We start from the raw sequence: 230686 nt of genomic DNA, 5'->3' as shown, positions 1-230686 counted from the left end.
AGTTAATTGGTTTGGGGAAGTAACTCCTTCTCCTTTATGGATTACCAGGTCCTTTGAAACGGGATGTCCTCTTATCGTTTCTAATCGTTGGAGAAAAGAAAGAAACACTAATTTTGCCGGCGGCAGTACAGTTATAGATGAGGAAGGCAATGTATTGGTTTCAAAGGACATAGGCGATGGATTTGTATTGGCTGATTTGGATATAGATGCAATCAGAGGCAAAAAAGCAAATATGCCAAAGAGAGAGAAGTACAACTTTTATAATGAGCTTAGTCTTAGCACTTATAGATGGAATCCTCTGAATTTCTTTTCTCAAACCTGCAGCAGCTTTCCCCAGGGAGATAAATTTTATGCTTCTGCTATTCAAGTAGATAGAGAGGAAAAGGTTGATATAGATAAAAGGCTTGATAGTGTTGCTAGGATAATCGAACAAGAATCCGGCAGAGGGAGCAGGTTTATTGTATTACCTGAATTATATTTAAGCGGCATAGTAAACTCTTATGATGAAGCAAAGGCCAAATCCATTCCGCTGGAAGAGCTTGATTCAAAGTTTAAGACAATAATTGATAAATCCAAGTCTTACAATGCCTATATTGTCATTGGAGGAATAGAAGAAAAAAACGGGACAATGTATAATACTGCTTGGCTTGTTGGTCCGGAAGGCGTTTTGGGTTCCTACCATAAAATAAATATAAATCCTGAGGATAGAAGCTGGGCAAAACCGGGAAGTGATTTGTTTGTATATGATTTATCCATAGGAAGGATAGGCATCATCATTGGAGATGAATTATCAATTCCTGAATTTTCTCGCATAAATGCAATAAGGGGAGTTGAGGTATTAGCAGTGCCTTCAGCTATTAATAAGGATTATGTGAAAGATTTTGATTTGATTGACAGCAATAGACAAGTACAATGGCATTTGGCCCGAATAAGAGCTATTGAAAATAATTTTTATACAGTTTTTTCAAACTATACCGGTGCAGGATATATAGGCAAAAGTGGAATTTTTGGACCTGATGCTGCTTGGATTGAAGATGACGAAGCAATTATTGACAGCAGTAATGAAAGGGGAAGTGTTGACTTTAATATTGATACAAAAAATCATGGATCAGAGTTCCCAACTAACAGGGTAAAGGCAAAGCAGTTGATAAATCTTAGAGAACCCCATTGGTATAAGGAGCTATGGATTTAATAAGTAAGGATTTCTTAATGTCAGACGGAGTCTTAAGCTCCATCTGATATTAAGAGTTCTCATAATACACAATAAATACAAGGAGGAACAAATATGAGCGAGACTAAAGAAAAGAAAAAGATGGACGTGGTGACAGAAGACTATGCTTTAAAACCTGTTCCGGAAGATAAAAGAAAAGGATGGTTGTCAACTTTTATAGTTTGGGTTTGCTACAATGTGGTAATTGGCGACATGGCTACAGGAATAGCGTTGGGTGCCAATATGGATTTTAAATCCGCTCTTTTAGCTTTGACCATCGGTGACCTTATACTTTTAGTTGTAATGAGTTTGACAGCTTATGTAGGAGCCAAAACCGGATTAGCTTCAATGCCATTATTTAGATTTACTACAGGCAAGGTTGGCACTTATATAGCATCATTGATTATCGCTTTTACATCCGTAGGATGGTTTTCAGTACAACTAGGATTTTTTGGACAGATATGGTCTCAATTTATACCTCTTAGCGTATCGGTAATAGCCGGAATTGGCGGACTTATCATGATGACTTCAGCAGTTATGGGATATAAGGGATTGGAGACTATTAGTAAAATATCTGTAATACCTTTGTTTATTTTCATATTCGGAGGTTTCTTTGTAGCATTAAGGCAAGTAGGTGTTGACACCCTTGTTACTTATGCACCTCAAGGTAGTCAAATAAGCAGCTTGGCAGTAGGAATAAGCACCGTTTTCGGTAGCTGGGCAGTTGGTTCCGCATTAATGCCTGATGTTAGCCGATATTCTAAGGCAGATTTCAAAAAAATACTTCTGGTATGGGGCGGAGCACTCTTCATCGGTCATTATATATTGCCTATATCGGGTATAGCATTTGCTCTAATAAAAGGAACATGGGATTTTGGAGAAATATCTTTATTTGTTGGTAAAGCAGCTTTGGGTTCAGGCTTGATAGGCGCATTGATAATCAGCTTGGCTCAATGGACAACCAATGATAATAACTTATACTCTGCAGCTTTGGCACTAAACAATATATTGGAGAAAGAAAAATGGAAGGTTGCATTAGCCTTAGGAATAGTAGGTACAATTTTGGGATATAGCGGTACTGTTAATTATTTTGTCAATTTTATGATTCTGTTGGGAACTGTAGTTCCGCCTATGGCCGCTTTGCTCATATCCGACTACTTGGTTCTGCCAAGACTTGGCTTTGAGAGGAATTATGATTACAATGATATTTCATACAAAAACATTCCTTTTATTAGATGGGCTGCAATTATTGCCTGGGGTATTGGTATTTTGGTGGCAGTTGTTACACCCGGTGTTGCAGCGGTAAATGGTATCATCGCAACATTGATTGCTCACGTTGCATTGACATATTTTATGGAGAGTAAAAAGTAAAGAGGGTGCGATGATGGAAAAGAAAATGATTGGCTTGATAAGGGTTTTGACTACCAATGATGAGAACCTGTTGAAATCTCACGAGATTATTTTAAAAGAAAAATTCCAAGGCTTTGAACTTGAAACAAAATGCATAGAAGACCAGCCTAAGGGTGTTTATAACGATGATACTCTACGGATTGCTATACCAAAGATTTTGAATTTGGCTCATGAGTTTGAGGATAGGGGATTTGATGTAGTTTATGTAAGCTGTGCCGGTGATCCCGGGGTTGAGGAGTGCCGCAGGGAGCTTAGAATACCTGTAATTGGTGCTGGTTCATCCTGTGCATCTTTGGCTTTGAGCTTTGGCAGCAAAATAGGTGTGTTAGGAATTACGGAAAAAACACCGGATTCTATGTATAGAATTCTAAAAGACAATCTTGCATGTGATTTAAAGCCTGATGGTGTGAATACAGCTTTGGATTTATATGCTGATAAGGGAATGGAAAGGGTAATGGATTCTGTAAAACAGCTTAAAGAAAAAGGCTGTGATGTCATTGCTTTGGCTTGTACAGGCATGTCTACAATAAAGGTATATAAGAAAATAATAAAAGAAACAAATATTATGGCGATTGACCCTGTTATAGCAGCAGGTGCTATTATTTCGTATTTGTAAGGTTATGGAGGATTATTTATGAGCAGATTAGTATTGACACATGATATGATAGAAGCAGCCATAGTCGGTGGGTCTCTGTTAGGCGGCGGCGGAGGAGGCTCAATGGAAGAGGGGCGAAAAATGGCTGCTCTGGCTTTGGATTTAGCTCCGGTAGAGCTTGTGGATATTGAAGATCTGGATGAAGAATCAATATTGGTAAATGTTGCTGCAGTAGGGGCACCTTCTGCAAAGACCAGTTATGCCCAGCCTGTCCATTATATAAAGGCAGTGGAATTGCTGCAAAAAGTTGGAAATATAAAAATATCCGGCATTATTTCAAATGAATTAGGTGGCTTGGCTGCAGTAAATGGCTGGCTCCAGGCAGCCATGCTGGGAATACCCGTTGTAGATGCACCCTGTAATGGAAGAGCCCATCCTACAGGTGTAATGGGAGCAATAGGTTTGCACAAGGAAGAGAATTTTAAGTCAATTCAAGCTGCAGTTGGGGGCTCCGATGAAAGAGGAACCTTTATTGAAGTTGTAGCAATGGGCAAGATGGAAAAAGCGGCTGCATTAATAAGGAATGCATCTGTACAAGCCGGTGGTCTTGTATCTGTTGCCAGGAATCCGGTATCCTTGAGTTATGTCAAGGAAAATGCGGCCAAAGGTGCAATAAAGCAAGCGATAAGTTTAGGACAGTGCATTATTTCTGCAGAGCCTGAAGGAGCGATTGCAATGATAAAAGCAGCATGCAAATTTCTTGATGGTGAAATAATTTATGTAGGAAAAATTGATGAGATATTTTTGGAGTGCAAAGAAGGCTTTGATGTAGGAAAAGTAGTGATGGGTGGTTATGAAACAACCTTCTGGAATGAGTATATGACTTTGGAAAAGTCAGGAGAAAGGCTAGCTACTTTCCCAGATTTGATTATGACTATTGATGCAAAGACTGGTCTTCCCGTTACTTCTGCAGAGATTAAAGAGGGTCAAGAAGTTGCTCTAATAGTAGCAGATAGAAAAAACCTTAAGCTTGGTGCAGGAATGAGAGCGCCTGAGCTATTTAAAGCTTGTGAAAAAGCGGTAGGAAAAAGCATTATAGAATATGTTTTTTAAAGGGTTGAAAGAATGAAAAAACTTGGTTTATTAACAATTGGCCAGACTCCCAGAATCGACTTTGTTTCTGAAATAAAAGCGATAATTGGAGAAGATTACAATATTGTTGAAAAAGGTGCTTTGGATGAGTTGACTTTAGTTGACGTGGAAAGGTTTTATCCCAAGGAAGGGGATGAAACCTTGGTAACGAAAATGGCGGATGGAACAAGTGTAAAGGTTGCAGATAAATATATAATACCTAGACTGCAGAGCAAAATACTTGAATTCGAAAATGAAGGCATAAATGTTATTTATCTGGCTTGCACCGGTGAATTCCCTTCGATTTTGTCAAAAGCATTGATAGTTAAACCTCAAAAAGTTTTACATCATGTTGTAAAGTCTATTGCCGAAAATCTTACTCTAGGAGTATTAATCCCCGATGAGAACCAAGCAATAGCTGCTAAAAAAAGATGGTCTGAGGCGGCAAAAAATGCGATAGTTGAATCTGCATCTCCATACGAGGATATTTCAAAAATTGAAAGTGCATCGTATAGACTGAAACAAAAAGGAGTAGACATGGTAATCATGGACTGCATGGGATACAGTATTGATATGAAAAACACTGTTGCTTCAATCGTCGGCAAACCGGTTATTAATGCAAAATCAATGACTGCAAAAATAATCGGGGATATTGTATAATTTACTCAAGAAGGCATTCCTGAATAGACAAAATTAACAGTTTTGGGCAGGCATGCCTTCTTTTTGTTAACAAGCATAAAAGCCATAGTTTTTGACCTTGGGATGTTAGGTAATTTTGCTATATACTATAAATAGAATTTAAAAAGGGAGAGTTGCAAATGAGTGAAGAATTAAATTTTGCAAAGGAGCTTTTAGATTTTATATATGAAAGCCCCTCATCATTTCATACTGTTGATAGCGTCAAAAAGATACTTGATAGTCATGGCTTTACCGAATTAGAGGAAGAAATCAGATGGGAGCTGAAAAAAGGCGGAAGATACTATGTGATAAAAAATCATTCTGCCTTGACTGCTTTTGTGGTAGGTGATAGTAAGGTTGAAGAGGAAGGTTTCAGGATAATTGGAGCTCATACTGATTCACCTACATTTAGGATAAAGCCTGCAGCGGAGATGATAGCTGAGAATCATTATGTTAAGTTAAATACTGAAACCTATGGTGGGCCAATACTTAGCACATGGATGGACAGGCCCTTGTCAGTTGCAGGAAGAGTGGCAATAAAAGGTGATGATGTATTTTCCCCCATTATCAAGCTGATAAATATTAGAAAACCTATTATGATAATTCCAAATCTTGCAATACACATGAATAGGGATATGAATTTGGGAGTGGAGCTGAATAAGCAAAAGGATATGCTGCCTCTTATGGCGCTTATCAATGAAAAGATGGAAAAAGGTAATTATTTATTAAATACCATTGCCAAGGAAGCTGGGGTTGATCCTTCAGATATAATTGATTTTGATTTGTTTCTATATGAATTTGAAAAGGGAACAATAATGGGTCTAAATGATGAATTCATATCATCTCCAAGGCTTGATGATCTTGCTATGGTGCATGCAGGAATAACAGCTATTGCAAAGTGCTCTGAGTCTAAATCTACCAATATAATGGTGTGCTTTGATAATGAAGAGGTTGGAAGTACTACCAAACAGGGTGCGGATTCTCAACTGCTTTCTAACATTTTGGAGAGAATAGTATTATCAACCGGCGGGGATAGAGAAGACTTTTTTAGAGCTATTTCCAGGTCCTTTATGATATCCGCAGATTTAGCCCATGCTGTTCATCCAAACGTAGGCGAGAAGCATGATCCACAAAACAGGCCCCTTATTAACAAAGGCCCTGTCATTAAAGTAAGTGCCAATATGAGATATACTACAGACAGCAATTCTTCATCAATATATGCTCAGATATGCTCCAATGCAAATGTTCCTTATCAGTGGTTCGTCAATCGATCCGATGAAAGGGGAGGGAGCACCATAGGTCCCATATCATCTTCACATCTGGATATCAAATGTGTAGACATGGGGACCCCTGTATTGGCCATGCATTCTGCCAGAGAGCTGGGAGGTGTGTCTGACCACACCTATGTAACCAAAAGCTTTGAAGAGTTTTATAAGTAACCCTGCGGTCGGGGGGCGCTGCCCCCAGGCCCCTTACACAGTTCGTAAGATACTCCAAATTATTTCAGTTATCTTTTCTTTCGAGTGCTAAGATAGAGTTTAAATGGGCCTGCTATTTCTCTACTATCTTATTTACTATCTTTTCTGCCATTGGGATAAATATATTAGCCAATGGCACAGAAATGGCAGTGCCTGCCAATGAAGACTTTAAAAACGCTATGAAAAAACCTGCTCTAAATCCATAATTTATTATCACCATAAAAAAAGCGATTGGTACAGATATAAATACAGCTGCAAGACATGAAAATACAATTCCCCTATATTTCTTATTTATCTTCACAAAATCATCTCCCTTTGCTAATCTCTATTCAATGCCTTTAGCGACATAGTCCTTATAATATGGGATACCATTTTTAATTCTTCATCGCTTACATCCAATGAGATCAAATCATCCCAAGATTTTAATGCATCATATATTCTGTGTTTAGTCTTTAATGCCTTTTCTGTGACTTGTATTCGATAGGATCTTTTGTCCCTTTCATTTTTTATTCTCATTATATAGCCTTTATCTTCAAGGCTCTTTATACTTCTTGTTATGGCTGCCTTATCAATATAATATATTTCGGCTAAATTCTCTTGGGTCAATTCCTTGTTTTCATAGAGCTTTATCAAATATATATATTCAGCCGATGTTATACCTAAGTCCTTCAATTCATTATTTATATATATCTGAAACTGCCTATACAATATAGATATCCATCTTCCAAATTCTTCGTACATGTTATTCATTTTTATCACCATGTTTATTTTACAATGAGTTAGTTGACTTGTCAACTAACTCATTGTAATTGCAAAGCAGGACATAATCTGGCGGATAGTAGATAGGTGAACTAATCACCTACCTACTACTCGATTCGATTAAATTTATGGCCTCTTCTGTAGAATTGAGCTCAAATATATTTTCTGCCAGCAAATCCAAAACAGGAAGAGCAGCATTTCCATAGCAATACTCAGTTCTTCCTTTCGTTTGCTAATTATAATATATCAATAATTCCAAAAGGTGTAAATGAAGTTTAGGAGCAGTTATCAATAAATTTGAAGTAATATAAAAAAGTATTAGAGGATACTGGATGTCACCTTATGCAGAACCACCTGGTTGAATTGAAATAAATAAGGCAGATTTAAAAAAATCCTTTATAATGATTTTGTAAGAAAATGTATTCATGCTTTTACCGTAATATGGCTCATTCTATTTATAGTATAATAATATGTTTTATATTATAATAACATTTAAAATACCGCAGCAAACAAGGCCGCATCGAAGAATCAATCGAATTCAGCGACATTAGAATAAACCGTATATTGCTTTTTAAAGACTATAATAAGGGGAAGGGATGATAGTTTTATGATTATTAAAGATGTTATGAATTTTGGAGGTCTAAAAGATGCTAAAATTGTTGCGGGTATGAAGGGCAGCGATAATGAAGTATCAAGCATAAGCGTCCTAGAAGTAGCTGAGACAAAAATTAAAACCTGGGTGCTTGAAAACCAGTTGTATATTACTTCGTTCTATGCAATAATGCAGGATATTGAAAAACAGAAATCGGTTATTCTTGCTTTACATGAAAAAAAATCTGCGGGACTTGTGATATGTCATGTTGATCTGTTCATTAAAGAAGTTCACCAGGCTATTATAGAATTATGTGACGAGTTGGAATTTCCGCTTATTGTTGCTAATAGTGAAAGATCCTATGTTGAAATACTTAACCCCATTATCCTAAGGCTTATGGGTAATCCGGATTCTGAGTATAATAGCGTAATCAATATGCAAAATAAATTAATAGAATATATAGCTACAAAAAGAGATGTGAATTATATTTATAAAACTATGTCGGAAGAGTATGGCAGTAAGATTTTTTTCTTGGATATAAATAATAAAATTCTGTATCCAAAGTATGATAAAAAATTGAATGAGATAGTTGGTTTAATTACAGAGTACTATAATTCAATAAGGGAAGAATGCAGGGAAAAGGGATATTGCATCATTGATGCAAATTCAGTTAAAAAAATAATACTTCCCATTCAATCCAATGGGTTGCATTATGGACTTATTGCAGCAGAAATTTCGGGAAACGATTTAGACAAAAATATAAGAGTTCTGCAGATTATGGCAAGCTTGTGTACATTAATATTCACGAAAAATTCAAGAATAAGCGAATTGGAAACTGTCAGAAAACAGGAATATATCAGCGATCTAATAACTTGGAATTTTAGATCTGATGATGTTGCTGTTAAAATGGGGCATGATGTCGGGTGGAATATTTTAGATAAGTGCAGGATGCTAATAGTTAATCTCAATGATATACAGGAAAGTGTCGGAATAAAAACCAAAGACTATGAGAAATTCATCAATGAAGTCCTATATAATAAGGTTAAAGTCATAGTAAAAGCGGATAATGATTTAAATCTTATAGGGCTTAGAAGCGATACTTTTATAATTCTGCTTCAGCAGGATAACAGGAAAACATATGAAAGGTCTAAAAATTTAGGCCGCAATATACTGAAGTGCTGCAATGAGAGCTTTACAGGGTCTGTGTCAGTTGGAATAAGCACAGATATAGATAACTATAAAAGCATTCCAAATGCTTATATCGAAGCTATGGATGCTGTTAGAATAGGAAGACACTTTCTGGGAGTTAATAATGTGGTCAATTTCGAGGACCTTGGTTTTTATGGAATTTTTAAAGAAATTCGGGATATCAAAAGGTTTAGTTCAATAAAAAATGATTTTTTTATTGAACTAAAGAAATATGATGAAGAGACAAATATGGACTTATACGTGACGTTAAGGTCGTTAATCTATAATAATATGAGTACTGAAAAAGTAGCTGATGAGCTATATCTGCATAGAAATACGATAAATTATAGAAAGAAAAAGATAGTTGAGATTTTGGGATATGAACCATGGAGTATGCCCTACTTATTGAATACATTGATATTTATTGTATCCGAATACTTTGAATAAACTAATAAATTGTGCAAGTGCACAATTTATTAGTTTATTTTTGATATTTCAAATAATGAGCATGAAATCATTATGCTGTATAGTGTAGTTGAAAGGAGGGTTTTTATGATGAAAACACAAATAGAAGCAAAAACGGCAAATAATGATTATGCTATTGAAAGAATACCTCAAAGTGAACGAAAAAGCATCTTTAGTGTAGCGATGGTTGCAGCGGGATTTTGCATTGCGATGTCAGGATTGTTCACCGGTGCGGCGATGGCTGCAGGGTTGAACTTTAAAGATGCTTTAATGGCGGCAATCGTAGGGAACACAATTCTATCCTTTTTCGGCGGAGCTATTGGAGCAGCAGGTGCAAAAGAAGGATTATCATCTTCAAGACTTGCTATCTATAGCTTTGGACATGAAGGCTTCAAAATTGTCAGTCTGGTTTTAGCACTCACAATGGCAGGATGGTTTTCAGTTCAATCAGGTTTATTCGGTAATACTATTAATGCTATGTTTCCAAACGCAGGTTTTATAACCCATCCTGGTTTCGCAGGCTTTTGGGGTGGAATGCTGATGCTTATAACGGCATATTTCGGTTATAAGGGATTAGATGCACTTAGCAAAATTGCCGTTCCCTTGATTGTTATTACTGCTACTATTGGTACAGTTGCCGCTATAAAGTCTATAGGTGGATGGGGTAATACCGTATCGATTGTACCTCAAGGCAATGTAACATTAAGTGCTGGCATTGTAATGGTTGTAGGGTCATTTGCTGCGGGCGCTTCAGCACAAGCTGATATAACTAGATATTCAAAAGATGCAAAAGCAGCTTGGATAGCTACTATATTTGGGTATTTGGCAGCTAATACTTTTATCATTATCGCAGGATATTTGACAACACTAACTACCGGCATAGGCGATTTGCCTAAAGCAATGCTGAAATTAGGCTTGGGGTTTCCTGCTCTAATAGTTTTGATACTTGCACAATGGACTACTAATGATAATAACTTATATACTTCATCTTTAGGCTTATCTAATATGATTCATGTCAAAAAAAAGAAGATCACTTTAACAGTCGGCACTATCGGGGCAGCATTAGGAGGCTTGGGAGTCGCAAAATATTTTGCCAGTTGGTTAAGCATACTTGGTATAGGAGTACCTCCTATGGCTGGAGTAATTATGGCAGATTATTATATAATCAGAAAGCAAAACTATCGATTCAAAGATGAAAGTCAAATTCCGGCATGGAATATGAATGCGCTAATTGCTTGGGCAGCAGGTTGTATTGTTGGATTTGCAGTGAAAGCAGGGATAGCATCCATTAACTCATTAGCGACATCTATAATAATATATATAATTTTGATGAAATTAAGACCATTAAAAATAGAGCAAGAAGAAAATAAGGAGGAGGAAATGTAATGGCACAATTTTTAGACATGGAATTAACGAAGTCAGCGTATAAACTAATGCATGATATGGTTAAGGTTAAAAAAGGTGAAAGTGTGTTGGTTACAATTGACTCTATCGGTGATTTCAGAGTAGCCGAAGAAATTACAAAAATAGCTGATGCATTAGGGGCAAAAGCTATGCTGGCATGGCATTCGACACCGAAAGGATATGGTTCCTTGACTATGGATTATTTGCCTGACCCGCTTAAAGCATGCGCTGACCAGACAGATGTATGGATTGAATTAAACGATCAATGGTTGCTTTATTCACCTATTTGGGACAAGGCTGTCACAAATGGAAGAACTCGTCAAGTTATGCTGGGTGGATTAGGAATTGAGAGAATAGTAAGAAATATTGGGCTTGTAGATATGCAAATTCAAAAGGAATTTCAGACTAAGCTGACAGATATCACAAAGGCAGCGAAAAAAGTTAGGATTACAAATAAAGCCGGCACTGATGTTGCCTTTGAAAATGATCCTAAACGTCCTATAAATAATGAGATTGACTATAGCACACCTGGCGCTCACTTTCTGATTGGACAGATTGGATGGGCACCGAAGGAAGAAACCATAAATGGAAGGATTACCTTCGATGGAGCATATAGCGGCGGAGGAGACTTGGAGCTTGGTGTTCTTAGTGAAACGATAACTTATATTGTTGAAAAAGGGCGGATCGTTAAATTCGAGGGCGGTAAGTTAGCCAAGCAGGCAGAGGAGTATTTCAAGTCGCTGGAGGATGCGAACATGTATTTAGCAGCTCATGTATGTTACGGATGCAGCCCCAATGCAAAGCTTGAAGGTTGCACAACAGAAGATGAAAGGATATGGGGAAGTACAGAATGGGGATTTGGGCATCAAGGGCCAAATTATTCCGGAAGTGAGCCAAGAGTAGCCAAAAGCCATGTGGATGGAATTAGCCTGGAGTGCTCAGTATGGCTGGATGATGAGCAAATCATGGAATACGGTAAATTCATACATCCTGAATTGAAGGCTCTGGCAAATAAGTTGGGGAAAGAGTAATATGAGGCATTTAATCATTGGAGCCGATCCATTTCCACCATATCAATATATTGATAAAAACAAAAATATCTGTGGCTCAGATTATGATACTGTAAGCTTAATAATTGACAGAATGGGCTATAAAGCTGACTATATAATACAAGAGTGGTCATTGATTGAAAAAAAGTTCAATAATAAAGAAATCGATATAGTATTTCAGGTTCAAAAAACACCTGAAAGAGAAAAGCTTTTTTACTTTTCTGAGAAGCTGAGGGATGCAGTAACTTCAATAGTTACATCAACTAATAAGGTTTATTATGGCAATATCGAAGGTTTATTTGAGGAAAATTCAAAGCTTGGGGTTATAGAAAACTATAAGTATGGAGAAATTATTGATTCCATTGGGTTGGAGAATAAAAGGCTCTTTAAATCGATAGATGAGCTGCTGAAATCCGTTAATGATAAAAAAGTAGCATTTGGAGTAGTCGACTTGGGAGTTTTCAACCACTTAAACAGACAAAATATCTATAATAACATTAGAGTGCTTGATGATATGAACTTTAATCGTCCGCTATATGTAGCTTTCAATGATAAAACTCTAAGAGATGAGTTTAACATTTATCTGTGTGAATGCAAATAATGTATGGGACAAGCGGGACTGGACACCAGAATAGGCAGATCTGTCTGATCAGACCAGCCCTCCTAGCCGCCATTCTAAAAAAACAAGTAAGTGGGAACTGCATAGCTCCCACTTACTTGTTTTCATCGATTAATCTTATGACTTCATCTATAGAATTGAGCTCAAATATATTTTCTGCCAGCAAATCCAAAACAGGAAGAGCAGCATTTTGTATCCTTTCTTCTAAAGGAGTGGGCAATACGCCAAATTTTTTGCTGAGAAGTCTTATCAATAATTCAGCTCTGCCTTCAGCTTTCCCTTCAGCTCTACCTTCGGCTCTACCTTCAGCCTTGCCTTTTTCTATGCCCTTCATTTCAGCAAACTTAAGGCTTGATATGGCGTCAAGTCTGGCTTTCTCACGAGCTGCATATTTTTCTCTCAATTCTTCATCTGCACTTATTTTTTTCAGCATTTCCATAGCTATACTCAGCTCCTCCCCCCTTTCGTTTGTTAATTATATTATATCAATAATTCCAAAAGGTGTAAATCCTAATAGCTAAACCGCTTCCCAATAAGAAATACCTTCTGTTATAGGATAAGAAGCCATAGCAGAAGGTATTTTTATTCTATTGCTTCAAATTTAATATTTCTATAGCTGCATCTATACCATATTTGATTATTTTGTTCTTTTATCCTAGTATGATAGAATGTATTAAGAAGTCTGATAATTCGGTAATATAGTATAGTTTTATAGTTGATATTTTGGAGTTGTCGCTGCAATTCGTACAAGCTGCCTCAATAATGTATGGACAATATAACTGTTAATTTGTTGCTAATAACTGCGCAGGGGGTGCTATAAGCTATGGCTAATAGGAAGGAGCGAATATATTCAATCATTGAAAGGGAAACAGAAAAGCTGCTAAGCAATATGGATGATCAATCCATCACCAGAATAGGCTTTGATACGGACTATATCAGCTTGCAAGCCGGCATAAACCGTACTAATACAAGTAAAGAGTTAAATCAACTGTTCAAAGAAGGCAATATTATAAAAATAAAAGGCAAGCCGGTACTATATTTAGACAAAAACACTTTAGAGAATAAGCGAAGCTTAAAGATCAATAATATACTATTTGATAATTACGATGCTTTTAGGGATATTTTATTGGATAAGCCTGTCCCAGACAAAGGCGATAGTGATATTAACAGCATGGCACTTAATGCTAATCCAAATCATGAGAAGAAAAGCTGCCGCAAAAAAAGCGCTATAGATTTTATTATTGGAGCAGATTCAAGCTTAAAGTATCAAGTAGAGCAGGCGAAAGCTGCTATGCTATATCCGCCCAATGGATTGCATACGCTTATTATAGGGTCCACGGGAGTTGGAAAAACAACCTTTGCAGAGGCTATGTACCGTTATGGAGTTGATATGGGCAGGTATCCCAAAGACGACAAGTATATTGTTTTTAACTGCGCCGATTATGCAGAAAATCCACAGCTTTTAATGTCTCATCTTTTCGGCTATGTTAAAGGCGCCTTTACAGGTGCCAATGAAGAGCGGGAGGGGCTTATTGATCATGCCAATGGAGGCATACTTTTTTTAGATGAGATTCATCGTCTTCCCTATGAAGGGCAGGAGATGCTGTTTTTATTGATTGACAGAGGCTGTTTCAGGAGGCTTGGAGAGACTTCTAATATGAGAAAGGCCAATGTTATGATTATTTCGGCTACGACAGAAAACCCTGACTCTGCTATTCTTAGAACTTTGTTGAGAAGAATACCTATAGTTATAAAACTCCCGGACTTGAGCGACAGGACCATTAGGGAAAGGGTTGAGCTGACATGCAGTCTTTTCAAAAGCGAGTCTAAAAGACTGAAGCTGCCTATAAAGGTTAATAAGGAAGTATTCAAAGGATTCCTTTATTACGAATGTGACGGAAATATAGGGCAATTGAGAAGCGATATTCAATTTGTATGTGCCAGAGCATTTTTGGATTGTATGGAGTATGGCAGAAGCATCGTTGAGATAAAACTATCTCATTTATCAAAGCAGGTTAAGGAAGGGCTGTTTAAGATAAATGAGAATAAGCATATATGTATTCCTGATGCAGGCGCATATGAAAATAAGGATTTGGTTTTTTCCCCCGACAGCCCCGATATTAATGACGAAGCTATAGATATTTATTATAATAATAATTCTGATAGTGCGGAATCTATTTATTCTTTTCTCTCGGATACCTGGAGGGAACTCTCAAAAGAAGGGCTCACCGGCAAAACAATGAGAGACAGAATATATGAGCAAATCGACGATTATTTCAAAAGTTTCGTTTTGAAATCAAATGCTCTCCATTCAGGGGAAGGAGGCTATGATTATAATATTGTAAAGACTGAGATAATTAAGGTTGTAGAGGAAGGCTTGAATGAAATAAAAGATATTATCGACCTGACACAAGACAAAACAGCCATATATTATATAGCATTACATGTATCACGCCTTGTTGAGTATAATAAACTGCTTGCCGATTATAAGAGCGAAATGGATATTACTGCTGTTAAGGAATATAAAGAGGAGCATAGTGCAGCAGAAATATTTATGAATTATATAGTTGAAAAGATGAACATAGAAATACCAAAGGATGAGATCATATTTATTACTATGCTCTTTTATGTGCTGAAGAATAGGGAACGCAACCAATCTATCGCAATAATTGTTACATGCCATGGTCTGAACACTGCGACAGCTATTGCTGGTTCGGTTAATGATTTATTGAATGTAGAATGCGTATACGGAATAGATATACCTTTTAATGAAAAGGTAGCAGACACATATGAACTAATAGTACAAAAGATTTTATCATTGAAAAATATTGAGAGTGTTATTATTTTTGCGGATTTGAGAGGGCTCTCTATTTTTGCTGATCTTATTGAGGAAAAAGTCAAAATGCCCATCAAATACTTTGAAGTGTTCACCACCAGTATGGTAGTAGAGGCTGCCAGATTATCTCTGCTCAATGATATAACTGTTGATCAGATTTCTGAAACCATCAGCAATAATAGGGCGGAGCAATTCGGTTTGGTAAATTATCTGTATCAATTTGATGATAATAAAGAAAATGAATTATGCAAAAATAAAAGAGAAATATTTATAGAGCTTCTGATAAATATATTGGATACAACACTTACCTTTTTAAATCCCAAAAAGAGCTGTGCAGTGCTTATAGAGGTTTTGAGCGGCATTGCTAATGAGCTTAATGTTGAATTGGATGAGGATATTATCATAAAATTCCTTTTCCATTGCTCCTGTATGATTGAAAGGGTAATAATGAACAAAACCTTTCACTACAAGGAAGTAGAGCAGTTTAAAATTAGCAGGAATGAAATGTTTAATATGATTGATAAAAATTTCGTGACGGTTGAAGAAATCTTCGGCATAAAAATCGGAGACGAAGAGAAGGCATATATAGTAGAAATGATCGATACACATTATGATACAGTTATAGATACACATAACTAAATATATATTAAGTGTATAAAGTCGGTACAAACCGGCTTTATTTTTTGAAAATTTAATATATAAAGAATATTGCGCAAGCGGCATGACGATTGGGGTTTCTCTATTTATACACTTTTGGCAGAGAATAATATGTTCGATTGATACACATATGAAAAATAATTGGCATAGGAATTGCTCATTGTAATAGTAGATAGTTATAGAGTATCACGGAAAGGAGATGTGAGTAGCTATGAATGGGCTGACATTTAGATGCGGGGGTGAAATTATTGATAGGTTTTCTTGTTGTATCTCACGGCAGCTTTGGATATGAGTTGGTAAGGAGCGCAGAATTAATTCTGGGCAAACAGGATAATGTTTATACTCTGGGCTTTTTTCATGGAGACAGTATAGAAAAGTTAAAAGAAGATGTCAGAGAGATGCTAAAAAAGCTGGATAATTGCGAGGGAGTTCTGGCCTTTGTTGACCTCCTTGGAGGCAGCCCTTCCAATGTCATCGCTATGGAGTTCAACAATAATGAAGAAATTGATACTTCCAAGCTCCAATGTATATCCGGGGTGAATCTGCCAATGCTGATAGAGGCCTTTAATTCAAGGAATGATTATACTTTAGAGAAGCTAAAGGATCAATGCATCAATTCCGCTTCGGAAGGCATCGTGGATCTTAGAAAAAGATTAGAGGACAGTTTATAAGAATAGGTGGTGGTTAAAATAGTCAATTTAGTATTAGCAAGAATAGATGACAGGCTTATTCACGGACAGGTAGCCACAGCTTGGGTGAGAGTAACGGGAGCCAATAAAATTATTATTGTTGATGATATGGTGGCACAGGATATGTTTATCAGCAAGGTTCTAAGGATGGCGGCCCCTCCAAGGATCAAGGTGGAGATACTGGACATAAAGGGCGCAATTGCTGCATTAACAAATTATGCGGAATCCCAGGATAAGGTTTTGCTGCTGGCCAAGACCCCCATGACAATGCTGGAGTTGATTCAGGGTGGAGTAGAAATAAAAGAACTGAATATAGGAGGCATGGGTGCCGGACCAGGAAGAAAGCAAGTTTACAAAAACATTTCTGCATCACAGGATGAGAAGGAAGTTCTCAGAAAGATTATAGAACTGGGCACAGACGTACATATAAAGATTGTACCGGATGATGATAAGATCAACATTAAGAATTATTTATAAATAGTCAAGGAGGTTGGAAAAATGAAAATAAGCTTGCTGCAGGCTGCTCTTATTGGTATCTTTTACTATATTTCATGGAGTCCGATTCTAACCTATGTGAGCTTTTTTACATGGAACAGGCCCCTTGTTGCTGGCTTTGTAACAGGAATAATACTAGGACAGCCTGTTCAGGGGGCAATTATCGGGGCCACAATAAATCTCATTTATATAGGGTTTATATCTGCCGGCGGTGCGCAGGTCGGCGACCCTTCCTTTGCAGGCTATGTGGGCACTGCTATAGCAATAGCCTCCAATATGGATGCCAAATCTGCAATGGCAATAGCCGTACCTTTAGGAGCCATTGCTTCAATATTATGGATTGCAAAGATGACCGTAGATACCTTCTTTGTACATATGGCGGACAAGAAAGCCGAGGAAGGAGATCTAAAAGCCGTTGCTTTCATCAATATGGTCCCATGTCAGGTTTTTCTTTCCTTATTAAGCTTTATTCCCACTACTTTGGTGGTATATTACGGCCCAAATGCTGTGGACGGTTTGCTCCAATTAATGGGACCCAATGTTCTGCATGTGTTTGAAGTAATAGGAGGTATTTTGCCTGCCCTTGGAATTGCTATGAACCTAAAGCTTATAGGCAACTCCTTTACTATGCCCTTCTTTGTTTTAGGACTTCTTCTGACAGTGTATTTTAACCTGGATATAATAACCGTTGCAATCTTGGGATGTATAGCAGCTTTTGTGATTATTCAGCTTAAGCATCCTGAAGATGATGCGTACAAGGCTTAGTTTGGAAGGAGGTTATAAAATGGCTGAAGATAAGATTTTAAAAGATAGTAAAGATGATAACAAGCTTACAAAAAAGGATATTATTAAATCCTTTGCAAATTGGTTTTTCTTTGCGGAATCCAATTACAACTATGAAAGGCTTCAAGCAACGGGCTTTGCCCATGCAATGGTTCCAATCATTCAGAGGTTATACAAGTCAAAAGATGATCAGATAGATGCAATAAAAAGACACTTGGCCTTTTTTAATACCGAGCCCATATGCGGTTCAGTAATTCATGGTATTACAATAGCTATGGAAGAGCAAAAGGCAAACAATGAGCCCATCACTTCAGAGGGCATAAATGCTATAAAAACAGGGCTGATGGGTCCGCTGGCGGGAATAGGAGATACTCTTACCCAGGGTATTATCACACCTATATTGCTTGCAATGTGTATCGGCATAACAACCAGCGGAAATGGAAATATTGCCGGGCCTATAATATATCTGATCGCCCAATACGGCATTATGTTTGCTTTATCCTTCAGTCTTTGGATGAATGGGTACAAATATGGGAAAAAAGTAGTAGAAGAAATACTGGATGGAGGCATCATCAATAAAGTTATTGAGGGAGCGTCAATACTGGGTACCTTGGTAATGGGAGGGCTTGTGGGTACATTTGTGTCCCTTCAAACAACTCTAAGCTTGTCCATAGGTGAAACGGCCTTCTCATTGCAGGAAAACCTTTTTGACAAAATTATGCCTGGCTTATTGCCGTTATTGCTTACGATAGCAGTGTACAAGATGGTGAAAAAGGGAAAGTCTCCTCTCAAAATCATGGGATTGCTTATCCTCTTTGGTGCTATTGGAGCAATAATAGGTATTTTTTAATTATTTCGGAGGTGCGTTAATTGCAAGAAAAGATGTTAGCAGCTGTAGTATATGGGAAAAAGGATGTCAGAGTTGAACAGGTGGATATTCCTGAGATTGCAGACAACGAAGCTTTGGTCAAGATTGAATATGCAGCTATATGTCCGTCGGACATGAGATATTACAATGGCAGCAAAGAGGTGTCAGCTCCTAAGGTTCTGGGACACGAAGCTGCAGGCGAAATCATCAAAGTTGGAAGAGGAGTCAAGAAATTAAGGATTGGGGATAGAGTAGTTGTAAATAGTGACTATAAATGCGGTACTTGCTGCTTTTGCAAGCGATCAATGCATAACTTTTGCACTGATCAGAGGGTAAGTGACGGCTGCTTTGCCCAATACAAGGCAGTACCCGAGAGCAGCCTGTATTTGATCCCGGAAAAGGGGGACATGCTATCCTCCTCCTGTACAGAGCCTCTGGCCTGCGTCTTGAATGGTTCGGACAGAGCCAATATAAAAATGGGAAGCACTGTTGTCATCATAGGTGCAGGACCTATAGGGCTGATGCATATTCAAGCGGCAAAGATTAAAGGAGCTTCCAGGATAATTGTGTTTGAGCCGTTGGAGCTTAGAAGAAATAAGGCATTAGAGCTGGGAGCCACCCATGCATTTAATCCGGAGCACGCAAATGCTGTAGATGAGCTTAAAAGGGTCAATGAAGGCGCGCTGGCGGACAGTGTTATCGTAACAGTAGGTATACCTGCCGTAATGGAACAATCAGTTGAATTGGCAGGCTACAATGGCACATTGCTTTATTTTGCAGGTGTCCACCCACCGCAGAACATCGGGATAGACCCTAATGCGATACACTACAGGCAAATTACAATAACAGGATCATCGGATTACCCCTTGGAGTTTTTTGACTTGGCACTAAAGCTCATATCAGAAAAAAAGGTTTTGATTGAGCCTATAATAAGCGATATTTTTACCATACATCAAGCCAAGGAAGCTTTTGAAAACGCTGTAAATAGAAAATCATTAAAAACTGTTATTAAAATGTTATAAATGACGGAATTAAGGAGGAGTTACAAATGGGAGTAGGAAAAGAAATTAGATTAAGAAGGTTTATAAATGAAAAGGGCAAGACGCTTATTATGCCGTTAGATCATGGTGTAGAAGGGACATTTGATAAGCTGGAACAAATGGATTCCTTTGTGAAGGAGCTGTCTTGCAAATCCGATGCATTTATTTTACGAAGAGGATCAATTAAAAGGGCTTACAAAAGCTTGATAAATAAAGCCAGCATTATCATGAGGGTCACATGTACAACTACTGTTCCCAAGAAAGATGATTCCACTTATGAAGCCTTCATCACGGGAGTGGAAGAGGGAATGAGGCTGGGAGCCGACGCTTTGGTAGCAACGGTATGGTTCGGTTCCAAAGAAGAGAACAGATCAATCGAACAATTCGGACATCTGGCGGATTTATGCGATAGATATGAGATGCCCTTGATAGGGGAATGCCTTATAGCTCCTGAGTCAGGCTTGGATTCTAAGGATGAAAAGGCTAACATAATTGCAGCAAGGACACTGGCAGAAGAAGGAGCAGATATAGTAAAGGTTCTATATACAGGATCCCTGAAGAGCTTTGAGAATGTAGTGAATTATTGCCTTGTGCCTGTAGTGACGGCAGGCGGAGATACCAGCGGTGCAAATATGGATTTCTTAAAGGATGTAGAGGACATGATGAAAGGCGGAGCCATAGGTACCAGCATAGGAAGAAATATTTGGAACAGAGAAGATAATATGAAAATACTTAACTGTGTAGATGCAATAATAAAAGAAGGCATCAGCGCAGAAAAGGCATTTTCGAATTTCATGAAATAGAATTATTATTGTACAAGAAGGGAGATTTTCCTGTTATTATATTTTTAAAGTATTATTTCGGGAAAATCTCAATTGCTTAAGAGGAGATAGTAAAATGACTGAAAAGCTTGTGAAGATAACTAATAAAACCGGACTGCATGCGAGGCCGGCAACGGATTTTGTAAAGGAAGCAAAAAAGTACAAGAGCAATATATTAGTTGAATTCAATGGCAAAAAAACTGACGGCAAGAGTGTACTTGGGATATTGACCTTAGGGGTCTCCCAAGGCTCAACGATAAAGATTCATGCTGACGGAGAAGATGAAAGGGAAGCCGTTAGGGCATTGATAGATCTTATTAACTCTTTTGAGAACTAAAGGAGGTACCGGGATGAAGGGAATAGGAGTATCTCCGGGAATTGCAGAAGGAAACGCACTAATACTAAACAAGGAAAAAATCCATGTCAAGGACGAATATATAGATGAATATGAAGTAGATTCTGAAATTCAACGTTTCATCAAGGCAAAAGAACAATCACAGGAGCAGATAGAGGCAATTTATGAAGACACCCTAAAAAAGATGGGCAAGAGTGAGGCAGAAATATTTGAAGCGCATATAGAATTGATAAACGACCCCAGCATAGCAGAAAAGGTAGAACACAATATTAAGACAAAGCTCTTGAAGGCAGAGCCGGCTTTAGTTAAGGCCATTGATGAAATCTCCGGAATTTTCGGAACCATTGATGACGAATATATCAAGGAAAGAGCAGCAGATGTTAAGGATATCGGCAAAAGAATGCTCTATAACTTGCTGGGGCTGAATGCATCATTGGATATGGATGATGGACAGGAAGTCATCATTATAGCTGATGACTTGACACCTTCGGATACAGCCCAGCTGGATTTTTCCAAAGTAAAGGGCTTTGCAATCAATAAGGGCGGGAAGACATCCCATGTGGCAATTATGGCCAAATCAATAGGCATACCGGCTATAGTTGGGGCAAAGGATATAACAGCCAGAGTGAGTCAGGGAGATACTATAATTATAGATGGTGCCGCAGGAGATATATTGATTAACCCTTCTCCTGAGGAAAAGGAGAAATACGTTGATAAAAAGCTGAAGACTGATAAAGAGCTCAAAGAGCTCAGAAGCATAAAGGATATGGCGGCAGTGACCTTGGATGGCAGGAGAGTGGAGATATCTGCTAATATCGGTTTCCCCGCAGATGTCAAAGCAGCTTTGGAAAACGGAGCGGAAGGCATAGGTCTCTTCAGGACGGAGCTATTGTTTATGGATAGAGAGGATCTGCCTGATGAAGAAGAGCAGTTCTTGAAATATAAAGAAACGGCAGAGAGAATGCAGGGCAAGCCTGTAATCATCAGAACCCTTGATATAGGAGGGGATAAGGATCTGCCATACCTGGGACTGGTAAAAGAAGATAATCCGTTCTTGGGTTGGAGGGCCATAAGATTTTGCCTTGAGAGATTAGATGTATTCAAGCCTCAGCTGCGGGCTATTTTAAGGGCAAGTCATTATGGAAAAATCCTTATCATGTTTCCTATGATTGCGACGGTTGATGAGGTTAGAAGATCAAAAGCAGTGGTTGAAGAAGTAAAAATGGAGCTGACAAATGAAGGTATACCCTTTGATAAAGATATAAAAATAGGCATAATGATTGAAACTCCCGCATCTGCCATCATCGCAGACAAGCTTATCAAGGAAGTGGATTTTTTCAGCATAGGTACTAATGATCTTACCCAATATACTTTGGCTGTGGATAGAGGAAATGACAAGATTTCAAAGCTCTATCAGCCGACGCATCCTGCGGTTTTGCGCCTGATAAAAAATGTTATAGATACCTCTCACAAAGAAGGCAAATGGACAGGGATGTGCGGGGAATTTGCAGGAGACCATAAGGCTGCAATGCTTTTGCTGGGCTTGGGATTGGATGAGTTCAGCATGAGTGCCGGTTCTATACCCAGGATAAAGAAGCTTATAAGGACCATGGAATATGAAGCCGCTAAAAAGATTGCCGCTGAGGTTATGGAGATGGAATCCTCAGAAGAAGTATGCAGCTATTTAGATAGTTTGCACGATAATTTTAGGAGGAGCAGAGATGAGTAATTTTCCTAATGCTAATATTTTGGAAATAGATTTGTCCAGCAAGATAATTGAAGCCAAGGTGTTGGATGGCGAAACATATAGACTATATCCGGGAGGCTCCAGCTTGGGCATGTATCTTTTGCTTAAAGGAATGGGAGCAGGCGTAGATCCCCTATCGCCGGACAATTTGCTTGTTTTCTCCGTTTCGGCCTTGACAGGGCTGCCCATAAGCGGAATCAGCAGAATGGTTGTTACAACTAAAAGCCCTCTGACGGGGACCGCTGGCGACAGCCAAGCCGGTGGATTTTTCCCTATACATCTGAAAGCAAACGGCTGGGATGCCGTTGTGGTAAAGGGCAAAGCAGAAGAACCCATATATGTCTATATAGATGGAAATGATATAAAGCTTTTGGATGCATCTGAAATTTGGGGAAAGGTGACGGGAGAAGCAGAAGATATCATAAAGAAGGAGCTTGGCAGCAAGGACCTTGAGATAGCCCAGATAGGCCCGGCGGGGGAAAACCTGGTAAAGTATGCCTGTATCATAAATATGTGCAATCGGGCTAATGGAAGGAATGGTACAGGTGCCGTGATGGGCTCCAAGAATCTAAAGGCTATAGTAGTAAAGAAGAAAAAGGCTATGAGCCCATATGACAAAAATAAGTTTATGGAGCTTTCAAGGAGCGTTAAAGACAGACTAAAGGAAAATGCTGCTCTTGCAGGTCTGGGAGAGCACGGAACGGACGGAGATCTGGAGGGCTTCAGCGAGATAGGCTTCCTGCCTACGAAGAATTGGACCACAGGTTACTTCCCTGAGGGAGCCGGCAAAATTACGGGCACCACAATGACAGAGACAATATTGAAGGAAAGAGATACCTGCTATAGCTGTGCAGTGAGATGCAAAAGAGTTGTTGAGGTCCCCGGAAAGGTCGACCCTTTATATGGAGGACCCGAATATGAAACCTGCGCCACCTTTGGCTCCTATTGCGGGATAAGCAGCCTGGAGGATGTTTCACTGGCCAATCAATTGTGCAATATGTACGGAATTGATACTATTTCCTGTGGGGCTACTATAGCTTTTGCTATGGAATGCTATGAGAAGGGCTTGCTCAGTGATGCTGATACGGAGGGGCTAAAGCTCAACTTCGGAAACAGCGATGTGCTGAAGCCTCTTATAGAGAAAATTGCATATAGGGCTGGCATTGGCGATCTATTGGCAGAAGGAAGCATGAGAGCTGCCAATAGAATAGGCAAGGGGGCAGAGGCTTTGAGCATATCTGTGAAAGGACAGGAGCTTCCCGCTCATATGCCTCAGTTCAAGCCCTCTGTAGGTCTTATCTATGCAGTAAATCCTTTTGGGGCAGATCATCAATCCAGCGAGCATGATCAATTTTTGACGATGCCCCCCGATAGCCGTGAAAGGATTCGCCTGGGACATATAGGTGTCTGGAAAGGCTACGACGACTCCTTTGAGCTGGACGATGAGAAGGTAAGGTTTGCTTTTGACACCCAATGCTTCTTTTCAATGCTCGATACCCTTTGCTTATGTCAATTTGTTTGGGGACCTTGCTGGGAGCTTTTCGGACCCGAGGATATAGTCGATCTTTGCAAGCATGGCATAGGATGGGATACCTCTATATTTGAACTGATGAGAATTGGCGAGAGAAGAATAAATATGATGAGGTATTTCAACAGCAGGGAAGGCTTTACCATAGAAGATGATATACTTCCTGAGAGAATCTTTGAGCCGATGCCCGACGGAGCATCTGAGGGCATCACTTTAGACCGGGATAATTTCTACAAAGCCAGAGACTTATATTATGGACTTGCAGCATGGGATAAGTGCACGGGCAATCCTACGGAAAGCACACTGCGGAAGCTTTCGCTAGGTTGGGTGCTGGAAGAATAATAATCAATTAGGGTGGCAGAGCTACAGTCTCAACCACCCTAATTTTATTAGTACCTTGAGTTTCCAATGCAATGGGCACAATTTTATAATGAATATGTAAATTATATATTCTGAAAGGCAGTAGTAAACAACAAGAGGTGGCTTAGATTATTTTTAGGAAACAAAAGCGGATAAGCAATTAAAGTTTTACTTTATGGTTTAGATCGTGAAAAAGCAATACCAATTATGCTTGACCATAGTGCGAACCAAGTATAATAAGCAATATTATTTGTCAATAGCCAAGCGGTATTTGTTGGTTTATGAGGTAAAGAGGATACTGCTTATATTGATGCTGTTGTAGCCTGCAGACAAGACTATTGCTGGCTGCTGTAAAACCAGGTGAGACTGTTCGTGGTTACTGAAAAAAGGCTAAATAGAGCTGTATGCAAAGACTTTTTGTTATAGTTGTTTATAGGCAGAGAAAAAGAGCTAAGAGCATTAGAAAAATTATATTTCAAAAGTAATTTTCAACTATCTGCGGGCTATTTCAAATCAGCCTCATGGTTGATTGACAATCCGTATATACGCGTATATACTATATATAAGAGTACTAAGAAAATTTTAAGGAGATGGTTTATATGAATACTAATTTATCTAAGTGGGGTAATAGTGCAGCTATTCGTATACCAAAGGCAATATTAGACGAATTAAAAATTGATAGTAATAATTTTGAAAATATAAGTTTTGATATTGATGTAGAAGAAGGCAAATTGATCTTAAAAAAGAAACAAGAAAAAACAAAATTTGAACTTTTGGCTGAAAAATCAAAGGGAGAAAAAATAAATCCAAAAGAGGAGATTGACTGGGGCAATCCTATTGGGAAAGAAGTGTGGTAATTATTATGGCTAAATCAGATAAAAATAACTATTGTGGCTTAGAATTTGGAGACATAATAAGAATCAACTTCTCGCCATCGAAAGGACATGAACAGAAAGGCTATAGACCAGGGCTTGTAATATCAGATCCTATTACCCAAAAAGAGTTAAATGGAATAGTAACAGTGGTACCAATAACAAATTCAACCAGCACTTTTTTTACCAGGGTAAATTTAGATAAATGTAATATTACAACTAAAGGCGATATATTGATGGACCAAGTTAAAGTTTTGGATTTAAGTGAAAGAGAATTTGAATTTATAGAAAAGGCGCCCAAAGAGATATTAAATAAGTGCAACATTATATTTAATGCCATATATGAAAAGCTGCTTGAATCATGATCAAAACAGCCTTCCTACATTAGCAGGGTTAATGCTGCTTGGTGAATACCCTCAAGAATTTTTTCCGCAGCTTAGTGTTACTGCAATGGTGGTGCAAGGCAGGGAAATAGGGGAGCTTGGTGATGATGGCGAGCGCTTTGTAGATAATAAGCGTATTGAAGGCACCATACCCCAGATGCTGGAAGGAGCATTGGCTTTCGTACGCAGGAATATGAAAGTTAAAACCATAATAACCGAAGATGGGATTCGGGCTGACAAACCGGAGTATCCCATAAAGGCTGTGAGAGAAATTATATTAAATGCCCTTATTCACAGAGATTACAGTGTGCATACAGATCGTTCCCCAGTGCGTTTAATAATGTATGAGGATAGACTAGAGCTGGAAAATCTGGGTGGCTTATATGGCGGGATAACTGTGGATGATCTAGGTAAGGCGGCTGCAGATACCAGAAATCCATATATAGCAGGGGCTCTGGAAATCATGATCGATACTGAGAATCGCTTCTCAGGTATTCCTACTGTAAGAGCAGAGCTTAAGAAGGCAGGCATGCCGGAGCCGGTGTTTATGGATAGACGAGGAGTATTTAAGGTCATATTTTTAAAAAAAATATGTTCAGCCATTGATTGAAGAAGGAAAAATAAAAATGACTATGCCTGATAAGCCAAGAAGCAAGTTCCAAAAATACTATTCATAGCAGCAGAGAGATGACGTTCTGCTTGCCGCAGATTGAATCATCCTTGCAAATTAAGGAACAAAAATGCTATAATAAGGAACGAATAGGGAACAAATAAGGAAATTAGAGAACAAGGGAGGGTGAGACAAATGTTTAGTCCTAAATTTCAATACACAGACAACATTGTAGCTGATTTAGGGAAGATTGAAAAATACAGAACAGTATTAGATATGAGCATAGTCCCTCCCTATGTAGAAAGCGAGCTTAAGGAGCAGGCAAAGCTTAAAATGTCTCATTTCTCTACAAGGATAGAGGGAAATCCATTAAATTTTGAACAGGTAAAAGATATAATAAAAAAGAAAGACTACAAGGCTAAGCATAGATCTGAGATAGAGATCAGAAATTATTGGGATGCCTTAACTTTTCTGGATGAGCATAAAGCTTTAAAAACTCCTATAGATGAAAAATTCATAAAAAAACTTCATGCAATAATAGATAACGATAAACCGGGCAGAATGCCAAAGGAGAGCAAATACCGGGAGCCTACGCCGCCGGGAGTGCTATTTGCTGTTTATGGCAACATTACGAGAGAGCCAAGCTATATACCTCCTGAAGCTAAAGATGTTTCTATACTCATGAAAGAGCTGGTACAATGGCTTGCTAAAGAGAATAAATTAGCTGTTCCAATTAAAGCAGCTATATTATCCTATCAATTCCTAACTATTCATCCCTTTAATGATGGAAACGGAAGGACAGCAAGAGCTTTAGCCACATACTTGTTATCCATAGAAGGCTATGATGTGAGAGGATTTTACTCTATGGAGGAGTTTTATGTCAGCGACTTAAAGGGGTATTATGAAAGCATCCAGATGAATCTGCCGGTTTTATATTATGACGGCAGAAATGCACCTTCTGATTTAGCCCCTTGGATCGAATATTTTGTAAGAGTCATGGTCTTGGCATTTGAAAAAGCAGTTACCTCAATAAAGAATACTGCCATGGAGTTGGATAAATATTTAGATACGGATGATCTAAACAAGAAGGATAAAACTCTTCTCACATATATGTTAAGACGGCCAAATCAATCATTTAAGCCAAAGGAGATTGCAGAATTATTTAGTGTTACACCCAGAGCAATATCAAAATGGGCTAAAGATTGGGTCACAAAAGGCCTTATCGAACCGGCAAGCGGAGAAAAAAGAGTGACTTCATATTTTCTGGGACAGAAATATCGGAGTTAGCGGCAGACAAACAGCGATTATCGAATATGATATAGCCTTCATGCAATTCAAAAACTTCTGTAGAGCAAATTTCTATGGGAGTTTTTTTATTTTTGGAGTTATCAAAATAGTTTGACAATAATATAAATTAGTAGTATTGTTTAGGTATAGAGCGAGCACTCATTCTATGAAATAAAATACAAGCTTACAAAGTCTTAGCCTTGAAACTTTATACTTGTTATCAGCTACCACAACAAAATAAATTAAAAAAGGGGGAAATCATATGCCTGACGAGTTGACCAAGGCGTGCATAAACCTCCATTCTGTGTTAAGAAACCTTGAGGATTTATGCCAGCTGGATCAGGAAGCGAAGTCACTCATCTCAGCCAAGGACATCTCCATTTTGTTCTCTGCAAAGGATGTGCCGGAAGCACTGCTTTCCTTTAAAAACGGAAAGTGCACCATGTCAAAAGGAGCTGGACCCCATGATATCAAGCTATATTTCAAATCTCCCCAGCATTTCAATCAAATGATGGAAGGGAAAGCGAATCCCATCCCGGTAAAAGGAATCACAAAAATCGGTTTTCTGAAAAATGAATTTACCAAGCTCACAGACAAACTTGCCTACTATTTGAAACCCACAGAATTGCTCCTAAAGGACCCAAATTATGCAAATATCAATACCATACTCACTGCCTACACCGCTTTTTTTGCCCTTGCTGAAATAGGCAACAATGACAGGATAGGCAAGCTCAATGCCCACAGGATACCTGACGGCATAATAGCTGTGTCCGTATTGAACGGAGGCCCTTCCATAAGCATCAATGTGAAAGGCGGCAGGCTTGAGGTCATAAAAGGGGCGGCCGAAAAGCCCAGAGCGATCATGTCCTTTGACTCTTTGAGTACGGCCAACGGAGTCCTAAACGGCAAGCTGGACAGCTATACCTGCATAGGGGACGGCAGGCTGGAGATAAAAGGCTATATACCTATGATTGACAACATGAACAAGCTCCTGGCTCAAGTCCCGGCCTATTTGTCTGAATAAAAAGGAGGGAAGTGTATTATGGAAACCTACAGCTATAACAAAAGGGATGAATATTTCAAAAGAGCCGTAAAGGTAATACCCGGGGGAATATACGGTCATCTGGGCCCTGCATCGGGCTGCTATATACCTGCCAATGCATATCCTTTCTTTTCCGAAAGGGCCAAGGGAGCATACTTTTGGGATGTGGACGGCAACCGGTTTATAGACTATATGTGCGCATACGGCCCCAATGTGCTGGGCTATAATGACGAGGAAGTGGATGCAGCGGTAGAAAAGCAAATGAAAGAAGGCAACTGTGTGACAGCACCCTCAACCAGGATGATCGACCTGGCAGAGCTCATGGTGGACACTGTAGAGATGGCGGACTGGGCCTTCTTTGCCAAAAACGGAGGAGATGTCACCAGCTTTGCAGTCATGATAGCCAAGGCAGCCACAGGCAGGAAAAAGACGATAATGGTAAAGGGCGGCTATCACGGCGTTGCCCCCTGGACCCAGAAGCTGGGCTATCCGGGTATCATAGATGAAGATGTATCCAACAACATATATGTGGAATGGAACAAATTTGAACAGATAGAAAGAGCAGTAGCTGAAAATCCGGGCCGGGTCGCCTGCTTCATAGCTACACCTTACCACCATCCCATCTTTACGGACAATGCTATGCCGGAGAAGGATTATTGGCAAAAGGTAAGAAAGCTTTGCACAGATAAGGGCATAGTCCTTGCCATAGATGATGTGCGCTGCGGCTTCCGTCTGGATATGGCAGGCTCGGATCACTATTTCGGATTTAAGGCGGATTTGATGTGCTTTTGCAAAGCACTGGCCAACGGCTGGAACGTTTCAGCACTGTGCGGCATAGATGCATTGAAGGATGCGGCCTCCTCAGTCATGTATACAGGCAGCTACTGGCTGTCGGCGGTACCCTTTGCAGCAGCCATAGCATGCCTCACCAAGCTGAAGAGGATCAACGGGCCTGAATACATGCTGAATCTGGGGAAAAAGCTGACCGACGGTCTCAGGGATATAGGCAGAAGCCATGGCTTTGACCTGGCCATCAGCGGTGCTCCCTCACTTTGGTATATGAGGATAGCCAATGATGATTCTCTTATGCTGCATCAGGAGTGGGTGGCGGAGTGCGTGAGAAGAGGAGCCTTCTTCGCCAATCATCATAACCTTTTCATCAATTGTGCCATGACGGAGGAGGACATAAAATATACCCATGAAATTGCAGATGATGCCTTCAAGGCAGTGAAAAAGAGACATCCTGAATTAGGATAGGGGGAGGATAATATGCCATTAAACCAACAACAGCTAAGGGCTCTGGAGGAAAAGGCCAACGAACTCCGAAATCTGTGCGTCGACACTGTGGTATGGGCGGGAAGCGGCCATATAGGCGGCAGCCTGAGCTCCATAGACATACTGACCATACTGTACTATAAATATATGAATATAGATCCGAAAAAACCGGATTGGGAGGATAGGGACAGATTGATCCTCAGCAAAGGGCATATAGGTGTGGGCTATGCACCGGTATTGGCGGACAAAGGATATTTTGACAAGGAGCTGCTGAAGGAATACAACCACACGGGCTCAAGCCTGGGCATGCATCTGGACTCAAGGAAGGTCCCCGGCGTGGATGCATCAACAGGCTCACTGGGCCACGGGCTGCCTATAGCAATAGGCACTGCATTGGCAGCAAGATTGCTGGGCAAATCCTATATAACCTTCTGCCTGCTGGGGGACGGCGAATGCGACGAAGGCTCCGTATGGGAAGCTGCCATGGCCGCTGCCCACTACAATGTGACCAATATGATAACTATAGTTGACAGGAACCGCTGTATGATAGACGGCCCTACAGAAGAAGTCATGAAGCTGGAGCCCTTCGCAAAGAAATGGGAGGCCTTTGGATTCATAGTGAAGGAGGTAAACGGCCACAGCTTCCCGGAGCTTTCCCGGGCCATAGAGTATGCTCTTGGAGAGAAGAAGGCTCCCTTTGTGATAATAGCCAACACGGTAAAGGGCTGCGGAGTGGATTTCATGGAAAATGACTACCGCTGGCACTATGGCGGGCTGGACTCGGAGAAAATAAAGCAAAGCAAGGACAGCCTTGCAAGATACTATGAAAAAAGGATGAAAGGGGTGTAAAATATGGCGGGATTGACATATACAATGCTGGATACTGCTAATCTTTCTACGGCTGAGCTATACGGAAAGGTATTATGCGATATGGGAGAAATCCATCCTGAGATAGTAGGATTGTCTGCAGACTTGGCAAAGTCAACAAAGATCGGGCTCTTCGGCAGCAAATTTCCCCACCGCTTTTTCAATGCGGGCATAGCCGAGCAGAACATGTTCGGCATGGCTGCGGGAATGGCAAAGGCAGGGCTGGTGCCCTTCGTTTCCACCTTCGCCATATTTACCTCTATGCGCGGACTCGATCAGGTCCATACTGATATATGCTATCAGAACCTGAATGTAAAGATGATCGCCACTCATGCAGGGCTTTCCTTTGGGCAGGCCGGTTCTACCCATCATTGCACCGAGGATCTGTCCATAATGCGCGCCATGGCCAACTGCAAGGTGATAGTGCCGGCAGACGGCATAGAAACTGCAAATGCCGTGCAGGCAGCCTATGAGACCCCGGGCCCGGTATACATAAGGATAAACAGGGGCTTTGACCAAAAGCTCTATGAAAACACTGAGTACGGCTATGAAATAGGCAAGGCAGCAGAGCTTGCGGAAGGAACGGATCTGACCGTGATAGCCTGCGGCTCCTGCGTATATCAGGCGGTGGAAGCTGCAAAGATACTCAATAGCACAGATGGGATCAAAGCAAGGGTCATAAATATGCATACCATAAAGCCCATAGACAGTGGGGCCATACTTAAGGCAATCCGTGAGACCAGAAGGATAATAACCGTAGAAGACCATAATGTCATAGGAGGACTCGGCAGCGCCGTAGCAGAGGTGGTGGCCGGCAGCGGCATGACCTGCGCCTTTAAGATGCTGGGCATTCCCGATACCTTTTCAATAATAGGGCTCCATGAGGACCTCATGGCTTATTACAAAATCGATACCAACGGAATACTGGAGAATGTGAGGGAGCTCATGGGCAAGGACTTCGAGGAAGACGAAAACTGGGATGACGAGGTGTAGCTTATGACTGGGTTAGATGATATATATTCAAGCAGGATTTTTTTAAATGCTGTGCTCCCTCTTGTAAAGGTTATCGTTGAGAATGATGAAAGCCTGGGCAAAGGCTTTCAAGGTAAGAATGCCAAGATACAAATAAGCGCCAAAACAGACGAAGGAAAGGTCGGAACTCATTTCATAATAGAGGATGGGGTATGGACCGTAAAAAAAGGAATAACGGACTCACCGGACATTGAGCTGGAGTTTAAGAGCATCACTGCCTTCAATGACTTTTTCAAGGGCAAGAGCAAAAAGCTCCCCAGGATCATCGGCTTGAGAAAGCTGGGACTCCTTATATCCACCTTCAAGGCTCTCCTCAAGATGGCGGCCATGCTGGGCGCCAAGGAGCCGCCCAAGGAGGAGGAGGACAAGGAGCTCCTGGTCAAGCTATATTTTTACCTGCTGTCTGCCGGCATCAGCCAGCTGAACAAAGCAGAGCATCCCGAGATTTCCAAATGGGCAAAGAAAAGCCCGGATAGAGTATATGCCTGGGCAGTGAACGGCAAGCCGCAGCTATGTGCATATATAAGGGTAAAGGCAGGCAATACCAAATCCGCCAGGGGACAATACACGCGCTCCAAGCCCTTTTTCACCATGCGCTTTGACTCTGTGGACAGCGCTTTGGGCATATTGCTCCAAACAGATAACCTTATAGAAGCCACTATAAAGGGCCGGCTCATAATGGAGGGCGCCCCCGAGTTCGGCGCCCAGATAGGCGAATTCATGACCATGGTCGGAGACTATGCGAAATAAAGGAGTTGTTTTCATGAAAGTGCGTTCTTTAAGCCATGCAGGGCTTACAGTATCAAGCTTTGAAAAAGCAGTGAAATGGTATCATGAAAGCTTTGGGTGCTGGCTCATATCGGAGCAAACCCTCCCCAGGGAGCAGGTCAAGGAGTTGCAGGAGCTTTACGGGGTAGAGGATGCATCGGTGAGATTGGGCTTCTTGAGATTCCCCAAAGGCGGGGTCGTTGAAATATTCGAATTCGCCCCTTCGCTTCCGGTGGAAAAGATGCGGTGGAACAAACCGGGGCCTACCCATATAACATTGGATGTAAAGAATGTGCAAAGGTGGTATGAGCATTTAAAGAATAAAGGAGTATATTTCTTCTCTCCGCCTCAGGATACTGACGGCAACAAATGGGTCTTTATGAAGGACCCGGACGGCAACCTCATAGAGCTCATAGACCTGAAGCTCAATTATCCGGCCATAAGGGTAATGGGAAGCTTGATAGGCAAGATTATGGCCGGGGGAAAATTTAAAAAATACTATACGGAGTAGTGTTGATATGGAAGAAAGACAAAATCACAAGGTAAAAGAAATAATTGACGGCCTGGGAAACTGGTTTCTGGATGAAGAAAGGCTGAAACAGGGAAGGATGACAGATGAGCTCTATCCCTATGAGAAGCTTTTTGAGCCCATACAGATAAACAGGCTGAAAATAAAAAACCGCATAGTGATGGCTCCCATGGGCAATGTATCCATGGCAGACGAGACGGGAAAGCCGGGTCAAAAGATGATAAAGTATTTCATAGAGAGGGCAAAGGGGGGAGCAGGGCTCATAACCAGCGGCATGACTCCCGTATCATGGAAGGCCGATCCATCTTACGGAGATCTGGACTCTACGGGGATCTTTCCGAGGATAGACAGCCACAGGACTGCCTATTCCGGCTGGAGGGACATAGCTGAGGGCTGTCATTCCTATGGAGCCAGGTTCTTCATCCAGCTTGCACCGGGCATGGGAAGGGTAGGCAATCCGGAATGCCTGACGAAGAAATACAGGCTTCCCATATCATCTTCCTGGAACAGCAACTGGTATATACCCCAGATACTATGCAGGCCTCTCACCGACAGAGAGTGCAGAAGGATAATAAGGAATACGGGACAAATATCCGTTGATGCAAAGGAACTGGGGATAGACGGCGTATACCTTCATGGTCACTCCGGCTATCTTATAGAGCAGATGACGGACCCTGCCTATAACAGGAGAAAAATGGGAAGGTATAAGGGCTGGCAAAGCTTCGGACTGGATATGGTAAGAGAAATAAGGAGGAGATGCGGAGCCTATTACCCGATACATTACAGGATAGACCTTTCGCTGGCCCTCAGGGAGACCTACGGAGAAAAGATGGATGAGGATAAGATACTGAGAAAGTTCAGAAACGGCCGTACCGCAGATATGACGCTGGACTATATGGAGAACCTTGTCAAGGCGGGAGTGGATGCCTTTGATGCAGACCTGGGCGGCTATGATAGCTGGTGGCTCCCCCATCCGCCTAACGGAATGCCTCCCGGGGTATATATAGAGATAGCCCGTCTGGTAAAGGAGCATTTTGATAAAAGGGGAATAGTATCCAATGCAGGCTTTCCCATACCGGTAATGGCTGTGGGAAAGCTTGGCTATCCCGATCTGGCAGAGAGGGCATTGAGAGAGGGCAAATGCGATATGATAATGCTGGGCCGTCCTCTGCTGGCGGATCCCTACTGGCCTCAGAAGGTTTATTCGGGCAGGGTGAAGGAAATAATACCATGTATAGGAGACCATGAGGGCTGCCTGGGGCAGTTTGCCGTCGGAGGCCATCCCCATTGTGCGGTAAATCCCAGGACCGGTTTTGAAGACATTTATCAGGATGATATGAAGCCTGCGGAGAGGAAAAAGAAGATAGCGGTGGTGGGGGCAGGGCCGGCAGGAGCCGTATTGGCCTGCACTGCCGCCGGGAGAGGTCATGAGGTGGTGCTCTACGACAAGAATGACAAGGCAGGAGGCATGCTCATCCCGGGCTCCCGTCCCAAGATTAAGTTTGAAATAGCAAACTATATGGAGTATATTAATAATGAAATAAGGCGGATCTCGAAGAATTATGAACTGAAGGCCTTTTTCGGTACTGATGTAAACCGGGATATGCTCAAGGCCGGAAGCTTCGATGCCATAGTGACTTGCACCGGAACAAAGCCTTCAAAGCCACCACTGCCGGGGATAAATCTCCCCTATGTCATAACGGGAGCAGATTTTCTCAAAAATCCTGAGACGGCTGATAAGGCAGAGAAGGTGGTGGTCATAGGCGGCTCCGACGTAGGCTGCGAAGCTGCTTATATGCTGGCTTATGAAATGGGCAAGAAGGTAAAGGTTGTGGAGATGACCCCTTACTTCATGAAAAAGACCTGCACCTCCAACAGATTCTTTATGATACATCACCTGGAGGCTGCGGGAGTAGAGCTGATAAACTGCGCCAGGCTCATCGGCATAGACGAAGGCTTAGTGGAGGTCATGAGGAACACATCGGACACCGTGCCTGACCCGTATATAACATGGACCCCTGCCCTCGCAGACAATATAGAAAACCCCTTTGCGAAGAAGTTGGAGGAGGCGGAGCGGCCAATGAAGCTGGAAGCGGACCTGGTACTGATATGCACCGGCGCAATACCCGATGATAAGCTTTACTACGAATGCATCAAAGAGCATACCGCTCCCGAAATATACAACATAGGCGATTCCTTTACCGGCGGCAGGGTACTGGAAGCGGTAAAGGCAGGTTATGCCCTGGGTACCACAATATGAACGGAGGCTAAAAATGATACAAAGTGAGAAACAGGTATTTTATAAAAGCACTTTTGAAAAAATATCCGAAGACAAGAGGGAAAAGATTTTTGAAGTAGCCATATCCGAGTTTGCATCAAACGGATACAGCTCCACAAACATAAATACCATAGCCAAAAAAGCAGGAATAAGCATCGGCTCTATGTACAGCTACTTTGCATCCAAGGAGGATTTGTTTCTCACTATTGTTGATGAGGGCTTTCACCTTCTGGAAAAAGCATTAGAAGAGATCCATCCGGATGAGGGCAATATCTTTGAAATAATAGAGAGGCTTTTCAGGGTCACCAGAGAATATGCGGAGAATTATCCCGAGATGAACCAGATATATCTCGATCTCAGCACCCAGGGCCTCTCCGGATTATCCAGCAGGCTGTCATGGCAGATGGAGTCCATCACTGCAAAGCTCTATGCTCAAATCCTGAGAAAAGCCAAGGAGCAAGGAACAATATCTCCTGATATCGATGATCAGCTGGTATCCTTCTGCCTGGACAATCTTTTGGTGATGTTCCAATTCTCCTTCACTTCCGATTACTACAAGGATAGAATGAAAATCTTCCTTGGCGATGACGGGGTGAAAGATGAGGAGAGGATAATAGAAGGCATAATGGAATTCGTAAGAAAAGCTTTGGAGAAATAACAATATTTATAATATGCAGCTATAGTTGTTCTTTATTAAAGAACAACTATTTTGTCATTTTAAGGCAAAAATATATACTCATAATATAAGCAGTTCTGGAAACCTTTTCACATCTTTGGGCGTCTATATATATTGAAAGCGCGTTTTACATCATAACCAACAATTTTATAGACAAACGCATTTTACGGTTTGTTTTACATAGCACGCTAAGCTTGATAAAAACTAAAAATTATTATGAAGGAGGTTTTTTAATGAAAAAACTGCTGGCATTTGTGTTGGCCTTTACAATAGCTTTTTCTGTCATGGGATATGCGCCTGGCTATGCGGCTTGGGGTGTAAGCCCTGAAGCGAGCACCCTCGCCGATATCGGCATGCTGGAAGGCGATGGCCACGGGGTTACATGGGAATATACCCAAAAACAGATGAACAGATTTACTGCAGCCATATCCATCCTCAAGCTGCGAGGGCTGTATGAAGAGGCATTGAACTACAGCGGCACTGCAAATTTTGCAGACAAGAATGAGGTATTGTGGGCAGACGGCCGCGCCATATTGGCTTACCTCAAGGCAAACCCCGATCTGGGCTTCATAGGAGACGAGAGGGGGCGTTTCGGACCCTATAACAATATAAACGAGCAGGCCTATTACAAGGTTCTGCTGGAAACCCTGGGCTACAAGCAGGCGGTAACAGGGGTCAAGGGAGACTTTACCTGGGACGGCACTTTGAAATTTGCAGAGTCTATAGGCTTGAAGCCCTCCAAGGAAGCAAAGTTTACCATAGATCTGCTGTCCAAGGCTACTGTATCGGCTTTGAAGGCAAAGACCAAAGACGGAAAGGTTTATATCAATGTTCTTGTGGACACAGGCAAGATCAGAAAATCTACAGCCATAGCTGCCGGGCTTATGAAGGATATCATAGATGTAGAGGCAAAGAGTGCAAAGGCTGTGGGAAATACAGTGATAGAAGTGGTTTTCACCAAGAACATAGACAGGTATGATGGGGAAAATCTGGATAACTACTCTGTCCAGGGCTTGTCGATCAAGTCTGCAGACCTGGCTGGGGCAGATACGGTAAGGCTGACGACATCGAGCATGAGCTCAGGAAAGCTATACACGCTGAACGTAGGCAATACAAAGCTTAAATTCACCGGCGTAGCAAAAGCATCAGGATCTCCGAGGATAAAAAATGTTAAGAGTGAAGATGTTGAGACAGTCGTTATTGAGTTTGACAAGGAATTGGATTTTGCTTCTGCCACCAATGCTTCAAATTACAGCATATCAGGCATTGATGTAGTAAAGGCAGAACTGGAAGGCAAAAAAGTTACTTTATCCACTTACGGCCTGGTAGGAAGAAAGCAATATACAGTGAAGGCGACAAATATAAAATCCATCGACGGTGTAGCTTTAAGATCCGACAGCAGATCCTTTTACACCAGATTGGATACCACCGCTCCTTCACTCAGGGATGTTAAGGCCGAGACAAATCAGCGAGTGGTAATAAAGTTTTCCGAAGCTGTTACCAGAGCCTCGGCAGAGGATGTGGGGAACTATCTGATAAAAACGGTTGGCACAGAGCTGGGCATCTTGGAGGCTCAGCTGGTTGGAGATGATGAGGATACGGTGGAGCTGATCACAGAGCCTCAAAAAGCCGGAGCCAGATATGAACTGACCGTAGAGAATATAAGCGACAAGACAAAGGCTGCCAATGTGATGAAAAAAGCGGCTAAGAAAACCTTCTACGGCATGAGGGTGGACACTTCGGCACCTCAGCTTTCCAAAGGCGATCTCAAGGCCCTGTCCAGAAACTATATCCAGGTGGTATTCAGCGACAGCAGCAGATTTAATGAAGCTACTGTATTGGATGCGAATAATTACGAGATTACCAGAAATGACAGGTACAAGGAAAGCATATATGTAGAGAGCGTGGAAAAGGTATCCCATGCCGATGGCAAATACAAAGTCATGCTTCGTGTGGAGGACCTTGACGTAAACAGTTCTTATACTGTGACGATTTTTAATATAGAAGATGAATTCGGCAACGTAATGGAAAAAAACAACAGCGGAACCCTGAGGGTATCCCGGGATGATTTTGCGGCAGCTACTGTCAAGAATTATAAAGTAGTGGGCGGCAATAAAATTGAGATATACTTCACAAAACCCTTGGATGAGAAAAGTGCAGAGGATATTGCAAATTATGAGATAAATAACGATATAGGCTCTCCTATAGGTGCAAAATATGAGGATGAGAAGGTTACGCTGGAGACCGCATCCATGACGGAAGGAAAGATATACAAGATAAATATAAACGGAGTTGTGGATGCTACAGGCAATAGATTGAAGCTGAGCTTTGAATTCAGAGCCATAGCAGGGGAGAATGACCTGCGAGGCCCTGAGCTCCAATATGTCTATACAGTAAATAAGTATGTAGTGGCTGCAGTATTTGATGAGCCCGTGAGCTACACAACAGGCGGCAGCGATGCAACGGCTATGGTATTAAAGGCAGGCAACAAAACCATCAAGCTTTATGCCAAAGCCACAACAGATGATGGCAGGACCATAGAGTTTTCCAATGTGGAAGAGGGCAAAACTCTATCAGGTTATGGAGTTTATACCATAGTCAAAGAAGATTCCTTAAAGGGCATAAGAGACAAATCGGTGAACAGGAATGCTTTTGACAGGAGCTATTCATGGGATTATGGCATGGATATATATGGCAACGATGAGGAGCCCGAGGTTCCCGAGATATTATATATCACCCAGAGGGACGGCAAAACCTTTGAATTGGAAATGTCAAAGAAAGTAGTGGTCAAAAATAGCAAAGCAAGCACAATAGGTACTCCTTCCGCCACCTTTGATGTAAAAGTGGAAAGAGAAGACGATAAGCTGGTGACCTTTACTATCAGTTCCACTAAGTATATTGACAACAACAAAGACTACAAGGTAGATTTGAGCAAGATATTGACGGATAAGCACGGCATTAAAGCTAAGAATACCGATAGCGGCTACACCATGCTCTACGGCGAATACAAAGATGAGGATAAGCCGTATATACTCACTGTTACCGCTATAGACAGATTGACAGTGGAGATCGAGTATAACGAAGCTATAGGATATGAAGGCAGATATACCATAAAGAATGCGGATGATTATAGCAAATACAAGACTATAACCAATTCCCTGAAGAAAATCGATAAGAACAAGGTCATATTGACTCTGGGCCAGCCTCTTGAGGGAAGATACGAATACATTCTGATCATAGATTCCCAGGCCAAAGACTTGGTAGGCAACATCAGCGAGAATATAAGGGGAGAAGAATTCTACTTCACAGGCACAGACCTGGCCCCCGTCAAGGTGCCTGAGATGGATGATCAGATTGCGGCAGATGCGGTTATCAATAAAATAGCCGCACTGCCCACGGATATAAAGCTGACAGACAAAGAAGCGGTAGAGGATGCGGCAGCTAAATATAATGCGCTGACATCAAAGCAAAAGCAGCTGGTCACCAATTACAGCAAGCTGTCTGAGTCCCAAACGGAGATATCCAGATTAGCAGAAGAGCAAAGGAAGGCGGAAGAAGCAAAACGCCTTGAAGAGGAGCAAAAAAGGATCAAGGAAGATAGGGCAAAGGCAGCAGCAGTGGAAAAGAAGATCAATGATCTTCCGGTGACTGAGATGCTAAAGCTGGGAAATAAGAAAGCTGTGGAAGAAGCGAGAGAAGCATATAAAGCTTTGACAGCCGGACAGCAAGTATATGTAACTAACTATACAAAGCTTGAAAATGCTGAGAAAAGAATAGCAGCATTAGAAGAGGAACAAAAGAAAACTGAGGAAGAGCAAGGCAGAATCAAGGCTGATAAAGAGAAAGCAGCTGTAGTAGAAAAGAAGATCAATGATCTTCCTGCAATAGAGATATTAAAGCTGGAGAACAAGAAGGCCGCAGAAGAAGCAAGAGGGGCATATAATGCCTTAACAGCCGAGCAGAAAGCATATGTTACTAACTATGAAAAACTTCTAAGGGCTGAGGCAAAAATAGCGGTCCTGGAGGAAGAAGCTAAACACCTGAAGGAAGAAGAAAACAGAATTAAGGAAGATAAAGCAAAAGCAGCAGCAGTGGATGAGAAGATAAATGCTCTTCCGGTGCTGGAGATGCTAAGACTGGAAAATAAGGATGCTGTAAAAGAAGCAAGAGAAGCATATAAAGCCTTGACAGCCGAGCAGAAAGCATATGTAACAAATTATCAGAAGCTTGTAAATGCTGAAGCAAGAATAGCAGAATTGGAAGAGGAAGCAAAGCGGCTTGAAGAGGAGCAAAACAGGATCAAGGAAGATAAAGCAAAAGCAGCGGCAGTGGAGGAGAAGATCAATGCCCTTCCTGGATCGTTGGTACTGGAAAACAAGAAGGCCGTAGAAGAAGCAAGGGAAGCATACAAAACTTTGACAGCTGAACAGCAAGCCTATGTAACTAATTATCCTAAGCTTGTAGATGCAGAGGCAAGAATATTAGAATTGGAAGAAGAAGCTAAGCGGCTTGAGGAAGAAAGGATAAAGAAAGAAGAAGAGGAAAGACGTCTTGAAGAAGAGCGAAGAAAAGCTGAAGAAGAAGCTAACAAGGCAGCAGAGTCTGCAGTGAATAAACTGGAAGCTGAAGCCGGAGAAGAAGGAATAGGTGTTCAGTCAGCAGCGCTGGCAATACGTGTTCAAGAGCTGAAGAACTCTCTTTCCATCTATCTCGGACCCCCTATAGCTCCTGAAAAAAGATCTATTGTGGATATGGCGATGAATGCAGCAAAGAGGGCTTCAGATCAGGTTGAGGCAAAGATCCAGTCTGCCAGAGCCTTAGAAGCTCCTGCAAGGGAGGTTGTTGGCAATCTTGAGGAAGGCAGCTTAAAGTCCGCTTTGAATGGAAGGATCTCAGCAGCAATAGCAAAGATTGAGAAAGCAGCGGAGACATCAGAACTTCTCAACGGAGAAATATCGACAGTGAAGGACGCCCTTGACGTTGAAGATGCAAAGGCGGCGCTTATAGTTGGAAGCTTCAAATTTGATCTTCTGCATCCTGCATTATCAGTGGAGCCAAGAATTTTAGCTCTCAAGCCCCACGCAAACGGAGCAGTTTACAAATATGCAGAAGTAGGCAATATGGTTGACGGAAAGTATGTAAAATACAATATCATTAAAGAGGGCAAAAGCCCGCTTTTGGAAATCGTAAAAGAAACCGGAGATATAATAGTCACAAGAGATATAGCTGATGCTGACATGATACTGAAGGTTGAAGCAGCAAAAGGAAGCAGCGTTGGAATGAAGCTGTTCAAGGTAAACATACCCACAGATCCGGCAAAGCCTGTGACGATAGAGGCAGTGCAAGAAGCTCCGGTTAAATAAAAAACATAAAAAAGCAATCGGCAGATAGTGCGTTTTCACTGTCTGCCGATTGCTTTTTTATGCGACTTCCGGAGATGTTGATTCATGCTGTACGGGTTCAGTTTCTACGAGTTATCCAGCAGACCAATGTACAGAATCCTTGAGCTTTTCCATTCTTTCTTCATTTATAAATAGCGGAAAATAAGGTTAATTAAGAGATTATGTAGTTGCTTGAAATATAAACCAGCCATCCTTGACCGAAAACTGGTATACACCGCCATGCTTTTCCACGATATGCGCCATGCTTTTTGTGCCAAAGCCATGTCCCTTTTCTTTTGATGCAGGAAAGCCCTGATGGAATATCGGTTCTGTATGATAGCTGTTGCGGATGTCAATGCACAGCTTATTATTCTTGGAATACACACGCAGCTTTATATATCGTTCATTACTGTCTGTTATATTTTCACAGGCATGTATGGCGTTTTCCAAAGCGTTTGACAAGAGAGAACAAAGTTCGGTGTCGCTGAAAGGAAGCGAGTCAGGCAGCTTCGCTTCTACCGTCAATAGGATTCCCGATTGTTTTGCTTTGGAGGCGAAAGCGGACAAGATCAGATTGACGGTTTCGTTTTCGCAAAAACGTATGGGCGTGATTGCGTCCATGTCGGACTGAGCAGTCCGTAGATATTCTTTGATCTCCTCTATGTGTTCCTCGGATGCCAGCCCCTGCAAAAGAGCCAAATGGTGGCGCATATCGTGCCGATAGGACGCGGCATTCTGCTGCAGCTGCCGCAGAGAAGCAAACTCAGTCTGCGCCAGTCTAAACTGCGTATCCAGCATATCCCGCTCTCTTTGAATGCTTGCCTGTTTTTGCGTCTCAGCGTAGTAAAGGATGACAAACACAAAATAGAAAATAGATATTGTTGAGGGCATGAACTGTACCGCCCATTTAGCGCCTCGGTAAAGCACATCGGTGTAGATGGTGGTAGCGTAGTCGAACAGATAGTAAAAAAGCGGTACTCCTCCTAAAAACAAGCAAGATTTAGTGGACACCTCCATAAGCTGTCGGACGGACCCGGCCACATACCTTTTCAGGAAATAGTAGAACAGAAACACAGCCGCAATATAAAAAGCGTGGTCTGCAAGTCTGCTGCCAAAGGCGGCTCCCGCAAGGAAACCGATCCAGCGCGGCGCTTGACAGCAAAGATAGCCGGAAAGCACGCTAACGGTAGATATAAGCCACGGACGTTTATAGTATAGGGAGAATATCACTATCAGCGGCAGGTGGATAATCAGTGGATACAGCTTTGATGTCAAATCCAAGCCCAAGAGCCACCAACTGGCGGTCTGAACGAAAAGAAAAATTACACAAAGCAAGCCGGCAATAAGCTTGTTTTTCCTTGTGGGTTCTATTCCCGCAAATAGAACCGACACCGCTATGCCGAAGACCAGAGAAAATCCAAATCGTAGGAGTCCTATCACTGTTACTATCATTCTAAAGCACCTCCCTCCATTTGATAATTCAGATACTGGTCCTTAATCTCCTTCGCTTTACCTTGGGCAGCAGGAACAGAAGCAAGAGTCTGTAAGGTCACTTGATGATTTTCTATGGTATCTATATACTTCATATTCACAATATAGGAGCGGTTTTGTCAAAAACACGGATTTCCTTTGCCACATCAATGCCCATAAAGCCCGGCATAATAATATCCAGGCAGTATATATCAAACCGCTTTCCTTTTTCCAAGGCCGAAACCAGCTCAAATCCGTTTCTCCACCCTCATTTTAACATAATAATTGGTTATTCGACACTATATTTCATGTCGAAAAAAGCATGTTTCATGCAGCGGACGGTTTTGAGAACGAGATTTTTGATAGATTGAATGCAAGAGAATGTTCCCTGCAAACTACCCGACAGAAAATAGAGGATTTGAAATAAAAACATTCCGCTGACATTATTGTAATTCCTCAACCATACGGTACCCTACACCAACCTCTGTAACAATATATTTTGGTTCAGCAGGATTTATTTCCAGTTTTCTTCTTATGTTTGCCATGTTAACCCGAAGTGCTTGTATTTCACTTGAATAGGTTTCATTTATATAGGGCCCCCATACTTCCTTTATAATAAAATCATGGGTAAGCACTTTACCTATATATTTAGAAAGCAGCACGATGATTTTATATTCAATAGGAGTAAGATGTATTTCTTTCCCGGCAACTGATACAATTCTTTTGCTATAATTAATTTCCAGATCTCCTAAGGTAATTTTATCGGCTTCAGACGGGCTTCCAATGGAAATCTTTTGATGATGCCGAAGCCCGGTTCTTATTCTCGCCAACAGCTCAGAAGTCCCAAAGGGCTTTGTAATATAGTCATCTGCTCCTAAATCAAGGGCTTCCACCTTTTCACGCTCATGACCCCGGGCCGATACAACAACGACAGGTATATTCGTCCACTGCCTGATCGTTTTTAATACTTCTATGCCATCCATATCGGGCAAGCCTAAATCTAGCAGAATCAAATCAGGGCAATAAGAAGCTGTCATTGAAACCGCGTCCTTTCCCTTTGAGGTTTTAATTACATTAAAATCGTTTGAAGATAGTATTGCGGAAATAAAGTTGCATATGCCTTCTTCATCTTCCACTATTAGAATTAAGGTTTTATTATCCATAGCTTTCGCTTCCTCCCAGCGGCAGTATAAATTTAAAAACTGCACCGCCTTCCTTTTTATTGGTTGCTTCCATTTTACCATTATGCGCCTTTATAATGGACATGCATATGGATAGGCCTATTCCCAAGCCTCTTGATGAGTCCGAGCTTCGCTTCCTGCTTGGGCTATAACTCTCAAACAAATGAGGAAAATCCTGTTCTGAAATTCCTTCTCCATGGTCAACTACTTGGAATACAGCGTCATTACCGTCCTTTTTTACTTCCACTTCAATAACGGAATCCTCAGGTGAATGTTTGACAGCATTTTCAATTAGGTTTATAAGGACCTGTTCAATAAGCGTCCCATCCATGGGAATCATCAAAAGCTCATCGGGAGCTTTGGCCGTAATCTTACGGTTTTGAAATCTTTTACGAGTGCGGTTGATGGCTTCGGCTACGATTTCTTCAGCAGCCTCCGGAGTTCTTGTAACATTCATAGTCCCTTCATTGATACGTGTAACGGAAAGGATATTCTCCACCATGCGAATAAGCCACTGGGAATCCTCTTTAATATTGGAAACCAGCTTGTCATGAGTCTGTTTATCAAGGCAATCGCCGCTTTCAAGTATGGCGGAGCTTGCACCTGAGATGCAGGTGAGCGGGGTGCGCAGATCATGGGAAATTCCTCTAAGCAAATTACTTCGCATTTTTTCCTTTTCCGATTCGATTACTATCCGCCGCTGCTCATCGGATAAGTATTGGCGCTCCAAAGCCATTGCTACTTGTGAAGTAAGCATATGCAAAAATGCACGGTTGCTTTGGCTGAGCTGTCCCGTAGCGCAGGATAAACCAATTACTCCCAGCACATTTCCTTGTGAGATAACAGGTATATAAAAAGCACCTGCTCCCATGAGGGTATCCGTACCCGCACCTGCGTATTTTTGATTGATGAATACCCAGTGGGCAACAGCACGCTCATCTTCCGATAATAGGAAGGAAGCATCCGAGTCTGCGGATGACTGCATAAAAGCATATTTTGAGCTGTTCTCCGGGTCTTGCGTGTAAAAAATTGCGGAGCGGTCAAAGAGTTTTGTAATATAGTCATTTGTCAGGTTCATTATATTTTCAAGTCCTCTGGTTCCTAAGAGTTTTTTATTAATTTCATATAACACCTCCGTACGGTGTTCTCTTTCTACGGCAAGACGTGCATGTATTTTTACACGGATGGTAAGGGCACTTGTTATCAAAGCCACAAGGAGCATGATGAAAAAGGTAATAGGATATCCGGGCTGTATCGCATTAAAGGTATAATACGGAATCGTAAAAAAGAAATTAAATGCAAGCACACTTAATACGGAAGCAACAGCACCATAAATATATCCCGTTGTGATTCTTGAAATCATAAGTACGGACAGAATATATACCATTATAATATTTTGATCGCCGATATCAAAAGCTTGAAGAACCATGCAAAATAGGGTGGCTGCAGTTAAAAGCCCAAAGGTTTTCAATGCATCAGTCCATGAAAAAAGCAGATTCTGCTTTATTGTCCTTTTCTTTGGATTTCGATAGTTTTTTTGTGTCGTATTACCGGGAATAATATGAATTTCTATGCTGGGCAGAAGAGAAATAAGCTTATCCTCAAGATCTGTTTCAAACAGGCTTTTCAGTGTTTTCTTATTCCTGCTTTTCCCTATGACAATATTGGTAATTCCTGAAAGCTTGGCATATTCTGCGATAATGGCTGCAATATCATCTCCGTTTAGTGTTATTATCTCAGCACCCAATCTCTCAGCCAGATCAAGATTGATACGAATGCTTTTCTTTTCTTCTTCCGTAAAATATCGGCTCTCCATGTTTTCTACATAGGCTGCTATCCATGGCGCATGAAAGGCTTCAGCTGTTCTTGCCGCCCAACGGATGCATTTGGATGAAGATGGTGAAGAACCGACACAAACCAGCAGCTTGATGCTGGCCATTTTTTCTGCCATACGCCGTTCGTTCTGATTTTCATGGCTGATTCTATCCGCAGCCTTGCGCATAGCAATCTCACGCAGAAGACAAAGGTTTTCTCTGGTAAAAAAATTTTTCATAGCTGTTTTGGCTCTTTCAAGCCGATAAATTTTTCCTTCCTCAAATCGTCTTAGGAGTTCATCAGGTTCGATATCTATGAGCTTAACATTATCCGCATTGTCAAAGATATAGTCAGGGACTGTTTCGCGAACAGTAACTTTTGTGATATCCTGAACCACATCATTCAAACTCTCAATATGCTGAACATTTATTGTTGTGCAGACATCAATTCCGGCATTGAGAAGCTCTTCTATGTCCTGATATCGTTTTTTGTTGCGGACTCCCCAAGCATTGGAGTGGGCAAGCTCATCAACCAGAATAAGTTCGGGCTTCCTGCTGAGTGCTGCATCTAAATCAAATTCTTTCAGTTGAATATTTTTGTGATTTATGATCTTTGGAGGTAAAACAGGCAATCCGCTTAGCAGCTGCATTGTTTCAGGCCGGGTATGAGGTTCTATATACCCGGCCACAACATCAATACCGCTTTTTAACTGATTCTGGGCATAATCAAGCATAGCATAAGTCTTGCCTACACCGGCTGCATAGCCAAAGAAAATTTTAAGCTTACCTGTTTTTACGGATCTGTCGGCGCCGATGCTTTCCAGAATAATGTCCGGATTGGGACGCTGTTCATAATTATTTACCATAAAATCCCTCCTTTTTTAAGTATGTCATTAAACTTGCTCTAAAGCAAGCCATCAAGTGATAAATTCACTTTTAATACATTTACCGACGGTTCACCCCAAAATCCCAGGAATCTTCCCGTGGTATATTTGCTTATAATTTCTCTGACTGCATATTCACTGAGACCTCTTTCCCTTGCAATACGCGAAACCTGATACTCAGCTGCTGCCGGTGTAATATTAGGATCAACACCGCTGCCTGAAGCAGTAATCAGGTCCATAGGAATTTCCGCATCATTATCAGGGTCAAAGGAATGCCACCAATCGATTCGTTCCTTTACAAGCTTTTCCTGCTCTTTGCTTACAGGTGACAGATTCGTTGTACCCATAGGCCTGCCTATTAGATACTCCGGTTTCGTAAATTTTTGAGCAATCAAAGCAGAACCATAATCTTTGCGTGTTCCGTCTCTTAGTGTGATGGTAATGATGCTGCCATTAGCCTGAATAGGGAATACTGTCTGAGCAATAACGGTAACGATGCCCGGATAAATGATCCCGCATAGTATTGTCATAATGATGTAGCACAAAAATACCTGCTTGAGAGCTTTAAGATTTTTTCTCACATTATTTCACCTCACACAAGACCGCATGCGGTCAGTACTATATCAATAAGCTTAATTGCTCCAAAGGGTGCAAGAATGCCACCTAAGCCATAAATCTTCATATTCCTTTTTAAAAGCTTTCCGGCCGGCATTTCATCATATTTTATTCCCTTCAAAGCCAAAGGAATCAGTGCGACGATGATCAATGCATTATATATAATGGCTGACAGGATGGCACTGGTTGCATTTGTCAGTCTCATGAAATTGAGGGAGTCAAGTTGAGGATAAATGCCAAAAAACAGTACAGGTATGATAGCAAAGTATTTTGCTACATCGTTGGCAACACTAAAAGTGGTCAGTGCTCCCCTTGTCATTAGCAGCTGCTTCCCTATCCTTACGATATCAATCAGCTTCGTTGGGCTTGAGTCTAAATCCACCATGTTTCCGGCTTCCTTGGCAGCTTGTGTGCCTGTATTCATGGCCACTGCCACATCTGCTTGTGCAAGGGCCGGCGCATCGTTAGTACCATCGCCTGTCATAGCTACAAGATGTCCCTTGGCTTGATAATTACGAATAAGATTAAGCTTTGCTTCCGGCGTTGCTTCTGCAAGGAAGTCATCCACACCTGCCTCTGCAGCGATGGCTGCAGCGGTCATAGGATTGTCGCCGGTTATCATGATGGTTTTTATGCCCATTTTTCGCAAATCTTCAAATCGATCTTTGACGCCGTTTTTTATGATATCTTTAAGGTAAATAACGCCTAATACCTTATTGTTCTTAGCAACTACAAGAGGTGTTCCCCCTTCTCCCGCAACTCGTTTGACGATTTCATCGCATTCATCCGGATAAATTCCGCCTTTATCCAGCACAAATTTTTTTATGGCTTCGGCAGCACCTTTTCGGATTTCATTGCCCTGATAGTCAACCCCGCTCATTCTTGTTTTTGCAGAGAATTCCACGAATGCAGCGCCTAGCTTGGACAGATCTCTGCCTCTTAGGTTGAAGCGGTCTTTTGCCAGTATTGCTATGCTTCTTCCTTCGGGAGTCTCATCCGCAATTGAGGAAAGCTGTGCAGCATCGGCAAGTTCACGTTCTGTCACTCCGCCTAAGGGGATAAATTCGCTTGCCTGTCTGTTTCCCAGTGTGATAGTACCTGTTTTATCCAATAAGAGTATATCCACATCTCCTGCAGCTTCGATAGCGCGTCCGCTCAGAGCCAGCACATTGGCCTGATTCAAACGGCTCATGCCGGCAATGCCGATGGATGAGAGAAGGGCTCCAATGGTTGTGGGTGCCAAACATACAAGCAGTGCAATTATATTAGTTATGGAGACGGCGGAACCTGCTTCAGCCTGTTTGCTTGCAAAATCTGAAAAGGGCAGCAGTGTTGCGGTTACAGCAAGAAAAATAATGGTAAGAGTTACTAGCAATATCTGGAGCGCAATCTCATTGGGAGTTTTCTTTCTGGAGGCACCCTCTACCATGGAAATCATTTTATCAAGGAAGCTTTCCCCCGGCTGGGCTGTTACCCGAATAACCAGCCAGTCGGATACCAGAGTAGTGCCTCCCGTTACAGCACTTTTGTCACCGCCGGATTCACGTATGACGGGAGCGGATTCGCCTGTGATTGCACTTTCATCTACCGATGCGGCTCCTTCGATTACCTCTCCATCCATAGGTATCTGTTCACCGGCTTTTACATATACAATATCTCCTTTTTTTAAGGTGTTGGACAATACTTCCTCATAATCTTCTATATCAGCCGCTGATTTCAGTTTTTTAGCTTTTACATCTTTTCTGGACTTTCTCAGGGTGTCGGCCTGAGCTCGGCCTCTGCCTTCAGCCATGGCTTCCGCAAAGTTGGCAAAAAGCACGGTAAACCACAGTATCAAAGCAATGGCAAGTGTGTAGACCGGGCTTTCATCTTTAATACCGGCAAAAGATAGCAAATATAGCATCGAAGTTAATACAGCTCCTATATAGACTACAAACATTACAGGGTTTTTAATCTGAGTTTTTGGCAAAAGCTTAACGAAAGACTGCTTGATTGCATCGATAAATATATTTCTTTCTAAATTTTTACTATTCATATAGCTCACCTCATTTAACAGTGGTAAAATAATCGGCAATGGGTCCTAACGCTAAAGCAGGGAAAAAGGTAAGTGCACCTATTATCAGGATTATTGATATTAACAGTCCCACGAACATAGCATTGCTTGTGGAAAGTGTCCCTTCACCCGGGGCTACCGTCTTCTTACGTGCAAGGTTCTCTGCAAGATATATAGCTGCTGCCATAGGCACAAAGCGTACTATCAGCATAATGACTCCTCCTGTAGTATTTGTAAAAACCGTATTAGCTGCATAGCCTCCAAAGGCGCTGCCGTTGTTATTTCCCATAGAAGTAAAGGCATAAAGAATTTCAGAGAAGCCATGGGCTCCCGAATTTGTCAGCCAAGAAGGTGCCTCAGGCATTAAGACGGCGGCAGCTGTTCCGAATAATGTAAAAAGCGGCGGAACGAGCACTATAATACACACCATTTTCATATCAAAGGGTTCAATTTTTTTCCCCAAGTATTCAGGAGTACGGCCAACCATTAATCCTGCGATAAATACAGTAAGGAGGACAAATGCCAACATCCCATAAAGGCCGCTGCCTACACCTCCGAAAACTATTTCGCCAAGCTGCATCAGGAACATGGGAATCATGCCGCCAAGGGGTGTAAAGCTGTCGTGCATGGAGTTAACAGAACCATTAGACACAGCAGTAGTTGCGGCAGCCCACAGGGATGAAAGTCCCACACCATGAATAATTTCCTTGCCCTCCAAGCTGCCGGATGCTGCAGCATCATCAAAAACAGGTGCTGAATATTGTTCGCTGAAGGTAACAGCAGCAAGGCATATAACAAACAAGATGAGCATCGCCGCGTAGATTGCTTTGCCTTGCTTGCTGTCCTTCACCGCCTTTCCAAATGTCACACATAGCCCGGCAGGTATCAGCAAGAGTGACAAGCATTGGACCAAGTTGGAGAATGGTGTGGGATTCTCCAAGGGAAAGGCTGAATTTGCTCCGAAAAAGCCGCCGCCGTTTGTACCAAGCTGCTTGATGGCAATCTGGCCTGCAGCCGGGCCTAAAGGTATGGTCTGAACTCCACCGCTTTCCAGCAGAACAACATCTTTATAAGGACTCAGAGTCTGGACCACGCCTTGAGAGGCAATAAGGAGCGCTGTAATTAAAGAAAGAGGAATCAAAATATAGAGTGTGGTCCTCGTCAAGTCCGCCCAAAAGTTTCCGATGGTTGTTTTCTCTTTTAAAATCAATCCTCTCATCAAGGAAAACAATACGGCAATTCCCGTTGCTGCCGATACAAAATTCTGAAGGGTCAGTCCCAATGACTGGGATAGATAAGACAGAGCAGATTCGCCTGAATAAGCCTGCCAGTTGGTGTTGGAAACAAAGCTTGCTGCCGTATTAAAAGCAAGATGCCAGCTGGTTCCCTTAATTCCCTCGGGATTGAGAGGCAAAATACCCTGCAGCATTTGCAGCACCCAAAGAAAAACAAGACCGATGCTGCTGAAGCCAATGACTGAAAAAGCATATTCTTTTGCTCTCATTTCCTCGTCAGCTTGAATTCCCATCAGCTTATAGATTCTGCTTTCCATGGGAAAAAACAAAGGAGTCAAGAAAACCTTCTGCCCTGCCATAACCTTATACATATAAATTCCCAAGGGAATAGACAGTCCTATCAATAGGACTATATAAAATATATCCTGCAGTATAAAATAGGTCATAATTCTTCACCTCTGAATAAAATATAGAATAGGTAAACAAGCAATCCCAGTCCGATAAATGCGGAAATTGTTAAAACCCTTTCCATATAAAAATCACTCCTTTTCTTTCTTACACAAACACATTACAGGGTTATCATCATATGCAGGGTACGTATCTTCAGCTTTCTCCTCCGGCTGGTCACCAAAATCAATGGGGATTCTTTTCAGGTAGTATTCAAAGGTAGATATACGCTCCAGATTCCGAATTGCAGGCTTATATGTTGGATCAAGGGCATAGGCTGCCCTATAATGCTTGCGGGCTAGATTATCTTTCATTAAGAGCTCCTCAAATATACCATACAAATTGTGAACAACAGAAGAATGAGGATTTATAAGCATAGCTTGCTTGATATTTTCTTCTGCCTGTGGATAGCTCCTCTGTTTTAAGGCATTTATAGCCGATTGGATGTAACTATCGTATGGCTTAAAATTATCTGTCATGGGTTTCACCTCACTTAATTTTCTTTAAAGACTATAAGCATTGATCTCCAACCATTGAATGTCTCCCATCAATTTAATTATAATTATTTCTTCATAAAGATGGCATAAAGGCGAAATATGGTGAGATAAAGAATGTATAAAGAAGAGCTTGAGAAGTACACCCAAATATTATATCTTTAGTGTATAGCAGGCAAAATGCCGTTAATATAAATGCAGGCCGGATAATTATCATATCAGCAGCATTATACTTTCTATCAACATATTTAAACGTACAAAATATTCATAGGCTAGCAAAGGGGAAAAAGAATTGTATTAAGGACTTGATAGATAGGATTGAATAATATAAAAAAATCAGATATATGAATTTTTACAGCTATGAAATGCGATATATTTCATCTGTATCTACATCAAATTCAAATAAAATACTAAGGAGACTTCAAAATGAATAGCAAGCAAGCTCTTCCCAGAATAATCAAGCCCAAATTCATAAGGGGAATCGAAGACACATGCACGAGCGTCATTGAAATCGAAGACGAAAGCAGCATCAGGGATATCTATATATCGGATTGCAAAGTCGATAGGCAGGCAGCTGATCAAATAAGCTTTGAAGGTGTGATTTTCAATAAAGTGGACTTCAAAGGTGTTAGATTCAATTCTCTGGAGCTTACAGATGTAAGGTTTGAAAACTGTGATTTGTCAAACGCAAACTTCAGCGGTGCAATTATTCATAGGACAGAGTTTATAGATTGCAAGCTTGTGGGCATGAACCTCAGCGAGGCAACGCTCCAGAACATTTATATGAAAAACTGCAATGGCAAATTTGCTTTGATGAGTTTTGTTAAAGTAAAAAGTGCCGTATTTTTAGATTGCATACTTGAAAGCAGCAACTTCCAGGACAGCAGCTTTAATAAGGTGGATATCCGAAAGTGCAATTTCAGACTGAGCCAGATGTCAGGGACCAGTCTATCGGGAATGGATTTGACCGATTCCAATATTGAAGGTTTAGGCATACGGCCCGAAGACATTAGAGGAGCAATAGTTTCTCCTGTGCAAGCTGTAGATCTCTCAAAATTGCTGGGTCTTGTTATAAAAGTATAAATGTGGTAGACCCCGGCTTGCAAATGGAGTAATATAAAATTATTATACTGAATAAAAAATAATTTTAGGAGGATGCTATGTCGGATTCAAATATTGAAAAAAGCTTTGACCTAAACACTGCTGTGCAACATTTGGCCGATTCAATCAAAATAAAGACGGTATCATATCCTGACTATGAGAAGATGGATTTCAAGCTGTTTGACGAATTTTTACTGTTTCTCGAAAACACATACCCAAATATAAACAAAGTCTGCAAAAAAGAGCTGGTAAACGGATATTGTCCCATATATATATGGGAGAGCCAGAGCAATAACAATAAACCGATTCTGTTGCTGGGCCATTATGATGTAGTGCCTATAGAAAGGGATTCAGAGGCCGATTGGGAGGAGGCTCCCTTTTCCGGAACCATAAAAGATGATCATATCTGGGGGCGAGGGGCGCTGGATGACAAGAATCAAGTCATAGCGGTAATGGAAGCGGTAGAGCATCTTATAAGCAATGGCTTTAAGCCTGAGAGAGATATTTATATGGTATTTGGATTTGATGAGGAAATAGGAGGAATGAGGGGAGCCGAAGAAGCAGCCAGGATCTTCAGAGAAAGAAATATTGAGTTTGAATGCGTAATCGATGAAGGCGGCTGCGTCATAACCGATATGCTGGAAGGTCTTGCCGTGCCTGCAGCCATAATAGGCATTGCCGAGAAGGGCTCCACCAATATCAAGATAACCGTTGAAGGCAAGGGCGGCCATTCATCCATGCCTCCCGGGAGCACTGGGATCGGCACCATAGCCAGGATCATATCCAATGTGGAGAATAACCCTATGCCTGCCAGGCTTACCATGCCTGTGAGCGAAATGCTTAAAGCGATGGCGCCTTATATGAAAGAGAAAAAATTTGTCTTAAAAAACATAGACCATCTCTTTCCGATCATTAGTCCCATGCTCGCCAAGAGCCCTCTTACCAATGCTTTGATAAGGACCACCATAGCCTTTACGATGAACGGCGGCGGAGATGCTCCCAACGTATTGCCGCAAAAAGCATGGACTGTAGCTAACCTGAGAGTCCTTCAGGGCGATAGCGTAGATTCTACCTTGGAGCATATAAAAAAGGTCAATCCGGGTATCGATTTTCAGATAGAAAAGATGCTGGTTGAAGAACCCTCAGAGATATCTTCCATTGATTCGGAGTCATACAAAATACTGGGCAGTATTATTAATGAAATATATCCGGAAGCCGTGATTGTACCCTATCTCATGGTAGGAGGAACTGATTCGAGGAAGTATCTGGGGTCATGCAAAAATATATATAGATTTTCAGCGGTAATACTGACCAAAAAGGATAATGCTTCTATACATTCCAGCAATGAAAGAATATCCATAATAAACTTTCATAACATGATCCGCTTTTATATCAGGTTTTTACTGAGATATCAAAGCGAATAATTGTAAAATTCCGGCTTGCTGTTGATTATTGTTTGGAGGGATCAAAGTATGAACGAGGGAAATATAAGCAAAAAGACATTTGCCTCCGCTATATTGATTTTAGCAGTGCTTATACTTTTGTCAGGCTTGCTGACATGGATCATACCCACCGGGTCTTATGAGAGAGCTATAGTAGATGGAGAGCAAGTCATTGTTTCCGGCAGCTTTAAATTCACTGAGCAGGAAAGGCTGCCCGTATATAAGTGGGCGGCAGCCCCGATTTCGGTTTTATGGACTTCAGACGGTGTATTGATTATTGCAATCATCATATTCTTGCTTGTGATCGGTGGGGCAATCCATGTGCTGAATGAGGCCCGGATATTGAGCACCATAATTACAAATGTAGTAAAAAGATTTAAGGATAAAAAATATGTGCTGATGGGGCTCATCGTTTTTATTTTCATGTGCCTTGGAGCTTTCATAGGTATTTTTGAAGAGATCGTTCCGCTGGTACCGCTTATGATAGCACTGGCTATAGAGCTTAAATGGGATGTGCTAACCGGGCTCGGCATGTCTTTGGTGGCCTGCGGCTTTGGCTTTTCTGCAGCCGTGACCAATCCCTTTACAATTGGGATCGCCCAGGAGATTTCCGGTGTGCCCATGTTTTCCGGGGCAGGGTACAGGCTATTAATTTTTTTCATAACCTACATTGTCCTGATGGCTTTTTTAATGCTTTATACAAAAAGAATAAGGCCTGAAGCTCAAAGCGCAGTTGATTCTTCAGCCAGGGCGGAAGGCGTTCCCATAGATAACAGGAAAGGCGTCATTTGGTTTGCAGCAGTGACTTGCTTCATGGTATGTCTGGTGCTGCTGTCACCTGTAGTTCCTGCAATAAGTGCATACAACCTGCCTATAATCGCCTTGCTGTTTATTATTTCAGGAGTGGGAGGAGGCCTTCTTTCCGGCTTATCCCTTAGGGGAGTAGGGCAGAAATTCTTCAGAGGCGCATTGTTTATGTCTCCCGGCATCATGCTGATACTCTTGGCATCTGGCGTCAAGCATATCATAGCCACAGGCGGTATAATGGACTCTATCTTGTACTATGCATCTGGCTGGATTGCATCCTCCACCAGGATAAACGCTGTATTGGGGATATACTTTCTGGTCCTCGTACTGAACTTCTTTATAGGCTCCGGCAGTGCCAAGGCCTTTATAGTAATGCCTATAATAGCTCCTCTTCTCGATATGATAGGCATCAGCCGTCAGATGGGCATATTGGCTTTCCAGTTTGGGGATGGGTTCAGCAACATAATGTACCCGACAAATGCCGTACTGTTAATTTCCTTAGGACTGGCCTCAGTAAGCTATACCAAATGGTTCAAATGGATTTTTAAGATTCAGCTGGTCATGGTGATTCTATCAATAGGCCTGCTATGGCTGGGGCTTAAGCTGAATTATTAGGTGACAATGGGATGTTTCTTTAGCTGCTATACTTGCTTTTTCTCAAAAACTTTGATATCTTATGAACAGGAGGCGATTGTATTGGCGGATGAATCCTTATTAGTCAAAATACTTGAAGAAATAAAACTGATGAGAAATGATATATCAGAGCTGAAGACTGATGTGTCAGAGCTTAAAATGGATGTGTCTGAGTTGAAAAGCAGACAGCAAGAGGATCACCAAATATTGAAAGCCTTAGAGCACAAGGCAGATGTTAATAAAGCAGAGCATGATAAAATGGCTATGGATATATCACAAATACAAGGCTATCAAAAAAATGTAAGTGAAAGTATTGATGCTATAAAGGAGATTATTGGCAGACACGAAGTTGATATTACTGTTTTAAAGCGCAGACCTGTATAGATTAGATAGAACCCTTGATTTATTCAAGGGTTTTCTTATTTTAAAGATTTAAATCGATATTTCGTATAGTATCTACTTGACGTAGGAAATTAAAAGATATATAGTTAAAGCAAGTGGTCGACCGGTCGTCCACAAAGAGGAGGAAAAGAAAAATGGTAAAGGGGTTCCATGATGCTCCCAACATCAGAGGAAATTTAAAAGAATTTGTTGTTAATTATATCCGGGAGCAGATTTTTGAAAGCAGGGGGCTTCGCCCCGGCGATCGGATAAACGAAAGAGAATTGTCCCGGACATTGGGCATCAGCAGGGCGCCAATACGGGAGGCCTTAAAAGAATTGGAAGAGCAGGGCTTGATCAGTTCTATCCAATATAAAGGCTGGTTTGTAACAGATTACCACGAGGAAGGATTTTGGGAAATCACTAAGCTTCGAACCCTTCTGGAGTATAGCGTCCTTGAAAAGGTTATAGCTCTGGGAGGACCAAGCGTCGAAGAGTTAAATCATCTTGAATCGCTAAACAGGGATTTGCAGGAGATAGTGGATAATCCTGATCTGGGAGATAAGAAGCTGTTCAAGTTTTGCGAGAAGGAAATGGAGTTTCATATGTATTTATGCTCTCTGGCGAAGGATCACTGTTTCTGGACGCAGAAAATCCATAGGAATCTTTCCTATCAGATAAGATGTTCCTTTGAAGTATGCTTGCATCATGACGGGCAGCTGAAGGATAGCGTCGTATCTCACGATGTGGTTATCCAATGCCTGAGAAGGAAAGATCTGAGGAAATTGCGCGAAGAGATGTTCCGAAAACTTCAAAAAGAGAACTTCACTTATTCGGAAAGCTAGCACTAAAAAGCCAAAGGGCTAATAAAATGCGGATATTATTTAACAATATTAAAAACAGTCAATCAGGTTAATAAAAGAGGCCCGGACCGCCTGGACAGCACTACCGAGCCTCTAAGGACAACACCTGATGGTATTGTATATTTTTGATTATAGCATATTTTAAAAATGTATACAATTACCAAATTCAACTTTTCCTGCCCTTTATACCATCCACTAGAGAAAGTTGAAAAAAGAAAGACATGTCTTACCTTCTCAAAAAAATACATAGTTATCGTCCGTATATAGAATAACAACAAGGAGGCATAAAAATGGAAGGGAATAAATTAAACTCAATAAAAAATGAGCCAAAAGAAAAAAAGAGCAGGATTGAAAAGATCACTCATGCTATTGAAAAAGTTGGAAACAAGCTTCCTCACCCTTTCTGGTTATTCACCATATTAATTTTTGTAGTTATCATATTATCCAAAATATTTTCGTCTATGGGGGTATCTGTTATGGCCACGGTGCTGGGACCGGACGGTGCACTGGTCCAGCAGCAAGTTGCCGTAAAAAACCTTATGACTGCGGAAACCTTTAATAAATATATGGGGTCGTTGACAACGACCTATGTAAATTTTGCACCTCTTGGCCAGCTCATATTGATGGTTATGTCTGTGGGCTTTGCTGAAAAGGTTGGATTTTTCTCTGCATTGATGAGAAAAATGGTTGTAGGCGCACCAATATCTACTTTGGTTTTTATTCTTGCATTAGTAGGAGTTAATTCAAGCATAGGCTTTGGCGCCGGAGTTGTTTTTTCTATGATGATTGGGGCAGCAATGTTCAAGGCCATTGGAATGCACCCATGGATTGGAATTATAATAGGCTATGCTTCTGCTAACGGCGGTTTCACGGCCAACTTCAGTGTTACCAGTGTGGATACGATGTTGTCCGCTATCACTACTCAAGTTGTTCAAACTAATGGGATTAATGCTCCAAGCCATCCTCTGATAAATTATTACTTCATTTTTGCATCGACAATAGTAATTACTCTGGCCACTGTTTTCGTAGCCAAAAAGTTTTTGATTCCCTATCTCTCAGATGATAGTACACAATTGAAATCAGATAGAACCGAGCTGGACAAGCATAAAATCACTCCTGAAGAGGTCAGGGGGCTTAAATTTGCAGGAGTGGTCACGCTCATATTCTTTGCAATCCTCCTTATTATGACCTTGCCTAAGGGTGGAATCCTCCGCAACGCCGAAGGTGGTTTTATTCCTAATTCGCCCTTGTTGCAACAGATTGTAACAATATTATTTTTCCTGTTTTTCGCCATTGGTATTGCTTATGGGAAGGGTACCGGTGCGATAAAAAGATTATCTGATATACCTGATATCATGCAAGGGTCTTTAGATGCAGCGATTACTTTCATGGTAGTGGCTTTGCCCGCATCTGTGTTTGTACAGCTCTTCAGCGATAGCAAGATGGCTACCATTATGGCTGTAAACGGTGCAGAGATGTTAAAATCAATGAATATTTCCGGTATGCCGCTTTTCTTCCTGGTTACCTTATTCACTTTGTTTATGAATATGTTTATCACAAGCAATAGTGGTAAATGGGTCATGTTTGCACCTTTTCTGGTGCCTATGCTGGCAATGCTAAACATCAGCCCGGCCATGGCTCAAATTTTGTACCGCATAGGGGATTCCAGCGGCAACATTATTTCCCCTGTAGAGCTTAATGTTCCTATTGCATTAGGATTGTTGGAATCTTATAAAGTGCGAAAAACAGATAAAGCAGGTATAGGTTCATTGATATCTTTGTGCCTGCCTTTTACCGTAGCATTTATAATTGCCTTCTTTATCTTGGTTGCTATTTTCTACTACTTTAATTTACCGCTAGGCCCTGGCGCTAACATTTTCATAAACTAACAAATATGATTCTAATGCATAAACTATAGTTCACCTTAGTTTTGCTGACTGATAAAAGAGTGCAGCATGGACTCGACAACATTCAGTGGAATTGAAACCCCACTGAATGAAGTCTCGTTCAATGTGAAGGAGCTTAGAGCTTGTTAGTTTTGACGCAACCTTATGCAATATTACAAAATCTTAGCTCCGGAGCTCTGCAATCGTTATCAGTCAATAAAACAGATTAAAAATGCCATGCAATAAGATAGGAGGAAAAAAGTTATGATCAAGATAGATCTCACAAATAAAGTCGCTTTAGTGACCGGTGCCGCAGGAGGGCTTGGGAAGCAAATATGCACTGATCTGGCCCAATGTGGCGCTGATGTGGTTGTTGCGGTTAATAATTCGATTGCTGAAGCCGGGAAGATCGCTGAGGATATAAAGCAAATGGGGCGAAAAGCTGTTGTAGTCCATGGAAACATTGCATGCTCCAAAGCGGTAAAAAGGATGGTCAAGGAAGCTCTGGACTACTTTGGTCGTCCTGTGGATATTTTAGTCAACAACGCCGGCTACTATAAGGAGTATGGTAATATCACAGAGGTGACTGACGAAATAATTGATAGAACCATAGATACAAATCTTAAGGGAGCATTTTATATGTGCAGGGAGGTGGGCAAGGCTATGGCATCTTCCGGTATAAAAGGCCGCATAATAAATATTAGCTCAGGTGCAGGTCATAGCGGAAGGACAAATCATGCCCATTACTGCGCTTCTAAGGGAGGACTACTTATGCTGACCAAAGCTGCCGCTCTTGATCTGGCGCCTATGGGAATAAACGTAAACTCAGTATCCGTAGGTTTTGTAGATGTAGGGCGCTTTGATGAGGGGGATTTGCTAGCTGTAAAAAGGGATATACTGCCTCGCATATTGCTGAGAAAGCCCGGTAAGCCCAGCGATATTTCCAACATGGTCTGCTACTTGGCATCAGATTGCGCCGAATGGATCACAGGCAGCGATTTCCGTATAGACGGCGGTGAAGCTGCCGGACGCGTCCCCTATGAATATTGATCACTATTTTTAGAAGTTACTAAAAAGGAGGTTTTCAAATGAAAGTTAAAGGGATGGAATCCAAGCTGCTCGCCGACGTTAATCCCAATCTCTTGATGAAGCATACTGAATATATTTCATCGTTCGATAGAGAGTCCGGCAGCGATGGGGAATGGCAGGCAGCAAAATATTTTGAAGAAGTGATGACCGGCTATGGACTGGATGTGCAGATCAAATCCATTGAGAACCTTATCAGTCTTCCTATATCTGCGGAAATCACATTGGATGATGGGCGTAAGGTTTCATGCATTACTCAAAGCTATGCAGCTTCTGCTAAACCTGGGGGATTGAAAGAAAAAGCAGTCTTTTATCCCCAATGCACAGAGGTCAAAGGCAAGATTGCAGTGCTCAAAGGCTTGGCCTCTCCTTCGGCTTGTTATGACCTGGAGCGCATGGGCGCTGTAGGGCTCATATTTATAAACGGCGGATATTACCCGCATAACATGGCAATCAGCCCGATCTGGGGCATGCCTGTTCCCGAGACCATAGATTTATTGGGTAAGATACCCGTTGTATCTGTAACCAAAAAGAACGGTGAGTTATTATTAAATTATCTTGAAAAGGGTTCCAAGGAGGTTACGATCGAATCTGAGGTCCATACAGACTTTCGTAAAGTGCCTCTTTGCATTGCTGATTTAAAAGCCGCAGTCCCTACAAATAGATATGTTTTATTTAACGGACATGTGGACTCTTGGCATAAAGGAGCGACTGACAATGCGACGGCGAACGCTGCTATACTGGAGATAGCAAGAGTCTTAAAAGATTATAAAGACCTGCTTAATATCAATGTACGCTTTGTCTGGTGGTCAGGGCACAGCAATGGGCGTTACAGCGGAAGCAACTGGTATGCTGATCATAACTGGGAGGATATCCACGAAAATGCTGTTCTAAACGTTAATATAGATGCAATTGGAGCTGCAGGATCAACCAGCTATCGTTCTGTCGATTCATCAGCTCAATGCTTCCGATTTGGATTTGAAGTAATTAAAGATATGACGGGGCAAGAACCGCACTACTCTCGAATCCAGAGAAACGGTGACCAGTCGTTTTGGGGCCATGGCGTTCCTTCTCTTTTTCAGATCCTCTCACTTCAGCCGGAATCTGCTCAAGGTAAAGATACCTTTGTTCCGGGACTTCCATGGTATTGGCATACAACCGAGGATAAATTCGAATATGTGGGGAAAGAAGAGTTAACTCTGGATACCAAGATATATCTGGCTGCGATTTGGCGTTTTATCAGTCAGCCTATTCTCCCATTTTGCTTTAATGAACTGGGCGAAGAAATATTGTCTAATCTGAATGATTGGCAGAAGGTTGCCGGCGAAGCTTTTGATTTATCCCCTCTGAAGGAAAAAGCTCTGGTATTAAACCGGATGTTCCTCGACCTTGATGATGAAATCTCTCGATTAAACGAAATGGAGAGTCTGTCTGAAGCTGATAAAGTGAATGCTTCAAAACTAAATGACTGCGTTATGTCTTTGAATAGGACTCTAATTCCAATCCATTATTGCCGCAAAAGTCCCTTTGAAGCTGATCTTGCGTTGCCCATGAAGCCTTTTCCAGGGTTAACGGATTTGGAAAAGCTTTCTGCTATGGACCATAGCAGCATAGAGTTCAAAGCCTTGGAGCGTCAGCTTATACGGGAAAGAAACCGAATTTTCCATTCTCTCAAAGAAGCTATAACCTTAATTAATAATTGGCAGGATAATAGGAGCAATCTATCATGAAACACAATGTTATTTTCGGAGCCGGAGCCATAGGAGGCTCTATGGGCGCTTACCTTGCCCGCTCAGGTTTTGATGTCCTTTTTGTTGACCAAGCAGTGGAACATGTCGATGCCATAAATCGCAATGGGCTGACCATTGAGGGCATTGATGGAGAATTTACCGTCTCTGCTCCAGCGGTGCTTCCATCGGAATTAAAGGGTCCCCTGGATGTGGTTTTTTTGGCGGTAAAATCCCAGCATACTGCTGCAGCTATGGAAGTAATAGCACCGCTTTTAGCTGATGACGGATTTGTAGTAAGCCTCCAAAACGGTATTAATGAATATACCATTTCAGAATACATAGGCGCTGATCGAACAATTGGTGCTTTTGTAAATTGGGCAGCAGACTATATCAGCCCCGGAAGAATCAAGTTCGGCGGGAAGAGCAACTTCATCATAGGTGAATTGAATGGGGTTTTGAGTCCGAGGCTGCTGACACTTCAGAAGGATCTTCAGGCCTTTCTTTCTGCTCAAGTTACAAATAATATTATGGGATATCTCTGGAGCAAGCAAGTCAACATCAGTGTTATGTTCGCCACCGGCATGACCCCTTTAAGCATCGCTGAGGGTCTTGAGTATCCTGATACTCAAGATGTATACACAGCTCTCGCTCTTGAGGCAATGCAAGTTCCGGAGGCTCTTGGAGTGGTGCTGGAGGCCTTCGATGATTTTGACCCCGGGCTTTACAGGCAAAAACGCTATGGGGATGCTCTTAAAAAAACAGCCGATCATTACCGGCATATGCTTAAAAATCGCACCGGCCTATATAGAGACCTTGCAATACGTAAAAGGCCATCGGAAATCGACGGTACCGTGGGGCATACTGTAATAAAGGGTGAAGAGCTTGGACTCGCCCTGCCATGCAATAAAAGAATGGTGGAGCTCGTTCATGAGATAGAAAAAGGGCATAGAAGCATGGGTATCGAAAATGTATTTGAGTTGAAAAAAAATTTAGGTTTGAAAAATCTGACTTAGAGGAGGTGTCCTGCTTGGCTTCAGAAGTTCTTCAAAAGTCGCTGGACTTGAAAGAGTATATTGTTCAGGCAAAGCGCAGGATTCACAGAGAACCTGAGTTAGAAATGCAAGAGTTTGCCACGACAGCATTTGTAAAGTCTGAATTAAATGATATGGGTGTGGAAATTGCACCCCTCAATCTAGAGGTAGGTGTAGTGGGAATTATCAAGGGGCAAAAAAAGGGGAAGGGCGTTGTGACAGCTCTTCGTGCAGATATGGATGCTCTGCCGATCCAGGAGATGTCGGATGTGGTAGATATATCTAATGTTCCCGGAGTTATGCATGCCTGTGGACATGATTGTCACACTGCTATGCTGCTGGGGGCAGCAAAATTGCTGATGTCCCTGAGAGAGCGTTTTTCCGGAACTGTGAAGCTTATATTTCAGCCGGCGGAAGAAAGCTTCACCGGTTCGAAGTATATGATAAGCAATGGAGCCCTGGAAGATCCCGCAGTAGATTATATTTTAGGACTTCACGGAGATTCCTCTCATGAGGTTGGAGAAATAGCACTGCGAGAGGGGCCCTACATGGCTTCCTCCGATTTGTTCACGGTTAAAATTACAGGGGTGAGCGGCCATGGAGCATATCCCCACAGCATCGGCTGTGATCCTATTTTGGCGGCTTCAAATTGTGTAATGGCTATTCAAAGCATTATCACCAGACAGATCGATGCTTTAGACAGCGTGGTGATTTCAATTTGCCAAATGCATGGAGGCACAGCGAAAAATATTATTCCGGAAACGGTTGAGTTTTCGGGGACTGTCAGATGTCAGAACAAGCATACAAGAAACACTATGGAAAAGCGAATTTATGATGTTATCCAGGGGGTTGCTTCAGCATACAATTGCAAAGCCGAATTGGATTATTATTATGGAGTTCCCCCTCTGGTAAATTCACCGAAAGTTACACAGATTGTCCGCAAAAGCGCAGAAAAGATTGTCGGACCGATGAAGGTCAAAGACATAGAAGTTCCGGCAATGGGGTCCGAGGATTTTGCCAAATACCTTGAGGTCGTACCGACAGGAGTTTTTGCACGATTGGGAATAAGCTATCCGGACAGGAGCATTCCAATTTTTCATAATGATTTTTTTGTTTTTCCCGAAGAAGTGCTTCCTTATGGAACTGCTTTATTTGTTCAGTTTATTCTTGATGTGAACCAGTGAGTATTAATTTTTTGCAGCTCATATATTTAAAGAAGCAAATAGTCTGAATTCCAGGCTATTTGCTTCTTTTTCAAATTAATGTTCTATTTGCCGCTGATATATTGATATGCTAATATAAAATGAAATAATAAAGCTGCACTTATGCAACTCAAATTATTGATATAAGGAGGTATTGAAATGACGAGCAGGATTTATTTAGAAAAATTCACATCGGATGAAGACTTTGAGCATTATTTCAGCCTGGTTTCCAATGAAAAAGTAATGGCAATGGTCACTGAAAGAGCAATTCCTTTGGATGAAGCAAGAAACAATTTCAAACTGCTGCTGGAAAAGAATAAAAGACACAAAGATTTTGGGTTCTTCAAGGTTTTTGAAACAGATAGCAACAGCTTTATAGGCCTGGGAAAGATGGCAGTTGATAAGGATAAACCGGATGAAGCAGAGCTTGGATACCTGCTGCTTCCTGAATTTTGGAGAAAAGGCTATGGAAGTGAGATTGCAAGGCTGTTATTGGAAAGGGCAAAAGAATCAAAAGTATTGCACCGTATTATAGCTATAATAGATCCTAAGAACACGGCATCAAAAAAGATACTTTTAAATAACGGTTTTATATCAGAAAAAATATGCGAAATTGATGGTCTGCCGGGCGAAATATTTGGTAAAAATTTATAAAAGCGTAAAAACCCTTGGAAGCGGATCTTCAAGGGTTTTTTTGCGTCTTCTTAAAATATGAAAATAAATTATCAAATCATATAGAAAAATAAAAATATTTTACAAATTCTATTGACAACTCCAATTTAGAAGTCTATTCTTATTATTAAAGGCAGGGGATAAATATGAAAAATAATATTTTTTCTATAATTGATGACAAATATGATAATTTATCCAAGACCCATAAAAAGATAGCTGATTTCGTTAAAGAGAACATACATATCATACCTTTTTTATCTATCAAGGAGCTGGGCGGAAAATCTGATGCCAGCATAGCTAGCATAACAAGATTTACAAGAGAGCTTGATTTTAACGGATATGCCGAGTTTCAGAAAAAGGTGAGCGAGCTGGTCCAAAAAGATGTAGTGCCGATGAAGGAAATAAAGAGCTCCATTCTATCAGAGGAAGACAACAGCACTTTGAAAAGGATCATTGACTTGAATATCGGCTGTCTTACTTCTCTCTATAATGATGAGCTGGAAAAAAACTTCAACGAATCTATTCCGATGATAAGCAGCAGCAGAAAGCTGTATATAGCAGCTTCAAGGTCTTCCTATAGCGTGGGCTACTATTTATACTTTATGCTGAAGGGCTTTATTGAGGATGTCGAGCTTTTAACAAATGGTACAAGCGATATTTCAAACAAGCTTTCTTATGTTCAGGACAAAGATTGCTTAATATCCATAAGCTATGCCAGATATACAAAATCAACCTTCGATATTACCTCTTACTTTCATGATAAAGGATGCAATATAATCGCGATAACCGACAGCTACACTTCTCCTATTGCATTAAAAGCCTCAAAAGTTCTTTTAGCCAAAAACACTATCGGCACATATTCCTTTGTAAGTGCCATGACCATAGCAAATTCACTGGTTACCGTATTAGGAAAGGTAAATAAGGAAGATACACTGAAAAGATTGGAAAAACAAGATGCCATAGCTTTGGAAAGCGGAATATATCTGTGATATAACCCACTCTGGTATATGAATAAGCAAAGGAACTAAAAAATATAAGTTGAACCCCACGTCCAAACAAATATTAAAAAGTTCCTTGATTTATTATACCCAAAAATAGGATATATTTCAATAAATTTTTGGGCGTAATATTTGTTTAGGTGATTTGCCGGAGAGGTTGCTTTCCTCATGGTGAGCACATTCATAGGTGTATTTGGCATTTCCGGTGCCGGTGTTGCACAGGCAAAAATGACTCATGATCTGTTTCTGCCGTTAGTGCAAAGCATGAATATAGATATGAGCATCTGGGCTTTGGTAGTTTTGGTTTCCTGCCAGGTTACTTTCTTTGTGACTCCCACAGTCGATATGGTCGGACAGATGGGTCTTGCAAGATCAAAGGATATAAAAGCCATGCTGAAGAACGGGTGGGTGCTCACTGTCATCACCTTTGCATATGTGCTGATCAGGTCAATATTATACACTATGTCTTAAAACGGCTTGAATTTTATATAAACTATATAAAATTGGTATTTTGAGAGGAGGATAAACTTTGATTAATGTTGCATTACTGCAGACTAATATAAAATTTTGTGATGCTGAATACAACCACTCACATGTCAGGGAACTGATCGATGAGGCCATGGCTGCCGATAAGCGCCCGGATATGATTGTTCTCCCTGAGGATTGGAGTTCAGGTTTTTCGGACGAGATGTTTCACCATATGGAGGATTTCATTGAGCCTGTTGATGGTCCGTCAGTCACGGTTCTTAAGGAATGCGCTAAAAAACATAAAGTATGGATTGTCGGCGGTTCTATAGGCACCCAATTTGAAGACGGCATGCGCAATACAACTTTCTTGATCAACCGCGAAGGTGAAATTGTCGGTGATTACAGCAAGATGCATCTTTATAGTGATATGGATGAGGATGTTCCTTACCTGCACGGGACTGAAATGAACGTATATGAAACTGAGCTCGGCAAGCTGGGCTTTATGATATGCTATGATATACGCTTCTGCGAGCTGTCAAGGACTTATGCGCTCCGCGGTGCTGACGCTATTGTTGTAACATCCAATTTCCCAAACCCCAGAGTAAGCCACTGGCGTACACTGCTGATGGCCAGGGCCATTGAGAACCAGATGTTTGTTATTGCCTGCAATAGAGTAGGCCCGAGTCCCATGGGCACCTATTGCGGACATTCGATAATAATTGACCCTTGGGGTAATGTAATAGCTGAAGGCGGCGACGAAGAAGAAATAGTAACCGGTACTGTTGATTTTAATGAGATCCAAAATATCAGAAGCATGATCCATATGTTCCGCGACAGGAGGCCCGAAAGCTATCCAAATGATATGCTATTGCCTAATAAATAAGATGAAAAAGTAAATAAAATAAGACTTACACATTTAAAATTTAAATGTGTAAGTCTTCATACTAAATTATTAGGAGGCAGATTATGTGGTATGGAAAGATAGATGAATTAATAAATAGATTAGACGGAGAAGCAAGTGTATTAGTAAAAAACTTAAGCACAAATGAAGTATATAAATATGATGAAAATAAAATTTTTCCTTCTGCAAGCATGATAAAGGTTCCAATTTTATTGGAGCTTATAGATAGAAGCTGTGAGAGAAAAATCAACTTGGATGATGTAGTGGAGTTTAAAAAAGAGGATATTGTTCAAGGCTATGGCATTATCAAAAGCTTAAGCCCGGGAATCAATATGACATATCGGGATTGTGCCTTGTTAATGATAATCCTTAGTGACAATATTGCAACAAACAAACTAATAGAAACTTTGGGCATGGATAGTATTAACGAGAAAATTAGAGAAATCGGCATGGAGAATACTATTCTGCAGAGAAAGATGATGGATGCGGAAGCCAAAAAGAAAGGTTTGGATAACTTTATCTCGGGGGCTGATTTGCTGACTATTTTTGAATATCTATATTCCCATGAAAAATACAATATAGCCGTTGATATATTGAAAAAGCAATTGTGCAACGACCTCTTACCTGTTCTTATTGGCGGCAATATTGAGTTTGCACATAAAACGGGGGACTTGCCCGGTGTAAGGCATGACTCGGGAATAATGTATCTAAAAAGCCCTATATTTATTGCAGTATTGACTAATAACCTAAAAAATGATTGTGACGGAATAACATTTAGCAACGAAATAGGTAAGATCGTATACGATCATTACAAATAATCTGGAGGACAAGATGAATAAAAGTATTATTAAGGATGTTCAAGTAAAAGCTATCGAACTGCCGTTAAAGAAACAATGGAAAATATCCTTATATGCTCAAAGTACGAGGACACATGCAGTTTTAAGAATAATCACTGAGGACGGAATAGTGGGTTATGGGGAAGCTGCACCGTCTCCCGCATTTATGGGGGAGACGGGTTATACCATAGAGCTGGTAGTTGATAAGTATTTAAAGTCTGTGTTGATAGGTCAGAACATTTTTGATGTTGATACAATACATGAAAAGATGAACTTCGCTATTTATGGAAACTATGCAGCTAAGTCAACTATAGATATAGCCTTGTATGATGCCATGGGAAAAGCACTGGATATGCCTGTGTACAAGCTGTTAGGAGGAAAGTACAGGGAAAAGGCAGAGTTAAGCTGGGTTATAGGGATGCAGGATCTGGACTCATCAATTGAAGAGGCTAGAGAGAAGTTGTCTGAAGGCTATAAAGTTTTAAAAATAAAGGTAGGCAACTCACCTGAAACCGATTATAAATTGATTGAAAAAATAAGAAGGGAATTAGGCGGGAATGTAGCTTTAAGATTGGACGCAAACCAAGGATATGATTATAAAACTGCCTTGCTCACATTCAGAGAGATAGAAAAATTTGGCCTTGAAAGCATAGAACAGCCTGTACGCAGATGGGACATAGAAGGTATGAGAATGCTAAGGCAAAAACTTCAGACGCCTATAATGGCGGATGAATCTGTTTCTGATTATCACTCTGTAAACAATATAATCAGAGAGAAGGCCTGTGATATTGTCAATGTTAAGGTAGGTAAAGTGGGCGGGCTTACAATTGCTAAAAAAATAGCTCAGTGCTTGGAAGCAGCAGGGTTGACAGCTACTGCAGGGAGCAACCTGGAAGTGGGCATAGGATCGGCTGCCAGCGTACACTTTGTTGCAAGCACGAATATCGTTTCTGTACCTAATGATCTGCTGCTTGGCGGACCCTTACATCAATATGATATAATAAGAAATAAATTCCAGATAATTGACGGATGCGTATTGGTGCCTGAAGAGCCCGGGCTAGGTATTGAAGTCGATGATGATATTTTTAAATAGATTGAAGGAGCTGCAATGAATAATATAACAGATTTAATTCAGCATAGCTTAAACGGAATATCAGGAGAGTTAAAGGGATTGAGGCAAAGCATACATGCAAACCCTGAATTAGGATATGCGGAATATAACACAACCAGTTTGATCAAAAACTTTCTTGTCAGCAACGGCGTTGAGTTTATAAATTTTGATAATCTTACAGGCGGATTTGCACATATAGATTGCAAAAAAGAAAAAACCATATGCTTCAGGGCGGACATCGATGCTTTACCTATAACAGAGAAAACATGTGTACCTTTTCAGTCTGTGAACGAAGGCGTGATGCATGCCTGCGGGCATGATATGCATGCAGCTATAGCTGCCGGCACAGCCGTGGTGCTTAATTCTTTGAAAGAATATTTGAAGCATAATATAGTGGTCATTTTTCAGCCGGCAGAAGAATGCAATCCTGAGGGAGGAGCGAAGCTCGTTGCTGAGCAAGGCATATTGGAGGAATATAACGTCTCTCAAATGTATGGATTACATGTCTGGCCCAAATACAAAGTCGGTGAAATTGCAGTAAAACCAGGGGTTATAATGGGTTCGTCCGATAAACTCTCTATAGAAGTCATAGGTAAGAAATCGCATGCGGCCGAGCCCCATGGCGGGGTTGATGCTATTTCAATATCTGTTGATATTATAAATGCTATTGAGCACAAACTAAGGAGGGAAATTGATCCTTTTGATACTTCTCTTATCTCAATAGGTTCGATTAAATCTACCGGCAGGTACAATGTCATATGCGATAAAGTAGAAATTGAAGGTACTATAAGAACCATTTCAGAGGATGCCCGATCATTTATACATCGCAGGATCAACGAGCTTGCAGCAGGGATAGCCGGCTCATATTGCGGGAAGTCTATTGTAAATATTAACAATGGCTACGCAGTTGTGAGAAATGACAGGAGCTTAAGTGAGGTCTTCATAAGATTTGCTGAAGGTTTTCTGGGTAAAGAAAACGTGCATACGGATATTAGACCCAGTTTGATCGGTGAAGACTTTTCCTTCTATTGTTCAATAGTTCCTTCTTTATATTTTTTCCTGGGCTGTGACTGTGAGCATCCGCTTCATAGTGACAGATTCCTGCCGAAAGAAGAAACATTGTATACTGCTGTAAACTTCTTATGCAACTTTTTTTTAAGCGAATAAGGAAAGCTATGATATGATAATCATGGAAGTTGACCATACAGAGGGGGAAGCGGAACGGCTTCCTCTTTTTTATATTATTACTGTCTATAGAAGTTCTTCATATATTTGCCTTTTTCCTAAAAATTTGATATATTATGAATTGTAAAACAAATACTGCTTGCTGCATCTTGTGGAAAAAGGAGATACTTTGATGAAAATAGGCATCCGGGACAAAATTATTTTGATAATGCTCGTTGTCATAGTAATATCCATCACATCCATTGGAATATTAGCTTTCAATAACGCAAAAGCTATAGTCCAAAACGAAGTAAAACAAGTCAGTTTTAAGTCTCTGGAAAATGCAAACGATTATTTTTTAAGAAAGTTTATGGCGGATATGGAGCATGTGGTAAATTTCTGGGCATATGATGAAGCAATAAAAAACTACGAGAGCAAGCCCGGCCAGCCTAAAATGGTAAGATCCATACCAAGCCACTTTCAGAATGTTTCAGATCAATGGATGGGTTATATTAAAGGAAGTCCCTACATTGCATGGATTTATTTGGGCTCAGAGGAAGATGGCTCACTTTTTATAACACCCCTTGATACCACTATGCCCGAAGATTATGATTGCCACACAAGGGATTGGTATAAAGAAGCCGTAAAAAACAGAGGAAAGGCTGTGTGGTCTGATCCCTACCTGGATGCGGGAGAAGTAGGCGGAATCGTAGTCACGGTAGCGAGAGCAGTAGAAAAGGAAGGGCATTTAGTAGGCGTAGTCGGAATGGATATAAAGCTCTCCAGATTTTCCAATATTATCAATGATGTCAAATATGGTGATGAAGGGTATCTCATGCTCATCAACAGCAAAGGGGAGATATTTTCTCACCCGGATAAGCAGATGCTAATGACCAATATCAGTCAGGACGAAAGCCTGGCAGCACAGCTTACTTCCAGCGAAGGTATAAGAATCATGAATTATGAAGGGAAACAAAGAATAGTTAGCTATTTGACGGTGCCTGAGACAGGGTGGAAGCTGATAGGCATTATGTCCCTGGATATGGCTAAGCTATTGGCACCTATTAAAGACAGGGTGATACAAGTAGCTGTAGTAAGTGTTTTGGTTACCTTTATGATCGGCATGCTTCTTTCGCGGGTCATCACCAGGCCGCTGGATAACATAATGAATGTAATACATAATATTTCACAGGGAAAATTAAGCGAGCATGCCGATATAAAGTCAAATGACGAATTCAAAGTCTTGGGCAATCAATTTAACAATATGGTAGACGCACTTAGGGAGCTCATCAATGAGCGGAACTTGAATGTAGAAGAGCTGATCAAGATGAACGAAGAGATAAGGAAAAACTATCTGTCTACCGTACAGGCTCTGGCCAATGCTATTGAAGCCAGTGATAAATATACCAGGGGCCATTGCGATAGAGTATCAAGCATATCTATGACCATTGCCAGGAGTATGGGGGTAAGCTCCGAAGAGTTGAGCAAGCTGGAATTTGCCAGCATTCTGCATGATATCGGAAAGATAGGAATTTCTTCGGATTTGCTGAATAAAGAAGGCAGGCTTACTCAGGATGAATATGAGATGGTTAAGCAGCATCCTCAAATAGGACATGATATATTGTCGGATGTAGCCTTTCTCAACGAAAGCAGAAAGATACTGCTGCAGCATCACGAAAGGATTGATGGGAAGGGTTACCCTCAAGGATTGAAAGGCGACAGCATCGCACTTTTGTCAAAAATTATTTCCGTCGCAGATGCCTATGACGCAATGACCAGCTCCAGGCCTTATAGAAAGACGCCTCTTACAAAGGAGCAGGCCATTGAGGAGATGCTCCGGGCTAAAGGCACCCAGTTTGATGAAAAAGTAATAGACTGCTTTGTGATCTTATTGGGGGCATCAAATACAATATTTTAATACAGCCTTGAATGTATAGAAAAAACCAGCATCAGGATTTTGATGCTGGTTTATATATTTTAACAATTATCTCCATAAACGGCTCTTTTTCGACTATTTTAGGAATATTCAATATATTAATACATTGATTAAAATAATATTTATATATATACTGTAAATTGGTAAGCTAAATATTACTATATTTTACATTATAACTGAATATAGGAGGTATGCATGCATGAATATTCTCATAGCTGGGCCCAGAGGCAAAATGGGAAGCCTTATTACCAAAATAGCAAGCAAGAGAGCCGATATGAAAATAGTAGCGGGGGTAGCGCCTAAAGGGAGGAATTATATTGGACAAGATGTAGGCATGGCCATTGGCATGGGGGAAACATTAAATGCTTTTGTATCAGATGATATAGATTCGGTTATAGACCAATGCGATGTGATCATTGACTATACTACAACAGAGTTTTCCATGGAGGTAATGGAAGCTGCATTAAAAGCTAAGAAAGCTGTGGTTTGCGGAACCACCGGTTTTTCGGAAGGACAGTTTAATAGAATAAAAGAGATATCAAAGCACATACCGGTTGTATATGCTGCAAATACGTCCAGAGTGGTTAATCTTATGTATAAGCTGCTGGAATTAACTGCAAAGACAATAGGAAATGTATCCGATATCGAGATAATTGAAATGCATGATAAGCATAAAAAGGATGCTCCAAGCGGCACATCTTTGGAAATGGGAGAAGTAATTGCAGAAGCCCTTGGAAGAAAGCTCAAAGATATTGCTGTTTTCGGGAGAGAAGGAAGGGAAGAGAGGGCACAAGGGAGCATAGGATATCATTCTGTAAGAGCCGGAGATATATCCAGCAGCCATACGGTTATGTTCGGACTTATGGGAGAAAGGCTTGAAATAACACATCATGCTTATAACTGGGAATGCTTTGCCCAGGGAGCCTGTGAGGCAGCAGCATTTTTGTATTGCAAGGAGCCGGGGTTGTATACGGTAAAAGACGTTTTAGGAATAAAATAATAAATATGAGATAGGAGATGTTTAGCGTGAAGGCAAAGATATTGATAGTTGTTTGTCTTATACTTATTTTGCTTTTTAGCGGAGTATATTTTGCTGTGCAAAATACCGTCGATTCTGTATTACATAAGGTCTCACCGCAATACATTACATCATCTCAGGAATTGGACAGCTTTATAACCCAATTCAATTCGGCAAATCAGAGGCCCTTAATATTAGTGACAGCAGGCTTAATGGCTGTGACATTGCTTTTGGCCTTTGTGTTCTTTGCTTATTTTTTTAAGGCTATAGACAGGTTCAGAAGCAGCATCATGGATATTGCAGACGGGCAGCTTACAAACAGGGCAAAAGATATCTGGATTATAGAGGGTATAGGAGATAATATAAATAAGATCACAAACAACACGAAAAAAGTTGTATGCGAGATTGCTGCCATCACACAAAAGATCAAGGATATGTCTGTCAATCTGAGCAAAAGCCTTGAACAAAACGAAGTCGCATCTCAATCAATAGCCCAAACCATAACACATATTGCGGAAGGCAGCTGCGAGCAATCGGAGAAGACAGCATCAGCAAAAATAAGCACAAAAAATATGGCTGATAACTCTGATAAAATAGTGCAATATGCAAAGAAAACGCAAAATATTGCAGGCGGAATGATGGGTTGTGTAGAAGAAAACAATAAGTCAATCAATTTATTGGTGGAAATAATGAAGAGCACTGCCACCGGAAGTATCAAAACAGCAGATGATATTCAAGAGCTGGGAGAAGAAGCCGTAAAGATAAACAGCATAACTGCTGCAGTGACAGAAATAAGTGAAAGAACAAATATGCTCGCATTAAATGCTGCAATCGAGGCGGCAAGAGCCGGCGAAAGCGGTAAAGGATTTGCTGTGGTAGCCGATGAGGTAAGAAAGCTGGCAGAACAATCGGCAAACTCTGCGGATGAGATAAGGAAGCTTATTGAAACCATAATCGGCAAGATAAATGTGATAACAAAAGAAACAAGAAGTGGGGCTGAACAGATTTCACAGGATATTTTGCATGCTGATAAGACTAAGGAGTCATTAGGGCAGATCATTGAAGCGGCAAAGGCTACATATGATGCCGTTGTTCAGATAATCGGCTTGGCTGATGAATCCAATAAGATGGCTGAAGATGTCGATACCATGATGGAGAAGATAAATATGAATATTCAGGAAACTGCTGCAGGAGCCGAGGAAGTATCAGCATCAGCAGAGGAGCAGTCGGCTTCAGTGCAGGAAATGTTCGAGATGGCCAATAATTTGAACAATATGACTATTGAAGCAGACAGCTATTTAAAATCATTTATCAATAAAGTAAAAATAGGAGATAAAGAGAAGAAACTAATAAATGAAGGCTTTGGAATTTTAAAGGATATAAATACATATATAAATTCAAAAGGGATTTCCATTGACAAAGCTTCGCAAGTCCTTAAAGATATGAGCTTAAAATATAAACAGCTTGAGTACATAGGGATAATCAATTCAGGCGGAGACATGGTATCAGCCAGCGTCCCTATAACCGGCAATAATAATTACTCACATCGTCCCTATTTTAAAGAGTCTATTTCAGGAAAAGAATATTATTCAGAACCATATATATCAAATGTTTCATTTAACTACTGTATAGCAATTTCAATACCTTACAAGGATGCATCCAAAAATACAAAAGGTGTATTGATGGCAGATATCTGCATCGAAAAATAAAGGATTTGGCTTGCATAATTACAATAAAAATACATTTAAATTTACTTGTTAATATATTCTGGTGGTGATTTGTATGTTTTATAATCAATCAATATTTATGCGCGTATCTGAAATAATGGATAGAGATGTGATAAAAACAAACTCTGATATATCCATAAACCATGCTGTTGAAATGATGCTTTCAAATGCAAGAGATGAAGTTATTGTGGTAAAAAAAGACGCAGACAAGGAATATATTGAAGGTATGCTCACTAAGACTGATATATGTAGGCTCAAAAAAGGGAAAATTGATTTCACACAGCCGGTTAAAGACTATATGAGCACAGAAGTTTGCACCATTTTACAATCAGAGAAGGTAAAATGTGCAAGGGATGTCATGGTCAGCAAAGGAATAGGCAGATTGCCTGTGACAGACGGAGATGAGGTAATAGGTATTGTAACATCAAAGGATCTTCTTGACACTTTTTATGTTGCAGTAGAAGATATAGTGCTGCAGCTCAGTACTATCCTGGAGAATCTCCACGAAGCAGTATGTGTTGTAAACAATGAAGGGGTAGTCAGCTTATGGAATCAAAGCTCAGAAAAGCTCTACGGCATAAACAGCAGCGAAATTATCGGCAAAAATATAAAGGAAGTTTTCCCTAATGCCTTGATAGCCAAAGTGATAGAAGAGAAGAAACCTTTTAAAAATCATACCCACAGGCCCAAGGAAGGCTCCTATGTGGCAATAAGCGCGGTGCCTTTGGTGTATGAGGGCAAGATGGTAGGAGCGGTTTCCACCGACAGAGACATTACAGAGATAAATAATTTATCGATGCAGCTTGAAAGTGAAAGATCAAAGGTTAAATTCCTGGAAGAGCAGATGAAAAACATTACAGAAGCAAAATATACTTTTGGGAATATCATCGGAAAAAGCAAGGCCATAGTCAATTCCATCACACTGGCAAAGCAGGTGGCAAAATCCAATGCCAGTGTACTTATCACGGGAGAGAGCGGTACCGGTAAAGAGGTATTTGCAAGGGCTATACATCAGGAAAGCGGAAGACAGGGGCATTTTGTACCTATAAACTGCAGTGCTATACCATATAATTTGTTTGAAAGTGAACTCTTCGGCTATGAAGGAGGAGCTTTTACAGGAGCACTAAAAAAGGGCAAGATGGGGAAGTTTGAGCTGGCCAATGAAGGCACCCTTTTTTTAGATGAAATAGGGGATATGCCCATTGAGATGCAAGCCAAGCTCTTGCGTGTTTTGCAAGATGGTGTGATCACCAGGGTAGGCGGTGACAAATCCATAAATGTTGATGTAAGAATACTCGCAGCTACCAATAAGGATTTAAAGAAGATGATGCTGGAGGAGACTTTTAGAGAAGACCTCTATTACAGATTATGCGTGGTTTCTATACCGCTTCCGCCGCTGAGGGAGAGAAAAGAGGACTTGCCGGAGCTTATAAGAAGCTTTTTTTCGGAGTTCGGAGAATATAATGAAATACATGAAATAGAGATTGACCCTGAAGTGATGAAAATACTCACCGATTATGAATGGAAGGGCAATATAAGAGAGCTCAGGAACATGGTGGAAAGGCTTATAATCCTATCTCCGGACGGGAAGATAAAAAAGGATATGCTTCCTGATGAAGTTTTTAACAAAACTTTTATAAAAGATAGCAGGGATTCCAGGCAGGGCATAGGCATGAATTATGATTTGAAAAAGGTCATAGCCGATGTAGAAAAGAGGAGTATAAAAGAAGTGATGGAGATGACCGGCGGCAATAAAGCAAAAGCAGCAGTAATGCTGAATATAGAAAGGGGAAGCCTTTACTATAAGCTCAAGCAGTATGATTTAAAGGAATACTTATAAATCCATATGTGAAAAATTTGACACCATGTAAAATAAATGACACTCGCTTTTCCAGGTAGGTCCTTAGTAGGATGTATTGATAAAACATATGATAAGATAATTCTGTATAGAAAAAATTAATAAGCAAATGTAAAATATTTGACGATTTTCCTCGTTTGCTTTCCTTTTTCAAAGAACAATTCAGTTGATAAATTTATTTTTTTAATAGGAAATGAAAAAGATAGAAGCTATTGAAAGCCTTTGTTTTCAATAGCTTCTATCTTTTGATTAAGCAGTATTTTCAGATAAAAAAGAATGTATCAGAAATTTGCAATTTTTTTAACAATGTTGGCACTGAAATTGCAAGATATATAGGGCGGAATAGTTTGATTTACTTTTAACAAAGGAGGTGAGAATGATGGAACAGGTTACACTGTTGCTCAGACAACATGTAGGAGCCCCATGTTCACCAATTGTAAAAGTTGGAGATGAGGTTAAAAGAGGACAGCTTATAGCAGCCCCAACCGGCCTTGGTGCCAATATCCATTCCAGCGTTTCAGGTGTAGTAAAGGAAATAAACGATACAGCAATAGTTATAGAAGCCTTTGATGAGCAATCCAAAGATTTTATTCCGATAAAAGAGACCAAGGATCATTTGGAAGCTATAAAAGAAGCGGGCATAGTTGGTTCAGGAGGAGCTGGTTTTCCAGCCCATGTAAAGTTTAAGACGGATCTTTCGGGAGGATGTATTATCGCAAATGCTGCTGAGTGCGAACCGATTTTGCTGCATAATATTGCATATTTGGAACAAAATCCGGATGTGATCATCAGGGGAATAAAATACCTTATGGAAATTACAAAGGCCAAGACAGGATATATCGCAATAAAGGTTAAAAATCTTAAGGCAATAAAAGCCATAAACAAGGCCTTAAAGCCTGAGGACAACATATCAATAAAAATATTGCCCGATATGTACCCTGCAGGAGATGAAAGGGTAATAGTAAGGGAAATTTTAGGAGTGGAATTAAAACCGGGAGAACTGCCCAGTGTTGCTAATGCTGTTATATCCAATGTTGAAACTGTAAAGAACGTCACCTTAGCGATAGAACAAAGGAAGCCGGTTATTGATAAAGATTTGACGGTAGTAGGAAGAGTAAAAAATGCTCTGAAAGGCAAAGTATTTTTGGATGTACCTATAGGATATCCCGTTAAAAAATATATAGAAGCAGCCGGAGGCTATGTAGAGCCACATGGTGAAATAGTTCTTGGAGGGCCTTTTACAGGGAAGCATGGAGAAGAAGCGTCACCGATAATAAAAACTTTAGGCGGAATCATAGTAGCAATGCCATTTCCAAAAGAAAACAGAAAAGTAGGAATACTTGCATGTGAATGCGGTGCTCAGGAAGAAAGGTTGAGGGAGATTGCAAAGGCTATGGGAGCTCAAGTTGTTGCAGAGAGAAAATGCAAGAGAATGGTTGAGGTAAATGGAAGATGGAGATGTGAAAAGCCTGGAGTATGTCCGGGTCAAGCATCCACCGTTTTGGATCTGAAAAAGGAAGGTGCAGAGGTTATTCTGACAGGAACCTGTGGCGACTGAACGAACACGGTAATGACTGTAACTCCTAGGCTAGGAGTTCCAACATATCATAGTACAGATCATGCGCTCAGAGCTGCGGGTCATAAGCTGGTTAGAAAGACTAAAGCATAACCTTCTGTAGAATTTTAATATAAAATCAATTTTCATACTTAAAGGAGGTAAAATTTATGTCAATGTCGGCAGAAAACGCTCTACACCACAAGAATGATCCCGCAGTTGTATGCTGCAGAACCGAAGCAGGCACTGTAATTTCTGCAGATAATCTGGAGGACCCGTCAATATTTCCGGATTTGGTAGACTCAGGATTGTTAAATATTGATGAAAGCGCTTTAAAAATCGGACAGGTATTGGGAGCAAAATTGATTAAAACCATTGATTCGTTGACACCTATTACAGCAGATGCAGTAGAAGGTGCTAAGGAAGTCGAGGAAGAAGACTCCGAAAAAGAATCGGCAGCAGAGCCGGTACCGGCTGTGGCAGCGGCAAAGCAACCGGTTTTTGCACCTTCATCAAGTGGCGGAGTGCTGAAAATTCATATTGGGGAAGGCAAGGATATAAATCTTGAAATACCAATGGTAGGATATCCGGCATTAGCAATTCCCGCAGGGGAGTCAGCACCTTTGGCAGCACCGGCAATAGAGAAGCAAACAGAAGCTGCCGGAGAAGTCAAGGCTGTCAGGAAACTGATAAAGAAGCATTTCAAGATAACTGAAGTAAAGCGAGGCCCCGAAACCAAGATCGAGGGAACTACCCTTTATATCAGAGAAGGCATTGAAGAAGATGCAATAAAAGCAGATAAACTGGTAAAGAAGTTCAAGATAGATATAATAACTCCCGATAAGTACAACACTTATTCCGAGACTATAATGGACGTTCAGCCTATAGCTGCAAAAGAAGGCGAGAGCAAGCTGGGAAGCGGAGTAACAAGGGTTATTGACGGAGCTATTATGATGGTGACAGGTACTGATGAGAATGGGGTTCAAATCGGTGAATTCGGTTCATCAGAAGGCATATTGGAAGAAAACATAATGTGGGGAAGACCCGGTGCTCCGGAAAAGGGAGAAATTTTCATAAAGTCAGAAGTTGTAATAAAAGAACATACAAATATGGAAAGACCGGGACCACTTGCTGCTCATAAAGCAACTGATGTTGTAACTCAAGAAATAAGAGAAGCCCTTAAAAATCTTGACGAAAGCCTTGTTGTTGATACTGAGGAATTCGTTCAGAACAGAAGGCCGGGCAAGAAGAAAGTTGTTATAGTGAAGGAAATAATGGGTCAAGGCGCAATGCACGATAACCTGATATTGCCTGTTGAGCCTGTAGGCGTGCTCGGGGGAAAACCCAATGTAGACTTAGGAAATGTTCCGATAGTATTTTCACCCCTTGAGGTACTGGATGGAGGTATTCATGCACTTACATGCATAGGGCCTGCATCAAAAGAGTGCTCAAGGCACTATTGGAGAGAACCTCTGGTTCTTGAGACATTAAATGATGAAGAGGTTGATTTGGCTGCGGTTGTATTTGTGGGAAGCCCGCAGATCAACTCGGAAAAGTTCTATGTATCCGAAAGAGTCGGTATGACGGTAGAAGCAATGGATGCAGAAGGCGCTTTTGTAACCACTGAAGGCTTCGGAAACAATCATATAGACTTTGCCAGCCATGTTGAGCAAATCGGCATGAGAGGAATACCCGTTGTAGGCATGTCCTTCTGTGCAGTGCAGGGCGCACTTGTCGTCGGCAACAAATATATGACCCACATGGTAGACATGAATAAATCTGAGGCAGGCATAGAAAATGAAGTTTTATCCTGCAATACATTGACTAGAGAAGATGCTTTAAGAGCACTTGCCATGTTAAAAGCGGCTATGGCCGGTGAACCTGTTAAAGAATCAGAAAGAAAATGGAACGCCAATGTTAAGGAAAATAACTTAGAATTGATGGAAAAGGTAACAGGCAAAAAGATTGAAAGATCAGAAAATGAAACCGCCATACCCATGAGCCAAAAAAGAAAAGAAAAATATTCTACAAAGTGATTAAAGGTAAATTATGAAATACGGAGATAAGATAATATACATGGAAGGCATCATTGTAGAGGTTCATGACGGTTGTGTGGCCTTAGACTTAAAAGGAAGGCTAGGCTTTATGAAGGTCCCGATGAGAATGCTCATTACCGATTATCCTCTTAAAGTAGGACAGGAAGTAGGATTTAATATGAGCTATTTGGAAGTTCTGAGCCCTGATGCCAATGAAAAGTATGTAAGCAATATTGAAAAAAGAAATAAATCCGATAAGGAGGTAGAACTATGAGTTTAACAGTAGTAAAAGGGATGCAGTCTGAAATATATGTTCCTATTACACCGCCGCCAGTTTGGACTCCTGTAAAAAAAGAGCTTAAGGATATGACGATCGCTCTTGCAACTGCAGCTGGTGTACATGATAAATCAGATAAGAGATTTAACCTCGCAGGGGATTTTACGTACAGATTGGTTAAAGATACAACCCCCTCAAGCCAATTGATGGTATCTCATGGCGGATACGATAACGGGGATGTTAACAAGGATATCAACTGTATGTTCCCTATAGACAGAATTCATGAGCTTGCAAAAGAAGGCTTTATAAAAGCTATAGCTCCTGTTCATGTAGGTTTTATGGGAGGCGGCGGAAATCAGGAAAAGTTCAAAAATGAAACCGGCCCTGCCATAGCAAAGATATTGAAGGAAGAAGGAGTAGACGGAGTCTTAATGACAGCAGGCTGAGGTACTTGCCACCGCTCTGCCGTGATTGTGCAGAGAGCGATCGAGGAAGCAGGAATTCCGACTATTATCATTGCTGCTCTTCCTCCTGTAGTAAGACAAAACGGCACTCCGAGAGCAGTTGCTCCGCTAGTGCCTATGGGAGCTAACGCAGGCGCTCCAAATGACAGAGAAATGCAATACAACATTGTAAAAGAAACTTTGATTCAACTGACCAAGATAGACCAGCCCGGTAAGATAGTTCCATTGCCATATCAATATGTAGCTAAAGTATAAAAAGACTATATAGCCATATTGCAAAGGGATGATGACATGGTTGACAACGATAAAATTGAAATGAGAAGATTGGTGATCAAAAGTTATCATATTACAGAAGTTTCATTTGCAGATAAAACTGAGATCATTGATAAAAGCCTCTGCTTAAGAAAAAATATTATCAATGATATTATCCGGGACGAACCATTGATTGATAATTTGAGCATTGAAATAATTATGCCTGGTGAACACGACAGATGGGTAAACAGCATTATGGATATAATGCCTATATCTGCCAAGGTGCTGGGCCGCTTAGGCGAGGGAATAACCCATACTCTTACGGGGGTATACGTCATGCTTACAGGTGTGGACACAGAGGGAATCCAAGTGGCCGAATTCGGATCTTCTGAAGGGAATCTTCAAGAACAAATGATCTTAAATAGGTCCGGCACTCCGGGCGATAAAGACATAATAATTCTTGTGGACGTTACCTTAAAAGCCGGAGAAGGTCACTACAGAACCGGGCCTACCGCAGCCCACAGGGCGTGCGATAAGCTTGTGCAAGAAATAAGAGAGAAGCTTAAAAAACTAAATGGAAAAGATTGTACGGAAAGACATGAATTCTATGATGTTATAAAGCCGGGCAGAAAGAAAATTGCAATAATTAAGCAGGTAGCAGGCCAAGGAACCATGTATGATACTCAATTATTTGCTAAAGAACCGTCGGGTTTTGCAGGGGGACGCTCCATAATAGACATGGGAAATGTTCCTGTAATAGTAAGTCCTAATGAATACCGTGACGGTGCCATTAGAGCTATGCATTAAAGGGTGGTGTTATAAATGGGAGTAGGACCTTCAACTAAAGAAACTACTTTGCATCATTTCAGAGATCCATTGCTCCGCATTGTATCCCAGGATGATGATGTAGATCTTGTAGGAATAGTCATAGTAGGCACTCCACAGGATAATGAAGACAAAATGTTTGTCGGTCAAAGAGCAGCAGCATGGTTGGAGGCAATGCGTGTGGATGGAGCGATAATTTCAGTTGATGGTTGGGGTAACAGCCATGTGGACTTTGCAAACACCATCGAAGAAGTTGGTAAAAGGGGAATACCGGTTGTAGGTATGAGCTTTATAGGTACTCAAGCACAGTTTGTTGTCAAGAATCAATACATGGATACTATAGTAGATTTCAATAAATCTGTTGAAGGTATTGAAACGGAAGTCGTAGGCGAGAACACCGTTGCAGAGATTGATGCGAAAAAAGCTCTTGCAATGCTGAAGCTGAAGATGAGAAAGAAGACCGGGATATAAAAAAATGCGAAGGATATCATACAAAAAGGAAATCGACCAATGATATGATATTCTTCGCCTACACAAAGTTAGTAAACTGTGATATTGAATCTGGTACATTCAATATCTGCCGTGAACAAAGCCGTATTGGCTTTACTTAATAAATGAGGATATTTTATGTCTCTATAGTTTAAAATACCCCCGAATGATGTACAAAGAAATTTTAATTTATTGTAAAAATAACACATAAATTAAAATTATTGTACACAAGAAGTATTATAGCATGAAAATATCGCATAAGCAAATGGGGGAAAAGCAAATAATATCAACCATTAGAGCCATATCAAAACATAATATTCTCATTTTTAAGTTCTCTATAATTTAGATCAATCTAATTTAACGAATTGTATGTTGAGTATGTAACTAAATACTATCTAAATATTATTTCAGGAGGAATAAAAATGAGATTTGTAAAAAGCTTACATGCAGTGGATTCTCACACCATGGGAGAACCAACCAGGATAATAATCGGCGGAATACCTCAAATTCCGGGCAATACGATGAGTGAGAAAAAAGAGTATTTAGAAAAAAATATGGATCATATAAGGACTGCAGTTATGCATGAGCCCAGGGGACATAACGATATGTTCGGCTCGATCATAACTCAGCCGACAATGCCGGAAGCCGATCTTGGGATAATATTTATGGACGGCGGCGGATACCTTAATATGTGCGGACATGGTTCGATAGGAGCTGCCACTGCTGCAGTGGAAACAGGCATGGTTGAAGTTAAGGAACCCTATACTCAAATCAAGTTTGAGGCTCCGGCAGGCCTTGTAACGGCCAATGTGAAAGTAGAAGACGGTAAGGCAAAAGAAGTATCTGTGATCAATGTACCTGCATTTCTATATAAGAGAGACGTTCAAGTTGACTTGCCAGGCGTGGGAACAGTTACATTTGATATTTCTTTCGGAGGAAGCTTTTTCGCTATTATAAAGGCTTCTGAGCTTGATGTTGAGATTGAGCCTAAAAATATCAACATCATAACAGAGAAAGCAATGGCGCTTTTAAAGATAATAAATGAAACAATAAAGGTTCAGCATCCAATAAATTCCCATATAAAAACCGTTGATCTGGTGGAGATATACGGGCCTGCCAAAAGTCCTGAAGCAACAATGCAGAATGTAGTTGTATTCGGTGAAGGTCAAGTTGACAGATCACCATGCGGAACGGGCACAAGTGCAAAAATGGCAACCTTGTATGCAAAAGGCCAGCTAAAAATAAATGAACCTTTTATATATGAAAGCATAATAGGAACAATGTTCAAAGGAAGAATCCTTGAAGAAACAAAAGTGGGAGATTATACTGCAGTAATACCTGAAATTACCGGAAGCGCTTATACCACAGGCTTCAATCATTTTGTCATTGATGAAGACGACCCAGTCAAATACGGTTTTGTACTAAGGTAAAAAAGAAATAATCCAAAATAGTGTGTTAAAAAAGAAGGAGGATTAATTTATGGTAAAAATTATATTGGGTGCACTGGGACTATTAACACTGACTTTCTTAGTTTTTTTCGTGAAGGACTATTTCGAAAACAAGAATAACCTATCAAAGACTAGCTGGGCAGGCTTATTAGGTGTTGGATTCATTACTAATTTCCTCGATACCTTAGGTATAGGAAGCTTTGCTCCTACTACAGCATTATTTAAGTTCTTCAATATGGTACCGGACAGAATAATACCCGGAACGCTGAACGTTGGTGATACTGTACCGGTTGTATTTGAAGCTTTCTTGTTCATCGCAGCTATAACCGTTGAACCAATAACACTTGTCACTATGTTAGCGGCATCAGCTATAGGCGCTGTTGTCGGTGCAGGATTTGTTTCCAAGCTTCCGGAAAAGAAGATACAGATAGGCATGGGATTTGCCCTTTTAGTCGTTGCATTCTTTATGTTGGCCGGCCTCATGGACTGGATGCCTATTGGCGGCGAGGCAATAGGCTTGACAGGCGGAAAGCTTATATTCGGTATAATAGCTAACTTTATTCTTGGCGCATTGATGACCATCGGTGTAGGATTGTATGCACCATGCATGGCTCTTGTATATGCTTTGGGTATGAGCCCGAGAGTTGCTTTCCCGATAATGATGGGTTCATGCGCATTTTTAATGCCTGCAGCTGGAATGAGATTTGTAAAAGAAGGCGCTCACGATAGAAAGGCTTCAATGGGTCTTACAATTGGTGGTGCAGCAGGTGTCTTTGTAGCGTATTACATTGTAAAATCACTGCCTTTGACACTCCTGTCCTGGTTAGTTACAGCTGTAGTCATATATACTGGCGTTGTAATGCTAAGATCTGCGCTTGTATCTTCTAAAGCTAAGGTGGATAAAGTTCCTAGTGCAGAATAACAGTAAGTTCCTTATGAGCCATCGGGACGGTTGCCGGTGGCTCATTTTTTTCGCAGAAGCTTATTGAAAGCGGGATCAAAGTGGCTCTGGCACGCGGCGGAACTGCAATGAAAATAAGGGAAGCCCTTGATATACCTGTTGTTGAGATTCCCATTCCCTTTGAGGATATGATCCAGGCATTGCTTAAAGCCAGCAAAATGGGAAAAAATATCGGAGTGATAGGATACAATAATTTACTGAAGGGTTTGGATTTGTTGAATCCGATATTAAATGTCAATATTAAACAAGAATTTGCAAACAGTGAAAGTGAAACGAGAGACATGATATTAAAGCTGAAGAATGACGGCATGGATGTGATCGTCGGCGGGGTAGCCCAAACTAATATAGCAAGAGAATTTAATATGAATCATGTCAGAATTGATTTTAGCGAGAAAGCAGAGGAATTGGAAGAGGTATTGAGGCTTTCCAAGGGAAATAAGAGCCGGGCTGCAGATATGCTGGGAGTTCATAGAAGCACCCTATGGAGGCTCATGAAAAAATACGATATATAATATTTGAAAATGTTGCAATAAGTGTCGCATATGTCTTATATAAGACGTATGCAACACTTATTTTTTATTTTTGAATCAATCCCCTTTATGAACTTTTCAATGACAAACAGTTGGTATAAGCGGGATTCGGGGAAATTCATCTTTTTTTATCTGCTGGCCGTGGCTTTGGTATGGTTGTTGCTTTATATAAGTGTACACATACAAAAATTTGACGAGGTGTAATTATATGATTGACTTAAGAAGCGATACCTTAACTTTACCAAGCGAAGAAATGCTGAAAACAATTTTTTCTGCCAAACTTGGAGATGACGGAAGAACAGACCAGAGAGGAAGGGGGGAAGATCCTACTGTAAACGAGCTTGAGGATTTAGCAGCTATGCTGACAGGCAAAGAAGAGGCCGTGCTTTTTTCATCAGGAACTTTAGCCAATACAACTGCTGTTTTGACTTATTGCAATCCGGGTGATAAAGTCCTTGTGGATGAAATGCAGCACATCTATGTAAGCGAAAAAGTGGTTTTTGAAAAAAGTGTGGGGCAGTTGATTCCCGTGACTTACAAGCTGAATGAAAGAAAAACGCCTGATTTGAAAAGCCTTAGAAATCTTATGCAGCAAAATGATATAAAACTGCTATGCATCGAGAATACCCATAATTTTTCCGGAGGCACATGTACTGATTTGGAAGAGCTTAAAAGCATACACGATCTGGCACAAGAATTTAATATACCGATCCATATGGACGGTGCAAGATTGTTCAATGCAGCGGTAAGTCTTGGCGTAGAAGCGAAGGATATATGCCAATATGTGGATTCCGTCATGTTTTGCCTGTCAAAAGGCTTGGGTGCTCCTGTTGGTTCGCTTTTATGCGGCAGCGAAGACTTCGTGAAAAAAGCAAGAGGAAAAAGAAAGCTGTTAGGGGGAAATATGAGGCAAGCCGGCATAATAGCCGCACCGGGGATATATGCATTGAAACATAATATTGAATCACTGAAGGAGGACAATGGCAATGCCAAATATGCGGCAGACAGCCTTAGAGGTTTGAAAAAGACAAGGGTTCAGGAAAATGTTCAATCCAATATAGTTATGCTGGATGTAAGCCAAACCGGCTTGACTGTTGAAGAATATTGTGCAAGAGCAAAGGAAAATGGTTTATGGATTCGCCCTGTGCTCAATAATAAAGTCCGATTGGTTTTTTATAAAGGAATCAGCAGGGATGATGCGGTTCAAGCTGTAAATATCATAAAAGAAATCGATGCTCAGCTATGATTAACAGTTATTAAAAAGTATAATTAATAATATGCGAAAGGTTGTGTTTACATGAAAATTGCCGGAAAGAAGATCAGTTTAACCACACAGATTTTTCTAGCAATGATTTTAGGTGCAATTCTGGGACTCATTATCGGGGAGCCTATGACCAAATTGGGGTTCATAGGTAATATATGGCTTAATTGTATAAAGATGATAGTTGTTCCTATGGTAATCGTTACTATAATCACTGGAATTACCTCGCAAAAGGATGTTAAGTCACTGGGGCGCATAAGCGCTAGGATCATGAGCTATTATATCATTACTACTTTGGTTGCCTGTGCTATCGGCTTAGCAGTGGCCCTGCTCATTAAGCCCGGTACAATGGCTAACTTTACCGGATTGGCTTCAAAAGAAATAACCGGCTCTGCCGATATAACAATTGCGGATTTCTTTACGGGCATGTTCTCTTCAAACATGTTTAAGACCTTCTCTGACGGTAATATTTTACAGACATTGATAATATCGGTTTTGGTAGGCATTGCAATACTGAGGATGAAGAATGAAGGCTTTAAACAAACTGTGATCAATGGGTTTAACGCACTGAGTGAAATGGTATTTTCACTTATTCGGATGGTCATGATCGTATCACCTATAGGGGTATTCTTCTTGATGGCGGAATCCTTCGGCAAATACGGCGCCGGTATTTTCACCAGTATGGCTACATTAGCAGGCACCTATTATTTGGCATGTTTAGTTCACATTGTTTTGATCTATGGCGGGGTGCTTTGGTTAACTTCAGGAATCAATCCTATCAGGTTTCTTAAAGATAGCGCGGAATTATGGATTTATACCATTTCTACATGCAGCAGCGTAGCTTCTATTCCTGTAAATATGAAGGTAGCTAAAGAAAAATTTGATGTTCCAGAAAGTATATCCAGCTTTACCGTTCCTTTAGGTTCACAAATGAATTATGACGGCAGTGTTATACTTTATGGATGTGTTATTGTATTCATCAGCCAGGTTGTAGGAGCGCCGATCAATATAGGGGTCATGCTCAAGGTCATCTTCTTGTCTGCCATATTATCCACCGGAGGGGGAGGAATTCCCGGAAGCGGCATTGTCAAGCTGCTTGTTATGGTGGAAGCCTTTGGCCTCCCGACTGAAATCGTCGGTATCATTGCTGCATTCTATCGCCTGTTCGACATGGGAACAACAACTCTTAATTGCTTAGGAGATCTGGCAGGTACGGTTTTTGTATCAAAGATGGAAGAAAAGTTTGCAGGCAAGAACAAGGTTAAAGTCACGGGAGCATAGATTAAATATATATCATCTATATAAAGAAAACCAGCATCAAGAACTGATGCTGGTTTATATAGTTTATTACTCGGCAGCGTCTGCCAGTTCAGCCGAAATAAGCTTTCCGTCCTCGTCATATTCTGCCTTCTGCATATATTTGCCGGTGTAGCCCCATAGAATCGTAAAGAATATGGCTCCCCAGCATCCAAATACATAGGGCAAGTATGACCAGGGTCCTACGCCTAATGATGAAATAACCAAAAGGCCACCGCCGCTCCACGGGCACATGCCGCCAAAATATGCGCTTCCTTCCGTTATTGTTCTGGAAAGGGTTATTATATCCAGATTTTTCTTCCTATATGCCTTGTCATACATTCTGCCGTTTAATATTATGGAAACATAAACACTGGAGCTTAAATATACTGTAATTATTGATGTGACAAGGGTGCACAATACCAGAGAGCCTGTGCTTTTAATAATTTTCAGGAGCTTCTCCATGATGGCATCAAGCACGCTTTCCTTGATATCAACTATATGGCACTCCTCAAGCGAAGGAAGAACGTGTTTGATTGCAAGCAAATGCATTCTCCCTTGCACGCCTGCACCTATAATAGCGATTTTTTTGGAGTTCTTTTTTGCACAATATTTTGCTGTAATGGCTGTGGCGGCAGAAGTCCTAACGGCTGTTATCCAACGGCAATCCATTACGGCTGTGGGCACACCTGTTTCCGGGCAGTTCATCACTTGAACTCCCAATATTTGCGGTAAATCATGCTTGTAATTTTCCGGATAACCGCTTACCCATTTGATGCCGCAAGCATCCATTTTTTTAAGAAAAACAGGCATTTCATGGATAAAGGTATCCGGACGGGTATGGATACCACGCTTAGGAGGATTCTCGATGGTATCGTTAGCTTGCTCGCTGACGGCCATCTCAACTCTTTTAATGATTTCCTCCCAGCCGATGTCTAAAGATAGGATGTCCTCTTGTGACAAATAGAGAAGTTCGACTTTTTTCATAGTACTACCTCCATAACATTAATATTTTTGCATAACAAAAAATATTGATATATGTGAAGGTATAATATATAATAAAAAGATAAGAGAAGGAGGATGGTCTTTTCCTGTATATATGCCGCCAAGCTGGATACAGGTCAAGAACACCTTCTTTTTATTATTGTATTATACCGTTCAGACTCAATTGATCCAATGTTACCTGATTGTGCCTTTCGATTGCTTCAACACAACCATTGACGTCTCCGGTTTTTAACAAGGCAAGGATACGAGCATGTCCTTTAAGAGCTTCAGAATCGTCCGCTGATGTAAACATAAAATTGTCATAAAAGAAAAGATAAACATTGCTCCTCTGAATAAGCTCATTGACGTACTTTTCATAACAGCTGTTTTTTGAAGCTCTTACAATCGTCATATGAAACTCATCATTTAGTTTTGTAAACATATAGAAGTCTTTGCTTGCATGTGCCTTAGCTCCTTGAAGATAAAGGTCCTCCAGCACATCCAGCTCCTTATCGGTTATATTGGTGCAAGCAATTTTTATGGCAGCTGCTTCCAAGACTTTTTTGCACTCGAACACTGACTTTATCTTATCGGGGGTTGGATTTGATACAAATGCTCCCCGATTTGGAATTATAGTAATAATTCCTTCATAGCTTAGCTGCTTTAGAGCTTCTCTGATGGGAGTCCTGCTTATACCGGTTTCTTCCGACAATTGTGATTCTACAATCTGAGTGTTGGGAAACAGTTCCTTTCTGATTATCTTGTCTTTTATCAGATTGTAAATATGATCTTTAGATTGCATCTTATCCTCCTGCATCTTATCACCTCCTGCTTAAAATATTACCCTTGCTATTTTAAGCACTTAAGCATAGCATGGGGGACATAATTGAATATTCTATAAATTTGTATATCATTATAGCACATGTATACAACAATGTATACTATTTTAGATTGTTAATTTTTAAACTTTTAGAATATAAATTTTACGTTGCCTTTCATTTCATATCTCAGCATTGAAGGCTGCAAGGTTACTGTTTGAAAATATTTGGGCGGTTCTGAGGATGTCACATATATGATGAGTGAAGTGGAGAGAAACTAGAGGAAATCAGTTATATGCAGAGCATAGGAGAATTGGTTAGGTGAGGAAGGGAGTATATTAGAATCTTTTAAATCATGTTCAGCATGCATCAATACATAATTATTTAATAAGATATGGTAGAACAAGCTCTATAAATAGAGTAATATTAAATTAGTATAACAAAAAAATTAAGCTTAGGAGGGGGTAATAAAAAACAAAACTTCCCTATATCAGGAGGTAAGCTTATGAGTATTTTAACCCATGTTCATTCCGAAATATCTAAATATATTGAGACTATTGCTGAAATGATTGATTTTGATATTTATATTGTAGATGACCATTTATTGCGCATTATGGGAACAGGTGTGTATAGCAAGATGCTGGGGATTGTTTTGCCTGAGCACACCTCCAATGGCTGGGTCCTAAGGAATAAAGAGCCACTTGTCATGTTTAATCCTTGCGAAAATCAGATTTGTGCAGAGTGCCCGATGAATAAATCTGACAACTGTGCAAAGGAGTACTCTGTACATATGCCGATAATTTCAAATAGCAATTGTTTAGGTGTAGTGACTATATCTTCCGCTTACAACGATGCCTCAAAAAAACGTATGGTGGCAGAAAAAGAAAAATTGCAGAGGTTTATTGTTACAATCAGCAAAGCAATTACAGCTTTTCTAGAAAATAAAGTTAAAATGACCGCTTTAGAAAAGTGTTTTAGCTCTTCGGAAGAAGCCGTTATTATAACAGATAAAGAAGGTAATATTATTCAAACAACCAATGCTGTACAAAGGAGCTTTGAGGGCCTTTCTAATATATATGAACTGATACCAAAGAGAAGAGAATCATATGGAGATGATTTTCAAAATTCTACCATGAAGTTAAATGATAACTTACAGGTATATCGTTTAAAAGTGGCAATAAGTAATAGCGAATACAATCAAATATTTTTTTTAAAAATGGGGTCGAAAAATAAAATAGAAGGCAGCAATTCTTTTATTGATAAAGAAATATTTTTAAGTCAAATTGTAGGTAAAAGTGAGGGCGTAGAAGAGCTTAAAAAAGTAGTTTTGCATGTTGCAAAATATAATTCCAATTGCTTGATTTTAGGTGAAAGCGGTACGGGTAAAGAGATGTTTGCAAAGCTCATCCATAATATAAGCGATAGAAGAGACGAAGCTTTTATGACAGTTAATTGTGCGGCTATACCCGATCATCTATTGGAAAGTGAAATGTTTGGATATGAACCAGGTGCTTTTACAGATGCAAGTAAAAAAGGGAAGAAGGGGTTGTTTGAAATTGCTGATAAGGGAACCCTTTTTTTAGATGAAATTGGAGATATGCCGATCTATTTGCAGCCGAAACTTCTAAGAGCTATTGAAACAGGTAAGATAAAGAGAATAGGGGGCACAAAAGAAATTCAACTGGATGTAAGATTTATTGCTGCCACTAATAAAAATCTATCGGAAATGATTAAAAATGGCGAATTTAGAGATGATTTATATTATAGGCTATGTGTTATTCCAATAAAGGTTCCGGCTCTTAGAGAAAGGACAGAGGATATTATTGAGTTGACAAAGTATTTTATTGATAAATACAATAATAAATTTAACAAACATATTAATAAAATATCTGAAAAGGTTAAAAAGCATTTATTGATTTATGACTGGCCCGGCAATGTCAGAGAATTGGAAAATATAATTGAGTATGCGGTTACAATGGAAAAAACTGATACTTTAACTATTGGCAGTTTACCCTTAAGCATTAATTACGGCAGCGAAATAGGATTTAATAGAATACAAGAAATATCGATCAATGATTTTAAAAAACAAAATATTTTAGAGCATTTGGAGAAATACGGAGATACAGTTGAATCAAAAACAAAGATAGCAGAGGAGCTGGGCATAAGCCTAACTACACTTTATAGATATATAAAAAAATACGGAATCTGATTTATCAAAATGATAAGCTTTTATCACTTTTATAAATCCTGAGCTTTCAACGCAAAGATGTTATATTGATACGAATTTATCAAAATGACTTATCAAAATGATAAAACATGTCTGCAAATTAATTGAATTTACAGACATGTTTTATTTATTTTATATTTTTTTAAAATAGATAGTGATGCAAGCGCCCTGGATAATATCTTAAGAAGTATTGATAAATCAGTGAAATGAGTAAGTAAAGCAAAAGCATTTGCTAGTAGAAAGGATGATTTTTAAAAACTAAGCCGGATTTTCATCGGCCTGTTAAGATTTTGGCAGCAAAGTTGCATATTTAATACAAGCAACCATGGTAATATGTAAAAAGGAGGGGGTTTATGAGACCACTAATAGGTATAACGGCCAAATTATCATCGGATGATTGCATTGGAATACATACAAATTTAGGTTGCAAGAACCAGTCTTGGCTGTTATTAGCTGATGATTATATTAAGTCTGTTGAGGAAATGGGAGGCACACCTGTGGTCATCCCGGTTTTGGAAGATTACAAAAATATACTTGGATTTGTAGATAATTTGGATGGGGTCATTTTTTCCGGAGGAAATGATTTGAATCCAAAGTATTACAATGAAGAAGCGGAATTTGAATACAAAAATCTGCTGGAAAGCTTGGACAAGCTTGAAATTTATTTGTACAAGAAAATATTAATGGAGACAGATATGCCCATTTTGGGGATTTGCAGAGGACTTCAGTTGATTAACACAGTTCATGGAGGCAAATTATATCAAGAAATGAGAATGGGTGAATATCCAAAGCATACCTATTCTGCCGAGCCGGTATCCAAAAGTTTTATTGCTCATATGGTTTCAATAGAAGAAAATAGCTTATTGCATAAAATTGTAAAGGGAAAAAGCATCAAGACAAATTCATTTCACCATCAAAGCATTAAAGTATTGGGAAAAGGTTTAAAGGTGAATGCAATAAGCGAGGATGGCATTATAGAGGGAATTGAAGGTATTGATGATAGATTTTTGCTGGCTGTTCAGTGGCATCCTGAAATGCTGGCTCCAAAAGAAAGCATAAACGATATTTATAGCAGACGTATTTTTGAGTATTTTATAAAGGAATCCGAAAACTTTAGCAATAAAAAGAAAAAATAAATATTTAGGAGGATGATTTAATGAAGAAAGTATTATCACTGGTTATCATACTTGCCTTGTCGATGAGTATGATTGGCTGTGGAGGGTCACAGCAAGCCTCCGGTGAAGATGTAAAAAAGGAAAAGATACTTACTTTGATTAAAGAGGCAGACCTTAATTCCATGGATCCACAGTTGGCAACGGATGGACTTTCTTTTGAAGCCATTGCAGCTACCATAGACGGTTTATATTATACAGCTGAGGATGGTAGTGCTCAACCGGCACTTGCAGAAAAGACAGAGGTTTCTGAAGATGGATTGCAATACACTTTTACTATTAGGGATGCAAAGTGGAGCAATGGTGATCCTGTAACGGCTCATAATTTTGTTTATGGGTGGAGAAGACTTGCAGATCCACAGTTAGCAAGCGAGTATGCATATATGCTGGATGTTGCAGGCGTGAAAAATGGATGGCTTTGTTCAACCGGGGAAAAACCTTTGGAAGAATTGGGAGTAAAGGCTCTGGACGATAAAACCTTCGTTGTTGAGCTTGACAGGGTTGTACCGTTTTTTGTGAAGCTAACGACTTTCCCATCTTTTTATCCAAGCAATCAAGCTTTTGTGGAAGCTCAAGGAGATCAATATGCTTTAACTCCTGAGGCAGCCCTTGCTTGTGGGCCATTCAAGTTGTCGGAATGGTATCCCGGAAGCAGCTTCAAGGTTGTAAAAAATAAGGCATACTGGGATGCAGATGCAGTTAAATTAGATGCTATTAATTTCAAAATTGTATTAGATTCTCAAAGTGCTGTTTTGGAATATGATTCCGGTGCTTCAGATTATGTGAGATTATCCGGTGAGCTGGTTGAAAAGTATAAAGATAATCCGAACTTCACTACTACTTTGGGAAGCTATTTATGGTATTTGAGCGTAAATCTCAAAAAAGAAGATTTAAGCAATATCAATTTGAATAAAGCACTTGCATATTCATTTAACAGAGAGCAAATTGCTGATTCCGTGCTAAAGGATAGCTCTGTGGGAGCTAATTACTTTGTACCTATAAAGCTTGCAACAGGCCCTGACGGGAAGGACTTCAGAGAAACTTCACCAAAGTATTTTACTGAGGGTAAAGATGCGGCAAAAGAATATTGGGATAAAGCAAAAGCTGAAATAGGCAAAGATAAATTAACGATAGAATTGCTTTTTGAAGATTCGGAAGCTTCTAAGAAGGTAGCGGAGTTTTTGAAGGCTGAAATTGAAACCACTCTTGCAGGAATCACGATAGAACTCAAATCTCAACCTAAGAAAACCAGGCTTACGCTAATGAAGGCCGGTGAATATGAAGTATGCTTGACAAGATGGGGCCCTGACTACCAGGATCCTATGACTTATCTGGAACTTTTCGTTTCAGACGGGTCTATGAACTATGGCGGATATAAAGATCCGGAATACGATGCTCTCATTGCAAAATGCAAATCCGGGGAGATTTCTCTTGAGGAACGTTGGGAAGTTATGAAAGAAGCAGAAAAGATATTGCTGCAAGGCGGCGGACCAATCCCGGTATATCAAACAGGTGCTTCAAATTTATGGAATCCTAAGGTAATAGGAGCTATAAACAATTCAGTAGGTGTGCCTTATACTTATAAGTATGCAGATATTATTGAATAAGCTTTGAACAGGTAAAACGATTAACAAATTATAGGATGTATAATTATCATCCTATAATTTGTTTGTTAAGGAGGGACTGTGAAATGGGGAAATATATTATAAAACGGCTTATTATATCTATATTTACTATATTGGCCATATTGCTGCTCTTATTTTTGCTGCTGGAGTTATTGCCGGGCACGCCTTTTAACGATGAGAAGCTGACTGAAGAACAGAAAGCTGTTGTCATGGAGAAGTACGGCCTTGACAAACCGGTATTGGTCCGCTTTGCTAATTACATTCATTTGATGCTTAAAGGTGATTTTGGTGTTTCATATACTATGCAAAAGAACATGCCAATTTCAAAAATGCTTAAGCCAAGAATCCAAGTATCCATATCCATAGGGCTTCAAGCAGTTTTGCTGGGTACTATTATTGGATTGGTATTAGGTATTATTGCATCACTTAAACATAATACATGGTTGGATAGTGTGGCAAGTATTATTTCGGTATGCGGAGTTAGTATCCCATCTTATGTTTTTGCATTGGCTTTGGCTTACCTGCTTGGCTACAAGCTGAAACTATTTCCTATTCTATTCAACCCCTCCAATGCAGCAAAGTCTAGTGTAATGCCTACCATAGCACTATCAATGTTTACTGTTGCTACTGTTTCCAGATTTTTAAGAAGTGAAATGCTGGAGGTTTTTGGGAGTGATTATATTTTGCTTGCAAAATCTAAGGGTATTAGTGACAGCAGGCTAATTGTGCGTCATGGCCTAAGAAATGCCATGATTCCTGTTATTACGGTTTTAGGCCCTTTAGTTGTAAGTTTGATGACAGGGAGTCTGGTAGTTGAAAAAATCTTTGCAATTCCAGGGCTGGGCAGTTTGTTTGTAACGGCGATACAGGTCAATGATTACAATGTGGTGATTGCAGCTGCTTTTATATATAGTGTTATGTTCATTGCAGTTATGCTGGTAGTGGATATACTCTATGGTATTATCGATCCCAGAATTAGATTAGCAAAGGAGGAGAAATAATAATGTCGCTTATTTTTAAAGAAGATGATTTTGCTTTTGCTAATAAACGTAAAGGTACTAATGATACCTATGATATTTCAAAGGAATCTTTTGCAAAAGATGTATTTACAAGATTTATGAAAAATAAAGGTGCGGTTATCAGCCTTGTCTGCATTGCTATCATTATATTCATGGCGATATTTGCACCTTATGTTAATGAACATACTTATAAATCTATGATTATCGAGCATGCTTCCTTGCCGCCCAAAATACCTATTTTAGAAAAGCTTGGAATTTGCGATGGCATCATAGAAGGCGTAGATGTGTATGAAAAAGCAGGTGCAGATGGAAGCTATTATTTGTTTGGCACCGATACTCTCGGGAGAGATTTATGGACAAGAACTTGGGTAGGCACGCGGGTATCTCTTTATATTGCCGGGCTTGCAATGCTTATTGATATGATAATTGGAATGAGCTTTGGACTTATTTCCGGTTTTTTTGGAGGCAAAGTTGATTTGGTCATGCAGCGGTTTATTGAAATTTTAAGTGGTATACCAAACATGATTATTGTGACTTTATTGGTTTTAGTTCTCAAGCCAGGTATTTTGTCAATTACTGTGGCGCTATTAATTAAGGGTTGGATTGGTATGAGCCGGGTGGTAAGGGCACAAGTGCTCAAATTAAAGGAGCAAGAATTTATTTTAGCATCTGAAACCTTAGGAACCAGTAGTGCCAATATAATCTTAAATGAAATTTTACCTAATATATTAGGACAAGTTATTATCATGTCTATGTTTTCCATACCGGATGCCATATTTACAGAGTCTTTTTTAGCATTTATAGGCCTTGGGCTGCAAGCACCCATGGCTTCTCTTGGAGTGCTTATTAACGACGGCTTTAAATCTTTTTTGGTGTTTCCATATATGGTTGCGATTCCGACCACTGTTTTGGCAATTTTAATGTTAAGCTTTAACATAATGGCCGATGGTTTAAGGGATGCATTTGATCCAAAAATGAAAGAAATGTAGGTGATGGAAAATGATTGAAGAAAAAAGAAGGAGTATATTATCCATAAGAGACTTAGAAATATCATTTACAACTTCTTCGGGTATATTAAAAGCAATAAGGGGCATAAAGTTGGATCTGTTTAAGGGTGAAACCGTTGCAATAGTAGGAGAAAGCGGAAGCGGCAAAAGTGTTACCGTTAAAGCCGTAATGGGGATACTCAGCAATAATGGAACCATCAACAATGGTAGTATTATTTATACATATAAAGATGCCCATGGTAATGAAAAGGAATATGATATTGTAAAAATGACGCCTAAAGAAATAAGAAAAGAAATAAGCGGTAAAAGAGTTGCCATGGTTTTTCAAGATCCTATGACATCCTTGAATCCTACAATGACAATTGGAAATCAGATTATGGAGGGTATGCAGCATCATTACAAGACTTCGAAGGCTGAGGCTAAGGCAAAAGCAGAAGAATTTCTTCGTTTGGTTGGCATTGATAATCCGGCAAAGCGTATGAAGCAGTATCCAAATCAACTGTCAGGGGGAATGCGTCAGCGTGTTGTTATAGCTATTGCTCTTTCTTGCGAACCTGATATTCTTATATGCGATGAGCCTACAACTGCACTTGATGTAACAGTACAAGCCAAAATATTGGAATTAATTAAAGATATTCAGAGGCAAAAAGGTGTCTCGGTAATATATATTACTCATGATTTAGGCGTTGTAGCCAAGGTTGCTGATTATGTAGCAGTTATGTATGCAGGAAGGATTGTTGAAAAAGGAGCGGTAGAAGAAATTTTTTATGATCCGCGGCATCCTTACACCTGGGGACTCTTATCTTCTATTCCTGATATCAGTACCCTGGATGGCAAGCTTTATTCTATACCCGGCAGTCCGATTAATTTGATAAATGGTTTTGAGGGGGATGCTTTTGCACTTAGAAATGAATATGCTCTAAATATTGATTTTAGGTTAAATCCGCCTATGTTTAATGTGGGTGGTAAACACAGGGTTGCCACATGGCTGGCCCATGAAAATGCACCAAAAATTGAAATGCCAAAAGATTTGCGTAGAAGAATAGATAAAATGTTGCAGGGGGTTGGAAAAGATGAACGAAAAGCCTATATTGGATGTTAGAAACTTAAAGCAGCATTTTAAAATAAATAAAAAATTTACCGTAAAGGCGGTAGATGAGGTCAGCTTCAAAATATATCCCGGAGAAACCTATGGATTAGTCGGCGAAAGCGGAAGCGGAAAATCAACAATAGGAAGATCTATTATTAGGCTTTATAAGCCAACATCCGGAGAGGTTGTATTTGATGATGTATTAATCAGCGGAAATCTTAGCAAAGAAACTACTAATCATTTGAGAACAAAAATGCAGATGATTTTTCAGGATCCTATGGCTTCTTTGAATCCAAGAAAAAAGGTAATGGATATTATTGCACAAGGATTAGATAATTATAAGCTTTATACTAATGAAAGAGATAGAGAAGAAAAGGTGTATAAAATTTTAGAAAAAGTTGGACTTTCGGGAGAGCATGCCAAACGCTATCCGCATCAATTTTCCGGTGGCCAAAGGCAAAGAATAGGCATTGCTCGCGCGCTTATCATGAATCCAAGTCTCATTATTGCAGATGAAGCAATAAGTGCATTGGATGTGTCCATACAAGCCCAAGTTGTGAATCTTATGAAAGAAATTCAAGAGGAGACTAAAATAACATATTTGTTTATTGCCCATGACCTTTCTATGGTTAAGTATATTTCCGATAGAATAGGAGTGTTGCATTTAGGGCATTTGGTTGAGACCGGAACTAAAAATGAGATTTTTAATAACCCTATTCATCCATATACAAAGTCGTTGCTGTCTGCGATACCGGAACCTAATCCAATAGCGGTGAGAAATAGTGTTTCTATGCACTATGATTATGCCGCAAGCGGCATAGATTATGCAAAGGGGACATTGCACTGTGTCTCAGGAGAGCACTATGTGCTGTCTACGGAAGAAGAATTTAAAAAATGGAAATAACGGGGCACCGGTGACGATTATTTGGCAGGGAGACGTTTAGTTGGTTATTTGCCAAAACGTCCCCCTGCATCTTGGCAAGGAGGCGGTTTAGTTAAATCTTAAGCCCTGAGACTATATTGGCCAGTCTATCTGAGCTGTTTTTTGCCTTAAGGGCACCTTTCATTACATCTTGTGACTTTTCAGCAATGGCTGCGGATTTTTCCGCTATATTTTCTATTCCAACAGCTCCCTGGTTGGTAGCAGAGGTTACTTCGCCTATGGCCTGCGCCATATTATGTATTGAAGCCATGAGCTCTTCTGCTGTAGAGCTGAAATCCGTTATCATATCATCTATATTTTTTACATCAATATTATAATCCTCTGTAGCCTTCAGCATAGCTTTATAATCTTTTTCTACGTCGTGGGCCATAAAGCTCAAGAGCTCGTTGGAGCTTGAAGCCAGATTATCAACGGAGGATACTACCGCATGGGTTATGTTTTGTATTTCCGTTGCAGTGCTTTTCGAGTCCTCGGCGAGCTTTCTTATCTCGTCTGCTACAACTGCAAAGCCCTTCCCCGCTTCTCCTGCTCTTGCGGCTTCTATTGCTGCGTTTAGAGCAAGCAGGTTCGTTTGGGATGTAATTTGAAGTATGGCATCAGTCAAAGAATTTATTTTTTCTACGGCTTTAGATTCGGTTAAAGCTGCTTCAAGCTTGTTTTTCGCCTCATTGAATTTTTTAATAGCATTTTCGTGGGATGCTAAAAAGCTGTTTCTCATTTGGCCTGTACGATTGCTTATATCATTAGCTGTAAGGGCTCCCTCCTGAGATTTAGAAGCAATATTGTCAACAGCCCTTTCTATTTCTACTGAGGAAGCACTCATCTCTTCTGAAGAAGCAGAGGTTTCTTCCATACTTGCTGATAACTCCTCCGTGGTGGCGGATATATCTTCAATATCTGCATTAAGCTGTTGAATGTATATGCCTGCTTCGTCAACAGCCATATTTGCATTGGCTGATTCTAGTTTTACATTTTCTACGATGCTTCGCAGATTATGTTGCATTATTTTTAGGGATCTTATGAGTATCCCTGTTTCATCTTTAGATTTAGCATACTTTTCAGCTATGACAGGTGTTAAATCGCCGGTAGAAAGTATTTCAAGATGCTGGGCTGCTGCTTTTATTGGTTTGCTTATGCTTCCTGCAACTATATATCCTGTGGCAATTGCTACTATTAGAAAGAGTAAAGAAGTTGCAAGTGTATTTCTTTTCAGGTCGTCCAGGCCGGCCAGCACTTCTGGTTTAGGGGCGGCTACTGCAAGAGACCATCCGGTTCCTTCAACGGGTGCGAAGCCCAGATACTTTATCTCCCCTCTGAATTCATATTCTCCTGCGCCGGTCTCACCTGCTATCATGCGCTTGTGCAGCTCTGCCAGGGGTCCCAAAGCAGGGTCGGATTTGAGATTTTCGAAGGTATTATTGCGGTTTAAAACCAAGGATTCGTCCTGATGAGCAATATTATAATCCAGCTCATCAATCATGAAGGCTGCACCGGACTTCCCAAAGGTTATCGATTTAGTTATTCCACTCAAACTGTTCCCGTCTGCTACGGCCACCATAACGCCTAAAATAGTAGAAGCTTTCTTTATAGGCACAGCATAGAAGAGCTCAACAGATTTTCCATCGGCGCTTACAATAGGTGAAGTTACCACTCTGCTGCCGCCGATTGCCTTTTTAAAGTAATCTGTATTGCTGATCCCCAAGGTAGAACCGTCATTATAGTATATTTTGCCGTCTATACCTGCGATGCCTATTCTAAGATACTCATTCCTTGTGGCTTCTCTGTCCAGGACTGCTTTTTTTTCTTCCCAAGAAATGCTTTGATCCATAATTATATCATTGGATGCTATTATTTCCAGAGAGGTCAAGAGCCCGTCAATTTTGTTTTCCACTATTCCGGCAGCCTGAGTAGCCAGCTGCGGCAGAGTCTCGTTCACCTTTTCAATTAGGGCTTTTGATGAAGAAGAATATGATGCCAATCCAAGACCTAAACATACCACTAAGAGAAGTAAACCGAGAATAACCACAATTTTTGCTTTTAAGCTTTTCATTTAATACACCTCCATTCATTATGTGACAAAAATAGACAAATTTTGCACACATCTTATTTTATCATTACGATTTTAAACTTTGAAGGTAAAAAATGCAAATTTCCAAATAATTTAGCGAAAATTGTTGAAATATATTTCATTGTGTCGAATAACCTGCCAGGTACGGTTCCCGATGGCTCATTTTCTCGCACATAAACGCCTTTCGCATATATTTGCTTTTTTGTTTTTATATGATAGAATCTGGGTAGGAGTGGAAATATTATGCGGTATGATAAGGGGGTTATTTAAAATTGAGGCCAATGATCGGATTGACCACATTTATTGAATCAAAGGGGACATCCAGGTACAGTTCTTTGTGCTGTACGTATATCGATGCAATAATCCGGGCGGGGGGAATTCCTGTATTGATTCCCATAACGGAGGATAAAGAATGCCTGCTCAAGTATATAGATGCCATAGACGGCATAATATTTACAGGCGGAGAGGATGTGTCGCCTTTATATTTCGGTGAAAATCCCATAAAAGAAATCGGCTCCATATCCTGTGAGAGAGATGCCTGTGAGATGTTCCTGTTTAAAGAGGCCTATGATCTGGACATGCCTATTCTGGGCATATGCAGAGGATCTCAGATGATCAATGTCGCTTTAGGCGGCAGCCTCTATCAGGATATCAATGCACAGGTCAAGGACTCTTTGGGGCATAGTCCTGAATGCGGTCCCAGCGATCAGGTTTATCATATGGTAAAGATAGAAAAGGATAGCAAGCTTTATAACATATTTGAAAATGATACAATTGCCATAAATTCCTTTCATCATCAATCGGTAAAGGAGCTCGGCAAAGGCTTGAAAGCTGCGGCCTTTTCCTATGACGGCATAATCGAGGCCACGGAATCCGCGGAGAAAGCCTTTGTCGTAGGAGTTCAATGGCATCCGGAAGCCCTGGCACCAAAACATCCCATATTCATGAAGCTTTTTGAAGAATTTATAAGTCAATGCAGATAGAAACAGGCCGTCGGAGACGCGTAAAGCTGGCCCGACGGCTTTATTCCTGTCAATTTTACATTATTATTACAAATATCCTTCTTAGCGTTTTTTATGCTTTGCTCCACATAGTATAAATTAGGTGGAAAATCATAGAAGAAGATAAGGAGGATTTTTATGAGAAAGTTGCTTGCTTTCTTATTAGCCTTTACCATAGCCTTTTCTGCAGCGGGTTATATGGACAGCTATGCTGCAGCATCAGTGAGTGCTGAAGTAAACGCCCTTGTGGATATTGGCATGTTGGTAGGGGACGGAAATGGGGTAACCAGGGAGTACACACAAAAAGAGATGACAAGGCTTACGGCGGCAATATCCATATTAAAGCTGAGAGGGCTGTATGATGATGCTGTTGATTACGAAGGCTACGCTAATTTTGCGGATAGTGATGAAGTAAAATGGGCGGAAGGAAAGAATATAATGGCTTATTTGAAGGCCAATCCGAACTTGGGGTTCATCGGAGATGAGAGGGGGCGGTTCGGTCCCTACAGTAATATAAGCGAACAGTCCTACTACAAGGTTTTGTTGGAAACTTTAGGATATAAACAGGATGGGGCAGGGGCGTCAGGTGATTTCCCCTGGAGCGATACCTTCAAATTTGCCGCATCCATAGGCTTGAAGCCGGCTAAGGCAGGTATATTCACCGTTGATCTTCTGGCTAAGGCTACTGTAGCAGCATTGAAGACCGGCACCAAGGGAGGCAGGATATATATCAATGTGCTCATAGACGCAGGGAAGATAAGGAGAGCAAGAGCTTCGGCCGCGGGCCTCATCAACGATATGACGGATGCGGAGGTAAAGAGCGTAAGGGCTGTGGGAAATACTGTGGTAGAAGTGGTATTCAAAGAGGAAATAGAGCGATATGAGGGAGAAAACCTTGATAATTACTCTATAGAAGGATTGACAGTCAAGTCTGCCGCTTTAGCAGGGGAGGATAGAGTAAGGCTTGTGACCTCGGCCCAATCATCGGGAAAGCTTTACACATTGAAAATAGGCGATGAGAAAATAAAATTTACCGGAGTCGCAAAGGTATCCGGCTCTCCCAGGATAAAGAGCGTCAAAAGCGAAGATGTTGAGACGGTGATAGTTGAATTTGACAAGGAGCTGGATCTTGCAACAGCGGCGGATATTTCAAATTATTCGATATCAGGCGTAGAGATAGATAGAGCAGAGCTGGAGGGTAAAAAGGCCACCTTGACCACTTATGGCTTGGCAGGGAGAAAACAGTATACAGTCAAGGTCAGAGATATAAAATCAATAGACGGTGTGGCGCTGAAATCCGATAGCAAGTCTTTTTACACCAGATTGGATACCACTCCGCCATCCTTGAAGGATGCAAAGGCAGAGACAAACCAGCGGGTTGTAGTAAAGTTTTCTGAGGCAGTAACGAGAGCTTCAGCAGAGGATCTAATGAATTACCTGATAAAAAGCAGCAGCGGAGAGCTTGAAATCCTGGAAGCAAGGCTGACCGGCGATGATGAGGATACTGTGGAGCTGACTGCGGAATCTCAGAAGTCCGGCTCCAAATATGAACTCACCGTAGAAAATATAGTGGATAAGACAAAAGCGGCAAATATTATGAAGAGGCCTGCCAAGAAAACCTTCTATGGCATGAGGATAGATACAACACCTCCTCAGCTTTCCAAAGCCGATTTGAAGGTGCTGTCCAGAAGCCATATACAAGCAGCATTCACCGACAGCAGCAGGATCGATGAGGCTGCGGTCCTGGATCCGGGCAGCTATGAGGTGACCAAAAATGACAGGTACAAGGAAAGCATCTATGTGGAAGATGTGGAGAAGGTTTCCTATGCTGACGGCAAATTCAAGGTCATGCTGAGGGTAGAAGACCTTACCATCAGCAGCTCATATACCGTGACGGCTTATAATATAGCCGATGAATTCGGCAACACATTGGAGAGGAACAACAGCGGGACTGTAAATGTTGCCAGGGATGACTTTGCAGCGGCTACGGTCAAGGATTACAAGGTTGTTGGGGGAAGCAAGCTGGAGATATACTTTACAAAGCCCCTGGATGAAGAAAGTGCAGAGGATATATCCAATTATGAAATAAATAATTCCATAGGCGCTCCTATAGAAGCAGTCTATAAGGATGAAAAGGTCACATTGGAAACAGCGTCTATGACAGAAGGCAAGATATATAAGATCGCTATTGACGGTGTGAAGGATCTGACGGGGAACAGGCTGAAGCTCAGCTTTGAATTCAGGGCTATGGCAGGAGAAAACGACTTTCAGGGACCCAGGCTCGAGTATGTATATTCGGTGAATAAATATGTGGTGGCTGCATCCTTCGATAAGCCGGTGAGATACACGGCAAGCGGCAATAATAGAATAGCTTTGGTTCTGAAGTCGGGCAGCAAAACCATAACCCTTTATGCCAAGGCTATGGGAGATGATGATAGGACCATTGAATTTTCTAATATAGAAGGGGGCAAGACCATATCCGGGTATGATGTCTATAAGATAGAGTATAAAGACTCTTTCCGGGGAATAGAGGACAGGACGGTCAATAAAAACAAATTTGACAGGGAAAGCCTGCCCTATTTCGACACTGAAATATACGGAAGCGATGAAGAGCCGGAAGCTCCCGAGATACTATATATCACCCAGAGGGACGGCAAGGCCTTCGAGATGGAAATGTCAAAGGAGGTGACGGTAATCAATAAAGACGTAAATACCATAGGCAGCCCATCAGCTTCCTTTGAAGTAAAGGCGGATGGAGAAGACGGCAAGCTTGTTGCCTTTACCATAACCTCGCCCAGATCTATAGATGACAGCAAGGATTATAAGGTTGACATAAGCAAGATATTGACTGATAAACACGGCATCAAAGCAGAGAACACCCACAGCGGCTATACCATGCTCTACGGCGAATACAAGGACGAAGATAAGCCTTATATATTAACTGTTTCTGCCGCAGACAGGATGACGGTAGAGATCGAGTACAGCGAAGCCATAGGCTATGAAGGCAGATATACGATCAAGAATACGGATGATTATGCCAGATACAGGACTATAAGCAATTCACTGAAAAAGATCGACCGGAACAGGGTTATATTATCTTTGGGCCAGCCTTTGGAAAGCAGTTATGAATACATCCTCATCATAGATTCCCAGGCCAAGGACCTGGTGGGCAATACAAGCGAAGACATCAGAGGGGACGAATTCTATTTCATGGGCACTGATCTGGCTCCTGTGAAGGTGCCGGACCTGGATGAGGAAGAGGACCGGCTGGCGGCAGGGGCCGTTAAGGCGGCGCTGGAGGCGAGAGCTGGGGCTGTAAGAAATAAAATCGAGAAGGCAGTTGAGGCTATTAGAGAAGTCAGAGATGAAATATCAAATGTAAAAGATATGCCTGATGTGGAAGATGCCAGGGCTTGGCTGACAGGGGATAAGCTGTCATTCAGCCCCATATATGCAGCCCATCATAAAGAGCCGAGGATCTTAGCACTTAAGTCCCATGCAAACGGAGCAAGTTATAGATTTGCAGAGGCAGACACCGTGGTTTATGGAAGATTTGCCAGGCCTGGAGGAAAGAAAGAAGAAAAGGCGGCATCTCTGGAAATAATGAAGGGCACCGGAGATATAAAAATTACAAGGGGTAAATATGACGCAGTCATTACCTTCAAGGTTAAAATTTCAAAAGGGAAAGCCGTGGCTGAAAAGCTGTTTAAGGTGAATATACCTGCAACCGGCAATGTGACGGTAGAAGCACTCTAGAAGGTTCAGGCTGAAGCTCTGAGAGCCTCCTCCTATTTACAACGCTGTTAACAAAATGCAGGATATTACTTCTATGGAGAGCGATATTTCTTTTAGCATTACTATGACGGGAGAAGGCTTCTCTGAAGAAGAACAGAAGAGTCTACAACAAGTAACCAGTATGATGAATCCTCTGGAAATTAATATGCACCAAAAAATGGTACAAAATGAAGAAAAGACTTCCGCCAGAGGTGCAGTAGATACCAATTTAAGCTTTTCAGGTATGACCATGGACATGAAAGTATGGGTTGATACAGATATGTCCGGCGATAAACCTAAATTAATAGAAATCATCAAGATGCCGCCGCTTATTATGAATTCTATGTATCCGGAAGATAATACTAAAGAATATTTAGTATATGATTTTTATAAGATAATGGGTGAAACTCAAGAACAGATCAATGTTAATGAGGTTTTTAAATTCTCTAAGGAAATGCAGTCTCAAATTGCCAAGTTCATCAAAGATTCTCAGGAAAAATTCAATCCTGGATTTGAGGTAGCAAAATATAAGGAAAAAAGAACTGTTGATGGAAAAGAATTATCTATTTACGAAGTGAAATTAGATGACGCAGCTTTCAAAAATCTTGTAAGATATACAGTAAATTATGCAATTGATAGCAAAGATACTATAGAGTTTATAGAACAGTATATGGATTTAGTATCAAAAATTGTAGATACAAATGCAAAGCAAGAGCCGCAGTTAAATCAAGAAAAAGTCAACCTGGAATCGGATGAATTAAAAAAAGAGCTGCCGAGTTTAAAGGAAAAGTTTAACAGCTTTATGGATACTTTCAAAGACGTAAAGATTATAGGAGATAAGGGTATCGTACTGGAATACGGCATCAATAGCGATGGATATATTGCTCATGAAGCCGGAAGCATTCCCTTGGAAGTTAATATTAAAGCCATAGGGAAAGCCATGGGAGAAGAGGAGCCGGCGAGCAAAGGCATACTGAAGCTGGATATGAGCTTCAGCACAAAGGTTTATAATATAAATGCTCCTATGCAGATAGATATGCCAGTGGTAAATGAGAGCAATTCCATAGACATAACGGATATTATGAATAAGAGCATGAATACGAATACAGAAGTGAATATGAACACAGATATGAATTAATTAAAAAACCCGGAAATTCCGGGTTTTTTATTTTTATCACTAAACTAACATTCAGTGGGGGTTGAATCCCCCTCTGAATGAAGTCTCGTTCAAGCTTCTTCCAGCATTTTTATAACATAATTTGGCAGAGCGAAGGAGGCTTTGTGGAGCTCCGTGTTATAATACTCAGTCTCCAGCCCCAAGCTGTTCCATGCCTTGTCATCCAGATCCTTCACAGGATCATATTTCTTTGATGCAAATCCAAAGAGCCAATGCCCTGATGCATAGGTGGGTATATGAATCTGGTATACCTTGGCTATGGGGAAAAACTGCTTTATTCTTTTATGAGTTCTCTTCATCAAGCTTGCGGTGTTTTCATAATAAGGGCTTTCATGCTGATTCACCAGTATGCCGTCATCCTTCAAGGCTTCAAAGCAGTTTTTGTAGAATGCTTCTGTGAAGAGGCCTTCTCCCGGTCCTATGGGGTCTGTAGAATCAACGATTATCAGATCATATTCCTTATGCTTGGTGCTGATAAACTTTATGCCGTCTTCATAAAAAAGCTTCACTCTTGGATCATCCAGCTTTGATGACGTCTGCGGCAGGAAATCCCTGCAGCACTCAACGACTCTTTGGTCTATTTCAACCATTTCAATGCTTTCAACAGCGCTGTATCTGGTCAGCTCCCTTACAGAGCCCCCATCACCGCCGCCGATGACCAGAACCTTTTTGATATCGGGATTGGCAGCCATAGGCACATGTACTATCATATCGTGATAGATAAATTCGTCCCTCTGGGTAAGCATGATTATGCCGTCTAAAGCAAAAACTCGTCCGAATTCATAGGTGTCCAGGAAATCTATTCTTTGAAAAGGGCTTTGTTCGCTGAATATATGCTTATCTACTTTCATTGTAAAACGCACATTATCCGTGTGCTCTTCTGTAAACCAGAGTTCCATTTCAAACCTCCTCAACTGATTATTCTTCCATACGGTCATAGATGTTAAGGCCGTGATATATTTCTATCATTTCTTTGGAGAGCTTATTTCTTATGCTGCGTCTTTCCTCAGGGTTCAAATCATAAGGGTCTGTATTAAACAGATAGTTGTTTAAATCGATTTCCTTTATCATCATCTTGGTGTGAAATATATTGGAATTATACACGTTTACATCTATTGCGTCGTATTTTTTCAGAGTCTCATTGTTTATATAATTTTGTATTGAACTCATCCCATGATCCATGAAGTATTTATGCCCATTTACATCCCTGGTAAAACCCCTGACCCTGTAATCAATGGTTATTATATCTGAGTCAAAGCTGCTTATGAGAAAATTTAAGGCATTTAATGGCGATATTTCACCGCAGGTTGAAACATCAATATCTACTCTGAATGTAGAAACATCATTGTCCGGATGGCTTTCCGGGTAGGAATGAACCGTAACATGACTTTTATCTAAATGCGCCACAACACAATCTCTCAAGTGCGACAGATCACCTTTGTTGCAGGAAGGATCGATGGAATTACAGGGCATTCCGTCTTCTGTAATGAGGATTGCAACACTTGCCCCCTGAGGATCATAATCCTGCTTGGAAATATTGAGTATATTGGCCCCTATTATTTTGGTCACTTCGCAAAGGATATTTGTCAAGCGCTCCGAGTTGTATTGCTCGTCGATATAGGTAATATAGTCATTTTTGTCCCTTTCAGTTTTAGCATAACAGATATCATAAATGTTAAAGCTCAAAGTTTTTGTCAGATTATTAAATCCGTACAGACTTATTTTTTGGTTCAACCCTAACATCACGACCCTTTCCTTCTGATTTGTATATAATGTTAACATAAGGTAGGCCCCTAGTTCAAGTCATTGCTTGACCACTTTCTCCAAATGAGCCACTGAGACGGTTCTCGATGGCTCAAAATAAAACTATTCTTTTGCAACTTTCTTCAAATCGCTGCAGGAAAGCAGCTTGGCATATTTTTGATTGAGCTCAAGCAGGGAGGATTTTTGTTTGTTACGGAGGACAGATAGATTACTAAGCTTACTATCATATTCATTTTTAGAAATCATCCTGGCTTCATATTTTATTCTATACAATTCTATGCTTCGCTGTTCTTCCAATATTTCTTTCTCAATGCTGCTGATCTCTTCAAGATTATCCTTTATGCTCTCTATCATCTTGTCGAAGTCCTTGCCGAAGGAAGCAAGAGCCTTTTCATAATCTGATTCGGCAGCTTCAAAGTCTTCCTTAGCCTCTTCATACATTTCGGTCATATCATATCTCATGGAGTCTGTGAATTTGTCCAGGTCATATTTCAGATATCTTTCTTCTACCAGGTCAAAATATACTTTTTCCGAATATCTCTGATTACTTTTCTGATTTAAGCCGGTATCCTTCTTTATCATATCCTTCTTTATCTGCTCCAGATCCAGCTTTTCCAGCAGGACTACAGTATCATTGAGGGTTATGGCTATGTCCTTCTCATTCTCACGGCCGAGGAGAGAATTTAGATTATAATAGGCTTCGTCCAGGGTTTTCTGAGCATTGTCCAGTCCTTTTATCTTGTTTTCCAGATCTGCTTTCTTATTTTTGTGTTCCGTTTTGGATATGAGGTTTTTATCCAGCCTGAGGTCCAGGAGCTTCAGCTCTTCTTCCCAGACTTTTTTATTGGCATTTGCCTCTTCCATAGCCATTTCGGCATTTTCTACAGCTATTACGGCTGATCTCAGGTTCAGCGCAAGGTTGAGCTTTGCGTTTTCCCTGTCCAGTATGGTCTGCTGATAGCTTGAATAGGCATCTTCTACCTTGACATAAGGATCGACCTGATCCGTTATGAATTTTTTAAAATTTCCTACATTGAATTTTACTTCTGCAGGAGCAGCTTTCTCCTGTTTCTCATAATTGTCATAGGCCTTGCTTATGGCATTGTCCTTGGATTTATATTCTGCGGAGTTTTTGAGAGCCATATCAAAGGCTTCATCAAAGCTGTAGCGGAATTTAGGCTCTGCATTGGCTGCCGTGCCCAGCAGCAAAGTAGATATAAGTATAAGCGGAAGTATTCTATATTTCATTCTATCACTCCTTTAGTCAGTTTCTAGCTTCTAGCTTCTGGCCACTGGCCACTAGCCTCTGGCCACTAGCTTCTGGCCTCTGGCTTTGGGTATTCCTTACGGGTCATGGTGGACGGAAACCACTGAAAGACACTGAAGGTTTTACTTTTATAAAAGCACTGTTAATGTCATCCTGAGGTAGGCACGACAGAAGGATCTTAAACCCCAGAGGAATACATGCACCCTGAGCTCTGAGCTCTGAGCTCTGAATCCTGAGTTCTGAGTTCTGAGGCATAAGGAATCCTCGCTACTCTGAGCGTAGTGCCTCTATGGGGTTGAGGCTGGCTGCTTTATAAGCCGGGAACAGGCCGAAAATTATCCCCACCAGCAGAGATATTCCAAAGGCTATAAGTGCCCAGGGGATGGAGTATACGGCCGGAACTATGTTTAGGCCTCCTATGACGAATCTGATGATGGAAAAGCCCAGGAGGAGCCCCAATATGCCGCCTATGCCCGTTACAACAGCGGACTCTATCATGAATTGGGTGAGTATGTTTTTTCTCTTGGCTCCTATAGCCTTCCTGATGCCTATTTCCTTTGTCCTCTCTGTGACGGATACCAGCATTATATTCATGATGCCGATGCCTCCCACGATGAGAGATATGGCGGCTATGCCGCCCAGGACAACCATCATGGACCCTGTTACCTGGTTTAAGGTATCCAGCATCTGGGATTGGTCGAATACCCTGTAGGTATTTTGGTTTTTATAGATCTTCAATAGGAAAGCCTCCAGGCTTTCCATGGCTGTTTTGACCTTATCGGCGTTTGCTGCCTCCACAGAGAAATTTCTGATGGCGGAGGTGCCGGCCACCAGCCTGGATGAGGTTACAGGAATTATTATCTGATCGTCGTCGGAGCGGGTTGCACCGCTTGCCCTTTCCTCCAATACTCCGACAACCTTGAATATCTGGCCTTTTATTTTTATCTTCTCTCCTATGGGGTTCTTGCCCTCGAATATTTCATTTATTATTGCAGTTCCGATTAAAGCAACATTTTGCCTGTAGTCCACATCAAAATCCAGGATAAATCTGCCCTGGGTCACATGGACATTTCTTATGCTTTCATATTCAGGCGAGGTGCCTATGACGGTGGTGTCCATGTTCTTGGTGTCGTATTTGACCTTTGCACTGCTGCTGGTTTGGGGAGCCACAGCCCCAATAATATCTGAGTTTTCTTCTGCAAATTGCTTCAGATCTTCATAGGACATATTCCTGTTGCTGTTTCTCCCTGTAATATTTATTTGAATGAGGTTGGTGCCCAATTTCTGTATGGAGTCGGTGATATTTTTAGTGCTGCCCTGAGCAAAGGCAACTGCGGAGATAACGGATGCAACTCCGATGATGACTCCAAGCATGGTGAGGAAAGATCTGCCCTTGTTGGATTTAATGCTCTTGATGGCCATTTTGTATGCCTGAATAAATCCCATTTAAACCACCTGCCTGTCTTCTACTATTTCGCCGTCATGGATTCTGATGATCCTGTCGGCCTGGAGGGCAATATCATTATCATGGGTGATGAGTATTATAGTATTGCCCTTTTTGTGCAGTTCTTTCAGCAAATTCATTATTTCTACACCGGATTTTGTATCCAGATTTCCGGTAGGTTCATCGGCAAAGATGATGGGAGGATCATTAATAAGGGCCCGGGCTACAGCCACTCTTTGCTGCTGTCCGCCGGAAAGCTCATAGGGCTTGTGGTCCAGCCTGTCTCCTAAGCCTACATTTTCCAAAGCAGTCCTGGCTTTCCTGAGCCTTTCTTTGCCGCCTATGCCCAGATATATAAGGGGGAGCTCAACATTTTCCAGAGCGGTGAGCTTTTGTATCAGGTTGAAGCTCTGAAAAATAAAGCCTATTTTTTTATTCCTTATATCAGCCAGTTCATCATCATTGAGATTGCTGACTTCCTCGTTATCCAGGATATAAGTGCCGGAGGTAGGGACATCCAGGCAGCCCATCATGTTCATGAGGGTGGATTTGCCTGAGCCTGAAGGACCCACTATAGCCACAAATTCATTTTGCTTTATGCACAGGTTTATATTTTTAAGCGCTTGTATACTTATTTGATTTATCTGATAGGCCTTGCACATATCATATATCTGTATCATACCTAAATTACCTCCAATTACCTTCCTTGCTCCCTGGTTATAGTTACAGGCATTCCTCCGGTCATTCCTCCCGGCATACCGCCGCCGGTTCTGTTGTACCTGTTTTGAGAGTTTGCAGAGCCCGAACCGGAGCTTACCCGCGGAAGTATCACTATATCTCCTTCCTTCAAGCCGCTTATGATTTCTATGTATTCATCATTGTTTATGCCCACCTCTACAGTTTTTGGGACTGCTCCTGCATAGTAGCCGCCAGATTGGAGCCTGTTTCCGGTTCTTGTTTGTGAGCTGTTATCAGAAGCTTGTTGTCCAGCAGAAGCTTGCTGGTTTGTCCGGTTCTGTCTATTGCTTTGAGCGCCCGGCTGAGCCTCTTCCTTAGTCCCTGCTTCATCGCTCTTCACAAAGACTACATTGGTGTTCCCTCTTTTCTGCACAGCTTCAATAGGTACATACAGCGCATTTGTTTTTTCATTGACTATTATTTCTCCATTGGCATTCATGCCTACCTTCAGGCTGCTGTTGCTTTCTGTCAGCTGAACAGTCACCGGATAGGTGGTCACGCCATTGCTGGGGGTTCCTTCCTGAGCGATTTTGGCCACTATTCCCTTTAAAGGCTTGGCAGAGGTTTCAGGCAGTGCATCTACGGTGACATTTACGGCTTGATTTGTCTGTATCTTTGCAATATCCAGCTCATCGACGGGTATCTGGAACTCCATCAGATCATAATTTGATACCTTGAAAACTGTCTGGCCTGATTTAACTCCATCTCCCTTTTTAACATCGCTTATTGACAGTATGCCGCTTATTGTGGAGTAAATTTTGTATTGGTACAGCTTGGCGGTTGCGTATTCAAGCTGGCTTTCCATGTCTTCTATATTAAGATTCTTTGTTTCCAATTCTATGAAGAGATCATCATTTGTGATATTTGCCAGTATATCTCCTTTTTTTACATATTGGCCCAAGGCTGCATCGAGGCTTTCGATGAGGCCTCCTGTTTCAGTTTTTACTGCGATGCTGTCCATATATGAGAGCTTGGCGCTTCCTATGCTTTTTAACGTTTGACCGGAAGCAGTGGTTTCTGCGCTGGCTATCATGGTATCATCCAGATATCCCGGGTTCTCTATGGTGAACTCCACATTATATGGCTGGGCTTCTTCCGTGTCTTCTGCGGTGGAGCTTATGAAGGATATGGTTCCTTCAAGCTTGTTCATCTCGCTTAAGGAGCTGTCAAAGGCATATATGGCAGCCTTCTGGCCAGGCTGGAGCGTGCTTTTATAGGCGTTGTTAAAGGGAAGCAGCAGCTTCAGCCTGCTTTTGTCGGTTATTGTGAGCAAAGAGCTGTCTTTGCCTGTATTGTCGCCTTCTTTGAACTTTATATCTGTTATCTGACCCGATATGGGAGCGATCACCTGGCTGCTGTCCAGGGATTTCAATATCTGGTCTCTGGAAAGACGGGCCTGGGCTATGCTGTTTTCCAGCTTCTTTACATTGAGCCGGGCCTCTCCGCTGTCCAGCTCCATGATGAGGCTGCCGGCTTCTACAGTGTCCCCATCCTTGAAGTATATCTGGCTTATGGTGCCCTCCACATTTGACAGAGCGGTGAGGGTGCTGGAGGATGCCAGCGTGCCGGAGCCGCTTATGGATACCTTAAGATCGCCGCGCCTTGCGACAGCGGTCTGCTGTACGATTTCAGCCTTGGTTGAAGCTTTTGATTTGACGTAGTAAAAGCTTATCAATGCCCCTATAGCTAATAAAAGGAATATAAATATGGCTTTTGAATTCAATATTCTTTTCCTTCTGGTTTTTATAATAGTTGCAGTATTTGGTGTGCTCAATTGTTTTACCTCCCTAACGATAGATTCTGTTGTTTACATTCTAACGGCACAACCTTAAAATTTCCTTAAAATCCATATCTTTTAGTTGATTTAAAAAGGTTTATTTTTTAATGTATTATTAAGCTTCTTGATTTAAAATAAAGAAAGAGGTGATTTCATGAGATTGTTATTGATAGAGGATGAAATTGCGTTGTCTGACGCCTTAGTTTTCATGCTGAAGAAGAAGGGATACATGGTGGATGCGGCTTATGACGGCATAAGCGGCCAGGAAATGGCGGATACCGATTCCTATGATCTGCTCATAGTTGACAGAATGCTGCCCTATAAAGAAGGGGTAAGCATTATCAAAGACTTGCGGATGAAGGGGATAAAAACTCCCGTTCTCATATTGACGGCTAAGGATTCTATAAAGGATAGAGTGGAAGGATTGGATGCAGGAGCAGATGATTATTTGCTCAAGCCCTTTTCCACTGAGGAGTTGCTGGCCAGGATAAGAGCCTTGTCCAGGAGGCAGAGTGATATTATTGAAGGGGAGAGCATCAGGGCGGGAAAGGCAGTTTTAAGGCCTTTGCACAAGGAGGTAAAGGCAGGAAAAGAGACCATAAGGCTGACTCTTAAGGAAACCCAGCTGTTGGAGCTTTTGCTCAGGAACAGAAAGCAGGTCATAACAAGAGAGCAGATAATAAATAGAGTATGGGGCTTCGATTCTGAAGTGGAGATAAACATTGTCGAGATATATATCCATAATCTCCGCAAGAAGCTTCCGCCTGAGCATTGCGGCTTCACTATAGAGACCGTAAGGGGCATAGGCTATTGCATTAAGGAGGGGGAGCATGTTTAGGAGTCTCAGGATCAAGCTGACCCTGATAAATATAATTGTGCTGGGCTTAATACTCACATTTGTGTTTTCAGGCATATATATCCTCATGGCAAGAGGCACGGTGGCGGAGACGGAGAGGACCATGAGGCTGATTGCGATGCAGAGCAGAATAGCGGAGAGGGCCCCCGAAGGTCCTCCCAGAAAGCATATTCAAGGCAGCTTTTACGTAAGGAAGGATCGGGCAGGGAATATCACAGTAAAGTCTCAAAACATTCCTGTGGATGACGGCGAATTGGAGATATTGCTGGGAAAAACAGAAAAGCAGGGCAAGGATGAGGGAGATATAAAGATAAACAATGAAGCTTATAGATTTCTGAAGTCTTTTTCTCCGGATAAGAAAAGCCTGACCATAGTATATCTCAATATTCAAAGAGAGAGAGAATTTTTGACCCGGCTCGCAACAATTTTTATAATAATAGGACTGGGGAGCATGGGACTTGCCTTTTTCGGCAGCTTGTTTCTGGCGGATAAAGCATTGATACCGATAAAGGAAGCCTGGGAGAAGCAGAAGAGCTTTGTGGCCGATGCTTCTCATGAGCTCAGGACGCCTCTTTCCTCAATACAGACAAATCTGGAGGTAGTACTGGATAACTCTGAAGAAAGCGTAGAAAGCCAGAGGAAATGGCTGAATAATATATTGTTTGAAAACAAGAGGATGTCAAAGCTGGTCGATGATCTGCTGCTTCTTGCAAGGGCCGATTCCAAGCAGGAGGACATGATCATGGTGCCTTTCAACCTGGGCAGGGCTATAGCAGAAGCGGTATCGCCTCTGGAGCCTATTGCAGCCAAGAAGGATATCGAGATCGATATGCAGCTTCATGAGCATAAAAGCATAGTAGGTGATGAAAGCCATATAAAGCAGTTGATTGTGATACTTGTCGATAATGCGATCAAGTATTCTGCCGCTAACGGACTGGTGGAGATAGAGCTCAATAACCACAGCAGCTATGCAGAAATATTGGTGAGCGATACAGGAGAAGGTGTCAAAGAAGAAGAGAAGGCCAAGATATTCGAAAGGTTTTATAGGGTGGACAAGGCGAGATCGAGGGAGAGCGGAGGTTCCGGCTTGGGACTGTCCATAGCTCAATGGATAGCAAGAGAGCATGGAGGGAGCATCAGCGTTTCCAATGGAAAGATAAAGGGGAGTGTATTTAAAGTAACGCTTCCCAAAAATCAGAGTAAAAAGCGCAAAAAATAGATAGAGCCATCGGGGACGGTTAATTCCCGATGGCTCAAAAATAAACTATTCTTTTACAACTTTCTTCAAATCGCTGTATATGAGAAGCTCCGCATATTTCATGTTCAGGTCCAGCTCCAGCTTTTTAAGCTCATGTGCCAAAAGAGTGATCTTATCTCCCAGAGCGTCGTATTCAAGCTTGGACATTCTTCCTGATTCATATTTGAGATCATATAATGAGCGGTTTTCTTTTTCTTCCGCTATCTTTTCTTTCGCATCTTCTATGTCCTCATAGAGATCCTCGATATCCTCAATCATATCATTGAAGCTTTTTTCGAAGCGGTCTATAGTGTTTTGATACAGCTTATCCGTGTTCTCATAGTCATTCTTTGCCTTATCGTAGAGCTCCTCCATGTCACTTCTCATCGTATCGGTGAATTTGTCCAGATCATACTTGTCATAGCGCTCTTTCATCAAGCCATATTTGTAATCGGCCAGCCTTTTTTGTTCTGACAGGCTGTTTAAGGTCTGGTCCTTTTTTATCATGTCCTTTTTTATCTGCGCAAGGTCCAGCTTATTCAGAGGTATTACAGTATCATCCAGCTTGACTTCGATATCCTTTTCATCCTCTCTGCCCAGGAGGGTATTGAGCTGACGGTACGCCAGATCCACTGCTTTTTCTCCATCATCAAAGGCTTTAAGCTCATCCTTGATTTTGCGCTTGCTGTCATTGTAGTCATTTTTGCTTATGAGGCCGTTCTCATATCTGATTTCAAGAAGCTCCAGCTCATTTTGCTTGTTTCTCTTTCCTATATCTGTTTCGGAATAGGCCATCTCTGCTTTTTGTACGCCGATGACGGTGCGTCTGAGATTCAATATTATATCTCTTTTTATGTTTTCTTTTTTCAAGAAAGCTGATTGATAATTAGAATATGTGTCCTCAAGCTTAATCTGAGGATCCACCTGTCTACTCACAAAGGTTTTGAAGTTGCCTGTATATCTGATTTCACTCGGAGTGACTTTTTCCAGCGCATCATAAGCATCGCTGTATCCGTCTATAGCATTATCCTGAAGTCTATATTCCGGTGCATTTTCTATTGCCATTTTTGCCGCTTCCTCAAAGCTGTAGCGGAATTTTGGTATGCCTGCATAAACGGTTGTATTGGCAAATATAAGGGCTGCACATAATATGCCGCATATAATTTTTTTCATAAATTTCCCTCCCTTATTCGTATCTCAATGCTTCTATGGGGTCAAGCTTAGCGGCTTTGTTTGCCGGGTACAATCCAAAGAATATACCTACCGCTGAGGAGAAGGCGACGGCTGTTACAAGTATCATAGGTGATACGGAAGCCTTAACCTTTATCAGGGGACCTACTAAAGTTCCCAATCCTACACCCAGCCCCAATCCTATTGTACCGCCAATGAGGCAAAGTATCAAGGACTCTGTAAGAAATTGGAGAAGTATATCCTTTCTCTTTGCCCCCAAGGCTTTTCTTATGCCTATCTCCCTGGTCCTCTCGGTGACGGAAACCAGCATTATATTCATGACTCCTATTCCGCCGACCAGAAGGGATATGCCTGCGATGGCTCCTATTACGGCAGTGAAGGTTCCTAATACATTGTTTATCATATCAAGCTCCTTGAAGCCTTCCTCTGCGTAGTATACATCCTTGCTTCTATGGGAATTCTCCAGAAGCTTTACTATTTTTTTGGCTGTTTCGCTTAAGTCTGCAGAGTTGTCGACTTTTGCAGTCATATATGACAAATTGTAGTCGAATATCCTATCAAGTACGGTTATGGGCATTACGCCTATAGAGGGCGTATAGCCTCCGAACATGCCCGCCACTTCACCTTCATCCGATTTCAACACTCCTATTACGGTTAAGCTTAAGCTTGTATCTTTAAATTTTGTCGATACTTTTTCTCCTACTGCATCAGTCCTTCCAAAAAGCTCTAGAGCCGCTTTTTCATCGATGAGTATGACCTGTCTGCCGCTCTGTATATCTCCGGTAGTCAGAGGGCGTCCGTGCAGGATCTTTGTCCTGGCTATTTTGAAGTAATCTTCTGTAGTGGTCTCAATGCTAATGTCTTTGCTTTTTTTGCCTGCCTTTACTTTATCATAAAACCCGTAGGAGGGGATTATGCCTGTAATTTCCGGCAGTTTGGATTTCAGCATTTCTATATCATCCATGGTGAAATAGTCGCTGTCCCTGACTTCTTCTGCTCTGCTGTTGACCCTTACATTTATGGTGCTTTTGCCTATGTCCTCAAATTGCCCTATTATGGCATTCTTGCCGCCCTGCCCTATGGATACTATGGTGATCACCGAGGATATGCCGATGATTATTCCCAGCATGGTGAGAAAGGTGCGCATTTTATTGGATTTCACGCTGTAGAGGGCAGATTTGAAGCTTTCTATAATATTCATATCCTCGTCTCCCTCGTTATGCGGTTTTCCACCGGCTTATCCGATATTATTTCTCCATCTCTGAAGACAACATTCCTTTTAGTGTGAGCTGCTATATCGGCTTCGTGAGTTACCATTACTATGGTCACGCCTTCTTCATTGAGGCTCTCAAATATATCCATGATTTCTATGCTGGATTTGGTATCCAGATTTCCTGTAGGCTCATCGGCCAAAAGGATGGCTGGGCTGTTTACAAGTGCCCTCGCTATTGCTACTCTCTGCTTTTGACCGCCGGAGAGCTCATTAGGCTTATGGTGGACTCTTTCGCCCAGGCCGACTCTTTCCAATGCTTCCTTGGCTTTTTGCAGCCTCTGGGAACCAGGCATCCCCGCATAGACCATGGGCAGCTCCACATTTCCCAGGGCGGTAAGGCGCGGCAGCAGGTTAAAGGCCTGAAAGACAAAGCCTATTTTCTTATTTCTTATTTCTGCCAGTTGGGTATCGTTCAGCGTGGATACATCTTCTCCGTCCAATATGTATTTGCCGCTTGTCATCCTGTCGAGGCATCCTATGATGTTCATCAGAGTGGATTTGCCTGAACCCGAGGCACCCATAATGGCTACATACTCATTTTTATTTACATTCAGATTTACGGATTTCAGGGCTTCTACCTGGATAGAGCCCGTATCATATACTTTCTTAAGGTTTTCTATTTGAATTATCAAGCTACATCCCTCCGATTGTCTTCACTGTCTCTCCATCCTGGAGTCCTGCAGGCGGATTGGTAATGTACTTTTCACCTTCTTTGAGACCGGTAGTTATTTCTATTTCAAAGTCTGTTTCAAGGCCTGTTTCTATGACTCGTTTTTTGGCTATATTGTTTTCCAGAACAAATATATACTTCTTGCCTTCAGCATCGGTTTGCACTGCTTCAAAGTTGACTGCAATACTATTTTGCTTATCCTGCAGCACTATTTCTGCATCGGCTTCATATCCGGCTTTGATCTGCTCATCCGCATCGCTCAGGGTTATTTCAGCCAAAACCTTCGTTTCCTTGTTGGTTCCTGACATTTCTACAATAGCGGACTTACCGATTTTAGTCACCTGGCCTTCGTATATTTTGTCCAGGCCTTTTATTTTTATGGTTGCTCTCTGGCCTTCCTTTAGGCTTACAGCATCATATTGACTTACCTTTAGCTCTACTTTGTACTGGGATTGGTCATATATGAGAATGCTGCTTCCTGCCGTAGGATATTGATTATTTTTAGCATCCATTTTTACTATGGTACCGCTTATATTTGATTTGACATTGCTGTCTGTTATCTTATTTTGGAGGCTTTCCAGATCTGCATTGGACATTTCTATTTGCTTTTCCTGCTGATATATTTTATCGTCAAAATCCTTCAGGGAATTTTGAGCGTTATCCAATGCCAATTCCATATTCATCATAGTGGTCTGAAGATCATCCAAAGCGGATTTTGAGCTTTCAAATTCATTTTTGGAGATGAAGCCTGCCTCATAAAGCTTTATGTTTTGCTCATGCTTCCTTTTGGCATCTTCATATTTTGATTCTGTGCTTTGCAGATTAAGCTCAGCTTGCTTTACCGAATTTTCCATGGTTTTCTTTACAGTGCTGTTATCATCGTCTCTAAGCTTTTCGAGCTCCCTTTTTGCCAGATCCAGTGTTATCCTGCCTTTTTTTAACTGGCTGTTCAGGTCGCTGGCGTCAAGCTTCACCAGAAGCTGGTCCTTTTTCACTTCCTGTCCTTCCTTTACCAATACTTCCTGCACCTTTTGCGTTGATGGCAGCATAATTTCCTCCGATTCATTGGCTTTTATGTTTCCGGCTATAGATATGGATTGCACCAGGCTCTTTTTAGCTGCATCAGCGGTATTTACGATTTTGACGTTATTTTTTGCGGATAAAGCTGCTCTGGATGCAAAAAAGACAGCTATTATCAGAATAACAGCTATGATTATTACCAGTTTCTTTCTTTTTTTCATTGCACGATTCTCCTTTGGCTGTGTGATTCAGCATTTTTAGTCTCATATTTATATACGATTGGTTCAGGGAAATGTTTCAATATTTTTATGAATATTTTATCTGCGGCGAATTTGTAATATAAACTTAAAACAGGGCTGCTGCTCAGCAATTGAATGTTTGTTTCCGGTGATATAGAATATAATTGGGAGAATAGTATGGAGGTGAGTTTTTGTTAAAATGGAGCTTTGAGAAGGCTGTAATATTTACATTGATATTGATCTTTCTCATATCTACCACCAATATTTACACTAAGTTTACCGGTATGAATTCAGATCGTAAGAATAATGAAGCCTCTGATATTAATCCGTGGGAAGAGAGCCGCTCCATAGTTGCTTTAGTAAATGCAGACAAGCTGTACGGCCAGAAGAAGTACCGGGAGGCTATAGATGAATATAGTCTCAGGATTCAGGAGACTTACTCATTGAATCAGAATCAGAAGGCCTATGCGTTTTTCATGAGAGGCATGTGCCAATATCTGCTGGATGATTACAGTTTAGCTCAGGACAGCTTCTCATCTTCGATAAACTATGAACCTAACAGCGCGGTGGCATACAACAATGCGGCAGTGAGCGCCTTCTATGCAAAGGATTACATTTCCGCACTGCAATATCAGAAAAAGGCAGTGGAGCTTTTGCCGGCGGTAGAGTACTTTTACAACCTGGGCAGAATATACGAGGCCCTTGGGGAGTATAGATCAGCAGTGGGAAGCTTTATGTCTGTAGTGAAGGGCGAAGAGAACATAACCTTGGTAGACCCGGTGAGGGTTCACAATAGGATGGCCAATTTGATGCCCGATCTGAAGGAGAGGGAGAAAATTGCCAAGGAGGTTACAGTGTCTCTGAAGCTGAGAAACTATGGAGAAGTGCTGATGATAGAAGAGGCGGATATGGAGGTCCTCGGTACTGAATTTAAAGTTGCGGTCTACGACAGCGGCGAAGGGAAGAAGCTCAGCATAAAATACGACAGGGAAATCAATGATCCTTATCATTTGATCAACAGTCTCTCCTGGAGGGTAGAAAGCGGTGACACTGTGCTTTACAGAAGCAGCAGGGACAGTTTTACCATGGGCGTCTTCGAAAACAATAATTATAAGATCACGTTGACTATAAAATCCAAGGGTAGTGAGGAAAAGGAAAGGAAGACCTTTATACAGGTTACGCAAAAAGGGTTTAAAGAGGATAAAGGAATTGAGACCTTAAAGCCCAATGAGCAGTACAGCAAGATTTATGAAAATGCAGCATATGAGCAGCTTTTTGATAAGAATTTCAAGCTTACTACCAGGGGCTATTATGACAGGTTCAATGTTATGTGGACCAAGGACAATATCTACAGTGAGATTATGACGGTGGATTACAGGGATTCAGGAAGCTCTCTGCGCCTTATCAATACCCTGAATAAGGATGCAGGAATCAGGGCCAATTTGAGCACCTTGCTGAGAGATAAGGATTTGAGGGGCAAAACGGTGAGCATCAAATTCTGGGCCAGAAAGATTACGGCTGAAGAGAACATGACTGTAAATGTGAGAGTGGGCAAGGTAAGCTATCCTTTCAGGAATTTTGATCTCCAGTATAAGTGGAGGCAGGTGACCATGGAGTTTAAGATACCGAAGGATGCAAATAATTTTACCTTCAGTTTAAGCATTAAGCCGGGAGAAGAGATAAAGCTGGACGGATTTGTCATCGTTGTGAATTAAAATACCCGGTGGGAAATCCACCGGGTATTTTAATTGCTGTATATTATTCAGCAGGGTTGAAGCCCTGTAAGAAGAATAATACTACGCCGTCTCTTACAACATATATGTCGGTTGTGTCTGCTGGTTTTGCAAATTGTACATATCCTGCTGTCATTTCTGCTGCTTCTACTTTTTCGTTGTTTGCTCCAACATATACTGTGTCGTTAAGCTTCATGCCATCGTATGATACTTCTATATTGTCGCCGTTTACAACTACTGTAATGCTGTCTTCAACTATGCCCTTGAATGCGCATTCATAGCTGCCGAATGTCAAGGTATAAGTTGCACCGCTTAATAGAGCTTTTGCTGCAGGTATGGAGTTTATTACAACTTTCTTAGCTCCTTCTGCTACATTTACTCTGGTGTCTTCTCCGCCTTCAACTTCTTTCAGGTCAAGCACTACATTGTCTCCGTTTGCGATCTTAACTGCATATTTGCCTGCAGCCAAGCCGGAGAAGGAGTTGATTTCAATTGTAGTACCGTTTACTACATTTACAGTTACATAGTTGCCTACTTTAACTGCGTTTGTTCCGTCGAAGGTGTATTCAACGTCTGTTTCGCTCTTGTTTCCTGCAAGGTCTTGTGCTGCCGCAGTAACTTTAACAGTGTATACTACTCCTGCTTCGAGATTCTTAGACAAAGCAAGTGTAACAACATTATCTACGGGAGCTGCTGTAAGGCCAGTGCCTATAGTTTGTTCTTTTCCATTGTTGTCATAGTAAGTTATGGTGTATTTTCCGCCGTAGTTCAAATCTTCATTGTAAGTTACTTTAACTTCATTTCTATAAGTTGCTTCAACTTTTTCGATATATGGTGCTTCTTCATCTTCAAGATCTGCCACCAATTCAAGGTTCTTTTCATCACCATATTCAACGCCTATACCATGGATGCTCTTTACTGCTGACAAATCTACTATATATGTCTTGCCAAGTTTAAGCTTGGATGTGCTTGAAAGAACTACTTCGTTTTTAACATCTTTGCTGTCTGCTTGAGCATAGCTGGCTGTTAATCCTGCTGCATTTACAGTGTTTTTATCCACTCTGTCGCTGAATATCAGCTTGAAGGATTTTACTGAAGTCTGATCGCTTCCGTCAAGAGTTATCTTCTCAGGAGCGTAGCTGTCACCGTAGAACTCAAGAACGCTGTCTTCACTGGTAACGTCCAGAACGTTTCCTGCAACGTCTTTATAAGTTCCAACGAAAGCTAATGTGTCTTTATATTCTTTGTCTTCCAATACTTTTGAATCATCAAAGGAGAATTCAAAGGTTGTATTGTCTTCATATGCAACTTTTGCAGTCATTGTTTTGCCTGTTTCTACAGTAAGCTTTAAGTCAGCTATATTAGCCGGAACTTGCATAGGTTCGCTGAATATTACTTTAACAACCTTGTTGTTAAGAGCTTCTATGCTTTCTACTGTAGGAGCTTCGATATCATTAGCTGTGGATACTCCAACAAATGTCGGTTTAGCATTTACGGCATATCCGGCTAAGTCTACCAAGCCTGTTATAGTGAGCTTATATGATTTGCCTGCTGTTAAGTTGGAACCCATTGTCAAAGTCAATGTCTTTGCGCTGATGGAGTATTCAGCCTTAACAGGTGCTCCCATGTTGCCATCTACGCTGTACTTAGTTATGTCTTCAGCTACAGCTTTGTTGATATCTTTTGTGAATAATACTTTAACTACATTTTTGTCGCTAGCCCATACTTTTGAAACCTGAGCTGCAACTACATTTTTAGGACTGAATGTTTTTGCTTTTTCTGTTGTCTTCATTTCATTGCCATATTCGTCTTTAACGCCTGATACTGTTAATTTGTAAGTTTTGGCATCAAGATCGGAAACTGTAACTAAAACAGTTCTAAAGTCTTCTTTTTCACCAGGTATCTTTTCTACTTTTACAACTTCAACATCATTGTTGAATGAATAGTTGTTAACATCCAACGCGGATTCTTCGTCAAGTCTGGTATTGCCTTGCTCTGTAAAGCTAACTTTTACGATGTTCTTTGAAACATAGTCAAAGCTTGCAAATGTTGGAGCAGTTTTGTCTTCGCCTTTACCTGTGAAGGTCACTTTGCCTTCTTTAACCATTACGTTGGCAACTACTGCTCTGTCAACTACATTGCTGACAACCAGTTCATATCTTACGCTTGTCTTCTGAGGTGCTGTTGTGATTTCAACTGTAGTCTTAGTTGCGTCACTCTCAGTTATATCCTTTATGGAAAGGATTTCTAATTCAGCATCTTTACCGGCTTTGATTGTGTAGTTAGCTAAATCTACAGCTGATTCTTTAGTCAATAATTCGCTGAATGTAGCAGTTAATCTGGTAAATGTTTTTGTAGAAACTCCTTCAAGCTTTGGTGCTACTTTATCAACTCTGGCAAAGAAGGATTTGCTGGCTGATTTTAATACTGCACCATCAACTGATGCTATGTTCTTTACTTTTATAGTATGGGTTTTGTTAGCTGTAAGGCCTTCAGTAGTAAGAGTCACCTTGTCAACATCAAGCTCTGCCTTAACAACTTTAACATTGGCGATTTCATAGTTTTCAACGTTTGTTGCTGATGCAAAGTCAAGAACTTTGTCAAAGGTTAATTCTACTTTCTCTGTATCTGTGCCTTCTACTTTAGTTAAAGCAGGAGTTCCTGTTACCTTTGCCAAGCCTGCAAAGCTAACCTTTTCTTCGCCTATTTCTAAAGTATATACTTTACCTGCTGTCATAGCTGCTGTTTCAAGTCTTACTGCATCTTTTGCCACTAATGTTGCTGACTTAACTTCTAAGCCTGCTATTTTGTAGTTAGCTTTGTTTTCTGCGTAGGATGCGCTGACTTCGCCGTCAAATGTAACTTCAACTGTTGTGTTTCCTATAGCTTTTACGGATTCAACCTTTGCTGTTAATTCTTCATAAAGACCTGCTGCTATAGCTTTTTCTTTGTCAACCTTACCTGATTCAACTAGAACATTGATAAGGATTTTGCCATCCTTCATTTGAGCCTTCAAAGCTGATACTGTCAGTTTTGCAAGAGCGTCAATTGTGAAAGGATTTGCATTTGTTGCTTTTAAGCCGATTGTTCCTGCGAAAGAAATAGTTTCTTCCCAAGCAAAGTCACCGGTTACTTCGGCTGTAGTTTGCTTGTATCCTAATGTTTCAAGCAGTACCTTCACATAGGATTTCTCATCGATGTTTACAAAAGGCATAAATTTGCCTGTTGTTGGGTCGCCTGCAAAGCCTAATCCAGGATTAGCTTTGAGGTAAGAAAGGACGTTCTTGCCTTCTTCCCATTTGAGATCTTGTGCATCTGCGAAATTAGCTTCACCTTTGAATGCTAATGCATCTGCATAAAGTCCCTTTAATTTTAAAAGTGATATTGCGGCTGTGAACCTGTCCATTACTTTGGCTGTGTATTCAGGAGTCACGCCGTTGCCGTCGCCTTCGAGCATGCCAACTGTGGCAAGTGCTTTAGCTTCGGAGCTTATTGCTTCTTCTGCAAATGCTACTGTGATAGTAGAAAACATCATAGCAAATGCAAGGACAAGCGCGATGATTTTTTTGCTCATGTTGTATTTTTCCTCCTCGTGTTTAGAAAATTGTTTTGTCTTATACGACAGTTAACATAATTCTACACGCGAAGCTGAATTCCTTCCTGTGTAATTGAACTGTAATAGATTGTAACAAGCTTGTAATGGGCTATTAGTGAAATGAAGGAAACATTATGTAAATGTTTTATGTAAACTTAAACTGCGAATTTAGACATGCCAAGCTGTGAAGACGGTTTTTTAGAATCAATGGTAAAATGATCTTTAGATAAAATATTTCTTAAAAAATAAAGTGAAAAGAAGAAGGAAAAGATATATTCTTAAGTCTTTTATTGAATTATCTATGATATTTTGTTAATATGTGGTTGAGAGGTGAGTTTCATGGAAGAAAAACTATTGAAGCTTTTTCAAGACTTTTATAATGAATTCAAAGATTTTAAGGCTGAGATGACAGATTTTAAGGCTGAGATGACAGATTTTAAGAAAAGCACAGAAAGAAGATTGGATAAAATAGATTTTAGGCTTGAAGGCATCGATGATAAAGTATCAGAAGCTTTTGAGGCCATTGAAGCCCATGCTCAGATAAATAAAGAACAGCATAAGGAAATTATGAATGAGCTTAAAGGCGAATTAAATATAGTCCAGCTTGCAGTGAAAAGAGCAGCTAAATAAGACAAAGTACATAATATTAAAGAAAGCGCGGGGGACCGCGCTTTTTTTAATTGGTGGACAATTCGATTTCATCCATATTCAAGTTTTGATTGTTCAAATCCTTTATAGTCGATCTGCCTGTGTTTGTAAGCTTTATGCTTACAGTATCATTGCTGCGCAATGTATTTCTTAGTTTTATTTTTATCATTCTGCCATATACCTCTACAGAATCTGAGGAACTCTTTGAATAGTAGGCCCCGGTAATTTCGAAGCAGTCCATGCTGATGCTTGTATTCTTTATAGGTCTATTTGTAATAAAGGTTATGGTTTTATTGTCCGAACCCACAGAATAGGCCATTATGCCGAAATCTGACAGGTCTACATCGCTGCCTTCAAATTCTACTTTTCGGTAATCGGAGCTTATAGCCAGGCCTTGAAGGTCTTTTATGCTGGTATTCAGGGACAATTCATAGCTATAATCTGTGGATAAAGCTCCATTGGATGAATTCAGGTATATAGTAGCAGTTTTTTTGTCATCAGAGAGAATGGTCCCTGACACTACGATTGAGGAACCGCCGCTGGGTGTCCTTCTGATTGAGAAACCGGAAGATCCGGGGAGGACTATAGGTTCACTAAAATCTACCGTAACAGTATATTTGTCTAAAGCAACTACGTTTTGAACAACAGGTGCTTCATTGGAAGATGAATTACCGGCAAATTCTTTGTATGAGAGATTTCCCGAGGTTACTATAGAACTGTAGCCTGCAGCATCCTTTATCCCGCTTCTGGGTGTCAGCTTATAATTGACGTCATCCTTCAAAGGCGTACTGGAGCTCAGGTATAAAGTAACTGAGGTAGTTATTTCATTATATTTCACAGATGCATCCGCAATCCTCACACCGCTGATGGTGAACTGGGAAGGGCTTATGCCTGTTACCGGCTTGGAGAATGTGACTTCTACAGCGGTGCTGTTCATGGCATATGCATCTGTTATATAAGGTGCTTCGTTGGCTTGGTTTGTGCCGGAAAAAGCCTTGATGTTTCCATCGCTGCTCTCATAAAGCCTGTTTATATTGGATACCCTCACCTCATAAATTTTACCGGATTCAAATATCTCCGGCTTTGTAGAAGAATCTGTTTTAAATTGAGCCCTTACTGTAGACTTATCGGCAGAAAAATATTTTTGGTATTTCAGGCCCGTAGGAACGGCATATCGCCTTCCGTCTTCCGATAGTATAGTTACTTCCAAATCTTTCAGCTCATCCTCTGCCAGCTCTTTATCGAAGAATATATCAATGGTAGACACATCATAAGCGTTTATGGCATGGAGGTTCAAACCTCCGAGGTCAGAACTTCCAAAGCCGATGAAAGATTTTTTGGCAACCTTATCATCGGTGCTTATGGTTTTTCCCGAATAGTCAGTTACGTTTTTTACAGTTATACTGTAGATTTTACCGTTTTCCTGAGTCTTGGTCAGCAGGGTTACTACCGCACCCGTAGCGTCGCTGTCTAAAGTTGCTTTGGCTGCATATCCCAGGCTGCTGTCCAGCTCATAGTTGAAGACATTTTCTGCTGTCTCCTTATCCACTCTTTTATTGAAAGTGATGATTACCGCACCCTTACCGCTTTTCACTGAATATGACAAAGGAGTCGTATTGCTCGGCTTTCCGATAAAGTAGGCGGTGTAATAGCCTATAGCGTTGCCGTTTATGTCCTGTAGATTGCTGATCTCCAGCTTATATTTTTTGTTTGATTGATCTTCTGTAATGAGGGTTACCGTCTTGCCGCTGCCATCTAATATGGCCTTTGTTATCTGAAGGTCATTATCAATAATATAGTTCTCGATATTTTCCGCTGAAGCCTTGTCTAATCTCTTATTGAAGGTTATTTCCAATTCATTGCCGGAAAATGCTACTACAGAGGTTGTCAGCTTGGAGGAGTCGCTGGAGGCTCCTGTGAAGCTCCTGGTGATATCATACATTACATTATCGGCTAAGTCGGCAATGTTTCTTATAGTAATTTTGTATGAGCTGCCTGGATTTTGAGTTGATGTTGTCAAAGTCACTTCATTTTCTGTTTCATCCAGGACGGCTTCCTCGATGGTCAGGGCATTTCCTTCTATTATATAGTTTTCTATTCTTTCAGCTGTTATTCTATTTACGGGCTCTGTGAATTTAACCAAAATGCTTTTGTTGCTGTCTGTTTTTATAGTATATACAGAGGGCTTTATTATATCCTTCGGCATGCCTGTAAAGGTTTTTTCGAGATACTCCATGGTATTGCCGGATATATCTCTCACATTCTGTGCTGTGAGCCAATATTTGTAGCCTTCTCTTTGAGGCGCCGTGGTCAGAGTTACGACTTTACCGGCAGGATCGAGCTCTGCGTTATATATATATAGATCGTTTTTGATCGTATAGTTGCTTACATCTTCTGCATCGGATATTTGTACTTCTTCGTCAAAGCTGAGCCGGATCACGGTGTTGCTGATGATTTCCACTGTAGCTTTTGGCTTTTCCGTATCCTTTGGCAAAGCTACATATTTTATATTGTAACCCTTTATTGCCATTCCGTTTACGGGCTTATCCATGTCTACAGATAGTTTATAGGCGGTAAAAGGAGCCACATCAGCAGTAGTTATGTACACTTTCTTACCTATTACCGATGCATCGTTTATGGTTATCTGCCTGTCTCCGGTCTCTGATACTATGCTTATGTCATCCTTGCTTACGGGGATTTCCTGTTCCAGCTCCAGTACCAGCTTGTTATTTGATATTCTGTCGAAGCTCAAGACTTTTACAGGAGTAATGTCGATTTTGAAGCCTGCCGCCACAGCTTTTGCTTCATCTATTATGCCTTTTTCCGTCATTATGGTTATGAGTTTTTTCGTTTCTCCCTTGGGCTTGGTGTTGAGAGTGCCATAAATGGCTTTTGCAACATCATTGACGGTAAAGCCTGTTTGCTTTTCAATGCTTGATGCGCTTGTTATGAGATCTATAGTTTCGGCAAATTTAAGAGTATCTCCATAGGTAAAATCCAAATCCTGTTTATAGCCCAAGGTTTCAAGCATTACCTTGTAGAAGGCTTTGGCATCAATGAATTTGTTGGGCGAAAACTTGCCGTCGGTGCCGCCTACCCAGCCTAATTCAGGGTTATCCTTGGCGTAGGCAAGATAATTCCTTCCTACTACCCATTGCAAGTCTTTGGCGTCAATAAAGTTATTGTCACCGTCATACTTAAAGGCATCCTCGTCAAGGCCTTTAATCCTTAGAAATATAATAAGAGCTTGGAGCCTTGTAGGAGTAGAAGCCAGATAGGATGATGTAACGCCTTGCGTTTCGTCGGGGCCTACCAGGATTCCAAGAGCCTCACAGGCTTTTGCTTCTTTGCCTATGGTGTCGGCGAAGACAGCAGAGGGTAATATGCTGCCTGAGATAAGTATTACTGCCATCAGTAGTGCTGTCAATTTGATTTTTTTCATCTTTTTCCTCCTCCATTGTCAGATTTTAAGAACTTTTCTCCTGGAAACATCGTCAAAAACTATATATCTTTCTAACATTTAGTATATATGTAAAGGAGGTTCGGGGCAACTCTTTATGTTAAGACGTAATATAAATGTAAAAGTTGTCGGACTTGGAAAATAAAGAAGGAAAATAGGGGAGAAGGGGAGAATATATATTTGATTAGGGCTCAGGATTCAGAGCTCAGGGAATTAGGGTTGGGCTCTGGAGGCAGGAGGCTACGGAGAACACGGATTAACACGGTAGGTACACTTAATATTCTCAGCACATAGCATATATAATCCAATATAGCTTAATTAGCAACTATCATTTTCCTCAGTGTAAATCCGTGAAAAGATCCGTGTTAATCCGTGTTCCCCGTTCCCTGGACCCAGAAGGAATACCCTGGCTCTCGTAACTCGCAACTCGTAACTAAAAACATAGGAGGGATTTTTTTGAAGTACAAGAAGATAGCAGCAATTTTAACAGCAGCAACAATTTTTATCAGCACTACGACCGTGGCATTTGCCGAAACTCCCTTTACTGATATCGAAAAGAATTGGGCTAAGACCCATATTATAAGCGTTAATGAAAAGGGGCTCATGAATGGGACCACATCGGACAAATTCAGCCCGGATACTGCAGTGAACAAATATTCCGCCATCATAAGCATAGCCAGGATGATGGGTATTGCTAATATGGATTTAAGCGATATAACTGCCAAGCATAAAGGAGTATTGGATAAGTATAAGGTGCCGGATTATGCACAAAAGGAGACTGCCTTTTGCCTTGAAAAAGGTATAATTCAGGGTGAGATTGAAATGGATAAGTTTGGGGCCCAATCTAAGGCAACGAAGCTGGATGTGTGCGTTTATTTAGGCAGGGCTTTTGGTGTTCAGCTTGATACGTCAAAGCCTCCGGTTACCCTTGCCTATAAGGATGCATTAGCGATACCTTCGATGTACAAAATATATGTGGATCATATGATAAAGATAGGTGTGATAGACGGCAAGGGTGACGCAGAAGGACTCTTCAGACCCGATACTCCGGTGACTCGTGCTATGTTTGCTAAGATGCTGGATCTGGCAAGCGCTGAATATGTCTCTACCACCGTAAGCACAGAACCGCCTGTTGTTTCTGTGCCAAGCGGGAATACTCAGACACCCCCTAAGGATGAAGAGAATATAGACGTTCCCATCAACAATACAGACAACGGCACAAAAACAACGACAAAGGACCAAGGAATAATAGACACCATTACATATACCAGAAATGCTCAGCCCAAGATAGTGCTGGAGAATGAAAGCAAAAGCCTGACAGAATACACACTGCCTGCAGACCTCATCAAGGAAAATGTTATAATAAACGGGCAGCTGTCGGATATATACTCTTTGAGGCCGGGCCTTTATGTTGAAGTAGAGGTGATATCGGGGAAGATAGACAAAATTTCTACTGTGGATATGACAAAGCGGGTGAATATCCAGGCAATCGTAAAGCAGGTAGATTTGTTGAATTCATTGATGATCGTGGATGTATATGATGTACAAGACGGCACGGCATCAGAAAAGAAAGTATTTATGAGAGACGCAAAGATAGGAGATATGTCCTTTAATCTTCTGTCTCTGGATGCGCTGTCTCCGGGGCAGAGCATTAACCTTATAGGAATAGAGGATATGGAAGGCATTAAGGCTCAAACGGTTATACTCAATAAATAAAAATTGCCTCTGTGGTTTTAATGCTGCAGAGGTTTTATTTTATCCCGGGAAAGTATACTATATTATAATAGGTAAAGTTTTTTGGCGCAATTACAAGAGGAGGATTCTTTATGGATTATAGGAAAAGATATGAAGATTGGATAAGCGGAGAGAATTTTGATGATGATACTAAAAAGGAGTTAATAGAAATTTCCAATGATGAGAAGGAGATTGAGGATCGCTTTTATAAGGATCTTCATTTTGGCACCGGCGGCCTAAGGGGTGTGATAGGAGCGGGAACCAACAGGATGAACAAATACACAGTAGCCAGGGCCACCAAAGGGCTTGCAAACTATATAATCAAGCAAAATGAAAAGGAGCCTTCTGTGGTCATAGCACACGATTCCAGACACTTTTCAAAGGAGTTTGCCGAGGAGGCTGCAGGAGTGCTTTTATCAAGCGGAATAAAAGTATATTTGTTTGAAGACCTCAGGCCTACACCGGAGCTGTCCTTTGCAGTAAGGCAGACAAAGTCCACAGCGGGCATAGTGATAACTGCCAGCCACAACCCTCCTGAATATAACGGGTATAAGGTTTATTGGAAGGATGGAGGGCAGATAGTATCTCCCATAGCCGAGGAGCTTATGGAGGAGATAAATAATATAACGGATTTCTCAGAGATAAAATGCCTGGACGGATGTGCCTTAGAGAGCTTTGACAATCTCCATTATCTAGGCGAAGAGATGGATAAGATATATATAGATAAGGTGAAATCCCTGTCGCTGAATCCAGAAGCAATAAGGGAAGCGGCGGATTTGAAAATCGTATATACTCCCCTTCACGGTTCCGGAAATATGCCTGTTAGAAGGGTTTTAAAAGAAGTCGGCTTTGAGAATGTTTATGTGGTTCCGGAGCAGGAAAAACCGGACGGCTCCTTCCCTACGGTAAAGTATCCAAACCCGGAGGAGGTTGAGAGCTTCAACCTGGCTTTAGGCATGGCAAAAAAAATGGATGCAGATTTAATATTGGCTACAGATCCGGACTGCGATAGGGTTGGGGTCATAGTAAAAAAAGACAATGCTGACTATTTGAAGCTTACAGGAAATCAGACGGGTATCCTGCTGGGGCATTATATATTTGACTCCTTAAAGGAAAAGGGCTTGCTGAAAAAAGAAAGCTTCATGATAGATACCATCGTGACGGGAAGAATGACGGAAAGGATTGCAAAGAGCTTCGGCATAGAGGTAGTATCGACCTTGACAGGGTTCAAGTATATAGCTCAGCAGATCAAGGAGCAAGAAGAGGGCGGGAAGCATTTTGTATTTGGGTATGAAGAAAGCTATGGATATCTGGCAGGCAATTTTGTCAGAGACAAGGATGCAGTTATAGCCTCAATGCTCATATCTGAAATGGCGGCCTATTACAAGAGTAAAGGTATGACGCTCTATGATGCCTTGACCGAGCTATATGAAAGATATGGCTATCACAGGGAGGAGCTAATCTCGCTGGTGATTAAGGGTAAGGAAGGCGCTGAAAAAATCGGCCGCATTATGGACAAAATGAGAAATAAGCCTCCGAAAACTGCAGCAGGCTTAGCGATATCCGAGGTAAGGGATTATATGATATATGAAGGGCCCATAAAGTTGCCAAAGGATAATGTGCTGTATTTTGTTTTTGAGGATGGAAGTTGGTTCGCCATGAGGCCTTCCGGCACGGAGCCTAAGCTGAAGATTTATATAGGAGTGGCGGATTCATCCCAGGGTGTTGCGGAAAATAAGATGAAGCTGTTGATAGATGAGATAAAAGGTTTTCTGGGTGCAGCACGCTAAAAATTTCACATAAAAAAAAGGATTAAAGAAATATGTATTGAATATATATATGCGCATATATTGGGATTGTGTATATGTAGAAAAAAGCATATATATAAAAGCATTGATATACCGTAGGGATAAGCCTTGTCACTGCCTGCAGTCCTTGCGGTGGTCAGCAAAAAAAGGAGGTAGAACAAATGGAAAAAGCTGTTATCAGGTTGAGAATGAGTGCCCATGATGCCCACTACGGCGGCAATTTAGTGGATGGTGCCAGAATGCTGGGTCTTTTCGGGGATGTAGCCACAGAGCTCCTGATCAGAAATGATGGAGATGAAGGCTTGTTTTGCGCTTATGACATAGTTGAATTCCTTGCTCCTGTTTATGCCGGCGATTACATAGAAGCGGAAGGCTATATAGAGAAGGAAGGAAATACTTCAAGAAAGATGAAGTTTGAAGCAAGAAAAGTTATCCATTCCAGACCGGACATAAATGATTCAGCTGCTGAAGTCCTGGAAACCCCCATAATCGTTTGCAGAGCCAGCGGAACTTGCGTAGTTCCTAAAGACAAGCAAAGGAAATAGTCTATAATACATTCGACTTTTTATGTTATAGGAGGTAGAATAAATGGATAAACTAATAATAACAGCTGCTTTAACGGGAGCTGAGGTTACCAGAGAGCAACAGCCCAATTTGCCTATCACACCCGATGAGATTGCAGAAGCTGCTTATGAGGCTTACCAAGCAGGGGCTTCTCTAGTGCATGTACATGCGAGGAAGCCTGACGGAACCCCGACTCAGGATATAGAGGTCTACAGAGAAATCAAAGAAAAGATTGCGGCCAAATGCAATATCATATTTCAACCGTCCACTGGCGGCGCTGTATGGCATACTGCTGAGGAAAGAATACAGCCTGCGCTTTTAAAGCCGGAGATGGCATCCTTGACAGCCGGCACCTGCAACTTCGGTCCGGATGTATTTATGAATACCCAAGAATACATGGAAAGTTTTGCAAAGGTGATGATGGAAAACGGTGTAAAGCCTGAGATAGAGATATTCGAAAGAGGAATGATAGATAATGCTCTTAGAATGGTAAAAAAGGGACTTTTGAAAACGCCTATACATTTCGACTTTGTCATGGGAGTTCCGGGGGCCATCATGGGAGAACCCAGAGATCTCATGTACCTGGCCAACAGCATTCCCCAGGACAGCACATGGACTGTGGCAGGCATAGGAAGATTTGAGCTTTCTTTGGCAGTCATGGCGATTGTCATGGGAGGACATGTAAGAGTAGGTTTTGAGGATAATATATTTTACACCAAAGGCGTAGTAGCCGAGTCCAATGCTCAACTGGTAGCAAGGATTGCGAGAATTGCCAAGGAATGCGGCAGAGAAGTGGCTGGGCCTGATGAAGCAAGGCAGATTTTGGGATTAGTAAAATAGCAGAAGGATATCTGGATTTGATGTAGAAATTATAAGGAAGGGGGGATATGGAATGGTATTTGATACAAACATCAGCGCTTCTTTGAGGTGCAGAAAATGCGGTAGATTTTTCCTGGGTGATATGAGCTTTTTTGAAATGAAGAATGCGGGAGGAAGCTGTATAAAATGCGAATGCGGAGAAGTGCTAATGACAGTAAAGAGCCATGACTCCAAAACCTTCCATGTTTATATCCCTTGCCTTATATGTGACAAGGAGCATTCTTTTGTATTTACATGGAAGTCGATGCCTTGGGAAAAGGTAAAGATATTAAATTGCCCGTCCAGCTCCTGCGATATAGCCTTTATAGGCGGCCGAGCCCTTATCAGGAGCTTGACGGCAAAGCGAAAGAAGGATATGCAAGAGCTTATCGAGTTATTGAGCAGCAGCTAGGGCATTTCTATGTTTCCAAAAAAGACCCCAGACTTGCGGCACAAGATCCTGAATTCTGAGTTCTATTAAATTCGGAGGTAATTTAAATGAAGCTTTTTATTGATACCGCTAATGTTGAGGAAATCAAGAGAGCGAATGAAATGGGTGTAATATGCGGTGTAACTACAAATCCTTCCCTTATAGCAAAGGAAGGCAGAGACTTCAAGCAGGTAGTGACTGAAATAGCCGAAATTGTGGATGGACCTATAAGCGCTGAAGTCATCAGCATGAAAGCAGAGGAAATGGTTCCTGAAGCCATAGTACTTTCAAAGATACACAAGAATATTGTAATCAAAATACCAATGTGTGAAGAAGGCTTAAAAGCTGTAAAGATACTTAAGGATAAGGGAATAAAAACCAATGTCACCCTGATTTTTTCTGTAAATCAAGCCCTATTGGCTGCTAAGGCAGGAGCTTCCTATGTAAGCCCCTTTGCAGGGAGAGTGGATGACGTGGGGCAAAGCGGCATGGATATAATACGGGATATTGCTTTGGTTTTTGATATATATCATATGGATTGTGAAATAATAGCTGCCAGCATAAGGCATCCGATGCATGTCACAGAAGCGGCTTTGGCAGGAGCTCACATCAGCACAGTACCTTTCGATGTAATCAAGAAGATGATTTCGCATCCTCTCACAGATATAGGTATAAACAAATTCTTAGCCGATTGGGATAAATTCAGCAAGCGATAATTAAATATGGTGATGTATTAGGGAGCGGCGCCGGTGCCCCCTGTAACCCTTGGGGTTATTACTAAATCTGCTATGAATTCTTTACTCAGCATTATGGCTGTAGGAAAGAATCTTAATATTATTAAAAAAAGGAGGTTTCACTGTTGATAGATAGAGATTTAGCTTTAGGTCTGGTCAGAGTTACTGAGATTGCAGCATTAGGCAGCGCCCGCTGGATGGGCAGAGGCGACAAAAATGCCGCTGATCAAGCTGCAGTAGATGGGATGAGAAAAATGTTCGATACACTCAATATCGATGGTGTGGTAGTTATTGGAGAAGGTGAGATGGATGAAGCTCCAATGCTTTACATAGGAGAAGAGCTGGGAAGAAGAGGTTCTGAGGCTGTAAAGGTAGATATAGCTGTTGATCCATTGGATGGTACAAACTCAGTGGCAAAAGGCCTTCCCAACGCCATATCTGTCATAGCCATTGCAGAGAGGGGATGCTTGCTGCATGCTCCCGATATGTATATGGACAAGATCGCAGTAGGGCCAAAGGCGAGAGGCTCGATAAACATAAACGCGTCCGTTGAAGAGAACCTGAGAAATGTTGCTAAAGCATTAAATAAAGATATCAAAGAAGTCACTGTTACCATGCTGGACAGGGAAAGACATGAAGGCCTGGTTAAGGAGATAAGAAAAGTTGGCAGCCGTATTAAGCTTTTCAGAGATGGGGACGTAGCAGCAGCCATAGCTACCTGCTTCGACAAAACCGGTGTAGATGTGCTCATGGGCATCGGCGGCGCGCCTGAAGGTGTAATAGCTGCTGCGGCGCTAAAGTGCATGGGCGGTGAGTTCCAAGGCAGGCTTTATCCTATGAATGAGGAAGAAAGGGAAAGATGTAAGGCTATGGGTATCTGTGATGTCGATAAAGTTCTTCATCTTGATGATTTGGTAAAGGGTGACGATGTGTTCTTTGCAGCAACGGGAATATCTGATGGAGAGCTGCTGAAGGGAGTTCTCTATTTGGAAAACAATATAGCAGTTACCGATTCTGTAGTAATGAGACTGAAAACCGGCACTATAAGGTTTGTAGAAGCTACTCACAATCTTTCGAAAAAGCCCCAGTACATTAAATATGCTTAAGCAAAAAAAAGAAACTCCAAATGCCGTAAATAAAGGAGGTGACGATTTGGAGGAATTGATGAAAAAAAATATAACTGATCTCAGAGAAATGGCTAAGGCAATGGGAATAAAGAGCTATTACAAGTTGAAGAAGGAAGAATTGGTAAAAGAAATATTGAATATGATAGAAGCTGCAAGAGTAGCTCATAATATACCCAAAACAGGAGAAAAAGATGAGGAAAGCCCCGAAGAGACTGAAGCGGCTCAGACCAAGCCGGAGGCAACTGAGAAGATGACTGAGGAAAGTGAAAAAATCAAGCCGGTTGAAGAAAATAAGCCCCAGGAAGTCGGGAAAAACCTGCAAGAAGAAGAGAAACCTCTAAACGAAGAGGAAAGGAAATTTTTCGAGTCCAAGGATGTAGAAAAAGGCGGAAGAGCAGACGGAATATTGGAAGTTCATACTGAAGGTTTTGGATTTCTAAGATCCGACAACTATCAGTCAGGAGACAGAGATATATATATTTCTCCATCACAAATACGAAGATTTAACCTGAGGACGGGAGATCGGGTTACTGGTATAACCAGAGCAGCCAAAGAAGGCGAGAAATTTCAGGCGCTGCTATATGTTCAAGGAGTTAATGGAGATAACCCGGAAACGGTGATAAGAAGGCCTGATTTTGAAGATCTGACCCCCATATATCCTAAAGAAAAGTTAGCTATGGAATGTGATCCCAGCGATCTTTCTACAAGACTGATCGATTTGTTGGCACCTATTGGAAAAGGCCAAAGAGGAATGATTGTTTCCCCACCTAAAGCAGGAAAGACAATTCTTTTGAAAAAAATCGCCAACAGTATCACTACAAATTATCCCAATGTCGAATTGATTGTGCTTTTGATAGATGAAAGGCCTGAAGAGGTTACAGATATGAAGAGATCTATCAAAGGTGATGTTATTTATTCCACATTTGATGAAATGCCTGATCATCATTGCAAGGTAGCTGAAATTGTTTTAGAAAGAGCTAAAAGACTGGTAGAGCAGGGAAAGGACGTAGTAGTTCTATTGGACAGCATAACAAGGCTTGCCAGAGCATATAACCTTACTATTGCACCCACGGGCAGAACATTGTCCGGTGGTTTGGATCCGGGAGCGCTTTATAAGCCTAAGAAGTTTTTCGGAGCAGCAAGAAACATAGAGGAAGGCGGCAGCCTCACCATACTTGCAACAGCTCTGGTTGATACCGGCAGCAGGATGGATGATGTAATATTTGAAGAATTCAAAGGTACAGGAAATATGGAAATACATCTTGACAGGAGATTGTCTGAGAAGAGAATATTCCCGGCTATAGATATGAACAAGTCAGGCACAAGAAGAGAAGAAGATCTTCTCACTGCCAGAGAATATGAGGGTGTGTTGAATATGAGGAGAACGCTCAGCAGCGGCAATAATGCAGAAGCAACAGATTCTATCATCACTCTGATGCAAAGAACAAAAACAAATGATGAATTTGTTGAGATCATAAGGAAGCAGTTGATAAGGTAAGGCAAGCATAACTTGTCTGGAAAGAGGAAAACCACGGAATTACATTTAATTGCACTGAAAATCACGGTTTCTCAGTTTTTATGTTATGATCGAAGCCTGTCATTCTGAATGCAGTGATTGATTGCCTTTTGTGTTTTTTCGTGAGTTTTTCGTGCCTTTCAGCGGTTAAAAAAGCTCTTGAAAAGCTGAAGTTTTAAGAAATTTTATAAACTATGTTATGATAAACCCCATATTGTTTTGACAACAATTCAATATTTTAAAATAAAAGCACAAATAAATTTTGTATTTATGTTATAGCGAAACTCTTTTGCTACAAATCAACCTTGTGTGAAAAAACAATTTGTCAAATACAGGTTTTGAAAGGGTTTAGAAAATGATAGTCAAGGATCTATTTGATTTAAATGATGATTTCAGGAATTGTAAGCTTATCGTAGGCAAAAACGGTCTTGATAAAGAAATTAAAAAAGTTGAGATTATGGAAGTGCCTGACGGTGCTTTTTGGGCAAAAGAAAACAGCATGATTATTACTATGGGATATTCTTTAAAGAAGAATGATATTACAACCGACAGCCTTGTGCAAATGCTTATTGATAAAAAGGTATCGGCGCTGGGAATCAAATTGGGCAGATACATAGATGAAATACCTCAAAGGGTTCTGGAATATGCTGATAAAAACAATTTTCCAATAATAAATATTCCGATCAATATGTCATATGATCAGCTAATAAGCCCTATAAATCAAAAGCTGATGGATTCCGGCAGTTACGAAATTTTTGTAATCAAGGAATTAAAAAAAGAGCTGAGAAATATTATCAGGCATGATTACAGCCTGGAATCTATAATAAATTTGCTGACATCCTATACCAACAGGAAAGCCGCCATTCTTTGGGCCGATAGCTGCAATTTTATTGCAGGGAATTATGCAGACAGACTGGAAGCACTAAGCGATGCTATAAAGAAAAATATCAAATCAATTTACGAATGCAACGAAGAAAGGGTAATCACCGTAGACGAGAAGAATTTCAGAGTTTTTAAAATAGAAACGGTAAATAGCTTGCAGGCCTTGCTGTGTTTGGAACAGGAGCAGGGTGATTCTTTTTCCAATACCGATTATGAAATAATTTATGAGCTTATTCCCGCAATTACTATTTATCTTCTTTCCAACAACGAAATGATTCTGGGTGATTATAAATCCAATGAAGAGTTATATTTCAATGCTCTATTGGGGCAATATCGCAGTAACGAGCTGAAATTAAATGTGGATGCATCGTTTTTTAATATTTCCATTGAAAAAAGCCGTTTTTGTATAGTTTTAAGAATGAAAGATAATATAGACCCCAAGGAGCTGTTGCATGTAGCAGACAATATATTGGATAAGAATGGAAACAATTTCTTTTTAAGGATAAAAGATAATAAGCTGATAATAATCGCAGAAATTCAGAAGCCCACAACAAATTCCCGTCATCTTGAAGGTATGATTGCAACAGTTCGTGATAAACTGCTGGCGGTTTTTCCCTATAACGAGTTTTTTATCGGAATAAGCAATGTCTGCAACAGTCTCGTTAATCTTCACTACACCTTTCATGAGGCAAACTTTGCTCTAAAAATGGGAAGAAAATTATATCCGGATAAAAACATTTATTTTTATGAGGATTATATGGTTTACCATTTGTTAAGTGAAATTTCAGGCCATCCTACCATTTCAAAGATATATAAAAACACCATTGAAAGAATTAAGAAATACGATTCAAATTATGAGCAGGAATGTTTGAAAACCCTGTATGCCCTGGTGGAAAACGATTTCGGCATAGGACAAACCTCTAAAAGCCTTTTTATTCACAGGAATACACTTTATAAGCGGATAAAAAAAATAAATTCCATATTGAATTTTGATATGAACAAATCCGATAATAGGTTGCTTATTCAGCTGGCCCTTAAAATAGATAAAATGCTTTTATAACCATATTTATCAGCCGGTGTGCAAATGCTTTCTCGCTTTTTGAGATGAGAGGCATTTGTACACCGTTTTTTTTGCATCCACTGAAAAAAATTCCCCTTGGAATATAAACCATAAACTAAGGCTCATTTTATGACAAAATGCACACAAATAGCATTGGATTAATTAAACAATCATCCGATGACTTGTTAAAATAAATTTGCTATATTTTATACACAGAATGAAATTCGTTTAACATTTATTATACGAGATAGGAGGAAATCATAATGAATTATCCCATCGGAGTTGAAATGACTGAGAACTATTTATCCTTTGAAACTTCCAAGGCGGCAATGAAACTAGTTCGTGATTTTATGCTGGTTAAGGAAGGAGAAGATGTGATCATTACCGCTGACACATCCTCTGACAGAAGAGTTGCGGAAGCAATTGCAAATGCGGCATTCACAGTGGGTGCCAACCCTGTGGTGCTTTATTATCCCACAACAGGAAAAGCCTTTGAAGAACCATGTCTCCCCATTGCCGAGGCCGTAGCTGCAGCCGACGTATGGATTGAAATGGCTTACTATTGCGTAATGCACACACCTTGCTTCCAAAAAGCCATGGAAAACGGTGCAAGATATACCTGCCTCACAGGTCTTGATGTAACAATGATTACAAATTGCATAGGAAAAGTAAACTACGACGTTCTTATCGAATTCGGAGAGTATCTCACCAAAAAGATGGAAGCTTCCAATGAAGTGATTGTAAAATGCGCCAACGGCTCTAACCTTGTAGCTTATAACAGAGGCAGAAGGGTTAAGCATTCGGGTCAGCGTGCAACAAAAAAGGGCTATCCCGTTATGATGGGCGGACAAGTAAGCTGGTGCCCCATTGAGGAAAGCATTAACGGCAGACTTGTCTTCGACGCAGCATTATTCCCACCCGCCGAAATCGGAATTATAAGAGAAAATGTGATTTTGGATATAAAAAAAGGCAGAATTACAGATATTACAGGCGGAGCAGAAGCTGCAGTCTTCAAGAACTGGCTGGAAAGCTTTAATGATCCCAATATGTACAGATTGGCTCACTACTCTATCGGCTTTAATCCCGGAGTTACAAAGCCGACAGGCAGGATTGTTGAAGACGAAAGAATTTTCGGTTGCATCGAAATGGGCTTCGGAAGTCAGGGTGCAAGCTTGATGGGCGCATTTTGGGATGCTGCTTCTCATACAGATGGCGTATGCTCAAAGCCAACCATACTGCTAGACGGAAAGCCCCTGGAGATAGACGGTAAATATGTGGATGAAACATCAGTTGAATTCTGCAAAAAGTTAGGCGTTGCAGGATATTAAAAGGAGGAGGCTTATGAAAATAGGTGTCTGCCAGTTAAGCGTTATAGAAGGACAGTACAAAAGAAACATTGAAGAAATCGAGAAGAGCATAAAAAATCATATGGAAGATAAGATTGATGTTATCTGCTTTCCGGAGCTATGCATAACTGGTTATAATTTTGATATTGTAAAAAAATCTCCCGTGAATGAAAGACAGGTTTTTTCCGATTTAGCAAGAAAATACAAACAAAATATTTTTGCCGGCATAGCTATCAAAGAAGGAGAAAAGTATTTTGATGTTGCTGCAATATGGGATCAAAACGGAAAGTTGCTTTGCGAGTACAAAAAAATCCATCTTTGGGGCGAAGAAAGAGACTTCTTCACACACGGTGACGAAGTTAAGATCTTTGAACTTGACGGCTGGCGCATAGGTATCATGATCTGCGCCGATTTAGGCTTTGCCGATCTGCCCAAGATTATGTCCCTTAGAGGCTGTGATGCTATTCTATGTCCTGCCGCATGGTTTTCACCTTTTGAAGAAATGTTTAAGCTTATGGTTCGTGCAAGAGCTTGTGAAAACCAGGTTTACTTAGTGGGCATAGACAGAGCTAAGGGTGATGTTGGTCTTTGTGGAAACAGCTGTATAAGCAATCCTCTGGGAGAGATTATCGCGCAGTCAAACACCATAGAGCAGGATTATTTTGAGGCAGACTTAAATCTTGATGAAGTAAAACGGGGAAAGCTAACTATTCCTTGGTTAAAGATGAGACTTCCCGAAATTTATAAAAAAGAATACAACAAATAAAAGGAGGTTAACAATATGACAGAAAACTCTAAGGTACAACCTAAAAAAGAAATCGGCGATGATCCCATGAATCCCGTACCTCTTGACCAACGTCAGCATTGGGGCACTCCGGCTATGATTTTCGGTGGCTTGGAATTTAGTATTACTATTTTAATGGTTGGTTCAACATTGGTCAACTCCTTCGGCTTTAAAAAGACAATTCCTATAGTTCTGTTTACTTTTTTGATATTAACATGGATAGGAAATTCTATTAGCGGCTTTATTGGCGCTAAAACAGGCTTGGCATCAACAATCATTGCAAGGCAACCTTTTGGTGCACAACAGGCAAAGTTTATTATAGCTATGGTTGTCGGCGTTATTAGCTTGGGCTGGTGGTCTATACAAACCTCACTTACAGGAAATGCAATTTGTGCCATGCTGGGAATAGATTATACCGCAGATAAAATGATGTGGGCAATAATAACAATCATAGTTGGTTTAACTTTTGCGGTTCCGTCTATTATCGGCTATTCATCTATGAAATGGACAGATATGATCGCTGTGCCTGCGGGACTTTTAATTGTTGTGGGAATGATTTTCCTTTCACTTAAGAATCACGGATGGTCTACCATATGGAATTACCAACCTTCAAATCCCGGAACTATGTCCTTTGCTGCTGCGGTTACCTTTATTCTAGGTATGAACGTTTCCCAGTGGGTAATTTCAGCCGACTATACAAGATATGCTTATCCGAGAGTAAAAGATAATGTGCTTATTCCTTTAGGAATTATTGGTGTTGGTGTTCCTCTCGTGTTTGTTGGTGCAATGATGGCAATCGGCGAAGGCACATACGATATTGTTGCTATTATGGTTGATTTGGGGTTCCCGCTCTGGGGATTTCTGGTACTTTGGCTTTCTGCTTGGACAAGCCAGTTGGTAAACAACTATTCTATGGGTCTTTCCTTCTCTAATATTTTAAACATTGAGTCAAACAAGGGGAGGGCCATTGTAACCTTTGCTTCAACTCTTATAGCTTTGGTAGTATCCCTTATGGGTATGATGGATCACTTTATGGGTCTCTTGACAATGGCGGCTCTTCTCTATCCAGGAATCGCCGGTGTTATCTTTGCTGATTTCTTTATGAGAAAAGGAAATTGGGTTGATAAAGAGGGCTGGAATATGGTTGCAACCTTAGCATTAATTGCAAATATTGGTGTAGGCTATCTTACTACTTATGTTATTCCCATAGGCATCCCTCCTATTCAGTCAATTATCATTACAGTCATCGTTTATTATTTAGGAATGAAAATCAAATCAAAGAAAGCACCTGACAAGTTTACTGATGGAATGATTTTTAATCATTGATTCAGTTGCATTATCAAGGAGGTAGTTATAATGGAGTATCCTATAGGAATTGAAATGACTAAGGATTATTTATCCTTTGAAGTAAGCAAGGCGGCTTATAAGCTTGTTCACGATGTAATGCTGGCTAAGCCCGGTGAGAATATTGTTATCACAGCAGACTCCAGCTCAGATCGGAGAGTTGCAGAGGCTATTGCAAATGCAGCATTCACTGTGGGAGGAAATTCGGTTCTTATCTATTATCCCACATCCGAGCTGGCTTATTCCGAGCCTATCGCACCCATTGGCGCTGCAGTTTCACACGCGGATATCTGGATTGAAATTGCATATGCGTCGATCATGCACTGCGAATCATTCAGAAAGGCTCTTGATTTTGGATGCCGTTATATAAATCTTACCGGTCTTGACGTAACCATGCTTACAAACTGCATCGGAAAGATTGACTATAACCTGCAGGTTCAGCTGGGCGAAACAATTAAGAGAATTATGGAGGAAGCTGACGAAATTCTGGTAACAGATGATAATGGCACAAATCTTCACGCCTATAACAAGGGCAGAAAGGTAAGGCATTCGGGACAGTTTGCAACTCAGAAGGGCTATCCCATCATGATGGGCGGTCAGATCAGCTGGAGCCCCATTGAGGAAACCATAGAGGGAACTCTTGTATTTGATGCGGCACTTTTCCCCCCCACAGAGCTGGGAATGTTGCATGAGAACATAAGATTGACCTTTAAGGAGGGTGTAGTTATAGATATCGAGGGAGGAAGGGAAGCAGCAATATTCAAAACCTGGCTTGACTCCTTTAACGATCCTAATATGTATAGAATGGCTCACTATTCCCTGGGATTCAATCCTGCTGTTACAAAGCCAACAGGCAGAATCGTCGAGGATGAAAGAATTTTTGGATGCATGGAGTTCGGAATCGGCAGTCAGGGCAAGGCTATTATGGGCAAGTTCTGGACAGCTGCTTCACATACAGACGGAATTGTTTCAAAGCCGTCCATTATTTTGGATGGTGTTCCCTTTGAAGAAAAAGGAAGGTACGTTCACCCCGAGGTTGTCGGCATCATAAAAAAAATGGGCGTAGCAGGCTATTAAATAGTTAAAAAAGTGAAAAGCCGCCATATATTTTGTGGCGGCTTTCGGATTAAGGAGAACAATATGGAATTAAAAGAAAAAATTATTTATTACCTCAAGGAAATTATAAAAATTCCCAGAGCGTCGGGAGACGAAAAAAACATAAGCGATTATCTTGTTAAATTTGCCAAAGAGCATGGGTACAAGGTAACCCAAGATGATCTCTATAACGTGATAATTGAAGTTCCGTCAACAATACCGGGCTATGCTGGCCCCTCCGTTGTTCTTCAGGGCCATATGGATATGGTATATGTAAAGGAGCCTGACAGCCCCCATATATATGAAAAAGGCATTGACTGCACGTTTGACGGTGACCGTATTTATTCCGCGCAAAAAACCTCGCTTGGCGCCGATAATGGAGTAGCTTTAGCTTATTGCCTCACAATAATGAGTTCAAATGAAATACCTCACCCCGACCTTAAAATAATAGTTACCACACAGGAGGAGGTTGGGCTTATCGGTGCTCAATACTTGGATTGCAGCAGCATTAAGTCAAAATATTTTATAAATCTTGATTCCGAAAGCGAAGGTGAATTTTTCACCAGTTGTGCAGGGGGAGTGAGAAATTATTTCACTGTTCCCATGGGAGAAAAACGTCCTCAAAAGCTTATTCCCCTTACCATAAAATTGCAGGGCTTAAAGGGCGGACATTCAGGAACTGATATAAATTTGGGCCGTGGAAATGCCATTAAGCTTTTAGGCAGAGTTTTAAAAGAAGCAAACAGCGATGATGTTATGCTTTCCTCCTTTAAAGCAGAGGGTAAGGCAAATTCAATTTCTACTGCGGCAACGGCAATTGTAGGAGTAACGCCATCAAAGCTTTCGGAATTTAAGGCCAAGACAACAGAAACAGCGGCCATTATCAAGAATGAATTGCAGTATACTGACACGCCAAATTTAATTATCGAAGAAAGCAAAGATGAGAGCGCTTATAAATATTATGATAATGACTCCAAAAATAAGCTTCTTAATGCCTTGGAGCTATTGCCCTTTGGTGTAGTAAGCAAAAGTTTTGCAATAAAGGGTTTGACAGAAACCTCTGTAAACATAGGATCAGCAGAAGAAAATAACGGTGGAATCAAATTCTTAAGCTCTGTTAGAAGCTCCGTGGCAAGCAGAAAGTATGAGCTTTTAGGAAGAATCGATACAATTGCCAGAGTCTTAGGCTGCAAATCCGAAGAATTTAACGACTATCCCCAGTGGAATTATAATCCTAATTCCCCACTAAGGGAGCTGGCTTTAAAGACCTATGAGGACATGTTCCATAAAAGAGCGACCACCGCTTCCATTCACGGCGGCTTGGAATGCGGATACTTTGACAGCAAGATAAAGGATGCGGACATTATTTCCATGGGTTGTAACTTGTATGATGTCCACACTCCCAAGGAGCAGGTTTCAATACAGTCACTTTATAATGTTTGGGATATGCTGCTTGAAATATTAAAGAGACTGGCAAGCTAAGCTTGCAAAACCTTATCCTTATTCTCTTTACATATCTTTACACTTTGATATATAGTAGTAATAGGCAAGTATAATTTTTTGCAATTTATATTTGCCTAAAAAAGCATATTATGCTATAATGTAAAAGTTGAAATTCGTATATAATATGATTTATATAGTCCATCAGAAAGAGGTGAGTAGTGTGAAAGAGGGTATTCATCCAAACTATAGTGAAGCAGTTGTAAGATGTGCTTGCGGGGAAACTTTTACAACAGGCTCTGTTAAAAAAGAAATAAAGGTTGAAATCTGCTCAAAATGCCATCCATTCTTTACCGGAAAGCAGAAATTTGTTGATACCGGTGGTAGAGTTGATAGATTCAAGAGAAAATTTGGACTTAAGGAAGAAGCAACAGAAGAATAAAAATATGAGGTTAGAGTATTCGCTTTAACCTCAATTTTTTTATACAACTAATAAGACCCAAAAGGAATACATTCACCCTGAGCTCTGAGTTCTGAGCTCTGAATTCTATTACATGGGGGTTTTATATATGAGCAAGCTGTATTTCAGATATGGTGCAATGAACAGCGGCAAGTCCACCAATTTGCTTCAGGTGGCTCATAATTATGAAGAAAGAGGCATGAAGGCAATAATTATAAAGCCGATGTCAGATACCAAAGGCGGCGAATTGCTGGTATCCAGGCTGGGCGTCACACGTAAAGCAGACTATCTTGTACATAAAGAAGACAATATATATGATATTGTGGAAACGTGGGTAAAAGCTAATGGAGGGCTTCATTGTCTGCTTGTGGACGAGGTACAATTCTTGAAGGCTTATCATATAGACCAGCTTTTTCTGATTGCATGCCAACTGGACATACCGGTAATATGCTATGGACTTAGAACCGATTTCAGAATGGAAGGCTTTGAAGGCAGCACAAGGCTTTTGCTCATAGCTCACAGCATCGAGGAGCTTAAAACTATATGCAAATGCGGCAAAAAGGCAATGTTGAACGGAAGAAAAATTAACGGAAAATTTGTTTTCGAAGGCGATCAAGTAGCTATAGAAAGTGCAGGAAGGGTGGAGTATGAATCTTTATGCCCTAAATGCTATTTTAAATACAGAGAAGAAGCAGAAAAATAAATTTTTTTTAGCTGGAAGAAATTTTAAAGGAATCAGAGATATGCCTTAAAAATAATGATAATTCAGAAATCAGGAGGTGTTACATATGGAGTTAATAAAACTAACTCAGCAGGATACAAAATATGATGCTTTGATAATTCCTTTCGGTAAGGCTATGGAGCTGGCTGTTTCAATTCCCGAAGGCATAGCATCGTCAGTGGATGCCGCCACAAAAGCAGGACTGTTCAAAGGAGAAAGTGAAGAGATATATAAGCTTTCTATGCTATGGGAGGATAAAATCGTCAATGTAGTGCTTGTTGGTCTAGGTGAGGAGGGAAAAGCAGACAATAGATCCGTATTTATAGCTTTTTCAAAGGCATTCACAGCCTGCAGGGATTTAAAGGCAAAGATCGTCAGGGTCGCGCTTGATAACGCCAAAGCATGTGCAAAGGACTATGACATTGTAGAGAAAATATGCGAAGCCGCATTATTGGCAAATTACCAGTTTGATTGCTACAAATCAGAAGCAAAAATAAATACCGTTGAGAAAATCGAATTTGAAGCTTCCTTTGATAGGTTTGAAGAAGCTTTAAAGGAAGCCAAAATCTGCGCTGAAAGTACAACGATAGCCAGAGATTTGATCAACCAGCCGCCTATGTTTATGACTCCTGCCCAGCTGGCAGAGGAAGCCAAGACTATCGGGAAAAAATGCAATATGGAGGTTTTGGTTTTCCACAAGCCAGATATAGAGGAGTTGGGCATGAATGCTTTTCTTGCAGTAGGTAAAGGCTCGGTAAACACCCCCAAGCTGATAGTGATGAGATACTTTGGAGGCAGAGACAACAAGGAAATAATAGGGCTCGTGGGCAAAGGTGTAATGTATGACAGCGGCGGATATTCCTTAAAGCCCCCTTCTTCTCTCCCAACTATGCATGGAGACATGAGCGGGGCTGCGGCAGTGATAGGAGCTATGAAAGCTATTGCACAAATGAGCTTGAAAGCAAATGTGGTAGGCATAATTGCAGCCTGCGAAAACAGGATATCAGGAGATGCATATTTGCCCGGGGATATCCTAAAGTCCATGGCAGGGAAATACATAGAAATGAATAACTCAGATGCAGAAGGCAGGCTCACATTAGCAGATGCCATAACCTATGCCATAAGAGAACAAAAGGCAGACAAAGTAATAGATATAGCCACCTTAACAGGAGCAGTTATTACAGCTCTGGGGAATAAAACTGCAGGCATAATTTCCAATGATGACGAATTGACAAAGCTTGCAGAGAAGGCATCCCGAATTTCTTGCGAGAAAGTGTGGAGATTACCTGCAGATAGAGAGCTTAGGCATGTGTTGAACTCAAGTATAGCAGATATAAAAAACAGTGCTATGGGCAGCAGTGCAGGGGGAGGCACTATACTCGGAGGACTTTTCCTACAGGAATTTGTAGAGGATAAGCCTTGGCTCCACATAGATATAGCCGGTACCAACTGGGCTCAAGAAGATTTGCCCTATTGTATAAAGGGTGGAGTAGGCTTTGGAACCAGCCTGCTGTATAATATGATAAAGCTGTCGAGCAAGTAAAAATAGAGTGGTATCCAGAACTTGCCGGATACCACTCTATTTTTATCATTATAATCAAAGAGCAGAAGGTCTTTGAACAAAATGTATAAGATTTCCTTCCAAATCTCTGAAGAAAAAGGTTTTTACTCCTTTTGCATTTGCTTCTAAGGGCTTCTCGATCTTTACTTCGTTTTTTAATCTTTCGTATTCGGCTTCTATATTGTCACTGCCAAAGGCAAGATGCCTTATGCCCTGATGTTTATTGCCGCATATTTCATTGCTAAAATCTGCAGAGTATATTTCCATCAATCCTCCATCAGGAAATTTTAAAATATAAGTAGGCTTCTCCTTTTTATTGTCATAGACTATTTCCAGATTGAAATATTTTACATACCAGTCTTTTAAGGATATTGTATCTTTTGAGCATATACCTATATGTTCTAAAGAAAGCATAAGCTATTGACCTCCCTATAACGCATTTTATCTTTGTACCCTGCCGGAAGCGTCGCCTTTCATCAGGTTCATCACTTCATCAACGGACATCATATTAAAATCACCTTCAATAGTGTGCTTCAAGCAAGAAGCAGCTGCTGCGAACTCTAAAGCGGATTGGTTATCCATACCCGAGGAAAGCCCATATATGAGGCCGCCGCAGAAGGAGTCCCCACCGCCAACACGGTCAACGATATGAACATCATATTTCTTTGACTTATAATAGTTTTTGCCGTCATATAGCATGCCCGACCACCCGTTATCGGAAGCGGAATAGCTTTCCCTTAAAGTGATGGCAACATATTTTAGACCAAATCTATCATACAGTTCTTTTGCTACTGCCTTATAGCCTTCATCACACAACTTGCCTTCTGTTACATCTGTTTTCCCGGCTTTTATTCCAAATACCTTTTCCGCATCCTCTTCATTAGCGATTACAACATCACAATGCTTGACAAGCTCGGCCATAACTTTACCCGCTTTTTCTGTGCTCCATAATTTCTTTCTATAGTTTAAATCAACGCTGATCGTGGCCCCTGCTTCTTTTGCAGCCTTTAAAGCATCTAATGTGATCTCGACGCAATTATCGGATAATGCAGGGGTTATTCCTGTAAAGTGGAACCATTCAACTCCTTCAAATACCTTTTTCCAATCAAAATCATCTCTTTTGGCCTCTGCTATAGCAGAGTTTGCCCTATCATATATGACTTTGGAGGGCCTTTGGGAAGCCCCTTTCTCACAAAAGTATACGCCTATTCTATCTCCGCCTCTGACTATGTAATCGGTCTTTATACCGAAGCGTCTCATTTCATTTATGGCAGCTTGTCCTATTTCATGAGCGGGAAGCTTTGTTACATAATGGCTATCCAGGCCATAGTTTGCTAAAGATGCAGCCACATTGGCTTCTCCTCCTGCAAAAAAAACATTGAACTTATTTGCTTGAACAAATCTTTCATATCCATTCGGAGAAAGCCTTAACATTATTTCTCCGAATGTCACGAACTTACCCATAACATTACCCCCTATTTTTTATACTTAGCTACTTCTTCTACAAATTTTTTAGCTGTCTCAGTTACTAATTCATAATTTCCCGATTTAGCACCCTTTGTGAGGCTGCTGCCGGTGGCAATGGCTACTGCACCAGCCTCAAACCAGTCTTTTACATTATCAATATCTACCCCGCCTGTGGGCATGAAATTGGCATGTGGCAAAGGACCCTTAAAGGCCTTTATTATTGATGGCCCGAAAGCGCTGCCCGGAAAGAGCTTCAATATTTCAGCGCCGTACTCCATGGCCTCCAGAGCTTCCTTGACTGTCATAACACCGGGAAACGAAGGTATTCTATAGCGATTGCAAATTTTTAAAGTTTCGATGTTCAAATTTGGGCTTATAATGTACTGAGCCCCGGCTAACATACAAGCCCTTGCACTCTCAGGATCCAGTACCGTACCTGCGCCGATGAGGATATCTTCGTTTTTATAAGTCTCAGATATCTCGTTAATTATGTCTAAAGCTCCAGGCACCGTCATAGTAATTTCAATGGCTTTAATACCGCCATTCTTTATGGCATCAACGATCTTAATGCCTTGTTCCTTTGACTCGGTTCTGACCACAGCAACAATACCCAAGTCCGCTATTTTTCTTATTGTTTCAATTCTTCTCATAAAACCGACCTCCCATAATTGAACGTAATATATCAACCCATGAAACATAGCGTTACGAATAAGATGTTTCAATGGGGTTGATACAAAACTAATTTTTACGTTTCATTAAGTGAAACGGCGTACCATTATATTAACCTATTCTATTTGAAATCGAAAAATCCTTCAAAATTTTTAAAAAATTTTAAATCTGTTTTTTCTCGTTTATGACATAGGCAATTTCATTAATAAGAAAGTTACCTTCTATCCTGGAGTTGACACGAATAACAAAGTAAGCCTGGATTGTGATTATTCTAACACAAAATTTGTAATATTTAAAAGATTTGTTGTATATAAAAGAAGGATTTAATCGAATAATGACGAATAGAATATATGATTTGGAAACGGCGTTCCATCATACGATACAAATAATACTATGGAGGGAAGCATATGGCGTATATAAACATGAGCTGTGGACAAACATTTCTTTCGTATACTGCTTTAAGGAGAATGGGGCAGCAGGCAAATCAGCCTATTTATTATCCCGCATATTTTGAAACTGAAGAAAAAACGGTAGAGATGTTAAAGAAGATTTATAAGACAGACAATGAAGTGCTCATTATTACTGGTACTGGCACCTATGCAATAGAAATGGGATTAAGGAGCACTTTTGAAGAAGGAGAAGCAGTTCTGGTAATAAATACTGGAATTTTTGGAGCAGTGGCTAAGAGTATACTTGAAATTATCGGTGTTACTCCAGTTGAATTTAAGGTTGAATATGGTAAGGAAGTAGATATTGAAAAGGTAAGGGATATTATTAAAAAGAATAAGAATATTAAGGGCCTTTATGTAGTACATGATGAGACTACAACGGGCGCCATGCAGCCTGTTGAGGAGCTTGGGAAACTTTGTAAAGATTTGGACATCATATTTGCCGTGGATGCAATATCTTCTATAGCAGGAGTAGAACTAGAGACAGACAAGTGGGGTATTGATCTATGCTTCGGCAGTGCACAAAAGTGCATGAATGGACCTCAGGGGATTGCATCTATTGCTATTAGCAATAAGGTATATGAAAAGATAAAGAACAGGAAGACAGAAATAAGCTCTCTTTCTTTAGATCTGGAGACATGGAGAAGGTATCATGAAATCAAGGTAAAGAAATATCATCAGTGGTGGAAAACCGGAGGGGAAGAACCTAAATTTACTGCAAGGGCTCCTCATGAAGTATCTTTGCCGGCAACTTTGGTATGGGGCCTGCAAGGTGCTTTGGAGGATATTTTATCTGAGGGCATGGAAAAAAGAATAAAACGTCATAGCTTTGCAGGAAAAGCAGTAAGAAATGCCATGGATGCACTAGGCCTTGAAAGGGTAACGAAGGATGAAAAGTTAGTTTCAGACGTTGTAACAGTTGTAAGACTGCCTAAAGGTATTTTAGAAAGAGATTTTAGACAGTACATGCTGGAGAAATATTTAGTAGCCTTGGGCAATGGCGAAATAGGGCCTGATAATGTAAGAATAGGCACAATGGGCATATCTGCATCTCCAAAATATATATTGCCAACCATATCTGCACTAGGCAATAGTTTGAAGCATTTTGGTGCAGAGGTTGATACTGGAAAAGCTCTTAAAGAAGCCCATGATGTTCTATGTGCGTTTGAGTTTTAGCCGAAAGGAGGATTATTTTTTGAAAAATGATGATGAAGAAAAAACAACCGTACGCTCATTGGAGAGAGGCGTAACAATCTTAAATTATTTAGCGGAAGATAAAGGGAGGCCTAAGGGCATTACCGAGATTAGCAAGAATATAAATCTTGCAAAGGGTACTGTCCATAGGCTTATAACAACTCTCCAAAAATGTGGCTATGTTGACAAGGATTACGATGAAGACAAATATCATTTAGGTCTTAAGCTTATGGAACTTGGAGGTATAGTAAAAGAGGCTTTGGACATAAGGAAACAGGCGGAGCCAATCCTAAAAAAACTAGGGGAAGCTACTAAGCTTACTGTTCATCTTGCTCTATTAATAGATAGTGAAATTGTATATATCGATAAGGTTGAAAGCCAAACAAGCATTCAAATGGCTTCATATATAGGACAGAGAAGCTATATTCACAGTACCTCTCTAGGGAAAGCTATATGTGCATATTTACCGGAAGAAGAGACAGTAAGACATCTTAATGTTAAAGGTATGCCCAGATTGACGGATCAGACTATTATAACTGTTGAAGATTTTAAAGAACATCTTAAAGAAGTAAGAGCAAAGGGCTATGCCGTTGACGAAAATGAGAATGAAGAATCTATAAGATGTATAGCATCGACGATTTTTGATAATTCAGGTAAACCTATTGGTGCAGTTAGCATTTCTGGAACTGTAATACAGATTACAAGGGATAAAGTAGAAGAGATGTCAATTTACGTAGTAAATGCTGCTAAAGAGATTTCCAAGAGAATGGGATATGTGTAATCGGTTAGAGTTTCATTAGAATTGGAGGATTAGTATGAGAAAATATGTTTTTACAGCTTCTGATATTGAACCTTTGCTTGAGGGTCTGGCAATTGTCGGCACAGGCGGAGGAGGAAGTCCGAAGCTAGGAAAAGCTATATTGGAAAATGAATTTAGTATAAAAAGAGAAATAACACTGATTGACCCGCAGGATGTGCCTGATGATGCCTTTGTTATAAGCGGTGGAATAATGGGCTCAGTTAGTATTCTAGATAGAATGGATACTGGAAAGCTAATCAAAGGATGGGAAAAAAAGTTTGAGCTTATGGAGGCTGCAAAAGCCATGTCTGATTATAAGGGCAAGGAAATTGACTATGTTGTACCTTTTGAGGTAGGGGGATTGAATACACCTGTAATACTATCTCTTGCTGCAAGAATGGGCATTAGTACTATTGACGGTGATTCAGTTGGAAGATCAGCACCAGAGACTCAAATGGCAAGTTTTTTAGGTCATGGTATATCTCTTGTGCCTATGCCTTTAGTAGATACCATGGGAAACACTATAATAGTTTCCGAACAGAACAAGCCAACCTTTGCTGATGAAATAGGAAGATGGATGGTAACAAGAGGCGGAGGTATGGGTGCCAATAGTCACTATCCCATGAGCGGAGCAGAACTGAAAAGATCTGTTATACCGAATACTATAACTGGAGCAATCAAAATAGGCCGATCTTTAATGAAAGCAAGAAAAGAAGGCAACGACCCAATCAGTGCAGTTATAGGACAACTTGGAGGAATAAAGCTATTTCAGGGCAGAGTTGAAAAGCTTCAAGGTGAGGACAAGGGAGGCTTTTATATAACAAATGTAAAGTTAAAGGGAAGTGCCGATTTTGCAGGGAGAGAAGCAAAATTAGTTATAAAGAACGAAACTATGGCGCTTTGGATTGACGGAAAGCTTAGAACGGTATTCCCGGATTTGGTATGTATGTTAGATGAAAAGGATGGAAGCGGTATATTAAGCACAGACATCGAAGATGGAAGAGATATGGTATTAGTAGGACAACCATGTCATGACAGACTAAGAACAGGACTTAAAAATCCCGAAATTGCAGAAGCTTTTGGAGGCTCAAGGTATGGACATCCTGAGATTTCATTTATTCCTATGGAAGAGTTAAGCAAAGCTTAACAAGGATAAATTATGAGTTTATTCGGCAGCAGACTTAAAGGGGTGAGACAGGTGGATAGCAAACCTACCATCAGAAAAGGTAAAGGATCTAATTTTATTCAATGGGTTTTCAAATCAGAATTCAGTATTTCAATTTTATCATTATTGATTTCTCTTGCCATTTTGGCATTGATGTCGCTTATATATGGGGCTGACCCTTTGGCAGTAATAAGCTCTCTATTTCAGGGCGCATTGAGAGGTAAAAGATCAATAGTCTTTACGTTGATGCAAATGGCGCCTCTAATACTTACAGGTTTAGCGGTATATATACCTTATAAAGCAGGCTTTTTCAATATAGGCGGCCAGGGTCAGCTTGAGATAGGAGCCTTAGCTGCAGTATTTGTAACCACTAATATGAAGGGAAGCCCTTTTGTTGTAATAACTGTAGCTTTGTTGGTTTCTATGGCAGTTGGAATAGTAGCGGTTTTGATACCTCTGTTTTTAAAGGTTAAAAGAGGTGCAAATGAAGTTACAACTACTATTATGATGAATTTTACATGTATAAATCTTGTGTACGCACTAGTTACTAGCGTGATGAAAGATCCCAAGGCTTTTTATGGTGCTACAAGGGCCGTTCCGGCCGAATATCAGCTTATGGCATTTCCATCAGCTACAGGGGTACACATAGGTGTATGGCTTGCTGTTTTGATAGCTCTTATAGCAGCATGGCTCATGAAAAATTCCGTTATAGGATTTCAGCTAAAAGCTGTAGGTTATAATCAGCAAGCTGGAAAAACTGCAGGAATTAATGTAGGCAAAATACTTAAAGGCTCAGTTATTGCCGGTGCTGCTTTGGCAGGTCTTGCAGGAGGAATAGAGGTTATGGGTGTTACCTTTAGAGTAGCTGAAGGCTGGGCTTTGCCTTGGGGATTTGCAGGTGTATCTGTTGCATTTTTAGGTGCTAATCCTTTGGGCATTATTCCTGTGGCATTTATACTTGCAATACTTGAGACAGGAGCAAGGTATATGCAGGCCATGACAGGAGTTCCCTCCGCAATGATATCCATTATGCAGGGTATACCCGTAGTGCTTTTTGTGTGTCTTAATTCATGGCTTATGCTTAGAAAATTAAAAGGTAAGAATTGAAAGGTGTGATGATGATGGATGCAAGCTGGGGTATAGATTTTTTACTTGCTACCATAAGGGCAGCCACGCCGCTTATATACTGTGCCTTAGGCGTTTTAATTGCAGAGAGAGTAGGGGTTTCGTACCTTGGAGTTGAAGGTATGATGTTAACCGGTGCTTTAGCTGCAATACTAGGAACAATTTTTGGCGGCGGTATATGGGTAGGAGTGCTAATAACTCTAATAGTAGGAATAATAATGGGGATAATTATAGCTGCAATTACAGTATATCTGCCCACGGACCAAGTAGTAGTGGGAATAGCTTTCAATCTTGCTGCATTGGGTGTAACAAGCTATGTATTTAGACTTGCAGGTAACAGAGCTCAAGAGATGATTCCTATGATGAAACCTCTGATATTCCGATTTTCTCCTTTTGAGGTTATGGCTTTTATACTTGCAGTGTTTATGTGGTGGTTTTTATTTAAAACGGGGCCAGGACTCAAAATGCGCTCAGTTGGTGAAAATGCCCATGCGGCAGATGCTGCAGGTATAGATGTTATAAAAGTAAGGTTTATTACTCTTATTATCGCCTCAGTACTTTCCGCTCTTGGTGGTGCGGCTTTAACAGTTGGATGGGTTAGGGTATTTACCGATAATATAACTCTTGGAAGAGGATTTATTGCCTTAGCAGCTGTTTATTTTGGTAAATGGAATCCGATACTGTCTTCTATTGCGGCTGTAATATTTGGGGCTGGAGAGGCTCTGGCTTTCAGATCTCAGGCATTGGGAAGTTTCTTGAATTCCTATTACTATTTCATGCTTCCCTATGTACTTACATTGCTTGTTGTTGGGCTCACCGGGCAAACAAAAGGTCCGGCTGATGTAGGCAAGCTGTATATAAGGAAGTGAACATTGATAATTAGATATTTATCGGTCTAGATATTTGTATAAAATTTTAAGAAATGAAAAGGGGGATATTAAATGTTAAAAAGAAAAAACTTATTGCTTTTAGTAGTTTTGATTCTTTCACTTTCTATGGTTTTTGCAGGTTGTGGAGGAGATAATAATGCTGCAAAGGAGCCTGAACAGAAGGAAGAGGATACACCTAAGACTGTTAAGGTAGGCGCTATGTTTTCTATACCGGATCCTGAACATGCAGGAGGATGGGACAGAGCTCATTACAAAGGCTTGATGATGTTAAAGGATGAATATGACTGGGAAGTTTCAGTAGCTGAAAATGTTCCTTATCCTAAAATCAGTGAAACTGCATTGAATTACTTAGATAAAGACTATGACATGATAATATATCCTGATAATGGGATGATAGAATCATGGAAAGAATTATCACCTAAATACCCGGATAGATGGATGATGATGACATCAATGGCGGACGAGCTTCCTGATTCACCTAAGGTTGCAGCCTTTGCACCAAATTTTTATGAATATGGAAATATGGTTGGTATAGCAGCGGCAAAAGCAAGCAAGACAGGTACAATAGGTTTACTTGGAGGTTCACCTATTCCAGTTTTGAAATCGTTGTTCAGCGGCATAATAGAAGGGGCAAAATATGTTAATCCCGATGCAGAAGTCATAGTATTTTGGGCTGGAGATTGGATGGATACTGCAAAACATAGAGAAATGACACTCTTAGAGATACAAAAGGGAGCAGATGTAATCTTCACTGTTACAGGACCTGCTGCAAAGGGTGTATATGAAGCTGCAGAATCTAAGGATGCAAAAGTAATAGGATACTGTTGGGATCTTTATGAAGACAATCCTAAGGCGATAATGACAAGTCTCATGCTCGACACTCCTATGATGTATAGAGAAGTTGCAGAGAACTATACAAATGGAACTCTTGAAAAGAAAATATATGACTTAGGTTCAAAGTACTTCAAATTTGCAGATTTTAGGGGCAGCGTACCGGCAGAGGTAGAAAAAGATATAATGGAGATTACTGGAAAATTCAGAAATGGCGAAATCGAGATTCCTGTTAACATTCACGAAGAAATTATGAAATAGCAAGAGTTGTAATATTGCCAATTACATGCAGATGACTACAGATCTTAAGAAGAAGGATTATATCTTGATGCCAAGAGATTTGTAGTCTCTCTTGTATCCGGCAAAATACTTAGCTGGAGGTGAGTTTATGACTGATGATGCAATATTGGCACCAGAAATTTTAATGGAAAATATAACAAAGAGTTTTGGAAATGTACATGCACTTCAAAATGTGTGTTTTCATTTAAGAACAGGAGAAATTAGAGCTTTAGTAGGAGAGAACGGAGCGGGGAAAAGTACACTGATGAATATTCTGTATGGCATGTACAGTCAAGATAGCGGTGTAATAACAATAGGTGAAGAGAAAGTACAGGATAGATGGTGTCCTAATGCGGCGATAGCTAAAGGCATAGGTATGATACATCAACATTTTTCTCTGATTTATAGCCATACAGTCTTGGAGAATATAGTTATGCCCACGCTTAAATGGAGTGATTTTAAGCCGGATTGGAAGAAATATGAGGAAAAAATTGAAGGATTGTTGTCTGAATACCACTTTGATGTAAGGTTAAAAGATAGAGTGGAGAATCTTTCCATAGGTGAAAGACAACAGGTGGAAATACTAAAAGCCTTATATCAAGGGGCAAGGGTGCTAATCCTTGATGAACCTACGGGCGTACTTACACCTCAACAAGCAGAGGCGCTTCTTGGATTCCTTGTAGATTTAAGAAGCAAGGGGTTTTCTGTAGTATTAGTCACCCATAAACTAAATGAGGCTATGCAGATTAGTGATAAGATTACTGTGCTAAGAGGCGGAAAACATATAAGCACTGTACAAACCGATAGCACAACAATACCTGAGATTGCGAGAATGATGGTAGATAGACAAATGTCTGCCCCTGTGCAAAGATGCTTAGATGTGAAGTGTTCCAAAAATGTTTTGGAATTAAAGAATGTATCCGTAGAAAATGAAAATAAAAAGGTTGTTGTAGACAATATAAGTTATACCATAGGTCAGGGCGAAATAGTAGGAATTGCTGGAGTAGCCGGAAATGGCCAAGTGGAGATGGCTGAAGCTCTGATGGGCTTGAGAGATCTTAAAGAAGGCAGTATACTGCTTGATGGAGCTGATATCAAAGGCTGGAGTGTCGAGAAAAGGCGTAGTGAAGGAATAGGCTATATACCGGAAGACAGGCATGAAAATGGGATGATAGGAGAAATGTCCATAGCTGAGAATTTAATTCTTGATTGTATGAAGAGAGAGCCTTTTTCTAAGAAGGGAGTAATACAACACAAGAATATAAAGGATAATGCTGAAAAAGCAATAGTAGACTTCAATGTAAAGACGGAAAATAGCTCCACACCCATAAAAAATTTATCTGGAGGTAACCAGCAAAAGGTAATCCTTGCAAGGACTCTTATGGAAACACCAAAGGTTATAGTTGCCTGCCAGCCTACAAGAGGATTGGATTTTAGTGCCACTGAATATCTTAGAAAAAAGCTGGTAGAAAGTGCTGAAAAAAATGTAGGAGTATTGCTCATATCCAGCGACCTTGATGAACTTTTTGAATTGTCGGATAGAATAATAGTTTTATACCGCGGTAAAATTATGGGAAATGTAAAAAGAAATGAAGTTGACCTTCAAACACTTGGTCTTATGATGACAGGTTGTGGAGAAGATAAAATCAGTGAAAATAAATAGTCGGAGGTTATATTGTGAAACAGCTTAATGTACTTGGAATTTGTGGAAGCACGAGAAAGGGTAACAGTGAATATTTATTGGATCAAGCTATTCAATCTGCTCATGAAGCTGCTCCTGATGTAGTAAGCTGTACAAGCTATTCGGTAAGAGGAAAAAAGTTTGGACCTTGTGTTGCTTGCGGTAAATGTGGTGAAAATTCAGGAGAATGTATAATTAAAGATGATTTTCAGCAGTTAAGAGATCTTTGGATAGATGCAGATGTAATTATATATTCGGTACCGGTTTATCATATGGGAATGCCGGGACAGTTGAAATGCTTTATTGATAGGTTGGGCAATTCCACATTCGGTAGATACAAGGGGCTTTATGAGTCAGGCTTTGAAAAGCTGCCGAAGCTGTTGAAAGTTGTGGGCAGCATTGCTCAAGGTGTGCACATTTGCTCCGGTCAAGAGCATACATTAACAGAGCTTATAAACCATGCTCTTCTAATGCAATGTATTCCTGTAACTGGGGATATGTGGCAGTCATATATCGGAGGAGGCGGCTGGACATCTAATGATGTGGATAGAAACGCACTGAAAAAACAATTAGAAGCCAATCAATACGATGCTCAAGTTGCCGTACAATCATCTAAAGATGTAGGTCGCAGGGCGGTAGAGATTGCACTTATGTTGAGAAATGGAGCAGCGGCAATGGAGAATGAGCTTAAGAAAGATGCTTCTTATAAACCGTTTCTAGATAGGGTAGGAGATCATAGTTGAGTGGAGGTTTAGACAGTGCTTACGGTTAGAGTTGATGAATCAAAGTGTACTGGATGCGGTCTTTGCAAAGCAGTCTGTTCTGTAAGTCATGGAAAGCATTCAGATAAAAAGCTAATCTCAGATCTTCCTAAAGCTTTGTTATTTATAGAACCGGAAGCGGAGGGGAGTAGCATCAGTATATGCAGACACTGCGAAAATCCTGTCTGTGTAAATGCTTGTGTTGCTCAAGCGTTGAAAGCTGATATAGATAAGGGAGCAGTAATTGTAAACAAAGATAAATGTGTAGGATGCTGGAGCTGTATTATGGAATGTCCCTTTGGCGCTTTGAGAATTAATAATACTGCCTTTAAGTGTGATGGCTGCAGCGACTGGGACAAACCATTGTGTGCCAGTTTTTGCCCTACAGGAGCATTGACTGCGCAGAGAAGTCCTATAGGCATGACTTCAAGCAGGAGAAGAGAGAAGACAATTATTTCTGGCTATAAAGGGGTGAAGTAGATGAAAAGATATATCATCTTAGGTGGTAGTATAGCAGGACTTACTGCAGCAAGAGCTATTCGTTCTATAGATAAAGATGGAGAAATAACTATCATTTCCGCAGAAGAATTTCTTCCGTATTCTAAGGTGTTGCTTACCCACTATATAGCCGGACATGTTAATGAGGAAAATTTATATATTACCGATGAACAAGAGTTAAGACATTTAAACGTCAATATGGTATTGGATACAATGGCAAATGACATAGATATGGATAACAATGAGGTGATTTTAGATAATGGAGTTAAGTTGAAATTTGATGCTTTACTCCTTGCCACTGGAGGAAATCCTGTAATTCCAAAAGATAGAATACAAGTAGGCTGTGCTGCCACAGGACTTCGTACTCTTAAGGAAGCACGAAGAATCAAACAAACAGCCAATAACAAAGGCAATATTATTATAACCGGTGGCGGCCTTGTAGGAATTAAGCTTATTTGTGCTTTATATGAGGCAGGCTGTACCGGAGAAATGGTTATTAAATCAAACTATATATTGTCCAAAATAGCAGACGAAGAGGCGGCAATAAGGATAATGAATCATTTGCGTTCAAAGGGATTAAGCATAAAAACCGGTATGGATATTAAAAGAATAGAAACAAATGGAGATAAAATCACTGTTTTATTAGATAACGGACAGCAAAAGGAATATGCTATGGCTGTTTATTGCAAAGGTGTTAGACCATGCACCGACTTTATTAACTGTATGGACTCTAAAAAAGAAGTCTTGAAGGTTAATGAATATATGATGACCCAAATGCCAGGAGTTTACGCTGCCGGTGATGTGGCAAGTACCTATGAGATAACAACAAACAGTTTCAAAAATGTAGCTATCTGGCCTCATGCAGTGGAGCAGGGCAAGATTGCAGGTCTCAATATGGCAGGGGAAAAGATTAGATATAGAGGTTCTCTTTCGAGAAATGCTTTGGAAATTTTAGGACTTCCATTTGTAGCGATAGGTACAACCAATTTTAGTGGTACTGAAGGAAATTTTGATTGCGATGTTAAAGCAACTAAGGATTCCTATAAAAAATTTATATATAAAAAGGGTAAACTGGCAGGAGTTATACTTTTAGGTGATGTTTTGGAGGCAGGAGAACTTCAGGCAATGATTAGAGAGAATAATAACTATTTATGTGAATAATCAACATGAATAGAGGAGGTAGAAAAATGCATGGAAAGTTAATAACTATTGATCCACAAAAGTGTATAGGCTGCAAGCAATGCGCAATGAACTGTTCTTATAAACATGAAGGAGTGTATTCTAAAAGCATGGCAAGGATAAAGTTTGTAAGCTTTGAAGAAATATGCCTGACAGTTCCTGTAACTTGTGCCTATTGTGAGGATCCGGTTTGCGAAAAAGTTTGCCCTACGGGTGCAATGACTAGAGATCCGAAAACCGGTTTTGCAAAGGTTGTTGAAGAATTATGTATAGGTTGCAAAGAGTGTGCCAATGCGTGCCCAATAGGAGCAATAGATATGCATCCGGCGAAAAAGGTTCCATTAAGATGTGACCTTTGTGGCGGCGACCCTCAGTGTGTAGAATACTGTCCGGGAAAGGCTCTTAAATATGAGGATATAAGTGTAGCTATGAAGGATAAAAGAAGGAAAAGGGTTATGGGGATTATAACGGACCAATATGGGGAGGTGCTATAATGCGTAAAATTGCAGGTGATATTTTACATGTTGACCTTACAACCGGCAAAATTTGGAGGGAACCTATAAACAAAGAACGACTACTTAAGTATATAGGTTGTAGAGGTATAAATACAGAATTATTATGGAAGCATGTAAAACCTAATACAGATCCTTTGGGACCTGATAATGTAATAATATTTGGTACCGGACTTTTGACAGGTACCGCATCTCCAAGTTCAGGCCGAACAACAGTTACATGTTTGAGTCCCGCTACTAATTTTTATCTCAAGACTAATGGCGGCGGTTATTGGGGAGGAGAACTCAAATACGCCGGTTATGGACATGTAGTGGTTCATGGAAAAGCTGACAAACCCGTTTACATATGGATTGATGATGATAATGTTGAAATAAGGGATGCTTCTAAGTATTGGGGAATGGATGTAAGGACATTGGACAAATCCATTAAGAAAGATATTGGAGATGAAGAGGTACAAGTAGCATCCATTGGACCTGCCGGTGAGAATTTGGTGAGATTTGCATCCGTAATGTTTTCCATATATAATGCAGCAGGCCGTGGAGGCGCTGGAGCGGTAATGGGGTCAAAAAATCTTAAGGCAATAGTTGTTAGGGGTAGTGGTTCAATATCCCCGGCAAATCCAAAACTTTTCCATGAAAGAGTAAAAGAAGCCAAGGAAAGTTTGAAAAGCGACTCAGGTTATGAAGGCATGGGTCTTTACGGTACATCAGGAAGCTTGTATGGTATAAATGAACTTAAAGTTTTTCCATCCTACAATTTCCAAAGAAGTGCTGCTGATGATATAACACCATATACAGGACAGAATTTTACTAATGGTGGATATTTAAAGAGAAAAGTTGGCTGCTACAGCTGTATAATTGGCTGTCATAGATATAGTACTGCAGATAAAGGAGCCTTTGTCGGAGCTTATACTGGTGGCCCCGAGTATGAGACTATGAGTGCCTGCGGTTCGGGATGCGGAATTTCGGATACCAATGCTGTAATAAAAATGAATGAGCTTATAGATATTTATGGTATGGATACTATTTCAGCCGGATCAGTAATACAGTGGGCAATGGAATGCTACCAAAGAGGAGTAATTGACATTGATGATCTGGATGGCCTGGATCTAAGATGGGGCAATGCAGAAGCAGCTGTAGAAATGATAAGAAAGGTTGCCTTTAGAGAAGGATTTGGTGATATATTGGCAGAAGGGGTCAAGATAGCATCGGAGAAGATTGGAGGAGACTCATATAAATGGGCTGTCCATGGGAAGGGACTGGAACAGTCAAGAGTGGATACAAGATCTGCTAAAGCCTATGCACTTGCCTTTGCAGTAAATCCTAGAGGTGCAGACCACCTTCATACAGAGACCTTTGCTGAATTTGGAATGGGCCCTGATGCAAGAGAAGTAATAAAGAAGATAACAGGAGATGAAGACCTGGCAAGTCCATATTTGACAGAAAAAAGAGCCGAAATTGTGAGATGGCATGAGGATTGTTATGCTGCAACCGATTGTCTGGGTTTTTGTTCTTTCACTTCTACAGCACTCTATGGTATAACTCCTGAGATTATGGCAGGGCTATTCTCAGCCGCTATAGGAGTAGATGTAAGCGAAGAGGAGCTTATGAAAACAGGGCGCAGAATAGTAACTTTGGAAAAATGCTTTAATGTAAGGCAAGGGGCTACAAGAAAAGATGACACATTGCCTTGGAGGCTTATGAACGAGCCTACTCCTGACAGGCCGGATGCAGATGATGCCGTGAACAGTCAAGAAGAGCTCGATGGCATGCTTGACAAGTATTATACACTTCATGGATGGGACAAAGAGACAAGCTGGCCTACGGAAGAAGTACTCAGGATGTTAGACCTTGATTATGTGGCAGAGGAACTGAAAGAAATGAATATAGCTATTAAATAGTAAAATAGACTGGAGGTAATGATAATGCCTAAGATGGCGCAGATGGTAGTAAATCAGAAAAGATCAGGTATTAGAGAAATAGTAGAATTATCGCAGGGTATAGAAGGAGTATACCATATGGAAATAGGTGAGCCCCTGTTTCAAACTCCTATGAATATTATTGAAGCAGGCTGCAATGCTTTAAAAGAAGGGTACACCAAATATACTCCTAATGCAGGCTTCATGCCTCTAAGAAAGGCAATTAGCGACAGGCTGAATAATGATTATAAATTAGCTTTGAAACCTGAGAATACAGTGGTAACTACTGGAGGAGTTCAGGCTATAGCTAATGCAGTAAGGGTTTTGACGGAAATTGGAGATGAAGTTTTGCTTCCAGATCCGGGATGGCCTAATTACGAGAACATAATAATGAGTACAGGAGCTGTACCTGTAAGGTATACACTTACACCAGAAAATGGGTTTTTACCTTCCTTTGAGGAATTAAAGAAGCTGATAACACCAAAGACAAAGGTTTTGATTGTAAATACTCCATCCAATCCTTTGGGAGTTATTTTCCCTGAGAAAACAATGAAAGAGATTGTATCCTTTGTAAAGGAAAATGATTTATTCCTGATATCTGATGAGGTATATGAAAAGATTGTTTTTAAGGGTAAACATGTTAGTGCATTGAATTATGATACTGACGACAGGGTAGTGGCAATATATACCATGTCCAAAAGCTATGCTATGACTGGTTGGAGGGTAGGATATGCTGTGGCATCAGAGGATATTATTGCTCAAATGACCAAAATGCAGGAAGCTTACGTATCCTGCACTCCTGCAGTTTCACAAAAGGCAGCTGAAGCAGCACTTACAGGTCCACAGGACTTTATTGAGTCTGCCAAAGAATCTTATCTAAAGAATAGAGATATTGCAGCTTCTATTCTCAATGAATATGGTATAGACTATTTTATGCCTGAAGGTGCCTTCTACATGTGGATAAATGCAAAATGCGAAGATTCTACAGGGTTTGCAAAGGAGCTTCTACTCCAGAGGAAAGTTGCTGTTGCATCAGGAAGGACTTTCGGACCTTCGGGGAAAAGCTTTATAAGGATTTCCCTGGCATCACCGGAGGAAACTGTAAAGAATGGCGTAAGACTTCTTGCTGAATATATTAAAGAAAAAAATTTATTGTAGAGGTTTTTTCTATGATTCAAGTCACAGTAAAAATCGGAGGCGGATTATGCGGGATAAATAAGCACGAATTTTTTTACCACGAAGTACAGAAAAATACATCAGTGGAAGAATTTCTAACAATTCTGTCCGAGCATGTAGGAGATGATGTATTAAAACCTACTGTGATTGTGGTTTTAAATGGAGTTAAGCTTTCTCAAAGAGAGATAAGAGAGCGTAAATTAGAAGATAGAGATATGATATCGTTATTTGGTGCCTTGGTGGGGGGCTAACCCCACTCAATCTATTTTTAAGGAGAAATGAACATGAAAGAAAAGAAGGTTATAGCAAAAGTCATAGAGGTACGAGGAAAGGGCTGTGACTTGGGCATAAAACTTGGAGATGAGTATGTTATTGACATAAATAAAAGCGAATTTTGTGGATGGGCTTATAATGCTTTGTTTCCTTATGCCTTCTCGTTGAAGTTTGGAGGAACCTTCCCATGGGAACCGGAAGGCAATACAACTTGTGTAGCATGTCCCGATCCATATAATACTGTAGTTTTCAAATTAATTGCTTTGGATGAATAGAAGGTGTGTAAATATGAAGAAGGAAATGAATGAGAGTGAACTTTTCAATAGCGTTTTCTTATTGCAGCCCAGCCGTCCCATACTCTGCACTACGAAAAATGATGACGGTACAGATCATATAGCACCTTTTAGCTGGATAAACCCAGTGTCTCATAAGCCTCCAAGGGTAGCTCTGGCATTGATGAATAAGCCCAAAAAGCAAAGAAGCCTCGAGAACATAGAACGAACAGGTGAATTCGGAGTAAATATTCCTGATATGTCTATGGCTGAAAAGATGGTTGGTTGCTCTTATTCAACTAAGTTTGGGGAAAATAAATTTGACCGTTCCGGTTTTACTAGATTGCCATCTGTTATTATAAAGGCTCCATGTATAGAAGAGGGCATGTCAAGCTTGGAATGTAAAGTACTCAATATGATGGATGCAGGGGACCACACTTTGATTATTGCCGATATAGTTTATGCAAAATATAATGAAGATGCATACAGTCCAAATCTTCTCATAAACACTAGCAAGTTTAGACCAATTATTCATGTTCAGAACTTCAATCTAGAAAAATCCCAACTTCATATTTTTCTTTCTAACCACAGCACTGAGATCATAGAAGTGTCATATCCATGTAAAGAAAAATAGGGAAATTAAATTGTGATTTAGATAAGCACGCCAGGATGGTAGACTTAGGGGGAAACTATAAAAATACCGTTTGGAAAGGATTTGGAGCTTATGTCTTCAATACCCGAAGAGATTCAGACCATAGTAAATACTGGGATAAAAGCCGGGCTGTTCAAAGGTGAAAGCGAATAATAGATCCGTATTTATAACCTTCTCTAAGGCATTTACAACCTGCAAGGATTTAAAAGGAAAGACTATAAGAGTTATATTAGATAATGCCGAAGCCTTTACAAATAACTATGAGGTTGTGGAAAAAGCATGTGAGGCAGCATTACTGACTAATTATGAATTCAATGATTATAAATCGGATGTGAAAGTAAGAAAGAAGAAAAAGTAGAATTTGAAGCTTCCTTCCATAAATTTGACGAAGCTTTAGCAGAAGTCAAAATCTGTGCTGAGAGCACAACGGTAGGCAGCGATTTGATCAACCAGCCGCCTATGTTTATGACACCTGCCAAATTGGCGGAGGAAGCAAAGAATATGGAGAAGGAATGCAATGTGGAGGTTCTGATGCCATAAGAGAACAAAAAGTAGATAAAGTAATAGATACAGCTACCTTAACAGGAGCAGTTATTACAGCTTTGGGGAATAAAACTGCAGGCAAGGAATTGAGATATCTATTAAACTCCAGCATAGCAGATATAAGAAATAGTGCACAAGGCGGCAGCACTGCACTATACTGGGCGGACTATTCATACAGGAATTTGCCGAGGATAAGCCCCGGCTTCATATAGATATTGCCGGTACCAACTAGGCTTACGAGGATTTGCCTTATCGCAGAAAAGGCGGTGTAGGTTTTGGGACCAGCCTGCTGTATAATATGATAAAACTAATAAGTTGATAATAGAATGGAGCATTGGGGACGTTTCTTTTTGATTTTGGAAGCAAAAAGAAATGTCCCCAATGCTTCTATTTGGTTGTATTCCCAACGCTTTTGAAGTAAAATATTATTAACAAATAATGTAAACCTCTTGGAAGGAGGGGCGGATGATGGAAAAAGCCTTGCAGATAAAGGTGGAAAACCTGAGCAAGAGCTATCAGATGGGCGAAGTGGAGGTCAAGGCTTTAGACGAGGTAAGCTTTGGGGTATATGAAGGGGAGTTTGTAGTCATATTAGGGCCCAGCGGATCCGGGAAAAGCACTCTCCTCAACATAATCGGAGGCATGGACTCTCCCAGCCTGGGAAGGGTCATAGTCGCAAATGAAGAAATAACAAAGTATAACGATGCCAAGCTTACGGCTTACCGCAGGAATAAGGTGGGCTTTGTTTTTCAATTCTATAATCTCATGGCAAACCTTACAGCCAGAGAAAACGTGGAGCTGGCCACTGAAATTTGCAAAGATGCAATGGACATTGATGAAGTAATAAAAGAAGTGGATCTTTTGGACAGAAAGGATCATTTTCCCTCCCAGATGAGCGGCGGAGAGCAGCAAAGGGTTGCTATTGCCAGGGCTGTTGCCAAGAACCCGTTGCTTATCCTTTGCGACGAGCCTACTGGTGCTTTAGATTTTAAGACAGGTATACTTATCCTTTCATTATTGCATAAAATAAATCGTAATCTGAATAAAACAGTAGTGGTTATTACCCACAATATGGCTGTAGGAGATATGGGGGATAGGGTTATCAAGATGAGAAGCGGCAAGATTACTGAGATTAAGGAAAATCCGGAGCCCATACCGCCTGAAAGGATTGAATGGTAATGAAAAAGCTGGATGTAAGGCTTCTGCGAATGATAAAGAATTCAAAGGGTCAGTTTATCTCTGTGGTTGTTATTGTAGTTGTTGCGCTGAGCATCTTTATTTCGTTCAGCACCACTACAGTGAACATCAATAATGCAATAGATTTTTATTATGAGGAAACAAAATTCAGCCACATACATGTGCAGCTTATGAAAATACCAGAAGGGGCCATACAGGATATAAAGAATATAGAGGGCGTGACCGAGGTTCAGGGGAGAGTAGTTTTCGACGTACCTTTGAAAACTGAAAACAAAGATGAAAAGGTCAGGGTCAGAATAATTTCAATGCCTCATGGCGGTGGAAGCGTCAACAGATTGTATTCAGATAAAGGAGTCTTGGGCGAAGCGCAAGGGTATAATGTCATCTTGCTCCAGCAGTTTGCCCAGGCAAGGAGTATAAAACAGGGAGATATTATAGAACCATACATAAACGGCAGAACTCAGACCATGAAGGTTTCGGATATTGCAGCGAGCTCCGAATTTGTCTATTTGATGGAGAATGAACAGGCACTGCTGCCTGCCCCTGAAAAATTCGGGATCGTTTATGTTGATGAAGAACTAGCTCAGTCCCTTTATGGATACAGTGGAAGCTATAATGAGCTGCTTATCAGGATAGAGAATGAAGAAAAGATTGATAATATAGTAGATATATTGGAAAAGAAGCTCGAGAAATACGGTGTACAAAAAATTGTAAAGAGAGAGGATCAGTTGAGCAATAAGGTTCTTACTGAAAAGCTGAGAGGCATTGAACAGATGTCCAAGATAATTCCTGTGATGTTTCTTGCGGTCGCAGGCATTATTATATCTATAACGCTTTCCCGAATTGTAAGCAACGACAGAATATCCATAGGAGTGCTAAAAGCCTTGGGTTACGGCAATATGAATGTGCTTTTTCATTATCTCAAATATTCTCTGGCTATAGGATTCACAGGTTCTGTTTTGGGGATTATATTGGGGCTTTTTTTAGCAAAGCTTTTAACTGAATTGTTTATCCTATTCTTTAATATACCCTTGATAAAGATAGAAATTCAATACATATATATGCTGTATTCCATGATTCTCACAAGCATATTCTGTATCATATCAGGCTTCTTGGGAGCGAGACATGTTCTTGGAATTATGCCGGCTGATTCAATGCATCCGGAGGCTCCGAAGGCAGGTAAGCACATATGGCTTGAGGGAATAGGCTTCATCTGGCGAAGACTGTCCTTCAGCTGGAAAATGGTCATAAGAAATATATTGAGAGCAAAGAGACGATTTATACTTTTGGTTTTGGGTTTGGCTCTGGCTTATGCCATAAACACTGTGCCTTTATATATGTTAGGCAGCATGACATCCATGTTTTACATGCAGTACGGCGAGTATCAAAAGATGGATTATGTTATAGAGCTGTCTCGGCCTATGAACGAAAATGTCATAAAGGATATGCATCATTTAATGGACAACGCCAAGCTTGAACCCAGGCTGGAGTATCCCTTTGAGCTGAAAAATGCATGGAGGAAGAAAGCTGTAGCAGTTATTGGAGTTCCAAAGGATGCGGAATTCTATGAATTCAGAGATGAAAACAATAATAGGGTGGTCCTGCCGCAAAAGGGCATATTTCTTACAGAAGCCTTGGCAAAGCTGTTGAATGTAAAAAAAGGAGACTATGTGACTGTTAATAATTTTATCCCCGGCAAGGATGATGTAAGATTAGAGGTGAAAGGCATTGTAAAGCAATATATGGGAGTAAACGCCTATATGAACATAGAACATATGAGGGAGACTTTGACGGAAAAGAACATGATTACCGGTGTATCGGCAGCATCAAAGGATGATTTGAAAGAAAAGCTGGAGGATGCAAAAAATATATCTTCTGTCAGGTCAATAAGAGATATAATGGATTCTTTTACTGAATATCTGGATACAATGGTTGTAGCTATAAATTTATATACGCTTTTCGGTGGCATTTTAGGTTTTGCCCTTATCTATAACTCTACCATAATCAGTATTGCTGAAAGGCGTATGGAATTAGCATCGCTGCGTGTAATGGGCTTTGACAAAAAAGATATATTCTGGATGCTTGCCAAGGAAAACTTTACAATGGCTGTAATCGCAATTATATTGGGAATTCCCTTGGGTATGAGGATGATAAACGGCATGGGAGAATCCTTCAATTCCGAAATAATAACTTTCCCTACCATAATAGAGCCCAAGATATTTATAATTGCCGCAATATCTACTATGATATTTGTGCTGATTGCCCAATTGGCTACCTTAAAGAAGATCATAAATCTCAATTTCATTGATGCGCTGAAAAGCCGCATATCGTAAGGAGGGAAATATATGAGAGGCAAGAAGAAGCTTATATGGATGGGACTTATAATAATAATCATATCGGCAGCAGCCTACTTTGCTTTATCCGGGGGTAAAGCGGTTTCAGTGAATCTGGCTAAGGTCCAAAGAGGAAATATACAGGAATATATTGAAGAGAAAGCATCGGTGGAATTGAAAAACAAGGCTGATATCTATGGCCTGCAAAGCGGGGTTGTGACCCTTGAAGCAGTGGACGTAGGAGATAGAGTAAAGACGGGAGACGTACTGCTCAAAATACAGGATGAAGAGCTGCTCCTCAATATAAAAGCGTTGGAGCTGCAAAAGCAGGCTGCCGAGGCAAAGCTGGAAGAGGCAAGAAAAGGCATAAGCCAATGGGATTTGCAGAAGCTGGAGGCTCAAGAGAAAGCGGCTCAGATTGCCTATGAAGAGGCGAAGCGAGTGGCGGAAAATAACAGAAAGCTTTATGAAGCCGGAGGCATAAGCAAAGACATATATGATAGCTCAGTTGCCGCTTTGGCTTCTGCAGAAGCCAGCCTGGAAGTCATTAAAAGCAGCTTGGCAGCAGCTCAGGAAGGATTTTCGCCCAATATAGAGAAGCAATTTAAGGCTCAGATAGATGAAATACAGATCCAGATAAACCATCTTAAAAGCAAGCAGAAGGATTATATAGTAAAATCTCCTATAGACGGCATAGTGATGCTGGCGGAAGCCCCCCAGGGAAGTGTCGTTCCCCAGGGGAAGCTGATATTCCAGATAGGGAATTATGATGATATGTTTTTGACTAGCGATATTTTAGTAGATGATATAGCCAATGTGAGGGAAGGCTCCGAAGTGCTGATCAGCAATAAGGATCTGGGCATCTCTGATGTGAAGGGCGCTGTAAGAAAGATATATCCCCGGGCCTTCAGCAAAATGTCCGATCTGGGCATAGCTCAAAAAAGGATAAAGGCGGAGATAAGCTTTGGTGAAACAGTAGATAATTTAAAGCCCGGCTATGATATGGATATAAAGATAGTTACCGCAAGCTCGCAAAACACGCTTATTGTAAATGAGAAAGCAGTGTTTGAACATGAGGGCAAAAGCTATGTTTTCATAAACCACGATGGTGCGGCCAGGATGATACAGATCGACAAGGGCCTGGAAAGCGATGATGAGATTGAGGTATTGAAAGGCTTGAATGAAGGGCAGGAAGTTATCCTCTCGCCGGATGAGAACATAGAAGAAGGGACCATAATAAAAAGCTGATAAAATAGCTATAGCGTCTTGATAAGGCACTATAGCTATTTTATTTTCAAATCCTTATTGGTAAACAAGGCATGCACAAGTTTAGCTTTTTTTGGAGCCAAAAGTATAAAAGAGCATAGAGTTGTCTTTTTATGCAATAAAAAAGGTGTTTTAAGTGAAATGTATTGTTAATTGAAAATGCAAATAATAGAATTATTTGTAATAAGAGTTATATTAAGATAAAAATTTATCAAAAAAGGATAAGTCAAAAATCTTTAGCTCTTTTCCCTCAATAATATAGCAATAATTTTGATATCTTATAAAACCATGTTGAAATTTCTTATTCACAAAGGATGAGCTTATTCATCCTTTTTTCTTAACTGTTACAACCTTTCTTGATAAGGAGGCGGATACCGGTGAAGATAACTCCTGAGTATTTTGAAAGTATCAATAAAAAAGTAAGGAGGTTTAGTTAATGTACGGAAATAGAAAAAAGAGGAGAATCTATAGTGCTTTTATGATATTGCTCATATTCCAATTATGTTTTGGTATGCCGGGTATACTCAGTGAAGAAGTATATTCGGACGAGTTGGATAAAGACAAACTTGACATTCCAGGCAATATTCAGACTTCAGCAACAGTTAATACGATTGCTCTAAAATGGAATCCAGTTGCAGAAGCAGAAAGTTACGATATAGAGATAAATGGCAGCGTCACGGAGGGTATAGAAGTCAATGAGCATATATTTGAGGGGTTGGAATCTAATACAGAATATGTGATTAGAATAAGAGCTGCAAATGAAGAACAGTTAAGTGAATGGAGCGATCCGCTTGTTTGTAAGACATTTGAAGCAAAAAATGATGCTCTAGAGACAAACAGTGATCCGGAGAATGATATAACGGTAACAGAATATGTATATGGAGTAACTGAACCTGTAAACCCAATTCCTGGAGAAGAGCAGCTCACTTTTGACGGTAATGGATTGCTGGGGGAGTACTATAACAATATAAGCCTCACTGATCTGGCTTTAAGAAGAATAGATCATGAAATCAACTTTGATTGGGGCTTTGAATCTCCTGATGCGGCAATTAAGGGCAATACCTTTTCTGTAAGGTGGACAGGAAAGGTGCAGCCTAGGTATTCGGGCAAGTATAATTTTTACACTCTTGCAAATAATGGGGTTCGATTATGGGTAAACAACAAGCTTATCATAAATAATCCGCTATCTTTGCCTAATAAGGAAAGCAAAGGGACTATCAAACTTTTAGCAGGCGAGAAGTACGATATTAAGATGGAATACTATGAATTCTTAGGAAAAGCTAAAGCTGTGCTTTCTTGGTCATCCAAAGACCAGAAAAAGGAGGTAATACCTCAATCTCAGCTTTATAGCCCCTTGATGGCTCCTGATGATATAAAAGCGGTTCCTTCGATTACTTCGATTTCACTGAAATGGAATGAAGCGCCCGGCGCACAAAGCTATGATATTAGATTTAATAACGAAATGATAGATTCTATCGACAGCACAGAGTACATGCTGGAAAACTTAGCGGCGGGAACCGAATATAATATATCCATAAGATCTGTATATAGCTTTGGTACAAGCGATTGGAGCAAGGACATCAAGATATCGACCCTGGAAGATCAGGAGGCAGTTCAGGGAAACGGCAATGGGCTTACAGGAGAATATTACGACAATATAATTTTTAAGAAGCTGATATTTAAAAGAGTAGACAGACAAATCAATTTTGACTGGGGTAATGGCTCACCTGATCCCAGTATGAAGAAAAATACATTCTCAGTGAGATGGAAAGGGAAAATACTGCCCCAATATACAGCAAAATATACGATATATTTATATTCCGATGACGGAGCAAAGCTATGGATAAATGGCAAAGAGCTCATTGATTATTGGAAACCACACTCTTCAAAAGAAGGCTCTGCAACCATAGAGCTGATCGCCAGTGAGAAATATGATATAGAAATAGAGTATTTCAATATCAACAAAGAGGCAAAGATCATTCTATATTGGTCAAACCCATATGAGGGTAAAACCATAATACCTATGGAGCAGTTTTATACCAAGCCGGATATTCCTGCTAACGTAAATATAACCGCAGAAGGCTCGGATATAATCTTGTCATGGGATAATACACCTGGGGCAGAGACCTATGAGTTAGAAGCAGATGGCGCGGTGATAGATAACATAGCAGATAGCCAATATGTGCATAAAGTCCTGCCAAATACTGAGCATAAGTATAGGGTACGTGCGGTCAATGAAGTATCATCAGGTGACTGGACAGAAATATTTGCAAAGGTTTCAGCTCCTGCAACGCCTGAAAACCTGTCAGCAGTGGCAGACACTACCAATATACAGATCAGTTGGGATGCTGTTGAAGCAGCGACAGGTTATGATATTGAAGTTGATGGAAATATTATTGACAACAGCAGTAGTACAAGCTATGTGCATGACGGTTTGAATACAAACACAAAATGCACATATAGAGTAAGGGCGAAGAATGAAAACGGTGCAGGTGCGTGGACTGAGATGCTGGTCAAGACTACCCTTCCGGACACTCCGAAGAATCTGGTTCTAGACCCCGCAAGTTATGCCATAACACTAAGCTGGGAGGACATACCTGGTGCTATAGGCTATGACATTGAAGCAGACGGGATCGTAATAGACAGTGCATTTGGTACAGCTTATATTCATAAAGGCCTTCAACCCATGACTGAACATAGCTACAGAATAAGGGCCAAAAGCGATGCGGGTATTGGATACTGGAGCTTACCTATGTCGGAAATCACAAAAGTGGGATTGCCTGAAAACATAGATACCATATCTACAAGCAGAACTATCACATTTCGATGGGACCCGGTAACCGGCGCAGAAAGATATGAGATAGAGCTTGATGGGGTTATATGCAATAACGACAGTGAAACTGTATATGAGTATGTTGATCTTATTCCAAACTCAGCTCACGAATATAGGGTCAGGGCGATAAATGATATAGGCAATGGGGATTGGAGTGAACTCAGGACAAAGTATACTGCCCCTGATATCCCGGGAAATATTATAGCAGTATCGACAAGTACAAGTATCGAATTAACATGGGATGCAGTTGAGGCAGCAGCAGAATACGATGTTGAGGTACAGGGTACGCCTATTGATAACGGTAATAATACCACTTATAGTCAAAATGGCTTAAATCCGAATACACAGAGGACATATAGGATTAGAGCAAAGAATGAAAACGGCATAGGTGATTGGAGTTCCATAATAGCGAAATCTACTTTGAATGGTATACCTGTAAATCTTAGCACGGTTTCGACAGAGACCTCGATCAAGCTTTTATGGGATGCTGTCGCCGGTGCTGCGGGTTATGATGTTGAGGCAGACGGCGTAGTTTTTGAAAGTATTTTGTTAAATGAATATAGCTTATCTGATCTGGCTCCAAATACTTCACACAACTTAAGAGTAAGAGCCAAAAATGAGGCTGGTTCGGGAGATTGGAGCGCTTTGATCACTGCTTATACATTACCAAATGCGCCAACTATTACTGCGGCAGAAGCCTCCGATACTTCAATCAAAATAGCTTGGATAAAGATTGATGAAGTGATGAGCTATGATATAGAAGCAGACGGACTGATCATTGATATCGGTGAAGCCAATGAGTTTATTCATCAAAATTTGCTGCCCAATACAGAACACATATACAGGGTCAGAGCCAAGAACGGAAGCAGTATAAGCAGTTGGAGCGAGGCTGTGAAAAAGCTGACATTGCCTGATGTGCCCCAAAATCTATCAGCTACCGCAACCAGCAGCTCTGTAGGTTTGGCCTGGGATAAAGTGGAGGGGGCTATAAAATATGAGGTTGAAGCGGATGGAATAGTAATAGCTGCTGTTGCTGAAAATAAATATCTTCATGAAAATCTGACTCCCAATAAAGAGCATATATACAAGGTAAGGGCCAGAAGTGAAGCCGGTGCAGGAAAATGGTCGGAAGAAGCAAGAGCGTTCACTTTGCTTGGCGTACCTTCTAACATAAAATATACAGCAACCAGCACTGCTATAACTCTTACATGGGATGAAGCAGACGGTGTTGATGCCTACGAAATCGAAGCGGACGGCGCTATATTTGAGAAGGGCCTTGAAATAAAATATGAGCATACCTCTCTTATGCCAAATACAATTCATTTATATAGAATAAGGGCTAAAAAGGCCGGTGCAACAGGAGCCTGGAGCGAGTATGCAACTGCCAAGACTCTGCTTGCGTCAGTAGCGGAAATAAAGGCAGTGTCTACAAATACTGCAATAGCTTTTACCTGGACACCTGTCGGAGACGCCGAAAGCTACGATGTTGAGGCGGATGGCAATATAGTGAGCGGGATAATTGAACCTGCATACAAGCTGGAGGGGCTTGTCCCTAATACTCCGCACACTTTCAAAGTCATGGCGAAGAGTGCGGCGAACACCAGTGATTGGAGTGCAGTAATAATAAAATATACTGCACCGGATGTGCCTGCCAATATAAAAACAGAGTCTACAACTTCGACTATCAAAACGGTTTGGGAGGCCGTATACGGCGCAGTAGGTTATGACATCGAAATTGACGGAGCAGCTATTGATAATGGTGTTAATTTATCCTATTTGCATGGGGAGCTGGCTCCAAATACTAAGCATATATACAGAGTAAGGGCAAAAAATGAACATGAAGTCGGCCCTTGGAGTCAAGAAATCGCAGGTACAACCGAGCCGGAATTGACCTTCAATTGTTCGGAAGACAGCCTGTTTAACTTTGTAATTGCAGCACCTAAGATGGAGGAGATTGCTGAAAGAAGCATCACTGTAACTTATAATGCGGAAGAGCTGGAAGCAGTTGACTTATGTGCGGCTACAGCAAAGCAAGATATTGAAATCGGAGAGATACAAGGTACCAATCTGGAAGTAAGGGAGTTTACTCCAGGTACCATAGTGTTCAGCCTGAAGGATCCAAGCAAAGCAATCATGAATGCAGTCAAGTTCAAAGCCAAGATAAACGGACAGTCAAAGATAATCTATGTGATTGAACAATGTATTTCCGACCAAAGCTATTATTTACAGATGTGATGTAGTAAAGGCCTTTTAAAAAATAATCAGCTAGGAGGGAAAAAATGAAGAATAGGAAATTGTTCAAAGTATTATCTATGTTTATAATAATAATTATGGTAATTTCAGTAAATATTGAAATTACTGACATGAGGAATATACAAAAAACTTTATCTAATGAACACTTTATACAGATACAAATGGGGCAGATTTGGGCAGCAGCACCAGTATATTATTATTATGATAAATATGAGGTTACTGGTTCTTATTACTGGTATGCATCAGAACCATATATATATAGTGATAGAGGTGGTAGAAATAGATATGGACATTCACAGTGGGAGATTGATTCAGAAACTGGATATTTTTCTACTTATAACTATAGTTCGGCTTGTTCAAATTATGAAGCTAGAGGAAAGATATTAATATATGGTGGAACCAATGAGGATGGTCCAACTTGGGCAAGAAAAGCCATATTATATAACACTAGAGCAAAAGGAGCTATAGTCCAATCTAATATTATAGGCGAGGAATTCACTTATCCAAGTAATGGAGTTTTCACAGATGGATATTGGTATGTTAGAAAAGGTCTTGTAAATACTAATCCGACCCTAACCGTAACCCAACCTACATCTAATAGCATATTCGGTACGAAAGACATTGCGATAATTCCCCAGATATCAGTATCAGATCCGGACAATAATGCCCTGACCTGCAAATACTATGTAGATGAAGTGCTGAAGGAGACAAAGACTGTTGCAGGTAATACACAGACCGCTCAGACAGTGAGTTTTACTGCACTAAATATGAACACATTATTGGAAGGAACTCATAAAATGAGGTTTGAAGTATCCGACGGATTACTGACTGCTCAAGCTACAGTAGATTTCAGAATAGATAAGACTCCGCCGGTAATATCCACTCTTAATGCGACAACAACAGACAACAGCATCACAATAACAGGAGGTGCCTCAGATGCTGTAGCAGGCATGGATTCACTGCCCTATAACTATATGGTAACAGATGGCACAAGCACTTACCAGAGCGGTTGGAAGGCAGGTAACACACATACTCAGACCTCTTTGCAGCCTAACAGGAACTATACAGTAAAGCTGGAAGCAAGGGACAAAGTAGGAAATACATCACAAAAAACCATAACAGTTTACACAAAGGCCCAGAGGCCCACAGTAACAGCAAGCAATGCTGTCACAACAGCAATAGATATAATAGTAAGCGACAATAATCCATCAAACACCCAATACCAGATAATGGCGGGAACTAAGTATATAAGCTCTGCTGGAATACTAGCAGATGCTCCTCAATGGATAACACTGTCAAATAAAAGGATAAGAGCAACGGGGCTGACACCCAATACGACCTATGGCATAACAGCAAAAGCAAGGAACGGAGCAATCGAAGAGACACAGATGAGTGCAGGAATAAATGCAACAACACTGCCAAGGGCGCCGGAGAATGTAACGACATATCCGGATAAACATTCTATAACGCTGGCATGGTCGGCAATGCCCAATATACTAAGCTATGAAGTATCAAAAGATGGGAGCATAGTATCGGGGCTGACAACCACAACCTATATACATCAAGGCCTTATGCCAAACACCCAGCATACTTACAAAGTGAGAGCGGTTAACAAAGGCGGAGCCGGGGACTGGAGCAGCACAATTACAGCATACACCCTGCCTGACCCGCCAGGGGTACCGGTAAATTTGAGAGCGGAAGCAGCCCAGAACGAAATAAGGCTTAACTGGGACGCAGTAGAGGGGGCAACGAGCTACGACCTAGAAGCAGATAACAAAATAATAGAAAGTATCACAGCAACAAGCTATACCCATGGCGGATTGCTGCCAAACACTCAGCATACCTATAGGGTGAGAGCTAAGAACCGAGGAGGAGCAGGAGCTTGGAGCGACCTTCTGACAAAGGATACACTGCCGGAGCCCCCGGGGATGCCTGTAGGGCTGCAGATAAAAGAAACAACCAAAAGCACAATCACACTGATATGGAATAGTACGGATAGAGCAGAGAGCTATGATATAGAAGCTGACGGAGCGATAATAGGCAGCACTACGGAAACGACCTATATACACCAAGGGTTGGCAGCAGACACCCAGCATATCTACAAAATAAGGGCGAGAAACAGAGGCGGAGAAAGCGGATGGACAGCAGAGGTCATAGCAAAGACACTGCCTGAAAAGCCTAGTATGCCCAATAATCTCACAGCAACAGCGGGGACCAGGGAAATAATAATAATCTGGGACAATGCAGAAAGAGCCGCAGAATACGATGTAGAGGCAGATGGAGCCTTAATAGCTACAATAACAGGCACAAGCTATACCCATGAAGGACTGGCATCCGACACGAAACATACCTATAGGGTAAAAGCCAGAAATGCAGGAGGAGAAAGCGGCTATAGTGCTATGGTAACAGTATACACTCTGACTGAGTCCGAAGGCATGACCCTTGCCAACGTAGCGGCAGTAGTTACAAACACAAGCATAACCCTCATGTGGGATGCAGTGGCGGCAGACACAGAATATGACGTGGAGGTTGATGGGGAAATAAAGAACAACGGAAAGAATACCGTGTATATACACAGCGGACTAGAACCGGTAAGCCATCACACCTATAAAGTTAGACCCAGAATAGGCGGAGAAGCAGGTCCGTGGTGTGCGGTGCTGGCTGTATCCACATTGCCCAATCCTCCTGATGCACCAAATAATATAAGTGCCATAGTCACAAATACTACTATACAACTGATGTGGGATGCAGAAGAAGGAGCCACAGGCTATGACATAGAGATAGACGGCAACATGATTGAAAGCACAACAGACACCATATTTATACACAAAGATCTTATCCCCGGGACACAGCACAGCTATAGGATAAGAGCAAGGAACATAGCAGGAGCTACACCCTGGAGTGAGGCTATAGTTAAAAGCACTATAAAGCCTACCTATATGATAGAAGCAGAAGCGGGACAAGAATACCGCATAGCATTGACAGCCATGGGAATGCAGGAATTCAAGGGAATGAAGATAGTGTTGAAATATAACCCGGAAGAAGTAGAGATAATAGACCTTTGTGAAGAGACGAAGGAGATAGAGCTTGAAAGCGGAAACATACCCGGTACTGACATAGCCATAATACATGCAGACGGAAGGATAGAACTGGAAGTAGATAAGATGATAGCTGCAGGAAAAGCCTGGACAGGAGTAATGAATACTATACTCATCAAATCCAGGATAAGCGGACATGTAAATATTGATTACCTGGTGGAATAGATTGGAAGAGGTGAGAAGAATGTTGACGACCGGTAAGAAGTGGCCGAGATACTTTGCAATAGTGATTGCATTGGTAATAATAATGGAAACTATAGTATTCACATTGACCAGCTATGCCAGAAATGATGCAAATCCGACCTATGAGATAAACAATGACGACAAAATGACAGCTTCGGAAATCTCAAATATGACCGGAGTAACGGCGGATGAAATAATAAAGCACAGGAAGGAAGGCAAGACCTGGAACCAAATACTTGAGCTTATTAAGAACAACCCCGGCTACAGGGACGACGGCTCAAGGAGAGAGGAAGCCTTAGCCCAAAGCGATATGGATGAAGCTGCGCTGAAGAAGCTTAAGGAAGATGGCTTCACAGAAGAAGAAATAGTTGAAGCAAAATCCCTGATAGAGAGAGCGATATTCCAACTTGGGGAGATAATAAATATGAAGGCAATGACACCTTTTGCCCCTGATACCGGGATAAATACTCCTGATAATAAAGAAGAAGATACAACTATATATTATGAATTGACTAATGAAATCAATCTTAGTGAGGCTGTATATGTTATTCTTAATCTTCGCGACTACATGGGAACCATACAGGCGGCCTTTGACGAATACCTATACTCCCTGCAGTTTGGAATAGACCTTCGCCAGTACTTGGCAAGGATGGAGGAATATAAAAAGGAAAAGCAGCAGAAGCTTGCCGAAAAAGGCTTGCAGCATATCATTACCTCAGCAGATATCGAAGAGAAAATGCTGGAGGTGCTGCAAAGCATGAATAAGAAAACAGAAGGGGCACCTGAAACAAAGACAGGTGCGCCCTCACTGCCGGATACGGCAAAGGAAAGCCTTCTTCCGGAGGTGCAGACACCAAGTGTTCAAAGCATAAAACCTCAAAATCCGGCAGAGGAACTGATTTTAGAAATAGATGGAATTAAAAACAACGGCATAGATCAGAGTAGGAGGTAGAGGATATGTATAAAAGCAAGCATATAAAGGCCATTGTATTTGTACTGCTCATAGCGGGAATGCTCCAGGCCGGAATAATGGTTTACTCTGGTGCCGAAAGCCAGATAAACGGGAGATATTCACAAGAAACCTCTGAAATCAATGCTCAGAGTGCAGCTTTGGAAGTGGAAATACCAAAGAAAGAAATTGACATAAACAAGGTTGTGCTCAAAAAGGAAGTTGAAGATGCGATCACAAACCTTGATGCGGCAAACGCAGCCAGGAATATAACAAACTATAAGACTCTGCTGTTAGAATTGGAGATTCCTCTAAGCTTTCAGACAGAAATAGAAGACATGTATATCAATGGACATAAAGTGCAGGATGTACTTGTGGCCTATGAGTATCTTTACAATGACTATGGGAATATCGCTGAGCTTGAAGTTTTAATAAAGCAGAAAGAATCAGGAAAAGCATGGGAAACCATATTTAAGGAATACAAAAAAAGAACGCCGGAATTTATACCTGGTAATTTCGAAGCCGGAAAGCTGGAGGAGATATTTAAGATCCCCGGCATAACTCCTGATGATGTAATAATAGCAGACAGAATAACACAGCAGTCAGGAATGGAATTTGATGAATTGGTGGCTATGCGAGGTCAAGGTCTAGACTGGAAGACTATAAATGAAGGGCTCGGGATAGTAAATACCTCCGGTGAGCTTCCCCGGGTCGCCATTACAAATGCACAGGTAAAAAACTATATAAAAAGCACAGGCTTAAGCGAAGAGAGGGTTATAGAGGCGCTTGTACTGGCACAAAAACTTGATAAGGATGGAAAGGCTGTTGTCGATAAAGTCAAAGCAGGCAATACCGAAGAAGATATAATCGCTCAAAGCCTTGAAGAGAAATATCGATAGGAAGACAGGAGGTGAATGGATTGAATAGAATAAAGAAAGCTATCATGATACTTACAATGATGTTTGTTCTCATGCCTTTGGAAACTGTCCATGGAGATACCATGGAAGAGTATTTAAATAACGTAGTAGGACCTAGAAAGCAATATAATACGGAGTTTTCACCGGTTTATCTGAGAAGCAATGCATCTGAAGAGAACATCAGCTCAGCCAGTGGAGATTTGACACTGGCCCAAACCGACTTTTACCTTCCCGGGAAAAACGGGTTGGATCTTGAAATAAAGAGAATATATCGAAGCGGCATATCTAACGTACAGGAAATGAAGGTCAAATATGTCAATGGAACATGGGTTGACTATATACATTCAGACGAGACCACATCTTCCTTCTTTGAAGACAGGTACAATATAGGCCTTGGTATGAGATTCTCCTTTCCGATGATGGAAGTCAGGAAAAATGAGGACGGAAGCAGCTATAAATTTTTGCACACCGAAAGCGGAGATACCTACAGGCTGACTGAAGTAAATGTTTTTAAAGACCTCAGTCCTATTATTGACTCAAATGCAACCGTTGACAGCAGCACCAAAATACTCAAGCAGATAGTCAGCGGAGAATTTAAGGGCAAGGAAGTATATTATGTAGAAGGGCAGACCGTAATAGATGCAATAGTGGTTCAAAGCACTGAGTTCAATAACGGACAGACCGGTGGAACATCAAAGTACAAGATGATTGACAAAGCCGGAAAAAAGACATACTTTGCTGAAGACGGCAGAGTGTTGGGCATTGTGGATAGATACGGAAATACTATTAAATTTGAATATTTATCACAGAAGTATACCATAAACAGGACAAGCAGGGAAAAGAAGCTGATTTCCAAAATAACCGATACTGTGGGCAGAGTCGTTACCTTTAACTATAACGAAGATTATAGCTTCAAGGTAAAGCCTATTAAGGCCACAGCATATAACCAGGAAGAAAGCTGGAAGGAATCCCAGAATCCCAATACTGTCTATTCGGGAGATTTGGAAGGCAAGTTTCAGGTTGTGGTAAATTTACCTGACGGAAAAAAGATAAAGTACGATAAGAGCGCTGTGCTTATATCCAATAGAACTCAGCAAGTAATAAGGACAAGGCTGCAAAGAGTCTATGACGTAGATGGGCTGGTCAAATATCACTACTGGTATGAACAGCCTGAGCTCGGCTTTACTTACAATAATGGTAAAACCTATTCGGTTTTTAACCGATATGAGAACATTACACAAATAAACTATTTCAAAGAGAACAAGCTGATAAAGTATGTTTACAGCACCTTTGCAAAAAGGTTGTCCGATAAGGGAAGCATGCAATATCGAAAGATTTTTGAAAAGCAGGAGATAGCAAAGACCGGCTACGACGCAGCAAAGCCCAATTTCATAGATAGATATACCGGAAAAACAATGAATAAAATAAACTATGCCTATACCAATGCTCCCGACGGCTTCGGTTTTGAAGGCTATAAAGACCAAGATGACGGCTATTTGAAGGACACATATCGATTCTACAGTGAGAAGGCAGAATCGGGAGGAGCAAAGATAAAGTATACCTATAATGGCTTATATGAGCTTGTAAATCAGGAGGAATACGGAAACGACCATAAGGAAGTAATTACTACCGAATATGATGAGATGAAGCTTCCCAAAAAGACGGAGCGGCTTGTATACAATGTATTAAATGGCCAGGCCATGGGAGAGCCTGTTAAGAAAATAGAGAACTTCAGATATGATGCTTTCGGGAACCTGACCAACTATATGGGACCGCTGGCTCCGAGAGATTCTAACGGCTACCCTCCTGCTGATAGTGAACATATGGTTGTTTATTCCTACGACATCAACAGATTCCATGTGCCGGCTTCAAAAACATGGAATAAAAACAGCGATACAAAATGCCAGATAACTTATACAATCGACGATAGGGGTAATACAATACAGGAGAGCAAGCTCCATGCAGAAGACGGCAGCTTGAAGCCTTCAGTCACCGATTATCAATATGATGGCTTCGGCAATATGATAAGAAAAACCGTCAACTCCCCTGATAATATTTATACAACCTACTATGAATATGGAATTGACAAAGACGGAACAGACCACAAGGGAGCATATCTGACCAGAGAATACAGCACACTCAATGGTGCGGAAATATCTAAGCATTATGTATATGATTTTCTTACAGGAGACGTGAAAGCGGAAATAGATCAAAACGGCAATAGGACAAGCCACGGACATGACATTTTCCACAGACCCGTAAAAACTGAAAATCCTGACGGAGGCACAATTCTGTACAAATATATAGACTCATGGAATCAGGATAGAAAGAGAGAAATCACCGATCCTAACGGAACAGTGTCTTCCTATAGCTATGATACAACGGGGAATCTATTGGAGTACAGCGTTTTTGATAAAGAACAGTGGCATGTAGTAAACAAATATGAATATGATCCGGATGGAAACAAGATAAAAGAAACAGATGCCAATGGCAATAGCATACGATATGAATATAACAGTGCTGATCTGCTCACAAAGAAGTCATACTGGGAGAAGGATAAGACAGAAAAGGAAAGTATTTTGTTAAAGTATGAAACAGGTACCGACCCCCATACCTTCAGATTGGTTACGGTCACAGATGAAGAAGGCTATAAGAGCAAAATGCATTATGATGTTATGAACAGGCTTATAGCCGCAGAGGCCACTCCTGACAATAAAACCTTCTATACAAACAGAAGCTCCTATGATTTTGAAGGCAACGAAGTATCATGGACAGATTCAAGAAATAATACAACAGAATTCATTTACGACGATTTGAACAGATTGGTTAAGCAGATAGATGCCCTAAAAAATGAAACTGTGTACAAATATAATAATATGGGCAATCTTCTTAGGAAAGAGGAGCCGGATAATAAAATAACGGAATATATATATGACCTTCTAGGCAGGCTGGTTACAGAAAAGGTTTATAAGAAAAATGATCCAAACTATGCATATAAGAGCTATACCTATGACAATTCGGGAAATGTAATAAGCATAAAGGCAGGTACGGTTTCTAATGGCGTTGACAGTCTGGCATCCGAGACGACATATGCCTATGATTCAATGAATCGATTGGCAGATGAATACAAGAAGCTTGATAATGGTAGAGAGAGCCATACCAATTTTAAGTATGATAAGAATGGAAATATGCTGCAGCAGACCGAGTATACAGACTCATCGGAAACAAGCTTCATACGGGCAAGCTATGTCTATGACTATGCAGGCAGGGCTGTCGCAGAAGAAGGCTTTATGCAGGAGCAAGGCGATACAAGGAGAGGAAATTATGCGACCGGATATTCCTATGATATGGCAGGAAACCTGCTTGAGAAAAGAATCCTCAATGATGGCAAATACTATGTGACGAACTACTCCTATGACTATAGAGATAGGATGACTAAAAAGCTGGAGCCCTATAAAGAGGACGGAAATCGGAAAACAACGGCTTATATCTATGACAAGAGGGGTTTCATGACAGGTGAAACTCTCAACCTTCAGGGTATAGCATGCACGAAGGCTTATGAATATGATGGTATGGGCAATCTCATAAGACAAGGTGATGAAATGGGCAATACCAGCCGCTTTGTCTATGACGGGGAAAAAAATAGGATAAGGGAAATTGATCCAAGGTATTATACGGCTGCAGCAGAAAAGGCTGATCCAAATATCATCAATACTGCCCCATGCATTGAAACCGAATATGATGCATTGAACAGGCCTGTGAGAACCATTGCGAAAAATGGAGGTACAAGCTTTGTAATATCCTACCGTGAGTATGACAGAAGAGGAAATATCATAAAGGAGGTTAATGGAGAAGGCTATAACAGCAGTGATCCTTCTGCCTCAATAGGCGACAAATATGAATATGATGCTCTGGATCGCGTGAGCCTATATATATCTGCCGAAACAGCAAGGTATAATGAAGAAAACGGAGAAAATAAGCACACTAAAAAGTATACCTGCGATGGTGCGGGAAACATGCTGACGGAAGAGGATGCATACGGAAACATAACAAGATATTCATATTATCTTAACGGCCTTCTGAAAGAAAAAATATATGCTGACGGTATCAAGGAAGCATACGGCTATGACCTTACAGGAAAGGCCGAGATGACATTCACCGATAGAGCCGGAAATGTATCAAAGAAATATATGAACGTTTTCGGAAGCCCATATAAATTGGAATACCCTGACGGGACTTCAGAAACCTTCGAATACAACAACCTGGGCAAGGTTATAAAAAGTGTGGACAAAATGGGCAACAGCAGGCAATTTGAGTATGATCCTGCCCAAAACCTAGTAACTTCCAAGGAATATCTAAGCTCGGACAACCGATATTCCTCATATAGAGCAATACGCAATACCTACGATGAGGCGGGCAATATACTGTCCAGAGAAACCTTTGTAAGCAAGGAGCCTATAAAAGAAGGCCTTGCTCCAATAAATGAAACCTCAGGGGACAAGACTACCTATGCCTATGATAAGGCATCGAGGCTGATAAAGACTACGGGGCCAAATGGAAGGGGAACAGTAAATAAGTACGATGCCAGAGGCAATTTATTGCTTATGGAGACAAAGACAGCAGAAGGGAAATATGATGTAAAGAGATTCATTTACGATGAATTATCCAGGCTTGCTCAGGAAATAACCCTTGTTGAAAGCGCCTCTATAGACTCGTCATATCTGGCAAAGGCGAAGTTTGATCCTGATTATAGCGGCAAGGTATGGTCGGCAGTAAGATATGACTACTATAACAATGGCTTGCTAAAATCTCAAACCGATCCCATGGGCAATGCAACCCGATTTGTCTATGATTTTGATAAGAAATTGAAGCAAAAAGTTGACGCCCTTGAAAATAAGACAACCTATGTCTACGATCTCCGCGGCAATCTTATAGAAGAAAAGGACGGACTAAATATATCCAACAAATATGAGTACGATCCGCTTAACAAGCTGATAAGGAAGCATACACCGGCTGCAGGAGGAACAGCCACAACCCGATATATCTACGACGTATCCGGCAATCTTGTAAAGCAGGTAAACCCCAACGAATATAGCGCAGCAAAAGACACTGAGGAACTTGCCGATGCCATGAAAGGCATGTCCTATGCCTACGATAACATGAACAGGCTGACTGCAGTATACGATCCGGACGGGGCCGGCATCAGATATATGAAATATGACAGCAGCGGAAGAATGATCAAGGAAGTAGATGGTCTCAGGTATAAGGGAGATATTGATGCATCCTTGGGCGCCGTATATGAGTACGACGGCTTTGGACGCCTCGTAAAAAAGACGGATGGGTTAGGCAATGCCATAACAATTGAATACGACATATTGGATAATATAATAAAAAGCACCGATGCCAGAAACAATGCAGCAGTATTTGAATATAATCCGGACAGGACACTGGCTAAGGCAGCCTTTGCCAACGGAAGCATCATCCTTTATGAGTATGATAAGCAAGGCCGTATGACGAAGCAGACAGATCAAAAAGGCAGCGTTACTTTATTTGAATATAATGCTTTAGGCAGGCAAACCAAGATCTCGGATGCCTATAGTAATACACAGGAGTTCAAATACGACCTCTCAGGCAATCTTGTAACCTACAAAGACCGAGGCGGAAGCATAACAAAGCTCAAATATGACGGAAACAACCGCTTATCTGAGAAGAGGACTCCAATAGAAGAAATAGGCAGCGGCAACTATCATTACTATATCGAAAAGTACATCTATGATGAGACTGGAAATATTATAAGCTATATAGCTACGGGTACGAAGGAGCCCCTGTCAAAAAGAATAACCAATTATGAATACCATCCCAACGGATTGCTCAAAGAAACAATCCAGAGCAATGGCAGCAATGTGAAATACCATTATGACAAGAATGGCAATCTGATTGAGACAGAAAGCCTGAGAGAAAACGATGTCTACGATATTGCAAAATATGAATACGATAACCAGAACAGGATGACAAGATCCATACAGCTGATAGATGAAGAAAGCCTTGAAGCCGGAGAAATAGCCAATATATCTGACTTGAGGGATGAAGAAAATTCTGACAGGATAAGCATTATCACAAGCTATGAATATGACCTCCTGGGAAACAGGATAAAGACTATTAATCCAAAAGCTTACGGTTATCCGGATTCTGATTTGGGAAGCAGAGAAGACTATACGATCACATACAGCTATGACATTCTTAACAGGCTTGAGAAAATTAACAGAAAGCACAATGGCAGCGATGTATATGTGCAATACTTCTATGATGAGACCGGAAACAAGGTCAAGGAGATAAATGAAAAAGGCGCCGAAACCACCTTTGGTTATGACGGCATGAACAGGCTCATAACTATGACAGATGCCATGAACAATACCTATGAGTACGGATATGACCTTGCAGGGAACAGGATCAGCGAGACAAACCCCAATGGACACACCATGAGCTATAGCTATGACAAGCTGAACAGAATAGAGGAAGTAATAGACCCCTACGGCAAGGTTATCAATAGGAAGAACTATGACGCGAAAGGAAATGTGATAAAGGAAACAGACGGCAAGGGATACGCCACCCTCTATGAATATGACCTGGCAGGAAGACTGATAAAAATGACAGACCCGGAAGGCGGCACGGCAAAATATGAATATAGCCAGTACGGGGAGCTTGCAAAGCACACTGACGGAGTCGGCAATCCCGCCCAATATGAATATGATAACGCAGGAAGACTGATAAAAGTAACAGACCCAATGAACATTTCTACAAAATATACCTACGATAAAGCCGGAAACAAGCTTACCATGACAGATGGAAGAGGGAAAATAACAAGATACGAATATGGAAGCTTCGGACTTCTCACCGCCTATATAGATGCAGAGAATCAGGCTATCTCATATAAATATGATCTCTCGCTCATGACCGCAAGCATGAAGGACAGAAACGGCAATAAGACCATATATGCTTATGACAACAGGGGGCTTCTGACGGAAAGAAGAGCGGCAGATACAGGGGAGACCATAACCTATACCTATGATGAAGCGGGCAACAGACAAACAATGACGGACAGCACAGGGACAAGCACCTACAGCTACAATGAGAACAACTGGCTCGAAACCATAGAAAAGGACGGAGAGCTCCGGATAAGCTATGCCTATGACCCAATAGGGAACATAGCAAGTGTTACTGACAAGCTGGGAAATACAACACAATACACCTATGACAAGTCCAGCAGGATGGAAACAGTAAGCTTTGACGGCAGGACCATAACCTATGAATATGACGAAAACGGCAACAGGAAAAACATCAACTATGACGGCTCCATAGAAGAAACCTATACCTATGACAAAAACAATAAGCTATTGGAACTGACAAACAAAAAAGCCTCCGGCGGAACACTATCCAGTTATAGCTACACCTATGACAAAGCAGGCAGGCAAACAAGCAAGACGGACAGCTACGGCACCACAAGCTACACCTATGACAAGGCCGGAAGGATACAAAAAGTAGAAGCCCCGGGCAAGACAACCATATATGCCTATGACAACGCAGGAAACAGGATATCCCAAGACGAAACCTATACCTCGGAACAAACAATACCAGCTATTGACGGTACGGGAATAAGTGAAATAAAATATATAATAAAGAGAAGCGAATACATATACGGAAACAACAACAAACTGCTGAAGCTCTCGGAAAAGATGAAAGACGCCTCAGGGACAGAACTATTGGAGAAAATCACCACCTTCAGATATGACAATAACGGAAACGAAATAAGAAGAAGCATAGAATACCTATCCCTGTATAACAAAGCCAATCCTAAGGCATATGAAGCAGCAATATACAATGAAAACACCACAGAACCCATCCATGGGGCAGTAGAACAAACAATAAACAAATACGACGGCTTCAACAGACTGGTAAGAACGGAAACAATAAAGACAACCATACAAACCATAGCAGAATACGCATACAACGGAGACGACCTTAGAACAGAAAAAACAACAAGAAGATCGGACAAGGCCAATGAAGCCGAAACAACCGCCTACCTCTACGACAGGCAGCATGTGATACTGGAAACAAGACCCAATGACACCATAAGATATGCAAGAGGGATAAACTATATAGGAAGAACTGACAAAAGCGGAACCCTCTCCTACTACCTGTACAACGGACACGGAGACGTAACACAAACGGTATCGGAAGCCGGGGAAATACAAAACCAATATGACTACGACATATTCGGCAACCCGACCCTGACAATAGAAACCTACAGTAATGCCATAAGATATGCAGGAGAATTCTATGACGCAGAAACAGGCAACTACTACTTGAGGGCAAGATATTATGACCCATATATAGGTCGTTTCATAAATGAAGACAGCTATTGGGGAAGAGCGGATGACCCACTTGGACTAAACCTCTATACCTACTGCGGAAATGACCCTATAAACTTCATAGACCCTACAGGACACGACAGAATAAACGACATAATAAAGGAAATAGACAAACAAAAGGACAGATGGTGGAAAGAAGCGAACTCAGGCAGAGGAGGCGCAGGACAAAAGGACTGGAATGAGACCCAAAGAGATGCCAATAAACGAGCCAACGAACTCCGTGAAGAACTGGCAAGACTTGAAAAAGGCAATAAAGAAGCTGAAAAATTAAAAGAAAAAAAGGGAGACGACGCAGGAACCTGGGAACGCTACAAATATGAAAAAGAACTCAAAAACTACACAGAAACTAAAAAGCCAAGCTCAAAGGAAAAAGCCATTGTAGAAAAAAGGCTGGAAGAACTGATAGCAGCAGAATCATATGGAGTAAACGCCCAGGGAGTAAGAAGAAAAGACCTTCAGATTGACTTTGGTGTATCATCCATTAATGAACTTGTAACCGTATCAAAAGACAACATAAGATTTGCAGACAGCCCAGGGAATAAGAAAATCTGGGAAAAAGTCGGAAAAGACGTAGGAATAGCCCAAATAGAGAACCAAAGACACCCAAACATACACAATCAAGAAGTACTATCCGATGCAAAGCATAATAGGGGAATAAAATTTACAGCAGAACAAATTGCATTTGCATCAATAATAGACATACATGGAGTAAAGGACTACCTGGCACCACAAAAGAACGGAAGTGCTGCACAAAACGAAGCAAAAGAAGACCTGAGAAATGAAGTATATGAAATACTCACCGGCATGAAACCCAAATACCATAAAAACACTATCACGGGAGAATGGGCAGACATAAGCAGACCGAAGAACAGAAGTGCCTTTGGTGAATTCATAACAGGCTCTATAATATCAGATGCAGACATACTATTAAACAGGCATTACACAAGGGATGTTGACCTATTCAGAATGGCAGATGCCATAATGACAACAGCATCGGCAACTATGGCAGTCCAATACTTCATAGCCCAAGCAGCACCGGTAGCAGACTATTACGGAACCAAATATAACGTATGGAAGCAAGGATTAAACCAGGGTAACCAAGGAATCAACGTTAATTTGAATTTATTTAATGGGCAGAGCGGGGATAATTCTGCTAAAGGTATTGATAGAATAACTGGACAGATTACAAAAGATAAACCAGTTGTAATAATAGGTGAATCAATGGGTAGAGTAAATCCTGTGGCAGAACAATTAAGGCAAGAAGGGTTTGATGTAAAAACTTATAACCCACAGAACTTTAGATCCTCACCAGGAAATTTAAATAGGCTTGATTTGGAGGCTAATCGTTCATGGATCAGGTATTGGACACAAGAGAAGGGAGCTACTGTTATTGATATTGGAATAGACCCAAGCAGAGCTACAAGAAGTCCATTTTACGGAGTAGAAAACAGAAGCATTTATCAAAATTGGAAATATCCAAATGTTATAAAGTACAACCCTTGAAAGTAGGCGATAGAATGGATATAATGGTGCAACAGTTTATTAATGAAGTTAATCAAAAATTTAAGTTCTTAGAAAATTATGGATATAAGAAAGTGGAGGCTAAGGTTGAAAACCAAGATTATTATCCAGATTCAGAAGTGGTAGTAAAATATATTGGTAGATCTATTGCTGTTGAGGTTTATTGGTATTTTGCTGGAGCAAATATTGGAGTAGTATTTGTTGAACTGCAAAATGGAGAAATTCCAGCAAAAAGGATTTTCTTTGGTGAGTCTATTGATGCTTCTAAGGCTATTAACATTTATTCTATTGCAAGATTTTTAAATAGATGGGATGATAAAACTTTTCTCTTAAATGATGTTGATAATGTAACAATATCTAAGATTAAGAAAAGAGAAAAAGTTATCAATGGAAACATGTCTGGGATAATTGATGGTTTATCAAGTGCAGTAAATAAATTAGCTAAAAATATTATCGCTGGTGATACATCTATTTTTAAAGAGGCTTTTAATTATCAAAGTGAAGTTATAAAAAAGAAGTATTCATAGATTTGTTATGGCTTACAAGGTCATACAGTTTCGGCTGTTATGGCCTTTCTTCTATCTATGACAAAGCAGGCAGGCAAACAAGCAAGACGGACAGCTACGGCACCACAAGCTACACCTATGACAAGGCCGGAAGGATACAAAAAGTAGAAGCCCCGGGCAAGACAACCATATATGCCTATGACAACGCAGGAAACAGGATATCCCAAGACGAAACCTATACCTCGGAACAAACAATACCAGCTATTGACGGTACGGGAATAAGTGAAATAAAATATATAATAAAGAGAAGCGAATACATATACGGAAACAACAACAAACTGCTGAAGCTCTCGGAAAAGATGAAAGACGCCTCAGGGACAGAACTATTGGAGAAAATCACCACCTTCAGATATGACAATAACGGAAACGAAATAAGAAAAAGCACAGAATACCTATCCCTGTATAACAAAGCTAATCCTAAGGCATATGAAGCAGCAATATACAATGAAAACACCACAGAACCCATCCATGGGGCAGTAGAACAAACAATAAACAAATACGACGGCTTCAACAGACTGGTAAGAACGGAAACAATAAAGACAACCATACAAACCATAGTACAATATGCATACAACGGAGACGACCTTAGAACAGAAAAAACAACAAGAAGATCGGACAAGGCCAATGAAGCCGAAACAACCGCATACCTCTATGACAGGCAGCATGTGATACTGGAAACAAGACCCAATGACACCATAAGATATGCAAGAGGGATAAACTACATAGGAAGAACTGACAAAAGCGGAACCCTCTCCTACTACCTGTACAACGGACACGGAGACGTAACACAAACGGTATCGGAAGCCGGGGAAATACAAAACCAATATGACTACGACATATTCGGCAACCCGACCCTGACAATAGAAACCTACAGTAATGCCATAAGATATGCAGGAGAATTCTATGACCCAGAAACAGGCCTCTACTACCTGAGGGCAAGATACTATGACCCATACATTGGTAGGTTCATAAGTGAAGACAGCTACTGGGGAGAAGACAATAACCCGCTGAGCCTGAACCTATACACTTATGCTCACAATGATCCGCTAAAGTATATAGACCCTAGCGGACACAGTGCATATGAAAAAGGGAAGCAACAGGTAAAGGATCAAGTAAAAAATGAGAGTGAGAAAGGCTTAAAAGATAAGCTTCATTCACATAAATATGAATACGAGAGAGCATTAAGAGATAACGACAAGGAACTTGCTAACCTATATAGGGGAAGAATAGACGCTTTAAACGACATGCTATCAGCCTATAACAATAAAGGAGGCGGAAGCAGCAAGGGAGGCGGAAGTGGCAAAGACGGGAGCAGCGGCAAGAACAGCAGAGATAGAGATAGCAGCAAGGTAACGGTGAACCTGAAAGAACGTATAATTGACATTGATATCAGCGAATACAATGAATACAAGAGTCGAGGATGGAATGTATTCTATGGAGAAGCATATGGAGATAAAATGTATAACTACAGTGAAATGCTTGACTCAATAACCACCTCCTCGGGCAGCAAAGTAACCATTGAAAACAAAGGCTATATAGGTAAAATAATAACAGGAGAAGGAAGCTACACTGTTATAGACAATAATGGAGAAATAGGCACTATAAACACAGGAATAGGCAGCACGACTATTATATCAAACAGTGGAGAAATAGGCATAATCAACACTGGCAAAGAAAGCCATACAAGCATAGAAAACAAAAAAGAAAGTAAGATCAAAGAAATCAGAACAGGCGATAGCAATAAAGACAAAAAGACTCGCACCTATATAGAAAACTCAGGGACAATAGACAAAATAATCACCGGAATAGAAAGCGAGAATTACATTGAAGACTATGGAACCATTAAAGGCGTAACAACAGGTAAGGGAAACAATACGTACTATAGCAGTAAAAACGGTATTGAATTTACAAAGGGAGATAAGAGCCACATTATACCAATGACTGTAGAACAGCTAAGGGAATTGGCGGGTACTTTTAGACTTGATTGGGTAAAAATCTTATATGTTACAGGTGATCAGTTAAAAGAGCTTAGATGGAGAAATGTTACTGATGAGATGGTTTATAGCCTAAACGATACATTGGTAAAATATGATATTATTACGCAAGAAAGAATAAGACATTTTATTTCCCAAACTATGCAAGAATCAGATTTAGGCCAAGCTACTATAGAATACGGCAGTGAAAAGTATTTTTTGAAAATGTATGAGGGCAGAAAGGACCTTGGCAATGTAAATCCAGGTGATGGACCAAAGTACAGAGGTGCTGGATATATACAATTAACCGGCAGGTACAATTACCAAGCATTTGCAAACGCTATGGATGATCCCAAGATTATGGATGGCTATTCTTATGTTGCAGAGAAGTATCCTTGGGAGGCAGCTGGTTTTTGGTGGGATAACAATAACATGAATACTCTTGTTGATAAAGGTGCTTCTGTTCTATCAGTTTCAAAAAGAGTAAATGGTGTTAACAAAACTACAGGATTACCTAACCATTATGAGAACAGAAAAAAATACTATGAACTTACTACTCAAATTATTAAATAGAGTATAAAACAATCTTATCCAAAATGGTAAAGTTCAGCTAAAGCCCACTATAACGCTAGTAATAAGCACATTTTTGGTTCAATAATGGCGCTCTATGCTGTTGTGTGATATAACCAATACGCAACAGCATAGAGCACTTGATGGGAAAAAATAGTTGAATAGTGTATGTTGTAGATAATATGAGATATATTAATAAACTTTTATGAAAAGGAGGAATATCTAGCGGTGAAGAGACATATTTTTATAGCCCTATTTCTATCATTTACTTTTGTATTAGTGGCATGCAGTGTTAAAGATAAAAATTATGAACTAAATAACACAAAGGATATAGTTCCAAAGATAAATGGGCAAGCTACACAAAATTCGTCATTAGAAAGCGATAATAAAAACAGCGAGAGCAATTATAAGAATGATTTAAGTGATATGGCCTATAAAATTAGCAAAGCAAGCTATATTGATAAGGATATTATAATAAACTATCCTCAATTAATTCATTTAAATGACACGAAAAAGTATACAGAGGTTAATGAACTAATAAAAAATGAGGCATTGGAGGTATTAGGTGAATACAAAGGGGTAGAGAATGAGTTTAGTCTAGAAATCGATTATAATGTCAAATGGAAAAGTTCGAACTTACTTAGCATCCAATATTTAGGAATAAGTTATATTAGAGGTGCAGCTCATCCAAATAATTTGGTCTATACGATAAACATCAATCTAAATAGTAGCGATATTCTCAAATTGAGAGATATAATAAAAATTAATGATAGTTTTGTAGAAAGATACAAAAAGGGAAAATACATAACATGGGATCCCGATTTGAATTTAGAAGCGGAAGGAGTAATTAAAAACATTTTGGATAATTATACTAATCGGGATTTAATCCAATATTTCAGTAAAGATGAATCATTCTATTATTTTACAAAGGATTCCTTGGGAATTAGCATAGGTGCTGCTCATGTTTATGGTGATCATGCAGAATTTGAAATTAAATATCAAGATATGATAGATAATATAAATGATAAAAGTGAGATATGGAAGGATTTCTCAGATTACCTTTAATATTGAAGATAAGTGCTAGGTGGTGAGGTCTGTGATGCACCCCGTTGTCAAGACCAGATATTTTATGAAATAATACGAAGGACTCTATCACTGGACTTTATTCAATGAGAGGAGGCTAAAGACTTGAGAAATATAATAACAATGTTGGTAGTGATTAGCATTATGCTATGCTCTTGTGCTAATGCTAATATCGGAGAGGCTGTTAAGGTTGATGACACAACTTTGGATAAGATTGAAACTCATAGTGAAGAGAAGGATGAAAGAAAACTATATTTATCAGTTATTGCACATTTCCCATTTACAAGCGGCGATATGGTAGACGAAGAAGAGGCTAAATATGTGGTAGATATAGGCAAAGTAGAATCCGGAGAAGAGGCAAATTTGAATATTTCCCAATTCTTACCCCCAGATTCAATGCCTGATAAATGGGCTCGGTTATCAAATACTAAAAATAGGACTTTGGTATCACATTATGATGGGAGAGAAAGGACCTTAAAAGTATACGATTTAACAGTGAAAGAATATGTATTTTTGAAATCTTTTCCGTCGGAATCGGAATATGTTAACCCATACTATTTTTTACCTGAGCTTGATAAGTATATAATAGAAGAAAATGAGGCTTATTATCTAGTCGAAGTAATGAGCGGAATACGGAAACGTATAGAAAATATTAATAATATGGAGTTTGGACGTATTGTATTCTCACCGGACGAGACAAAATTTGCGTATATCATGAACAAGAAAGGTATTAATTACATCACCATATATAGCTTTGACTCTATGAAGCAAATCAGTAGTATACCTATGGAAAAAGAAAATATATACTTATCTGACTGGGGAATTGATAATAGAATATATTATAACTGTGGTTTAAACGGATATAGTATCGGTGTTGATGGCAGCAATAAGGTAGATTTAGGAAAATTCGTTTTTTACCCTAAGTTATCTCCTGATGGCAAATATTTAGCTTATTCAAGGCCAGGCGAGTTTAGAGAATTTGATGATCTAAGCGAAATAGAGGGATATTCAGATTTAGAACAAGGCGTATACTTATTAAATATGAATACAAAAAAGCCAATATATTTGGCACCATATATAGAAGGAGCCAGCACAATACCAGTCAATTGGTTCTACAGATAAGAATAATAAAAGAAGTAGTAGAAATATAAAATAGTAGGACAAGTCAAACATTCATTTACGTTATATGCACCTTCTGTATAATAAGCTTTAGCAGAAGGTGCTTTCTTCAAAATTGCGTAACTACCTGTACAACGGGGACAGCCTGAGATTAAAAACAACAGTAAAAAAGATAAATCAGGAGATATTCAGATAAAAGAAAAAAGTCTTGCTTTAGGAGGTTTTATAAAAAAAGATTTCCTAAAGCAAGCAATTCTTAAAAATAGGAGGGCTCTTGTTGAGGTTAAAGCGCTATATCACTATATTATTGTTTATTATATTTATTTTCGCTGGTTGCTCTAAAGATAAAGCAGTAGAAAAGTATACGGAATCGGCAAAAAAATTTAATACCTTATATTTTGGCATGGTTGAAGATATAGATTCTTCTGATGTAATGAAATCACTTGAATTGCTACAGTCAGAGGATAATAATAATAATTTTAAACAGTTAGAAGAGGAGTTACAGATCATAAAAAATACAATACCTGAGAGTAAAGAAGAATCATATGATAATTTTAAGAAACGTTATGAAGAGTTAGTATTTCTTAAAGATTCATACACTGACTTTACGAACCTTAGTATTGATATAAAAAGAAAAATACATTTGATAATAGTTTCGATTGAGGTAAATAAAGGGAACTGGAAGGATAAGAATTCGACAATTGTCTGGCAATAACGTATGTTTTTATATACAGATTATATAAAATTATATAGTGTGCCAAGCATGCAGGGGAATAGGGTTTACAGCAGAACAAATCGCATCCGCATCAATAATAGACATAATAATCTATAATATCAGATGCAAACATACTATTAAGCAGGTATTAAAAAAGAGGTAGAGAAGGTAATAGATGTCGTAAAAGTCGAAGAATATAAATAGAAGCTTTAAGAGACCTTCGAAGGATGTGGTAAAATATTATAAATAAACAAATTAAAATTATAATAATAATATTATTATGTGCGATAGTCATTGCTATTGTGGGACATATTTCAGAATATGATAAACTTGTTAAGGAATATAATAATGCATATAAGGAAATTGTTGATCAAATTGATCCAGAAAAAGTATCTGAATCAATACATGATAATGATTTACCTTCAAAATTCGAACAGCTAGGTGGATTACTAGATGAAATTGAAGAAAATGTTCCGAAAGGCAAGCTTTCAGATATTATGTTGCTAAAACAAAGGCATAAAATATTGGATGAGGTGATTGAAAAAGGACTCAAATGGGATACTCTAAAAGGATTAGAACGATTATCTGCAGAAAACAGTCTAGAACTATTGAAATCAGACAAGTAGATAAAAATTGATAAATGCTAGGTAGAAAGCAAAGTTTATCAGATTATTGAATTGCAAGCCTCATGATATTATATACGTAGTATCAGGAGGCTCTTTTTTCATCATAGGGTTTTACTAATTCACAGATAGAACCATTTTATTCTGAATCTCCACTCATTTGAGGCTTTTATCATTTTCTCCAAAATCCCACATAAAAGGATTTTGGGGATGTTCTTTTTTGCTAGAAATATATACAATAGTAATGATAGACATAAATGTAAATCATGGGTAATTCAACGTAATATTACAAATAACTACATAATCTTGTATTGATATTGGTGATCTTATAATATAATTATTTAGAAGACAGGGAGAGAGAGCAAAATGGCAAAGGTCTTGATTGTTGAGGATGAGAGGATACAGCGGGAAAGCCTTAGGTTAATGATACAGGAGATGGGACAAGCATTGCACGTATTTGAAGCTCAGGATGCACATGAAGCTTTAGAAATCTCAACTTCAAACAGAATAGACTTATTTTATTTAGATGTACATTTACCGGATTACTCAGGTCTGGAACTGGCGAAAGAAATACGCAAGTTTCCTTGCTATGATCTATCTTGGATCATATTTGTAACAAGCCATGTCAAATACATGCTTGAAGCCTTCAAGGATACTCACTGCTATGACTATGTCCTCAAGCCCGTAGAAAAAGATATTATACAAAACATGACAATGAAGCTCTTAAGGAATGGCAATCCGGATGCTGGGAAAGAAGATGAAAGAAAATATATTTTTATAGAGATAAGTGGAATTATGATAAAAGTGTTTATAGATGAGATAATGTTTGTTGAATGTAGTTGATTTCTTCCTTTGCCCACGAACTGCTCCCCATTTTCGCCGTAAATTGCTCTCTTAATTTGCTGCGGCAACTCGGAAAGGATGCCATGGCTTCCGCCATGGCATGATCTACGGTAGTTCTCCAGCAATAACAGTTCGAACCATGTAATCATCAATAAGCTTCTTGGCACGCTGTGCCGCAAACATCAGTGCATGGGTTGCTACCTTGTTGATGGCTCTTGCTGAGCCGGCAGAATATCGATGTATTTCATCAATGGCCTTTTCGGTAAATATCTCCGATGTACCTTGCGCATATTTAAGATGTGCGGCTATGTATTCTTCTGTCTGGGATCTGTCGTATTGAGGGATTTCGCACTTGATATCAATGCGCTGACGAATAGCGGCATAACGCTGGAGTTTCAGCTTATCCCATAATTCATTCTGGCCAACAAGGATGAGCGCCATAGGATTTAGAGAGTCCATTTTGTAGTTCATCAGGAAGCGTATTTCCTCAAGAGTCTCCTTGTCCAGCAAATGAGCTTCATCAACGATTGTAACGACATTTTTCCCTTGAACGCCTCGTATGATTTCAAGTTGTTGGTGCAGCTGGCGTTTGGAATCGCCGCGGTAAAACTTTGCTTCTACCCCCAGTTGATCCAGCAAACCTTTGTAGAACCACCTGGGTGTCAATTTCGAATCAGACAGATAGAGTACTTGGTATTTATCGCTGGACAACATAGATGCAAACTTCCTTATGGCGGTGGATTTGCCGCAGCCAACATCCGCTGTGACCAATGCAAACAATCGTTTTTCTGCTGCAAACTCAAGTCGGCTTAGGGTTTCATCTAACATAGGCGACAGATACAGTCCATCCACTGAAATACTATTGATAAAGGGTGTCTGCTTCATCTCGAAAAATGCTTCATACATGGTCAGACACCTCACGGTTCTTTCTGAATACAACAGCAACATCTTGGCGGGTGCGGCCGGATATATTGGCTTTGTTTAATCCGTCAAGGAATCTCGAACTCTCAGGCTTAAGCGGAGTCATGCGTTGAGGAAGTCCTGACCTGGTACCGCAGTGTTCCCCAACCACTTGTTCCTTAGCCATGAAGGGGACAAAATCCGGATGGTGGATTTCGATTTCATTAGCCCAAGACGGATCATAGTGAGCTTCAACTTTTCTGCCGATGAGCTGCAATCCGATTTCATACCGTTTACCTTCAAAGCTGATGCAACCGGTTTTATCTACAGTACGTTCCTCGCTGTGGAGGAAGGCTTCTGTAAGAGTCCGCATATCAATAAACTTGAGAGAGCGTTTATCTGTCTTAAACGCAACCTCGGGAGTTATGCCGCCAAGCCCATGATGGGGTGTTTTGTGATAATGGTCATCAATCCAGAGCTTTAATAATCTGTTGAGTTCATCCAGTGTTTTTACATCCGTTAAAGCTACTTCTGAAAGAAAGGAATCGATTCTCCTGTTAAAGGCCTCAATTTTACCCTTTCCTTCAGGATGATAGGGCTTAGCAAACAAAAGCTTTATCCCTAACTGGGTGCAAGCTTTCCCAAGCCAGCTTGATCGGTATTGCTTGCCGTTATCTACATAGATGGCATCCGGCTTGCCATATTGCATAATGGCAGTTCGTAAAGTATCTTCAATGATTGCAATCTGCTGATGCTCATAGAATTTTGCAGCCACAATGAATCGGGTGGCATCATCGATAAATGCGGACAGATACACCTGCTTTTTTGCACCATTCTTTCCAATGGATAGATATGGCCCATATTTGATATCTCCTTGGAAAAGCATGCAACGCTGTGACTTTTGAAACCGTCTTGCTGATACACCTTTTTGTGTATAGATCTTCATCTGGTGGGAACCAAAGCCCCGTTTTTGAAGGTGCCGCTGAAGTGTGCTTCGGCTGACACTGCCTTGGGGCACAATGTTTTCAAGTTCCATAATCCGGATGATATCATTGACAGATCTGCTAGGGCATTCTCTCCTAAGCTCTATGGCAGTATCGACAATCTCTTGAAAATTCTCTGGAAGCAAGCTGTGCTCCTTGGAGGCAATCTGCTTGGGTTTAAGTCCATCAAAACCATCCTTTAAATATGCATCATAATATCTGGAGATGGTTCGGTAGGATATTTCGTGTTGTGCCGCCAGCTTCTTCTTGAGCTCAACAATACTTTTGGGATCAAGATTTTCGTCTAATAGCGGCATAATAATCATCATCCTGGCAGCCGCTTGACCTTGTGCATCTTGTGTTTTCATAAAGTATCCGCTCCTTTCATTTCTTTCTATGAAGAGCATAATACTTTATGGCCATGGACAAAATGCAAACTGGGTGTGTATCGGTAATTCCCTGTTGATCATTGCCTTGTTGACAAAGCGTAACCAGCCGGGTTCGTGTTTTCGTATAAAATCGAGTAAAGAATCCTGCTTGAAAAGAGGATAATTAACGCCATAATGCCGGGACCATAAGGCATGCAATGTTCCCTCAATATGATCCTTAAGGTTTTGAAACTCAGCACGCCATCGCTTCAGTGTACTTTCATCGGCATTAGGATTTTCTTTAGATCTGTCAATCTCAGCTTGAATAGCATCAGCTTCATAATGCTTGTACGGCTGCATGCAGTCCGGCAACTCGGTATGAAGCTTGCCGCAGGTTTTACAATGCAATCGTCGTAATCGATATGTCTTTACAACAATATCATCAGTAGTACATATTAGCTTGCGATACTTGGTATCTCTGACCTTTAGCTCACCGGAGCATATAGGACAGATCAATGGCTCTTTACTCTTTATGAAAAATATTTAATTTCTCATTGAAAAATGTTTCGTAATGTGTTACTATAACCATGTTTTATGGGGCACCGCATTACGGACAACTACCTTGCTGGGGAGAGTTCGCAATGTGGTGCTTTCTATTTCACCTCAATACCAGTTGATGGAATTATCCTCACTAGTATTCTAACGAACTATCTGCGGCAAAACAAGGGAGCAAAACTCGCCGCTCCCGGACATTGTCACTGAGCAACTAGCAGCCAATTTAGCTTAGCAGAAACAGTTGAAGTATATGGAAAGACATGTGTGGTTCATACCATAAGAGGCAAATACGAATTAAGGAACTATTCTTTAAATAGAATACTGGGTATGATGCCGGAAGGCAGCTTGATCCAATCTCATAGATCTTATGCTGTAAATATTGACTTCATACAGGAAATAAATAAGAAGTCGCGATGCTGGGAAATTATTTATGAGAACTATAAAGAAAAAGCATTGATTAGTGATAGATATAAAGAAAATATTATTAATGCATGTGAACAGTATATTATCAGGAGGTATAGAAAATAAAATTGATCCGGATAGTATACAGGCACAAGCGCTTTATAGAATCGAGGAGCTTGAACACTCCCTGCGGCTCTAACTTATAATATGGAAACAAGAAGCAAGCCTATCCTAAGCCTCATCTTCATACGGCAATAGAATAGTCTTTCTATCAAAAAACTTCTTCCATATATATAGGTTTGCAATAACCGATAGGAGTATATATATATATCTTCCATAAGAAATACCCGCCACAAAATAATGGACAGCAGCCAAAACAGATATGGCAATAAATAATGGTATAATAATAAGTCCCTGGCTTTGATTGACCACCCCAAAAGCTTCAGAAAAAGGCAATGGCATTTTCAAAATTTTAAAGCAGATTGCAATGAATAATATTATATTTAAAAATACTATGATCAAATCTATAGCTATCCTGCCTTTAAAAATGATCATAAATATTATGCTTTCAAAGATATATAAGGGAACAAGAAGATTAATAATAACCGCTTTTAAAGTGCCTTTATATATATATCCTGCATCATCAAAAGGCAGCATATTATAAATCCAGGCCCCTTTATATTTATCGGAATACCCTATAGTCATAAGTATGGTGGGAACTATCAGAGCAACAAAATATATGTTAAAATACATTTTCCCCTGAGCTAAGCTTTCCCATCCTGCATTTTTAAATTTTGGTAATAAAAAAATTAATGGAAGAATCAAAGAAAGACCCAATGAAGGATATACTTTGAGCTTAAAATTTCTTTCGCTTCTCATCATATCGGCAGCAAATCTGAAAAAAGTTTTCTCTTCTTTGGTCCTGCAGAATATTCCCGACAAATAATAATTAAATCCTTTGCCCCTGACCTTAACATTGCCGCTGCTATCATTCAGCTTCTGTAAGTTTCTCTCAAAGGAAGGCGTAAGCTTTATATACAATATTATTGATAATACGGGTATTATCAAAGCTAAAGCTGAAAATAGCATTATATGAGAACTATAATTGTTGTTAAGTATCAGTTCAAAGAGACCTCCGAACCACATGGATGGAATTAAAGACTGCCACCACCTTGGAACGAAGCTGATATTCATCATATCCCTGAAATCAAACAATCTGCCTATAAGTTGGTACCCAATGGATAGGGCTATGCTTAAAATTATTTGAACGTAATTGATGATATCCTTCAGCTTTTCGCCATCGAAAAACTTTAGTATCAATAGATACAATAAGGCTGTCAAAGCCACTATCAATAAATCCATCAGAATTATTTCCGATAGAAATACCATAAAAAACAGAAAACCTTGCCTGTATAAGGATATTAGCAACGATGGCCCTGTGAAAGAAAATGTTATATAAAACATGTATATAGTTATATGAAGAGTTTTGGCCATGCTTAAAGTTTTGCCGTTTACCGGCCTTGATAGGATTATATCCTTATCCTTCAAATCCAATAGTACGGAAGAAAAATCCGAGATCAAAATGGTCATCATCATGAACATCAATATTCCAAACAGGAAACTCATTTGAAAGAGATAATTCCCTTTTGAAAACACAAAGGGAACTAGCATTATTCCCAATACTCCATAGAACAACAAAGATTTGGCAATGCTATTGCTTTGGTCGCTTTTCTTTTTAGAGGAATTATCCTTCATCACTGTGGGAACTCTTCTCTCATCCATAGCAAGCTTAACCTGGAGTATTCTTCTCATGATCGAATAATCCACACCAAAACGTTCAAATACAGCTTTAAATTTATCCAGAAGGATTAATATTCTAAAATCTTTCATTTTCTATACTCCTTGAACTACAGATACAATTTGCGCTGCAATGTCTTTGTGCTCATTGAATCCGGTTAGATCATTGAATATTTCTTCCAGTGAACCTTCCATAGATTTCTTTTTCAGTTCATCAAAGCTCCCATCAGCAACAATTTGTCCGTCATTGATCAGTATTATCCTGCTGCTTATTTTCTCGACTACTTCCATTATATGAGAGGAATAAAATATTGTCTTGCCTTTGGAAGCCAGTTCGGTCAATACTTCCTTGAATACCATAACACTATTGGCATCCATACCGCTCAGCGGCTCATCTAAAAATAAAATATCCGGGTTGTTCAGCATGCTTGATACTATAACCGCCTTCTGCCGCATGCCCTTTGAGTAGGAAGATATCCTTGAGTCATATACTTCTTTTAACCCAAATAACTCCATCAGCCTCATCGCCTTCTCATCAGCTTCATCATGGTCAAGCCCATAGAGCTCCCCTATGAAGGTCAAATATTCTCTGCCGGTTAAATTGTCATAAATATCCGCTGTTTCAGGAACATAGCCTATTTTTTTCTTGTATTCCGCATTTCCGTCAGATATATTTCTGCCGAAAATATTGATCTCCCCCGTATATTTTCCCATAAGTCCCAGCATTATCTTAACAGTGGTGCTTTTGCCGGCGCCATTGGGCCCAATATAGCCTATTATTTGCCCGCTGTAAATATCCAGATTTATTCCCTTTAGCACCTTTTTATCGCCAAAGCTTTTTTCTAGACCCCTTATGGTTATTATAGGTTTATTGTGCAATTCCATATATTCGCCTCTCTTCATTGATTATCTCATTTAACATCATTATACATTAATAGCACTTTGTAAGGAAATGGTTAGCATATCTTGAATTATTTTTATATTATTCTAATTTTCAGCAATCTCTTGATTAGACGCATAAAGGCGGAATTTGTTTCTATGTATGCATGGTTCATTATTTTATAATTATGCTGTATAATCTATTAGTAGCATAACATATATCTTTGCCATCCTGAGCCGAAATGCATAACTGTCTGGAAGGAGGACATAAATGAGAAAAGAAGGTCAAGAAAATAAAAGAAATTGGAAAAGGATTATAGGTATCATACTCTTCATTACTTTGGTATCTTCAATAGCATATACTATTGTCAAAATCATTGTTGCACCATCCGGACCGATTGGCACGGAGGCATATGAAAAGGTTAAAAGTGATTACGTTCTGATGCTTTTGCAATGCATATTAGGGCTTATTGTTATGGCAATACCGTCGATTATTGAACGCAGATGGCTTATTGATATCCCAAACAATATGGAAGTTTTATATTTTATCTTCTTATATTGTGCAATATATCTCGGTGAGGTCAGAAATTTCTACTATATCATCCCTTTTTGGGATACAATACTGCATGCTTTTAGTGGCGCAATGCTCGGAGCTCTTGGATTTGCTCTGGTCAGCATCCTCAACGATTATGAAAGCACGAGATTTCATCTGAGCCCTTTTTTCATAGCTTTGTTTGCCTTTTGCTTTGCCTTGACGGCCGGGGCTATATGGGAGATATACGAATATTTGATTGATGGGATATTCGGGCTTAATATGCAGAAGTTCGCATTAGAGGACGGAACTCTTCTTATCGGCCATGAGGCCCTATCCGATACGATGAAGGACATCATTGTTGATGCGGTAAGCGCATTGATCATTTCTGTGGCGGGATACTTTTCAATTTATAAGAAATGCAAGGATGATTGACGAAAAAAATCTGGCCGCCGGGGGGGATGGCAGCCAGATTTTTTATCACGCTTGAGCTGGAACAGGCGGTACGAATACCCTTTGCGCCAATTCTTGATCCAGCGCATATAATGCGCTTACATTTTCACCTATCATTTCAAGCTTCTTCATTATGTTGAAGAAGGTTTCTTCTTCCTCAGTCTGCTCATCTACAAACCACTTTAAGAAGCTTATAGTAGCATGTTCTTTTTCTTCCGTTGCTATATCCATTAAGTGATAAATTCTGCCGGTTACAAATTGTTCGTGCTCCAAGCCCGATTTAAACACATCATGCAAGTTTTTAAAATTTGCTTCAGGTTTATCTAAGCCTTCAATGATTACTTCACCATTCATTTTATTTATATAGTCAAAAAACATTTTCGCATGGGCTCTTTCTTCCTCAACCTGTACCTTGAAGAAATTTGCAAAGCCATTCAAATTCAATGAAGCGCAGTAGGCTTCCATGGCAAGGTAAAGGTGGGAAGAGAAGTATTCATAGGTTACCTGCTTGTTCAGTTCTTCAAAAAGTCTTTTGCTTATCATATTTTTGCCTCCTTTTGTGCTTTCGATTATATTTTACCAAATAATAATGATTATTACAAGAGCATAAGTGTTATTTAATGCTTTGCTATTTCTAAAACAATAGGAAAACATTGAAGTTATTTGTAAATATTATACCATTTATGGAGAAAAATATAACTTATGCAGTAAATTATTAAATATTCACTTTTTGTTTATAATGGTATATAATTATACTACTTGTACTATTTGTTAAATTGTGGGCATAGTTGGTGTTTATTGGAGGGAAGTTTATGGAATTATATGTACATACACTTGGAGACTTTGACATCAGCTTTGGAGGACAGTCCTTGCTAAAAGAATCAAGCAGATCCTATAAGTTATATAAGCTCTTTGAATATTTTATAACTTTTAGGGGTAGAAAGCTGCTGCCTGAAACAATAATTGAAAACTTATGGCAGGGTAATGAATCTAACGACCCTAAAAATGTATTGCGCACGCAAATATTCAGGCTGAGACAAATTTTTAAAAAAATACTCCCGAAAGACATAGATGAATCAAAGTATTTTAATATAAGCTTTAGTAATGGATATTACTGTTTTGAAATAGGAGAACTGGCAATACTTGATGTTGCAGAATTTGAAAAGTATATCAGGCAAGGAGACAGCAAAAAATCCGAGAATATAGATGACGCAGTGAAGCTGTACAAAAAAGCACTGAAGCTGTATAAGGGGGCATATTTATCAGAGAACTCCTATGAGGTATGGCTTGTTCCCATAAGAAATCATTACAGCAGATTATATTTGAAAGCTCTTTTTAAGCTTATAGAAATTCTTAAGGAAAAAGAAGAATATATCGGTATAGTTGAACTATGTGAAGAAGCAATTATTATAGAGCCCTATGAGGAAGCTATACACATATATTTGATAGAGGCTATGCTGAAGGTGGGTCAAATAAATAATGCCATGAGTCATTATGAATATATAACTTCGTTACTTAGTAAAGAAATGGGTATTAAATCTTCTCCAGGTTTAAAAAATATTTATAGAAAAATACAAGACTACTATGATGAAAAAGGCGAAACGGACATTGGAAATATTAAAACAAGACTAGAGGACAGCTCCCTTAATGGAGCTATGTTATGCGATACGGATTATTTTAAGTTTTTATTTAATATTCAAAAAAGAAAAGAATTAAGAGATGGAAAATCAGATTTCATAAGCCTTATTACTTTGAGATGTGATGATAAAAACAGATGTGATATAGAAGAATTAAAAAAGAGGGTTAGGATAATGACAGGAGTGTTGGAGAAATCCTTAAGGAAGGGTGATGTCTTTTCCTTCTGGAATGATACTCAGATTATCATATTGCTTCATGATGCAAAAGAAAATAGCTTAGGGGAAATTGAAACAAGAATAAAGAAGAATTTTTCCGGCATAGTTAAACCTGATAGCTTTAAAATAAGCATTGAGTTTCTGCCACTGACCTCAGAGAAGAATGTAGTATAGAAAGTCCTAGAAATAGGACTTTTTTTATTCCTTTTTTTTGTGTAATTCAGATGTGACCGAAAAGAAATCAAAATATAATTGGGAAAGAATACGAATGTAATCCAACTAAACAAATTTTGAAACAGGCGAATGATATAGTGTAATCAATAGCTTGACCAAAATATTGGAGTCAGGGGTGAGAACATGATGGAGTATCCTTCCAAATATGATTTTTTTCTTAGCTTTAAAGCCCTTATCAATGATGATGGACATTTTGTTGACTATATATTGGTAAGCCTAAGTGATAATTTTCAAAACGCTACAAATATAAAGGCTGAACGAATACTGGGCAGAAAAATATCTGAAATAGTATTGGAATATGAAAACGATGTATTTGGGATAAAGGATATTTACTACAACATGATACCAAAGACTAGAAGAAAGTTTGAAAAGCATATATACGAATTAGACAGATGGTATTCAATCAATATTTTTAGTGATGATAGAGACTATCTAATACTTTTTTATAATGATATTTCAAGAATCAAAAAATCAAAGGAATCGTCTGCCGACCACATAAGAAATAGGGGAGAAATATATGATTTAGAGGAGAAGCGGGAGTATTTTGGCTATAAGGATAAATTGACAGGCCTTTACAACAGAGACTTTTTTGATGAGGAGCTTTCAAGACTGGACAGCTTTAGACAATTGCCCATAAGTGTAATAATTGGTGATCTAAACGGACTTAAGCTTATAAATGATGCTTTTGGTCATGACATGGGCGATAAAGCTTTAAAAAGGGTAGCTGAGATAATGAAGAGGGCTTTCAGAAAAGAAGATATAGTCAGCAGGGTGGGGGGAGATGAATTTGTAGTTTTGCTTCCCAAAACTACAGAAAAAACTGCCTTGTCTATAGTAAATAGAATAAAAGAAGACTGCATAGCAAATCCTCTTGACTTTATCAAAATAAGCATTAGCTTTGGAGCAGCAACTAAAAAAAATGGAGAAGAAGACATATTTGAGATTTATAGAAAAGCCGAGGATAGGATGTATTTCAATAAGCTTACGGAGAGCAAAGAAGCGAAGCTGTCAATGATCAAGTATCTTAAGGATAGGCTAGAGGAGATATCCTTTGAAACAAAGGCACATTATGAAAGGCTCAAAGGCCTGTGCCTCATGTTGGCTGATAAGCTGGGCCTGTCTGATATAGAAAAGGAAGAATTAAAACTCCTATGCGAGTTCCACGACATTGGTAAAATCGGTATTCCATCACAAATATTGCAGAAAAAAGGTGCTTTGAACAGTGATGAATGGGAAAGAGTGAGGCGTCATAGCGAGATAGGCTACCACATCATAGGAGCATCGAGAGAGACATTGGCAATAGATGAATTGATACTTATACACCATGAGAGATGGGATGGAAAAGGTTATCCTGGACTTTTGAAACAGGATGAAATACCTCATACAGTTAGAATATTTGCCATTGCAGATTCATATGATGCTATGGTAAATGACAGACCATACAAAAGCGCAATAAATAATGCTGAGGCTTTAAGAGAAATAGAGAGCAAAGCAGGAACTCAATTTGACCCATATCTGGCAAAAATCTTTGTTCAAATGATGAGAAGAGAAGAAGTAGCCATATAAGGGGAATTTAGTTTTTATGCTTAATTTCGATAGAAATGAAAAGGCAAACCTAGCGAAAGTTAGGGACGCAAAGCTATGAATCTAAAGCTTACTAAGCTATGATTGTCAGGCTGCAATGTTATTTAATATTGCAGCCTGATTTTTTATAGAAATATCAAGAATTGCGAATTCAGCTTATTAAAGAAGGAGGTGAAAAAATGAAAGGAAAGTTAAAAAAATCCATCGCATTTCTGATGGTATTAGTAATGATTTTCAACGTGGGCATTGCAGCATTTGCTGATGAAACTATTCTGAGTAATTTAAATCAAACAAAAGGTGATAGCAGCGGAGAGGGAAAGCAGACCACCGTTATTGATGCAGTTTATGGAGGGCATCCGGGAGGCCCTGCGAATCCTATTCAACAACCTGTAATACAGAAGGTCTACGAAATTAAATATTTGCTTAAAGAAACAGATGAACCAATTCCAGGCTTGGATGTGGTAACAGGTTCCGGCGATGTAGGCTCTACTATAGAGATTACTCATCCGGAAGTAGAAGGATACCAGGTTTTAGCTGATCAACCCATTAGTCTTGTAATAAACGAAGATGAAGAATTGAATAAAGTTGTAGTTTATTATGAGAAGATTGAGGCAGTTATCGAGAAACCTATAACTTTAACTTCTGAAATTGATGGAATTACTATTACAGTATCTGCTGATGCCGGGGTTATACCTAATGATACAATTCTTTCAGCAAGACTCATATCTGATAATGAATCTTTGGATTATGTAGAAGCAATTAGGGAAAATGAAGGAATTAATTTAGGACAGTTTCTAGCATTTGATATTACTTTGTTAAGCGGGAATGGTATCGAAATTCAGCCAAATGGAGAAGTATCAGTTAGTTTTTCCGGCGTTGAGTTCACTAATGATTTAGATGAGATTTTGGTTTATCATTTAGAACCTACCATGATTAGCAGGAATAAAACTCAGGAATTTAGAACGATGTCTGTTCCAAAAGCCTCAACTGATGGGATTAGGGTTAACAACATGCCAGCAAGAGTTCATAATGGAGTAGTTAGATTTAGCACAGACCATTTCTCAATTTATTTGGTTGGTACTACTGCAGCGGCAACCTATCAATTTTATAATGGCAGTGATCTAGTAGACACACAGATTATTCTGAATGGAGAATTTTTAGTAGAACCCAAGACTCCGGAAGCATCAGCAGGTAAAAAATTTATCGGTTGGGTTGTTGAAGGTGAAACGGCTCCTATAAATTTTGCTGAATCTAGGAATGTTACAACAAATAGTATTATAAAAGTAAATGCAGTATTTGAAGATGTATGTTATGTATACTTTGTCTATGATGGTAATGTAATAGCTACAAAAGAAATTGAACCTAATACAAATGTCGATCCTTCAAGCGTTCCTTTGGTTGTAAATAAACCAGGCAAAGCATTTTCACATTGGTCAACAACTATTGATGGGACAGAGTTTGATTTCAGCACAATAATTACACAAGATACTACATTATATGCTGTGTTAGCAGATCGTTGGAAGGTTACATTTGATACTCAAGGCGGAAGTGCTTTATTACCTAAATATATCATAGGTGGATCTTCTATAGGAACAATTGAAGCTACAACAAAATCCGGATATACATTTAAGTACTGGTCGCTGACATCTAATGGATCAGCTTATAATCTTAACTTACCAGTCACATCGGACATTAAGCTCTATGCTGTATGGCAGGCTAATACTAATACTCCATATACGGTAGTATATTGGCAGGAAAATGCCAATGATGACGGGTACACTTACAAAGAAACTGCTGCTAAAACAGGGCAAACCGGTGCAAACGCGGGTTATGACTCCAGAAGCTATACAGGGTTTCATCTTAATTCAACAAAGACGAATGCAGTGAACGTCACTATATTGGGTGATGGATCTGCTATTAAGAATGTGTACTATGATCGTGATAGATATACACTCCAATTTAAGAGAAAGAGTAATAATAACGTACTGCTAACATTTAATAGCATTAAACAAGGTGCGAATACTTCATATTGGTGGAATCAGGCAGTTAATGCGTATCCTGCATATATATGGTACACTACTAAAAATGGTAGCACATTCTATACATCGGCACCTGTTATGCCAAATGCCAATCTTACAGTCTATGGAGCAACAGCGGGGAATACTCAGTATGCCATCTTCTATTTGGAAGATGTCTCAGGATATCCTCAGGTACGTGCCCCTTATTACTTTACTCAATCATCAATGTACCTAACAATAGAAGACTATATTGCTATTCCCGGGTTTACTGTAAAATCAACGCCGAATGACGGCTCGCAGTATTCCACATACAATAGTGCTACGGGTAAATATGAGTTTAAAATTAAATACACAAGAAATAAATATAATATTACTTTTCAGAAGAATGATTCAACAGGGAATGCCACGGCTGCGAACATTCCATATGAAGCAGATATTTCCGACAAAGCATTAGGTGAGTACACGGTTGATGTTACAACCCGCAGCAGTGACGGTTATATTTTTAAAGGATGGTATAATAACGAGGCCACGGCGGGCGATGCTTTTGTATTTGCAGGCGCCACTATGCCGGCTGGGAATCTGATACTTTACGCAAAATGGGTTCCTCCGGTTCACAACGCAATAGCTCATGTGACACAAGGAACAGGTGGTTCAACTAATACTTTCACAGTTGACCATGGTGCGACTATTGTTGAAAGTGAATTAATAAAAGACACACCGGAAGGATTGAGTGAAGCTGATTTCCTAGGTTGGTATTGGTTTGTAAATGATACATTTGTTCCATTTGACTTTAGTATGCCAGTTTACGATGATTTAGAGCTGTTCCCTGTGTGGAATGTAAAAATCTACAAAATAACCTATGCTGTAAATGGTGGAAATGGAAGTATTGCTGATCCAAATTCTTACTGTATGGGTACAGCTGCAGTTGTTTTATCGGCAATAAGCATTACACCACCAACAGGTAAAGTATTCATTGGGTGGAAAGAATCGGCAAGTGGAAAGATTTATTATCCAAATGATAAGCTTACTATTACCGAAAATATGATCTTGACCGCTCAATGGGGAGACATAGTACCAGAAACAGAGTTAACCTATGATGCAAATGGCGGTGTAGGTGGTCCGATAGTTGTTCCCCTAAAAAATAATGCGACACATGAAGTTTTGGGAAATACTTTCATTCGTGAAGGTCATGAATTTATAGGATGGAACACTGAAGCAGACGGATCAGGAACAAGCTTTAGTCCAGGAGCCAGTATAATTGTTGGAAATGGAGATCCAGTTCCAAATGTGCTTTATTGTCAATGGGTAATAAACAAATACACAGTAACCTATACTGCAGGTGAGAATGGAAGCATAAGCGGTACAGCTGTTCAAACAGTAAGCCATGGAGAAAGCACTACGGAAGTAACTGCAACTCCAGATGAAGGCTATCTATTCGAAAAATGGAGCGATGGAAACATTAACGCAAAAAGGCACGAAGGAAATGTAACGGCAAGTGCAGCCTACACAGCAAACTTTATGAAGGATACAAGTAAGTGGCATAAAGTTACCTTTAATTCCGGAGGCAACGGAATATTAGAAGGACCATTAGAATTCACTGATATACTGGATGGAACTGCCTGGGAAGATGCAGTGACAGTACCTGGATATGAAGCAGATCCAGGGTATGCGTTTGATAAATGGGTACCTAAGTTCCCAAATTCGGTAACACAAACTGCAACCTATACAGCAGTATTTAAGAAGGATGATACTCAAAAGTTTGGCTACACAGTAAATTACTATATAGATGGAACGACAAATGCAGTACCTGGGATAGCAATAAATCCATATGTAGGGACAGCTCCAATAGGCACTGCAGCATTGCCAACTCATCCGACAAGCGACCAAGGCTATATAGTAAAATCAGGACAGCCAACAACGATAGAAGTAACAGCAGATGGGTTAGCCGAAGTTAACGTATACTATGTAGTAGACGAAGATCAGCAGTTTAATTACACAGTAAACTACTATATAGACGGAACGACAAATGCAGTACCTGGGGTAACGACACCGGTAACCGGAACAGGATATGTAGGTCAGGTAATAAGCATAGCTCATCCTTCAGTAACCACCGGATACAAGGTGAAGGATGGTCAGCCTGGAAGCTTGACAGTAAGTGCAAATGCTGCCAACAATGTTGAAACAGTATACTATGTAGTAGACGAAGATCAAAAGTTTAATTACACAGTAAACTACTATATAGACGGAACAACAAATACAGTACCTGGGATAGCAATAAATCCATATGTAGGGACGGCTCCAATAGGCACTGCAGCATTGCCAACTCATCCGACAAGCGACCAAGGCTATATAGTAAAGTCAGGACAGCCAACAACGATAGAAGTAACAGCAGATGGGTTAGCCGAAGTTAACGTATACTATGTAGTAGACGAAGATCAGCAGTTTGGCTACACAGTAAACTACTATATAGACGGAACAACAAATGCAGTACCTGGGGTAACGACACCGGTAACCGGAACAGGATATGTAGGTCAAGTAATAAGCATAGCTCATCCTTCAGTAACCACTGGATACAAGGTGAAGGATGGTCAGCCTGGAAACTTGACAGTAAGTGCAAATGCTGCCAACAATGTTGAAACAGTATACTATGTAGTAGACGAAGATCAGCAGTTTGGCTACACAGTAAACTACTATATAGACGGAACAACAAATGCAGTACCTGGGGTAACGACACCGGTAACCGGAACAGGATATGTAGGTCAAGTAATAAGCATAGCTCATCCTTCAGTAACCACTGGATACAAGGTGAAGGATGGTCAGCCTGGAAGCTTGACAGTAAGTGCAAATGCTGCCAACAATGTTGAAACAGTATACTATGTAGTAGATGAAGATCAGCAGTTTGGCTACACAGTAAACTACTATATAGATGGAACGACAAATGCAGTACCTGGGGTAACGACACCGGTAACCGGAACAGGATATGTAGGTCAAGTAATAAGCATAGCTCATCCTTCAGTAACCACTGGATACAAGGTGAAGGATGGTCAGCCTGGAAACTTGACAGTAAGTGCAAATGCTGCCAACAATGTTGAAACAGTATACTATGTAGTAGACGAAGATCAGCAGTTTGGCTACACAGTAAACTACTATATAGACGGAACAACAAATGCAGTACCTGGGGTAACGACACCGGTAACCGGAACAGGATATGTAGGTCAAGTAATAAGCATAGCTCATCCTTCAGTAACCACCGGATACAAGGTGAAGGATGGTCAGCCTGGAAGCCTGACAGTAAGTGCAAATGCTGCCAGCAATGTTGAAACAGTATACTATGTAGTAGATGAAGAGCAGTGGCATAACGTGAATTATAATCCTAATGAAGGTGCTGGAACAATGTTAGATCCTAACAATCCATACCTTACAGGAACAGAAGTAACAGTTTTAACGAATGGATTTACCAATCCTGTTGGATATCACTTTAAATATTGGATGGCACAAGGGTATGAATATGAACCATACAGGGCAAGCCAGGTGCCAGAAGCACCTGAATTCCAAAGTGGAGCATATTATCCTGGAGATAAATTCAAAATGCCACAATATGATATAACCCTTATAGCACAATGGGCACTAAATGAATACACCATAACTTATCAAGCAGGACCTAATGGAAGTTTAGCTGGTGGAACAAGAATAGACAAGATATTACATGGAGAAATCTATAAAGAAGCACCAACACCTGTTGCAAATTCCGGATATTATTTCAGTGGCTGGACTCCAGCATTACCTGGAACTGATGATAAGGTAATGGGAGATAAGACCTTTACTGCTAACTTTACAAAAAAATCAGACCCACCAGAAAAGCCTGAAAGGCCAGATAAGCCAGATAAGCCGGATAAACCAGATAAGCCAGATCAGATAGTAGTGATTCCTGATGAGCCGATTCCTGCAGGCTTGCCGCAGTTGAATAAGGGAGATCACTTCCAATACATTCAAGGTTATCCTGACGGCACAGTAAAGCCTGAAGGCTATATCACCAGAGATGAAGTTGCTGCAGTATTTTATAGGCTTCTGACCGTTGAATACAGAAACAGTATAAAGACTGATGCTCATAAATTCTCTGATGTAGCGAAAAACAGATGGTCAAATATACACATTGCTACTTTGGCTAAAGGTGGAATAGTTACAGGCTATACTGATGGAACCTTTAGACCGGGTAACTATATCACAAGAGCGGAAATGGCTGTAATTGCTTCGAAGTTTGATAAGTTAAGTCCTTTTGAAAGCGATAAATTCTCAGATATTGCCGGACATTGGGCAAATAGATATATCAACTCCGCAGCAGAAAAAGGATGGATAAAAGGCTATTCTGATGGAACTTTCAAGCCGGATCAATATATCACCAGAGCTGAATTCGTAACCTTAGTCAACAATGTATTAGACAGAAGAGTTGCCATAGGTGAGATATTGCCAGAAGCCAAACAGTTCCTGGATTTGCCTGAATCCAAGTGGTATTATGAAGCAATGCAAGAAGCAATCAATAGCCACAATTACTATAGACTGGATAACGGCTATGAGGATTGGACAGATATTTATTATCCAGAATTGGAAATGTAGTAAAATGAGTAAAAGCGAAGGGGACAAGTGATTTGCATTGTCCCCTTCGCCTCATAAATGCAATAAATCAGAACGCAAATAAAGTGATATAATTGTGCAGAAAATTCACAAAACTTGTCCAAATGATTATTTACAATTAAAATAGTTATGGTATAATAAAGATAAATAATTGTATAATTTAAACATCAGCTGATAAGCGATAATAGCAAACCTCGGGAAACTGGGGGACGCAAAGCTACAGGGCCTGTAAAATGGCAGCCAGCTACCGAAAGATTAGTTTTTTTATTTCCGCTATAGCTGATAACTCTCAAACGATAATAGCAAACCTTGGGAAACTGGGGGACGCAAAGCTACAGGGCCTATAAAATGGCAGCCAGCTACCGAAAGGGGTCGTTTTCAGTGAAAAATATTAGATTTATTGCAATGTTGATTATAGGTGTTATGCTATGGAATCCCATAGCTGTAGATGCTTCTTCGAATATTGCTATCGATACAAAAAAAGCAAATGAAGGCGTAGTTAGAATCTCTTATACGGGAATCAACAAAAAAACCAAGGTTATGGTAGAAAAGGGTTCTGCAAAATATTACTATGATCTGCAAAAAGAAGAAGATTTTTTTCCTCTTCAGCTTGGACAAGGCAGCTATACCGTATCCGTGCTGGAGAATACTTCAGGCATCCAATATAAGGTTATGGCCAAGAAAAGCTTCAAAGCTGATATAACTGAAGAGAATTTAGTATATCTCAAATCCACTCAGCCTATATTGTGGAGTGAAGACATGGCCGCCATAAAGCTTGCTGGGGCTCTGACACAGGATGAATCAAATGACGAAAAAATTGTACAAGCTTTATATGAATATATGATAAATAATATCAGCTATGATTATAATAAGATGGACAAGCTTAGCACAAATTATACTCCTGACATAGATACAATATTGAAAGACGGCAAAGGAATATGCTATGATTATTCGGTTTTGTTCGGAGCTATGCTGAGAAGCAGAGGCATACCGGCTAAGTTGATAAAGGGTTACAAAAACGATATCAGCGTATATCACGCGTGGAACGAGGTTTACATGAACGGAAGCTGGAAGATCATAGACACAACCTATGATGCAATGAAGAATAAGACTGGGACAAGCTATAGCATGTTCAAAGCCCAAAGTGATTATAATAAGTCAAAAGAATATTAAATCTCTGCATATATGACGCAAAAACCGCTTTAATAAAAAGGCGGTTTTTGTGGTATAATGGGACAGAAATAATTTAATCAGATTGGAAGGACGAAACAGTATGTTAAACGAGTTCTCAAGGACTGAGCTGCTGCTTGGCAAGGAAGCGATGGAGAGATTACAAAAGGCATCAGTTGCCGTATTCGGCATAGGCGGGGTAGGTTCTTTTTGCGTGGAAGCCCTCGCCAGAAGCGGTATCGGAAGTTTTATCCTTATTGATGATGACAAGGTATGCCTTACAAATATAAATCGCCAGCTGATTGCTACAAGAAAGACTGTGGGCAAGCATAAGGTTGAGGTGATGAAGGATCGCATCCAGGAAATAAACCCAAGAGCCAAGGTTGAAATACATCAGGCCTTTTATACAGAGGATAATGCGGATAAATTTGATTTCTCCGGCTGCTCTTATATTGTTGATGCGATAGATACGGTTTCGGCAAAGCTGACGCTTATTCAGCGTGCAAAGGCGGCAGGCGTGCCCGTTATCAGCTGCATGGGTGCAGGGAATAAGCTGGACCCTACGCGCTTTGAGGTGGCAGATATATATGAGACCTCTGTTTGTCCTCTTGCTAAAGTGATGCGGCATGAGCTTAGAAAGAGGAATATCCAATCCCTCAAGGTTGTATATTCCAGGGAAGTCCCCATAACACCCATGGATGATGAGGCCAACAGCTGTAAGCATAATTGTATTTGTCCTCCGGATACGAAGCGAAAATGTACCGTAAGACGTCAGGTGCCCGGAAGCATTTCATTCGTTCCGTCGGTGGCGGGGCTCATTTTGGCCGGAGAAGTGATCAAAGATTTAGCATGCAAAAGCATTCTATTGTAATCCATAAACAGCTAATATATAATAGATTAATGATGAAAAATGCGAATAAAGAGGAGGCGGAAACCACTGAAAGACACGGAATTTTTCACGGGAAAACACTGAGGGCTCGATAATATTAAACTTATGTGTGAATCCGTAGCGTGTCATTCTGAACGCTAGTGAAGAATCTTAAGTATTCCACCAGGGTCAAAGATCCTTCGCTGATGCTCAGGATGACAGGCTTAGCTATAACTTTTCTTACCCATTTCGTGTCCTTTCGTGTCTTTCAGTGGTTTGCGTTCCCCTATGTTGCGTTATTTATAGATTGTGAGGAATTGAAATGAAGAAAACAAGCATTGGCGGCCAGGCCGTAATAGAGGGGGTCATGATGAAAGGACCCGAAGATATTGCCATAGCCGTCAGAAAGCCGGATGGTGAAATTGCTCTCAAAAAAGAAAAGCTTAAAGCAAATAGAAAAAAAATATCCAAGATGCCTATCATTCGGGGGATGTTTGCATTTATTGATTCTATGGTAATCGGTGTTCAGGCCCTTACTTTTTCGGCGGAATTTTTCGAGGATGAAGAGCCGAAGGAAGAAAAGAAGGCCTCGAAGCTGGATGAGTTTATGGAAAAGAATATGATAGCAATAGCCGTATTATTGTCCATAGCTTTTTCTACAGGCTTGTTTATACTGCTTCCCACACTTGCTGTGAGCTTGTTGGGCAAGGTATCAAAAACCCCGCTGCTTATGAATCTGGTGGAGGGAGTTGTAAGAATAGCTATTTTCATAGGCTATATCGCTCTTATATCACAGATGAAGGATATAAAAAGAGTTTTTGAATATCACGGCGCTGAGCATAAGACCATATTCTGCTATGAAAACGGGGAAGAGCTCACTGTTGAAAATGTCAGAAAGCATAAAAGACTGCACCCGCGATGCGGTACCAGCTTCTTGTTTATCGTCATGATAGTGAGCATTTTGCTTTTTTCCTTTTTCCGATGGCCCAGCCTGCCTGTAAGGCTGATAACCAGGATTCTCCTCCTGCCTGTAGTGGCGGGTATATCCTATGAGATAATAAAGTGGGCAGGAAGAAGCGATTCAAAGCTTGTATGCGCCATATCCGCTCCCGGCCTGTGGCTGCAAAAGATCACTACTAGAGAGCCTGACGACAGCCAGATTGAGGTAGCTATCACAGCCTTGAAGAATGTTTTGGTGGAGGATAAGGAGGCTGACTTGTGGTAGACTATACCATTAGAAGCCTGTTAAAGGAAGGTGTGATTTTGCTCCGGGAATCCGGATGCCCCAGCTATATCCTGGATGCAGAATTGATTTTATGTCATGTACTTGATATGAAAAGGATAGATATCATAAAATACAGGGACAGGGTCCTCGGTGAAGAAGAGACTGTGGATTTTTTCAGGCTTGTGGAGGAGCGCAAGAAGGGAAAGCCTATACAGTATATCACAGGCTGCCAGGAGTTCATGTGCATTGATTTCTCTATCCATGAAAATGTGCTCATACCGAGGCCTGATACGGAAATCCTTGTGGAGAAGACCCTGGAGCTCTTAAAGGGAAAAGAAAAGCCCTGTATTGCAGATGTATGTACAGGCAGCGGCGCCATAGCCGTGAGCCTTGCTTATTATATTCCCCATGCTTATGTTTATGCTGCGGATATTTCCGAGGATGCGTTTGAGTGCTGCAGGCGGAACATTGAGAAGCATCAGCTGGGGAGAAGGATGAAGCTGCTCCGGGGAGATTTGCTGGAGCCGTTATTTGAGGAAGGTCTGGAGGGAAGGTTAGATGCATTGGTTTCAAATCCTCCATATATATCAAAAAAGGATATGGATAGTCTCCCAACCGGCGTCAGATGCTTTGAACCCCACTTAGCGCTGTACGGAGGAAGGGAAGGCATGGATTTTTATGCCCGGATAGTGAAGGATGCTGCTAAGCTGTTGAAAAAAGGCGGTTTACTGGCTTTTGAAATAGGATATGATCAAGGCCGTGCTTTAAAAAAGATTATCGAGGATCATGGAATATATAAGGATGTCCGGATAGAAAAGGATCTTGCCGGATTGGATCGCATTGTATACTGTTATTTGGAGGAGTAATTAAAAATGTATGATAAGCTTGAATTTATAGAAGAAAAATATGAGGATTTGAGCCACAAGATAAGCGACCCGGAGATCATAGGGGAGCAGAGCTTGTGGAAAAAGCTGGTGAAGGAGCATTCTGATCTGGAGCCCTTGGTTCAGAAATTCAGAGAATACAAGTCTGTGCTGAAGGGTATTGAGGATTCAAAAGAAATGCTCAGCGAAGAGGAAGATAAAGAATTGATAGAAATGATCAAGACTGAGATTTCCGAACTTGAGGATAAAAAGTCGGCTTTTGAGGAAGAATTGAAGATCATGCTGCTGCCCAAGGACCCAAATGATGACAAGAACGTTATTGTTGAGGTAAGAGGCGCGGCAGGAGGAGAAGAAGCGGCCTTGTTTGCCGGGGATTTGTTCAGGATGTATACAAGATATGCAGAGAGGCAGGGCTGGAAGGTTGAGATGCTGAGCTCAAATCCTACGGACATAGGCGGCTACAAGGAAGTAATTTTTGAGATAAACGGCAAGGACGCTTACAGCAGGCTGAAATATGAAAGCGGAGCCCATAGGGTCCAGAGAGTCCCGACTACTGAAGCAGGGGGCAGGATACACACCTCTACTGCTACGGTGCTAGTCATGCCGGAGGCTGATGATGTGGACTTTGAACTGGATATGAATGATGTCAGGATAGATGTTTTCAGATCCAGCGGTCATGGCGGACAGAGTGTAAACACTACAGACTCGGCTGTTAGGGTTACTCATATCCCCACGGGTACGGTAGTGTCCTGTCAGGATGAGAAGTCACAGCTGAAAAATAAAGAGAAGGCATTAAAGATATTGAAATCCAGGCTCCTGGATGCGGAGATAGCGCGGCAAAACGCAGAGCTGGCCAGCGACAGAAAGAGCAAGGTAGGTACTGGAGACAGAAGCGAGAGGATACGAACCTACAACTTTCCTCAGGGCAGGGTCAGTGACCATAGGATAGGACTCACTTTATATAAGCTTGATGCCTTCATTGACGGGGATCTGGATGAGATGATCGATGCGCTTATAACCACAGATCAAGCTGAAAAGCTCAAAAACGAAGAATGATCATCAGATGCTAAGGCAAAAGCTGGGAAAGTATATATGCAATGATTTTACTGCAGTAACCTTATTGTCCTAACTGATAAAAGAGTTCACCGGAGCTCTGCAATGTTATCAGTTAGCACAACGTATATATGCAATGAAGTCATGCATATATTTTTTTGCAACTTTTCCTGCATGTTTATTTCTTAAAGAATTTTAAGGCTTCAACTAATGGCATTTGTAATTATTTCAATAATAACTATAATAGGGATATAACGCTAAAAAATTAACATAAATAAGGGGTTGAGACTATGATATTTTTATTGCAGCTTTCGGTGGTTCTGACCGCTGCAGCTTTGGGAGGTTATATATGCAGAAAATTAAATCAGCCTGCAGTTTTAGGACAGCTAATATTCGGTATAATAATAGGGCCTTCCCTATTGAATATAGTATCGCCGACAGAAACCTTTATCCACATGTCGGATTTAGGTGTAATACTGCTGATGTTTATAGCAGGGCTGGAAACAGACCTGGACGAGATGATAAAATCCGGTAAATCGTCTCTGATAATTGCCATAGGGGGAGTTATTGTTCCTATAGTGCTTGGAATAGCTGCCAGCAGTTTATTTGGAAATCCTATAGAGGAAGGATTTTTTATCGGGGTAATCTTAGCTGCAACCTCGGTAAGTATAACTGTAGAAACGCTAAGAGAAATCGACAAGTTGAAAACAAAACAGGGTATTGCGATACTGGGAGCAGCAGTTATAGATGATGTAATCGGTATAGTGCTCTTATCGCTGGTTACAGGCTTGGTAAAGCCCGGTGCCGGTCAAAGCTTTTTTTTGGTGCTGGCGAAGCTCGTAGGGTTTTTTATATTTGCCTTTGTAATAGGTTTATTTATAATAAGATCCACAAAGAAATATTTTACCACGAAAAATACTACTCAAAGTATAGCTGTTATAGCCCTTATTTTCTGTTTAGTCTTTGGCTTTATAGCTGAAGAAATGGGAGTGGCAGCAATTACAGGAGCATATTTGGCAGGTATGATACTATCGGCAACACCTTTTAGACACAAGGTGTCCTATAGTGTACAGGAACTGTCTTATCTTCTCCTGACACCAATATTCTTTGTCGTAACAGGCATGAAGGTTGATATAAGCCATATGCTCAATGATCTGCCCTTCGGTATGGCACTTTTGGTTGCGGCAGTGCTGGGCAAGCTCATAGGCTGCGGGGCAATTGCCAAGTTTTTAGGATTCAATAAAAAAGAATCTCTGCAGATAGGTATAGGTATGATACCCAGAGGAGAAGTGGCTTTGATAGTAACGGATATCGGATTGAAGCTGGGAGTTGTGCCTACAGGGCTTTTCGCCGCCATTATTTTTATGATACTGGCTACTACAGTTGTGACACCGCCATTTTTGAAAAAATCCTTTGAAAAAGCAGCATGATTTGAAAATTAATACTGATATTTGTGAAGAAAGGTAGTAAAATTATGATAGATAATAATAATCAAACTGGAGGTGCTCGCATGTACGCATTATTCGCAGTTTTCAATAAAGCCGAGTGCTTGAATGAGATATTAAAAAAAATGAAGGATATTGGTATCACAGGGGCTACTATAATTGATAGCGTTGGGGCCGGTAAGCTTCGAAGGAACATAGGAAAGGAGATACCTCTTATAGGAGGTTTCATGAAATCCCTTGATACAGATATAGCCAACAATAAAACACTTTTTACTGTTGTAGAAAGCAGAGAAAAATTGAACAAAGTTATGGATGAGATAGAAAAGATTTGTGGGGGAGATATGTCAAAGCCTGACACGGGCATCATGTTTGCTGTTCCGATCACGGCTTCAAGAGGAGGCAGTGTAAGCAGAGTAAAGGAAGAGGGGCCTAAGACCTACAGGGCCGAGTGATTTTTCAGAGGCCCCTTTCATCGTTTGGCGCATCACATGGCGTTCTTTTTTTACCTCCGGAGGAATACAATATACAGGTGACATTTTGCGGAAACCTGGAGGTAAATTTATGAACAGGATATTGGCCGTTACAATAATAGGATTTATATCCGGAATGGTGGGCACCGGAATCGGAGGTGCCATAGTATTTTTTTTGAAAAATCCGGGCAAGAAATTTATGGGAATCCTCCTGGGATTCACAGGAGGAATAATGCTGGCTGTAGTATGCTTCGATTTAATGCCTCACGCCTTTGAAATAGGTGGTATGCTCATAGGATTCGCAGGAATACTATTTGGTGTAGCAGCGGTTTTTCTGGCGGATATAATCATGCCGGAGGTTCCTGAGATAAGGAGTGTTTCAGCCGGGTTGGACAGTACATTGATAAAGAGCGGCATATTGCTGGGTATTGGCATAGCCCTGCACAATTTTCCCGAAGGCCTTGCCATTGGCTCCGGCTTTGCTGCAGGAAACTCAATGGGATTGAGTATTGCCATAGTTATGGGCTTGCATGATATGCCTGAGGGAATAGCTATGGCAGTGCCCTTGAGGATCGGAGGCTATAACAGGCTGAAAATAGTGTTCTATACGATTGTAGCAGGCATACCCACAGGCATAGGGGCGTTGATCGGAGCCTTGCTGGGAGATATATCCCCGATATTTGTATCTTTGTGCTTAGGCTTCGCCGGCGGTGCAATGCTTTACATAACTTGCGGAGAGCTTATACCCAAGACTCAGACCCTATATAGGGGAAGAATCCCGACGATAGGCATGCTGGTGGGAATACTGGTAGGGCTTTATGTTACAATGATATTGTAGTTTTTTATTGTTCTTGAAGAATTTTTGTGATATTATATTTGTAGTTTTAACGCAGGAGGAAGTACTGTGAAAACAAAAGTCTACTATTTTGATGATAAAAATATAAATGATGAAGCCCTTGATGAAGCGGCAACGGTTATAAGACAAGGCGGCACCGTTATTTTTCCTACTGAGACAGTTTACGGACTTGGTGCCAATGCCCTTGATGAAAAATCCGTGAGCCGCATTTTTGAAGCCAAAGGCAGACCTTCTGACAATCCATTAATTGTACATATTTCCAATTATGATATGCTCCTCTATTGTATAGGGGAGCCTTTGTCTGAAAAAGCACAAAAACTTATGGCCTTTTTCTGGCCTGGACCCCTCACCATAATATTCAAAAAATCAAAAGCCATACCTGGGGAAGTGACTGCAGGATTAGATACTGTGGCTATAAGGATGCCCGACGATGAAATTGCGCTGAGCCTTATTGAAAAAAGCGGTGTGCCTATTGCAGCTCCCAGTGCCAATATATCCGGCAAGCCAAGTCCGACTGCACCGGAGCATGTGATAGCCGACATGGACGGCAAGGTTGATGTTATACTCTGCAGCAGGAGCACAAGAGTTGGTGTAGAGTCAACTGTCATAGATATTTCCGAAGATACGCCTGTGGTATTGAGACCGGGCGGAGTAACCCTGGAGGAGCTTAGCAAGGTATTGGGGGATGTGGAAACAGATAAAGGACTCGAACCGGGAAGCATCCCAAAGTCTCCCGGTATGAAATATACCCACTATGCTCCTAAGGCACCTATGGCAATAATCAGGGGAGATGAAGCCAAAGTCAGGGTAAAGATCTTGGAGCTTGCAAGTAAAGACCGGGATAGAGGACTAAAGGTTGGAATACTGACAGTGGATGAGGGCAAGGACAGTTATCCAGGATATAGCGTTATATCCATAGGCAGCAGAAGGGACAGTGCTGAGGCGGCCCATAACTTGTTTAATGCGTTAAGGGAATTTGATAAGCTTGCAGTGGATACCATATATGCAGAAGCAATAAGCGAAGAATATTTGGGGCTGGCGGTTATGAACAGAATGAAAAAAGCCGCAGGCTTCAATATCATTGAGGTGTAAAGATATGTTCAATGTACTTTTTGTATGTACCGGCAATACGTGCAGGAGCAGCATGGCTGAGATACTATTTAAAGAAATGTTAAAAAGGCGGAATCTGGATGGTAAGGTAAATGTGAGATCCTCAGGTACCTCTGTATATATTTCTTTGCCTGCATCAGATAATGCTATAGAGGCTGTAAAAGAGCTTGACCTTGATCTCACGGGCCACAGGTCTCAAAAGCTTGATATCGATATGCTGCGGGAAGCTGATTTGATATTGGCTATGACCAGAGCTCATAAAAGCCACATACTGAATATAATGCCGGATATAAAGGACAAAGTGTTTACTCTGATAGAATATGCAACCGGCGGTGAAGAAGGAGATATTTCGGATCCCTTCGGCTATGACCTTGACACCTATAAGCAATGCAGAGATGAGATAAAGAAGTATCTGGAAATAGCCATCGGAAAAATAGGCAAATAGGATTATAGAACTCAGGGTTCAGAGCTCAGAACTCAGGAGAGACGGGGAACACGGATTTTCACGGAGGAATTCCCGTAAACCCTAAGACCCCAGCGGCCTACCCTAATACCAGAAGCTAGCGGCCAGAGGCTAGGGGCTGATCTATAAGGAATACCCTAAATAAGGAGGAGATGATTTCTTGAAAGTTGTTATTGCCAGCGATCATGGCGGATTTAGACTGAAACAGGAAATAATGAAGCAATTGAAAAGCAAGAGCATTGGATACGAAGACTATGGTGCATATTCTGAGGAATCTGTTGATTATCCGGACTACGGGCATAAAGTGGGAGAAGCAGTAGCTTCAGGAAAGTTTGACAGAGGCATAGTGATATGCGGCACCGGCATCGGCATATCCATAGCAGCCAATAAAGTACCGGGGGTAAGGGCTGCACTATGCGGAGACTGTTTTTCAGCCAAGGCATCAAGGGAACACAATAACGCTAATGTACTGGCCCTGGGAGAGAGAGTGATAGGCGTAGAATTGGCCAAGATGATTGTAGATATCTGGCTGGAAACAGAGTTTGCAGGCGGAAGGCACGAAAGGCGAGTCAATAAAATAAGCGATATAGAAGAAAAGTATAGGAAGTAGGGGGATAGAACTGAGGATTCAGACCCCAACGGCCTGCCTTAATACCAGAGACTAGCGACTAGCAGGAATACCACATAGAAAAGAAGGAGGAAGAGTATGAAAGAATATAGCAATGTACATGTGATAAACCACCCGATGATGCAGCACAAGCTGACAATTTTGAGGGACAAGAATACAGGCGTTAAGGAATTTAGAGAAGTTGTAGAGGAGCTTGCACTTTTTATGGGTTATGAGGTTACTAGAAACCTCCCTTTAGAAGATATAGAAATTGAAACTCCAATATGCAAAACTACGTCAAAGGTTATATCAGGGAAAAAACTGGGGATAATTCCTATATTGAGGGCCGGCTTAGGCATGGTAGATGGGCTTTTGAACCTTGTGCCTACGGCTAAAGTAGGACATATAGGTCTTTATAGGGACCCTGAGACCTTAAAGCCTGTTGAATATTACTGTAAATTGCCTACAGATGTGGCAGAAAGAGATCTTATCGTGCTGGATCCGATGCTGGCAACAGGAGGCTCTGCAATAGCAGCCATAACCTTCCTTAAGGATAAAGGGGCCAAGAGTATAAGGCTGGTCAATCTTCTGGCAGCTCCTGAAGGCATAGATGCTGTAGTAAGCGCTCATCCCGATATAGAGATTTATGTGGCTGCAGTGGATGAAAAGCTCAATGATCACGGCTATATAGTACCGGGCCTCGGAGACGCCGGCGACAGATTGTTTGGGACCAAGTAGAGAATTAAGTAAGATGGAAATCACGGAAGTGTTTTTATAAGGGCAACATTGATATACGAAGCACGTACAAAAAATAAACAGACTTTTCGTGAAATTTAGTGAAAGTTTCAGAGACCTTCAGTGGTTAAAAAGGAGAATATTATGGGAAGCAATAGGGAAAGGCCTTCATGGGATGAATACTTCATGGAAATTGCAGAATTGGTGAAGAAGAGATCTACTTGCCTGAGAAGAGAAGTAGGCGCTATAATTGTTAAGGACAACCGTATCTTATCTACGGGCTATAATGGAGCGCCGAAAGGGCTGAAGCATTGCTGTGAAACAGGATGCATTCGAAGCGACCTCAATGTTCCTTCCGGTGAACGCCATGAGTTATGCCGCGGACTTCATGCCGAGCAAAATGCTATAATTCAAGCCGCTGTATTTGGAGCTGCTATAGATGGAGCCACAATATATATTACCCTGTTCCCATGCGTGGTTTGTACAAAAATGATAATAAATTCTGGTATAAAAAGGATAGTTTTAAGGGAAGCTTATAACGATTCCTTGTCAATGAAAATGTTGGAAGAATCGGGGATTCAGGTTATAAGGATGACGGAATAGGAGAGATGGGGACGGCAGCCACTGAAAGACACGGAAAATTTTCACAACTCTCATTCCTGCGTGATATATAATACTATATTCAAATAAGAAATAGCAGCATAAGAGCTTCTTGTTTTTCGATATGGCCTTTAGTGATTTTTAGTACATAATTTAGTGCCTTTTCGTGGTTTAAAAAACAAAAAAGAAAAATTTACATAACGTTATTTTTAAAAAAGAGTAAAAAATAATAAGGGGAGAATTGATAAAACCTGAATAATACAAGTTTGACTTTAAATATCATTTGTTTTAAAATGAAAATATTGGACAGATTATACTATAATACCCGGGAGTGATAAGATGAAAGACTTGTTCATGGCTTTTGCCGCTTCAGCTGCTTTCGCATGTGCTGCAACTCCATTTGTTAAGCGTTGGGCAGAAAAAGTAAAAGCCATAGATGTACCAAAGGATAATAGAAGAGTTCACAAAAAACCCACTCCTTTATTAGGTGGATTAGCTATTTATTTTGCCTGCCTTATGAGCATACTCCTGTTTGTTCCTCTGAATGAAAAGGTTTTAGGCATATTGGCAGGTGCAACTATGATAGTAATATGCGGGTATTTTGACGATATTAAGCCTCTCTCACCAAAGACAAAGTTTGCAGTCCAAATAATTGCAGCTATTATCGCCATATATTGCGGTGTAAGAATAGATAGATTCACCAATCCTTTGTATTTTATTTACAAGGCCAAATGGATAGAGCTGGGGATATTTGCTTATCCTATAACATTATTATGGATTGTGGGGCTTACCAATGCCTTCAATCTTATTGACGGCCTTGACGGATTGGCGGCAGGAGTATCCGCCATATCATCCGTGACTCTTTTGACAGTCGCTATGCTTGTAGGGCCGGAACAACCCTATATAATTATGACTGCAATACTTGCAGGCTCAACTTTAGGGTTTTTACCCTACAATTTCAACCCTGCCAAGATATTTATGGGCGATACGGGAGCTCTATTTTTAGGCTATATGCTCTCCGTAATATCTGTAATGGGAGTTTTAAAGAGTGCAACTGCTTTATCTATACTGGTTCCTATCTTTGCGATGGGATTGCCTATATTTGATACCTTGTTTGCCATGATAAGAAGGTTTGCCAGCGGCAAATCCATGGTGGAAGCGGATAAAGGACATTTGCATCACAGGCTGCTGGCTAAAGGCTACAGCCAAAAGAAAGCAGTGCTGACCCTTTATTCGGTTAGCGCAATTTTGGGTGTAGGAGCCATAGCTTTAGTGGAAACGAAGCTTAAGACAGCATATATACTTGTATTTGTGGTTTTTCTTTTGGCCTCTATGGGGGTAAAATATTTAGGGTTATTAGATGCAGGAAAAGGCAAAAACAAACTTGATGTATAAAAAATAACAAAAAAATAGCACGGCCTTAAAATGGCTGTGCTTTTTTTAGGAGGTTGCATATGATAAAAATTCTTTCCATATTTGGAACCAGGCCCGAAGCCATAAAAATGGCTCCTCTTGTAAATTTTCTTCAGGAAAGCAAAAGCTTTGAATCTGTAGTATGCGTTACTGCACAACATAGAGAGATGCTGGATCAGGTTCTGGATATTTTTCGGATAAAGCCTGATTTTGATCTGGACATAATGAAAAACAGGCAAAGCCTGACGGATATTATGGTCAATGCATTAACCGGCCTGGATAATGTTATAAAAGAAGTGCAGCCGGATATGGTATT

At 40.4% G+C, this 230686-nt stretch carries 183 protein-coding genes, 1 pseudogene and 3 riboswitches (2 of these 187 cut by a window edge); of the genes and pseudogenes, 149 read left to right on the top strand and 35 right to left on the bottom strand.

The window, feature by feature from the left end; genetic code table 11:
- From AC4HCY_RS20440 to AC4HCY_RS20415, 6 genes are all read left to right on the top strand, one after another.
- Positions 1-1192 carry the 3' portion of a nitrilase-related carbon-nitrogen hydrolase gene (locus AC4HCY_RS20440; protein WP_491095038.1) on the top strand. 512 nt of this gene lie to the left of the window's left edge, so only the last 1192 of its 1704 coding nucleotides appear in the window; the start codon falls outside the window, past its left edge; its stop codon occupies positions 1190-1192.
- A 93-nt stretch (positions 1193-1285) separates the two neighbouring features.
- Positions 1286-2581 carry a cytosine permease gene (locus AC4HCY_RS20435; protein ID WP_491095037.1) on the top strand — a complete coding sequence of 432 codons (1296 nt, stop codon included), beginning with the start codon at positions 1286-1288 and terminating at the stop codon, positions 2579-2581.
- A gap of 10 nt (positions 2582-2591) precedes the next feature.
- The gene (locus tag AC4HCY_RS20430; protein ID WP_491095036.1) at positions 2592-3236 is read left to right on the top strand and encodes an aspartate/glutamate racemase family protein; all 645 of its coding nucleotides are present in this window, start codon (positions 2592-2594) and stop codon (positions 3234-3236) included.
- Between the two features lie 18 nt (positions 3237-3254).
- On the top strand, positions 3255-4328 hold the full coding sequence (locus AC4HCY_RS20425) for an S-methyl thiohydantoin desulfurase family protein (protein ID WP_491095035.1): 1074 nt from the start codon (positions 3255-3257) through the stop codon (positions 4326-4328).
- A gap of 12 nt (positions 4329-4340) precedes the next feature.
- Entirely contained in the window at positions 4341-5006 is a 666-nt protein-coding gene (locus AC4HCY_RS20420) for an AroM family protein (protein WP_491095034.1), read from the top strand.
- Positions 5007-5164: 158 nt separating this feature from the next.
- Entirely contained in the window at positions 5165-6463 is a 1299-nt protein-coding gene (locus tag AC4HCY_RS20415) for a M18 family aminopeptidase (RefSeq protein ID WP_491095033.1), read from the top strand.
- Between the two features lie 112 nt (positions 6464-6575).
- Here AC4HCY_RS20415 and AC4HCY_RS20410 read toward each other — a convergent pair whose 3' ends face one another.
- Positions 6576-6803, bottom strand: coding sequence for a DUF2798 domain-containing protein (locus AC4HCY_RS20410; RefSeq protein ID WP_323430248.1), 228 nt, complete (start codon positions 6801-6803; stop codon positions 6576-6578).
- Between the two features lie 17 nt (positions 6804-6820).
- Positions 6821-7252: a MarR family winged helix-turn-helix transcriptional regulator gene (locus tag AC4HCY_RS20405; RefSeq protein WP_323430249.1), complete on the bottom strand. Its 432-nt coding sequence runs from the start codon at positions 7250-7252 to the stop codon at positions 6821-6823.
- Between the two features lie 616 nt (positions 7253-7868).
- On the opposite strand from AC4HCY_RS20405, the gene AC4HCY_RS20400 reads away from it, so the two are divergent.
- The 4 genes from AC4HCY_RS20400 (at position 7869) to AC4HCY_RS20385 (ending at position 12560) form a co-directional block, all read left to right on the top strand.
- Positions 7869-9488: a PucR family transcriptional regulator gene (locus AC4HCY_RS20400; RefSeq protein WP_491095032.1), complete on the top strand. Its 1620-nt coding sequence runs from the start codon at positions 7869-7871 to the stop codon at positions 9486-9488.
- 105 nt (positions 9489-9593) lie between these two features.
- Positions 9594-10892, top strand: a complete 1299-nt coding sequence (locus AC4HCY_RS20395) for a cytosine permease (protein WP_323430252.1) — start codon at positions 9594-9596, stop codon at positions 10890-10892.
- Positions 10892-11941, top strand: a complete 1050-nt coding sequence (locus AC4HCY_RS20390) for a 2,5-dihydroxypyridine 5,6-dioxygenase NicX family protein (protein ID WP_491095031.1) — start codon at positions 10892-10894, stop codon at positions 11939-11941. Before AC4HCY_RS20395 ends, AC4HCY_RS20390 begins: the two co-directional genes overlap by 1 nt.
- A 1-nt stretch (position 11942) precedes the next feature.
- Entirely contained in the window at positions 11943-12560 is a 618-nt protein-coding gene (locus AC4HCY_RS20385) for a substrate-binding periplasmic protein (protein WP_491095030.1), read from the top strand.
- Between the two features lie 112 nt (positions 12561-12672).
- Here AC4HCY_RS20385 and AC4HCY_RS20380 read toward each other — a convergent pair whose 3' ends face one another.
- Positions 12673-13017: a DUF4351 domain-containing protein gene (locus AC4HCY_RS20380; protein WP_491095029.1), complete on the bottom strand. Its 345-nt coding sequence runs from the start codon at positions 13015-13017 to the stop codon at positions 12673-12675.
- A 384-nt stretch (positions 13018-13401) separates the two neighbouring features.
- On the opposite strand from AC4HCY_RS20380, the gene AC4HCY_RS20375 reads away from it, so the two are divergent.
- From AC4HCY_RS20375 to AC4HCY_RS20260, 24 genes are all read left to right on the top strand, one after another.
- Positions 13402-16053, top strand: a complete 2652-nt coding sequence (locus tag AC4HCY_RS20375) for a sigma-54-dependent transcriptional regulator (RefSeq protein ID WP_491095028.1) — start codon at positions 13402-13404, stop codon at positions 16051-16053.
- 257 nt (positions 16054-16310) lie between these two features.
- Complete coding sequence (locus tag AC4HCY_RS20370; RefSeq protein WP_491095027.1) at positions 16311-16742, top strand: PTS sugar transporter subunit IIA; 432 nt, start codon at positions 16311-16313, stop codon at positions 16740-16742.
- Positions 16743-16760: 18 nt separating this feature from the next.
- Complete coding sequence (locus tag AC4HCY_RS20365) at positions 16761-17237, top strand: PTS sugar transporter subunit IIB (protein WP_491096161.1); 477 nt, start codon at positions 16761-16763, stop codon at positions 17235-17237.
- Between the two features lie 21 nt (positions 17238-17258).
- Positions 17259-18020 (top strand): PTS mannose/fructose/sorbose/N-acetylgalactosamine transporter subunit IIC, encoded by a 762-nt coding sequence (locus AC4HCY_RS20360; protein ID WP_491095026.1) that lies wholly within the window; start codon positions 17259-17261, stop codon positions 18018-18020.
- 19 nt (positions 18021-18039) lie between these two features.
- Complete coding sequence (locus tag AC4HCY_RS20355; protein WP_491095025.1) at positions 18040-18888, top strand: PTS system mannose/fructose/sorbose family transporter subunit IID; 849 nt, start codon at positions 18040-18042, stop codon at positions 18886-18888.
- Between the two features lie 20 nt (positions 18889-18908).
- Entirely contained in the window at positions 18909-19928 is a 1020-nt protein-coding gene (locus tag AC4HCY_RS20350) for a zinc-dependent alcohol dehydrogenase (RefSeq protein WP_491095024.1), read from the top strand.
- 26 nt (positions 19929-19954) lie between these two features.
- Positions 19955-20749: a class I fructose-bisphosphate aldolase gene (locus AC4HCY_RS20345; RefSeq protein WP_491095023.1), complete on the top strand. Its 795-nt coding sequence runs from the start codon at positions 19955-19957 to the stop codon at positions 20747-20749.
- A gap of 94 nt (positions 20750-20843) precedes the next feature.
- On the top strand, positions 20844-21104 hold the full coding sequence (locus tag AC4HCY_RS20340) for an HPr family phosphocarrier protein (RefSeq protein ID WP_491095022.1): 261 nt from the start codon (positions 20844-20846) through the stop codon (positions 21102-21104).
- Positions 21105-21117: 13 nt separating this feature from the next.
- The gene (gene ptsP, locus AC4HCY_RS20335) at positions 21118-22851 is read left to right on the top strand and encodes a phosphoenolpyruvate--protein phosphotransferase (RefSeq protein ID WP_491095021.1); all 1734 of its coding nucleotides are present in this window, start codon (positions 21118-21120) and stop codon (positions 22849-22851) included.
- A complete protein-coding gene (locus tag AC4HCY_RS20330; RefSeq protein ID WP_491095020.1) occupies positions 22844-24739 on the top strand; it encodes an aldehyde ferredoxin oxidoreductase family protein in 1896 nt (631 codons plus the stop codon). The genes ptsP and AC4HCY_RS20330 overlap by 8 nt, the downstream gene beginning before the upstream one ends.
- 617 nt (positions 24740-25356) lie before the next feature.
- Positions 25357-25614: an AbrB/MazE/SpoVT family DNA-binding domain-containing protein gene (locus tag AC4HCY_RS20325; protein WP_323433419.1), complete on the top strand. Its 258-nt coding sequence runs from the start codon at positions 25357-25359 to the stop codon at positions 25612-25614.
- A 5-nt stretch (positions 25615-25619) separates the two neighbouring features.
- Positions 25620-25994, top strand: coding sequence for a type II toxin-antitoxin system PemK/MazF family toxin (locus AC4HCY_RS20320; RefSeq protein WP_323433418.1), 375 nt, complete (start codon positions 25620-25622; stop codon positions 25992-25994).
- 31 nt (positions 25995-26025) lie between these two features.
- Positions 26026-26622, top strand: a complete 597-nt coding sequence (locus AC4HCY_RS20315) for an ATP-binding protein (RefSeq protein WP_491095019.1) — start codon at positions 26026-26028, stop codon at positions 26620-26622.
- On the top strand, positions 26615-26689 hold the full coding sequence (locus AC4HCY_RS20310; protein ID WP_491096160.1) for a Fic family protein: 75 nt from the start codon (positions 26615-26617) through the stop codon (positions 26687-26689). Before AC4HCY_RS20315 ends, AC4HCY_RS20310 begins: the two co-directional genes overlap by 8 nt.
- A 128-nt stretch (positions 26690-26817) precedes the next feature.
- A complete protein-coding gene (locus AC4HCY_RS20305) occupies positions 26818-27909 on the top strand; it encodes a Fic family protein (protein ID WP_491095018.1) in 1092 nt (363 codons plus the stop codon).
- A 262-nt stretch (positions 27910-28171) separates the two neighbouring features.
- On the top strand, positions 28172-28933 hold the full coding sequence (locus AC4HCY_RS20300; RefSeq protein ID WP_323433415.1) for a hypothetical protein: 762 nt from the start codon (positions 28172-28174) through the stop codon (positions 28931-28933).
- An 18-nt stretch (positions 28934-28951) separates the two neighbouring features.
- A complete protein-coding gene (locus AC4HCY_RS20295) occupies positions 28952-30208 on the top strand; it encodes an aminotransferase class III-fold pyridoxal phosphate-dependent enzyme (RefSeq protein WP_323433414.1) in 1257 nt (418 codons plus the stop codon).
- A 12-nt stretch (positions 30209-30220) separates the two neighbouring features.
- A complete protein-coding gene (locus AC4HCY_RS20290; RefSeq protein WP_491095017.1) occupies positions 30221-31075 on the top strand; it encodes a transketolase in 855 nt (284 codons plus the stop codon).
- Positions 31076-31078: 3 nt separating this feature from the next.
- Positions 31079-32086, top strand: coding sequence for a transketolase family protein (locus tag AC4HCY_RS20285; protein ID WP_323433412.1), 1008 nt, complete (start codon positions 31079-31081; stop codon positions 32084-32086).
- Positions 32087-32089: 3 nt separating this feature from the next.
- Positions 32090-32875 (top strand): hypothetical protein, encoded by a 786-nt coding sequence (locus AC4HCY_RS20280; protein WP_491095016.1) that lies wholly within the window; start codon positions 32090-32092, stop codon positions 32873-32875.
- 13 nt (positions 32876-32888) lie between these two features.
- The gene (locus AC4HCY_RS20275; protein ID WP_323433410.1) at positions 32889-33404 is read left to right on the top strand and encodes a VOC family protein; all 516 of its coding nucleotides are present in this window, start codon (positions 32889-32891) and stop codon (positions 33402-33404) included.
- A gap of 7 nt (positions 33405-33411) precedes the next feature.
- Complete coding sequence (locus AC4HCY_RS20270) at positions 33412-35682, top strand: oxidoreductase (protein WP_491095015.1); 2271 nt, start codon at positions 33412-33414, stop codon at positions 35680-35682.
- 13 nt (positions 35683-35695) lie between these two features.
- Complete coding sequence (locus AC4HCY_RS20265; RefSeq protein WP_323433408.1) at positions 35696-36358, top strand: TetR/AcrR family transcriptional regulator; 663 nt, start codon at positions 35696-35698, stop codon at positions 36356-36358.
- A 251-nt stretch (positions 36359-36609) separates the two neighbouring features.
- Complete coding sequence (locus AC4HCY_RS20260) at positions 36610-41739, top strand: hypothetical protein (protein ID WP_491095014.1); 5130 nt, start codon at positions 36610-36612, stop codon at positions 41737-41739.
- Positions 41740-41937: 198 nt separating this feature from the next.
- Here the strand turns inward: AC4HCY_RS20260 and AC4HCY_RS20255 are convergent, their stop codons facing one another.
- The 8 genes from AC4HCY_RS20255 to AC4HCY_RS20220 form a co-directional block, all read right to left on the bottom strand.
- Positions 41938-43209 (bottom strand): sensor histidine kinase, encoded by a 1272-nt coding sequence (locus AC4HCY_RS20255; RefSeq protein ID WP_323433406.1) that lies wholly within the window; start codon positions 43207-43209, stop codon positions 41938-41940.
- Complete coding sequence (locus AC4HCY_RS20250; RefSeq protein WP_323433405.1) at positions 43206-43343, bottom strand: hypothetical protein; 138 nt, start codon at positions 43341-43343, stop codon at positions 43206-43208. The genes AC4HCY_RS20255 and AC4HCY_RS20250 overlap by 4 nt, the downstream gene beginning before the upstream one ends.
- Before the next feature lie 327 nt (positions 43344-43670).
- Positions 43671-44390 carry a response regulator gene (locus AC4HCY_RS20245; protein WP_491095013.1) on the bottom strand — a complete coding sequence of 240 codons (720 nt, stop codon included), beginning with the start codon at positions 44388-44390 and terminating at the stop codon, positions 43671-43673.
- Positions 44383-47088: a DUF4118 domain-containing protein gene (locus AC4HCY_RS20240; RefSeq protein WP_491095012.1), complete on the bottom strand. Its 2706-nt coding sequence runs from the start codon at positions 47086-47088 to the stop codon at positions 44383-44385. The genes AC4HCY_RS20245 and AC4HCY_RS20240 overlap by 8 nt, the downstream gene beginning before the upstream one ends.
- A 38-nt stretch (positions 47089-47126) precedes the next feature.
- Entirely contained in the window at positions 47127-47636 is a 510-nt protein-coding gene (gene kdpC / locus AC4HCY_RS20235; RefSeq protein WP_491096159.1) for a K(+)-transporting ATPase subunit C, read from the bottom strand.
- 62 nt (positions 47637-47698) lie between these two features.
- A complete protein-coding gene (gene kdpB / locus AC4HCY_RS20230; RefSeq protein ID WP_491095011.1) occupies positions 47699-49756 on the bottom strand; it encodes a potassium-transporting ATPase subunit KdpB in 2058 nt (685 codons plus the stop codon).
- 10 nt (positions 49757-49766) lie between these two features.
- Positions 49767-51455: a potassium-transporting ATPase subunit KdpA gene (gene kdpA, locus AC4HCY_RS20225; protein ID WP_491095010.1), complete on the bottom strand. Its 1689-nt coding sequence runs from the start codon at positions 51453-51455 to the stop codon at positions 49767-49769.
- A 93-nt stretch (positions 51456-51548) separates the two neighbouring features.
- Positions 51549-51935, bottom strand: a complete 387-nt coding sequence (locus AC4HCY_RS20220) for a tetratricopeptide repeat protein (RefSeq protein WP_491095009.1) — start codon at positions 51933-51935, stop codon at positions 51549-51551.
- Positions 51936-52376: 441 nt separating this feature from the next.
- Here AC4HCY_RS20220 and AC4HCY_RS20215 point away from each other — a divergent pair, with 441 nt between their 5' ends.
- The 31 genes and pseudogenes from AC4HCY_RS20215 (at position 52377) to AC4HCY_RS20065 (ending at position 88180) form a co-directional block, all read left to right on the top strand.
- A complete protein-coding gene (locus AC4HCY_RS20215) occupies positions 52377-53033 on the top strand; it encodes a pentapeptide repeat-containing protein (RefSeq protein ID WP_491095008.1) in 657 nt (218 codons plus the stop codon).
- A gap of 77 nt (positions 53034-53110) precedes the next feature.
- Positions 53111-54475: a M20/M25/M40 family metallo-hydrolase gene (locus AC4HCY_RS20210; protein ID WP_491095007.1), complete on the top strand. Its 1365-nt coding sequence runs from the start codon at positions 53111-53113 to the stop codon at positions 54473-54475.
- Between the two features lie 48 nt (positions 54476-54523).
- Positions 54524-55915 (top strand): hypothetical protein, encoded by a 1392-nt coding sequence (locus AC4HCY_RS20205; protein WP_491095006.1) that lies wholly within the window; start codon positions 54524-54526, stop codon positions 55913-55915.
- A gap of 81 nt (positions 55916-55996) precedes the next feature.
- Positions 55997-56317, top strand: a complete 321-nt coding sequence (locus AC4HCY_RS20200) for a hypothetical protein (protein WP_491095005.1) — start codon at positions 55997-55999, stop codon at positions 56315-56317.
- 152 nt (positions 56318-56469) lie between these two features.
- Complete coding sequence (locus AC4HCY_RS20195; protein WP_491095004.1) at positions 56470-57159, top strand: GntR family transcriptional regulator; 690 nt, start codon at positions 56470-56472, stop codon at positions 57157-57159.
- A gap of 308 nt (positions 57160-57467) precedes the next feature.
- Complete coding sequence (locus tag AC4HCY_RS20190; protein WP_323433304.1) at positions 57468-59066, top strand: AbgT family transporter; 1599 nt, start codon at positions 57468-57470, stop codon at positions 59064-59066.
- A gap of 261 nt (positions 59067-59327) precedes the next feature.
- The gene (locus tag AC4HCY_RS20185; RefSeq protein ID WP_323433303.1) at positions 59328-60113 is read left to right on the top strand and encodes an SDR family NAD(P)-dependent oxidoreductase; all 786 of its coding nucleotides are present in this window, start codon (positions 59328-59330) and stop codon (positions 60111-60113) included.
- Between the two features lie 38 nt (positions 60114-60151).
- Positions 60152-61879 carry a M28 family peptidase gene (locus AC4HCY_RS20180; RefSeq protein WP_491095003.1) on the top strand — a complete coding sequence of 576 codons (1728 nt, stop codon included), beginning with the start codon at positions 60152-60154 and terminating at the stop codon, positions 61877-61879.
- On the top strand, positions 61876-62892 hold the full coding sequence (locus AC4HCY_RS20175; protein ID WP_491095002.1) for a ketopantoate reductase family protein: 1017 nt from the start codon (positions 61876-61878) through the stop codon (positions 62890-62892). The genes AC4HCY_RS20180 and AC4HCY_RS20175 overlap by 4 nt, the downstream gene beginning before the upstream one ends.
- A 14-nt stretch (positions 62893-62906) precedes the next feature.
- Positions 62907-64094, top strand: coding sequence for a M20 metallopeptidase family protein (locus AC4HCY_RS20170; RefSeq protein WP_323433300.1), 1188 nt, complete (start codon positions 62907-62909; stop codon positions 64092-64094).
- A 177-nt stretch (positions 64095-64271) separates the two neighbouring features.
- A complete protein-coding gene (locus AC4HCY_RS20165) occupies positions 64272-64766 on the top strand; it encodes a GNAT family N-acetyltransferase (RefSeq protein ID WP_491095001.1) in 495 nt (164 codons plus the stop codon).
- Between the two features lie 164 nt (positions 64767-64930).
- Positions 64931-65773: a MurR/RpiR family transcriptional regulator gene (locus tag AC4HCY_RS20160; RefSeq protein WP_491095000.1), complete on the top strand. Its 843-nt coding sequence runs from the start codon at positions 64931-64933 to the stop codon at positions 65771-65773.
- A 177-nt stretch (positions 65774-65950) separates the two neighbouring features.
- Positions 65951-66253: a hypothetical protein gene (locus AC4HCY_RS20155; RefSeq protein ID WP_491094999.1), complete on the top strand. Its 303-nt coding sequence runs from the start codon at positions 65951-65953 to the stop codon at positions 66251-66253.
- Between the two features lie 58 nt (positions 66254-66311).
- The gene (locus tag AC4HCY_RS20150) at positions 66312-67133 is read left to right on the top strand and encodes a carbon-nitrogen family hydrolase (RefSeq protein ID WP_323433296.1); all 822 of its coding nucleotides are present in this window, start codon (positions 66312-66314) and stop codon (positions 67131-67133) included.
- Between the two features lie 83 nt (positions 67134-67216).
- Positions 67217-67969: a serine hydrolase gene (locus AC4HCY_RS20145; protein WP_323433295.1), complete on the top strand. Its 753-nt coding sequence runs from the start codon at positions 67217-67219 to the stop codon at positions 67967-67969.
- A gap of 13 nt (positions 67970-67982) precedes the next feature.
- On the top strand, positions 67983-69080 hold the full coding sequence (locus AC4HCY_RS20140) for a mandelate racemase/muconate lactonizing enzyme family protein (protein WP_491094998.1): 1098 nt from the start codon (positions 67983-67985) through the stop codon (positions 69078-69080).
- Positions 69081-69095: 15 nt separating this feature from the next.
- Positions 69096-70265 carry a M20 metallopeptidase family protein gene (locus AC4HCY_RS20135; RefSeq protein ID WP_323433293.1) on the top strand — a complete coding sequence of 390 codons (1170 nt, stop codon included), beginning with the start codon at positions 69096-69098 and terminating at the stop codon, positions 70263-70265.
- A gap of 190 nt (positions 70266-70455) precedes the next feature.
- Entirely contained in the window at positions 70456-72180 is a 1725-nt protein-coding gene (locus AC4HCY_RS20130) for an HD domain-containing phosphohydrolase (RefSeq protein WP_323433292.1), read from the top strand.
- Positions 72181-72397: 217 nt separating this feature from the next.
- Positions 72398-73198 (top strand): 4-hydroxy-tetrahydrodipicolinate reductase, encoded by an 801-nt coding sequence (gene dapB / locus AC4HCY_RS20125; RefSeq protein WP_323433291.1) that lies wholly within the window; start codon positions 72398-72400, stop codon positions 73196-73198.
- 26 nt (positions 73199-73224) lie between these two features.
- Entirely contained in the window at positions 73225-74925 is a 1701-nt protein-coding gene (locus AC4HCY_RS20120; RefSeq protein ID WP_491094997.1) for a methyl-accepting chemotaxis protein, read from the top strand.
- A 73-nt stretch (positions 74926-74998) separates the two neighbouring features.
- Complete coding sequence (prdR, locus tag AC4HCY_RS20115) at positions 74999-76783, top strand: sigma-54 dependent transcriptional regulator PrdR (RefSeq protein WP_491094996.1); 1785 nt, start codon at positions 74999-75001, stop codon at positions 76781-76783.
- Between the two features lie 394 nt (positions 76784-77177).
- Positions 77178-78470, top strand: coding sequence for a proline reductase-associated electron transfer protein PrdC (prdC, locus tag AC4HCY_RS20110; protein WP_442916739.1), 1293 nt, complete (start codon positions 77178-77180; stop codon positions 78468-78470).
- 56 nt (positions 78471-78526) lie between these two features.
- A complete protein-coding gene (prdA, locus tag AC4HCY_RS20105) occupies positions 78527-80392 on the top strand; it encodes a D-proline reductase (dithiol) proprotein PrdA (RefSeq protein WP_323433287.1) in 1866 nt (621 codons plus the stop codon).
- A gap of 13 nt (positions 80393-80405) precedes the next feature.
- Positions 80406-80666, top strand: a complete 261-nt coding sequence (locus AC4HCY_RS20100) for a CBO2463/CBO2479 domain-containing protein (RefSeq protein ID WP_323433286.1) — start codon at positions 80406-80408, stop codon at positions 80664-80666.
- Positions 80663-81388: a D-proline reductase (dithiol) protein PrdB gene (prdB, locus tag AC4HCY_RS20095; protein WP_491094995.1), complete on the top strand. Its 726-nt coding sequence runs from the start codon at positions 80663-80665 to the stop codon at positions 81386-81388. Before AC4HCY_RS20100 ends, prdB begins: the two co-directional genes overlap by 4 nt.
- A 36-nt stretch (positions 81389-81424) precedes the next feature.
- A pseudogene (prdD, locus tag AC4HCY_RS20090) lies at positions 81425-82681 on the top strand (proline reductase cluster protein PrdD).
- A gap of 440 nt (positions 82682-83121) precedes the next feature.
- Positions 83122-84129 carry a proline racemase gene (locus AC4HCY_RS20085; RefSeq protein WP_323433282.1) on the top strand — a complete coding sequence of 336 codons (1008 nt, stop codon included), beginning with the start codon at positions 83122-83124 and terminating at the stop codon, positions 84127-84129.
- Positions 84130-84178: 49 nt separating this feature from the next.
- Positions 84179-85069, top strand: coding sequence for a sulfite exporter TauE/SafE family protein (locus tag AC4HCY_RS20080; RefSeq protein ID WP_323433281.1), 891 nt, complete (start codon positions 84179-84181; stop codon positions 85067-85069).
- A 107-nt stretch (positions 85070-85176) separates the two neighbouring features.
- Positions 85177-85620: a PrpR N-terminal domain-containing protein gene (locus AC4HCY_RS20075; protein ID WP_491094994.1), complete on the top strand. Its 444-nt coding sequence runs from the start codon at positions 85177-85179 to the stop codon at positions 85618-85620.
- A 226-nt stretch (positions 85621-85846) separates the two neighbouring features.
- Entirely contained in the window at positions 85847-86884 is a 1038-nt protein-coding gene (locus tag AC4HCY_RS20070) for a threonine aldolase family protein (RefSeq protein WP_323433279.1), read from the top strand.
- Between the two features lie 51 nt (positions 86885-86935).
- Positions 86936-88180, top strand: a complete 1245-nt coding sequence (locus tag AC4HCY_RS20065; protein ID WP_491094993.1) for a dicarboxylate/amino acid:cation symporter — start codon at positions 86936-86938, stop codon at positions 88178-88180.
- A gap of 66 nt (positions 88181-88246) precedes the next feature.
- On the opposite strand, the gene AC4HCY_RS20060 is transcribed toward AC4HCY_RS20065, so the two are convergent.
- Both AC4HCY_RS20060 and AC4HCY_RS20055 read right to left on the bottom strand, forming a co-directional pair.
- Positions 88247-89182: a Na+/H+ antiporter NhaC family protein gene (locus AC4HCY_RS20060; RefSeq protein ID WP_491094992.1), complete on the bottom strand. Its 936-nt coding sequence runs from the start codon at positions 89180-89182 to the stop codon at positions 88247-88249.
- 154 nt (positions 89183-89336) lie between these two features.
- On the bottom strand, positions 89337-89996 hold the full coding sequence (locus AC4HCY_RS20055; RefSeq protein ID WP_491094991.1) for a GntR family transcriptional regulator: 660 nt from the start codon (positions 89994-89996) through the stop codon (positions 89337-89339).
- A gap of 506 nt (positions 89997-90502) precedes the next feature.
- On the opposite strand from AC4HCY_RS20055, the gene AC4HCY_RS20050 reads away from it, so the two are divergent.
- From AC4HCY_RS20050 to AC4HCY_RS20020, 7 genes are all read left to right on the top strand, one after another.
- Complete coding sequence (locus tag AC4HCY_RS20050) at positions 90503-92206, top strand: sigma-54 interaction domain-containing protein (RefSeq protein WP_323433274.1); 1704 nt, start codon at positions 90503-90505, stop codon at positions 92204-92206.
- 371 nt (positions 92207-92577) lie between these two features.
- A complete protein-coding gene (locus AC4HCY_RS20045; RefSeq protein WP_323433273.1) occupies positions 92578-93360 on the top strand; it encodes a gamma-glutamyl-gamma-aminobutyrate hydrolase family protein in 783 nt (260 codons plus the stop codon).
- Positions 93361-93380: 20 nt separating this feature from the next.
- Positions 93381-95003: a peptide ABC transporter substrate-binding protein gene (locus tag AC4HCY_RS20040; protein WP_323433272.1), complete on the top strand. Its 1623-nt coding sequence runs from the start codon at positions 93381-93383 to the stop codon at positions 95001-95003.
- Positions 95004-95086: 83 nt separating this feature from the next.
- The gene (locus AC4HCY_RS20035; protein ID WP_323433271.1) at positions 95087-96022 is read left to right on the top strand and encodes an ABC transporter permease; all 936 of its coding nucleotides are present in this window, start codon (positions 95087-95089) and stop codon (positions 96020-96022) included.
- A 2-nt stretch (positions 96023-96024) separates the two neighbouring features.
- Positions 96025-97029, top strand: a complete 1005-nt coding sequence (gene opp3C, locus AC4HCY_RS20030; protein WP_323433270.1) for an oligopeptide ABC transporter permease — start codon at positions 96025-96027, stop codon at positions 97027-97029.
- 10 nt (positions 97030-97039) lie between these two features.
- Complete coding sequence (locus AC4HCY_RS20025; RefSeq protein ID WP_323433269.1) at positions 97040-98149, top strand: ABC transporter ATP-binding protein; 1110 nt, start codon at positions 97040-97042, stop codon at positions 98147-98149.
- Entirely contained in the window at positions 98121-99041 is a 921-nt protein-coding gene (locus AC4HCY_RS20020; RefSeq protein WP_491094990.1) for an ABC transporter ATP-binding protein, read from the top strand. The genes AC4HCY_RS20025 and AC4HCY_RS20020 overlap by 29 nt, the downstream gene beginning before the upstream one ends.
- Before the next feature lie 91 nt (positions 99042-99132).
- On the opposite strand, the gene AC4HCY_RS20015 is transcribed toward AC4HCY_RS20020, so the two are convergent.
- Positions 99133-101130: a methyl-accepting chemotaxis protein gene (locus tag AC4HCY_RS20015; RefSeq protein WP_323433267.1), complete on the bottom strand. Its 1998-nt coding sequence runs from the start codon at positions 101128-101130 to the stop codon at positions 99133-99135.
- A gap of 299 nt (positions 101131-101429) precedes the next feature.
- Here AC4HCY_RS20015 and AC4HCY_RS20010 point away from each other — a divergent pair, with 299 nt between their 5' ends.
- The 3 genes from AC4HCY_RS20010 to AC4HCY_RS20000 all read left to right on the top strand — a co-directional run bounded on the left by AC4HCY_RS20010 (position 101430) and on the right by AC4HCY_RS20000 (position 107061).
- The gene (locus AC4HCY_RS20010) at positions 101430-102131 is read left to right on the top strand and encodes a gamma-glutamyl-gamma-aminobutyrate hydrolase family protein (protein ID WP_323433311.1); all 702 of its coding nucleotides are present in this window, start codon (positions 101430-101432) and stop codon (positions 102129-102131) included.
- A gap of 156 nt (positions 102132-102287) precedes the next feature.
- Entirely contained in the window at positions 102288-105905 is a 3618-nt protein-coding gene (locus tag AC4HCY_RS20005; RefSeq protein WP_491094989.1) for an Ig-like domain-containing domain, read from the top strand.
- 73 nt (positions 105906-105978) lie between these two features.
- Positions 105979-107061: a hypothetical protein gene (locus AC4HCY_RS20000; protein WP_491094988.1), complete on the top strand. Its 1083-nt coding sequence runs from the start codon at positions 105979-105981 to the stop codon at positions 107059-107061.
- Between the two features lie 89 nt (positions 107062-107150).
- Here the strand turns inward: AC4HCY_RS20000 and speE are convergent, their stop codons facing one another.
- From speE to AC4HCY_RS19970, 6 genes are all read right to left on the bottom strand, one after another.
- Positions 107151-107999, bottom strand: a complete 849-nt coding sequence (gene speE / locus AC4HCY_RS19995; protein ID WP_323433264.1) for a polyamine aminopropyltransferase — start codon at positions 107997-107999, stop codon at positions 107151-107153.
- A 19-nt stretch (positions 108000-108018) separates the two neighbouring features.
- A complete protein-coding gene (gene speD / locus AC4HCY_RS19990) occupies positions 108019-108846 on the bottom strand; it encodes an adenosylmethionine decarboxylase (RefSeq protein WP_323433310.1) in 828 nt (275 codons plus the stop codon).
- Positions 108847-108966: 120 nt separating this feature from the next.
- Entirely contained in the window at positions 108967-110112 is a 1146-nt protein-coding gene (locus tag AC4HCY_RS19985) for a TolC family protein (RefSeq protein WP_491094987.1), read from the bottom strand.
- A 286-nt stretch (positions 110113-110398) separates the two neighbouring features.
- Positions 110399-111577, bottom strand: a complete 1179-nt coding sequence (locus AC4HCY_RS19980) for an ABC transporter permease (RefSeq protein ID WP_491094986.1) — start codon at positions 111575-111577, stop codon at positions 110399-110401.
- A complete protein-coding gene (locus AC4HCY_RS19975; RefSeq protein ID WP_323433261.1) occupies positions 111578-112255 on the bottom strand; it encodes an ABC transporter ATP-binding protein in 678 nt (225 codons plus the stop codon).
- 17 nt (positions 112256-112272) lie between these two features.
- Complete coding sequence (locus AC4HCY_RS19970) at positions 112273-114087, bottom strand: hypothetical protein (RefSeq protein ID WP_491094985.1); 1815 nt, start codon at positions 114085-114087, stop codon at positions 112273-112275.
- Between the two features lie 157 nt (positions 114088-114244).
- On the opposite strand from AC4HCY_RS19970, the gene AC4HCY_RS19965 reads away from it, so the two are divergent.
- Together AC4HCY_RS19965 and AC4HCY_RS19960 are read left to right on the top strand one after the other, a co-directional pair.
- Positions 114245-114928, top strand: a complete 684-nt coding sequence (locus AC4HCY_RS19965) for a response regulator transcription factor (RefSeq protein ID WP_491094984.1) — start codon at positions 114245-114247, stop codon at positions 114926-114928.
- Positions 114921-116165, top strand: a complete 1245-nt coding sequence (locus AC4HCY_RS19960) for a sensor histidine kinase (RefSeq protein WP_491094983.1) — start codon at positions 114921-114923, stop codon at positions 116163-116165. Before AC4HCY_RS19965 ends, AC4HCY_RS19960 begins: the two co-directional genes overlap by 8 nt.
- A 45-nt stretch (positions 116166-116210) precedes the next feature.
- Here AC4HCY_RS19960 and AC4HCY_RS19955 read toward each other — a convergent pair whose 3' ends face one another.
- Genes AC4HCY_RS19955 through AC4HCY_RS19940 form a run of 4 tightly spaced genes read right to left on the bottom strand, consistent with a single transcriptional unit; the run spans position 116211 to position 120558 of the window.
- Positions 116211-117356 (bottom strand): TolC family protein, encoded by a 1146-nt coding sequence (locus AC4HCY_RS19955; protein ID WP_491094982.1) that lies wholly within the window; start codon positions 117354-117356, stop codon positions 116211-116213.
- 13 nt (positions 117357-117369) lie between these two features.
- Positions 117370-118575, bottom strand: a complete 1206-nt coding sequence (locus AC4HCY_RS19950) for an ABC transporter permease (protein WP_323433256.1) — start codon at positions 118573-118575, stop codon at positions 117370-117372.
- Positions 118572-119279 (bottom strand): ABC transporter ATP-binding protein, encoded by a 708-nt coding sequence (locus AC4HCY_RS19945; protein ID WP_323433255.1) that lies wholly within the window; start codon positions 119277-119279, stop codon positions 118572-118574. Before AC4HCY_RS19945 ends, AC4HCY_RS19950 begins: the two co-directional genes overlap by 4 nt.
- 1 nt (position 119280) lies before the next feature.
- Positions 119281-120558, bottom strand: coding sequence for an efflux RND transporter periplasmic adaptor subunit (locus AC4HCY_RS19940; RefSeq protein WP_323433254.1), 1278 nt, complete (start codon positions 120556-120558; stop codon positions 119281-119283).
- Positions 120559-120767: 209 nt separating this feature from the next.
- Here AC4HCY_RS19940 and AC4HCY_RS19935 point away from each other — a divergent pair, with 209 nt between their 5' ends.
- Positions 120768-122291, top strand: coding sequence for a tetratricopeptide repeat protein (locus AC4HCY_RS19935; protein WP_491094981.1), 1524 nt, complete (start codon positions 120768-120770; stop codon positions 122289-122291).
- 43 nt (positions 122292-122334) lie between these two features.
- Here the strand turns inward: AC4HCY_RS19935 and AC4HCY_RS19930 are convergent, their stop codons facing one another.
- Positions 122335-125883, bottom strand: coding sequence for an Ig-like domain-containing domain (locus AC4HCY_RS19930; RefSeq protein ID WP_491094980.1), 3549 nt, complete (start codon positions 125881-125883; stop codon positions 122335-122337).
- Positions 125884-126243: 360 nt separating this feature from the next.
- Between AC4HCY_RS19930 and AC4HCY_RS19925 the strand changes: the two genes are divergently transcribed.
- The gene (locus AC4HCY_RS19925) at positions 126244-126534 is read left to right on the top strand and encodes a hypothetical protein (RefSeq protein ID WP_323433537.1); all 291 of its coding nucleotides are present in this window, start codon (positions 126244-126246) and stop codon (positions 126532-126534) included.
- A 46-nt stretch (positions 126535-126580) separates the two neighbouring features.
- On the opposite strand, the gene AC4HCY_RS19920 is transcribed toward AC4HCY_RS19925, so the two are convergent.
- Positions 126581-129994 (bottom strand): Ig-like domain-containing protein, encoded by a 3414-nt coding sequence (locus tag AC4HCY_RS19920; protein ID WP_323433538.1) that lies wholly within the window; start codon positions 129992-129994, stop codon positions 126581-126583.
- Positions 129995-130468: 474 nt separating this feature from the next.
- Between AC4HCY_RS19920 and AC4HCY_RS19915 the strand changes: the two genes are divergently transcribed.
- From AC4HCY_RS19915 to AC4HCY_RS19835, 17 genes are all read left to right on the top strand, one after another.
- Positions 130469-131728, top strand: a complete 1260-nt coding sequence (locus tag AC4HCY_RS19915; protein WP_323433539.1) for an S-layer homology domain-containing protein — start codon at positions 130469-130471, stop codon at positions 131726-131728.
- A gap of 110 nt (positions 131729-131838) precedes the next feature.
- Entirely contained in the window at positions 131839-133536 is a 1698-nt protein-coding gene (locus AC4HCY_RS19910) for a phospho-sugar mutase (RefSeq protein WP_323433540.1), read from the top strand.
- 179 nt (positions 133537-133715) lie between these two features.
- On the top strand, positions 133716-134099 hold the full coding sequence (gene kal / locus AC4HCY_RS19905; protein WP_491094979.1) for a 3-aminobutyryl-CoA ammonia lyase: 384 nt from the start codon (positions 133716-133718) through the stop codon (positions 134097-134099).
- Between the two features lie 43 nt (positions 134100-134142).
- Positions 134143-134958 carry a 3-keto-5-aminohexanoate cleavage enzyme gene (gene kce, locus AC4HCY_RS19900; protein WP_491094978.1) on the top strand — a complete coding sequence of 272 codons (816 nt, stop codon included), beginning with the start codon at positions 134143-134145 and terminating at the stop codon, positions 134956-134958.
- A 52-nt stretch (positions 134959-135010) separates the two neighbouring features.
- On the top strand, positions 135011-135388 hold the full coding sequence (locus tag AC4HCY_RS19895; protein WP_491094977.1) for a hypothetical protein: 378 nt from the start codon (positions 135011-135013) through the stop codon (positions 135386-135388).
- Between the two features lie 86 nt (positions 135389-135474).
- Positions 135475-136122: a fructose-6-phosphate aldolase gene (fsa, locus tag AC4HCY_RS19890; protein WP_323433543.1), complete on the top strand. Its 648-nt coding sequence runs from the start codon at positions 135475-135477 to the stop codon at positions 136120-136122.
- Positions 136123-136268: 146 nt separating this feature from the next.
- Positions 136269-137246 carry a class II fructose-bisphosphatase gene (gene glpX, locus AC4HCY_RS19885; RefSeq protein WP_491096158.1) on the top strand — a complete coding sequence of 326 codons (978 nt, stop codon included), beginning with the start codon at positions 136269-136271 and terminating at the stop codon, positions 137244-137246.
- A gap of 58 nt (positions 137247-137304) precedes the next feature.
- Positions 137305-138765 carry a transcription termination factor Rho gene (rho, locus tag AC4HCY_RS19880; RefSeq protein ID WP_491096157.1) on the top strand — a complete coding sequence of 487 codons (1461 nt, stop codon included), beginning with the start codon at positions 137305-137307 and terminating at the stop codon, positions 138763-138765.
- Positions 138766-139138: 373 nt separating this feature from the next.
- Positions 139139-140725, top strand: coding sequence for a PucR family transcriptional regulator (locus AC4HCY_RS19875; protein ID WP_323430994.1), 1587 nt, complete (start codon positions 139139-139141; stop codon positions 140723-140725).
- Between the two features lie 263 nt (positions 140726-140988).
- Entirely contained in the window at positions 140989-142053 is a 1065-nt protein-coding gene (locus tag AC4HCY_RS19870) for an aminopeptidase (RefSeq protein WP_323430995.1), read from the top strand.
- Positions 142054-142066: 13 nt separating this feature from the next.
- Positions 142067-142837: a carbon-nitrogen hydrolase family protein gene (locus tag AC4HCY_RS19865; RefSeq protein WP_491094976.1), complete on the top strand. Its 771-nt coding sequence runs from the start codon at positions 142067-142069 to the stop codon at positions 142835-142837.
- A gap of 15 nt (positions 142838-142852) precedes the next feature.
- Complete coding sequence (locus AC4HCY_RS19860) at positions 142853-144181, top strand: purine-cytosine permease family protein (RefSeq protein WP_323430203.1); 1329 nt, start codon at positions 142853-142855, stop codon at positions 144179-144181.
- A gap of 30 nt (positions 144182-144211) precedes the next feature.
- Positions 144212-145276 carry an aminopeptidase gene (locus AC4HCY_RS19855; RefSeq protein ID WP_323430202.1) on the top strand — a complete coding sequence of 355 codons (1065 nt, stop codon included), beginning with the start codon at positions 144212-144214 and terminating at the stop codon, positions 145274-145276.
- Positions 145277-145339: 63 nt separating this feature from the next.
- Positions 145340-146776, top strand: coding sequence for a beta-Ala-His dipeptidase (gene pepD / locus AC4HCY_RS19850; RefSeq protein WP_323430201.1), 1437 nt, complete (start codon positions 145340-145342; stop codon positions 146774-146776).
- 181 nt (positions 146777-146957) lie between these two features.
- Complete coding sequence (gene rpmE / locus AC4HCY_RS19845) at positions 146958-147176, top strand: 50S ribosomal protein L31 (RefSeq protein WP_255226920.1); 219 nt, start codon at positions 146958-146960, stop codon at positions 147174-147176.
- A 127-nt stretch (positions 147177-147303) separates the two neighbouring features.
- A complete protein-coding gene (locus tag AC4HCY_RS19840) occupies positions 147304-147897 on the top strand; it encodes a thymidine kinase (RefSeq protein WP_323433644.1) in 594 nt (197 codons plus the stop codon).
- 85 nt (positions 147898-147982) lie between these two features.
- Positions 147983-149458 carry a leucyl aminopeptidase gene (locus AC4HCY_RS19835; RefSeq protein ID WP_323433643.1) on the top strand — a complete coding sequence of 492 codons (1476 nt, stop codon included), beginning with the start codon at positions 147983-147985 and terminating at the stop codon, positions 149456-149458.
- A gap of 54 nt (positions 149459-149512) precedes the next feature.
- Here AC4HCY_RS19835 and AC4HCY_RS19830 read toward each other — a convergent pair whose 3' ends face one another.
- Genes AC4HCY_RS19830 through AC4HCY_RS19820 form a run of 3 tightly spaced genes read right to left on the bottom strand, consistent with a single transcriptional unit; the run spans position 149513 to position 151593 of the window.
- Positions 149513-149890, bottom strand: a complete 378-nt coding sequence (locus AC4HCY_RS19830) for a VOC family protein (protein ID WP_491094975.1) — start codon at positions 149888-149890, stop codon at positions 149513-149515.
- Positions 149891-149917: 27 nt separating this feature from the next.
- Positions 149918-150940, bottom strand: coding sequence for a sugar kinase (locus AC4HCY_RS19825; protein ID WP_323433641.1), 1023 nt, complete (start codon positions 150938-150940; stop codon positions 149918-149920).
- Positions 150941-150951: 11 nt separating this feature from the next.
- Positions 150952-151593 carry a bifunctional 4-hydroxy-2-oxoglutarate aldolase/2-dehydro-3-deoxy-phosphogluconate aldolase gene (locus tag AC4HCY_RS19820; protein WP_323433640.1) on the bottom strand — a complete coding sequence of 214 codons (642 nt, stop codon included), beginning with the start codon at positions 151591-151593 and terminating at the stop codon, positions 150952-150954.
- Between the two features lie 426 nt (positions 151594-152019).
- On the opposite strand from AC4HCY_RS19820, the gene AC4HCY_RS19815 reads away from it, so the two are divergent.
- The 33 genes from AC4HCY_RS19815 to AC4HCY_RS19655 all read left to right on the top strand — a co-directional run bounded on the left by AC4HCY_RS19815 (position 152020) and on the right by AC4HCY_RS19655 (position 200281).
- Positions 152020-153237, top strand: coding sequence for a pyridoxal-phosphate-dependent aminotransferase family protein (locus AC4HCY_RS19815; RefSeq protein WP_255226915.1), 1218 nt, complete (start codon positions 152020-152022; stop codon positions 153235-153237).
- Between the two features lie 19 nt (positions 153238-153256).
- On the top strand, positions 153257-154036 hold the full coding sequence (locus tag AC4HCY_RS19810; protein WP_255226914.1) for an IclR family transcriptional regulator: 780 nt from the start codon (positions 153257-153259) through the stop codon (positions 154034-154036).
- Between the two features lie 34 nt (positions 154037-154070).
- Positions 154071-155201 carry an S-methyl thiohydantoin desulfurase family protein gene (locus AC4HCY_RS19805; protein WP_323433639.1) on the top strand — a complete coding sequence of 377 codons (1131 nt, stop codon included), beginning with the start codon at positions 154071-154073 and terminating at the stop codon, positions 155199-155201.
- A 51-nt stretch (positions 155202-155252) separates the two neighbouring features.
- A complete protein-coding gene (locus AC4HCY_RS19800) occupies positions 155253-156326 on the top strand; it encodes an ABC transporter permease (protein WP_323433638.1) in 1074 nt (357 codons plus the stop codon).
- Between the two features lie 5 nt (positions 156327-156331).
- On the top strand, positions 156332-157213 hold the full coding sequence (locus AC4HCY_RS19795; protein WP_491096156.1) for an ABC transporter permease: 882 nt from the start codon (positions 156332-156334) through the stop codon (positions 157211-157213).
- A 72-nt stretch (positions 157214-157285) separates the two neighbouring features.
- The gene (locus AC4HCY_RS19790; protein WP_323433636.1) at positions 157286-158326 is read left to right on the top strand and encodes a BMP family protein; all 1041 of its coding nucleotides are present in this window, start codon (positions 157286-157288) and stop codon (positions 158324-158326) included.
- 127 nt (positions 158327-158453) lie between these two features.
- Positions 158454-160007, top strand: a complete 1554-nt coding sequence (locus tag AC4HCY_RS19785) for an ABC transporter ATP-binding protein (protein ID WP_323433635.1) — start codon at positions 158454-158456, stop codon at positions 160005-160007.
- A 14-nt stretch (positions 160008-160021) separates the two neighbouring features.
- Positions 160022-160768 carry a flavodoxin family protein gene (locus AC4HCY_RS19780; protein ID WP_323433634.1) on the top strand — a complete coding sequence of 249 codons (747 nt, stop codon included), beginning with the start codon at positions 160022-160024 and terminating at the stop codon, positions 160766-160768.
- 15 nt (positions 160769-160783) lie between these two features.
- The gene (locus tag AC4HCY_RS19775; protein ID WP_323433633.1) at positions 160784-161266 is read left to right on the top strand and encodes a 4Fe-4S dicluster domain-containing protein; all 483 of its coding nucleotides are present in this window, start codon (positions 160784-160786) and stop codon (positions 161264-161266) included.
- Complete coding sequence (locus tag AC4HCY_RS19770; RefSeq protein ID WP_323433632.1) at positions 161267-162445, top strand: NAD(P)/FAD-dependent oxidoreductase; 1179 nt, start codon at positions 161267-161269, stop codon at positions 162443-162445.
- 26 nt (positions 162446-162471) lie between these two features.
- Positions 162472-162957: a 4Fe-4S dicluster domain-containing protein gene (locus AC4HCY_RS19765; RefSeq protein WP_491094974.1), complete on the top strand. Its 486-nt coding sequence runs from the start codon at positions 162472-162474 to the stop codon at positions 162955-162957.
- Positions 162957-164876 (top strand): aldehyde ferredoxin oxidoreductase family protein, encoded by a 1920-nt coding sequence (locus AC4HCY_RS19760; protein ID WP_323434134.1) that lies wholly within the window; start codon positions 162957-162959, stop codon positions 164874-164876. The genes AC4HCY_RS19765 and AC4HCY_RS19760 overlap by 1 nt, the downstream gene beginning before the upstream one ends.
- Positions 164877-164900: 24 nt before the next feature.
- Positions 164901-166052 (top strand): pyridoxal phosphate-dependent aminotransferase, encoded by a 1152-nt coding sequence (locus AC4HCY_RS19755; RefSeq protein WP_255226903.1) that lies wholly within the window; start codon positions 164901-164903, stop codon positions 166050-166052.
- A gap of 11 nt (positions 166053-166063) precedes the next feature.
- Positions 166064-166321, top strand: coding sequence for a ubiquitin family protein (locus AC4HCY_RS19750; RefSeq protein ID WP_255226902.1), 258 nt, complete (start codon positions 166064-166066; stop codon positions 166319-166321).
- Positions 166322-166354: 33 nt separating this feature from the next.
- Positions 166355-166618, top strand: coding sequence for a TIGR04076 family protein (locus AC4HCY_RS19745; RefSeq protein WP_255226901.1), 264 nt, complete (start codon positions 166355-166357; stop codon positions 166616-166618).
- A gap of 13 nt (positions 166619-166631) precedes the next feature.
- The gene (locus tag AC4HCY_RS19740) at positions 166632-167249 is read left to right on the top strand and encodes a flavin reductase family protein (protein ID WP_323434135.1); all 618 of its coding nucleotides are present in this window, start codon (positions 166632-166634) and stop codon (positions 167247-167249) included.
- Between the two features lie 157 nt (positions 167250-167406).
- Positions 167407-167625, top strand: a complete 219-nt coding sequence (locus AC4HCY_RS19735; protein WP_323434136.1) for a M17 family peptidase N-terminal domain-containing protein — start codon at positions 167407-167409, stop codon at positions 167623-167625.
- Between the two features lie 154 nt (positions 167626-167779).
- On the top strand, positions 167780-168022 hold the full coding sequence (locus AC4HCY_RS19730; RefSeq protein ID WP_323434137.1) for a hypothetical protein: 243 nt from the start codon (positions 167780-167782) through the stop codon (positions 168020-168022).
- 256 nt (positions 168023-168278) lie between these two features.
- Entirely contained in the window at positions 168279-168989 is a 711-nt protein-coding gene (locus AC4HCY_RS19725; protein WP_323434138.1) for an ABC transporter ATP-binding protein, read from the top strand.
- The gene (locus AC4HCY_RS19720; RefSeq protein ID WP_491094973.1) at positions 168989-171340 is read left to right on the top strand and encodes an ABC transporter permease; all 2352 of its coding nucleotides are present in this window, start codon (positions 168989-168991) and stop codon (positions 171338-171340) included. The genes AC4HCY_RS19725 and AC4HCY_RS19720 overlap by 1 nt, the downstream gene beginning before the upstream one ends.
- A gap of 12 nt (positions 171341-171352) precedes the next feature.
- Entirely contained in the window at positions 171353-172588 is a 1236-nt protein-coding gene (locus AC4HCY_RS19715; protein WP_491094972.1) for an efflux RND transporter periplasmic adaptor subunit, read from the top strand.
- Between the two features lie 454 nt (positions 172589-173042).
- The gene (locus AC4HCY_RS19710; protein WP_491094971.1) at positions 173043-177674 is read left to right on the top strand and encodes a fibronectin type III domain-containing protein; all 4632 of its coding nucleotides are present in this window, start codon (positions 173043-173045) and stop codon (positions 177672-177674) included.
- 44 nt (positions 177675-177718) lie between these two features.
- Entirely contained in the window at positions 177719-180955 is a 3237-nt protein-coding gene (locus AC4HCY_RS19705) for a fibronectin type III domain-containing protein (protein ID WP_491094970.1), read from the top strand.
- Between the two features lies 1 nt (position 180956).
- Positions 180957-181925, top strand: coding sequence for a hypothetical protein (locus tag AC4HCY_RS19700; RefSeq protein WP_491094969.1), 969 nt, complete (start codon positions 180957-180959; stop codon positions 181923-181925).
- Positions 181926-181930: 5 nt separating this feature from the next.
- The gene (locus tag AC4HCY_RS19695) at positions 181931-182821 is read left to right on the top strand and encodes a hypothetical protein (RefSeq protein ID WP_491094968.1); all 891 of its coding nucleotides are present in this window, start codon (positions 181931-181933) and stop codon (positions 182819-182821) included.
- 20 nt (positions 182822-182841) lie between these two features.
- The gene (locus AC4HCY_RS19690) at positions 182842-192771 is read left to right on the top strand and encodes an RHS repeat-associated core domain-containing protein (protein WP_491094967.1); all 9930 of its coding nucleotides are present in this window, start codon (positions 182842-182844) and stop codon (positions 192769-192771) included.
- A gap of 14 nt (positions 192772-192785) precedes the next feature.
- Positions 192786-193316 (top strand): hypothetical protein, encoded by a 531-nt coding sequence (locus AC4HCY_RS19685; protein WP_491094966.1) that lies wholly within the window; start codon positions 192786-192788, stop codon positions 193314-193316.
- A gap of 2 nt (positions 193317-193318) precedes the next feature.
- On the top strand, positions 193319-195901 hold the full coding sequence (locus tag AC4HCY_RS19680; protein ID WP_491094965.1) for an RHS repeat-associated core domain-containing protein: 2583 nt from the start codon (positions 193319-193321) through the stop codon (positions 195899-195901).
- A 225-nt stretch (positions 195902-196126) separates the two neighbouring features.
- Entirely contained in the window at positions 196127-196963 is an 837-nt protein-coding gene (locus AC4HCY_RS19675; RefSeq protein WP_491094964.1) for a PdaC/SigV domain-containing protein, read from the top strand.
- A gap of 123 nt (positions 196964-197086) precedes the next feature.
- The gene (locus AC4HCY_RS19670) at positions 197087-198103 is read left to right on the top strand and encodes a TolB family protein (RefSeq protein WP_491094963.1); all 1017 of its coding nucleotides are present in this window, start codon (positions 197087-197089) and stop codon (positions 198101-198103) included.
- Positions 198104-198377: 274 nt separating this feature from the next.
- Positions 198378-198815, top strand: coding sequence for a hypothetical protein (locus tag AC4HCY_RS19665; protein ID WP_491094962.1), 438 nt, complete (start codon positions 198378-198380; stop codon positions 198813-198815).
- A gap of 302 nt (positions 198816-199117) precedes the next feature.
- Positions 199118-199441 carry a hypothetical protein gene (locus AC4HCY_RS19660; RefSeq protein ID WP_491094961.1) on the top strand — a complete coding sequence of 108 codons (324 nt, stop codon included), beginning with the start codon at positions 199118-199120 and terminating at the stop codon, positions 199439-199441.
- Positions 199442-199804: 363 nt separating this feature from the next.
- Positions 199805-200281, top strand: a complete 477-nt coding sequence (locus AC4HCY_RS19655) for a LytR/AlgR family response regulator transcription factor (RefSeq protein ID WP_491094960.1) — start codon at positions 199805-199807, stop codon at positions 200279-200281.
- A 105-nt stretch (positions 200282-200386) separates the two neighbouring features.
- Here the strand turns inward: AC4HCY_RS19655 and AC4HCY_RS19650 are convergent, their stop codons facing one another.
- The 3 genes from AC4HCY_RS19650 to AC4HCY_RS19640 are packed head-to-tail and all read right to left on the bottom strand — an operon-like array spanning position 200387 to position 203048.
- The gene (locus tag AC4HCY_RS19650; RefSeq protein WP_352417797.1) at positions 200387-201187 is read right to left on the bottom strand and encodes an ExeA family protein; all 801 of its coding nucleotides are present in this window, start codon (positions 201185-201187) and stop codon (positions 200387-200389) included.
- Positions 201180-202532, bottom strand: a complete 1353-nt coding sequence (locus AC4HCY_RS19645; RefSeq protein WP_352417796.1) for a DDE-type integrase/transposase/recombinase — start codon at positions 202530-202532, stop codon at positions 201180-201182. The genes AC4HCY_RS19650 and AC4HCY_RS19645 overlap by 8 nt, the downstream gene beginning before the upstream one ends.
- A 45-nt stretch (positions 202533-202577) precedes the next feature.
- Positions 202578-203048: a DUF6431 domain-containing protein gene (locus AC4HCY_RS19640; RefSeq protein ID WP_352417795.1), complete on the bottom strand. Its 471-nt coding sequence runs from the start codon at positions 203046-203048 to the stop codon at positions 202578-202580.
- A gap of 303 nt (positions 203049-203351) precedes the next feature.
- Between AC4HCY_RS19640 and AC4HCY_RS19635 the strand changes: the two genes are divergently transcribed.
- Positions 203352-203615: a LytTR family DNA-binding domain-containing protein gene (locus AC4HCY_RS19635; RefSeq protein WP_491094959.1), complete on the top strand. Its 264-nt coding sequence runs from the start codon at positions 203352-203354 to the stop codon at positions 203613-203615.
- 105 nt (positions 203616-203720) lie between these two features.
- Here AC4HCY_RS19635 and AC4HCY_RS19630 read toward each other — a convergent pair whose 3' ends face one another.
- Both AC4HCY_RS19630 and AC4HCY_RS19625 read right to left on the bottom strand, forming a co-directional pair.
- On the bottom strand, positions 203721-205379 hold the full coding sequence (locus AC4HCY_RS19630) for a hypothetical protein (RefSeq protein ID WP_491094958.1): 1659 nt from the start codon (positions 205377-205379) through the stop codon (positions 203721-203723).
- 3 nt (positions 205380-205382) lie between these two features.
- Positions 205383-206171: an ABC transporter ATP-binding protein gene (locus AC4HCY_RS19625; RefSeq protein ID WP_491094957.1), complete on the bottom strand. Its 789-nt coding sequence runs from the start codon at positions 206169-206171 to the stop codon at positions 205383-205385.
- 265 nt (positions 206172-206436) lie between these two features.
- Between AC4HCY_RS19625 and AC4HCY_RS19620 the strand changes: the two genes are divergently transcribed.
- Entirely contained in the window at positions 206437-207132 is a 696-nt protein-coding gene (locus AC4HCY_RS19620; RefSeq protein ID WP_255226891.1) for a DUF2238 domain-containing protein, read from the top strand.
- A gap of 45 nt (positions 207133-207177) precedes the next feature.
- On the opposite strand, the gene AC4HCY_RS19615 is transcribed toward AC4HCY_RS19620, so the two are convergent.
- Positions 207178-207693 (bottom strand): ferritin, encoded by a 516-nt coding sequence (locus tag AC4HCY_RS19615; RefSeq protein WP_255226890.1) that lies wholly within the window; start codon positions 207691-207693, stop codon positions 207178-207180.
- Between the two features lie 269 nt (positions 207694-207962).
- Here AC4HCY_RS19615 and AC4HCY_RS19610 point away from each other — a divergent pair, with 269 nt between their 5' ends.
- From AC4HCY_RS19610 to wecB, 18 genes are all read left to right on the top strand, one after another.
- Positions 207963-209177 (top strand): BTAD domain-containing putative transcriptional regulator, encoded by a 1215-nt coding sequence (locus AC4HCY_RS19610; RefSeq protein WP_255226889.1) that lies wholly within the window; start codon positions 207963-207965, stop codon positions 209175-209177.
- A gap of 183 nt (positions 209178-209360) precedes the next feature.
- The gene (locus tag AC4HCY_RS19605; RefSeq protein ID WP_323433514.1) at positions 209361-210803 is read left to right on the top strand and encodes an HD-GYP domain-containing protein; all 1443 of its coding nucleotides are present in this window, start codon (positions 209361-209363) and stop codon (positions 210801-210803) included.
- A 32-nt stretch (positions 210804-210835) separates the two neighbouring features.
- Positions 210836-210921, top strand: a riboswitch (cyclic di-GMP riboswitch).
- Between the two features lie 79 nt (positions 210922-211000).
- Positions 211001-217453: an S-layer homology domain-containing protein gene (locus AC4HCY_RS19600; RefSeq protein WP_491094956.1), complete on the top strand. Its 6453-nt coding sequence runs from the start codon at positions 211001-211003 to the stop codon at positions 217451-217453.
- Positions 217454-217647: 194 nt separating this feature from the next.
- Positions 217648-217723: riboswitch (cyclic di-GMP riboswitch) on the top strand.
- A gap of 39 nt (positions 217724-217762) precedes the next feature.
- Positions 217763-217838, top strand: a riboswitch (cyclic di-GMP riboswitch).
- 14 nt (positions 217839-217852) lie between these two features.
- Entirely contained in the window at positions 217853-218644 is a 792-nt protein-coding gene (locus AC4HCY_RS19595) for a transglutaminase-like domain-containing protein (protein ID WP_323432792.1), read from the top strand.
- A 100-nt stretch (positions 218645-218744) separates the two neighbouring features.
- Entirely contained in the window at positions 218745-219512 is a 768-nt protein-coding gene (locus AC4HCY_RS19590) for a tRNA threonylcarbamoyladenosine dehydratase (protein WP_323432793.1), read from the top strand.
- Positions 219513-219831: 319 nt separating this feature from the next.
- Positions 219832-220734, top strand: a complete 903-nt coding sequence (locus AC4HCY_RS19585) for a DUF1385 domain-containing protein (protein WP_323432794.1) — start codon at positions 219832-219834, stop codon at positions 220732-220734.
- Positions 220728-221600: a peptide chain release factor N(5)-glutamine methyltransferase gene (prmC, locus tag AC4HCY_RS19580; protein WP_491094955.1), complete on the top strand. Its 873-nt coding sequence runs from the start codon at positions 220728-220730 to the stop codon at positions 221598-221600. Before AC4HCY_RS19585 ends, prmC begins: the two co-directional genes overlap by 7 nt.
- Before the next feature lie 6 nt (positions 221601-221606).
- Positions 221607-222674, top strand: a complete 1068-nt coding sequence (prfA, locus tag AC4HCY_RS19575; RefSeq protein WP_323432796.1) for a peptide chain release factor 1 — start codon at positions 221607-221609, stop codon at positions 222672-222674.
- A gap of 287 nt (positions 222675-222961) precedes the next feature.
- Positions 222962-224101, top strand: coding sequence for a cation:proton antiporter (locus AC4HCY_RS19570; protein ID WP_323432797.1), 1140 nt, complete (start codon positions 222962-222964; stop codon positions 224099-224101).
- A gap of 80 nt (positions 224102-224181) precedes the next feature.
- Complete coding sequence (locus tag AC4HCY_RS19565; protein ID WP_323432798.1) at positions 224182-224568, top strand: P-II family nitrogen regulator; 387 nt, start codon at positions 224182-224184, stop codon at positions 224566-224568.
- Between the two features lie 109 nt (positions 224569-224677).
- The gene (locus AC4HCY_RS19560) at positions 224678-225424 is read left to right on the top strand and encodes a ZIP family metal transporter (protein WP_323432799.1); all 747 of its coding nucleotides are present in this window, start codon (positions 224678-224680) and stop codon (positions 225422-225424) included.
- A gap of 66 nt (positions 225425-225490) precedes the next feature.
- A complete protein-coding gene (locus AC4HCY_RS19555) occupies positions 225491-226534 on the top strand; it encodes an L-threonylcarbamoyladenylate synthase (protein WP_323432800.1) in 1044 nt (347 codons plus the stop codon).
- A gap of 52 nt (positions 226535-226586) precedes the next feature.
- The gene (locus AC4HCY_RS19550; protein ID WP_491094954.1) at positions 226587-226997 is read left to right on the top strand and encodes a low molecular weight protein arginine phosphatase; all 411 of its coding nucleotides are present in this window, start codon (positions 226587-226589) and stop codon (positions 226995-226997) included.
- Between the two features lie 178 nt (positions 226998-227175).
- Positions 227176-227625, top strand: a complete 450-nt coding sequence (rpiB, locus tag AC4HCY_RS19545; protein WP_323432802.1) for a ribose 5-phosphate isomerase B — start codon at positions 227176-227178, stop codon at positions 227623-227625.
- Between the two features lie 96 nt (positions 227626-227721).
- A complete protein-coding gene (upp, locus tag AC4HCY_RS19540) occupies positions 227722-228360 on the top strand; it encodes a uracil phosphoribosyltransferase (RefSeq protein WP_323432803.1) in 639 nt (212 codons plus the stop codon).
- A gap of 141 nt (positions 228361-228501) precedes the next feature.
- The gene (locus AC4HCY_RS19535) at positions 228502-228960 is read left to right on the top strand and encodes a deoxycytidylate deaminase (protein ID WP_323432804.1); all 459 of its coding nucleotides are present in this window, start codon (positions 228502-228504) and stop codon (positions 228958-228960) included.
- Positions 228961-229296: 336 nt separating this feature from the next.
- Entirely contained in the window at positions 229297-230352 is a 1056-nt protein-coding gene (locus AC4HCY_RS19530) for an MraY family glycosyltransferase (protein WP_491094953.1), read from the top strand.
- A gap of 53 nt (positions 230353-230405) precedes the next feature.
- Positions 230406-230686, top strand: the 5' end (the start) of a protein-coding gene (wecB, locus tag AC4HCY_RS19525; RefSeq protein ID WP_491094952.1) for a non-hydrolyzing UDP-N-acetylglucosamine 2-epimerase. Its footprint extends 871 nt past the window's final position; the window shows 281 of its 1152 coding nt (coding positions 1-281); its start codon is at positions 230406-230408; its stop codon lies beyond the right edge, outside the window.

This window comes from Lutispora sp. QWL-02, from assembly GCF_058315355.1.
The sequence above is the reverse complement of the archived record's forward strand: the minus strand, read 5'-3'. Positions and strand labels throughout refer to the sequence as shown.

Bases quoted from the DNA above. Each gene is read 5' to 3' on its own strand.
- AC4HCY_RS19615 (WP_255226890.1), bottom strand. From the start codon at position 207,693: ATGATAAGCAAAAGACTTTTTGAAGAACTGAACAAGCAGGTAACCTAT.
- AC4HCY_RS20060 (WP_491094992.1), bottom strand. From the start codon at position 89,182: ATGAAAAAAGTCGAACTTCTCTATTTGTCACAAGAGGACATCCTATCT.
- AC4HCY_RS19620 (WP_255226891.1), top strand. From the start codon at position 206,437: ATGAGAAAAGAAGGTCAAGAAAATAAAAGAAATTGGAAAAGGATTATA.
- AC4HCY_RS20155 (WP_491094999.1), top strand. From the start codon at position 65,951: ATGGTGAGCACATTCATAGGTGTATTTGGCATTTCCGGTGCCGGTGTT.
- AC4HCY_RS19570 (WP_323432797.1), top strand. From the start codon at position 222,962: ATGATATTTTTATTGCAGCTTTCGGTGGTTCTGACCGCTGCAGCTTTG.
- AC4HCY_RS19560 (WP_323432799.1), top strand. From the start codon at position 224,678: ATGAACAGGATATTGGCCGTTACAATAATAGGATTTATATCCGGAATG.
- AC4HCY_RS19975 (WP_323433261.1), bottom strand. From the start codon at position 112,255: ATGATACAGATATATGATATGTGCAAGGCCTATCAGATAAATCAAATA.
- AC4HCY_RS19755 (WP_255226903.1), top strand. From the start codon at position 164,901: ATGCCTAAGATGGCGCAGATGGTAGTAAATCAGAAAAGATCAGGTATT.
- AC4HCY_RS20355 (WP_491095025.1), top strand. From the start codon at position 18,040: ATGGCTGAAGATAAGATTTTAAAAGATAGTAAAGATGATAACAAGCTT.
- AC4HCY_RS20015 (WP_323433267.1), bottom strand. From the start codon at position 101,130: ATGAAAAGCTTAAAAGCAAAAATTGTGGTTATTCTCGGTTTACTTCTC.
- AC4HCY_RS19840 (WP_323433644.1), top strand. From the start codon at position 147,304: ATGAGCAAGCTGTATTTCAGATATGGTGCAATGAACAGCGGCAAGTCC.
- AC4HCY_RS19750 (WP_255226902.1), top strand. From the start codon at position 166,064: ATGATTCAAGTCACAGTAAAAATCGGAGGCGGATTATGCGGGATAAAT.
- AC4HCY_RS19705 (WP_491094970.1), top strand. From the start codon at position 177,719: ATGAAGAATAGGAAATTGTTCAAAGTATTATCTATGTTTATAATAATA.
- AC4HCY_RS20250 (WP_323433405.1), bottom strand. From the start codon at position 43,343: ATGAAGTATATAGATACCATAGAAAATCATCAAGTGACCTTACAGACT.
- AC4HCY_RS19565 (WP_323432798.1), top strand. From the start codon at position 224,182: ATGTACGCATTATTCGCAGTTTTCAATAAAGCCGAGTGCTTGAATGAG.
- AC4HCY_RS19805 (WP_323433639.1), top strand. From the start codon at position 154,071: ATGAGAAAATATGTTTTTACAGCTTCTGATATTGAACCTTTGCTTGAG.
- AC4HCY_RS20435 (WP_491095037.1), top strand. From the start codon at position 1,286: ATGAGCGAGACTAAAGAAAAGAAAAAGATGGACGTGGTGACAGAAGAC.
- AC4HCY_RS20375 (WP_491095028.1), top strand. From the start codon at position 13,402: ATGGCTAATAGGAAGGAGCGAATATATTCAATCATTGAAAGGGAAACA.
- AC4HCY_RS20430 (WP_491095036.1), top strand. From the start codon at position 2,592: ATGATGGAAAAGAAAATGATTGGCTTGATAAGGGTTTTGACTACCAAT.
- AC4HCY_RS19820 (WP_323433640.1), bottom strand. From the start codon at position 151,593: ATGAGAAGAATTGAAACAATAAGAAAAATAGCGGACTTGGGTATTGTT.
- AC4HCY_RS20160 (WP_491095000.1), top strand. From the start codon at position 64,931: ATGAAAAATAATATTTTTTCTATAATTGATGACAAATATGATAATTTA.
- AC4HCY_RS19715 (WP_491094972.1), top strand. From the start codon at position 171,353: ATGAGAGGCAAGAAGAAGCTTATATGGATGGGACTTATAATAATAATC.
- AC4HCY_RS19685 (WP_491094966.1), top strand. From the start codon at position 192,786: ATGGATATAATGGTGCAACAGTTTATTAATGAAGTTAATCAAAAATTT.
- AC4HCY_RS19530 (WP_491094953.1), top strand. From the start codon at position 229,297: ATGAAAGACTTGTTCATGGCTTTTGCCGCTTCAGCTGCTTTCGCATGT.
- AC4HCY_RS20265 (WP_323433408.1), top strand. From the start codon at position 35,696: ATGATACAAAGTGAGAAACAGGTATTTTATAAAAGCACTTTTGAAAAA.
- AC4HCY_RS20040 (WP_323433272.1), top strand. From the start codon at position 93,381: ATGAAGAAAGTATTATCACTGGTTATCATACTTGCCTTGTCGATGAGT.
- AC4HCY_RS20380 (WP_491095029.1), bottom strand. From the start codon at position 13,017: ATGGAAATGCTGAAAAAAATAAGTGCAGATGAAGAATTGAGAGAAAAA.
- AC4HCY_RS19950 (WP_323433256.1), bottom strand. From the start codon at position 118,575: ATGAATATTATAGAAAGCTTCAAATCTGCCCTCTACAGCGTGAAATCC.
- AC4HCY_RS20320 (WP_323433418.1), top strand. From the start codon at position 25,620: ATGGCTAAATCAGATAAAAATAACTATTGTGGCTTAGAATTTGGAGAC.
- AC4HCY_RS20000 (WP_491094988.1), top strand. From the start codon at position 105,979: ATGGAGAGCGATATTTCTTTTAGCATTACTATGACGGGAGAAGGCTTC.
- AC4HCY_RS19960 (WP_491094983.1), top strand. From the start codon at position 114,921: ATGTTTAGGAGTCTCAGGATCAAGCTGACCCTGATAAATATAATTGTG.
- AC4HCY_RS19875 (WP_323430994.1), top strand. From the start codon at position 139,139: ATGATAGTCAAGGATCTATTTGATTTAAATGATGATTTCAGGAATTGT.
- AC4HCY_RS19720 (WP_491094973.1), top strand. From the start codon at position 168,989: ATGAAAAAGCTGGATGTAAGGCTTCTGCGAATGATAAAGAATTCAAAG.
- AC4HCY_RS19590 (WP_323432793.1), top strand. From the start codon at position 218,745: ATGTTAAACGAGTTCTCAAGGACTGAGCTGCTGCTTGGCAAGGAAGCG.
- kal (WP_491094979.1), top strand. From the start codon at position 133,716: ATGGAAAAAGCTGTTATCAGGTTGAGAATGAGTGCCCATGATGCCCAC.
- AC4HCY_RS20420 (WP_491095034.1), top strand. From the start codon at position 4,341: ATGAAAAAACTTGGTTTATTAACAATTGGCCAGACTCCCAGAATCGAC.
- AC4HCY_RS19835 (WP_323433643.1), top strand. From the start codon at position 147,983: ATGGAGTTAATAAAACTAACTCAGCAGGATACAAAATATGATGCTTTG.
- AC4HCY_RS19940 (WP_323433254.1), bottom strand. From the start codon at position 120,558: ATGAAAAAAAGAAAGAAACTGGTAATAATCATAGCTGTTATTCTGATA.
- AC4HCY_RS20285 (WP_323433412.1), top strand. From the start codon at position 31,079: ATGGCGGGATTGACATATACAATGCTGGATACTGCTAATCTTTCTACG.
- kdpB (WP_491095011.1), bottom strand. From the start codon at position 49,756: ATGAATAGTAAAAATTTAGAAAGAAATATATTTATCGATGCAATCAAG.
- AC4HCY_RS20395 (WP_323430252.1), top strand. From the start codon at position 9,594: ATGATGAAAACACAAATAGAAGCAAAAACGGCAAATAATGATTATGCT.
- AC4HCY_RS20295 (WP_323433414.1), top strand. From the start codon at position 28,952: ATGGAAACCTACAGCTATAACAAAAGGGATGAATATTTCAAAAGAGCC.
- AC4HCY_RS20290 (WP_491095017.1), top strand. From the start codon at position 30,221: ATGCCATTAAACCAACAACAGCTAAGGGCTCTGGAGGAAAAGGCCAAC.
- AC4HCY_RS19855 (WP_323430202.1), top strand. From the start codon at position 144,212: ATGGAGTATCCTATAGGAATTGAAATGACTAAGGATTATTTATCCTTT.
- AC4HCY_RS20210 (WP_491095007.1), top strand. From the start codon at position 53,111: ATGTCGGATTCAAATATTGAAAAAAGCTTTGACCTAAACACTGCTGTG.
- AC4HCY_RS20190 (WP_323433304.1), top strand. From the start codon at position 57,468: ATGGAAGGGAATAAATTAAACTCAATAAAAAATGAGCCAAAAGAAAAA.
- kdpA (WP_491095010.1), bottom strand. From the start codon at position 51,455: ATGACCTATTTTATACTGCAGGATATATTTTATATAGTCCTATTGATA.
- AC4HCY_RS19865 (WP_491094976.1), top strand. From the start codon at position 142,067: ATGAAAATAGGTGTCTGCCAGTTAAGCGTTATAGAAGGACAGTACAAA.
- AC4HCY_RS20195 (WP_491095004.1), top strand. From the start codon at position 56,470: ATGGTAAAGGGGTTCCATGATGCTCCCAACATCAGAGGAAATTTAAAA.
- AC4HCY_RS20020 (WP_491094990.1), top strand. From the start codon at position 98,121: ATGAACGAAAAGCCTATATTGGATGTTAGAAACTTAAAGCAGCATTTT.
- pepD (WP_323430201.1), top strand. From the start codon at position 145,340: ATGGAATTAAAAGAAAAAATTATTTATTACCTCAAGGAAATTATAAAA.
- AC4HCY_RS19815 (WP_255226915.1), top strand. From the start codon at position 152,020: ATGGCGTATATAAACATGAGCTGTGGACAAACATTTCTTTCGTATACT.
- AC4HCY_RS20425 (WP_491095035.1), top strand. From the start codon at position 3,255: ATGAGCAGATTAGTATTGACACATGATATGATAGAAGCAGCCATAGTC.
- AC4HCY_RS19645 (WP_352417796.1), bottom strand. From the start codon at position 202,532: ATGAAAACACAAGATGCACAAGGTCAAGCGGCTGCCAGGATGATGATT.
- AC4HCY_RS19695 (WP_491094968.1), top strand. From the start codon at position 181,931: ATGTATAAAAGCAAGCATATAAAGGCCATTGTATTTGTACTGCTCATA.
- AC4HCY_RS20065 (WP_491094993.1), top strand. From the start codon at position 86,936: ATGAAAATTGCCGGAAAGAAGATCAGTTTAACCACACAGATTTTTCTA.
- AC4HCY_RS20145 (WP_323433295.1), top strand. From the start codon at position 67,217: ATGTGGTATGGAAAGATAGATGAATTAATAAATAGATTAGACGGAGAA.
- AC4HCY_RS19650 (WP_352417797.1), bottom strand. From the start codon at position 201,187: ATGTATGAAGCATTTTTCGAGATGAAGCAGACACCCTTTATCAATAGT.
- AC4HCY_RS19625 (WP_491094957.1), bottom strand. From the start codon at position 206,171: ATGGAATTGCACAATAAACCTATAATAACCATAAGGGGTCTAGAAAAA.
- AC4HCY_RS19920 (WP_323433538.1), bottom strand. From the start codon at position 129,994: ATGAAAAAAATCAAATTGACAGCACTACTGATGGCAGTAATACTTATC.
- AC4HCY_RS20390 (WP_491095031.1), top strand. From the start codon at position 10,892: ATGGCACAATTTTTAGACATGGAATTAACGAAGTCAGCGTATAAACTA.
- AC4HCY_RS19745 (WP_255226901.1), top strand. From the start codon at position 166,355: ATGAAAGAAAAGAAGGTTATAGCAAAAGTCATAGAGGTACGAGGAAAG.
- speE (WP_323433264.1), bottom strand. From the start codon at position 107,999: ATGGAACTCTGGTTTACAGAAGAGCACACGGATAATGTGCGTTTTACA.
- AC4HCY_RS20130 (WP_323433292.1), top strand. From the start codon at position 70,456: ATGAAAATAGGCATCCGGGACAAAATTATTTTGATAATGCTCGTTGTC.
- AC4HCY_RS20305 (WP_491095018.1), top strand. From the start codon at position 26,818: ATGTTTAGTCCTAAATTTCAATACACAGACAACATTGTAGCTGATTTA.
- AC4HCY_RS20215 (WP_491095008.1), top strand. From the start codon at position 52,377: ATGAATAGCAAGCAAGCTCTTCCCAGAATAATCAAGCCCAAATTCATA.
- kdpC (WP_491096159.1), bottom strand. From the start codon at position 47,636: ATGACAATACTATGCGGGATCATTTATCCGGGCATCGTTACCGTTATT.
- AC4HCY_RS20175 (WP_491095002.1), top strand. From the start codon at position 61,876: ATGAAACACAATGTTATTTTCGGAGCCGGAGCCATAGGAGGCTCTATG.
- AC4HCY_RS20050 (WP_323433274.1), top strand. From the start codon at position 90,503: ATGAGTATTTTAACCCATGTTCATTCCGAAATATCTAAATATATTGAG.
- fsa (WP_323433543.1), top strand. From the start codon at position 135,475: ATGAAGCTTTTTATTGATACCGCTAATGTTGAGGAAATCAAGAGAGCG.
- AC4HCY_RS19870 (WP_323430995.1), top strand. From the start codon at position 140,989: ATGAATTATCCCATCGGAGTTGAAATGACTGAGAACTATTTATCCTTT.
- AC4HCY_RS20205 (WP_491095006.1), top strand. From the start codon at position 54,524: ATGAACGAGGGAAATATAAGCAAAAAGACATTTGCCTCCGCTATATTG.
- AC4HCY_RS19760 (WP_323434134.1), top strand. From the start codon at position 162,957: ATGCGTAAAATTGCAGGTGATATTTTACATGTTGACCTTACAACCGGC.
- AC4HCY_RS20135 (WP_323433293.1), top strand. From the start codon at position 69,096: ATGAATAATATAACAGATTTAATTCAGCATAGCTTAAACGGAATATCA.
- kce (WP_491094978.1), top strand. From the start codon at position 134,143: ATGGATAAACTAATAATAACAGCTGCTTTAACGGGAGCTGAGGTTACC.
- AC4HCY_RS19535 (WP_323432804.1), top strand. From the start codon at position 228,502: ATGGGAAGCAATAGGGAAAGGCCTTCATGGGATGAATACTTCATGGAA.
- AC4HCY_RS19930 (WP_491094980.1), bottom strand. From the start codon at position 125,883: ATGAGCAAAAAAATCATCGCGCTTGTCCTTGCATTTGCTATGATGTTT.
- AC4HCY_RS20245 (WP_491095013.1), bottom strand. From the start codon at position 44,390: ATGGATAATAAAACCTTAATTCTAATAGTGGAAGATGAAGAAGGCATA.
- AC4HCY_RS20080 (WP_323433281.1), top strand. From the start codon at position 84,179: ATGGTAAAAATTATATTGGGTGCACTGGGACTATTAACACTGACTTTC.
- AC4HCY_RS20075 (WP_491094994.1), top strand. From the start codon at position 85,177: ATGAAAATAAGGGAAGCCCTTGATATACCTGTTGTTGAGATTCCCATT.
- AC4HCY_RS19830 (WP_491094975.1), bottom strand. From the start codon at position 149,890: ATGCTTTCTTTAGAACATATAGGTATATGCTCAAAAGATACAATATCC.
- AC4HCY_RS19790 (WP_323433636.1), top strand. From the start codon at position 157,286: ATGTTAAAAAGAAAAAACTTATTGCTTTTAGTAGTTTTGATTCTTTCA.
- AC4HCY_RS20275 (WP_323433410.1), top strand. From the start codon at position 32,889: ATGAAAGTGCGTTCTTTAAGCCATGCAGGGCTTACAGTATCAAGCTTT.
- AC4HCY_RS20255 (WP_323433406.1), bottom strand. From the start codon at position 43,209: ATGATAGTAACAGTGATAGGACTCCTACGATTTGGATTTTCTCTGGTC.
- AC4HCY_RS19655 (WP_491094960.1), top strand. From the start codon at position 199,805: ATGGCAAAGGTCTTGATTGTTGAGGATGAGAGGATACAGCGGGAAAGC.
- AC4HCY_RS20140 (WP_491094998.1), top strand. From the start codon at position 67,983: ATGAATAAAAGTATTATTAAGGATGTTCAAGTAAAAGCTATCGAACTG.
- AC4HCY_RS19765 (WP_491094974.1), top strand. From the start codon at position 162,472: ATGCATGGAAAGTTAATAACTATTGATCCACAAAAGTGTATAGGCTGC.
- AC4HCY_RS19610 (WP_255226889.1), top strand. From the start codon at position 207,963: ATGGAATTATATGTACATACACTTGGAGACTTTGACATCAGCTTTGGA.
- AC4HCY_RS19980 (WP_491094986.1), bottom strand. From the start codon at position 111,577: ATGGGATTTATTCAGGCATACAAAATGGCCATCAAGAGCATTAAATCC.
- AC4HCY_RS19985 (WP_491094987.1), bottom strand. From the start codon at position 110,112: ATGAAATATAGAATACTTCCGCTTATACTTATATCTACTTTGCTGCTG.
- AC4HCY_RS19600 (WP_491094956.1), top strand. From the start codon at position 211,001: ATGAAAGGAAAGTTAAAAAAATCCATCGCATTTCTGATGGTATTAGTA.
- AC4HCY_RS20405 (WP_323430249.1), bottom strand. From the start codon at position 7,252: ATGAATAACATGTACGAAGAATTTGGAAGATGGATATCTATATTGTAT.
- AC4HCY_RS20270 (WP_491095015.1), top strand. From the start codon at position 33,412: ATGGAAGAAAGACAAAATCACAAGGTAAAAGAAATAATTGACGGCCTG.
- ptsP (WP_491095021.1), top strand. From the start codon at position 21,118: ATGAAGGGAATAGGAGTATCTCCGGGAATTGCAGAAGGAAACGCACTA.
- AC4HCY_RS20260 (WP_491095014.1), top strand. From the start codon at position 36,610: ATGAAAAAACTGCTGGCATTTGTGTTGGCCTTTACAATAGCTTTTTCT.
- AC4HCY_RS20085 (WP_323433282.1), top strand. From the start codon at position 83,122: ATGAGATTTGTAAAAAGCTTACATGCAGTGGATTCTCACACCATGGGA.
- AC4HCY_RS20165 (WP_491095001.1), top strand. From the start codon at position 64,272: ATGACGAGCAGGATTTATTTAGAAAAATTCACATCGGATGAAGACTTT.
- prfA (WP_323432796.1), top strand. From the start codon at position 221,607: ATGTATGATAAGCTTGAATTTATAGAAGAAAAATATGAGGATTTGAGC.
- AC4HCY_RS19910 (WP_323433540.1), top strand. From the start codon at position 131,839: ATGGATTATAGGAAAAGATATGAAGATTGGATAAGCGGAGAGAATTTT.
- AC4HCY_RS19955 (WP_491094982.1), bottom strand. From the start codon at position 117,356: ATGAAAAAAATTATATGCGGCATATTATGTGCAGCCCTTATATTTGCC.
- upp (WP_323432803.1), top strand. From the start codon at position 227,722: ATGAAAGAATATAGCAATGTACATGTGATAAACCACCCGATGATGCAG.
- AC4HCY_RS20025 (WP_323433269.1), top strand. From the start codon at position 97,040: ATGATTGAAGAAAAAAGAAGGAGTATATTATCCATAAGAGACTTAGAA.
- AC4HCY_RS20330 (WP_491095020.1), top strand. From the start codon at position 22,844: ATGAGTAATTTTCCTAATGCTAATATTTTGGAAATAGATTTGTCCAGC.
- AC4HCY_RS20100 (WP_323433286.1), top strand. From the start codon at position 80,406: ATGAAATACGGAGATAAGATAATATACATGGAAGGCATCATTGTAGAG.
- AC4HCY_RS19605 (WP_323433514.1), top strand. From the start codon at position 209,361: ATGATGGAGTATCCTTCCAAATATGATTTTTTTCTTAGCTTTAAAGCC.
- AC4HCY_RS20360 (WP_491095026.1), top strand. From the start codon at position 17,259: ATGAAAATAAGCTTGCTGCAGGCTGCTCTTATTGGTATCTTTTACTAT.
- AC4HCY_RS20315 (WP_491095019.1), top strand. From the start codon at position 26,026: ATGCTGCTTGGTGAATACCCTCAAGAATTTTTTCCGCAGCTTAGTGTT.
- AC4HCY_RS20055 (WP_491094991.1), bottom strand. From the start codon at position 89,996: ATGCAGGAGGATAAGATGCAATCTAAAGATCATATTTACAATCTGATA.
- AC4HCY_RS19860 (WP_323430203.1), top strand. From the start codon at position 142,853: ATGACAGAAAACTCTAAGGTACAACCTAAAAAAGAAATCGGCGATGAT.
- AC4HCY_RS20400 (WP_491095032.1), top strand. From the start codon at position 7,869: ATGATTATTAAAGATGTTATGAATTTTGGAGGTCTAAAAGATGCTAAA.
- AC4HCY_RS20035 (WP_323433271.1), top strand. From the start codon at position 95,087: ATGGGGAAATATATTATAAAACGGCTTATTATATCTATATTTACTATA.
- AC4HCY_RS20070 (WP_323433279.1), top strand. From the start codon at position 85,847: ATGATTGACTTAAGAAGCGATACCTTAACTTTACCAAGCGAAGAAATG.
- AC4HCY_RS20180 (WP_491095003.1), top strand. From the start codon at position 60,152: ATGAAAGTTAAAGGGATGGAATCCAAGCTGCTCGCCGACGTTAATCCC.
- AC4HCY_RS19740 (WP_323434135.1), top strand. From the start codon at position 166,632: ATGAAGAAGGAAATGAATGAGAGTGAACTTTTCAATAGCGTTTTCTTA.
- AC4HCY_RS20220 (WP_491095009.1), bottom strand. From the start codon at position 51,935: ATGACAGATAATTTTAAGCCATACGATAGTTACATCCAATCGGCTATA.
- AC4HCY_RS19550 (WP_491094954.1), top strand. From the start codon at position 226,587: ATGGCTGAGATACTATTTAAAGAAATGTTAAAAAGGCGGAATCTGGAT.
- AC4HCY_RS20300 (WP_323433415.1), top strand. From the start codon at position 28,172: ATGCCTGACGAGTTGACCAAGGCGTGCATAAACCTCCATTCTGTGTTA.
- prdR (WP_491094996.1), top strand. From the start codon at position 74,999: ATGTTTTATAATCAATCAATATTTATGCGCGTATCTGAAATAATGGAT.
- AC4HCY_RS19785 (WP_323433635.1), top strand. From the start codon at position 158,454: ATGACTGATGATGCAATATTGGCACCAGAAATTTTAATGGAAAATATA.
- AC4HCY_RS19710 (WP_491094971.1), top strand. From the start codon at position 173,043: ATGTACGGAAATAGAAAAAAGAGGAGAATCTATAGTGCTTTTATGATA.
- AC4HCY_RS20045 (WP_323433273.1), top strand. From the start codon at position 92,578: ATGAGACCACTAATAGGTATAACGGCCAAATTATCATCGGATGATTGC.
- AC4HCY_RS19965 (WP_491094984.1), top strand. From the start codon at position 114,245: ATGAGATTGTTATTGATAGAGGATGAAATTGCGTTGTCTGACGCCTTA.
- opp3C (WP_323433270.1), top strand. From the start codon at position 96,025: ATGTCGCTTATTTTTAAAGAAGATGATTTTGCTTTTGCTAATAAACGT.
- AC4HCY_RS20325 (WP_323433419.1), top strand. From the start codon at position 25,357: ATGAATACTAATTTATCTAAGTGGGGTAATAGTGCAGCTATTCGTATA.
- AC4HCY_RS19925 (WP_323433537.1), top strand. From the start codon at position 126,244: ATGGAAGAAAAACTATTGAAGCTTTTTCAAGACTTTTATAATGAATTC.
- AC4HCY_RS20385 (WP_491095030.1), top strand. From the start codon at position 11,943: ATGAGGCATTTAATCATTGGAGCCGATCCATTTCCACCATATCAATAT.
- AC4HCY_RS20010 (WP_323433311.1), top strand. From the start codon at position 101,430: ATGATCGGATTGACCACATTTATTGAATCAAAGGGGACATCCAGGTAC.
- AC4HCY_RS20280 (WP_491095016.1), top strand. From the start codon at position 32,090: ATGACTGGGTTAGATGATATATATTCAAGCAGGATTTTTTTAAATGCT.
- rho (WP_491096157.1), top strand. From the start codon at position 137,305: ATGAAAAAAAATATAACTGATCTCAGAGAAATGGCTAAGGCAATGGGA.
- AC4HCY_RS20345 (WP_491095023.1), top strand. From the start codon at position 19,955: ATGGGAGTAGGAAAAGAAATTAGATTAAGAAGGTTTATAAATGAAAAG.
- AC4HCY_RS19895 (WP_491094977.1), top strand. From the start codon at position 135,011: ATGGTATTTGATACAAACATCAGCGCTTCTTTGAGGTGCAGAAAATGC.
- AC4HCY_RS20185 (WP_323433303.1), top strand. From the start codon at position 59,328: ATGATCAAGATAGATCTCACAAATAAAGTCGCTTTAGTGACCGGTGCC.
- AC4HCY_RS19730 (WP_323434137.1), top strand. From the start codon at position 167,780: ATGCAATGTGGAGGTTCTGATGCCATAAGAGAACAAAAAGTAGATAAA.
- AC4HCY_RS19825 (WP_323433641.1), bottom strand. From the start codon at position 150,940: ATGGGTAAGTTCGTGACATTCGGAGAAATAATGTTAAGGCTTTCTCCG.
- AC4HCY_RS19630 (WP_491094958.1), bottom strand. From the start codon at position 205,379: ATGAAAGATTTTAGAATATTAATCCTTCTGGATAAATTTAAAGCTGTA.
- AC4HCY_RS20415 (WP_491095033.1), top strand. From the start codon at position 5,165: ATGAGTGAAGAATTAAATTTTGCAAAGGAGCTTTTAGATTTTATATAT.
- prdA (WP_323433287.1), top strand. From the start codon at position 78,527: ATGTCAATGTCGGCAGAAAACGCTCTACACCACAAGAATGATCCCGCA.
- AC4HCY_RS20005 (WP_491094989.1), top strand. From the start codon at position 102,288: ATGAGAAAGTTGCTTGCTTTCTTATTAGCCTTTACCATAGCCTTTTCT.
- AC4HCY_RS19585 (WP_323432794.1), top strand. From the start codon at position 219,832: ATGAAGAAAACAAGCATTGGCGGCCAGGCCGTAATAGAGGGGGTCATG.
- AC4HCY_RS20240 (WP_491095012.1), bottom strand. From the start codon at position 47,088: ATGGTAAATAATTATGAACAGCGTCCCAATCCGGACATTATTCTGGAA.
- AC4HCY_RS19725 (WP_323434138.1), top strand. From the start codon at position 168,279: ATGGAAAAAGCCTTGCAGATAAAGGTGGAAAACCTGAGCAAGAGCTAT.
- dapB (WP_323433291.1), top strand. From the start codon at position 72,398: ATGAATATTCTCATAGCTGGGCCCAGAGGCAAAATGGGAAGCCTTATT.
- AC4HCY_RS20340 (WP_491095022.1), top strand. From the start codon at position 20,844: ATGACTGAAAAGCTTGTGAAGATAACTAATAAAACCGGACTGCATGCG.
- AC4HCY_RS19770 (WP_323433632.1), top strand. From the start codon at position 161,267: ATGAAAAGATATATCATCTTAGGTGGTAGTATAGCAGGACTTACTGCA.